Below are 224,006 nucleotides of genomic sequence, written 5' to 3'. Positions count from 1 at the left end.
AATGTTGCAACGCTATTCCCGCATTCCTCACCGATTAGGAAACCAGATCAAAGCCTTGCGGATAGTTCACCGGCGACTATTTGCGGTGCGTGAATCGCGGCGATGTTGCCACAGCTCCCTTCTCCCCGTTCTACGGGGAGAAGATGCCGGCAGGCAGATGAGGGGCGGCGCCGACATCGACCAGGTGGTGCGACTTCACGCCGCCAGCAATGCCTTCAGCTTGACTTCAGGCGATCCCAGCGCCTCCGGCGCCGGCTTGGCCCACTTGCCGATCAGCATCTCGGCCAGCCTTATGTCGCGCGCCACCGCATTGCCCGGGCCGATGCCGCTGGCCGCTACCAGCCTGCCGTCCTCGGCGAGATGGAAGAGGATGAAGGCGCCGGCGCCGAGATCGCGACGCACGGTGCTACGGCCTTCGTCGGAAAGGCCGGCGATCTGCAGGGACAGGCCGTATTGATCCGACCAGAACCACGGCACCGCGGCATGCGCCTCGCCGGCGCCAAGCATGTTCTTCGCCGCCAGTGCGCCCTGTTCCTGCGCATTGCGCCAGGCCTCCAGCCGCACGCGGCGGCCGCCATAGACGGCGAGCGGAAACGAGCAGCAATCGCCGGCGGCAAAGATGTCGGGATCGCCGCTGCGCAGCTCCGCGTCGACCGCGATGCCGTTTTCGATGGCCAGGCCAGCTTCAGCCGCGAGCCCGGTCACCGGCACGGCGCCGATGCCGATGACGGCGAGGTCGGCAATGATCTCGCGCCCGCCGGCAAGCGTCACCCGCACCTCCCTGCCGTCGTCGGCGATGGAGGCGATGCCTTGCCCGCAGACCACGTCGACACCCTCGGCGACGTGCGCTTCATGGATGATTTCGGCGATCTCGGCCGGAACGCCGCGCATCAGGATACGTGGCTGCGCCTCGATGACGGTGACATCTGCGCCGAGCTTGCGGGCGGCTGCGGCAAGTTCGAGGCCGATAAAGCCGCCGCCGATGACGGCGATGCGGTTGCCGGCGCTGAGATGGGCGCGGATGGCCAATGCATCGGCGAAGGTCCTGAGATACACGCAACGCCCGCCAAGGCCAAGCATCGGCAGCTTGCGCGGCGTCGAACCGGTGGCCAGCAGCAGCTTGTCGTAGGCCAACACCGAACCATCGGATAGGCGCACCATGTGCGCCGCGCGATCGATCGCCACGGCCTGGACGGAATGGATATGCCGGATCGATTTTTCGGCCAGGATCTCGTCGCTGGCGATCGCCTTTATCGCGGGCGCGTCGCTGGCCATCGCCTCCTTGGACAGAGGCGGTCGTTCATAGGGCAGATGCGGCTCGTCGCCGACCAGCGTCACCGGCCCGTCATAGCCGAGATCGCGCAGCGTGAGTGCTGCCCGTCCGCCGCATTCGCCGGCCCCGATGATCACCATTCCGCGTGCCATGCCGGTCATCCGATCTGAACGAGGACTTTGCCGGCGTCGACCTTGACCGGATAGGTCCTGAGGTTGACGCAGACCGGCGCGCCCCTGGCCGCGCCGGTTTTGTAGTTGAAGCGGCCATTGTGCTTGGGGCATTCGATGATGTCGTCCATCACCAGCCCGTCGGCGAGGTGCACTTTCTCATGTGTGCACAAGCCGTCGGTGGCGAAATAGTCGTCGTCCGGGCTGCGATAGATGGCGAAAGTGCGCCCGCCATGATCGAAGCGCATCACGTCCTCTTCATCGATGTCGCCGGCGGCGCAGGCCTCGACCCAATCGCTCATTCAGTCCTCCCCTGCAGTCTTTCGATGTCATTCCGCCGCCGCGGCGACGGCGTCGTTGTGGAATTCCTCGCGGTAAGGCCTGGCGGTCGGCGGCAGCTCGCGCTTGAGGAAATAGTCCTCGTTACGCAGCTGGCGGCGGAAGACCGGGATCATCTCGCGGTAACCGGCCAGGATCGACGGCGTCGGTGCCGGCAGATCGTGCTTGATCAGCGCATGCAACCTGGGCAGCGCGTGGTAGGGCACCATGGGGAACATGTGATGTTCGACGTGGTAATTCATGTTCCAGTAGATGAAGCGGCTGATCGGGTTCATGTAGACGGTGCGGCTGTTCAGCCGGTGGTCGGTGACGTTGTCGGCGAGACCGCCATGCTGCAGCAGGCCGACCATGACGTGATGCCAGGCGCCGTAAAGCCTGGGCAGGCCGACCAGCATCAAGGGCAGGAACGACCCGGTGTAGAGCGCCAGCGCGATGGTCGCGGCATAGATCGCGGTCCAGATGCGGGCAACACGGATCGCTTTGGGCTGCTCCTGTTCGGGAATGAAGGTTTTCTCCGCTGCGCTGATGTTGCCGGCGGCGTTGCGCAGCATGTCTGACATCGCATGCCAGGCGTCGAGCACGCCGACAAAACCGAGGACGAGGCGCACCAGGTCCGGCGGCCGCATGACCGAGATTTCAGGATCGCGGCCGACGATGATGGTGTCGGTGTGATGGCGCGTGTGGCTCCAGCGCCAGGTCACCGGATTGCGCATGATCATGAAACAGGCGATCTGATAGACCGCGTCATTCATCCATTGCGTGCGGAACGCCGTGCCGTGGCCGCATTCGTGCCAGCGCGAATCGGTGGATGAGCCGTAGAGCACCCCATAGGCGAAGAAGAACGGCACGCACCACGAGCTGCCCCAGAACCAGGCGCCGCCGGCGCCGCTGATGACGAGGGCGGCGAGCCAGATCGCGGTGTCGCGGATCGCCGGGCCATCGGAGCGCTGCATCAACTCCTTCATCTGCTTGCGGGGAATGTCGGTGTGATACCACTCGGCCGCCGACAGGCCGTTTTCGACGGCAAGCCGGGCGTCGCGGCCGATCAGGCTGTAGTCACGCCGGGACGGCGCTGCGGTCATGATTGCCTCCCAAGGCAGGGCATCCGCCATGCGAATGCCGATCACCAACTGGCTCCATGCTCAGAAATAACGCCGAGTCATGATAGACTCAACATCACAAAGATAGTTTCTATCATTTCCTATCAAGATGATGTATCGATATCAGGCAATCGAACGAGGGCGATCATGGCGAAACGGCCGACCATCACTGATCTGGCGCGCGTCTCCGGCGTCAGCGTCGCCACGGTGGACCGCGTGCTCAACAATCGCTTGCCGGTACGCGAGGAAACCGCGCGCCGTGTCTACGAGACCGCGACCGAGATCGGCTATCACGCGGCCGGCCTGATCAAGCAGCGCATGCGCCACGAGCTGCCGGAATACCGGCTCGGCTTCCTGCTTTTGAGAGGCAATGATGTCTTCTACACCGAGTTCGCGCGGCAGCTCGAGCTCGCTGTTTCGCAATCGCAGCGCTTCCGCGGTGTCGCGATCATCGACTTCGCCAGTTCGCTGACGCCGGACGAAATCGTCGAGCGCACGCGCAAGCTGGCGGCCAAATGCAGGGCTGTCGCCCTGGTCGGGCCGGATCACCCGGCGTTGACCGTCACCGTAGAGGAGATGAAGGCCAAGGGATTGCCTGTCTTTTCCCTGCTGTCCGACTTCGCCGCCGGCATTCGCGAGGGCTATGTCGGCCTCGACAACCGCAAGGTCGGCCGCACTGCGGCCTGGATGATCTCGAAAGCGGCGAAGCGGCCGGGCAAGGTCGCGCTCTTCGTCGGCAGCCACCGCTTCCATGGCCACGAACTGCGAGAGATCGGCTTTCGTTCCTTCTTCCGCGAACAGGCGCCGGATTTCACCATGCTGGAAACGCTGGTCAATCTCGAGGCCAACCAGATCACGCAGGACACGCTGGTCGATCTGCTCGGCCGCCACCCGGACCTCGTCGGTTGCTATGTCGCGGGCGGTGGCATGGAAGGCGCGGTCGCGGCGCTGAGGCAGGCCAAGCCGGCCGAGATGCCGGCGGTGGTCTGCAACGAGATATCGGCGGTCTCGCGGTCCGCCTTGGCGGACGGGGTGCTGACCATGGTGATCTCGACGCCGCTGCCGGCATTGTGTCGCGAACTGCTCGATCTCATGGCGCACGCCATCGAGACGGGCGCGGCGAACGCACCCGGCCAGACCTTCCTGCCATTCGACATCTACCTGCCCGAGAACATCTAGCGCTGGGCTTTCAGGCGCGCCGCGCCCGCGGGCGTATCCAAAATTGACGCATGAACGTCAGCTAATATATACATGGCTGATGGATGGGGATGGGTTTGGCTACATCGCTTTTGGGAGCGACGAGCTCTATGCGCGTGGCGCGCTCTTCAGCGCGCTTCGCCTGCTTCACTATTGTCCGGATGCCAGGGTTATGGTCCTGACCGACAGGCCCTCCATTTTCGACGGCTATCCCATCGAAACGATCGAGCTCACGGCCGAGAGACAGACCGAGATGTCCTTCGGCAATCGATACGGGTTTGGCATCAAGGCCGCCGGCATCGTCGATCTGCTGCGGCGTTGCGAGCGCCTGTTCTTCATGGATACGGATATGTATCCGACCGGCGACATATCGCGATGTTTCAATCGAATTTCAGCTTTGTCCTCCATAATGTGGCGGTGCGAAGGGCGCCCAAAGGCTCCTTATCGCGCGCTCGAAGGCAAGGGGCTCTCAATTGGAGGTCACATCCTGACCGGAGATGAAACCATGTGGGCGAGCGGCGTCCTTGGCGTTCATCATGACAACATCCCGGCGCTACAGCTAGCGTACGCGGCCAGCGAGAAAGTCAGTGAAATCGTGCGTTTGCACACCCCGGAACAATTCTGCATCGGCGTCGCGCTATCACAGGATGGACGGAAAATCCGCAGCCACCGGCTGCCGATCCGCAACTACAACACCAGGGGAAAGAAGCTTCACGCCCGAAAGCGAATTGGAGCTTTCTTCGATCTCAGCGGCAAGCTCAGTGTCGAACAGCAGGTGAGGCAGGCGGCGGGATACAGGGTCTGGAGAGCGCCGCTCGATCTCTTGCTGCAGAGAGACATCTGGCATCTCTGAACTGCCATCGCCTGTCGACGGCATCCAAGGAACGGACATGGCGCGCGGATGCCATCGGCATCGCCGCCGGCGGCAGGCGTGCGCCTGCCTGCCCCGCGCCGCCAAGGCAGCGGCATTCATCCGGCAGCATCCGCACAGTGTCGACGCGTCCGCCAAAATCGCACATCCGGTTTTGGAATCGCCCTTGACGCCTCCCGACGAAATGGAATAAATATTTCACCAGTCATGTATTTTGGTTCTTTCGTTCCGGAACATCTGTTTCAAACAGAAGCTTTGGCGTTCCAGCAAACGGCAGGCGCCATCCGGGGGAGAGAAGACAATCGGGAGAGATTCCCCGGGCAGATCGGGGATTCCGGAGACATCGGTGCAACCGGACACCAAAAGTGGAGGAGAGATTACAATGAAGAAACTGATTTTGGGCGTCGCCTTCGCGGCGCTGATGAGTTCATCGGCCATGGCCGCCAAGATCGGCGTCTCGATGGCCAAGTTCGACGACAACTTCCTCACCGTGCTGCGCAACGGCATGATCGAGCAGGCCAAGGGCATGAGCGGCGTCGAGCTGCAGGTCGAGGACGCACAGAACGACGTCGCCAAGCAGCTCGACCAGATCAAGAACTTCGCCGCTTCGGGCGTCGACGCCATCATCGTCAACCCAGTCGACACCTCGGCCACGCAGGCGATGTCGGATGCGGCCGCCGCGGCCAAGATCCCGCTGGTCTACGTCAATCGCGAGCCGGTCAATGTCGACAAGCTGCCTGACAACCAGGCCTTCGTCGCTTCCAACGAGGCCGATTCCGGCACGCTCGAGACCAAGGAAGTCTGCCGCCTGTTCAAGGAAGCCGGCAAGAAGGAAGCCAACGTCTACGTGATCATGGGCGAGCTTTCCAACCAGGCCGCCGTGCAGCGCACCAAGGACATCGACAATGTCATCGCCACGCCGGACTGCAGCTTCATCAAGATCATCGACAAGCAGACCTCGAACTGGGATCGCGACCAGGCCCAGAACCTGATGACCAACTGGCTGTCGACCGGCAAGAAGTTCGACGGCGTCATCGCCAACAATGACGAAAGCGCCATCGGCGCCATCCAGGCGATGAAGGCCGCCAACATCGACATGAAGTCGGTTGTCGTCGGCGGTGTCGACGCCACCCAGGACGCGCTTGCCGCCATGCAGGCGGGCGACCTTGACGTAACCGTGTTCCAGGACGCGGCCGGCCAGGGCGCCGGCGCGCTGGATGCGGCGCTGAAGCTGGCCAAGGGCGAGAAGGTCGAGCACAAGGTCTATGTGCCCTTCCAGCTCGTCACCCCGGCCAACATCGACAAGTTCTTGAAGAAGAACTGAGCGGCGGATAGCGGGAGCGGCGCTCTCAAAGCGTCGCTCCTCCTTCCCTCAGCGCCGGCAGGGCGCGAGGATCGACTGCGGCTGACGGAGGATAGAAAGACGTGGCACAGACATCTCATGGCGTCGGCGGTCTGACCTACGATGCGAAGAAGCGCGCATGGCCGGCCGAGTTCAATGTTTTCCTGGCGCTCGTCATCCTTGTCGTCGTCTTCGAGCTGATCGGCCGGATCTTTCTCGGCGACAGCTTCCTGTTCAACACCCGCAGCGATGTCAGCGGCATCTTCAACGAGGCGCGCCTGCAGATCATCATCCTGCAGGTGTCGATCGTCGGCATCATCGCCATCGGCGTTACGCAGGTGATCATCACGGGCGGCATCGATCTGTCCTCCGGCTCGATCGTCGGCGCGACGGCCATGATCGCCATGAGTTTCGCCCAGGTCGCGACCGTCAATGGCAATCCCAATCCCAAGGCGATGTTCCTGGCGCAGGGCTGGACCGACCTGCCGGTGATAGTCCCGGTGCTGGTGGCGGTCGGCTGCGGTCTGCTCGCCGGCATGGTCAACGGTGCGCTGATCGCCTACACGCGCATTCCGCCCTTCATCGCCACGCTCGGCATGATGGTGACCGCGCGCGGCATCGCCAAATGGTGGTCCAAGGGCCAGCCGATCTCGTTCCCGACAGACAGTTTCGCGGCAATAGGCAAGGGCCTGATGCCGGTCATCATCTTCCTGTCGCTGGCCGCGCTGTTCCAGCTGATCATGACCTACACCAGATACGGCAAGCACTGCTACGCCATCGGTTCCAACGAGGATGCCGCGCGCATGTCGGGCATCAAGATCGCCAACCACAAGATCCTCGTCTATGTCATCGCCGGCATTCTCGCGGCGCTCGCCGCCGTGGTGCTTTCCTCCAAGAACCTCACCGCCCAGGCCGGCATGGGCGTGATGTATGAGCTCGACGCCATCGCCATGGCGGTCATCGGCGGCGTCTCGCTGTCGGGCGGCCGCGGCTCGATCATCGGAACGGTGATCGGCGCGCTGATCTTCGGCGTCATCATCTCCGGTTTCACCTTCCTGCGCCTCGACGCCTACTATCAGGAGATGGTCAAGGGCGTGATCATCGTCGGCGCGGTCGTTCTCGACCAGTGGCGCCAGCGCATGCGGGCATTGAGGGCTTGACCATGTCAGACATCGTCCTGAAGACCGAAAACCTGACCAAGCGCTATGGCGGCGTGCACGCGCTGGATGGCGCGAACTTCGAGCTGCGCAAGGGCGAGCATGTCGCCATCATGGGTGACAACGGCGCCGGCAAGTCGACCTTCGTGCGCCAGATCACCGGTGTCGAGCAACGCACAAGCGGCCAGATCTGGTTCGACGGCAAGGAAGTGAATTTCGCCGGACCGATCGAGGCCCGCGAGGCAGGTATCGAGACGGTGTTCCAGAACCTGGCGCTGGCCGACGATCTCGACGTGCCCTCGAACCTGTTCCTGGGCCGTGAAAGGGTGCTGTTCAACCTCGGGCCGTTCTCGATCCTCGACCGCCGCTATATGCGCAAGGCAACCGAAGCGGCTCTGGTTCGCACCGCGGTGAAAATCCCCAATCTGTCCAACACGATCCGCCATATGTCAGGTGGCCAGCGGCAGTGCGTGGCGATCGCCAGGACGGCGACCTTCGCCTCCAAGCTGATCATCATGGACGAGCCGACGGCCGCCCTCGGCGTGCAGGAGACGGCTCAGGTCGAAAACATCATCCGTACGCTGAAGGACAATGGCGAGCCGCTGATCCTGATCAGCCACAACATGCGCCAAGTGTTCGATCTCTGCGACCGCATCGTGGTGTTCCGGCGCGGCCGCATCGTCGCCAACCTGCGCAAGGAGAATACCGACGGGCAGGACATCGTCTCGTACATCACCGGCGCCAAGACCGGCGAGGCGGAACTCGCGGCGTAGGCGGCGTGGCTACCCCGCTCCGGGACGATCCGCCACGCCGACAAAAATGAACTTGCCCCTTTCCTCGACAGGAAGGTGCGGACACAACTCTCTCGAACCCATCCCCTAGAGGAAAATTTCCATGACTGTTCGCTTCGCCCTCCTTGGTGCCGGCCGCATCGGCAAGGTCCACGCCCGCGCCGTGGGTTCCAACCCCCAGGCAAAACTGGTTGCCGTTGCCGACGCTTTCGAGAAGGCGGCGAGCGAATTGGCTGGTGCCTATGGCGCCGAGGTGCGCACCATCGACGAAATCGAGACCGACAGGGACATCGATGCCGTCGTCATCTGCACGCCGACCGACACGCATGCCGATCTGATCGAGCGTTTCGCCAAGGCCGGCAAGGCGATCTTCTGCGAGAAGCCGATCGACCTCGACGTCAAGCGGGTGGAGAAGTGCCTGGCCATCGTCGACAAGGCCAAGGCGACGCTGATGGTCGGCTTCAACAGGCGTTTCGACCCGCATTTCGCCGCCGTGCGCAAGGCGATCGACGACGGCGCCATCGGCACGGTCGAGATGGTCACCATCACCTCCCGCGATCCCGGCGCCCCGCCGCTCGACTATATCGCCCGCTCCGGGGGCATTTTCCGTGACATGACCATCCATGATTTCGACATGGCGCGCTTCCTGCTCGGCGAAGAGCCCGTCGCGGTCAGCGCACACGCTTCGGTGCTGGTGGACAAGAAAATCGGCGAAGCCGGCGACTATGACTCGGTCAGCGTCATCCTCGAAACCGCATCGGGCAAGCAGGCCGTCATCTCCAATTCCCGCCGCGCCACCTATGGCTACGACCAGCGCATCGAGGTGCATGGTTCGAAAGGCATGGTGGCTGCCGAGAACCAGCGGCCGGTGTCGATCGAACTCGCCAACGAGAAGGGCTATACGCGCCCGCCGCTGCACGACTTCTTCATGACCCGTTATCTCGACGCCTACGCCCTCGAGATCGCCGCCTTCATCACCGCGGCGACTTCAGGCAAGAAGGCGGCGCCGAGCGGCGCGGACGGCCTCGTGGCGCTCAAGCTCGCCGATGCGGCGCTGAAGTCGGCGACCACGGGCAAGACCGTCCGCTTGGACAAGTAAGAACGCATCCGGACCCAACGCACAGGAGCACAGCGATGAGCGCATCCGCCGGTCGCAATTCGAACACGCGCGCCATCGTCACCGGCGGCGCGCAAGGCATAGGCTTCGCGGTCGCCGAGGCCCTGGCCGACGAGGGCTGCCGGGCGCTGGCGGTCATCGGCCGCTCGCAGGAGAAGGGCGACAAGGCAGTCGCCCATTTCAAGAAATCAGGCGTCGACGCGATCTTCATCAGCGCCGATGTTTCGAAGGTTGCCGACTGCAAGCGCGCGGTCGCCACCGCGCTCTCGCATTTCGGTACGATCAACGCACTGGTCAATGCCGCCGCCACCTCGGCGCGCGGCTCTCTGGTCGAGACATCGGAAGAGCTCTTCGACCAGATCTTCGACACCAATGTGCGCGGCCCCTTCTTCCTGATGCAGGGCGTGGTGGCGCATCTGCTGGAGAAAAAGGCGCCAGGCTCGATCGTCAACGTGCTGTCGATGTCGGCGCATACCGGCCAGTCCTTCCTGACGCCCTATTCGACCAGCAAGGGCGCGCTGATGACACTGACCAAGAACGTCGCCAATGCCTATCGCTTCAACCGCATCCGCTGCAACGCCGTGCTGCCCGGCTGGATGGACACGGAGGGCGAGGACATCGTGCAGAAGAAATGGCACGATGCGCCCGACGACTGGCTGGCGAAGGCCGAGGCGGCGCAACCGATGGGCCAATTGGTCAAGCCGGACCAGCTCGCGCGGCTGATCAGTTACATGGTCAGCCCGCAATCGGGCGTCATGACCGGATCGCTGGTCGACTACGACCAGAGCGTTGCCGGGTCGTCGCCGGAATAGGTTCGTGCGGGCCAGTCGCGTGGCGCACCTTAAACCTATCGTATGTCTGTCTTTGTGAAATCCTGACCGGTGTAGAGCAAAGCCAAATCATATGCCTTGCAACAGGCATAGGAAAAGCAATCGCCCATGTTGAGCTGCGCCGGCGAATTGACACCCTTGCCGTAGCTGCGTGCCGCTTCGACAGCGAGCCGCCCGACTTCAGCCGAAATGAGGACCTCGCCGATCCCCAAATCCTGCACGAAACGGTCGACGGCGGCATTCGCCTTTGCGATTGCCGCCGGTTCCACGGGTGAAGGCAGGGGGGTCTTTGAACGCGCCAAGGCCATTGCGGTCTCGAAACGAACGACCGCCGAAATGAAGAAAGGCCCGCCGTGGGCATCCATCCGGGCGGCGAGTTCTCCTGCCGTGGGCTCCGGGCGCAACAGAGCAACGACCGCCGACGCGTCGATGAACAGGCTCATAGCCCGCCTGAAAGCTCGTCCGAATAGGCTTTCATATCGAAGTCAGGATTATCCTCTCCGATTTCGCCAGCCATTCTGACCGCCTCCGCCAAGCGTTCCGAGACGGATTGGACAGCGCGGGCGCGCTCGATTTCATGCGTCAGAGCGCGGCGAACCGCCTCGGCCTTACTCGGCGCCTTTGTGAGGCGCTGCACCTCGAGTACCAGCCGGTCGACTTCCCGGTCCTTCACGTAAAGCGGCATCGGAGCATATCCTTTTTGGCATATCCAACATATGCATTCTTACATATCCATGCAAGACTCCTATCAGACGCGTGACATCCAACGCGACTTCAGCTATACGCCCACTCATGATCAACCTGACCGCCACGTATTGGTACTTTAGGAGCTCGCTGGCGGCGGGAGGATTGCGCTCGATCTGAAGATTGCAGCACCAAGATCCGAACAGCCGCCAGACCTGGCGGCTTTTTTGTTTCAGCCGGCAGGTTCCCAAACATAGTTTTACGCAATTCCGGACGGAAAAACGCTACGCACTTTTCCTGGAATTGCTCTAACAGGAGCAGAAAGCCGTGTTGACCACCACAGACGACCTTCGGGTCAAGGAACTCAGACTGCTGAGCACGCCGGAAGAGGTGATGCGCGAGATACCGCGCTCGCTGACGGCGACCCGCACCGTTGCCGCCTCGCGCAACGCCATCCACTCCATCCTGACAGGGGCCGACGATCGACTTGTTGTCATCGTCGGCCCTTGTTCCATCCACGATCCGGTCGCGGCCGTCGACTACGCCAGCCGTCTGGCGGCACTGCGCGAGGCCTTGTCCGACCGGCTCGAGATCGTCATGCGGGTCTATTTCGAAAAGCCGCGCACGACCGTCGGCTGGAAAGGCCTGATCAACGATCCCGACCTCGATGGCAGCTTCAACATCGACAAGGGGCTGCGGATGGCGCGCAACGTGCTTTCCGCCGTCAACAATCTCGGCCTGCCGGCGGCGACCGAATTCCTCGACATGACGACGCCGCAATACATTGCCGACCTCGTCGCCTGGGGCGCCATCGGCGCGCGCACGACCGAGAGCCAGATCCATCGCGAGCTGGCCTCGGGCCTCTCCTGCCCCGTCGGCTTCAAGAACGGCACCGACGGCAATCTCAGGATCGCCGGCGAGGCGGTGAAGTCGGCCGCCCAGCCGCACCATTTCATGGCGGTGACCAAGGGCGGGCGCAGCGCCATCGCGGCGACGACCGGAAACGAGGATTGCCATGTCATCCTGCGCGGCGGCATCGCGCCGAACTATGACGCGGCAAGCGTCGAGGCCGCCTCCGTCGAACTCGCGCGCATCGGTATCGCGCCCCGTCTGATGATCGACGTCAGCCACGCCAATTCGAGCAAGAAGCCCGAGAACCAGCCCAAGGTGGCAGCTGACGTGGCGGGCCAGGTGGCGGCGGGCGACGAGCGCATCATCGGCGTCATGATCGAGAGCAATCTCGTCGCCGGACGGCAGGACGTCGTGCCTGGCAAGCCGCTGGTCTACGGCCAGAGCATCACCGATGGCTGCATCGACTGGGCGACCACCGAGACAGTGCTGCACGGCCTTGCCGGCGCTGTCGAATGGCGCCGCTCGGCGCGCCGCGCCATGCTGGACAGCCGGCAGGGCGCCGCCTGATACGACGGCAATGCGGGAAGGGCGGCGGCAACGGGAACTACGCCGCCCTCAACCCTTCCCACGCGGTGAAGATCGAGACCGCAAACAGCAGCAGTCCGGCCGCCCGGCCGGCGAGAACGGTCGCCCGTGGATTGGCGATCAAAAGGCTGCGGCTGCGGCCGGCTGATATGGCGAGCCCGCCATAAATCGCGGCCTGCGTCAGTACGGTGAGCAGGCCCATGATCGTCGCCTGCATCCAGATCGGGCCGTAGTGCGGTTTCAGGAACTGCGGGTAGACGGCCAGGACGAAGAGATAGGCCTTGGGATTGATCAGGCAGGTCACGAAACCCTGGTGAAACGCCTTCCATGCGGAACGGCTGCCGGCTGGCCCGTCATGCCCGACGGTGATCGAGCTGCGCATCAGCGCGATGCCGATATAGGCCATATAGGCGGCGCCGGCGATCAGCAGCGGTTTGAACAGGATCGGCACGAAATGCATCAGCAGGCCGACGCCGATGGCACCGTTAAGCGTATGCACCATGCCGCCGACCATGATGCCGCCGGTCGCCGCAAGCCCCCTGTCGCGCCCGCCGGTCAGCGCATTGGCAAGCACGAACAGCATGTCCATGCCTGGAACGGCGATGATGCCGAACAGGAGAAGAAAGAAAAGCCAGAGATTTTCCGCGTAGCTCATGTCAGTTGCCTGTCGCCTCCTGCCGGCGTGCCGCCAAGGAATTGTTGCTTTTCAACCCGATAGGCGATCCTATAGATCGAGCCAACTGACGATGATGTGTCAGTTGTGATCGCAGCCGGTGAGAAAAATGCGCAAGGCCTCGCGCCTGTTCGAGATCATCCAGATCCTGCGGCTGGCCAGGCAGCCGGTGACGGCGGCGATGATTGCCGCGCAGCTGGAAGTGACGATACGCTCGATCTACCGCGACATCGCGGCACTGCAGGCCATGCGTGTCCCGATCGAGGGCGGCCGTGGCATCGGCTACATCCTGCGTCCCGGCTTCGACCTGCCGCCGCTGATGTTCTCGATCGAGGAGATGGAGGCGATCGTGCTGTCGCTGGCGCTGCTGGAGCGCACCGGAGACGACGAACTCAAGCAGGCGGCCAAGCGCGTCAGCGCCAAGATCGCCGGCGCGGTGCCACCGCCCCTGCGCCAGACGCTCGACGCCAATGCGTTGCATGCCTGGGGCTTCGCCGCGCCCTCCGCCGGTACGATCGACCTGGCGCTGGTGCGCCGCGCCATCCGTGACGAGGAAAAGCTCGATCTTTCCTACCGCGACGAACTCGGCCGGGCCTCCGAGCGCCTCATCCGCCCGATCGCGCTGATCTACTACGCCGAGACGGCCAACATCGTCGCCTGGTGCGAACTGCGCCAGGCGATCCGCAACTTCCGCAGCGACCGTATCGAGGATTGCCAGCCGACCGGGCTACGTTTCAAGGGCGAAGGCGATAGGTTGCGGCAGGTGTGGGTGGACGGCTGGGAGACGAACACGGCTGTCGGTGGTTGAGATCGCGGATGGCTGCCGCAGCGCGATTGGTTTGATAGGCTGGCGCCGCCCCTCATTGCCCTGCCGGGCATTTCTCCCCGCATAGTGACGGGGAGAAAGGTCGCCTTCGCCGGATTTCGCCAATCGGCTGCGTTGCAGAACAGGCGCCAAGACCGACACCGCCCCTTCTCCCCGTCCCTATACGGGGAGAAGATGCCGGCAGGCAGATGAGGGGCAGCGCCGACGTTGAAACCTGCCCGCCGACATTTGGATCACGTGGAAGCCTGGACCGGCGCCAGCGCGATCGTTACCTAACATCCACCCAGCGCTTCTCCGCGAAGGAGCGCGCCATGGCGTGCACGGTGCGCTCTATCTCCAGTCCTTCGGCGAACTCGATGAGCCGGGCCGGCTTGCCGGCAAGCCGCGTCAGGAATTCATGGCATTCGATGATCTTGAGATCGTTGAAGCCGAGGCCGTGGCCGGGCGCCGGCACGAAAAGGTCGTAGGGCTTGTGCTGCGGCGCCACCAGGATGGTGCGATAGCCTTGTTCGGTCGGTCGGTCCGACGTCAGGTAGAGCTGGAATTCGTTCATCCGCTCCTGGTCGAACAGGATCGATCCCTTGGAACCGAAGATCTGGACCGCGATGCGGCCCTTGCGGCCCCAGGCCGAGCGGTTGACCTGCAGCGTTCCGGCAACGCCGTTTTCCAGATGCATCAGCACGCTGGCGATGTCGTAGGTCTCGACCGCGCGGCGCCCGCCTGATGCCAGCTCGCGGTCGGCATAGGGCTTGGCCATGTCGCAGATGACGCTGGCGACCCGGCCGAACAGCGCCGTGACCAGCGACAGTGGATGCACGGCGAAATCGTCGAGCGCGCCGTAGCCGGAAGCCGCCTCGTGCTTCCAGAAGAACAGTGCCTCGGGATCGGCCATGAAATCCTCATCCATCTCGATGCGCAGATGGTTGACCTCGCCGATGATCTTCTCGTCGAGCAACGCGCCGATGTGACGGATGGCCGGGCTCTGGATGTAGTTGTAGCCAAGCGCCGCGACCTTGCCCGATGTCTTCGCCGCAGCCGCCATCGCCTCGGCTTCGGCAAAGCTCGGCGCCATCGGCTTTTCGCACCACAGATGCTTGCCGGCTTCGAGCACGGCGATGGCCATTTCTGGATGAAACTGGTTGGGCGTCGTCAGCGAGACGACATCGACTTCGGGATCGTTGACCACGGCGCGCCAGTCGCCGGAGGCCTTGGCGAAGCCGAACTCGCCGGCCTTGCGCCTGGCGAGGTCCTCGTTGACCTCGCCGAGATGGACGAGCCGTGGCTTGGTCGCGTCGGGGAAGACCGCACCGACCGCGCTCCACGCGATGGCGTGGCATTTGCCCATGAAGCCCGTGCCGATAAGACCTACGCCGACCATTTTTCGTTCCTCCACGGCCATGAATGCTGCGTGGATGAATTAGTCCATTTTCTCTCGGAATGGAATGTCTGCCTCATTTTTTATGGCGTTCTTGCGCAGGCCCGCTATGATGGGGCAGAGAGAGCTTCCAGACAGCCTGAACAGAGCGACGATGGACGAACAGGTACCTCGCGACTTCGAGACGCTGCGCGCCACCATTCTGGATCGGCGCGAGAGCTTGCCCAAGCGCATCGCCCAGATCGCCGCCTACGCGCTCGACAATCCCGACGATATCGCCTTCGGCACCGCCGCCAGCATCGCCGCTTCGGCCGGCGTGCAGCCCTCGACCCTGATCCGCTTTGCCCAGCAGCTCGGTTTCGACGGCTTCACCAGCCTGCAGCAGGTGTTCCGCGAGCGGCTGCGCGAGCGCAACTCCTCCTATGACGAGCGGCTCCAGGCGCTGCGCGCCAAGGCCGAGGGCGCCGCCGGCCACCGGGCGATCTTCGACGGCTTCATCGCCGCCGCCAGCACCTCGCTCAACGACATTTCCCGCACGCTGGATGACGCGCATCTGGAAGACGCGATTTCGCTGCTGGCGAAGGCGCAGACCATCTATGTCTTGGCCAAGCGACGCTCCTATCCGGTGGCTTCCTACATCGCCTACGCGCTCGGCAAGCTGAAGATCCGCAACCAGCTGATCGAATCGGCTGCCGGGCTGAATGCCGAGATGGTCGGCTTCGCCACACCTGCGGACGCCGTCATCGCCATCAGCTTCTCGCCCTACGCCCCGGCCACGATCGAGGAGGCGCGCGTCATTGCCGAGCAAGGGGTGCCGATCGTTGCCATCACCGACAGCTCATTCTCGCCGCTCGCCCAGTTCGCCAGGGTCTGGTTCGAGGTTGCCGAAGCGGATTTCGCCGGCTTCCGCTCGCTGTCGGCGACAATGGCGCTGGCCATGGCGCTAACCGTCGGCGTCGGCGAGAAGCGGCGCGACGCGACGCGCAAGCGCAAGGCGTGATCGAGCATCCCACCAAGGCAATTTTAGCGCAGGGAATGCTCATTCCATATTGACTATGGATTGGAATTATTATTTCATATTGTCGGCGCCACGCTGCCGCTCGCGCGTGTTACCCAAACAATGTTGTCCATGACGACAAGACCGACGGGAGGTTCCAATGAGCGAAGCCGTGGACGCAAGACAGGCGCTGCTCGACGTCATCACCATCGGCCGCGCGTCCGTCGACCTCTACGGCCAGCAGATCGGCTCGCGGCTCGAGGACATCACCTCCTTCGCCAAGTCGGTCGGCGGCTGCCCGGCCAACATTTCCGTCGGCACGGCGCGGCTCGGCCTGCGCTCGGCGCTGCTGACGCGCGTCGGCGACGAGCAGATGGGCCGCTTCATCCGCGAGCAGCTGAAACGCGAGGGCGTCAATGTCGACGGGCTGAAGACCGACAAGGAGCGGCTGACCGCGCTGGTCCTGCTTTCGGTCGAGAGCGAAGGCGTCTCGCCGATGATCTTCTATCGCTCCGACTGTGCCGACATGGCGTTGGCCGAAGAGGATGTCGACGAGGCGTTCATTGCCTCGGCCCGCGCGATCGTCGTCACCGGCACGCATTTTTCCCGTCCCAACAGCGACGCCGCCCAGCGCAAGGCGATCCGCATCATGAAGGCCAGGGGCGGCAAGGTCGTCTTCGACATCGACTACCGGCCGAACCTGTGGGGTCTCGCTGGCCACGCCGAAGGGTTCGAGCGCTATGTCAAGTCCGACCGGGTCTCGGCCCAGTTGAAGACGGTGCTGCCCGATTGCGACCTCATCGTCGGCACCGAGGAAGAGATCATGATCGCGTCAGGCGCCGACGACTGCCTGAGCGCGCTGAAGACGATCCGCGCCCTGTCCTCGGCCACCATCGTCTTGAAGCGCGGCGCCATGGGCTGCATCGTCTATGACGGGCCGATCAGCGACGATCTCGAGGACGGTATCGTCGGGCAGGGCTTCCCGATCGAGATCTACAATGTACTGGGCGCCGGTGACGCCTTCATGTCCGGCTTGCTGCGCGGCTGGCTCGGCGGCGAAAGCCTTGCCACGGCGGCAACCTGGGCGAATGCCTGCGGCGCCTTCGCCGTGTCACGGCTGCTCTGCGCGCCGGAATATCCGACCTTCGAGGAGCTGCAGTTCTTCCTCAGGAACGGCAGCAAGCATCGGGCGCTACGCAAGGACGAGGCGATCAACCACATCCATTGGGCGACGACACGCCGGCGCGATATCCCTTCGCTGATGGCGCTTGCCTGCGACCACCGTGTGCAGCTCGAGGATGTCGCGACCAAGACAGGCGCCGATCCCGCACGCATCCGCGATTTCAAGGTGCTTGCGGTCAAGGCGGCGGCCAAGGTCGCCGCGGGCCGCGACGGCTACGGCATGCTGATCGACGAGAAACACGGCCGCGAGGCGATGTTCGAGTTCGCCCGCCATCCCTTCGCGTGGCTCGGCCGCCCGGTGGAACTGCCGGGCTCGCGGCCGCTGCGTTTCGAATTCTCGCAGGATATCGGCTCGCAGCTCACCGAATGGCCGGTCGATCACTGCATCAAATGCCTGTGCTTCTACCATCCCGACGATCCGGCGGCCCTGAAGGAAGAACAGCAGCAGAAGCTGCGCGCGCTGTTCGAGGCCGCGCGCAAAGTCGGCCGGGAACTTCTCATCGAGATCATAGCCGGCAAGCATGGCAGGCTCGACGACACGACGATCCCGCGCGCGCTGGAGGAACTCTATGCGCTCGGCATCAAGCCGGACTGGTGGAAGCTCGAGCCGCAGGCGTCGAGCGGCGCCTGGGCCAAAATCGAGGCGGTGATCCTGAAGCACGATCCCTGGTGCCGTGGCATCGTCCTGCTTGGCCTGGAAGCGCCGCAAGACGAGCTGGAAGCGGCGTTCGCCGCCACCGCCAAGGCGCCCATCGTAAAAGGCTTTGCCGTTGGCCGCACCATCTTCGTCCACGCCGCCGAGCAATGGCTGGCCGGCAAGATGTCGGATGACGAGGCTGTCGCCGACATGGCCTCGCGCTTCGAACAACTGACCGAAGCGTGGCTTGCCGCGCGCGGCCGCAAGGCGGCATAACAAGGCGCTGCATAAGGACTGCGGAGGAAAACACCATGAGCAAGACAATCCGCCTGACGATGGCGCAGGCGCTGACCCGCTTCCTGTCCCGGCAGATGACCGAGATCGACGGCAAGACGATGCCGATTTTCGGCGGTGTCTGGGCGATATTCGGCCATGGCAACGTCGCTGGCATCGGCGAGGCGCTCTACCAGGTGCGCGACGAGCTGCCGACCTTCCGCGCCCACAACGAGCAGGCGATGGCGCATGCGGCGATCGCCTATGGCAAGGCCAACTTCCGTCGCCGCTTCATGGCCGCGACCTCTTCGATCGGCCCCGGCGCGCTGAACATGGTGACGGCCGCAGCCCTTGCCCACGTAAACAGGTTGCCCGTCCTGTTTCTGCCGGGCGATGTCTTCGCCAACCGCATTCCCGATCCGGTGCTGCAGCAGGCCGAGGATTTTTCCGACGGAACGGCGACGGTAAACGACTGCTTCCGGCCGGTATCGCGCTATTTCGACCGCATCACGCGGCCGGAACAGATCATCCCGGCGCTCAATCGTGCCATGCAGGTGCTGACCGACCCGGCCGATTGCGGACCGGTGACGCTGTCGCTCTGCCAGGACGTACAGGCCGAGGCTTATGACTATCCCGAGAGCTTCTTTGCCGAGCGGGTCTGGCGCCAGCGGCGGCCGCGTCCGGACCGTGGCGAACTGGCGGTGGCCGTCGCCGCGCTCAAGGGCGCGAAGAAGCCGCTGATCATTGCCGGTGGCGGCGTTCTCTATTCGCAGGCTTCCGACGAACTGGCCAAATTCGCCGAAGGCGCCGGCATTCCGGTCTGCGAGACGCAAGGCGGCAAGTCCTCGCTGCCGGACGATCACAAGCTCAACATGGCGGCGGTCGGCGTCACCGGCACCTCGGCCGCCAACCGGCTGGCGGAAGAGGCCGATGTCGTGCTCGCCGTGGGCACCAGGCTGCAGGATTTCACCACCGGCTCGTGGGCGCTGTTCAAGAATTCCGGCAAGACCATCATCGGGCTCAACGTGCAGCCCTTGGATGCCGGCAAGCACCGGGCGCTGCCGCTGGTCGCCGACGCGGCCGAAGGCCTCGCGGAACTCGCCGCCGCGCTGCAAGGCTGGAAGGCGCCTGCCACCTGGACCGACAATGCGGCCACCGGCAAGAAGACTTGGCAGGCCGATGCGGCCAAGGTGACGGCCTCGACCAATGCCGCTTTCCCCTCCGACGCGCAGGTGATCGGCGCCGTGCAGCGCGCCATGGGCTCCGGCGTGACGCTGCTGCACGCGGCAGGCGGCCTTCCGGGCGAATTGCACAAGCTCTGGCAGGCCGGCGCGCCCGGCTCCTACCATGCCGAATACGGCTTCTCGACCATGGGCTACGAGATCGCCGGCGGGCTCGGCACCAAGATGGCCAAGCCCGACGAGGAGGTCGTCGTCATGATCGGCGATGGTTCCTATCTGATGCTGAACTCCGAGATCGCCACCTCGGTGATGCTCGGCCTGAAGCTGACCATCGTGCTGCTCGACAACAGGGGTTTTGGCTGCATCAACCGGCTGCAGATGGCGACCGGCGGCGCCAACTTCAACAATCTTCTGAAGGACTCGCGTCACGAGGTCCTGCCCGACGTAGACTTTGCCGCGCATGCGGCGAGCATGGGCGCGATCGCCGAGAAAGTGCCGTCGATCGCCGAGCTGGAGAACGGGTTGCAGAAGGCCAAGAAGAACGACCGCACCACCGTGCTGGTCATCGACACCGATCCGCTGGTTTCGACCGATGCCGGCGGCCACTGGTGGGACGTGGCGGTGCCGGAAGTGTCGGCACGCAGCCAGGTGAACGCGGCGCGCAAGGCCTATGACGAGAAGCGGCAGATGCAGACCATCGGCGATTGACGCCGGCGCTAAGGCCCCTCCTTCTCCCCGTTTACGGGGAGAAGGTGCCGGTCCACCCGCTGCAGCTGCAGCGCAGCTGCTGCGGAGGACGGGCAGGCGGATGAGGGGCGGCGCCAACGATCAAGAAATGAACTGTTTTTAGCACCGGAGTGACGACTTGAAAGCCAAACTGGGCATGTCCCCCATTGCATGGTGGAACGACGATCTTGCCGAACTCAGCGATGACGTGTCGCTGGAGGAATGTCTGCGCCAGTCGCGCTCGGCCGGTTTCACCGGCATGGAAATGGGCCGCCGCTTCCCCAACGACCCCAAGGTGATGCTGCCGATCCTGAAAGCCGCCGACGTGACGCTATGCGGCGGCTGGTTCTCGGGCACGCTGGTCGACGAGGAGATGGCTGCCAACAAGGACCGCATCCAGCCGATGATCGACCTGTTCAAGGCGGTCGATGCGCCCTGCATCGTCTATGGCGAGGTCGGCCGCTCGATCCAGGGAGACCGCTCCAAGCCGCTCGCGACCAAGCCGAAGCTCACCGGTGACGAGATGAAAGCCTATGGAAGGCGCCTGACCGAATTCGGCGAATGGTGTGCGGAACAAGGCATGCCGCTGTCCTATCACCATCATATGGCGGCCGTGGTCGAGACCGAGCCGGAGCTCGATGCCTTCATGCGCCATTCCGGCGAAGGCATCCCTCTGCTGCTCGATGCGGGCCATCTGGCGTTTGCCGGCGGCGATGTGCTGCGCGCCATCGACAACCATCACAAGCGCATCAGCCATGTCCATGTGAAGGACGTGCGCATGGAAGTGATCGACAAACTCGACCGTACGAAGCAGTCCTTCCTCGACGCGGTGGCCCTCGGCGCCTTCACCGTGCCGGGCGACGGTTCGCTCGACTTCGGCGCCATCGTGCAGCGCTTCGCCGATCACGGCTACGAGGGCTGGTTCGTGGTCGAGGCCGAGCAGGATCCCAGGAAGAACCCGCCGCTCAAGATGGCGCAGGTCGGCTACAAGGAGCTGATGCGGGTGATGACATCAGCCGGCTACACGGTCGAGACACAAGGTTTTCCGAATGCCTGAAGGCTGGATTCGCCGTGACGCCCGGTCTATCTGAGGACAGATTGCTGAATTTCGGATGGCGCGATGAAAGATTATGAACACCCGTTCTTCCGCCCGCTTTGGCGGCGCATCGCCGTCGTCGCGGTCTGCCTGATCTGGTCGGTGATCGAATTCGCCACCGGCACGCCGTTCTGGGGCGTCATTGCCCTCGGTTTCGCCGGCTACGGCGCCTGGCAGTTTTTCTATCTCTACAAGCCGGTGGAGGAGGCGAAGGCGACGCCTGAGGAACCCAAGGGCGCCGTCGAACCCAAGGAATGATGGAAGAAGTTCCAGTGGACTGGATACGTGCGTAACGGATCGCATACCTTGGTGACTGGCCGAAACGCTCCTTGCCTCGTCATCCTAGGGCGGAGCAAGGAGCGCAGCGACGCGGCGCAGACCTAGGATGACGAAGTTGGAAGGCGCCGGCCAATCCGAAGATTCGTGATGGCCCTTTCAAACGAGCGGCCTGGCTTCACGCCGGTAGCCGTCAAAAGCCACTGTAACAGGAGAGACAAAATGTCGAAACTGCTCGTCAAAGCCGACAAGCGCCATGGCCGCGTCGCCCATGTGACGCCGAAAAGCGCCGGCTGGACTTATGTCGGTTTCGACCTGCATAGGCTGAAGCCGGGCGAAAGCGCCTCTGGAAAGACGGACGACCGCGAGGTCTGCCTGGTGTTCGTGACTGGCAAGGGTACCGCCAAAGCCGGCGGCAAGGATCTCGGCCTGCTCGGCGAGCGCATGTCGCCCTTCGAGGGCAAGCCGTGGTCCGTCTACGTGCCGCAGGGATCGGACTGGTCGGTGACGGCCGATACCGAGCTGGAACTTGGCGTCTGCTCGGCACCCGGTCTTGGCGGCGGCCTGCCGGTCCGGGTGATCGGACCGGACGATCTCGGCCAGGAGGTGCGCGGCAAGGGCACCAACACACGCTACGTCACCAACATCCTGCCGGAGGGCCAGCCGGCCGACTCATTGCTGGTGGTCGAGGTCATCACGCCCGGTGGCCACACGTCGAGCTATCCGCCGCACAAGCACGACCAGGACAACCTGCCCGCCGAATCCTATCTCGAGGAAACCTACTACCACCGCCTCAACCCGCCGCAGGGCTTTGCCTTCCAGCGTGTCTATACCGATGCCGATCAGGATGGCCATCGCGCGCTCGACGAAGCCATGGCGATCGAGGACGGCGACGTGGTGCTGGTGCCCAGGGGATATCACCCCTGCGCCGCCTGCCATGGTTATGACCTCTATTATCTCAATGTGATGGCCGGGCCGAAGCGGACGTGGAAATTCCACAATGCGCCCGAGCACGAATGGTTGATGAAGGCCTGAGCGTTCTGCGTTTCCGGCTGAACTTGTTGGTCCAGCTCGGAAAAATCGTCGGCTAACGACCCTGAGGGTCGATTTGCCTTCGAAAACCCTTCAAAGCTTCGTCAATCCGTCATGGAAATCACCTATGGCAACCTTCTGACGAGGACTTCCGATGCGTTATGCCATCTATTTCACTCCCAGGCAGGACGAGCCGCTGGCGCGAATTGCCGCCAACTGGCTGGGCCGCGACCCGTTCGGTGCCGCGACCAGGCCGGTTGAGGCCGTTGCCGACCTGGCGGCGGCGGAAGTGGCCTTCCACACCGCTTCGGCACGCCGCTATGGCTTTCACGCCACGGTGAAAGCGCCTTTCCGCCTGGCTGCCGACGAGACCGAGGCTTCGCTGCGCGCGGCGCTCGATCATTTTGCCGAGGTGACGCCTGTCGTGACGATCCCGCGCCTGGTCGTCAGCCAGATCGACAGCTTCTTCGCGCTGGTGCCGGACGGTCCGCTGCCTCCGCTCAACCGCTTCGCCGACGACGTCGTGCGCGATTTCGACCGGTTTCGCGCGCCGTTGAGCGATGCCGAGATCGAGCGGCGCAGCCCGGATTCGCTGAAGCCGGCCGAGTTTCGCAATCTCTGCCAGTGGGGATATCCCTATGTCTTCGAGACCTTCCGCTTCCACATGACCCTGTCCGGCCGAGCCGGACCACAGGAAAGCCCTCGCCTGCGCGCCGCGATCGACAGCCTTTTCGCCGATGTGTTGCGCCAGCCCGTGCTGGTGGATGCGCTGACATTGTTTGTCGAACCCGAACCCGGTGCACCGTTCATGGTGCTTTCCCAGCACGCGCTCGGACGCCGCCCGGCCCGGAAGATCGCCTGAACCAACCCGACCGCAAGAACCAAGGACTAGCCTAGAATGACCGTCGAAACTGTTCTTTCCAACGCCCGCATCGTTCTTGCCGACGAGATCGTCGAAGGGTCGCTGGTGCTGCGCGACGGCTTTATCGCCGGCATCGATGCCGGTGCTGCCCGAACCGGCGAGGACATGGGCGGCGACTTCATCATTCCGGGGCTGGTCGAACTCCACACCGATCATCTCGAGGGCCACTATGCGCCGCGGCCGAAAGTGCGCTGGAACCCGATCGCCGCGGTGCTTGCGCATGACGCGCAGGTCGCGACCGCCGGCATCACCACCGTGCTCGATGCCTTGCGCGTCGGCATGGACGAGGACGCCGACCTGACATTGGACGATATCCGCAAGCTGGCCGACGCGATCGAGGACAGCGTCGCGCAGGATCGTCTGCGGGCCGATCACTTCCTGCATCTTCGCTGTGAGGTCTCGGCGCCTGACTGCCTCAAGGCATTCGCCAATTTCGACGGCGACGAGCGGGTCAGGCTGGCATCGCTGATGGACCATGCGCCGGGCCAGCGCCAGTTCGTCAACCTTGAAACCTATGCCTACTACTATCAGCGCAAGCTGAAACTCTCGGATCGCGACTTCCAGAAATTCTGCGAGAAGCGGATGACCGAATCGGCGCAGAATTCGGGGCCGAACCGCGTTTTCATCGCCGCCGCCTGCCAGGAGCGCGGCATCGTGCTCGCCAGCCACGACGACGCCACGTCGGCCCATGTCGACGAGGCCATCGAGCAGGGCGTGCGGGTTGCCGAGTTCCCGACCACCGAGGAAGCGGCACGGGCCTCGAAGGCCGCCGGGCTCGGGGTGCTGATGGGTGCGCCCAATGTCATGCGCGGCGCCTCGCATTCGGGCAATGTTTCGGCTCGCACCTTGGCCAGTGACGGCCTGCTCGACATCCTGTCGTCCGATTACATCCCCTTCAGCCTGATCCAGTCGGCCTTCTTCCTCGGCGACATGGTCGAAGGCATTTCGCTGCCGCAGGCCGTCGCCATGGTTTCGAAGAACCCGGCGCAAGCCGTCGGCCTTGACGACCGCGGCGTCATCGAGCAGGGACGCCGCGCCGATCTGGTGCGCGTGCGCGTCGACGATCATGTTCCGGTCGTGCGCACCGTCTGGCGGCAGGGACGCCGGGTGGCATGATGGTGTCGGCCTTGATCGAGCGCGAACTGTCCGCCGAAACCTTTCCGATCCGTCACGGCGTCTTTGTCGCTGTCGTGGGCCCGAGCGGTGCCGGCAAGGACACGGTGATCGGCTATGCCAAGGCGCTCTTCGCCGACGAGACGCAGCTGGAGTTCGTGCGCCGCGTCATCACCAGGCCGAGCGATGCGGCGAGCGAGGATCACGACACGCTGGCCGATGCCGCCTTCGCCGAGGCCGATGCCGACGGCGCCTTCGCCATCTCCTGGGAAGCGCATGGCCTGCGCTATGGCCTGCCTGCCGATGTCGACTGGTCCGTTTCCAACGGACACGTTGTCGTGGCCAACGTGTCGCGCGCGATCATCCCCACTCTGCGCGAACGCTATGCCAATCTGGCGATCGTGGAGATCACCGCTTCGCCCGAGGTGCTGGCCGAGCGGCTGGCGATGCGCGGCCGCGAGTCGCGCGGCGAAGTGCTGGCGCGGCTTGCGCGCAGCGCCAATGTGACCTTGTCCGGCCCCGGCGTCACCTCGATCGACAACAGCGGTCCGCGCGAGGTGGCCGGCGAGCGCTTCGCCGAGCTGCTGCGTAAGGCGATGGCCTTCTCCGACATGTCGGGTCTGATCTAAGCCAAGATCCTCCAGCTCCGATTTCGGCACATCACGATGCCGCGACCGCTGCTTGCAGCGGTCCGTGGCCGCTTATCTTCGAGCGGGCGACATGGTCGCGTGCGCCTGACGGGCGTCGTCACATCCCTGTAACAGACATTTCGGATTGTAGCTCTCGTTGTAATCACTACAGACGAGTGAGCGGGCCGGCCACCATGACCTATGATGCCTCGGAAGACCGAAGGATGACGGTCGATGCCCGTGTTCAGGCGGCACTCGAAAGCTTGCCGCCGGCCGAGCAGCGCATGGCGCGGTTCTTCGTCGACCAGAAGCAGTCGGTCCTGCTGGGGTCGGCGGCCGAGATCGCAGAACTCGCCGGCACCAGCGATGCGACCGTCGTGCGGACGGCACGCTCGCTTGGTTTCGACAGCCTCTCGGCGCTTCGCCAGATGCTGTTGTCTGACCTGACCGGCACGCCATCCCCAGGCAAGCGCCTGGCGCGCACCTTGCAGGAGACCGGCGACGACAGTGCCGGGGCACTGCGGCATGTGATCGACATCCATGACAGCGTGCTCGAAGTGCTCAAGCGTCCGGAGATGGCGGCGGCTTTCGAGCGCAGCGTCGACATCCTGGCGCGGGCGGGCCGCCGCCATGTCTTCGGCATAGGTCCATCGGGCGCCATGGCCGACTATGCCAGTTTGCAGTTCAACCGGATCGGCCTGCCGACCAGCGCGCTGTCGGTATCGGGAATTGCGCTCGCCGATCGCCTGCTGTGGCTCGGCAAGGGCGACGCCGTGCTGATGATGGCCTACGCGCCGCTCTATCGCGAGGTGGAAGTCGTGCTCGATCATGCCGAGCGTTTCGACATTCCGGTGGTGCTTATCAGTGACAATCTGGCTCCGCTGGTTCCCGGCAAGGTGGCGGAGAGCCTCCCGGTTCCGCGCGGCAAGGCCGATCACCTGGCCATGCATGGCGGCACGATCGTCCTCATCGAGGCGATGATCATCGGGTTGGCGAAACGAAACAGCGAAGCCGCCTTTGATGCCCTTGAACGGCTGAGCACGGTTCGGGGATCGATCGACAAGGCCTGGATAAAGCGGGGCATACGTAAGAATAAATATAATAAAAATTAAGAAACTCTGCAGACGACACAAAACATTCAATCTGTTCATACATGATACGACGGAACTTACTGTGCCCATGGAAAATCTACTGGAGAGCAAGATGAACGTACGTACAAGTTTCTATTTGGCGTTTGGCCTGAGTGCGCTTGCCGTGGCAGCACCTGCCTCGGCATCCGACCTGGTGCTTTATGACGCGCTCGACTTCGCCGGCCCGGTGGCCAAGGCCTTCCAGGCCAAGACCGGCCTCACCGTCGATGTCGTCGAACCCGGCAGCACAGGCGAGACGCTGGGCAAGATCGCCGCCGAAGGCAGCAATCCGCAATTCGACATCGTCTGGCTCGACGGCTCCGCCGTGATGGAGCGCATGGCGGCCGACCATGTGCTGCAGCCTGTTCCCGCGGCGGCTTACGACAAGGTGGCCTTCACCGATCTCGGCAAGTCGCTGATCCCGCAAAGCCACGCCTTCCTGCCGACCGGCACCAGCACCACGGCCATCGAGGTCAACACCAAGAAAGTGCCAGCCGGCAAGATGCCCAAATCCTGGGCCGATCTTCAGTCCTTCGCCGGCGGCGTCGCGGCCAAGGATCCCAACCTGTCGGGACCGGCCTATCAATGGCTGGCCGGCTTCTTCCAGACCAACGGCCTCGATGCCGGCAAGGCTCTCCTGGCCAAGACGCTGACCAACAAGTCCCTGTCCGGCCTGTCGAGCGGCGGCAAGGTGAACAAGGCCGTGCTGACCGGCGATGCCTCCGTCGGCATCAACCAGGACAGTGCCATCTTCTCGAAGATCGCCGCCGGCGAACCTGTCGTCGCGGTCTACCCCAGCGAGGGCTCGGTATCCCTGCCGCAAGGCCTCGGCATCAGCGCCAAGACCCAGCACATGGACGCGGCCCGGAAATTCATCGACTTCGTCACCAGTGCCGAAGGCCAGGCCGCCATGCAGAATGGCGACGACACCGACTTCTTCTACATCCCGATCATCAAGGGCATCAACGCCAAGCCAGGCCGCGAGACCAACATCACCTACACGCATCTCGACGATGCCGTGGCCTCGGCTCACGAGACCGAGTGGAAGCAGTGGTACAAGGCCAGTTTCGTCCAGTGATCCGGCTGTTTGGGAAATGACGATCCTCCAGCATTCCAACGCCGCGGCCTTTGCCCGCGGCGTTGGCGCCGGAAAGCCGCCGCTAGGCCGCCTGTCGGCGCTCGCTCGCCACGGCGGGCAATTTGCCGTCTACGCCGTGTTTGCCTTGCTGATCGGATTGCCGCTTGCCCTGGTGCTGGTCCAGGCGGTCGTGCCCGGCCTGTTTGCCGCGCAAGACGCCAGCAACAGTCTGAGCCTCGAGCCCTTGGCCCGTGTCTTCAATTCTCCCTATGTCGCGGGCTCGGTCCTGCATTCGCTTGAGCTCGGCATGCTCGTCGCCTGCACTACGACGGCGCTAGGCGGCGCTTTCGCGGTGCTCGTCCAGCGCTGCGACATTCCGGGCCGGACAGCAATTTCAATGGTGCCGTGGCTGGTTTTCCTGACACCGTCCTATCTGAAGGCGCTCGCCTGGGTGCTGCTGATGTCTTCCGGTGGTTACCTGGCTCAATTCGGGTTGCTGCCTGCTTCGCTGGGCTCCGCGTTTTTTGGCCTGACCGGCCTGGTGTTCGTCCACACGCTCAGCCTGTTTCCGCTGGCCGCCTTCATCATCGGCAGCGCGCTGGCCGGACTGGGCAGCGAACTGGAGGATGCCGCGCGGCTCTCCGGCGCCGCTCCGCTCAGGATCTGGCTGCGCATCAACGGCCCCTTGCTGGCGCCGGCCATCGCCTTGAGCTTCATCGCCACCTTCGCCGAGGTGCTGTCAGACTTCGGCTTGGCCTCGACCATCGCCAGAATGTCGAATTTTGGTGTCCTGACCTATGGCATCTACGCCGCCGCAAGTGATTATCCGGTCGATTTTCCCGCCGCCGGCGCCCAGGCGCTCGTCCTGCTCAGCCTCGTCCTGCTCGTCGTGGTGGCGGACCGGCTGTTGCGCCGCCGCGCCGACCCGCGCCTGATTTCGGGCCGCGCCAGGCCGGTCAGGCTGTACAATCTCGGCAGATGGCGCTGGCTCGCCACGGCAGCGGCCCTTGCCATTGCCTTCCTGGCGCTGGCATTGCCGCTGGCCGCGATCGCGGCGCGCGCCTTGACGCAGACGCTGGGCCACGGGCTCATCTGGAGCAATTTCACCGCGGCCAATGTGGTGGCGGCGCTCAGCCTGAACACCGCGGCCAATGACGGCTTGCTGCGCAGTCTCTTCTATGCCGGGTTGACGGCCGCTATCGCCAGTTCCCTCGCCTTGCTCCTGTCGGCGCAACTCGACCGCGCGGGCCCAGTTCTGGGCAGCGCCGTCGTCGGCCTGTCGCTGGGGTCGGTGGCGATACCGGGCATCGTGCTCGGCTTCGGCTATATCCTTGTCTGGAATCGCTTGCCGGGTTTTCGCGATTGGCCCTTTCCCCATTATGGCGATGGCTCGCTGCTGGTCATGGGCTATGTCGCGGCAGCGCTCCCCTACTGTCTGGTGGTGATCCTTTCGGCCATCGGCCAGCTGGCGCCGGGCCTGACGGATGCGGCGCGCCTGCATGGTGTCGGGGCGACCCGCCGGTTGCTGGCAATCACCTTGCCGCTGATCCTGCTGAGCGTGCTGACGGCCTTCCTGTTGACGTTCATCCGCACCGTGTTCGAACTGCCGATCTCGCAAATGCTTATTCCCCGGAGCGGCCCGCCGGCGCCGACGCTCATCCTGAAGCTGTTCAGCCACGATCGGGACGGATTGGCGTCGGCGATCGCGCTGGTCGCCATGGCGGCCGCGGGCATGGGTGCCGCGCTGGTCTGGTATCCGCTTCGGCGGTTCGTCAGACCGCGCCGGAGTGCGGCGCTTGTCGATGCGGGCCACCACCAGATCGTCGGAGCGGAACCCTTGTCATGACCGCATCCCTGCATTGTGCCGGCATTTGCAAGTCGCTCGGCGGGCGCCCCATCCTGACCGACCTGGACCTCAAGATCGATGCCGGCGAAGTGGTGTCGCTTCTCGGTGCCAGCGGCTCCGGCAAGACCACGCTTCTGCGCATCATCGCCGGGCTGGTCGCACCCGAAAAGGGATCGATCACGCTGGACGGACGGGTCGTATGGAGCGAGACGTCGGTCGTACCTCCTGAAAAGCGGCGGATCGGCATGGTCTTCCAGGACTATGCGCTGTGGCCGCATATGACGGTGGCCAACAATCTCGCCTTCGGCCTGCGCGCGCAGCGGCTTTCGGAGCAGGAAATCGCCCAGCGGGTGAACCATGCGTTCGACGTCACCCGCCTTGCTCCGTACAAGGATCGTTATCCCACGGAATTGTCCGGCGGCCAGCAGCAGCGCGTCGCCATCGCGCGCTGCCTCGCGGCGCGTCCGGCGCTGATGCTGTTCGACGAACCGCTGAGCAACCTCGATGCCGCGCTGCGCGAGGACATGCGCATCGAGATGATGGAGATGGTGCGCCGCGAAGCCATCACGGTTGTCTATGTGACGCATGACCAGGCGGAGGCCATGGCGGTCTCCGACCGGATCGCCATCATGCGGGCAGGCGAGATCGTCCAGTTCGACACGCCACGCGCCATCTATGAAGCGCCGGCCGATTCTTTCGTGGCGGGCTTCATCGGCGGCTTTTCGATCGTTCGCGGGCAGGTAAGGGACGAGCATTTCAGGATCGCCGACAGTGATGCCGAAACCGTGCGCACGCCGGGCGCCCGATCCGGCGCAGGCATGCTGGTCATCCGTCCCGAGGACGCCCGGCCGGCGGACGCCTATCCCGGCAATCGATTGCAGGGCAAGGTGCTGTCGAGCGCTTTCCAGGGCCGATGCTGGCGGCTGGCGGTCGATCTCGGACAACAACGCATACGGCTCGACTGGCCCGAAGCGCCGCCTATTGGCGCCGCGCTTGCCTTTTCGTTGCCACCGGAGCGCTGTGTGGTGCTGACCGCATAGTGATTCCGGATCGCACTCCCGAAGCTGGAAATGACCGGCCAAAAAGATCATGGTCGAACGAGACAAGACAGGAAGCCTTGATGCAGACACTGACACCCATTCTCTCGACAATCACGGCGGCATTTCTAGCCTCCCTGGTCGAGGTCGTCGAAGCCTTCACCATCGTGCTCGCGGTCGGGGTGACACGCAGCTGGCGTCCGGCGTTGACGGGTGCCGCGCTGGCGCTGGCGGTGCTGGCGGCCCTGGTGCTGGCGTTCGGGCCGCTGCTGGCGCTGGTGCCGATCACGACACTGCAGTTCGCCGTCGGGGTGTTGCTGATCCTGTTCGGCATGCGCTGGTTGCGAAAGGCCATCCTGCGCAGCGTCGGCGTCATCGCCCTGCATGACGAGGAGGCGGCTTTCGCCAAGGAAACCGCCGCGCTGCACCGGCAGGCCGGAGATCGGCGCGCCGACTACCTCGCCGGACTGGCGTCCTTCAAGGCGGTGCTGCTCGAGGGTGTCGAGGTGGTGTTCATCGTCATTGCCGTCGGCGCCGCGCACGGGCAGACGCTATACGCCAGCATGGGCGCGCTGGCGGCCTTCATTCTGGTGATGCTTGTCGGCCTGGCGGTTCACCGTCCGCTGGCGCGCGTGCCGGAAAATGCGCTTAAATTCGTGGTCGGGCTGATGCTGACCAGCTTCGGCATCTTCTGGACCGGCGAGGGGATCGGCGCCGACTGGCCGGGCGCTGATCTTGCTCTGCTCGCCATCTTCGCCATCGTCGCGCTGGCGTCCTTCGCCATGGTGCGCTGGCTGCGCGGCACCAATCCCACAGCCGCTGGAGGGCTCGCCCGATGAACGTCATTCGTCTCGTTGCCCGCGAATTCTTCGGCATGTTCGTCGATGACGGCAATCTGGCGCTGCTGGCACTGGTCCTGGTGGCCGCCGTCACCGCGGCGGTGAAGCTGCTGGCGCTGCCACCGCTGGTTGGCGGCGCGCTGCTGCTGGTCGGCTGCCTCGCCATCCTTTTGCAGAGCGTGCGCCGCGCGGCACGCGCGAGCAGCAGGTAGTTGAGGACTTATTCCGCGGCCGCGCCGACCGCGCCCTTGCGGGCGGCATCGACCATCCGCCGGCGCGCCCGGAACACGCCCCATTGCTGGTCGACCAGCACCCCGATGAGGATGACGCCACCCATCACCGCGAAGTTGAGCGAGGAGGGAATGCCGAGCAGGTTGACCAGGTTCTGCAATTCCTGCAGCAGCACCGTGCCGAGGATGACGCCGATCAGCGAACCTTCGCCGCCGCGCAGCGAGAAGCCGCCGAGCACGGCGGCGGCAATGGCGTAGAGCTCGTAGAACTGGCCATGGCTGGCCGGCGAGATCGAGCGCGTGTACATGGCGAAATAGATCGCCGACAGCGCCGTCAGCACGCCGCAGATGACGTAAGCCGCCATGACGACGCGGCCGGTGCGGATGCCCGAATATTTCGCCGCCTCCTCGTTCTTGCCGATGGCGTAGAGATAGCGCCCGAACACCGAGCGGTGCAGCACCACCCACATGACGATGGCGATGACGATCAGCGCGAAGAATGAGTTCGGCACGCCCCAGGAGCGGCCGGCGGTCAGGAATTCGAGATCAGGAAAATTCTGCCCGAAGGCGAAACCAGCGGTGCCGTCGGCGGTGTAGAAGCGCGCGACGCCGCGATAGATCAAAAGGCCGCACAAGGTGACGACGAAGGGCTGCAGCTTGAGCCGCGTGATCAGCCAGCCATGCGCCAGGCCGATGATGGCGCCGAGCACCAGGATCAGCACGAAGGCGATCGGCCATCCCATGCCGCGCACGGCGATGAAGTCGATGAACAATGTGCCGAGCAGCGCGACGACGGAGCCGACGGACAATTCGATGCCGCCGGTGATGATGACGAAGGCCTGGCCGATCGACAGGATGCCGAACAGACCGATGAGATTCGAGGTGTTGGCGAGATTGATCGGCAAGAGGAAGCGCGGATTGATGATGGCAACGACCGCTCCGACCACCAGGATCAGGATCAGCAGGCCGAGATCTTTCTTTGTCATCGTCGTCTCCGCTTAGCTAAAGCGCGTCGCGCGCTTCAGCTTTTGTTTATGCATGCCGTTGCCGCAAAACCGAGGGTCACTTTTGCGCGACATGCATTAGTTTGCCGGCTTGCCCACCGCGAGCAAAAGCACGTTTTCCTGGCTGAACTGATCCTTGTCGAGAATGCCCGAGATCTGGCCCTCATGCATGACGGCGATGCGGTCGGACACGCCGATCACTTCTTCCATGTCGCTGGAGATCATCAGCACGGCGACGCCGGCATCCGCCAGCGCCCGCATCAGCCCGTAAATCTCGGCCTTGGCGCCGATGTCGATGCCGCGCGTCGGCTCGTCGAGGATCATCACCTTCGGGTTCATGGCCAGCCATTTGCCGAGCACGACCTTCTGCTGGTTGCCGCCCGACAGCGTGCCGGTGCGCGTCTGCACCGAAGGCGCCTTGATGCCGAGATTCTTCTTCTGCTTCTCGGCGGTAGCGACTTCCGCGCTGTTGGAGACCAGCGTGCGCTTCGCATGCGCGGGCAAATTGGGCAGTGAAATATTCTGCGCGATCGACAGGTCGAGCAGGATGCCGGTCAGCTTGCGGTCTTCCGGCACGAGGAAAATGCCTTGCGCGACGGCGTCCGCCGCGCTGGCCAGCGCAAGTGGCTTGCCGTTGAGCTCCAGCGTGCCGCCAAGGCTGGCTTCGATGCCGAAGAACACCCGCGCCAGTTCGGTGCGGCCGGAGCCGACAAGGCCGGCAAGGCCAAGAATTTCGCCACGCCTGACGTCGAGATCGACCGGCCGGCTGGGGTAGGTGGGGGTGCGGACCGCCTTGGCCGACAGCGCGACGGCACCAGGGGCTCGCGCGGCCTCGGAGGCCTTCTCGCGTTCCTTCAGCATGCGGCCGATCATCAGCTTGACCATCTGGTCGTGGTTGATGTCGCGCTTGCCCAGCGTGCCGGCCAGCATGCCGTCGCGCAGCACGACGACCCGGTCGGCGACGCGCTCGATCTCGTGCAGGCGGTGCGAAATGAAGATGACGCTGATGCCGTCGGCCTTCAGCGCCTTGATGACGTCGAGCAGCTTGTCGGTTTCGGCGAGCGGCAGGCTCGATGTCGGCTCGTCGAGGATGACCAGCCGGGCCTTGATCGACAGCGCCTTGGCGATCTCGACCATCTGCTGCTGCGCCAGCGAGAGATCCGCGACCTGCGTGTCGGCGGAAAAATTGGCGCCCACGCGCTTCAGCAGCGGCGCCACCATTTCGCGCAATTTCGCGCGGTCGACCAGCCTCAGCGGCCCGGCGCGCAGCGGTTCGCGGCCGAAGAAGATGTTGGCGGCGACGTCGAGATTTTCGAACAGGTTGAGTTCCTGGTGGACGAAGGCGATGCCGGAACCCAGGCTGCCTTCGACCGTCAGGTCCTTGTGGGCGGTGCCGTCGACGGTGATGGTGCCGGTATCAGGCGTGGTGACGCCGCCGAGGATCTTCATCAGCGTCGACTTGCCCGCGCCATTCTCGCCGACAAGGCCGATGACCTCGCCCGGCCTGACCTCCATGGAAAACCCGTCGAGCGCCACGACGCCCGGATAGGTCTTGCGCACGTTCTCGAGGCTGAGGAACGGAGTGGTCGCCGCGATGGATGTGTCGGAATAATTCATCATGCCTGACAGCAGCCGGTGAGCCAAAGCGGCCCGTTCTGCAGACTGACGATCCCGGCAGGGTTCGTCAATGCGAACAGCCGGCTCAAGCGAGTTGAGCCGGCTGAACTGTCTGTGGTCTTAGTTTCCAGCCATCGCCTTCAGATTTTTGGCATAGGCGTCGACATCATCCTTGCCGATGATCTTGGTCGGGATGATGATCAGATTGCCGGCCGGGATGCCCGACTTGTCGCCCTTGAGATAGGCGGCCATCAGCTTCATGCCCTGATAGGCCCATTCGAAGGGCTGCTGCACGACGGTGGCGGCAATGGTGCCTTCCTTGACGCCGCCCAGCGTGATCGGATCGTCATCGAAGCCGACGACGGTGATCGAGCCGAGCTTGCCGGCATCGCGCAGCGCTTCATAGATGCGCGGCGTGTTGTAGGAGTAGAAGCCGACCATGCAGGTGACGTCGGGGCTGGCGACCAGCGCGTCCTCGACATTCTTCTTGGCGCGCGCCTGGTCGATGTCGTCGCCGCGCACGTCGACGAGCTCGATCTTGGTGCCGGCGAGGCCATCCTTCATGCCCTGGATGCGCTCCTTGGCATTGTCGGCGCCGAGCAGGCCGACGAAGCCCAGGCACTTGCCGCCGTTCGGCATCGCCTTCTTGGCGATTTCGGCCGCCTGCTTGCCCGCATCGACATTGGACGAGCCGATATAGGCGACGCGCTTGGTCTGGGGAGCGTCACTGTCGGTGGTGAACAATGCCGTTTGCGAGGCGATCTTGTTCAGACCATCGGTCGAGGTCTTGGGATCGACGGCCGAGACCATGATGCCCTTTACGCCGGCGGTCACCAGATCGTCCATCAGCCGCTGCTGGATGGCGACCGAGGATTGTTCGGGATATTTGAGTTCGAGCGTGTAGCCGGGCAGTTCGCCCTGCGCCTTCTTGACGCCGGCTTCGGCCGCTTTCCAGAAATCGGAAGCGCCGTTGACGACGAAGGCCAGCGTCGGCTTGTCGTCGGCGCGCGCGATGGCCGTCGCCGTAAGGCCGACAACCAGGGCCGCGGCGGCCACGGATGCATTGCGTATCAAGGATTTCATGTTCAACCTCCCGTTTTGGTCAGTCGGAGGACTGACCGGACTAGATCACTGGATTGTCTTGCACACTGGAATTGCCGTTTGCGGCTTGGACGCCCCTCCTCCTCAGGGGTTCCGGCACTGAAAGGACTGGCGTCGTTCCCAGCCACGGCCATGGACTTTAGACAACCATTCTTCATTCGTAAATAGTCCGATTTGTCTGACATATCACATGTACGAGACAGGGTTGGCGGAGGCAGATATCCGCTCGCCATCGGACCATTCATAGACACTCCCCACCGCAGCCGGACCCGACCGGGCCGGATGCGGTGGATTGACGGTACAGCGCATTTTTGTATTAGTAAACACTATTAGCACGGGATTGGCGTGGCAGTGCGAGGAGGCCATCTCCAGACAGATTTGCCGGATGCTGTGATCCCCGCACATCAAGCCGGAGCGCTACGATCTCGGTATTTTTCGAGGCCCCAGCCTGCACGAGCGATGGACCGCAAGTATGATAATAGTTATAAACGAAGTCGATGCGACCGTGAACCGGCGGCGTCATGCCATCTTGCCGGCCCGGCAGGCCGTCGCTAGACAGGCTGGGGATCGGGGGACATCTGCTGCATGAGCGAGACGACGGATCCGGCCACCGCAACCGCGAAGCGCCGCAAGGCGGCGGCAAAGCCCAAGGGCCGCGTCACCATGACCGACATTGCGCGTGCCGCCGGCTGCTCGCAGGCGACGGTTTCCTTCGTGCTCAACAATTCGCCGGGGATTCGCCTGTCGCAGCAGACCCGCGAGCGGGTGATCGAGGCGGCGCGGGCGCTCGGCTACAGCGCCCCTGCCTTCTCGGCGCTGAACAAGCCCGCTACCGCTTTCGAGGGGACCTTCGATGGACTCGACGGCGTGATCGGCTTCGCCGTCGACCAGCTGGGCACCAGCCCGGAAGCCGTCGTCGCCATCGAGGGCGCGCGCCAGGCCTCGTGGAATGCCGGCAACGTGCTTTTGGTGGCGCAGACCATGGGCGACGCCGTGATGGAGCCGCGGGCCATCGCAGCCCTCACCAAGCGCGGCATCTCGGCGCTGATCTACATGACCATCTTCACCCGCGAGATCACGGCGCCCGACTTCCTCTACGGCCTCGACATCCCCGTGATCCTGCTCAACTGCTACACATCGGATTACGCCTTCCCCGCCGTGGTGCCGTCCGAGATCGCCGGCGGCCAGAGCTCGACGCGCCACCTGATCAGCCACGGCCACCGCCGCATCGCCACCATCACGGGCGAACCCTGGATGCAGGCCGCGCAGGACCGCCTGAAAGGCTACCGCCGCGCGCTCGCCACCGCCGACATCCCGTTCGACCCCGAACTGGTGGTCGAGGGCGACTGGTCGGCCAGCGCCGGCTACGCCGCGACCGTCAAGCTGCTGGCCCTGAAGGATCGCCCCACCGCCATCTTCTGCCAGAACGACCGCACCGCGATCGGCTGCTACGAAGCGCTGAAGGAAGCCGGCCTGCACATTCCCGCCGACATTTCCGTCGTCGGCTACGACGACGAGGAAATCGCCAGGCATCTGTTCCCGCCGCTGACCACCTCGATCCTGCCGCATATGGCCATGGGCCAATGGGCGATCGAGCAGCTGGAAGCGCCCGCGGCGGCGGGACGGGGGCGCTATCCCATTACGAAGCTGGAATGCCCGCTGGTGGAGCGGGAGAGCGTGGGGCGGGTGGGGGGCTGAGGCAGCATCGTTGTTTCAGCCGGCCAATAGGCCGCCATCCCCTCACGCCATGTCATTCCAGTATGCGGCAGGGCAATTGTCGTTCATACTCGAACCATGACGGGTCCAGGCTTGCGCTGTGTGCAGGTGTGTGCGGCTTTGCTGGCCGCAAGCTGCCCTCGCGCCGAGGCGGACGGGACCAGGATGGTCCAAGCCGGCGCCTACTCGTTCTCCGACGAACTCGGCGGTTTCAGGATCCTCTCGGCCAGGGGCGCCGGAACGCGCGCTGATCCGATCGTGGTCACCGAGGAACTGGAGACGGCGGACCCGGTTACGCTGACCATACGGGCCGCCAGGCCGATCCAGCCGTTCGGAACCTCCGGCGACTACACGACCGGTTTCCTTCCGCTGAAGATCGTCGCCCTCAACAACAGCGGTGACGCCTGGATCGAATTCGAATTCGAGCTGCAGTCGATCATGAACAGGCCGAGCGATTATGGCGACGGGCTGTCATTCGACCAGGCTGAGCGCGAGCACGGCATGATCAAGTCCGACAGCTTCGCCGAATTCAAACGCGATTTCGAGCCCTATGACAGGCTGCTGTTCCGCAAAGGCAAGGTAGACCCGCTCGAAACCGCCTCATTTTCGTTCCTGGTGACGGATTTCTCACCGAAGGACCGGTTTTACCTCGTGGAGGAGCCACATATTCCTTCGTCTTGAGGGCGCTATCCGATCGCCAAGCTGGAATGGCGGCTGGTGGGAAGGAAAGCGTGGCGACGCTCAAAGGCGTCGCATAAAGACCGGCAAAACTGCCGGTCGGCCTTTTTGGCTCGCCCGGATGCTGGCACTCACCGTGCTCCCCGCGTCTTGGCTTCATCCTGATTGAGGTCTAGCCTGCGCCGCCAGCCAAGGGGAGGGGCATATGACATCGAGTTTCACCGTTCATGACGCGTCCGGCTATGAGCAACTCATGGGCCGCTGGAGTCGAAAGCTCGCGCCCAGCTTCATCGGCTTCGCCGGTCTTGCCCCTGGCGAAAAGATCCTCGACGTCGGCTGCGGTACCGGCAGCCTGACGTTCGAGCTGGCGAAATCCGCCGAACTCGCGGCGATCGCGGCAATCGACTTTTCACCTGTTTTCGTCGAGGCGGCAAGGCGGCGCAACACCGATCCGCGCATCGAAATCAAGCAGGCGGACGCCACCGCCTTGCCGTTCGCGGACAATGCGTTCGACCGCGCGCTGGCGCTGCTGGTGCTTCACTTCGTGCCGGAATCCGGCAAGGCGGTTGCCGAAATGCGTCGCGTTACGCGGGCGGGCGGCGTGGTCGCGGCCGTGGTGTGGGACCATCTCGGCGGCATGGCGGGCATGCGCATGATGATCGACACGGTTGCCGCGCTCGGCGAAGGCGGGCGCCAACTGCGCAGCCGCTATTGCTTCCAGCCGATGATGCAGCCCGGTGAAATGAAGCGGACCTTCATCGAGCAGGGGCTGGCCGACGTGACCGAGACCGAGCTGATGATCCGCATGGACTACCAGGACTTCGCCGACTATTGGGCGCCGATAGCAGCCGGCGAGGGTCCGCTCGGCAAATACATGATCACGCTGGAGGCAACCGAGCGCGAGCGCACCGAGGCTGCCGTCCGCGATGCCTATCAGGCCGGGCGACCGGACGGGCCGAGATCGTTCGCCAATGTCGCCTGGGCGTGCAGGGGCGTGGTGCCCTGACCGCCTATCCGGCGAAGCGCCTCTAAAAGTCGCGGTCAGGCCTGCCGTGCAACCAGCTCGACATAGCGCTGCAGGTAGAGCGGCCAGCCCTGATCGCCGGCGACGGCATCGCGGACGCCTTCCCAGCCCTGGCCATGGCGCTCCAGGTTCCGATGCTCGATCTCGACGCGGGTGCGCTCAGCCGTTTCGGCGGTGAACCGCACCTCCCACTCGCTGGTCCTGGCCAGGTCGGTCTCGATGCGCCATTGCGGGCTGATGTCCCAACTCAAGAGCACGCGGTTGGGCGGCTCGTAGGCCAGCACGCGCGCCCAGCGGCACTCGCTGCCGTCGACGCCGCGGTCATAGACGTGGCCGCCGACCCGAGGCTCGAACACCGTCTCGGCGATCTCGGCTACAAGCAAATTGTGCTCTGGCGGTTTGAAACTGCCGAAATCCTCGGTGAAAACCTTGAAGGCGCGCTCGATCGGCGCCTCGACCACGACGGATTGTCTTACCGACGCGATGGGGATCTGGGTGTTCATGGTCACTCCTCTGGTGGGGTTTCGACGGCCAGCTTGTAGGCCGCGAGCGTCTTGCTCCAGAACCGGTCGAGCCAGGCGCGCATCTGGCCAAGCCCGTGCGGATCGATGTGGTAGACGTTGCTGGCGCCCTTCGGCTCCGCGCGCACCAGCCGCGAATCCCGAAGCACCTTCAGATGCTGCGACACCGCGGACTGCGACACGCTGACCTGCCGCGTGACCTCCGCCACCGAGCGCGGCCGCTCCGCGATCAGCTCGAAAATCTGCCTTCGGGTCGGGTCGCCCAGGGCGGCAAGCTGTGCACTATCAACAGTCATGACTTATGATTAGTTCAGACTGATGATTGAGTCAAGCGGGCGAGTGGCAGACCTTTTTGGCAGCTCGGAAACGCTCCCGAGAGAGATCACGGTTCAGTCCGGGTGGAGGAATTACGTCAGAAGGTCGAACTCCACCTGGGCACAAGGCCGACCGCGAGGTCTATCCCTTGCGTTCCTCGAGGCTGTTGCCGCCGTCGACCACCAGCAAGGCGCCGTTGATGTAGCTGGCGCTCTCGGAGGCCAGGAACACGACCGCCGCCGCGACCTCATCCGGCCGGCCGGCGCGGCCCGGCGGCGCATGCCGGGCCGCTATCCGCTCCGCCTCGCTCGACGCGCCTGTCTCGATCCAGCCAGGCGCCACGGCATTGGCGGTGACGCCGTGCCGCGCCACTTCCAGCGCCAATGTCCTGGTCAGGCCGACCATCCCGGCCTTCGCCGCGGAATAGGCGGCGGTGCCCTGGTAGGAGACCAGCGGCCCGGTCACCGATGCGACATTGACGATGCGCCCATACCCCGTTTCGACCATCGCCGGCAGAAACGACCTGGTGACGAGAAACGCGGTCTTGAGGCTGGTCTCGATGCCCTGGTCCCACTCGGCCTCGCTCATCGCCAGGAACGTCTTGTCGACGGACGGCGAGGCCAGCGATCCCATGCCGGCATTGTTGACCAGGATATCGACAGCGCCGACCTCGGCCCGCAGCCGCTCCACCTCCGCGGCAATGGTGAGATCGGCGACCGCGGCCGTGGCATCGATGCCCTCGCCGCGAAGCTCGAGGGCGCGCTCCAGCACCCGCGCGCTGGCGCCGGTCAGGAAAACCGCATGCCCAGCCTGGCCAAACCGGCGCGCAATGGCAAAGCCGATGCCGTCGGCCGCGCCGGCGCCGGTGATCAGCGCGAGCCCGGTTTTGGGGGTGGTTGTGGTCAAGTCAGGCTCCAAAACAGTTAGGGTCAAAAGTGTTACCCGGTACAAACCGTAACCCATATGTCCGGAACGGACCTATGGAACTTGGCAATTGGTCAAACTCTACGATGAAACAAAAACATACATCGACGGAAAATGGCTGACGATTGCCATCTCGTCGGCAGATGATCTGCATGATGTGATGGAGCTTATGACTATGAGGCGCCCGCCAGATGTCGCGTCGGCATCAAATCAAGGTCGTCGCGGAAGGCGCCGAGCCTATCGCCAACCGCGTGAGAGATCGAAAAGACCTTGCACCCCTGCAATTTATCTCGAACCAACAAATCACTGAGGAGACAATTCCCATGAAAGCGATCGTCGTGACGGACCAGGCCGCGGGAACGGCCGGAATGAAGCTGGTGGAGCGGCCCAAGCCACAGGCAGCGATAAACGACGTCGTCGTACAGGTTCATGCGGCGGGCTTCGTCAACACCGAACTGGAGTGGCCTTCGACCTGGGCGGATCGGGCCTTCCGTGACCGGACGCCATCGATCCTCGGCCATGAATTGGCCGGTGTGGTCTCCGCGCTTGGCTACGGCACCACGGGGCTGTCGATCGGTCAACGGGTGTTCGGCCTGTCGGACTGGCATCGCGACGGTACACTTGCTGAGTACGTCGCCATGGAAGCACGCAATCTCGCGCCACTGCCCGGCGATGTCGACTTCGCGGTGGGCGCGAGTCTGCCGATCTCGGGCCTGACCGCATGGCAGGGTCTGTTTCAGCATGGCCGCCTTCGGGCAGGACAGAGCGTGCTTGCGCACGGCGCGGCCGGTGCCGTCGGTTCGGTCGTGACGCAGCTTGCGCGGGAAGCCGGCGCCTATGTCATCGGCACCGGCCGCGCCGCCGACCGTCAGAAGGCGCTCGACTTCGGTGCAAATGAATTCGTCGACCTCGGGAACGACTCCCTGGAGGACGTCGGCAGCATCGATCTGGTGTTCGATGTCATCGGCGGGGACATCCAGAAGCGGTCCGCAACTCTGATCCGGGCCGGAGGAACGCTCGTGACAGTCGTCGGACCAACGGATGTTCGACCCGCGGATGGCCTGGCGATCGACTTCGTCGTCGAGGCTGATCACGCGCAACTATCCGAGATAGTTCAGCGGGTCCGGGACGGAAGACTGCGGACGAACATCGGCAAGGTCTCGAGCCTCGATGATGCTGTCGCCACGTTCAATTCGACTGAGCGGCGCGCGGGGAAAACGATCATCCGCGTCCGCCCGTGAGGATTCGGCGAGAGAAGTCCCTCTCGCCTCGATTACCGTCTGCGGCGAGGGCGCGCGCTGCCCGCCAGCGCTGCGGGTCTGCCGACCTCATTCGCGTATGCCTCAATTGGATAAGGGCGGCCGATCAGGTAGCCTTGCAGAGCATTGCAGCCCTCTTCGCTAAGAAAGGTCAACTGCTCCAATGTCTCGACGCCCTCCGCGATGATATGCATCGACAGGCCTCGTCCCAGTCCCACGATCGCACGAATTATGGCGGCCGATTGCGGGTTCTTCTCGATCATCCAGACGAAGGACTTGTCGATCTTGATCTTGTCGAAGGGGAAAGACTGAAGATAGGAAAGCGACGAATAGCCGGTTCCGAAGTCGTCCAGGGCGATCTTCACGCCGAGCGATTTCAGGCGCCTGAGGATCGAACTTGCCCGCGAGAAGTCGTCGAACAGCACATTCTCGGTTATTTCCAGCTCCAGCCGCTTTGGATCGAGCCCCGTCTCCAGCAGGACCGAATGCACCAGGCCAGGCAGATCGCCCTGGCGAAACTGCACGGGAGACAAATTGACGCCAACCTGGACAGGCTTGGTCCACGCAGCCGCCTCTCGGCATGCCTCCCGCAGCACCCATTCTCCAATGGGAACGATCAGTCCACTCTCTTCGGCCACCGGAATGAATTCGGCGGGTGGGATCATCCCTCGGTCCTTGTGGGACCACCGGATCAAAGCTTCGAACCCGACGATTTCGCCGGCCAAGCCCGCCTGCGGCTGATAGTGCAGGAATAATTCGCCACCTGCCAGTGCGGATCGCAAGTCTTGTTCGAGAGCACGGCGTTCGCGCAGCTTGCGATCCATGTCGGCCTCGAATATCCGGAAGACACTACGGCCATCGGCTCTTGCGCGATCGAGCGCTGCCTGAGCATTGCTCAAAAGAGCTGTGACGTCGGTCGCATCGTCAGGAAAGAAGGCGATACCGATGCTGAGCCCAACCCGCAATGCGTGGCCTTCGACCTCGAAAACATCGGCGATCGTCGCCAGCAGGCGGTCGGCCAGCTCTACAGCGACCGCGGGATGCGGACCTTCGCTGACGATCACGGTGAACCCGTTGCCGCCTGTCCGCGCAGCGAAGTGCTTGCCCGCGGTTACGGCAAGGCGCTTCGCCACCTGGCCAAGCAGAGCGTCCGCCACCCCCGGTCCGTAGACGTCGTTGACTTCCTTGAAGCCGTCGAGGTCGAGACGCATGACGGCAAACGACTCGCGCCCGGAGCTCGCCCGTTCGAGCGTGAACTCGAGCTGCTCGACGAGTGCCGCTCGATTGGGAAGGTCGGTCAGCACGTCATGTGTGGCCATGTAGGCGATCCGCGCGGCATCTCGCCTGCGCTCGGTGATGTCTTCCGCGACCGTAAGCAGGTATTTCGACGTGCCATCCTGGCTCTCGACAGCCAGCCGTCGGGTTGCGAGGTCGCGCACGCCTTTGTGTCGCGTGGGGATCTTCTCTTCCGCGGCGATTTGCACGGAACCGGAGCGCAAAGCCTCCTGGTCGCGAATGAAGAAGGACTCGGCCTCCTCTGGCGAAAACAGCTCGGCGTCGGTCCTGCCGATCAGCTCCGCCCGAGGGATACCGAGCAGTTCCTCGCCCGCCCGGTTCATCAGGACGTAGCGGTGCTGTCCCGCCTCTTTGGCGAAGAGCATGACCGGAATGTTCTCGATGACTGTGTCCAGGAACTCCCTGGTGCGCCGAAGGTCGTCTTCCGCCCGCTTCCGCTCCGTCACGTCCATGACAGCGACCATGAAAGCCGCGCGGCCGTCATAGTCGATCGGCTTGGAATAGGCGAGGATGTCGATCAGGCTGCCGTCCGCCTTGATGTGACGCCAGCTGCGCCCGGTTTGGTAGGAGCCTTGGCCGGTGCCGACGATCCGATGGAACGCCTCGATATCTTCGCGAGGTCTGATGTCGAGGATCGACTTGGAGAGGAATTGCTCGCGTGTGTAGCCATAATGCTCGATGGCGGCCTGGTTGACGTCCAGAAAGCGCAGGCTTTCCAGGTCGAATACCCACATCGGCAGCGGATTCTCCTCGAACAGGAGCTGCAGCGAGGCTTGGTGCTGCTTCAGCTTGGTAATGTCCGTAATACTACCGACCACAAAACGGGCACCGGTCGGCAGCAACGCCCGCGCCTTGCGCGTCACAACTGTGCGGATCACACCTTGCGGCCCGCGGATGATCTCCTCGTTCTCGCTGATTTCGCCATTTTCCAGCACCAGTTGATCAATGCGCCGGAACACATCCGCATGTTCCTTCGGTACGAAGTCGTAATCCGTCTTGCCGATTAGCTCCTCGTGGGAACGCCCCATGAACTCGCACATGCCACGATTCAGAACAACGAAACGGGATTGGTGATCCTTGACGAATATCGGATGAGGGACCGCATCGAGCACCAGGCGCACGGCGTTGGCATCGTCCTTGGAAAATGACTGGGCCAGCTGGTCAACCGGGAATCTTGAACGCGACATTTCGTATCTCCGCGTTTTGCAAAGAATCCGGGTAAGAGTAATATCCTTATAATTCTTACCTATCTGTAACGATCCAAATGGCAACTTTGAACTAAAGCGAGAGTGCTGTCGGCCTCCGTGCCCGCACACTGCCATCGAATACAAGTCAAAGACGCCGAGCATGAAGCCGGTATGGTAAATACCAGGTCGCGAAAATCCCCCTGCGGATCCCTTGCGATGTCGGTGACGACGATAGGCTCGCGGGGTAGGCGGCAGTGCCGCAGGAGCCGACCTTGGGCATCGTGCAGCGGCCGCGAAAATCTTGGAACGGCCGAAGGGCCGCGCGGCCATGATCGTAATTGTCACGATCTGGTTGGCATTGGACTGGCGGGATTGATGCTGATTCTGACGTATTTCTGGTCACTTCCGGCTGATCTGGCTCTCGATGGCAGCTAGCGAAAGTAAAGGATCATGGCCACTTCGCACCGATCAGGCCGAAAATCTTCCCCTTTCTGCTCGATCGACCGATCGGCCATGCCGGCTCGGCCCTCCGCTTTATAGCGCTCGATCCAACGCGTCACGACCTTCACCGTCACCACATACTTCAACGCCGCTTGGGAATGGGGAGCGCCGCCTTCTATCACCGACAGCGCCATTTCCTCTCGACGCAGCGGCGTCAGGCGGGCATCCTTATGGATGTTCATTCGGACCCTCCGGCGAATCTGAAGCGTGGTAACTCCAGTCTCCTCGGTCGGCCCGAATGGACAACCTCCCGAAAGCTCACATCTAGGCGCCGCTTGATCCGTACTGCAACACCTGCACCTTTTCGAGCGTCACCAGTCCGCTCGACATGATGCCTTCGAGCACCGGCAGGAAAGCATTGATCTTCTCTTCGCTGTCCACGATCTCGACGACCAGGGGCAAGTCCTCCGACAACCTGAGGATTTTTGTAGTGTGTAGCCGGCTGGACTGACCGAAGCCCATTCCGCCGCGCAGCACGGTTGCGCCGGCAAGCTGCATCTCGCGAGCCTTCAGCACGATGGATTCGTAGAGCGGGTGGCCATCGTCACGATCATCCTCACCGATGAATATCCGCAGAAGCATGGCTTGGCGTGGTATCTGCATGATCATGTTCCTCCCAGGCGGTTGAGGCGTGAAGCAAGAGCGTGGCCGAGCCAGACGGATGCGAGCCAAGTGATGACGGAGATGCCGACATAAAGTCCTGCGAGCGTGAATCTACCGGCATGAAGCGACTGGAAGGCTTCCAGACTGAAGACCGAGAAGGTGGTGAAGCCGCCACAAATGCCGGTCATCACGAATTGACGCTGGTACATGCCCGCGAAGATTCGTCCGTCCGGCCCTGTGATCGCGGCGTAGAAGCCAATGACGAAGGAACCCACGATGTTGACGAACAGGGTACCCCATGGAAATCCCTGGCCGAACCAGCCGAGCGCGGCGAGCGAGGCAAGGGCGCGCAAGACGCTGCCGATGATCGAACCGAGCGAAACCACGGCATAAAGAAGCAGCCTTTCGCGCAATGAATTCCATCCGGCCCGCCCTCGTAGACCGGCCTTGGGCGTCGGCCGCGGTTCTTCTTCGTCGGAAAGCGCCTCCTTGAACTCGCTCATGCGGGGCCAATCCCAAGGCTGAAAGCGCCAACGCCATAGCCAAGCGCCACGGCTGACAGGCAGAGAGCGAGGGAAAGCGCCACATTGCTACCCGCCTTGCGAAACTGGCCGTCGCGGGCCAGCGCCATGGTCTGGAGACTGAAGGAGGACACGGTTGTGTAGGCGCCGAGGAAGCCGGTGACGGCAAGCTGCCAGGCGGACGGCATCGGTAGAAAACCCTCGATGGTCGCGGCGGCTGCAATCAGGCCGATCATGAAAGCGCCGCTGACGTTGACGACCATCGTGCCCCAGGGAAAAGTTTCGCCGACGTGCCGGCCGACCAGCCCCGACACGAAATAGCGCGCCGGGCCGCCAAAGGCACTGCCGAGCGCCACCCACATCACTGCATGAAGAACGTCCTGCATCTTCCTGTCGACCTATCCGCGAGTCCGCTCGTCGTGGGTGGACCCTCGCTCCAGATCGATGCCATTGATGATCATGTGGATGCGGGCAAGTCCGAAGCCGGCAGCTTGCCAAATGACCGTGCCGAGAATGATGGGGCCCAGCAACACGAAAGCACCACTGCGCTCCGCCGCATCGACACCCGTCTGTTCGGCCAAAAAGCAGACGCCTGCGAACAGCGAAAGGATCAGCACCTGAGCGACGATCGTATAAAAGTCGGCCCACTTCTCGTGCAGCCTGATAATGCCGATTTTCTCCGTGTCCCCGTTCATGCCGTCCTCGCTTCAGCTCCTGGATGTCGGTTAGCGCTGTTATATTCCGCTTCTTCGAATATTCTATGGTAGAGATCTTCGCCGAAGCTTGTTTGAAGCGGAACGCCTTCGTGTGGTTTGAAAGTCCGCGTTCCGTCTCCCTGCCTTTCGGCACGCAGGAACATTGCGTTCGGCAGGTTCCGTTCACGGAGGTTGTGGGCGAACTCGAAGAGATGCGTGACGAAGAATGCCTCGATCCCGCTCTCGGTCAGGGCCTCGACGATAACGAGCCGATTTGCGACGGTTCGCTCCGGAATGGTGGGCATACGTCAGCACCATGCCCAATAGCGCCCATACCGCCATCCGGTTGATCTTAAATCAGAATATAAGATATTTTGTGCGGCTGTCGGCGGAACGTGGCGCACCCGACAGGATTCGAACCTGTGACCTCTGCCTTCGGAGGGCAGCGCTCTATCCAGCTGAGCTACGGGTGCTTTCAGGACGAAGGGTCCGGAAAACGAACCAGCCGGTGAACCGGCAAGTCACGGCTTCTTAGCGGAAGCGGGGGCGGGCTTCAACGGGCAATTGAGGATTGGAGATTTCCCTTCGTGAGGCGAGGACTCTGTCGAGCATGACGCTCCCGTCTCCATGTCCGCTTCGCCGAGCCACCTGCCGGGGCGAGCCACGGGTCTCGCCCGTCCTTCGGACCCCACTCTGCGAGGCGAGGACCCGAGCCTTTCCGAGGGCGCCGGCAGCCCGCTTCTTCCGGTCAATCCGCGCTGTCCCTCACTGCCCCGCCTCGCTCTCCACCGTCCGTCGCGCGCGCGTCGCCCCTGCAAAGTATGACGTTCCCCCCGCCAGCCACGTGCCCTAGTATTTCCGAAGTAAGTCGCGCATAATGGGCGCGGCCTTCCTGCGGGACAGAGTCCCTCGGAACGCCGGGAGGAACCGAGGATGGCCGTTGTGCTCGTACTCGTTCTGATTGTCGTCGGCTCGGTGCTGTTCCATGTGCTGAGCCCTTGGTGGTGGACGCCGATAGCCTCCAACTGGGGCTATATCGACAGCACTCTCGTCATCACGTTCTGGATCACCGGGACGGTCTTCTCCGCTGTCGTGCTGTTCATGGCATATTGCGTGTACCGCTTCCGGCACAAGGAAGGGCAGAAGGCGCACTACGAGCCCGAAAGCAGGAAGCTCGAATCCTGGCTGACCGTGGTCACCGCTGTCGGCGTCGCGGCATTGCTGGCGCCCGGGCTGTTCGTGTGGAGCCAGTTCGTCACCGTTCCCAAGGACGCGACCGAGATCGAGGTCGTTGCGCAGCAATGGCAATGGAGCTTCCGCTTGCCTGGCGCGGACGGCAAGCTTGGCACCTCGAACGCCCGGCTCATCGGTTCCGAGAACCCGCTTGGCATCAACCCGCAGGACCCGAACGGTCAGGACGATGTCGTCGTCGTGGCGACCGATCTGCATCTGCCGATAGGCAAGCCGGTCAAGGTGTTGCTGCGCTCGATCGACGTGCTGCACGATTTTTACGTGCCGGAGTTCCGCGCCAAGATGGACATGGTTCCCGGTACGGTCACCTATTTCTGGTTCACCCCCACCAAGACAGGGAGTTTCGAAGTTCTTTGCGCCGAGCTTTGCGGCGTCGGTCACGCCTTCATGCGTGGCGTCGTGAAGGTCGACACCCAAGAGGATTATCTGGCCTGGCTGCAGCAGCAGTCGACCTTTGCCCAGATGTCGGCACCCGCCAAGGTGGGCGTGCTTGCTGCGCCAGCGACGGCACGGGCGAAGGCAGAGTAAGGCATCGATGAAACCGGCCCCGCGGAGGACCGGAAAGAGCGGAGAGGTTCAGGGATGGTCGACGTCACGCCTCATGGAGCAGATTTCATTCCGGCCGCGGAAGTGGCGGAGGTGGAACTCTATCACCCGCACAGCTGGTGGACGAGATACGTCTTTTCACAAGATGCCAAGGTCATCGCCATCCAATATGCCGGCACGGCGCTGTCCATCGGGCTCGTCGCGCTGGTGCTGTCCTGGCTGATGCGCCTGAAGCTTGGTTTTCCCGACACTTTCGCGTCCATCTCGCCGGACATGTATTATCAATTCATGACCATGCACGGCATGATCATGGTGATCTACCTCTTGACCGCGCTGTTCCTTGGCGGCTTCGGCAACTACCTCATTCCGTTGATGGTCGGCGCACGCGACATGGTGTTTCCCTATGTCAACATGCTGAGCTACTGGATCTATCTGCTTGCCGTTTTGGTGCTCGTCGGCAGCTTCTTTGCGCCGGGGGGACCGACAGGCGCCGGTTGGACGCTCTATCCGCCGCAGGCCATCACCTCGGGCACGCCCGGCGGACAGGATTGGGGCATCATCCTGATGCTCGTGTCGCTGATCCTGTTCATCATCGGGTTCACCATGGGCGGCCTCAACTATGTGGTGACCGTGCTCCAGGGTCGCACGCGCGGCATGACGCTGATGCGCCTGCCGTTGACCGTCTGGGGTATCTTCACCGCCACGGTCATGGCGCTGCTGGCCTTCCCGGCGCTCTTCGTCGCCTGTGTCATGATGCTGTTCGACCGCGCGATCGGCTCGAGTTTCTTCATGCCGGCGATCGTGGAAATGGGCACCACCCCACTACCGCACGATGGCGGCAGCCCGATCATGTTCCAGCACCTGTTCTGGTTCTTCGGCCATCCTGAAGTCTACATCGTGGCGTTGCCTGCCTTCGGCATCGTCTCCGACCTCATCAGCACGCATGCGCGCAAGAACATCTTCGGCTATCGCATGATGGTGTGGGCGATCGTCAGCATCGGCGCGCTCTCCTTCGTCGTCTGGGCACACCACATGTATGTCTCGGGCATGCATCCCTATTTCGGCTTCTTCTTCGCCACCACCACGCTGATCATCGCCATCCCCACCGCCATTAAGGTCTACAATTGGGTGCTGACATTGTGGCGCGGCGACATCCACCTGACCATCCCGATGCTGTTTGCGCTCTCTTTCATCGTCACCTTCGTCAATGGCGGGCTGACCGGGCTGTTCCTCGGCAATGTGGTGGTCGACGTGCCGCTGTCGGATACGATGTTCGTCGTCGCGCATTTTCATATGGTGATGGGCGTGGCGCCGATCATGGTGGTATTCGGTGCAATCTATCATTGGTACCCCAAGATCACCGGCCGGATGCTCAACGAGGCGATGGGCCGCTTCCACTTCTGGGTGACCTTCATCGGTACCTACATGATCTTCTTCCCGATGCACTATATCGGGCTGGTCGGCGTGCCGCGCCGCTATCCCGAGCTCGGCGATACGGCCTTCGTCCCGCCTTCGGTGCATACGCTGAACGAGTTCATCACCGTGGCCGCGCTGATCGTCGGCTTCGCCCAGATGGTGTTCCTGTTCAACCTGCTGTGGAGCATTCGCCATGGACGGCCAGCAGGCGACAATCCGTGGCGGGCGACGACGCTCGAGTGGCAGACGGCCGGCACGCCGCCGCCACACGGCAATTTCGGCAAGGAGCTGCCGGTGGTCTACCGCTGGGCCTATGACTACAGCGTGCCCGGCGCGCCGGAAGACTTCATTGCACAGAACGATCCGCGTCCATTGACGCAAGGCGGCCCCGCATGATCGCGATCCTGATCTTCCTGGCCGCCGTAACCGGCGTTGTCGGCTGGTGGCTGTCGCGCCAGCGGCTGATGTCCAAGCCGTGGCTCGAGGCCGGGCCGGTCACGGCGTTTCCGCAGACGGAAGCGTCGCTCATGCATCCGGCTAAGATCGGGCTCGGCGTGTTCCTTGGCGTGGTCGGCGCGCTGTTCGCGCTCATGATCAGCGCCTATGTCATGCGCATGGACTATGCCGACTGGCAGGCCGCTCCAGCCCCAAGGCTGCTGTGGCTCAACACCGCCATGCTGGTGCTGGCGAGCTTGGCGCTGCAAGGCGCGGTGTCTGCCGCGCACAAAGCCCAACTGGACAATCTCCGACTTGCCCTTCTCGCCGGCGCCCTGGCATCGTTGGCGTTCCTGGCTGGGCAATTGCTCGCCTGGCGCGATTTCGCCGCCGAAGGCTATTTCGCGACAGAGAACCCGGCTGCCAGCTTCTTCTATCTCCTGACCGCGATGCACGGCCTTCACATCATCGGCGGATTGGTGGCGCTCGGCCGGGTCAATGTGCGCGCATGGCGAGGCGTCCGATCCGGAAGCCTCGTTCTGTCGACCGAGCTCTGCGCGATATACTGGCACATCCTGCTTGCCGTCTGGCTGGTGCTTTTTTGCGTGGTCATGGGCTGGGCGGATAACGTGATCGACATATGCCGGGGGCTCTTGACCTAGACGGCCGCGCGCCGGGCCGTACCCAAGGAGGCCATACCCAAGGAGGAAATGCTCATGGCCGAAACCACGCTGCAACACGCCGCACCGGTCGCTCCGCGGCCGCCAGGCCTGCGCGGCATCGCGGCCGACTGGTCATCCGACCAGAGGGCGTTCAAGAACGTCTCCTGGGGCAAGGCCATGATGTGGATCTTCCTGCTCAGCGACACTTTCATCTTCGGCTGCTTCCTGTTGTCCTACATGACCGCGCGCATGTCGACGACGGTGCCCTGGCCCAACCCGAGCGAGGTTTTCGCGCTGCACATGTTCGGCCAGGACATTCCGCTGATCCTGATCGCGATCATGACCTTCGTGCTGATCTCGTCGAGCGGCACGATGGCCATGGCGGTCAATTTCGGCTACCGGCACGATCGCAGGAAGACCGCGGCGTTGATGCTGCTCACCGCCGCTCTGGGCGCGACCTTCGTCGGCATGCAGGCTTTCGAGTGGACGAAGCTCATCACCGAGGGCGTGCGGCCCTGGGGAAATCCCTGGGGCGCCGTGCAATTCGGTTCATCTTTCTTCATGATCACCGGGTTCCACGGCACCCATGTGACCATCGGTGTGATCTTCCTGTTGATCACCGCGCGCAAGGTGTGGCGCGGCGACTTCGAAGCCGGCGCGCGCGGGTTCTTCACCAGCCGGCGCGGCCGGTACGAGAGCGTCGAGATCATGGGGCTCTACTGGCACTTCGTCGATCTGGTGTGGGTATTCATCTTCGCATTCTTCTATCTTTGGTGAGGTGGAGCGATGGCACAGGCAGAAGCGCAGGAACGAGGGCTGCAAGGACACGCTCCCTCGCAGGCGGTGGGACACGCGGAAGGCCAGCAGCACCCGATCAGGCTCTATCTCGTCGTCTGGGGCTGGCTGTTCATCCTCAGCGCCGGCTCCTACAGCATCGACTATTTCGGCCTCCAGGGCCATCTCAGATGGGGCCTGATCATCACCTTCATGATGCTCAAGGCCGGGCTGATCGTCGCCGTGTTCATGCACATGGCCTGGGAGCGGCTGGCGCTTGCCTATGCGATCCTGGTGCCGCCGCTGCTGATCCTGGTGTTCGTGTGGATCATGGTTCTCGAGTCCGGTTACACCGAACTGACCCGTGTCCTGTCATTCGGCATGGGGCCATAGACGACTCGTCGGATCGCGTTTCTTCGTTGACAGGAAAAATGACGGGAGGACAATGGTTGCCACGTTCTCAGACGCGTCCCACCTCCAACAGAAAGGCGCCTACGATGACGATCGCAGGGAAACTCCAGGACTATATTGCCGGCAGGGGCATTGCCTACGATACCGTTGCCCACCACCGAACCGCGACCAGCAGCCAGACGGCGCAGGCAGCGCATGTTCCGGGCCGACGACTCGCCAAATCGGTGCTGGTCCATCACGAGATGGGTTATGCGCTGGCGGTGGTTCCGAGCAGCCACCGGGTCGAGTTCAATACGTTGCAGGACGTGGTCGACAGACGGCTTGGCCTCGCTTCCGAAGATGAAATCGGCGAGGTGTTCAGCGACTGCGACATTGGCGCCGTGCCGCCCCTGGGCGCCGCCTATGGCGTGCCGGTCATTCTCGACGAAAGCTTTGGCGCCGAAGACGATGTCTATTTCGAAGCCGGCGATCACAAGACGCTGGTGCATGTCACGGGCGGCGACTTCCGCAATCTGTTGAGGGATGCGCGGGTCGCTCGCTTCAGCCATCCGGCGTGAACCAGGAGCGCCCGTCTCTTTACGGGGTGGGCGCCTCTCCTTCGTCGGATCAGCTCCCTTTGCGTGTTTTTGCCTTGGCTGGGGCAGGGGCTGGCGCCGGTTCGATCAGCTTGCGGTAAAGGTGCCAGGTCGAATGGCCGAGCACGGGCAGCACCACGGCCAGGCCGACGAGCAGCGGCAGCGAGCCGAGACCCAGCGCAACGGCGACGATGAGACCCCACAGCAGCAGCGGCACCGGGTTCGTCATGACCGCTCGCGCCGAAGTCTCGACAGCCGCGTAGGCGCCGATGTCGCGGTCGAGCAGCAGCGGGAAGGCGACGACCGTGGTGCTGAGCACGACAAGGGCAAACAGAAAACCGATGAGGTTGCCCAGAATGATCAGCGTCCAGCCGCGCTGCGTGGTCAGCACATCCGCGATAAAGCTGAAGAACGATGCCGGCGCGGCATCGCCATAGAGGTAGGCATAGAGCGCGCGCGCGGTTACCAGCCAGGCGATGAACAGCACCCCCAGCATGATCCCGAGAGCGGCGATAGCCGGCATGGCGGGCGATTTTCGGACGTCGAAGGCATGTCGCCACGACGCGTCGAGTTGCTGTTCGCGCCGGCGGCTGATCTCGTAGAGGCCAAGCGCGGCGAAGGGGCCTAGAAGCGCGAAGCCGGTCATCAGTGGATAGACGAGCTGAAGCGCGTTGCCGCCGGAGCTCCAGGTGATCAGCACGATGCCGGCAACCGGATAGATCAGGCATAAAAAGACGTAGTGCGAAGGTTTTTCCCAAAAATCGTCAAATCCCCGGCGAAGCGCGTCAAAAACATCCGCAACCCCTATCCGGCGGATAGCGGGATGTTCGAGCTTGCTGCCGGTGCCTGCTGCGTAGACATGGAAATTTGCCATGACCATTCCCTCCAGGATCGGGCCCGGTTCGGTCGCGGTTTTCGGTGCTGCCGTCTGCGTGACTGGCCACGCGAAACCGCGACCTGCACCGCCGGTATCATAGCATTGTTCCCCGGCCTTGTCGCGTTCGGCCGCCCGGTCTGCAACCTAAATACCGTTTGATGCGTTACCGTGCGCGGCATTGAAGCGCGTGGCGTCGAAAAGGGGGCGTGCGACCCGCTAATTTTAGCCTTATGCATGTCGCTGTACCAAAATCGAGGTTACTTTCGGGCGACATGCGCTAGCATCCACGGCGCGGACGGCGCCGATTTGAGGGAGGAGAATGCCATGAGACTGAACGCGGCCCTTCTTGCGATTTCATTTATCGCGACCACCCCGGCCTTTGCAGCGGGCGATGCCGACGCCGGCAAGAAGATCTTCACCAAATGCATGGTCTGCCATGAAGCGACGACCGACAAGGACAAGATCGGTCCATCCTTGCATGGCGTCATCGGCCGAAAGGCAGGTTCTCTGCCGAGCTTCCAGGCAAAATATTCCGACGCGATGAAGAAGGCAGGTGCGGGCGGCCTGGTCTGGGACGAGGCCAATCTCGCTGAATACATCAAGTCGCCGAAGACAAAGGTGCCCGGCAACAAGATGCCCTTCGCCGGGCTCCCGAACGATGCCGACGTCGCCAATGTGATCGCCTACCTGGAAGCCGCCGCCAAGCAGTAGAGGCCGGCGGAACTGGGATGCCTGAGCCTTTGCTGGACTCGGAGGCGGGCGATGCTTGCCGAGGCCGTAGCGAATTCATGCCAGACTGATACGAAAGTTGCCGCACCCGAGGCGATCGGGGCGGACCTTTTCGAAGGGCTTCGCAACACTCCCCAATGCGCCCCGATGTTCCGTTTTTACGCGGGGCAAAGCGCGCGCGCGGCCTCAGACACAATTCAGAAATAAACCAGAAAAACTCCAGAAATCGTTCGGGCGTAGAATTGGCTGGAGAGGGTTTCATCGGCTGCCGCACTGCGGCACTTGTTCGGATTGGCGACAAGCGATGCAAAGGTTCTCGATCAGCTTGATGAGTGCGTTGCTCGGCATTTCGCTCGCTACCAGTCCGGTCGAAGCTGGCGAGGCAAAGGTTGCGGCGACCCGAACCGAGCGCTGCACCAATCTCAGCCGCCAAGTTGACGAAGCCCTCGAAACCCATGCCGCGTCAACGCAGGTCACCGCGGCGAAAGCGCTGCAAAGAAAGGGAAATCGGTTCTGCGCCAACAAGAAGCAGGCACAGGGAATCCGAATGCTCGCAAATGCTGTGAAGCTGCTTGGCGTGACGCCGATCGATCCGGATGCAGTGAAAACCGACCTGCATAGCAAGGAGAAAAAACCATGAACAAGTCCCTTCTCTCCGCCCTCGGTCTCGCCGTTGCGCTGGCTTTGTCGATGCCAGCTCCCGGTACCGCCGCCGCCACCAAGACGACCGCTCCAGCTGCGACCGCAACGACCACCATGACCAAGGCGGCAACGACTGCGAAGCCGCACGCGAAGAACGTTACGACCAAGAAGGCTTGCAAGCCGACGAAGAAGCACAAGTGCCCGGTTAAGCACAAGAGCCCGGTGAAGCACAAGAAGCACACCGCGAAGACCGCGGCATCCAAAAAAGCCTATTAACACCGCTATGCCATGAGAAGGCTGTTCCATCTGCATTCGGTTGGAGCGGCCTTTTCTATGGCGGCCGACGCGGAGCGGCCCATTGGCTCCCCGGCTGCTTCGGGGGACGCCCTTTGCGAGTTGCTCACGGCGCCTCCTGGGCCGATTTGACTGGCTCAGGGGCATTGGATCGTCAGACGCCAAGAAACATCCGGTTCCGTTGAACCTCCCGATTTTGCACTTAGACCGGGATCGTAGTGAACGGTCCGGCGTTGAGAAGCGCTGCCTAGCCTACGGAAAGTCCAATGACTCGCATCGCAACGTTCAACGTGAACGGCGTCAACGGCCGCCTGCCGGTGCTGCTCAAATGGCTGAGTGAAACCACGTACGACATTGTCTGCCTTCAAGAGCTAAAGACATCCGACGACAAGTTCCCTGCTGATGCGATCCTGGACGCGGGTTACGGCGCGATCTGGCACGGGCAGAAGTCTTACAACGGTGTAGCTATCCTAGCTCGAGGGACAAAACCACTAGAACGTCGGCGAGGTCTGCCCGGGGATCCAGACGACACTCACAGCCGCTACATCGAGGCCGAGGTGAATGGGCTTGTTGTGGGTTGTCTCTACCTGCCCAACGGCAACCCGGCGCCAGGTCCAAAATTCGACTACAAGCTCCGCTGGTTCGATCGCCTGATCAGCTACGGCCAGCTGCTAGTCACAGACGGCGCTAGCATTCTCTGCGGCGACTATAACGTCGTTCCAACCGCAATCGACGCCGTGGTGCCCGGACGATGGCTAGGGGACGCGGTGTACTTTCCGGAGAGCAGGCAAGCCTACGCCGAAATGCTGGGGAATGGTTGGATCGATGCCGTCCGGCGCATCCACCCCGAGAAGGGCATCTACACATACTGGAACTTCTCATACCGGGGCGGCTACGATCGAAGTTCCGGCCTCCGAATGGACCACCTGCTCGTGAGCCCTTCCCTTTCGGACAAACTGCGCAATGCCGGGGTGGACGTCGAATTGCGCGCCTGGGAGAAGCCAAGCGACCATGCGCCAGCTTGGATCGAGCTCGATTGAGTACTAAAGCAATTACAGGAATTATGCGTTTGCGTAACGCAAAGAGTTAGAGTGGTCGGGGCTTGGTGGCAGAGACCTCGTCCACTGCGGGGCACCGCCCCTTACTCCCCCGCCGGGCTCTTCACCGGCCGCCGCGCGCGCGTCGCCCGCTTCGCCTTCTTCGCACTCGCCAGTTCATGCATGGCATCGAGCTGCATCTGCTGCATCTCGGCCAGCCGCGTCCATTGGCGCGAGATCAGGTAGTCGAGTTTTTCGTGCAGATGGCGCACTTCGAGCTCGGCCTTGAGGTTGACGCGGTAGTCGTTGAAGGAGCGCAGGCGGTCTTTCACCTCCTGGCGCTTCTGGCTCATCATGATGATCGGCGCCTGGATGGCGGCGATGCAGGAGAGCAGCAGGTTGAGCAGGATGAAGGGGTAGGGATCGAAGGCGCCGGCCATGCCTTCGAACAGGTTGATGCCGATCCACACCAGAAGCACGCTGCCGAACGAGATCAGGAACCACCAGCTGCCGCCGAAGGCGGCCATGCCGTCGGAGACGCGGTCGGCGAACGTCCGGTGCTCCTCGAATTCTTCTTCGCTGTTTTCCGAAATCGTGTCCTGCCGGGCGATCGATTCCACCACCTGCCGGTCGAGCTCGGAGAATTCGCCGTGCTCCTGCTGCAGCAGCTCCTCCATGTAGCGCATGCGGTAGCGGCCGAGTTCCTCGCGGCTGATGCGGGCGCCTTTGGGCAGGTCGGGGTGGTCCGAGTGAATGCGGTCGGCGAGACTCGGGCGCAGCGTGTCGATGCGTACGAGGTCGCGCTTGCGGAATTTACGGCCCGAGATCGCCGACGGCTTTTTCTTCGGCTTCAGCCGCGATGTGCCAGGCCCTGACGGTTCGGAATCCGGCACTTCGGGCGTGTCGAAATGCTCGTCGGAAACGCCGTGCAGATCCGCTTCGGTGGTCGGCGCCTCGAAATATTCGCCACCGCTGTCGTTCTCATTGTCGGCCGACTTCTGCTCGGATGCCTTGGGAACGGTGCTCATGATGGGCTCCTGCTGTCGTGCTTAGTTTAGAATACGCCATCGCGGTGGGGCATATCCACCGTCGGATTCCGCAGCCTATGCCACGTCTTCCGCACGATTGCGTGACAGTCGCAAGACAATAGCCGGCTGCGGGTGCAGCGGAGCAGGATCCGCACCGTGGCGGCGCCCCGAGGTCGCGGCATGGATCCTCGGGTCTGCGCCACATCGCTTCGCTCCTTGCTCCGCCCGTGGATGACGAAGAGATGGGGAGGCTCCCCACCTCACTGCTGTTCGGCGAACATCAGCCTGGTTTTGGTGTCGGCCATGGTGGGCGACAGGCTGCGCTGGATCAGCGCTTCGACATGGTCGTTGCGCTGGCGGGCGCTGTCGGCGCCCATCACTACCACGATCAACTGGCGGCCGTCGGCGTCGTAGGAGGTGACGATGTTGAAGCCGGAGGCCCTGATATAGCCGGTCTTGATGCCGTTGACGCCGCGCACGCGACCGAGCATGTCGTTGTGGCCGCGTACCAGCCTGCCACGGAACATGAAGTCGCTTTCGGAGAAATAGTGGAAGTGCTGCGGGAAGCGTCGCTGCAACGACATGCCGAGCACCGCCATGTCGTGCGCGGTCGTCATCTGGCCGTCGTCGGGCAGGCCCGACGCGTTGCGGAAGGTAGTGCTGCTCATGCCGAGCTGGCGCGCCTTGGAGGTCATCATGGCGGCGAACTGGTCCTCCGAGCCGCCGAGATATTCGCCCACCGCCACCGCCACGTCATTGGCCGATTTGACGACGATGGCGCGGATGGCGGAATCGACGTCGATCGTCTCGCCACGCCGGAAGCGCATCTTGGTCGGCGGCTGCGAGGCGGCGTGGTCGGAAACCGGGATCTGCGTCTCCTTGGTGACGCGGCCGGTGTCCATCGCCTCGAACAGCAGGTAGAGCGTCATCATCTTGGTCAGCGACGCCGGATAGCGCGGCGCCGTCGAATTGACCTCGAACAGCTGCTTGCCGCTCCGTCCATCGACGACGATGGCCGCGTATTTCTGCGGCGGTGCCGGAACGGCCAGCACGCTGTCGGGCGGGGTTATGGTCGAGCAGCCGGCAACCATGGCCGCCAAGGTGAGGGCAGCCAGGATTTTCTGGAGGAGCGGAAAGAGACGCGAAAAGGACAAGGGCTGGACTGTTCTGGCAATGCTGTTGCTGAGATAAGGCGAAGCTAACGTAACGCGGCGGATGCGTCCATTTGGTTAATGCCGGTTAGCCCTGGGAATGTCGAGTGCAGCACGACCTGGTTTCCTCGCCCCTGCCGAAGGCGGGGGAGAGGTGGCCGCGTAGCGGCCGGAGAGGGGGCTTCGTAGGGCGCTAGCCTCGAAAGGAAATCCGCTTCACGTTCGACAATACATCCCTCCACCCTGATGCAAAATGCCTGACGCTGCGCTTGCGCAATCCACACGGAACGGGTTCTGTTCGCACCGTCAGATTCGGGTGAGAGCGCCATGGATACAGTCACGATCAACGCCAAGGGCATCTCGGTTTCGCTCGACCTCACGGTCGGCCACATCGCCGACATGGTCATTGAAAGTAACGGGCGCAAGCTCAGGCCACTGCACCGCGCACCTTGGGTCGACGCCGGCGAGACGCTGCCTCCTGACCTGCCGCAGGGCACCGTCCGGCTCTCCGGCGACTTTCTCTGCGCGCCGTTTTCGCGCAGCGATGTCGAGGAGGCACCGCTGCATGGCTGGCCGGCCAACAGTGCCTGGGATGTGGTCGACAGCGGCGCCACGGATGGCGGATGGCGCGCTGTCTTCCGGCTGCGCCACAAGGTGATGGGTGCCGGCGTCGACAAGATTTTCACGCTGCGCGACGACCATCCCTTCCTCTACCAGGAACATGTGTTTTCCGGTGGGTCCGGCGCGATCTCGGTCGCCCACCACCCGATGACGGCGATGGAAGGCGGCGGCAGGCTGGCGTTCTCGCCGAAGCGGTTTGCCGCCACCCCGGCCGATCCGCTGGAGCCGGACCCCGGGCGCGGCCGCTTCATGCTGGCGTATCCGGCGCGGTCGTCCGACCTCGCGCATTTTCCCGCTGCCGGCGGCGGCACGCTGGATCTCACGAACTACCGCATAGAGCACCGGCGCGAGGATTTCCTCACTCTGGTCGAGGCCGACCATGGCGGCCCGGGCTGGACCGCGCTTGCCCGCCACGCCGAGGACGATCTGGTGCTGGTGCTGAAGAACCCGGCCGAACTGCCGGTCACCATGCTGTGGTTCAGCAATGGCGGGCGCGACTACGCGCCGTGGAGCGGCCGCCATCTCGGTGTGCTCGGCATCGAGGATGGGCGCACGGCGATTGGCCACGCCGCCTCGCTCGGCGACAACTGGCTGAAGCGCGAAGGCGTGGCGACGGCATTCGCGCTTGGCGAGGACCGCGGCGTCTCGTTCCGCCATGTCATCGGCGCGTTACCGCTGTCGGGCGGCGAGCCACCACGGGAGATCACCACGGCGGATGGCCGTCTGCGGTTGGCTGGCGCGGCGGCATCGGAGGTCCCGTTCGACAGCGAATTCCTGCGCATCGGCCTGCCAGCGGCACGCTGAAGGGCAAAGCCGTAAGGATTAATCGCATTCGCCAGCGCTGACTTCCACGCCTGTTCGCTCTAAATCGTGCAAATCGCGGTTTGAAATTTCCAGCGACCGCCGACAAGATGCGTCTGAAATCGTGCGGAAGGAGCCAAAATGTCCGAAATCGCCCACCTCGCCGCCACCATCTTCAAGCGCGCCGGCAAGGCGAAGCGCTTCATCGTCGCCATTGCCGGGCCGCCGGGCGCCGGCAAGTCGGCATTATCGGCAAGTCTGCATGATCTTTTGCCGGAAGGCGCGGTGGAAGTCGTGCCCATGGATGGCTTCCACTATGACGACATCGTGCTCGAGCAGCGCGGCCTGCGCGCGCGGAAGGGCGCGCCCGACACGTTCGACTTCGGCGGCTTCGAGGCGCTTCTGAAGCGCATCCGCGCCGGCGAGCCCGAAATCGCCATACCGGTCTTCGACCGCGGTATGGAATTGTCGCGCGCCGCCGCGGCGATCGTCGGCGCCGAGACCAAGTTCATCCTGGTCGAAGGCAATTACCTGTTGCTCGACGAGGAGCCTTGGTCGCGGCTGGCGCCGCTGTTCGATTTCTCGATCTTCGTCGACGTGCCGCGCAACGAGCTCGAACGCCGCCTGATGGAACGCTGGCACGAGCATGGCCGTTCCGAGGCGGATGCGCGCGCCTGGATCGCCTCCAACGACATGCCCAACATCGAACGCGTGCTGGCACGGCGCCGGGCGGCCGACTTGGTCATTGGTTAACGCGGGTTAATCTCGATCAACCTGTTTAATTTTCGGTATTTTTCGACGGGAACCTTAAGACTTACAAGGCGTTATCCCGATCAGGCAATCATGCCAGAAGAGGGATTCCGTCCGATGGCAACCAAAGCAAAAAAGCCCGCCAGGGGCAAGTCAGCCCAACCGAAAGCGCCGCAATCGACGGCCGGGGCTGGCCCGGCGGTCGCCCAGCGCTCCAAGGATACAAAGGCCTTCGGCAAGGCGCCGCCGAAGAAGGTCGTACCAGGTGGCGCGCCGAAAGTGACCGCGCCAAAAGCGGCTGCCAAGACAGCCCAAGCGAGGAAGCCGGCCGCAGGCGGCTCGAAGGTTCGCACGGCGGCCAACATTGCCGCTGGAGCGGTCGTGGCCACGGCGCGAGGCGTGGCGTCCCTCGCCGCCTCCGTGGTCGGCAAGGGCGGATCCAAGGCGAAAGCAAAGTAGGGCCTTGTCCCCGTGGGGCCGGCGGGGTTCAGCTCCGCGCCGGAATGGTCAGGCCCTTCTGCACTGCCGGCCGCGCCAGACCGCGCTCCAGCCACGCTGCCAGATTGGTGAAATCATCGAAGCCAACCAGATCGCGCGCCTCGTAAAAGCCGATCAGGTTGCGCACCCAGCCGAGCAGCGAGATGTCGGCGATGGTGTAGTCATTGTCCATGATCCACTTGCGGCCCTTCAGCCTGACGTCGAGAACGCCGAGCAGGCGGCGCGATTCGTCGCGGTAACGCTCCAGCGGCCGCTTGTCGGCGATCTCGCGGCCGGCGAATTTGTGGAAGAAACCGACCTGGCCGAACATCGGCCCGACGGAGGCCATCTGGAAGAAGACCCACTGGATCGTTTCGTAGCGCCGTGCTGCATCCGCTGGGATGAGCAGGCCGGTCTTTTCAGCGAGGTAGAGCAGGATGGCGCCGGATTCGAACAGGCCGATCGGCGCGCCGTCAGGGCCGTTGGGATCGATGATCGCCGGAATCTTGCCGTTGGGATTGAGCGACAGGAATTCCGGGGTCCAGCTCTCGTTCTTGCCGATGTTGATCAGATGCGGCTCATAGGGCAGGCCGAGTTCCTCCAGCGCGATCGATATCTTCACTCCGTTCGGCGTCGTTGCCGAATAGAGCTGAATCTGGTCCGGATGCTTCGCTGGCCAACGGGTTGCGATCGGAAAGGCGGACAAGTCGGCCATCGAGAACTCCTGAGCGGGGGGATTTGCGCCAAGCGGCGCGGGGGCGGCGGGTCTGCCAAGAATTAGCTAGGGCTGCGGTCGGATGGGATCAATATGGCGGCGACGCTTTCACCATGCACGGATAGTCAACCGTTCCGGACCGCCTGGGGCAGGTGGTGACCGACCGGGACGGTGGTGACTGCCCGGGGAGGTAGTAACCGCCCGGGAGGTAGTAACCGCCCGGGGCAGGTAGTAACCGCCAGGATTAGATGGCCTTGAAGGCCAGCACCGCATTGGTGCCGCCAAAGGCAAAGCTATTGCTGATGGCGGCGCGCACCTTGCGCTCGCGCGCGACATTCGGCGTCACGTCAAGATCGCAGTCGGGATCGGCCTCGCGGTAATTTGCCGTCGGCGGCACAACGCCTTCGCGGATCGCCATGACGCAGGCGATCATCTCCAGCCCGCCCGAGGCGCCGAGGCAATGCGCATGCATCGACTTGGTCGAGGAGACGGAGAGCGCCCGCGCATGGTCGCCGAAGACGCGCTTGATCGCGGTGGTCTCGATCTGGTCGTTGGCCTTGGTGCCGGTGCCGTGCGCGTTGAGGTAGTCGACATCCTCGGGATTGAGCCCGGCATCGGCCAGGCAGAAGCGCATCGCCGCTTCCGGTCCCTCGACGGTAGGCGCGACTATGTCCGAGGCATCGGCCGAAAGGCCGGCGCCGGCGATCTCGGCCAAAATGGTGGCGCCGCGCGCCATCGCATGGTCGTAGCTTTCCAGAACCGCCATGCCGGCACCCTCGCCCAGCACCAGGCCCTGGCGGTCGGCAGAAAATGGCCTGCACGTGTCGGGCGACAACACACGCAGTGCCTCCCAGCCCTTCAGCACGCCCCACACCAGCGGCGCCTCGGTGCCGCCGGCCACCATGACGTCGGCGCGGCCGAGCCTGATCTGGTCGACCGCCGATGCGATGGCATGATTGGCCGACGAACAGGCCGACGTGACGCCGAACACCGGTCCGCGCAAACCCAGATGCATGCTGATCTGGCCGGAGGCGGCGCCCGGCATGACCCTGGGAACCGTGAAGATGCCGGCGCGATTCTTGCCCTCGATCAGGATGGCGCGATAGTTCTCCTCGACCGTCTCGAACCCGCAGACGCCAACACCGACAATGGTTCCCATCCGATAGGTATTGTCCGCATGCGGGACCAATCCGGACTGCCGCATGGCTTCTTTCGCCGCGATCACCGCCAGCAGGCTGAAGCGATCCATCGACACCAGTTGCTTGCGCTCGATGCCGTGATCCGGCAGCGCCTTGATCTCGCAGCCTGTCTTGACCTTCAGGTCGTGCAGGAAGGGATTGTCGATCGGGCCGATCGCCGACCGGCCGGCCCGCATCTCGGCCCAGATTGCCTGCGCATCGGTGCCCAATCCGCACAGCCCACCGATGCCGGTAATGACGACACGCTTCAGCATTCGGTCAGGCTTTTTTCGCGATCAGCGCGCGAACGGCCTCGACCATGTCGCCGACATTCTTCAGATTGCTCCAGGCATCGACCGTGTTCATCTCGATCTCGATGCCATATTGCTCCTCGAGGTCGAAGATGATCTCGGTCAGCTCCAGCGAATGAATGCCCAGCGCCGTCAATTCGGTCGTGGTGGTGATTTCCTCGCCGCCAGGCTCGGCATGGGCCTTGATCTTTTCGATGATGTCCGTTGCCAGCTGGTCAGCCATTCGGTTTCTTCCCCACTTGTCGTTTCCGACGCTGAACAGCGCCTTCTTGTCCTCGATATCAGGCCGCGATCTTCGCCTTCTACCCCCGCCAAGCGTCGCCTGACCGTACCAAGGTGGTTCCCTCTATAGAAACGGAAACGCCATCAAGCAACAAGCTATATGTCGACAAAAGCGCCACAGTGCTTAACCTGACGGCGTGGATACGATCGAAAATACGAAGTTCTCGGGCCAGCTGGCCCAGCGCGCGGCGGGCAAGGCGCAGCTTGGTTGCGCCTGCATCGACGGACGCACGCGGCTGCGGCGCCTCTATCAGGACGGCTCCGCCAAGATAAGGCTGCCGGCCGTTTCGGCCGGACCGCTGGAGGCCGTCCTGATCAATACCGCCGGCGGGCTGACCGGCGGCGACCGCCTCGGCTGGGATGTCGACGTCGGCGCGGATGCCAGCGCCACGATAACGACCCAGGCCTGCGAAAAGATCTATCGTGCCGCGTCGGACCATGCCGAAGTGCGGGTCAAGCTGACCGTCGGTCAGAACGGCAGCATCGCCTGGCTGCCGCAGGAAACCATTGTCTTCGACCGCGCCGCGTTTGTCCGTACGTTGGATGTCGAACTTGCCGTGGGGGCCGAGGCGCTGGTGCTGGAAGCGGCCGTCTTCGGCCGCCTGGCCATGGGCGAACGTGCCGCACAGGGCACTTTTCGCGACCGCTGGCGTATCCGCAGGGAAGGAATTCTCATTCATGCCGAGGATTTCCGCATCGGCCCCGATATCGCCGACACTCTGGCCCGTCCGGCGACATCAGGCGGCGCGATCGCCGTGGCTACGCTGCTGCTGGTGTCGCCGCGCGCGGAAGCCTTGCTCGACCCGGTTCGGGAGATCATTGGCGACGGGGGCGGCGCCAGCGTCTGGACAGTGAAGACATCTGGCAAGCTTCTTGCGAGGCTTTACGCCGGGGACGGCTACCACCTGCGCCAGCGGCTGGTCCCGCTCGTCGAATTGCTCAACGGAAGGGCGGGGTTGCCCAAATTATGGTCACTGTGACTGTGGCCGCATCATTTCAGGAAGACGCATGAACCTGACGCCAAGGGAAAAGGACAAGCTGCTGATCGCCATGGCGGCGATCGTGGCGCGCAAGCGGCTCGAGCGCGGCGTCAAGCTCAACCATCCAGAAGCCATCGCGCTGATCACCGATTTCGTTGTCGAGGGCGCCCGCGATGGCCGCCCGGTCGCCGAGCTGATGGAGGCCGGCGCCCATGTCGTCAGCCGCGCGCAGGTCATGGAAGGCATCGCCGAGATGATCCATGACGTGCAGGTGGAAGCGACATTCCCCGACGGCACCAAGCTGGTGACCGTGCACGAACCCATCCGGTGAGGAGAGAAAATGCTGGAGCTGCGCCCGAACTGCGAATGCTGCGACAAGGATCTGCCGCCGGAGGCGAAGGATGCGCTGGTCTGCACCTTCGAGTGCACCTTCTGCGCCGGCTGTGTCGAAAACGTGCTTGGCGGCGTCTGCCCAAACTGCGGTGGCAATTTTACAGCCCGGCCGATTCGCCCCGCCGCGATGCTGAAGAAATATCCGGCTTCGACCAAACGCGTGCTCAAGGCCGAGGGCTGCGGCCCCCGCAAGGCCGCCTGACACCGCAAAACGAAAGGCAAGTAAAATGATCCCTGTCAAACGCCTGTGCCTCTCGGCGATCCTGCTCGTGGCGGCCGCCATGCCTGCCTACGCCCATGTCGGCATTGGCACGACATCCTCCTTCATGGCCGGCTTCACGCATCCGCTGTCCGGCCTCGACCATATGACGGTGATGCTCGCTGTCGGTCTGTGGGCGGCCCTCAAGGGCGGCAAGGCGATCTGGGCCTGGCCTGCGGCGTTCGTCGCCGTCATGCTGGGTGGCGCGGCCCTTGGTATGGCTCATACGCCGTTGCCGTTCGTCGAGCCGGGCATACTGGCCTCCGTCGTGGCGGTTGGACTGCTGGTGGCGTTGGCGGTCGATCTGCCCGTTTCGGCCGGTGTCGCCATCATCGGTCTGTTCGCGCTGTTTCACGGCCACGCCCATGGCACGGAAGTGCCGGAAAATGCCGGCGGGCTCGAATATATGACCGGCTTTGCCATCGCCACCGTGCTGCTCCATGCCATCGGCATCGCCGCTGGTCTGAGCCTCGGCCTGAGGTTCCGTGGTGTGGCCCGTATCGCGGGTGCCGCCTGCGCGGCGATCGGCGTCGGCCTCGCCTTCGGCGTCGTGTGAGGTCCCATGATCCCCGGCGAAATCATCCCTGCTCGAGGCGACATCGAACTCAACAAGGGTCTGCCGACCGTCACCCTGAAAGTCGCCAACAGTGGCGACCGCCCGGTCCAGGTCGGCAGCCACTACCATTTCTTCGAAACCAACGAGGCGCTGAAGTTCGACCGCGAGCGCGCGCGCGGCATGCGCCTCGACATCGCCGCCGGCACCGCCACGCGCTTCGAACCGGGGCAGGAACGCGACGTCACGCTGGTGCCGCTCGGCGGCAAGCGCGAGGTCTATGGATTTCAGCAGAAGGTGATGGGCAAGCTGTGAGGGCGTCTCATGCCTGGTGCGCAAGGCCGGCCAACGGCTTCGGGGCAACCCTGAAAGCAAACGATGCCTTCGGCTCAGCCAGACGGTTTGGCGGCCGCATAGATGACGATCTTTCCGGGATCGTCGAACTCGACGGCGAGAACGTCCTCGGCAAGCACGCGCCGAGACTCGATGGCATTGTAGAGCAGGGCGTTGGCCTCGATCTCCTTGCGCAGTTCGGTAACATCGTCCTGATGCTGCCGGACCTTGTTCTCGATGGCCGGCGGCGGGCCGCCCTCGCTGCGCGCCGCGTCGGTCAGGAACACGATATCGACCTTGTCGAGCTTGGATGTCTTGCGCACCGTGCTGATATTTTCACGCGTGCGGTCGATCGCCGAATTGACCTTTCCGATCTCGGCGGTCGTCTTGGCCTCTTCCTGGTTGACTTGCGAGCCGACGATGCGGTCGACGGTCTCCGGACTTTGAAGGCCCTGCGCGTTCAGCGCCGCCGGGGGGAGACTCACCACCAGAAACGCAGCCCCGGCAACGGCGTGCAGCCAACGGACATCGGGCAAGTTGGTGTCGGTCATCGTCCACTTTCGCGGTTTGTTTCGACGCTCAGGAAACGAAACGACTCCGGCTCTGCCACGGTTCCTGTCACGATTCGGCGGGCGGACCGGATACCGGCCCGCCACGCCGGGTCTTTAACTCGCTTTCTTGGTGATCAGGGTCAGCGCGCCATTCGGCTCCATGCTGGCCGCGACCACTTGAGCCGAGGTCATTCCCTTGGCCTGGAGAGCGGATTTCACCTTGGGGGTGGCGTCGATCGAACTGCGCAGTTTCTGCAGGCCTGCGTCGCCACGCTGCGCGATCACCTGGTTGACCTGCGTCTGCGTGTCCTTCGGCAACTCGCTGATGTCGATGACGTTGACGCTCTGGATCGCCGGCGCGGCCTGCTGACCGCCAGGGGCGGCTGGAGCCGGCGCGGTTGGAGCGGGCTGTTGGGCGGGCTGCTGCTGGGCACTGGCGGCACCAACCAGCATCAGGGTGGCGGCAGCTGCAAGAACTATCGTTTTGCGCATGGATTTTCCTTCCATCGATTTGGCAAACGGTCGTTTTGGGGTGGCGCCCCAACCTCAACCGCCAAATGGGTTCAGAAGGTGTCGCCGAGCGGGTCATTGCGTGACTATTGGATGGCGACAATGTGCAGCTCGGCTTCGATCACACCGCATTTCGGGAGCAATCGCTGATGGCCAGACTAACCCGTGCCGCCTACGCCCAGATGTATGGCCCGACGGTCGGTGACAGAGTGCGGCTTGCCGACACCGAGCTGATCATCGAGGTCGAGAAGGATTTCACCATTCATGGCGAGGAGGTGAAATTCGGCGGCGGCAAGGTCATTCGCGACGGCATGGGCCAGAGCCAGGTTTCCCGTGCCCAAGGCGCGGTCGACACCGTCATCACCAACGCGCTGGTGATCGATGCCAGCGCCGGCATCTTCAAGGCCGATATCGGCCTCAGGGATGGCCGCATCGCGGCAATAGGCAAGGCCGGCAATCCCGATACGCAGGGTGGCGTCACCATCATCATCGGTCCCGGCACGGAAATCATCGCCGGCGAGGGCAAGATCCTCACCGCCGGTGGCTTCGACGCGCATATCCACTTCATCTGCCCGCAGCAGATCGAGGAGGCGCTGATGTCGGGCATCACCACCATGCTCGGCGGCGGCACCGGCCCGGCGCATGGCACGCTGGCCACCACCTGCACGCCGGGGCCATGGCACATGGCGCGCATGATCCAGTCCTTCGACGCCTTCCCGATGAATATCGGCCTGTCGGGCAAGGGCAACGCCTCTCTGCCTGCAGCACTCGAAGAGATGGTGCTGGGCGGCGCTTGCTCGCTCAAGCTCCACGAGGACTGGGGCACGACGCCGGCGGCGATCGACTGCTGCCTGTCGGTCGCCGACGACTACGACGTGCAGGTCATGATCCACACCGATACGCTGAACGAGAGCGGCTTTGTCGAGAATACGGTGGCGGCCATCAAGGGCCGTACCATCCACGCCTTCCACACCGAGGGCGCCGGCGGCGGTCATGCGCCAGATATCATCAAGGTCTGCGGCCTGCCCAACGTCATCCCGTCCTCGACCAACCCGACTCGGCCCTATACCGTCAACACGCTGGCCGAGCATCTCGACATGCTGATGGTCTGCCATCATCTGTCGCCGTCGATCCCCGAGGACATCGCCTTTGCCGAAAGCCGTATCCGCAAGGAAACCATCGCCGCCGAAGACATCCTGCACGACATCGGCGCTTTCTCGATCATCTCGTCCGACTCGCAGGCCATGGGTCGCGTCGGCGAGGTGGCGATCCGCACCTGGCAGACCGCCGACAAGATGAAGCGCCAGCGCGGGTCGTTGCCGCAGGAGACCGGCGACAACGACAATTTCCGCGTCCGCCGCTATATCGCCAAATACACCATCAATCCGGCCATCGCGCACGGGCTGTCGAAGGAGATCGGCTCGATCGCGGTCGGCAAACGCGCCGACCTGGTGCTGTGGAATCCGGCCTTCTTCGGCGTCAAGCCGGATATGGTGCTGATCGGCGGCATGATCGCCGCCGCCCCGATGGGCGATCCCAACGCCTCGATCCCGACGCCGCAGCCGATGCACTACCGGCCGATGTTCGGCGCCTATGGCAAAGCCCGGACCAACTCGTCCGTGACTTTCGTTTCGAAGGCCGCGCTCGAATCGGGTTTGCACGGCAGGCTCGGCGTCGACAAGCAATTCGTCGCCGTCGAAAACACGCGCGGCGGCATCGGCAAGCACTCGATGGTGCTCAACGACGCCACGCCGCATATCGAGGTCGATCCGGAAACCTACGAGGTACGCGCCGACGGCGAACTCTTGACCTGCGAGCCGGCGACCGTGCTGCCGATGGCGCAGCGGTATTTTCTGTTTTGATAGGATTGTCGCGAGCCATGGCCTTCGTTAAATGCGGCGGTGAGTAGGTTGTGCGGGGCTGTCCGAATAGGCCCACTCGTTCTTCGCGGACTTGGAAATCGTACACTTTGGGAGCAATATGTCCTCAATGAACAAGATATTCCGCAAACAGCAATTGACGCCCTACGAGGCCGACTATGCTCAGTGGTGCGCCGAGCAGGGCGCGCTGCTGCGCGAAGGTCGTCTTTCCGACATCGATCGTGAGAATGTTGCTGAGGAGATCGAGAGCTTGGGGCGGAGCGACAAAAGGGAAATTGCGAGCAGGCTCGGCACTTTGGTCCTTCACTTGCTGAAATGGGAGTTTCAGCCTGAGCAGCGCAAAACGGGCTGGTTGCTGACAATTCGGGAGCAACGGCTTCGGATTGCGGGACTGCTTGATGAGAGTCCGAGCCTCAGAACATATCCTGCGCAGGTGCTCGATCGAGAGTTCAAGATAGCAAGATTGAAGGCACAGGACGAAACAGGCCTGAGAGATCGGGATTTCCCTGTCGATTGCCCCTATGGGATCAAGGAAATTTTAGACGATGACTATTTCCCAGGATCACCGTGGTCTTCGGACAACCTTATGCGAGAATAGACAGATAGTGGTTCTGACGGACGTTCCATCCCCTGGCGAGCGGCCGTCATGGCCACCGAAATAGCCTCCGCCCACGATATCTTTCCGCATATCCGCATCGTCATGGGCATGGTGATCGGGCTTGGTGTCGCCCGCCTGCTGTCGGGGGTGGCGCGCATCGTCCAGCATCCTGGCCAGTACCGGCTCTATCCCGTGCATCTGGCCTGGGTCGCCTCGGTGCTGTTGATGCTGGTGCATTTCTGGTGGTGGGAGTTCGGCCTCTACGCCATCGAAACGTGGACCTTCGGCAAATATCTTTTCATCATTTTCTACGCCATCACGCTGTTCCTGCTCTGCGCGATGCTGTTTCCGGACTCGATGCTCGACTACACCAGCTACGAGGATTTCTTCTATTCGCGCCGCGCCTGGTTCTTCGGACTGCTGGCGGCGACCTATCTGCTCGATATCATCGACACGCTGTTGAAAGGTCCTGAGCATTTCGCCCGCTTCGGCAACGAATATCTGTTCCGCACGCCGGTCTTCGTTGCGTTTTGCATCGCCGCGATCGTGGTGCGCGACCGCCGCTTCCACATCGCCTTCGTCGCGGCCGCGCTGATCTACCAGATATCGTTCATCCTGCGGCTCTTCGACACGATCGTATGAGATCGGCCGATGATCTAGAGTTCCGGGGAAAGGCAGGTTCAATGATGTACAAGGCCGTCGGATCGCGCGGATCCCGGGTCAGTCGCGTCCTCTGGATGCTGGAGGAGCTCGGGCAGCCCTATGAATTCGTCGAGGTCAAGCTGCGCTCGCCGGAAGCCTATGCGCTCAATCCGTCGGGCAAGGTGCCGATCCTCATCGACGGCGAGCTGACGGTGACGGATTCGGCCGCGATCTGTGTCTATCTCGCCGACAAGCACCCCGACAAAGGCCTGGGCGCCAATCCTGGGATCGCCGGCCGTGCCGAGATGGATTCCTGGATGCACTTCGCACAGTCGGAGTTCGAGGCGCCGCTGTGGAACAAATTGCGCCACCGCTTCCTCTTGCCCAGGGAAGTGCGGGTCGATGTCGGCCCTGCCGCGGCCTTTGATTTTGCGTCGGAGGTCAAGGCGCTGGAGCGCAGGCTTGGCGACAAAACGTTTGCACTCGGCGACCGGTTCTCGGCCGTCGATGTGCTGCTTGGCGACATGGGCGGCTGGGCGCGTGCCGGCCGGTTCGCGATCGACTCCGACCGCGTCAACGCCTATTTCGACCGCGTGTTGTCGAGGCCTGCCCGTGCGCGGGCGCAAGCCAATGCATCGGCCCGAAAGTCGGAATCGATTTTTGGAAAGCACGATGCATAGATTCAAAGTATTAGAGCGTCCTTTGCGCGTCCAAGAGGACGCGCGGCGCTCTAAGGAGGCTCCATGAAATGAAGCTCAACATCAACACCGACTTCACCAAATTTCCACGCGCCGTCTCGGTGCTGCCCGCCGGCACGGCCGCGACCGTCGCGCCAACCAGTCGTGCGGTTCTTGCCCATGATGAGCGGCATCTGCGCCGCCGCGCCATCGAACTTGCCGACGGCAGCAAGGTGCTCGTCGACCTGCCCGAACCTGTCGCCCTCAACGACGGCGACCGGCTCGTGCTGGAGGATGGCGGCCATATCGAGATCATCGCTGCGCCCGAAGAGGTCTATGACATCCGCGCCCGCGACGCCGTACATCTGACCGAGCTCGCCTGGCATATCGGCAACCGCCATCTCGCCGCCGGCATCGAGGCGCACCGCATCCTCATCCTGCGCGACCACGTCATCAAGGCGATGCTGGAGGGGCTCGGAGCCACGGTGCGCGACGTCTCGGAACCGTTCAAACCGGTGCGCGGCGCCTATTCAGGAGGGCACGATCATGGCCGTGCGCACAGCCATGCCGAAGCGCACAGCCATGGCCACGGCGAATCCCATTCGCACAGCCACGCGCATTCGCATCACGATCATCATCATGACTGACCAGCCCTCCGGCATCGCCCTGCTGCGGCTGATGGCATGGCTGTCGCCGGCCTTCCCGGTCGGCGGCTTCGCCTATAGCCATGGCCTGGAGCGCGCGGTGCATGACGGACTGGTGAGCGACGGCGATAGCCTTGCTTCCTGGCTGGAGACGCTGGTCGAGATGGGTTCGGGCTGGAACGATGCCGTGCTGTTCGCAGAGGGCTGGCGCCGCGCCCGCGAAGGCGGCGATCTGACCGAAGTCGCAGCACTGGCTGAGGCTTTGGCCGGCTCGCGCGAACGCCACACCGAGACCATGCTGCAAGGTGCGGCCTTCCTCAAAGCGGCCGGCGCCTGGCCCAATGCCGCGCTGGAGCGCTTGCCGGCCGAATGCGCCTATTGCGTCGCTGTCGGCACTGTCGCCGGCGGCAATGGCATTGCGTTGCGGGACGCGCTGTCCGCCTTCCTGCAGGCCTTCTTCTCCAACCTCGTCCAGGCTGCGATCCGGCTCGGCGTGATCGGCCAGAACGAGGCCACGACGCTGCTGGCCGGCTTCGAGCCACTGGCGCTCTCGACCGCTGCCCGCGCATCCCGCTCGACACCGGACGATCTCGGCGGCTGCGCCTTCGTCTCCGACATCATGGCGATGAAGCACGAAACCCAGTATTCGCGATTGTTCCGTTCATGATCCTCCTCGCCTTCATCCTCTCATTCGTCCTGCTGCTGATCACGGCGCTGCATGTCTATTGGGGCATCGGCGGCATCTGGCCGGGCAGGGATGCCGCATCCTGCGCCCACGCCGTCGTCGGCTTTCGCGGCGTCGACGAAATGCCGACGCCGTTCGCCAGCTTCGCCGTTGCCGCTTGCCTTGGCCTGGCAACGCTCTGGCCGCTGGCGCTCATCGGTTTCTTTGCCTCGCCCTTTCCAAAGGAGGGGCTTGCCGCCACGTCGATGCTGATCGGTCTGGTGTTCCTGGGGCGCGGCATCGCCGGTTTCACGCCCCGGTGGCGGCGGCTGGCTCCGCAACAGCCTTTCGCGCGGCTCGATACCATTCTCTATTCGCCGCTGTGCCTGCTGATCGGGCTTAGTTTCGCGGTCCTCGCCATCACGGAGTTTCCGGCATGACACAAGCTAACGGTCCTCTTCGCATCGGCATTGGCGGCCCCGTGGGTTCCGGCAAGACGACGCTCACCGAAAAACTCTGCAAGGCGCTGCGCGACGAGTTCTCCATCGCCGTCGTCACCAACGACATCTACACCCGGGAAGACGCCATGATGCTGGCCCGGCTGCAGGCGCTGCCGGAGGACCGCATCGTCGGCGTCGAGACCGGCGGCTGCCCGCACACGGCCATCCGCGAGGACGCCTCGATCAATTTGCAGGCTATCGCGGAGCTGAACCGGAAGTTCCCCGATCTCGACATCATCTTCATCGAATCCGGCGGCGACAACCTGGCCGCCACCTTCTCGCCGGACCTTGCCGACCTGACGCTCTATGTCATCTCGGTCTGCCAGGGCGAAGAGATCCCGCGCAAAGGCGGCCCGGCGATCACGCGTTCCGATTTCCTCATCATCAACAAGAGCGACCTTGCGCCCTATGTGAACGTCAATCTCGACATCATGGAGAGCGATGCCGGCCGCATGCGCGGCAAACGGCCGTTCGGCTTCACTGATCTTTCGCGCGGCAAGGGCCTCCAGGAGGTCATCGATTTCATCGTCGAGCACGGCGGATTGCGGACCGTGGGCGCCGCAAGCACGGCGGCATAGCTGGCCTTCTGCACCAAGCGAAAGCGGTTGCGGGCACCAGCGGAGCGCGGCATTCTTGCCGAAACCGGAGGACTTTTAAGATGAGTATTGCCCGCCTGCAGAAGGAAACGCTGACCAACCTGCCCTTCTACGAAGAGCGCGTCGATCTCGCCTGCGCCTTCCGTTGGACGGCGCGGCTCAACATGCACGAGGCGGTGGCCAATCATTTTTCGCTGGCGGTCAATGATGACGGCACCAGGTTCCTGATGAACCCGAACCAGGTGCATTTCTCACGCATCAAGGCCAGCGACCTGATCGAAATCGACGCCAACGATCCCGACACGCTGTCAGGCCCCAATGCACCCGACCCGACGGCATGGGGCCTGCATGGCGCCGTCCATCGCAATGTGCCGCACGCGCGCTGCGTCATGCATGTCCATTCGATTCACGCCACCGTGCTGGCCTCGCTTGCCGACTCGACTCTGCCGCCGATCGACCAGAATTCGGCGATGTTCTTCAACCGTCACGTCGTCGACGCGCATTATGGCGGGCTGGCCTTCGAGGAAGAGGGCGAGCGCTGCTCGCAGCTTCTCGCCGACCCCAAGGTCAAGGTAATGGTCATGGGCAACCATGGCGTGCTGGTCGTCGGCGACACCGTCGCCGACGCCTTCAACCGCATGTTCTATTTCGAGCGCGCCGCCGAGACCTACATCAAGGCGCTGTGGACCGGCCGGCCGTTGCGCACGCTCTCCGACGCGATCGCCGAGAAGGCGGCGAGCGAGATGGACGATTATCCAGGCCAAGCCGAACGTCATCTCGCCGAGTTGAAGGCGATCCTCGACGAACAGGAGCCGGCGTACCGGAACTGAGGGCTACAGTCCGAGTTGAGCCCGCAATTCCGCGGCGCTGTTGATGACGATGGCGCCGGGCGGTCCTTCCATCGGCTTTTCAGGCCAGAAGATGGTCTTCATCCCCGCTGCCAGCCCCGCCATGGCGCCCGGCCAGCTGTCGTCGACCGCGACGGCGTGCGCGGGATCGACGTCGGCCAGATAGGCGGCGCGCAGGAAAGGCTCGGCGTGCGGCTTGCCTTCCCGCACGTCGTTGCGGCTGATCGTCTTCATGCCGGGATAGGTGAGGCCGACCATGCGCAGGTTGGCGTCGACGATCATCCGGTCCGAATTGGAGACCACCGCCTGCTGAATGCCGAGCGCGCGCAACTCATTGAAGACCTCGATCGCGCCCGGGCGCGGCTTCAATCCTTCGACCAACGGCAGGTAATGCTCATATTTGTGAACGATCCATTCGTCGAAGGGCAGTTGCAGCCCGAACTCGCCGCGCATCATTGCGTAGACCGGCCAGGCGGCGACGCCGAGCACACGCTCGTGCAGATCGTCAGGCGGCGTGAGGCCGGCATTGCGCATCGCTGCAATGAGGGCCGCCGCGTGCAGCGGTTCGCTGTCGACCAGCGTGCCGTCCATGTCCCAGAAAACCGCCTTCGGTGTCATGCAGCGCTCCTTTTTGCGATCCCTTAAAGGGTTTGCGGCGGGAGATAAACCTTTGGCGGGCATGGAACATGCTTTCTGGTGGAAACGGAACCGGCCGCGCCTGCTCCCGCCTGATGTTGCCGGAGAAAACCTCCGCTGTATCGGCGCAAGCATTTGCTCTCAAGATTGACAATTGCGCAGGCAGCCATTCCCTGCGAAAGTGATACGGACCGCCCGATGATCGGCGGGTTCGGGAGGCAGGACGTGAATACCCGGCAGGATGGCGGCAGCAATAGGCTGGACGACGCGGCGCGCGCCGGCTGGCTCTATTATGTTGCCGGCAACACACAGGACCAGATCGCCGCCACGCTCGGCATATCGAGGCAGACGGCGCAGCGGCTGGTGTCGCTGGCGGTGTCGGAAGGCTTGATCAAGGTCCGCGTCGATCATCCGATAGCCAACTGCCTCGACCTTGCCGCGCGGCTGAAATCGCGCTTTGCGCTCGATCTTGTCGAGGTGGTGCCGAGCGACCCCAATTCATCCTCCACCACCATCGGCATCGCCGAAGCGGCGGCCGCCGAGATCGAGCGGCGGCTGCGATCGCCGACGCCGATCGTCATGGGCATCGGCACCGGACGCACGCTGAAGGCGGCGATCGAACAATTGCCGCCGATGGAATGCCCGCAGCACAAGGTGGTGTCCTTGACCGGCAACATCTCGCCGGACGGTTCGGCCGCCTTCTACAACGTCATTTTCACCATGGCCGACAGGGTCAAGGCGCGATCCTTCCCGATGCCGCTGCCGGTCATCGCATCCTCGCCGCAGGAGCGCGAAATGCTGCTCAACCAGCCGATGATCCAGCCGACGCTGGCGCTTGCCGCCGAGGCCGATGTCACCTTCATCGGTATCGGCGACCTTGGCCCGAAGGCGCCGCTCTACGAGGATGGCTTCATTTCCGAAAGCGAGCTGAAAGCCTTGCAGAAAGCCGGCGGCGTCGCCGAAATCGTCGGCTGGGTGTTCGATCGCGAAGGCCGCATGATCGAAGGCATCACCAATGACCGGGTGTCGTCGGCGGCGCTGCCGTCGCGTGAGAAGTCGCTGGTCATCGCGCTTGCCATGGGCGAGCGCAAGCTGCCCGGCATCCTGGCGGCCGTCAACCGCCGGCTGGTCAACGGGCTCATCACCGACGAGCGCACCGCGGCCGCCCTGCTGGCCAGCATTTGACGGCTTGGCGATAAAGCCGGCAAGGCTATTGGTGCTGGCCGAAAGGGTCGTTGCCGTCGAGAAAACCGAGGTCGCGCTGCAGATGCGGCGACAGGTCCCTGATGTCGAGATGCGCCCTTTTTCTGGGCGCGAACCAGCTAAATCCGTCCGCGAGCCACGAAATCCAGCGATGATCGGGAGCGGGAGTGCATTTTTGCTGCGCCATGGTCATGATCGTCAACCTTCGTTATCCTGAACCCGAATGACGGGTTGAGCATCAATGTCGGCCTTGCCGGCCGCCTTTGCCAATCGAACGTCGATAACGACCCATAAGGAGGCTTTATGCCTGACCTCAGCGCGCCGCAGGTTTCGCAACTGCCTCCTTTGCAGGCGATCCGGGTGTTCGAGGCGGTGGCTCGGCATCTTTCCTTCACCAAGGCCGCCGGTGAACTCGCCATGACGCAAGCGGCGGTCAGCTATCAGATCAAGGTGCTGGAGGAGCGTGTCGGCGCACCGCTGTTCCTGCGCCGACCGCGACAGATCGAGTTGACCGAAGCCGGCCAACGCTTGGCGCCGGCTGTCAGCGAGGCCTTTGCCATTCTTAGCCAGGCCTATGCCGCCGCGCGCGGCGGCGCGGACGGGTTGTTGTGTATCACCACGGTGCTGACCTTTGCCTCCAACTGGCTGGCGCACCATCTCGGCGCGTTCCAGATCGCACATCCGTCGCTTGCCGTGCGGCTCGAGACGTCGAGCCGGCTAACGGATTTCGCCCGCGAGGATGTCGACCTCGCCATCCGCTCCGGCGGCGGCAAATGGCCGGGGCTGGAAGCCCACAAACTGCTCGATGCCGATTTCACGCCGATGCTGAGCCCGAAGCTCGCGGCGAGCATCGGCGGCATCAACGAACCGGCCGATCTGCTCAAGCTGCCGATCCTCGATCCCAGCGATATCTGGTGGACGCAATGGTTCGAGGCCGCCGGCGTGCACAGCCACGATCTTGCCAAGCGTCCCGGCAGCAGCATGGGCGCGCAGGCCTATGAAGCCAACGCGGCCATATCGGGCCATGGCGTGGCGATCCTGACCAGGGCGCTGTTCAAGGCCGAACTCGCCGACGGCCGGCTGATCCAGCCGTTCGATCTGGTCGGCGACGACGGGCACGCCTACTGGCTGGTCTACCCCGAGGCACGCCGCAACGTGCCCAAGATCCGCGCCTTCCGCGACTGGCTGCTGGCCGAGATCGCCTGCTGACCGGCAGACAATCAGACCAAGACCGGCCAAGAAAACCACATATCGTTTGAGAGGCTTTGGGCGCCGTCGCCTGGACTCCAGGTGGCGGCAATCCGAGCCCTGTCGCCAACCCTCATCGCCATTTTGCCGATCGCGTGCTGCGCTGCAGCAACGATTCCGGCTTGACATAATTAAGACTAAGTGAGTAATTGCTCACAGCCAAGGCAAATGCTCATCTTGGTTCATGGGAGGAATTTGATGAAACTTCGCACGCTCACCCTGGGCTTGTTGTCCGCCAGCGCGCTTGCGTTCGCCGCACACGCCGAATCCATCACCATCGCCACCGTCAACAATGGCGATATGGTCCGCATGCAGAAGCTGACCGACGACTTCACCAAGGCCAACCCCGACATCCAGCTCAACTGGGTCACGCTCGAAGAGAACGTGCTGCGCGAGCGCGTCACCACCGACATCGCCACCAAGGGCGGCCAGTATGACGTGATGACCATCGGCACCTACGAGGTTCCGATCTGGGCCAAGCAGAGCTGGCTCTTGCCGCTCGACAAGCTCGGCGCCGACTACGACGTCAAGGACATCATCCCGGCCATCGCCGGCGGCCTATCGGTCGACGGCAAGCTCTATGCCGCGCCCTTCTACGGCGAAAGCTCCTTCGTCATGTACCGCAAGGACCTGATGGAGAAGGCTGGGCTCAAGATGCCCGACGCGCCGACCTGGGACTTCATCAAGCAGGCCGCCGACAAGATGACCGACCGCGCCAATGGCGTGAACGGCGTCTGCTTGCGCGGCAAGGCCGGCTGGGGCGAGAACATGGCCTTCCTGACCGCCATGTCGAACTCGTTCGGCGCTCGCTGGTTCGACATGGACTGGAAGCCGCAGTTCGACCAGCCCGAGTGGAAGAACACCCTGCAATTCTATGTCGACCTGATGAAGGCCGATGGCCCCGAGGGTGCGTCCTCCAACGGCTTCAACGAAAACCTGGCGCTCTTCCAGCAGGGCAAGTGCGGCATGTGGATCGACGCCACCGTCGCGGCGTCCTTCGTCTCCGACCCGAAGAACTCCACCGTCGCCGACAAGGTCGGTTATGCCTTGGCTCCCGACAAGGGGCTCGGCAAGCGCGGCAACTGGCTGTGGGCCTGGTCGCTGGCCATCCCTGCCGGTACACAGAAGGCTGATGCGGCCGAGAAGTTCGTGTCGTGGGCGACCAGCAAGCACTATGAGGAGCTCGTTGCATCGAAGGAAGGCTGGGCCAACGTTCCTCCGGGCACGCGCTCCTCGCTCTACGCCAATCCCGAATATCAGAAGGCGGCTCCGTTCGCCAAGATGACGCTGGACTCCATCAACGCCGCCGACCCGACGCATCCGACCGTCAAGCCGGTGCCCTATGTCGGCGTGCAGTTCGTTGCCATCCCTGAGTTCCAGGGCCTTGGCACCACCGTCGGCCAGCTCTTCTCGGCCGCTCTCGCCGGTCAGTCGAGCGTCGACGATGCGCTGAAGCAGGCCCAGGACGCCGCGACCGCGACAATGACCGAGGGCGGTTATATCAAGTAAGGCTCCTCCCGGTGCCGAATGCCGGCCGACGACCATGACCGGCAACGGCCGCCCGAAACCCAGTTCGGGCGGCCGTCTTCAACGCCTCTGAAATTCTGTTCGATCCTTGAAGGGTGACCGTCATGGCTACTCAGCAGACCCGTTCGCTTGCCCGATTCATGATGGCGCCATCCGTGGTGCTGCTGCTGGTCTGGATGGTTGTTCCGCTCGCTCTCACGCTGTGGTTCTCCTTCCAGCAGTACAATCCGCTCAATCCGGTTCGCGATGGTTTCGTCGGCCTCTCGAACTACGCGCTGTTCTATTCCAACCCGGCTTTCCTGCAGTCGATCCTCAACACGCTTGTCCTGGTGGTCAGCGTGCTGCTGATCACGGTGATCGGCGGCATCCTGCTGGCGCTGCTCATCGATCAGCCGATGTGGGGCCAAGGGATCGTGCGCATTCTCGTCATTTCGCCGTTCTTCGTCATGCCGCCGGTGGCAGCACTGGTGTGGAAGAACATGATCATGCACCCGCAATATGGCGTGTTCGCCGACATAGCGCGCTTTTTCGGGGCGCAGCCGATCGACTGGTTCGGGCAGCATCCGATGACGGCGATCATCATCATCGTCGCCTGGCAGTGGCTGCCTTTCGCGACATTGATCCTGCTCACCGCGCTGCAGTCGCTCGACGCCGAGCAGAAGGAAGCCGCCGAGATGGACGGCGCCGGCTTCATCAGCCGCTTCATCTATCTGACGCTGCCGCACATGTCGCGGGCGATTACCGTGGTCATCCTGATCCAGACGATCTTCCTGCTCTCGATCTATGCCGAGATCCTGGTCACCACCAATGGCGGCCCCGGTTACGCCTCCACCAACCTGCCTTTCCTCGTCTACCAGAAGGCGCTGCTGGAGTTCAAAATCGGCCAGGCATCCGCGGGCGGTGTGATCGCCGTCATTCTCGCCAACATCGTCGCCTTCTTCGCCATGCGCGCCGTCGGCAAGAACCTGGACAAGTAAGGGAGGATAAGATGGCACGCGCAGTCACCACCCGGCACAAGACGATCGCGACCGTCGCCGCCTGGATCGTCGCCCTGCTGATCTTCTTCCCGATCCTCTATACGATCATCACCTCGTTCAAGTCGGAGCAGGAAGCGATCCAGGGCTTCAACCTGATACCGTCCGGAACCTTCGAGAGCTATGCCGAAGTCCAGGCGCAGAGCGGCTATTTCAAGTTCTTCCTGAACTCGGTGCTGCTCTCCGTCGGTTCGACCGTCCTGGCGCTCCTGGTCGCCATTCCGGCGGCATGGTCGATGGCGTTTTCGCCGACCAAGCGGACCAAGGACATCCTGATGTGGATGCTGTCCACCAAGATGATGCCGGCGGTCGCCGTGCTGTTCCCGATCTACCTGATTTTCCGCGATCTCGGCCTGCTGGACTCGCGCATCGGCCTGATGGTCATGCTGATGCTGATCAACCTGCCGATCGTGGTGTGGATGCTCTACACCTACTTCCGCGAGATCCCCGGCGAGATCCTGGAAGCGGCCCGCATGGACGGCGCGTCGCTGTGGAACGAGATCATCTACGTGCTGACGCCGATGGCGGTGCCGGGCATCGCCTCGACCATGCTGCTCAACATCATCCTGGCCTGGAACGAGGCGTTCTGGACCATCCGGCTGACGACCACGGACGCAGCTCCGCTCACCGCCTTCATCAGCTCCTTCTCCAGTCCGCAAGGCCTGTTCTGGGCCAAACTTTCGGCGGCCTCGACGCTGGCCATCGCGCCGATCCTGATCATGGGCTGGTTCAGCCAGAAGCAACTGGTGCGCGGCCTGACCTTTGGTGCGGTGAAGTAACGAAAATTGCCTGAAGCAATCGGCGAAAAATAGCTCTCCGGGAGGAAACCATGGGAAACATCACCCTCAAGAACGTCTCCAAATCCTTTGGATCGACGTCCATCATCCCCGGTCTCGACCTGGTGATCGAGAATGGCGAGTTCGTCGTCTTCGTCGGCCCGTCTGGCTGCGGCAAGTCGACATTGCTGCGGCTGATCGCCGGCCTCGAAGACACCAGCGGCGGCACCATCAACATCGACGGCCGTGACGTCACCGGCGAGGCGCCGGCCAAGCGCAAGCTCGCCATGGTGTTCCAGTCCTATGCGCTCTACCCGCATATGACGGTGGCCAAGAACATCGCCTTCCCGCTGAAGATGGCCGGCGAGGATCAGGCGACCATCGACAGGAAGGTGAAGGACGCGGCGCGCGTGCTCAACCTCACCAACTATCTCGAACGCCGTCCCGGCCAGCTCTCCGGCGGCCAGCGTCAGCGCGTCGCCATCGGCCGCGCCATCGTGCGCCAGCCCTCGGCCTTCCTGTTCGACGAACCGCTGTCCAACCTCGACGCCGCACTTCGCGGCACCATGCGGCTCGAAATCAGCGAACTGCACCATCAGCTCAAGACGACGATGATCTACGTCACCCACGACCAGGTCGAGGCCATGACCATGGCCGACAAGATCGTCGTGCTCAACGCCGGCAATATCGAGCAGGTCGGATCGCCGATGGAGCTCTACAAGACGCCGCGCAACCTGTTCGTCGCCGGCTTCATCGGCTCGCCGAAGATGAACCTGCTCGAGGGCGCGCCGGCTGACAAATACCGCGCCAAGACGATCGGCATCCGGCCCGAACATATGCAGATCTCGACGACGGCTGGCGACTGGAAGGCGACGGTCGGTGTTGCCGAGCATCTGGGCTCCGACACGTTCCTGCATGTCCAGGCCGATGGCGTCGGGCCGCTGACGGTGCGCGCCGACGGCGAACTGGCGGTCCGCCATGGCGACACCATCTATCTCACCCCCGACAAGGCCAAGCTGCATCGCTTCGGCGCTGACGGAAGAGCGATGGCCCAGTGAAGGATGGGACGGTGAGGCTGCAAGGCAAATCGGCGCTGATCACCGGATCGGCGCGTGGCATCGGGAGAGCCTTCGCCAAAGCCTATGTGCGCGAGGGCGCCACGGTGGCGATTGCCGATATCAATCTCGACGCAGCGCGCAAGACCGCGGCTGAAATCGGCGACCATGCCTATGCGCTAAAGCTTGACGTCACCGACCAGGCATCCATCGATGCCGCGGTCAAGGCGGTGGAGAGCAAGACCGGCGGTCTCGATATCCTGATCAACAACGCCGCTCTGTTCGACCTGGCGCCGATCGTGGAGATCTCTCGGGCAAGCTACGAAAAGCTTTTCTCCGTCAATGTCGCCGGCACGCTGTTCATGCTGCAGGCGGCAAGCCGCTCGATGATCGCGCGCGGCAAGGGCGGCAGGATCATCAACATGGCAAGCCAAGCCGGGCGTCGCGGCGAGCCGCTGGTCGCGGTCTACTGCGCCACCAAGGCCGCCGTCATCTCGCTGACCCAGTCGGCCGGGCTCGACCTGATCAAGCACCGCATCAACGTCAACGGCATCGCGCCCGGCGTCGTCGACAGCGACATGTGGGACGAGGTCGATGCCCTGTTCGCCAGATACGAGAACCGGCCGAAGGGCGAAAAGAAACGGCTGGTTGGTGAGGGCGTGCCGTATGGCCGCATGGGCAGGCCGGAAGACCTCGCCGGCATGGCCGTGTTCCTCGCCAGCGACGAGGCCGAATACATCGTCGCCCAGACCTACAATGTCGATGGCGGCCAATGGATGAGTTGAAAGGGACGAGTTGAGGGGGACGGCGCTTCTCTCTTTTCCTCCGGAGAAGGCGCCGCGGGGGCGGGTGAGGGGCAGCATACTGGAAAACCAGCTGCGGCCCCTCACCCTCGCCCTCCCGAAGGAGGCGAAACAGTCGGGCTGCAAATCGGCCAAAGGGTAAAGCAGATGACCGTGAAACTCTCTTCCTCCAGCCTCGCCAGCCTTCCGTCCAAGGTCCCAGGGCCGAACTATGACCGGTCGGCGCTGAAAGCCGGCATCGTGCATTTCGGCGTCGGCAATTTTCACCGCTCGCATCAGGCCGTCTATCTCGACGACCTGTTCGGTCAGGGCATCGGCCATGACTGGGCGCTGGTCGGCGCCGGCGTCTTCGACGGCGAGAAGATCGGCCGCGGCAAGCTAGAGGAGCAGGACTGGCTGACCACCGTGGTCGAGCAGGACGAAGGCCACATGAGTGCCCGCGTCACCGGCGCGATGATCGATTTCCTGATGCCGGGCGACGCAGCCGTCATCATCGACCGGCTTGCCGATCCGGCGATCAGGATCGTATCGCTGACCATCACCGAAGGCGGCTATTTCATCGACCCGGCCTCCGGCGTCTTCAATCCGACCCATCCCGACATCGTCGCCGACGCGCAGCCGGGCGCCACACCAAAGACCGTGTTCGGCATCATCCTGGCTGGACTGGTGCGCCGCCGCCAGGATGGCATCGTGCCGTTCACGGTCATGTCCTGCGACAACATTCCCCACAACGGCCATGTCACGTCGGATGGTGTGATCGGGCTCGCCCGCCTGATCGACGAGGACCTGGCGAGCTGGGTCGGCGACCACGTCGCCTTCCCGAACGCCATGGTCGACCGCATCACGCCGGCGACCAGCGACCGCGAGCGCAGGATCCTCGCCGACGATTTCGGCCTCGAGGACAATTGGCCGGTGTTTTGCGAGCCGTTCCGGCAATGGGTGCTGGAAGATCATTTCACCGATGGGCGCCCACCGCTGGAAAAGGTCGGCGTGCAGTTCGTCAGGGATGTCGCCCCTTACGAGCTGATGAAGATCCGCATCCTCAATGGCGGCCACGCCACCATCGCCTATCCGGCCGGGCTGATGGACATCCACTTCGTCCATGAGGCGATGCAGGAACCGCTGGTGCGCGGCTTCCTCGACAAGCTCGAACATGACGAGATCATCCCGACCGTGCCGCCGGTGCCGGACACGGTGCTGGAAGACTATTACCAGCTCATCGAGAAACGCTTCTCCAATCCCAAGATCGGCGACACGGTGCGCCGCCTCTGCCTCGACGGCTCCAACCGCCAGCCGAAATTTATCATCCCGACCATCGCCGATCGGCTGAAGGCGGGCAAAGGCGTTGCCGGTCTGGCGCTGGAATCGGCGCTGTGGTGTCGCTACTGCTTCGGCACGACGGACAGCGGAGCGGTCATCGAGCCCAACGACCCGAGCTGGGACCGGCTGCAGGCAACGGCAAAAGCGGCAAAGGACGCGCCCGCCGCCTGGCTTGCGATGGACGATATCTATGGCGATGTCGGCCGCGCCACCGCCTTCGTCGAGGCCTTTGCCCACGCGCTCAACGCACTCTGGGCCAATGGCGCGCGCGCCACGCTGACGCGCTACCTCGCCGGCAAGCTCTGAGAGCCAGCCGGCACCATGACGCCGGACCTGGTCATCTTCGACTGCGACGGCGTGCTGGTCGACAGCGAGGCGCTCTCCGTCTCGGCGCTGCTCGGCATGATCGAACTTGCCGGCGGCAGTCTCAGTGAAGACGCCGCCTACGAGCATTTCCTCGGCAGGAGCATGAAGAGCGTGCGCGAGATCCTTGGCCGCGACTTCGGCCTGGAGATCACCGATCAGCATCTCACCGCCATGCGCGTCGACCTCATGCGAAAGTTTCGCGAGGAGCTGAAGCCGATCCCTGGCGTCAAGGAGATGCTGCCGAAGCTCGGCCTGCCGTACTGCGTCGCCTCTTCCGGCACGCTGGAACGGATTCGTTACGCGCTCGACGTCACCGGCCTGCTCACGCTGATGGAGCCGCATCTGTTCAGCGCCGCCATGGTTGCCAGGGGCAAGCCGGCACCGGATCTTTTCCTCCACGCCGCTGTCGCCATGCGGGCGCAACCGCGAAACTGCCTCGTCATCGAGGACAGCCCGGCCGGTGTCGCTGCGGCGCGCGCGGCCGACATGCGCGTCTTCGCCTTCACTGGCGGCGCGCACGCCGGCAATCCGGGATTGAAAGCGCGGCTTGCGTCGACCGAACCGGACTCTATATTCGCTGACATGCTGCAATTGCCCGATCTGATTGCAGGCCTGGGAGCGAGAGTTAGAGCATCTTGACGAAACAGTTTGTCTGCGCGGTCGATGTCGGCACCGGGAGCGCTCGCGCGGGTATTCTCGACGCCAGTGGCGCCTTGCTCGGCCGTGCCGAGCGGCCGATCGCCATGAACCAGCCGAAGCCCGATCATGCCGAGCATGATTCACGCGATATCTGGTCCGCTGTCTGCGCCGCCGTGCGTGCCGCACGGGAAAAGGCCGGCGTCGCGGCCGAGGATGTCGCCGGCATCTCCTTCGATGCCACCTGTTCGCTGGTGGTGCGTGACAGGCAAGGCGGCCAGCTCAGTGTGTCGACCACCGGCGACAAGCGCTGGGACACCATTGTCTGGCTCGACCACCGCGCCATTGCCGAGGCCGACGAATGCACGGCGAGCGGCCACGAGGTGCTCAACTATATCGGCGGCGTCATGTCGCCCGAGATGGCGACGCCAAAGCTGATGTGGCTGAAGCGCAATCTGCCCGGCACCTGGAATGAAGCCGGCTATCTATTCGACTTGACTGATTACCTGGCCTGGCAGGCGACCGGCTCGCTGGCGCGCTCACAATGCACGCTGACGGCCAAATGGACTTATCTCGCGCACCAGGAAACCGCGTGGCAACGCGATTTCTTCGAACTCGTCGGCCTCGACGATCTTTTCGAGCACGGCAATCTGCCGGAGCGGGCCAGCGCGGTCGGCACCGATATCGGCCCATTGACGGCACAGGCAGCGGCGGACCTCGGCCTGACAGAAAACTGCCGCGTCGGTGCAGGCGTCATCGATGCCTATGCCGGCGCGCTTGGCGTGCTCGGCGGCTTTGCCGGCGACGACCGGAATATCGGTCGCCATCTGGCGCTGATCGCCGGCACCTCATCCTGCGTCATGGCGATGTCGCCCGACCCGCAGCCTTTCGCCGGCGTCTGGGGCCCCTACTATGGCGCCGCACTGCCGAAGCTGTGGCTGTCGGAGGGTGGCCAGTCGGCGACCGGGGCGCTGCTCGACCACATCATCCGCTGGCATGGCGCCGGCGGCGAGCCGAACGCCGCCATGCATGCCAGGATCGCCGCGCGCGTCGCCGAACTGCGCGCCGCCGAGGGCGATAACCTTGCCCCCCGGTTGCACGTGCTGCCGGATTTCCACGGCAATCGCTCGCCGCTAGCAGATCCGCACGCGGTCGGCGTCGTCAGCGGTCTAACGCTGGATTCCTCTTTCGACAGCCTGTGCAAACTCTATTGGCGCACCGCTGTCGGCATCGCGCTCGGTGTGCGCCATGTGCTGGAGGCGCTGAACGAGAACGGCTATCTGATCGACACGCTGCATGTCACCGGCGGCCATACCAAGAACCCGCTCTTGATGGAGCTCTATGCCGACGCCACCGGCTGCACGGTGGTCGAGCCGCTGGCCGACGAGGCGGTGCTGCTCGGTACCGGCATGGTGGCGGCGACCGCCGCAGGGCTGTTCCCCGATCTCAACGCCGCCTGCCTTGCCATGCAGCAGGGCGGCAGGACGCGCGCCGCCAACCCGGCCGCTAGCGGCCGCTTCGATCGCGACTACCGGATTTTCCTGGAAATGCATCGGCACCGGCAGGCGCTCGACGCGATTGGGTAAATCAAATCAGACAGCGTCCGGCCCTCAGCAGTGCATTCCATTCGCGAAAACGATGCACTGTTCTATCGCCGCCAACCTTCTACGTCTGAAATCCGAGATTCGCTCGGTTGAGCAACCGCTGCAGCAGATCGCTCGTAAGCGAATAGATTGATTGCTGCGGGTTCCGCTTAATCACCCCAATTGAGCGTAACTCGCGGACATCAATCGGCGGATCGATATACGCGACAAGCAAGTAATTGATCACCTTCACCGGGTCCTCTGGTGTTGCGTCCCAAGCGGCCAGTTCTTGTTCGCTGTAAACTGATCGACCGCCCGTTAGCTGCATCAGATCGCGTGTCGATTTAGCCGATTCTACGCTCTCCAAAACCCCGACGGCTGTCATGGCTTGGGATGGCGGTTCCTTTGACGCACTTTTGTAGAAAAATAGTACCGACCCGGCCTCACCGAGGTTTGAGGGGGCGCGGCACAAATAGACTTTTCGAATAGTATTTCCCGGCCTTGTTGGTCTCTCCGCGCGAGAAGCCCCCGAGAAGAGATCGGGTTGGCGGGGATTCCAAAGGTCTGGATACAGGATGTCGTGATAGCTTTCCTTGATAGGTATGCCGAACCCTTTGACTTGATCGGTTACGAGGAAGCGCGGATATGCCTTACGAGAAACGTCAAAGACGGAAGCAGTGCCATCAGGAAGCAGCTTGGCTGACGAAAAGCCACGCTCGTAGATCAATTCCCCGTTGCCTTTAGTGCCTGCGTTGCGAAAACCGTAAAACTCAAGCAAGCTTCTGAGCGCTGCCTGGTCTTCATAGGTTGTGAGATACGCAAGTTCATAGCTGTTGGTCTGGGCGTGCCAGAGAACCTGCTTAAGCAGGAGTTCTCCGAGTTTCACGCCTCGTTTTTCTGGCGACACCTTGAAGGTACAGATCTTAAGAATCTTTCCAGCTTTAGTAACTGCGTCGGTATCCAGTCCGTCCTCGTCCTTACGGACAATCAATCCGGCCAGATCATCGTCATCATAAACAACCCAGCAGCGGCGGCGCAGCCTGACACATTTATCCCGCCACCAATCATCAAACTCAGGATAACCATCGCGGAGGCTATCAAAGAACGCATCCTCGTGATCGATAGTATGAGCATCGACCTCTGCCACATGGCGAATTGGAACCTTCTTTGGCTCGTAGGTCTGGGTCAGAAGGTCTGCGGCGTCTCCGACAAACAGAACTCGTCGCGCTAGATCAGGGGAATGTCTTTGTGCCCTCTCGTGCAGCCCCCTGTCCTGAGAGACGAGAAAATCCACGACCCCGACCTGCAACGCGTGCAGCAAGGTTGCATCGACAACATCGTTTGGCTTTTTGAGTGGCCCAAACGCACCTTCAAGTTCCAGCTCGGTAAGTCCGCGCCTTTTATTTAAAACCCGGTACTTGTCGATCTTGCTAAGCGAGATTCTGCGCCGGTTGGCGTCTTTGTCCCTTGCGATGTCATCGCGAGCCGCCTCGTGAACATAGACATCGACCTTGTGGGCAGCAGCAAGACTGGAGAATTTGGCGTAGGCCGCTTCGACAGTGCGGTAGTCTTCAAGCCCTATCAGTATGTTCGTATCAATTAGATACGATTGCTGGCTCATGTTTCAGGGCCTTTCGCAAGTCGCGGCTTGCATACAAAAATGACTGCGGCGGCTCAAAACCAAATCTCTGACGAAGTTCGTCCAAAGGCACGGGGCGTGAGAATGCGCGTATGTCGTCAAAAAGAAGGACGCAACCGAAGTCAAGGCCTTCAAAATATTTGCGGAACTCTTCACGCCCAATCGAAGCAGCCTCCTCAAAATCAGTCCAAATTTGATCGACTGGCAGTTTCAGAACACTCTTGATTTCAGTCATGCCAACCATGGCGCGTATGGGGGAAGTTGCATAGATATAAGCTATCGTGCCTCCTGGAGCAGATAGGGGGAAACGGCGGCGCAATTCAACAGTTTTGCGGCCTTCTAGTATTTTCTCTGAATACTGCGGTCTAATCGACAAAACAACATCGCGCTGCGGCCGAAACGGTTCATCATCAAGAAGTGGAAAAACCAGTTGATCATCATGGCCGCATTCGGTGTCAAAAGCGTCCAGCAGGTGGAGTGCAACAGGCGTATCTGACGGAAAGACTGCATCTACACGGAGTGAGGCGCCTAGGGCCTCAACATACCGCTTAACTGTAGACAGATAGACCTCGCCACCCTTTTCCATTTTCGAGACGGCGGCTTGTTGAACATTCAGCCGGCCAGCCATCTCCTCCTGGGTTAGGCCGGAAAGAAGTCTAAGGCGGCGCAGATCGACGCTATCGCCGCGTGATTTGGCACCCGCTGACGCCTTGATAACTCTTCCCGCCAGTTTGCCCATTTTTCTACCTGTGATTCGTGGTGAAATCCGCCTAGTATTCCATACAAGGAATATCTGAGATTGCTATCGTGATTTCCTGGAACGCTTAGGTCTGCTGACAGAGGCGGCCGGTGAAATTTGGAGCAAAAACTTCGTCAGAGGCCCAGCGGCAAGCCTCTATCGTTTCAGTAACGATTTGCCGGTCTCTGCGTCGAACAGGTGGATCGCTTCCTCCTCGAACGTATAGCGGACGGGAGCATGCAGCACCGGGCAGTCGCGTGCGGGAACCAGTGCGCTGATCTCCTTGCCGCCGGAGCCGAATGTCACCAGCGCGTCATTGCCGTGGAATTCGATGAGATCGGCGGTGCCTTGCAATAGGCCGGCGGAGCCGGCACTGGCTGTCTTCAGGTCCGGGGGCCGGATGCCCAGCACGGCGCGATCGCCCGGCTGGAGATGAAAGCCCGCCCCGTCTATCGAAAGTACCGTTCCGGCGCCGGTTAGCGTCCAGCCGTTCCCGGCCCGGCCGACCGTCACTTCGACAAAATTCATGTTCGGCGTGCCGATGAAGCCGGCCACGAACATATTGCCCGGCCGCCCATAGATTTCCGCCGGCGAGCCGATTTGCTCGATGATGCCATCCTTGAGCAGCACGATACGGTCGGCGAGCGTCATCGCCTCCAGCTGGTCGTGGGTGACATAGACGGTGGTGGTCTTCAGCGACTGGTGCAGCCGCGCGATTTCGACGCGCATATGGTTGCGCAATTTGGCGTCGAGATTGGACAACGGCTCGTCGAACAGGAACACCTTGGGCGTCTTGATCATGGCCCGGGCGATCGCCACGCGCTGCTGCTGGCCGCCGGAGAGTTCGGCCGGCTTGCGGCCGAGATAGGGGTCGAGCCCCAGCGTGCGGGACACCGCTTCGACCCGCTTGCGGATTTCGGGCGCCGGCACCTTCTGGCGCCGCAGCCCGAAGGCAATGTTGTCGAAGATGCTCATATGCGGGTAGAGCGCGTAGTTCTGGAACACCATGGCGATGCCGCGATCGCCCGGATCGAGGTCGTTGACCACCTTGCCGCCGATCGAGACCTCGCCGCCACTGATGTCCTCCAGCCCCGCCATCATCCTGAGCAAGGTCGACTTGCCGCAGCCGGACGGGCCGAGGAACACGACGAATTCGTGCTCCTCGATCGAGAGATTGAGATCGCGGATCACCGTGGTGGCGCCATAGGCCTTGTCGACATGGGAGCAAACGATCGTGGACATGGTCAGCCCTTTTCGTCGGTAAGCAGGATCTGCAGCTTGACGTCCTGCGGGTTGCCTTCGGCCGCCCGTTCGAACGCCTTGATGCTGTCGTCGAAATCATAGGTTCCGGTGATCAGCGGCTTGAGGTCGACCTTGCCGGAGGCGATGAGCTGCAGGGCGCGGTCGAAGATGTTGGCATAGCGGAACACCGTCTCGATGCGGACTTCCTTCGAGATCGCCGCCGGCACGTTGAGGGCAACCGGCTCCACCGGCAGCCCGACCAGCACCACCGCGCCGCCCGGGCGCACGACGTCGAACAGATCGGCGAAAGCCTTGGGGCTGCCGCTCGCCTCGAAGACGATGTCGGCGCCCCAATTGTCGGTCGCGGCGGCGACCGCATCGACCAGCGACTGCTCGCCGATATTGACCGGCACGATGCCGGCATACTGCGCGGCGATCTTCAGCTTGGGCGCGGAAAAATCGGAGATCAGCACTTTCGAACAACCGCCGGCAAGGGCGGCAAGCGCGATCATGATGCCGATCGGCCCGCAGCCGACGACGACGGCGACATCGCCCGGAACGATGCGGGCACGGCTGGCCGCCTGCATGCCGATGGCGAAGGGTTCGACCATCGCGCCCTCGGCAAAGGAAACATTGTCCGGCAGCCTGTAGGTGAAAGCGGCCGGGTGCACGGCATAGGGAGCAAGGATGCCATGCACAGGCGGTGTCGCCCAGAAAGTGACGTCAGGGTCGACATTGTAGATGCCGAGCTTCGTCGCGCGCGACGACAGGTTCGGTACGCCTGGTTCCATGCAGACGCGGTCGCCGACCTTCAGGCTGGTGACATTGGCGCCGACCTCGACGATTGTGCCGGCGGCCTCGTGGCCGAGCACCATCGGCGAACGCACGACATAGCCGCCGATGGCGCCATGCGTGTAATAGTGCACGTCGCTGCCGCAGACGCCGACCGTGTGAATGGCGATCCTGACATCGTCGGGTCCGACATCGAGCGGCAACGCGATCTCGCGCAGCGAGAGTTCGCCTTTTTTCTCAAGCACCAGAGCCCGCATCGGGTAAGTCCTCACTTCAAGTCTTTTTTTGCCGGAAAATGGAATTCAGGAAGCCGCTGAGCACGCCGAGGAAAAGCAGCGGCGGCAACGACAGGAGCACGACCGAGGCGTTGAGAATGCCCCAAGGTACGTTCATGCCTTGCTGGGAGAGTTCGGAGGCAACGATCGGCAAGGTTTTGGCGTTGGAACTCGACAGCATCAGCGCGATCAGGAATTCGTTCCAGACCAGCACGAAACTGAAGGCGACCGCGCCGATCAGCGAGCGCGCAGCCACGGGCAGCGCGATCCGCCAGAACACCGAATAGGCGCCGTAGCCGTCGACGAAGGCGGCTTCCTCGATCTCCTTCGGCACCGCCTGGAAAGCGGGGATGGCGAGCCACATGATGACAGAGATGGTGAGCAGCGAATAGGTGACGATCAGCGCCGGCAAAGTGTCGTAGAGGCCGAGCTGCAGCCAGATCACCATCAGCGGGATCGCCACCGCCACCGGCGGCAGGAAACGCAGCGACAGCACGAAGAACTGGATGTCGCCGGCCCAGCGGTTGGGATAGCGCGCCACCGCATAGGCCGCGGGCAGGCCGAGCACGATGCCGATCAGAACGGCCGTGCCGCAGGCGACGACCGAATTGTAGAGCCCGGTGATGACGCTGTCGCGACCAAGTATGTAGCTGATATTGGCAAGCGTCGGCGTGAACACCAGGCGGGGAACGCGGGTGATGATGTCGACGCTGTTCTTCAGCGAGTTGAGCGCCGTCCACAGCAGCGGGAACACCGCGATGAAGCCGGCGAAGGCCAGGATGGCCTTGGCGATGATGCGGCCGGGTCTCATGCCTGCACCCGCTTCCACAGCATGGTGAAGGTGATGACGGTGGCGATCATCATCAGCACGGCCATGGCCGAGGCATAGGAGACCTTGCCGGATTCGATGAAGCCTTGCGAGAAGGCGTACATGTCGAGCGTTTCGGTCGCCACGCCCGGCCCGCCGCGGGTCATCACATAGATCAGGTCGAAGGAGCGCAGCGACTCGATCATCTTGACGAACATCAGGCTGATCAGCGGCGCCTTCAGCATCGGCAAGGTGACATAGGCGTGGATCTGCCAGCTCCGGGCATGGTCGAGCCGGGCGGCCTCGATCGGCTGCGGCGGCAAGGTCTCCAAGAGCTTCAGCACGATGACGGCGAAGAACAGGCCCCACTGCCAGACATCGACCGAAGCGACCGCGAACAAAGCCGTCGACGGCTTGGAAAGCGGGTCGAAGATCAGCCCGCCGGTGAGCAAACGATAGGGGTAGGTGGCGATGCCGTAGAGCGGGTGATAGGCGAACTTCCACACGAAGGCCGCCGAGACGCGCGGCAGCAGCACCGGAATGATGAACAGCAGGCAATAAAGGTTACGCAGACGCGGCGAGGCGACCTCGAACATCAGCACGCCGAGCCCGATCGCGACGACCATCGTGGCGACGACGGTGACGACCTCCCACTTCACCGATACCCAGACGGCGTTGAGGAAGCGGCGGTCGGAGAACAGGTCGACAAAGTTCGAGAACCAGACCCAGGAATAGGCCGTCGAGCTCAGCTCGCGGTTCTGCAGGGCGATGATGATCGCGTAGAGCGTCGGCACCATCGACAGGATCAGCAGAATGACCAGCGTCGGCACGACGAAGGTGACCGGCAGGGATGAACGTCGAGGCATTGGTCTCAGGCCTTGCTGTGTCTCTGATATCTGGACATCACGGAACCCTCGCGCGCAGGAAAGGGCGGGCCCTCCTGCGACGCACAGGTCCCCGCATTCCCAGGAATGCCGCGAACCGTGCGCCGCAAGAGGGAGGTGCCTATTTCTTCACCAGCCCGTTGGCATAGGCCTCGAGCTCGTTGAGGCTGCCCTTGACGTCGGTGCGTGTGCCGGCAATCAGTTCCTCGAGGATGATGCCCCAGCGGTCGCCGAGGTCCGGCCAGCGCGGATCCTGCCAGAAGTTCACCGCCGTGACCTTGCCGGTATCGGCAAGCGCCTGGCCGAGATCGGCGCCGTAGATGTCGGCGAATTCCTTGCTGGACAGGACGCTGGTGCGGTTCAGCTCGCCGAACTGGTGGGCGTCGAGCCGGCGCTTCTCGTTTTCCTTCGACGTTGCCCAGGCTATGAACAGGCCGGCGCATTTCTTCGAAGCGTCGTCGGCATTGGCTTTCGCCGCTATGGCGAGGCCATGGCCGTAACCGCCGCCGGTCAGCGGCGAGGGCGGCGGCAGGAAGCCGATCTTGCCGACCACCTGCGAGGTCTTCGGGTCGACCGCCATGCCCGAAAGCGGCGTCGATTCGACAAGGATCGCCACCTGGCCCGACAGGAAGGCGCCGGTCGACTCATCCCAGCTGCCGGTCTGCGTGCCGGGCGCCGAATCCTTGAACAGCCTCAGATAGGTTTCGGTCGCCTTGACGGCGGCGTCCGAGTTGAAGGCCGGCTTGTCGCCGTCGAACCACTTGCCGCCATAGGCCTTGAAGAACGGCATCCAGCGCCAGACATTGGCGCCCGAGCCGCGCGCGCCGCGCAGCGCGATGCCGTACATGCCCTTGTCGGCGTTGGTCAGCTTCGGCACGTCGGCGATCAGCTCGTCAAGCGTCTTGGGCGGCTGGATGCCGGCGGCCTCCAGCACGTCCTTGCGGTAGACCATCAGGTCGCCGCCGCCGGTCAGCGGCGCGAACCAGACCTTGCCGTCATAGGTGGCGACCTTCTGGCGGCCCGGATCGAAGTCGGCATAGTCATAGTCAGCCGGATAATAATCGGTCAGCGGCACGATCCACTTCGACGAGGCGAAAAGCGCCACATTCGCTTCATCGACATAGTAGACGTTGTAGTTGCCGACGGTGGACGCGTCGGCGCGCGACTTGGCGCGGCGGTCGTTCTCGTTCAGATAATCGATCTTGAAGCTCGCGCCGGAGAGCTTCTCGAACTCGGCCTTGGAGTCTTCCAGAAGCGTCAGGCCGTCGCGTGGCTGCGCCAGCACCTTGACCGGTGCCGAGCAGACCGGCGCCTGCGCCAGGGCTAGGGTTGAAACGGTAGCGGAAAGCACGAAAGCTGCGCCAAGGCTGGCAGCGAGCCGAACTGGTTTCATGATTTTTTCTCCTCCAGGAATACGTCGCAGGCAGCGCAGGTCCTCGGGTTGCGCGATCCTCACCATCGCCCGAACGACATGCCACCCATCGCCAAAATGCGCAGTTGCGATGGGCCAAGCTAGAAGCCCCGTTGCAGCAGACCTGTACTTTTATGCATTGTGCAGCGCAAAAACCGGCGTACCCGTACGGAGCACGTCACACGAGTATCGATCGGGTCCAAAACGGTGATTCAGGATGCGCTTATGCGCGCATCGCCAGACGCTGACGCGACAGCTTGCGATAGGATGACGGCGTCATCTTGTGCTTGCGCAGGAAGGCGCGGTTGAAGTTGGAGATGTTCATGTAGCCGACCTGAAAACAGATGTCGGTGATCGGGACATCGGTGTCTGCCAGGAGCTTGCACGCCTGCCACAGCCTGAGCTTGGCAAGATGGTCGCTGAAGGAATTGCCTGTGTTCTTCTGGAAGAAGCGCGAGAAGGTGCTTTCGCTCATGCCGGCCAGGTCGGCCACATCAGGCAGCTTCAGATCTTCGGCGAAATGCTGGAACAGATAGGTCAGCGTGCGCTGGATGATGTCGAGCGAGGCGGCGTCGAGAACCGGCTGGAAGTCCGGCGATGACAGAAGCTCATACTCGTCGGTCCGGGCCAGCAGATCCACCAGTTCGAGGAACAGGCAGAACCGGGCCAACCCTTGCACCGTGCCCATCTGCTCCATCAGTGCGGCACCGTCGAGAGCCGCTCGGCCATGGAAGACGATGCCGCGCAGCGACCGCTCCAGGAACGGCTCCAGTTCGCGCAGTTCGGGCAGCATGTCAGCTGATCCGCGCAGCCGGTCGGCATCGAATTGCAGCACGATGTCACGACCCTCGATCAACTCACCGGGCTGCACCGCGGTGACCCAGTCATGCGGCAGGCCGCCGCCGACGATGGTGAGGTAGCCCGGCCCGAACTCGCCGATATGGTCGCCGACCAGAACCACGCCGGAGGACTTCCGCAAGAGATGGATCTCGTATTCCGGGTGGAAGTTCCAGACGTTGCGCTCCCAGGGATAGTCGTCGAGGCGCCACAGGAAACTGTCGCTCGCCTCGGTTACGATATGCTCGAAGGAAGGCGCCGTGCGCGGGATCGCTGCCGTGTTCTTTCTGCGTCTGAACGCCATCCTGCCTCCCACATCTGCCGGTTGCCGATGTCTGATCCGTAGCAGTCCCTGGCCGGCAAGGGAACGAGGCGGAGATTCCCGGGGCAATGGCGCTGGCTCAATCTGTTCCGGCGCCTCCTCCCTTGCCTTCATGTCGCATTTCGTTCAATAGACGGCGCAAACGGCGCCATTTTGTGCCATTGCTGTGTGCGGCTTCCGGGTGTGGCCCGACGCGCCGTGTTCTGAAAGAGCAGGACAATGTCTGCGATCGAAGCCGGCGCTCGCGCGCCGGAAAATCTTTGGCGTCGGGAAATCAGGGCGACATTGGCGCTGGCCTGGCCGATGGTGCTGACCAATCTCGGCCAGACGGCGATGACCGCCACCGACGTCATGATGATGGGACGCCTCGGCGCGGACACGCTGGCCAGCGGCGCGCTTGGCGCCAACCTTTATTTCATGCCGCTGATCTTCGGCCTCGGCCTGATGCTGGCGACCTCGCCGATGATCGCCACCGAACTTGGCCGCCGCCGCCATTCCGTGCGCGATCTGCGCCGCACCGTGCGCCAGGGCCTGTGGCTGGCGATCCTGATCGCGATTCCGATCTGGCTCGTGCTTTGGCACGGCGAGGCCATTCTGCTGGCCATGGGCCAGGAGCCCGCGCTGGCGCGTCAGGCCGGCATCTACCTGCGCTGGCTGGAATGGGCGGTGCTGCCCTTCTACGGCTATATCGTGCTGCGTTCGTTCATCTCGGCGCTGGAGCGGCCGGGCTGGGCGCTGATCATCGTTTTCGTCGCCGTCGCCTGCAACGCCTTCTTCAACTGGCTGTTCATGTTCGGCAATCTCGGTGTTCCCGCCATGGGCATCGCAGGCTCCGGTCTTGCCACCACGCTGTCCAGCACACTGATGTTCGTCGGCATGGCCGTCGTGGTGATGCTGGAGAAGAAATTCCGGCGCTACCATCTGTTCGGCCGCTTCTGGCGTTCCGACTGGCCGCGCTTCAAGGGACTGCTGCGGCTCGGCCTGCCGATCGCCGGCATCCTTGCCTTCGAGGTGACGATCTTCAACGCCGCCGCCCTGCTGATGGGCCTGATCGACGCCGATTCGCTGGCCGCGCACGCCATCGCCATCCAGATCGCCTCGATCTCCTTCATGGTGCCGCTCGGCCTCAACCAGGCGGTGACGGTGCGCGTCGGGCTGGCGCATGGCGCCGGCAATCCCGAGGGCGTGTCGCGTGCCGGCTGGACGGCCTTCGTCATCGGCGTCTCGTTCATGGCGCTGATGGGCCTGGTGATGGTGCTTTGGCCCCATCTCCTGATCAGCGCCTTCATCGATCTGGGCAATCCCGCCAATGCCAGGGTGATCGCGCTTGCCGTGTCGTTCCTGGTGTTTGCCGCCCTGTTCCAGGTCTTCGACGGCGCGCAGGCGGTTGCCTCCGGCATGCTGCGCGGCCTGCACGACACCAAGGTGCCGATGATCTATGCCGCGATCGGCTACTGGGGCGTCGGCCTGCCGCTCGGCGTGCTGCTCGCCTTCCATTTCGGCTTCCATGGCGTCGGCATCTGGATCGGCCTGTCCAGCGGGCTGGCCGTGGTGGCGGCCCTGCTTCTGGCCCGCTGGCTACGCCGCGACCGCATCGCGCCGTCGCTGGCGTTCGGACACTGAAAAACACGGCGGCTGTTAGCCCGGTGGCCGTCCTTGTTGGCTGTCAGTGCCCCGCCGCCTGCTTCTCCAGCCGCCGCGCATATTGCGTCAGCGGAAAACACAGGACGAAGAAGATCAGCGCCACCAGCCCATAGACCTTGAACGGCTCGAAGGTCGCGTTGTTGATGGCGTTGGAGGTCCGCACCAATTCCTCGAAGCCGATGATCGAGGTCAGCGCCGTCGATTTGATCAGCTGCACCAGGAAGCCGACGGTCGGGGCGCGGGTGATCGCGAACGCCTGCGGCAGGATGATCAGCCGCAGCTCCTGCAGATAGTGCAGGCCGAGGCTGGCGCCGGCATCCCACTGGCCGAGCGGCAGCGCGTCAACCCCGCTGCGCCAGATCTCGGCGAGATAGGCGCTGGCGAAGAAGGTCAAGCCGAGCACCGCCGCCGTCCAGGGTTCGATGCGCAGGCCAAGCATCGGCAGGCCGAAGAACATCAGGAAGAGCTGCATCAGGAGCGGCGTCCCCTGGAACAGGGCGATGTAGCCGGAGGCAAGGCGCCGGCTCCATTTATTCTTGGCGATCCTGAAGAACAGCACCGCCATCCCGACCAGGGCGCCGCCGACGAAGGCAGCCAGCGACAAAAGCACCGTCCAGCGGGCGGCGAGCAGCAGGTTGCGCACGATGTCCCACAGCGTGAACTCGATCATGACACGCCAGCTCCGAGCGCGCGGCGCCCCCCTGTGACCAGAAGCCGCCGCAAGCCCATCGACATCAAGAGATAGACCAGCGTCACGACAAAATAGGTCTCGAACGAGCGAAAAGTGCGCGCCTGCAGCATGTCGGCCTCATAGGTCAGCTCGCGCACCGCGATCTGCGACACCACGGCGGATTCCAGCATCATGATGACGATCTGGCTGGTCAACGCGGGATAGATGATCTTGAGCGCCTGCGGCAGCACGATCTTGATGAACACCTGTCGCGACCGCAACCCGAGCGCCAGGGCCGCCTCCGTCTGCCCGTTCGGCACCGCGTCGAGCCCGGCGCCGACGATCTCGATGGTGTAGGCTGCCATGTTGAGCGTCATCGCCAGCATGGCGGCCAGGATCGGGTCGAGCCTGATGCCGAGGCTCGGCAGGCCGAAGAAGATGAAGAACAGCTGCACCAGGAACGGCGTGTTGCGCATCACCTCGACATACCAGGCGATGGCCCGGCGCAGCAGCGTGGGGCCGTTTCGCCGCCCAGCGGCGCCGAGGATGCTGAGCAGCGTTCCCGCCAGCGTGGTGACGGCGATCAAAAGGATCGTCGTCGCCGCGCCGTGCGCGATGTCGCCCACGGCACCTGGAAGCCAGCCGAAGGCCACGGCAACTCAATCCTTGAGGTTGTCGGGGTTGAGCGGCGTCTTCAGCCAGGCCTTCGAGCTTTCATCCAGCTTGCCGTCGGCCAGCATCTTGGCGACGGCATCGTTTACCGCCTTCTTGAGAGCATCCTCATTCTTGTTGAGGCCGATATGCGAGGGCGAGGTCAGAAGCTGGAACTTCTGCTCCGGCTTCAAAGCGTCCTGCTTGGCCAGCACCTGGGCGCCGACATCGTTGCCGACGACCATCAGCTGGGTCTGGCCGGAAATAAAGGCCTGGATCACCGAATTGTAGTTGTCGAAGCGCTTGATGTCGGCCGATGCGGGTGCTGCCTCGGTCAGCGAGGTGTCTTCCAGCGTGCCGCGATTGACGGCGATCGATTTGCCGGCAAGGTCTTCCTTGCCTTTGACCGACATCGCTGCCGGACCGATCACCGCGATGTAGTATGGCGCGTAGGCTGCGGCGAAGTCGATGACCTGCTCGCGCTCCTTGGAGTAACCGACGCTCATCAGGATGTCGACTCGGTGGTCGTTGAGGTAGGGGATGCGGTTCTGGCCGGTGACGGCGATCGGATTGAGCTTCACCTTGAGCGTGTCGGCGATGTACTGCGCGACGTCCATGTCATAGCCCTTGAGGCTCATGTCGGCGCTGGCCGAGGAGAAGGGCGGGAAATCGGCGAAGACGCCGACATTGATGGTGCCGGCCTTGGTGATATCGGCCAGTGCGTCGGCCTTGGAAGCCTGCGTGGCAAGGCCAAGACCTGCCGCGCCCAGGACCAGGACGGCGGCGATGGATGATTTGAATGTCGAGCGGATTGTCATTGTCATTCCCCTTCTGGAAGCTTTTTGATTGTTTGGGTCGGCCGCCGGCTCCAGCGCGGCGGCCGCCTTTGCTTTTCTGACCGTCAGGCTCCCTTGCCGGTGAGGGCCGGGCTGAACACCATCAGGCTCAGGATCTCGAACAGCACCTGGGCGCCGGCATGCGCGGTGTTGGTGGTCGCGTCATATTGCGGCGCCACCTCGACGACGTCGCCGCCGACAATGTTGAGGCCCTTGAGGCCGCGCAGCAATTCAAGCACCTCGCGCGTCGTCAGCCCGCCGACTTCCGGCGTGCCCGTGCCCGGCGCGAAGGCCGGGTCGACGCTGTCGATGTCGAAGGACACATAGGTCGGGCCATCGCCAACGATCTTGCGCGCCTTCTCGATGATGGCGGGGACGCCGAGCCCGGTCACCTCCTCGGCATGGACCACGGTCATCCCGGATTCGTAGGTGAACTCCCACAGATACTCGGCCGCGCCGCGAATGCCGATCTGGATGGTGCGTGTCGGATCGAGCACGCCATCGAGCACGGCGTTGCGGAACGGGCCACCGTGGTGGAATTTGGTCAGGTCGAACAGGCCGCTGGTGTCGCAATGGGCGTCGATGTGGATCAGCCCGACCGGCGTCTTCTTGCCGACCGCCTTCAGGATCGGGTGCGTGATCGAGTGGTCGCCGCCGACCGACAACGGGATGACGCCGGCGTCGACGATCTGGTTGATGCGGCGCTCGATGTCCTCATGGCTGGTCTCCAGCCTGTAGCGGCTCTGGAACGGAACGTCGCCGATGTCGGCCACCCTGAGCTCATGCGTCGGCGCGCATTCCAGCACATGGTTGTAGGGGCCGATGCGCTCGATGGCCCGCAATGCGCGCGGCCCGAAGCGCGAGCCCGGCCGGTTGGTGACGCCGAGATCCATCGGCACGCCAATGATCGCCACCTGCAGATCGCCGAAGTCCGGATTGTCCGCCGCGATTTCACGGTAGGGCGCGGTGAGGAAGGTCGGGATGCCGGAATAGGGCGCCAGCCGCGTGCCGCTCTTGGAGAAGATCTTGTCCGCGACCTTGCGGAATTTCGGGTCGAACATCTCGCCGCCATGGCTCTCGCCATATTTGCGACGCAACGCGTCGAGCTTGCCGCGATCGTATCCCATATCCGCTTCTCCTCAGCCGATGCAGCGTTGCAATTGGTGACCTCGGGCGAGCCGACCGTCATCCGGCCGGGCTGCTGTCCCGCTGGCTGTCTGCAAATTCAGGTCTTCATGTTGTCTTGGGGCAAAGTCTCCGGCAGCCGCTTTGAAAAAGCAATTGATATTGTTAGGGTGGTTTCTGTGAGAAAATCTCACAATGAAGCCGAGCATCCATGGCCAAGCGCTTGCCACCTCTCAACCCGCTGCGCGCCTTCGAGGCCACGGCGCGCCATGCCTCGCTGACCAAGGCGGCGAGTGAGCTGAATGTCACGCATGGCGCCGTCAGCCACCAGATCAAGGCGCTGGAACAATCGCTTGGCGTCAAGCTGTTCGAGCGGGTCGGCCAGCGGGTCAAGCTGACCCCACATGGCGCCGAACTTTTGCCGGCGGTATCAACGGCCTTCGACGGCATAGCCGCCGCCACGCAGCGGCTGACGCGGCCGGCAAGCAGCGGCGCGCTGTCGGTGTCCTGCGTGCCGGCGCTGCTGCTTTTGTGGATGACGCCGAGGCTCGGCAGCTTCACCGCGCAATATCCCGATATCCAGCTGACGCTCATTCCCTCCAACGACCCCAGGGATATCCGGGCGCCGCATATCGATGTCTGCGTGCACTATGGCGATGGCAGCTGGGCCGATTGCTGGATGCGCAAATGGTCGGGCCTGGAGCTGTTCCCGGTGGTCAGCCCGACGCTGATCAACAACCGGCCGATCCGCAACGTTCGCGACCTCGCCGACCATGTCCTGCTGCACGGTGACGATGGCCGCGAATGGCACACATGGCTGGCCGCCGCCGACGCGCTGGACCTGGAGCGCGGCCGTCGCCATCATCTCGGCGATGCGCGCATGACGGCGGAAGCCGCCGTCCATGGCCATGGCGTGGCGCTGGGCGATTCCGTCACGGCAAGCGCGCTGCTCGCCAGGGGCATGCTGGTCGCGCCGTTCAGCCTGTCGGTGCCGGCGGTCGATGATTTCTATGTCGTTTGCCGCAACGAAATGCGGGCGACGCCGATCGTGCAGGTGTTTATCGACTGGCTGTTCGCCGAGAAGGCCGGGGATGACAGCCGCGCCGACGCTCCGGTGGCGGGCCGCCTCGTCATCCGCCGCAAACGTCCCGCGCTCAAGGTGATGGGCGGCAAACCCTCGTAGCCGCACGCAGGACTTTCTTTTTGTCGGGCCAGCCTGAAAGCAAGCAGCGTTTTGGTCAATTCGATGCTATGAGGCCTGTCGCTATTGTGGTGGCAGGGCAGCGAAGGCGGTAACGAGACATGGCCAAGACCGATATTGCGCGGCGCGTCTATAACCACACCTGGAAGCTCGACCCGATCGTGCGCAGCCTGCTCGACACCGACTTCTACAAGCTTTTGATGCTGCAGATGATCTGGGGCATGTACCCCAAGGTCGATGCCACTTTCTCCTTGATCAACCGCACCATTCCGGTGCGGCTGGCCGACGAGATCGACGAAGGCGAGTTGCGCGAACAGCTCGACCATGCCCGCACGCTACGCTTCTCCAAGAAGGAGATGATCTGGCTGGGCGGCAACAATTTCTACGGCCGCAAGCAGATTTTCGAGCCGGAGTTCCTCGCCTGGCTGGAAGGTTTTCGGCTGCCGGAATACGAGCTGTCGAAGCGCGACGGCCAGTATGAGCTGACCTTCAGCGGCCCCTGGATGTACACGACGCTGTGGGAAATCCCGGCGCTTGCCATCATCAACGAATTGCGCTCGCGCGCCGCTTTGCGATCGTTCGGGCCCTTCGCACTCGATGTGCTCTATGCTCGCGCCAAGGCCAAGATGTGGGCTAAGACCGAACGGCTGAAGGCGCTGCCCGGCATCCGCATTTCCGATTTCGGCACTCGCCGGCGCCATTCCTTCCTGTGGCAGCGCTGGTGCGTGGAGGCACTCAAGGAAGGCGTAGGCGAGGCGTTCACCGGCACCTCCAATGTGCTGCTGGCCATGGACAATGACCTCGAAGCGCTCGGCACCAACGCGCATGAATTGCCGATGGTGTTCGCGGCACTGGCCAATTCGGAAAAAGAGCTGAAGCAGTCGCCCTACAAGGTGCTGCAGGACTGGCAGCGCTACTATGGCGGCAATCTGCTGATCGTGCTGCCCGACGCCTTCGGTACCGCTTCCTTCCTGCGTGACGCGCCGGACTGGGTCGCCGACTGGACCGGCTTCCGTCCCGACAGCGCGCCGCCCATCGAGGGCGGCGAAAAAATCCTGTCGTGGTGGCGCGAAAAGGGCAAGGACCCCAGGCAGAAGCTGCTGATCTTCTCCGACGGGCTCGAGGTCGAAACCATCGAGGAGACCTACCGCCACTTCAAGGGCAAGGTGCGCATGTCCTTCGGCTGGGGCACCAACCTGACCAATGATTTCGAAGGCTGCGCGCCGACCGAGACCAACAGCCTCGACGCCATATCGCTGGTCTGCAAGGTCACCGAGGCCAATGGAAGGCCGGCGGTCAAGCTTTCCGACAACCCGGCCAAGGCGACCGGCGATCTCAAGGAGATCGAGCGGTATTTGAGGATTTTCGGGCAGAAGGATCGCGTGGAGCAACTGGTCAAGGTTTGAGGGATGGGCGCGCGGGATGGAAAACCTGGATAGGTCGAGTTCCGTCGCGCCCCCCTCTGTCCTGCCGGACATCTCCCCCACGAGGGGGGAGATTGGACTTTGTCTCCGCCTTCGCCAATTGCCGACGTTGCAAGAAAAGCGTCGACGACACGGCCAGCCAATCTCCCCCCTCGTGGGGGAGATGTCCGGCAGGACAGAGGGGGGCGCCGTAGAACGCCACGGTCCGTCATTGGCCCTCTTGCTTGCCGCCGTATGGTTCGTCTCCCCCACGCCCGCCTTCGCGCACGCCTCCGACCGCGGCCACGTCCTCCTGCTCCCCACCGGCTACTATCTCATCGGCGGCGCCTTCGCCGTAGCCGCCAGTTTCCTCGTGCTGGCGCTGCTGCCGGCGGATTGGATTGACCGTTTCTGGCGCCGCCGCCTGCCGCTATTCGCCTTCCGCGACGCCACCCGAACCACCGTCAGCCTGATCTCCTTTGCCGGCTTTGCAATTCTCGTCGCCGCCGGCTTCCTCGGCAGCCGCGATCCCCTCTCCAACCCGCTGCCACTGGTGATCTGGACGCTGCTATGGGCCGGACTGACGCTGCTGCAAGGCGTATTCGGCGATCTCTGGGCGTGGCTCAACCCCTGGTACGGGCCATGGCGGCTGCTGTCACGGCTAAGCGGCAGAGGCGACGAGGCGGCCTGGCAACTTCCGCAGTCGCTTGGCCGCTGGCCGGCCGTCGTCATGTTCATCGCCTTTGCCTGGTTCGAACTCGTCTATCCAGCTCCTGACGATCCGGCACGGCTTGCATGGGTCGCCGGCCTCTATTGGCTGTTCACATTGATGGCCATGCTGGTGTTCGGCTACGACAAATGGGGCCGCAGCGGTGAATTCCTCGGCATCTTCTTTTCGATGGTGGCGCGCTTCGCGCCGGTCGAGCGCGGCGACAAAGGCCGTCTTGCGCTGTGCTGGCCGGGCGCCAAGCTGCTCACGGCCGAGCCTTTGCCGGCCAGCGGCATCGCCTTCCTGCTGCTCGCTCTGTCCTCGGTCTCCTTCGACGGCTTGTCGAAGACCTTCTTCTGGCTCGGCCTGTTCGGCATCAATCCACTGGAATTTCCCGGCCGTTCGGCGGTGATCGGCAGCGGCAGCCTTGGCCTTGTCCTGACATTCGTGCTGCTCGCGGCAGTGTTCCTGCTTGCCGTGGTCCTCGGCCAGCGCCTTGCCGGCAGCGACCAGCCGCTCGCCCAGGCGGCGGGTCTGCTGGTGTGGTCGATCGTGCCGATCGCGCTCGCCTATCATGTCGCGCACTATCTGACGGCGCTGCTGGTCGACGGCCAATATGCCTTGGCCGCCCTGTCCGACCCCTTCGCACTGGGCTGGAATCTGTTCGGCACCGCCGACATCCAGGTCGAAGCCGGCATCGTTGCCGGCGCGGCGTCGGCGTGGTGGCTGTGGAACATCCAGGCCGGCGCCATCATCCTTGGCCATGTCCTCGCGGTTCTCGTCGCCCACGGCTTTGCCTGGCGCCTGCACCCGCAGCCGGCCCGCGCCGCGCTCAGCCAGTTTCCGCTCACCGTCTTGATGATCGCCTACACCATTTTCGGCCTTTGGCTGCTTGCCACGCCGACAGTCGGATGAGACAAGCTGTCCGCGTGGGCCATCCGGGTGAGCCATGCCCCGGCGGAAAGCTCGCTTGCCAGGTCAGGCCTTTGGTGATTTAGTTTGTACACATGCAATTTTGCATCCTCTTGCCGAGGATGTTCGAGCCGCCTTATCGTTGGTCAAAACACAAAAACAGGGGAACGAACGTGACTGACAAGAACGGATTTTTCGACCTCTCCAAAACCACGCTTACCCGCCGCACGGCGCTAAAGGGTCTGGCCGCCGGCGCCGGCGTCGCCATGGCGCCCGGCTTCGTCCGCTATTCCCAGGCGCAAAGCTCCGCGCCGATCAAGATCGGTTTCCAGTCGCACCGCACCGGCATTGGTGCTGCCTATGGCCGCTGGTACGAGAAGACCACCGCCGCCGCGATCAAGGCGATCAACGCCGCCGGCGGCATCAATGGCCGTCAGGTCGAGGTTATCATCGAGGATGACGGCACCGATCCCGGCCGCGGCGCCGAAGTGGTCGGCAAGTTCGCCACCCAGCACAAGACCGACATCGTCTTCGGCACGCTGTTCTCGCATGTCGTCATCGGCTCGGCGCCTGCCGCCGGCGAAAACAAGATGCCCTACTTCGTCGTCAGCGAAGGTCACCACGTCGCCTCGACCAAGCTCAACCGCTACGTCTTCCAACCCGGCATCACCGACGTGAAGAGCCAGATCCAGTCGATGGCGCCGTGGATCGCGGCCAATGCCGGCAAGAAGGTGACGCAGATCTTCCCCGATTTCGCCTTCGGCTACGACCATCGCGACTACCTGCCCCCGGCGCTGAAGGCGCAAGGCGCCGAGGTGATCGCGCAGATCGCCATCCCGCCGACGGAGAGTTCCTTCACCAAATACTTCCCGCAGATCCCTGCCGAGACCGAGGTCATCTACCACGTCATGGTCGGCCCCGCGGTGCTCACCTTCGTCAAGGAACTCGGCGAGTTCTACGGCTCCAACCGGCCGCAGCTCTTCGGCTTCATCGATTCGCTCGAGGCCGTCGACATCAACAGCCCCGGCCTCGAATTCCTCGACGGAAGCCATTTCTGGGAAGGCTCGCCGCGCTACGCCCAGCCCGATGACACCGAAGCGCAGAAAGCCTATCGCGCCGCCGTCGGCATCGACGACAATGGCGCCGCCGTCGGCGACCCCAAGGACGTCTCCACCGCCGCGCACATGTTCGGCTGCTGGGAAACGCTCTACGTCGTCAAGAAGGCGATGGAGGACGCTGGCTACAAGGGGCCGGAAGATCGCGCCAAGCTGGTCGAGGCGACCGAGGCGCTGAAGGAATTCGCCGAAGGGCCGGAGCATCCGCAGGGGCCGAAAACCTTCAACGGCAAGATCCACCAGTGCTTTGGCATCCAGAACATCTCCAAGGTCGAAGGCGGCAAGCTCAAGGTCGTCCACAAGACCAAGATCGAGGACGGGCTTTACGAGGCCGAAGGGGATTACACGACGCAGGCGCTCTAGGCTCATTCCAGCAAGGGTGCCTCGCGCATCCGCTGGTGCATAGATGCACTTCGGCCCTCACCTCCTCCTCGCCGCCCTCGAAGGCCTCGTCACCTCGGCCGTGCTGGCGCTGACCGCGCTTGGCCTGTCGCTGGTGTTCGGCGTGATGCGTGTCGTCAACGTCGCGCATGGCGAGTTCTTCATGCTGGGCGCCGTACTTGCCTGGGCGATCACATCGGCAGTCGGCGGCCACCCGGCCCTGGGCTTCCTGGCGGCGCTGGTGATCGCGCCGCTGATCGTCGGCGCCATCGCGCTGGTCGCCGAACGGCTGGTGCTGCGCCGGCTCAACTACAATCCGGAAGCCACCATCGTCGCCACCATCGGCATGCTCTACATCATCCAGCAGCTGGCGCTGACTTTCTATGGTCCCGAAGCGCGGCCGGTCGAGCCGCCGTTCAGCTACCGCATCCTTTTGCCGTGGTTCGGCTATTCCGGCTACAAGCTGTCTGTTATCGCCGCCTCCGCTCTCCTGCTGATCGCGACATGGCTGGTGCTGACGCGCACGAAAATTGGTCTCATCATGCGCGCCACGCAGTATGACAGCGAGACGGCGCAAGCCTTCGGCATCCCGGTCGGCCGCGTCTATGGCGGCGTCTTCGCGCTCGGCGCCATGCTGGCGGCGATTGCCGCGGTGCTGATCGTGCCGATCAGCCAGGCGCATTACCTGATGGGGCAGGATCCGCTGCTCTTGTCCTTCATTGTCGTCATCATCGGCGGCCTCGGCTCGCTGCGCGGCACCGTCGTCGCCGCCGTGCTGATCGGCCTGTCCGACGGCATCATCTCGATGTTCTTCTCGCCGACGCTGGCCAAGATCATCGCCACCCTGCTGGTCGCCATGGTGCTGGTGTTCCGGCCGCAAGGCCTGTTCGGGACGGCGTCGCGATGAGCGAAGCTTCGCCGGCAAAGGCCTATGCACTGCATCTCGGCGTCATCGCCCTGCTCTTCGTGCTGAGCTTGCTGCTGCCGGACTATTATCACGGTCTGCTCGCCCGCATCATGGTGCTGGCGGTCTTCGCCATGGGCTACAACATGCTGTTCGGCTATGTCGGCCTGCTCAGCCTCGGCCATGCCATGTTCTTCGGCGCCGGGCTTTATGGCGCCGGGCTCGCCGTCATCCAGCTCGGCTGGAGCGTGCCGGCGGCGTTCGCCGCTGGTCTCGGCTGCGGAGTGGTTCTTTCGCTGATCATCGGCCTCCTGGCGCTGCGCACCACGGGTGTCGCCTTCATGATCGTCACTATGATGTTCGCCCAGGTGTTTTATCTCGCCATCCTCTATTTCGCGGCCTGGACCGGGGGTGATCAGGGCATGGTCGTGCCGCAGCCGGCGCGTGTCCTCACTTTCGGCGCGACCTCGCTCGACCTCACCAACCCGACCGTGCGCTACATGACGGCGCTCGGCTTGTTCTCTCTCGTGCTGCTGATCACGCTCGCCGTCGTCCGTTCCAGACATGGCCGCGTGCTGGTCGCAATCAGGGAGAACGAGGAACGGACGAAGATGCTGGGCTACGACACCTTCTCCAACAAGCTCGCCGCCGTCGTCGTCTCCGGCGCGATCTGTGCGGCGTCCGGCGCCGCCTACGCGCTGCTGTTCGGCTATGTCGGCTCGAGCTTCGCCTCGGTGCAGTATTCGATCCTGCCGCTGCTGTGGGTGCTGCTCGGGGGTGCGGCGACAACGCTCGGGCCGCTGATCGGCACGCTGTTCATGTACTATGTCATCGACGTCACCAGCGGCTACACATCGGCTTATCTGCTGATCGTCGGCATCGCACTGATCCTGCTGGTGCTGTTCTTCCCGAAGGGCATTCTCGGCAGCATCCGCCAACGCTGGCTCGGGTGGCTGCCATGACGCCGCTGCTGACCACCAAGGCCCTGTCGCGCAATTTCGGTGGCCTGCGCGCCGTCGACAATGTCGACTTCACCTTGATGCCCGGAGAAATCCGCGCCGTCATCGGCCCCAACGGCGCGGGCAAGACCACTTTCGTCAGCCTGGTCAGCGGCCGCATCCGGCCCTCTTCGGGAGCAATCCTCTTCGACGGCGCCGACATCACCGGCCTGCCGGCCTATGTCAGGGTTCGCCGGGGTATTGCCTACACCTTCCAGATCACCAGCGTCTTCGCCAACCTCAGCGCCTATGACAATGTCGCGCTGCCGGTGCAGCGCACGCTGGGCGACGGCCGCTCGAAGGGTGCTGTGCGTGCCGGCGTCATGTCGGCGCTTGAACGCACCGGGCTGGCTGATCGCGCCCACATGCCGGCCGGGCAATTGTCCTACGGCCATCAGCGATTGCTGGAAGTGGCGATGGGCCTGGCGCTGAAGCCGCGCCTGCTGATCCTCGACGAGCCGACGCAAGGCCTGGCCGATAGCGAGATCGACAATTTCATCGAGGTCGTGCGCGACATCGCAGGGAACGCCACCGTGCTGCTGATCGAGCACAACATGCCGGTCGTCATGCAGCTCGCGCACCGCATCACCGTCCTCAACGCCGGCAGGATCCTCGCCGAGGGTGCGCCCGAAGCCATCCGTGAGAACGCCGCGGTGCAGGAAGCCTATCTGGGGACCGCCCCATGACGGAGACGAGCAAGACCGATGCACTGGTGATCTCGGGGCTGGATTGCTTCCATGGCGAAGTCCAGGTGCTCTACGGCCTCGATCTCGTGCTGAACAAGGGCGAGGTGCTGTGCCTGTTCGGCCGCAACGGCGCCGGCAAGACGACGACGCTGAAAGCGATCATGGGCCTGGTTCCGGCCAGTGCCGGCTCGATCAGGCTCGCTGGCCGGGAATTGACCGGCCTGCCGGCGCATGAAGTGCCGAAAGCCGGCGTCGCCTATGTGCCGCAGGGAAGGCGATTGTTCGCCGAGATGACGGTGGCCGAAAATATCGAGATCGGGCTGATGGCGCGCGGCAAGGACAAGGCGACACGCGAGAACGTCCTCGATCTCTTCCCGCTGCTGCGCCAGCGGCTGAGGCAGCGCTCGGGCACCTTGTCCGGAGGCGAACAGCAGATGCTGGCGATGGCGCGGGCGCTCTGCCTCGAGCCGCAGGTGCTTTTGCTCGATGAGCCGACCGAAGGGCTGATGCCGTCGATGATCGCCAAGATCCGCGAGACGGTGTCGAAGCTGCGCGAGATGGGTGTCTCCACCATCCTGGTCGAGCAGCGGGTCGATGCCGTGCTGTCGGTTGCCGATCGTGTCTGCTTCATCGAAAACGGCCGCAACCGCGAGACGGTCGATGTCGAGGCCCTGCGCGCCGACCCGTCGGCGGTCCGGCGCTATGTCGGCGTCGGCTGACGAGAGCAATTCCAGGAAAAGGGTGTAGCGGTTTTCCCGGGAAAAGCGCGTAGCGCTTTCCCTTGGGAATTGCGTCGAATGAGCTTAGCGGAAAAACAGAAAACCCGCGATCAGGAAGGTCGGGATCAGCACCAGCCCGGACCACAGCATATAGCCGAAGAAGCCCGGCATCTTGACGCCGCGATGTCTGGCAATGGCATAGACCATGAAGTTGGGTGCGTTGCCGACATAGGTGTTGGCGCCCATGAACACGGCGCCCGCCGAGATCGCGGCGAGCGTCGAGGCGAACTCCGTCATCAGGTGCTGAGGATCGCCGCCCGCCAGCTCGAAAAACACCAGATAGGTCGGCGCATTGTCGAGGAAGGACGACAGCGCCCCGGTCAGCCAGAAATAGGCGAGGTCGTTGGGCGTGCCTTGTGCCGACGTGACGAGCGCGACCAGCGGCGCCAGCGCGCCGTCATGGCCGGCTCTCAAAATGGCGACCACCGGAACGATGCATATGAAGATGCCGGCGAACAATTTGGCCACTTCCGCGATCGGACCCCAATTGAAACCGTTCGCTTGGCGGTGGCTCTTGTACGAGAGGGGAAGCGATAGCAGGGCCAGCGCGAGAATGACCGCGTCGCGTACCAGGTTCTGCAGCTCGAGACCGACGCCGAACACGGAAAAGCTCACGCCCGGCTTCCAGGCCGCCGACAGCAGGATGGCGCCGATCACACCGACCAGCAGCGGAAGGTTGGCCAGGCCGCGCAGACGCACTTTCGTATCCGGTGTTGGATCCTTGATCTTCGGCGCGCCGGCCTCGCGCCGGTGCAGGATGAGGTCGATCGCCAGGAACACCGCCAGCACGACGACGCCGACGAACAGCGTCTCCCGGTAGAGGTTGGTGGTCGTCCAGAAGAAATCGACGCCGCGCAGGAAGCCGACGAACAGCGGCGGGTCGCCGAGCGGCGTCAGCGAGCCGCCAATGTTGGATACCAGGAAAATGAAGAAGATGACGACATGGCCATTGAAAGGCCTGTTGTCGTTGGCGCGCAGGATCGGCCGGATCAGGATCATCGAGGCGCCCGTCGTGCCGATCACCGAGGCAAGCAGCGCCCCGACCGCCAGCAGTCCGGCATTGACCAGCGGTGTGCCGTGGATGTTGCCGGCAAGCAGGATGCCGCCCGAAATCGTGTAGAGCGCAAACAGCAGGACAATGAACGACATGTATTCGGTGAGCAGCGCGTGCAGCACCGCCTCGGTTGCCGCCGGGGCGCCGAAGGCGACCGCGAGCGGCACGATCACCAGCGCCGCCCACAAGGCCGCGATCTTGCCGTAGTGATGTTCCCAGACATGGTGGAACAGCAGCGGACCGGTCGCGATCGACAGGAGCAGCCCGGCAAAAGGCAGCGCCCACCAGAGCGACATCGTGGCGCCAGGCAGGCCGTGTTCGTCGGCCGCGAAGGCCGACACCGGAAACAGCATCGCGACGACGATCGCACCGGCCGCCCCGATCGCCATCGGCATGGATCCCCTTCTGCCCCCCACGGTGCGGTCAGCCCGAAGTGTGATCTTCGAGCGTCACGCCGGCATCGCGCATTTTCGCCAGCATTGTCTCGAGCGATCCGTTGAGATCGATGCCACGGCAGGCATCGAGCCTGACCGTGGTGCTAAAACCCTGTTTGACCGCATCCAGCGCCGAGAAGGCGACACAGAAATCGGTCGCTAGGCCGACCAGGGTCAGCGTGTCGATGCCGCGCTCACGGAGATAGCCGGCGAGCCCGGTGGGCGTCGCGTGATCGTTCTCGAAGAAGGCGGAGTAGCTGTCGATGGCTGGACGAAATCCCTTGCGTATGACGAGTTCGGCCTTGGTCCAGGCAAGGCCGGAATGGAAATCCGAGCCGAGACTGCCCTGAATGCAATGATCCGGCCACAGCGTCTGCGGACCATAGAGCATCTCGATCGTCGAAAAAGGCTGCGCGCCGGGATGGCTGGAGGCAAAGCTGGAATGGCCGGCGGGGTGCCAGTCCTGCGTCAGCACGACATGGTCGGTTCGCCGGATCATGTCATTGACCAGCGGCACGATCTCGTCGCCGCCGGCAACGGCCAGCGCGCCGCCCGGGCAAAAATCGTTCTGCAGGTCGATGACAACGAGCGCTTCGTCGGCCATGGGGTTTCCTTCCTGTCAGGCTAGGGCTCGGGTTCCGAACGAGGGACCGGGCGAAAGAAAAAGCCGCTGGCGCGACCGGAGGGAGAAACTTGACCAGATGGCGGGCCGCGTCAACCTCCAGCGGCATAACAAATGCGTGGCGATGCCAGCCACACGGGCGCCGCCGCAAACTCTGGCTTTGACAATTTCCGCCGTCTTGATATCATTTGCATACGAATGAATTTGCCGGATTGAAACCGGCAAGATATCCCCGGGAGCAAGCGCCTTGGGAGGGCCGATTTCCGGGAAGGCCCATTTTGTTGGGAAGGCCCACCTTAATTGGGAAGGAAAGCGTGATCCGTTACGCGAAACCCACCACGGTCGACGAGGCGCTCGCGCTGCTTGGCGAGGGCGCCTGGCGTATTCTTGCGGGCGGCACGGATTTCTATCCGGCACAAGGCAGCAAGCCGTTTCGCGACAATGTCCTCGACATCAACGGCCTGACGGCGCTGCGCGGCATCGCCGAGACCGGCAGCCACTGGATCATCGGCGCGCGCACGACATGGACCGATGTCATCCGCCTGCCCCTGCCGCCAGCCTTTGACGCACTGAAACAGGCGGCGCGCGAGGTCGGCTCGGCGCAGATCCAGAACGTCGCCTCGGTCGCCGGCAATCTCTGCAACGCTTCGCCGGCCGCAGACGGCGTGCCGGGGCTGCTCGTGCTCGACGCCGAGGTCGAGCTGCGCTCGGCGGCGGCGACACGCCATCTGTCCTTGCCGGAGTTCATCCTGGGCAACCGCCGCACGGCCTTGCAGCCTGGCGAGATGGTGACGGCCATTCGCGTGCCGAAACCCACCGGCACATCGGCCTTCGTCAAGCTCGGCGCCCGGCGCTACCTCGTCATCTCCATCGCCATGGTGGCTGCGCGTCTGGTTGTCGAAAATGGCACTGTCGCGGATGCGGCCGTCGCCGTGGGCTCGTGTTCCGCCGTTGCCAAGCGGCTTGGCGGTGTCGAGGCGGCGTTGCGCGGGCTTCCCCTGGACGCCGGGCTTGTTGTCGCGGTCCGTTCGGCGCCGATGGCTGAGCTGTCGCCGATCGCCGACGTGCGCGGCAGCGCCGAATACAGGCTCGACGCGGTGCGCGAGATCGTTGCGCGCGCCGTGCTCGAGGCCGCGGGCAAGCCGACAGGCGACAAGGTGGCCGCATGAGCATGGATCACGCCGATATCGCCTTCGCGGTCAACGGCGCCGCCGTCTCGGTCAACGTGCCGCCGCTGCGTCGGCTGTCCTCTGTGCTGCGGGACGAATTGCGGCTCACCGGCACAAAGGTCGGTTGCGACGCCGGCGACTGCGGCGCCTGCACGGTGCTGGTCGACGGCGATCCCGTCTGCGCCTGCCTGATGCCGGCGGCTTCCGCTGCCGGCACCGCGGTGACGACGGTCGAGGGCCTCGCCAATGGCCGGCTGTCGGCGCTGCAAGCCTCGTTCCTGGCGCATGGCGCCGCGCAATGCGGTATCTGCACGCCGGCGCTGCTGGTCGCGGCAACCGCGCTGCTGGACACGAAACCCAGTCCGACCGAGACCGAGGTGCAGGATGCGCTGGGTGGGATACTCTGCCGCTGCACCGGCTATCGGAAGATCATCGCGGCGGTGATGAAGGCCGGACAATTTGCAATAAAGCCATCGACGGATAGCGCTGCCCCTCATCCGCCTGCCGGCACCTTCTCCCCCTATAGTGACGGAGAGAAGGGAAGCGCTCCAGCGTTGGCGCCCCCCTCTCCCCGCCCCTTACGGGGAGAGGGTAAGGGTGAGGGGCAGCGCCAACTTTATGAACTGGATCGCGATTTCGATCGGAGGATGCCGGCCTCGGGCCATGCCGTTGGGGCTTCGCCGGTCAGGCTCGATGGCGTGCCGAAGGTAACGGGCGATGAAAAATTCGGTGGCGATTCCTTCCCGGCCGATGCGCTGGCCGTGCTGGTGATCCGCTCGCCGCATTATCATGCCGGCTTCGCCTTCGGCGACATCGATGGCTGGGCGAGAAACCATCCCGGTATCGCGGGCGTTTTCACGGCCGACGATATCCCGGGGAAAAACTGTTTCGGCGTGATCGGCCCGTTCGCCGACCAGCCGGCGCTGGCCGAAGGCTTTGTCCGGCTTCGCGGCGAGGCGGTCGCCCTGGTAGCCGGTGAGCGCGAGGCGATCCTCGATCTCGATCTGTCGGATTTCCCTATCCGCTGGATCGAACTGCCGCATGTGCTCCAGCCCAGCGACGCGCAGGCCGAAGGTGCGGCGCTGATCCATGAGAGCCGCCCGGCCAATTTGTTGACCAAGGGCTTTGTCGAGCGCGGCGATCCCGAGTCGGCGCTTGCCGGTGCGGCCGTCACCGCCAGCGGCCGGATCGACACCTCCTATGTCGAGCACGCCTATATCGAACCGGAAGCCGGCTATGCATATCTCGACGGCGATACGCTTGTCGTCGTCGCCTGCACCCAGGCGCCCTACATGGACCGTGACGATACAGCTAAAGTGCTCGGCCTCGCCGTCGACAAGGTGCGCATCGTGCCGACCGCGACTGGCGGCGGCTTTGGCTCCAAGCTCGACGTTTCCCTGCAACCGCTCATCGGCCTCGTGGCGCTGAAGACGGGACGGCCCACGGCCCTTGCCTACACCCGCAGCGAATCCATGATTTCGACCACCAAGCGCCATCCGGCCCAGATGAAGGCCACCATCGGCGCCGATGCCGACGGCTACGTCACCGGCATGGTCTTCGAGGGCGATTTCAACACCGGCGCTTATGCCAGCTGGGGCCCGACGGTCGCCAACCGCGTGCCGGTGCACGCCTCCGGCCCCTATGCGACGCCCAACTATCGTGCAGAGGGCCGCGCCATCCACACCCATGGGCCGATCGCCGGTGCCTTCCGTGGCTTCGGCGTGCCGCAGGCGACGATCATGCAAGAGACGCTCTATGACGAGCTCGCCGGCAAGCTCGGCATGGATCGGCTTGAGTTTCGTCTGAAGAACTGCCTTCGGAACGGATCCGAAACGGTTACCGGGCAGCTTCTGGAGTCTGGCGTCGGCATCGCCGAGTGCCTCGAAGCCCTGCGGCCGCATTGGGTGCGGGCTATGGCCGATGCGGATGGTTTCAACCGTGCCAGTATCGACAGAAAACGCGGCATCGGCGTCGCTTCGTGCTGGTATGGTTGCGGCAACACCTCGCTGCCCAATCCCTCGACCATCCGGGTAGGCATCGCGGCTGACGGCATGGTCATCCTGCATCAGGGCGCCGTCGACATCGGCCAGGGCTCCAACACCGTCATCACGCAGATCTGCGCCGACGCGCTCGGGCTGCCGCTGGAAAAATTCCGGCTGAAGAGCGCCGATACGGCGATCAGCCCCGACGCCGGCAAGACTTCGGCCTCGCGACAGACTTTTGTGACCGGCAAGGCGGCCGAGAGGGCGGGCCGGGCCCTGCGCGAAAAGATCCTGCGCTTTGCCAATGTCTCGGACAAGGCTTCCCTTCAACTGGATGGCTCGGCGATTGTCATCCGCGAAGGCGAGGCGACGCGCCGTATCGATCTTGCCTCGCTCGATGCGGATGCCGAGGGCTTCGTCTTCCGCGCCGAGGAGACCTATGACCCGCCAACCCTGCCGCTCGATGCCAAGGGCCAGGGCAAGCCCTATGCGGTCTATGGCTACGGCGCGCAGATCGCCGAGCTCGAGGTCGATCTCAAGCTCGGCACGGTCAGGCTGATCAGGATCATCGCGGCGCATGACGTCGGCAAGGCGATCAATCCGCTGCTGGTCGAGGGCCAGATCGAAGGCGGCATCGCGCAAGGCATCGGCATGGCGTTGATGGAAGAATACATCCCCGGCCGCACCGAGAACCTGCACGATTATCTCATCCCGACCATTGGCGACGTGCCGCCGATCGAGACCATCCTCATCGAGGTGCCCGATCCGGAAGGACCGTTCGGCGCCAAGGGCCTTGGCGAGCACGTGCTGATCCCGACGGCGCCGGCGATCCTCAATGCCATCCGTCACGCCACCGGCGTGCTGGTCACAAAGGTGCCGGCAACGCCAAGCCGCATCCTGGCGGCCATCCGCGAGAAGGAGGCACGTGCATGAGCGAGCTTGCCGAACGCTTCGAAACCCATGAACCCGGCGAGAAGCTGGTGGCGGAAAAGATCCGCTGCGACGCCTGTCCCGTCATGTGCTACATCGCAGACGGGCGCACCGGCGCCTGCGACCGCTATGGCAATGTCGCGGGCCGGATCGTGCGCATGGACCCGCTGGCCATCCTCGACCACGCAGCCGAAACCGGCGCTACCATGGTGCCCTTTGTCGCCGAGGGCGAACAGTGGGACGGCGAACTGGTCAACACTGGCCGCCGTTTCGTCACGGCGATCGGCGCCGGCACGACCTATCCCGACTACAAGCCGGCGCCCTTCATCGTCAGCCAGGAGGTCGAAGGCGTCGATCTCGTCACCGTGGTGACCGAAGGCATCTTCTCCTATTGCGGCGTCAAGGTGAAGATCGACACCGACCGTCATATCGGACCCGAAACGGCTGTTGTGCGGGCAGAGGGCGAGGCCGTCGGCCACGTCACGACGGGCGAATACGGCTCGCAGATGCTGTCGCTGGGCGGCGTGCATCATCTGACCGGCGGCTCCAGGGCGGAGGGCCGCGCCACTTGCGACGCGCTGCTCAATTTGTGCAACCGCAAACCTGTGGAACTCAGCATAGACGGCGGCGCCACGGTCATTGTCGAAGCCGGCAAACCGCCAGTCATCGACGGCAAGCAGGAACACCGCATGCGCGTCGGCTGCGGCTCGGCCACCATCGGCATGTTCGCCACGCAGTGGCGCGGCCTGGTCGACGAGGTCGTGGTGGTCGACGACCACATCACCGGGGTCGTCTCCGAGCATCAAGCCGGCAAGGTGCTGGGCTGGCAGGATACCGGCATCAAGATCATCGGCCGCCGCTCCACACCGGGCCGCTATTTCAAGGTCTCCGAGCCCGGCCTCGGTTGGGGCGGCACCAGCATTTCCGATCCGCTGTCGATCCTCGGCGAGTGGAATGCCAAGAAGGGCGCGCGGCCGGGCCTGTCGCTGCTGATGGTTTCGACCACCGGCGAGCAGTTCGCCTATTACGAACTCGATGACGAGCTGAAGCCCGTCGAAAAGCCGTTTCCGGAACGGCTGCAGAAATCCGTCAACCTGATCGAGGACAATTGCGAGCCGGCTTTGTGCACCGTGCTATTCATCGGCGGCGCCGGCGGGTCGCTGCGTGCCGGCGTCACCGAAAACCCGGTCAATCTCACCCGTTCGGTGCAGGGCCTGAGAACCTACGTCACCGTGGGTGGCGCGCCGGTCTATGTCTGGCCGGGCGGCGGCATCACGCTGATGGTCGATGTCAGCAGGGTTCCGGAAGGCGCCTTCGGCTACGTGCCGACGCCGGCGCTGGTGGCGCCGATCGAATTCACCTTGCGCCGCGACGATTACATCAGGCTCGGTGGCTACGAGGCCGAAATTCGCAGCGTTGCGGACATCGTCGCCAAGGGCGGCGAGTATCTCAACCCCCGGCGCGGCACGGGTGCCCCGTCCAGCAATCCATGGCCGCCGCTGGCGCAGTTGCGCCGCGCGGGCTCCAACGGGGCTGGCTGATGGAAGGCCCGCAAGCGCATTGGCTTCAGGACGGCAAGCGGCTGCATCTCAACCACGGGCCGATCGACCTGATCGTCGAGGCCTTTGGCGAGGCCGATGAGTGTCGCGCCGCCTACGCCCAGGCCGTCGCGCGCTTCCAGACGATCCTGATCGAGTTGGTCGAGGAGCTTCCCGAACTGCGCCTTCAGGCATTTTTCCTGGCGCCGCGCGCCTTCGCCGGCCCGACGGCGCGCCGCATGGAAGCAGCCGTCATGCCGTTGGCGGAATGCTTTATCACGCCGATGGCCGCCGTTGCTGGATCGATAGCCGACGAAATGCTTGCCGCGCTGCTTGCGGGTCGCAAGCTCGATCGCGCCTATGTCAACAATGGCGGCGACAGTGCCCTCCACATCGGCGCGGGCCGATCCATGGGATTGGCGGTCGCCGGCACCGGCAACGGCATGGCCGACCGGATCACGATCCGCGCCGAGGATGGCGTGCGTGGCGTCGCAACCAGCGGCTGGCGTGGCCGCTCTTTCTCGCTTGGCATTGCCGATGCCGTCACCGTGCTCGCGCGGACCGGCGCCGAGGCCGATGCGGCGGCGACGCTCATCGCCAACGCGGTGGACCTGCCCGGCAATCCCGCCATCAGGCGCATTCCCGCACGCGACCTGTCGCCCGACAGCGATCTAGGCGCGCGGCTGGTGACACAAGGCGTCGGCACGCTTGTAGCTGATGAGGTGGCGCGGGCGCTGGACAATGGCCTTGCCGTCGCCGAAGATTTTCGCCGGCGCGGCCTGGTTGCCGCATCGGCGCTGTTTCTTGGCGGGGAGGCCCGCGTCAGTGGCTCCGTTGCACTCGGCGCGCCCAACAAGCATGAACCGGAGGAAGTTGCCCATGCCTGAGTTTCCGATCCGCAAGATCGCGGTGCTGAGCGAAGAGATCTTTCACGAAGGCGGGCCTGTCGCCGCGGTGCCGCGCCGGCGTGCTGCCGCCATGGCCGTGGTCAGGAACCCGTTCGCCGGACGCTATGTCGAGGATCTGCAGAGCGCCATGGACGATCTGAAGCCGCTCGGCCTGCTGCTCGCCGACCGGCTGATCGCCGCACTCGGCGGCGACGTGAAACAGATCGACGGCTACGGCAAGGGCGCCATCGTCGGCACCGCGGGCGAACTGGAGCACGGCGCGCTCTGGCATGTGCCGGGCGGCTACGCGATGCGGGAGCGGCTCGGCAATGCCAAGGCGATCGTGCCCTCGGCCAAGAAGGTCGGCGCCTTCGGCTCGAAGCTCGACGTGCCGCTCGGCCATATCAACGCCGCCTATGTGCGCAGCCATTTCGACGCCATGGAAGTCGGCGTCAGCGACGGCCCGCGTTCCGACGAGATCCTGTTCTGCCTGGCCATGACCTGCGGCCCGCGCATCCATAATCGCATGGGTGGCCTCGCGGCGGACGAGATAAAAGCCTGGGACGGGTTGCGGTGAGCGGCGAGGACAATCTGCTCAAGCTCGTCGAGGTCGAAGACGCCGACGATCACGATTACCTGCTGCAGGAACAGGTCGGCTTCATCCTGCGCAAGGCGCACCAGCGCCACGTCTCGATCTTCGCCGCCCGTATCGCCGACCTGACGCCGCCGCAATTCGCAGCACTGGCCAAGCTGCATGATGTCGGCGAGACTTCGCAGAACCAACTGGGCACGCTGATCGCCATGGACGCCGCAACGGTAAAGGGCGTCATCGACCGGCTGAAGGCGCGCGGCCTGGTCGAGCTTTCCAGGCATGAGGTCGACAAAAGGCGGCTGCTGGTCAACCTGACGGCCGAGGGCCGCGACGCGATCGAGCGCCTGATCCCGCTTGCAAGGGAGATCACGCAGGAAACGCTGGCGCCGCTCACGGCCAAGGAGGCCGCCACTTTCATGAAGCTGCTGGCCAAGCTGGCATAGGCGCCGCCCCGCCAACTGGGTCGCCGCCCCCTGAAAAGAGCGGCAATCGTGGCCCAATCCAAAACGCAAATGTGAAGCATCTCCAAGCCTTGACTTGGGTCCCTGCCGATCCAGATGGCTCTGGACGGGCCCAGAGTTCATGCATTCACGCACCGCTCCTCATCGTTGATTTGCTCGAAGCTGACGAATGCCCGCCGAAAGGAGACATCTGTGAAAAACAAGTCGCTCATCGTGCTGGTCACATCACTGGCTTCCGGCCTCATGCTTGCATACGGCGCGACGTCGGTGGCGCTCGCGCAAAGCGGGACCAACATCGTCGTCGGCGCGGATACCACCTTCCCGCCGTTCGAGACGGAGACGAACGGCGAGGTTACCGGCTTCGACATCGACATGATCAAGGCAATCGCCAAGGCGGAAGGTATGACGGTCAGCCTGAAGACACTGCCGTTCAACGGAATTATCCCGAGCCTGCAGGCGGGATCGATCGACGCGGCGGTCGCAGGGATCACGATCAAGACCAGCCGGATGCAGAACGTCGATTTCAGCGACGCCTATTACAAGTCCGGCCTTTCGGTGCTGGTCAAGAAAGACTCCGACATCAAGGGTTTCGACGACCTTAAGGGCCACGTGGTTGCCACCAAGAAAGCCACCTCGTCGGTGGACTATATGACGGGCAAGGGCTTCCAGTCCGACTACATCAAGCAATTCCAGAACATCGATGCCGCCTATCAGGCGCTTGAGACTGGTGGGGCCGACGCCGTCATCTTCGACAATCCGGTCAACGTCAATTTCAAAACCGCCCATGACGACGTCAAGATCGTCGGCCCACTGCTGACCGGCGAATATTACGGCATCGCAATCAGCAAACAAAAGCCCGAGCTGGCCGGGAAGATCAATGACGGCCTCTCCAAGATCAAGCAGAACGGCGAATATCAGAAGCTGTTCGAGAAATATTTCGGCGGCGATACCAGCGGCATGGTCAAGGAAGTGCAAAAGCCGGCGAGCGTTGCGATTTCGGGCTGAGTCTCGTTCTGATCGTCTGAACGGCAGATAGCTCAGCCTCCCGGCCGTCCAGCAGGTGACCGCAAAGCAAGTGGCGAGACCACTGCGATGCGTTCTTCTCGCCGGGACGGTCGGGGATATCCAAGGCACGGTTCATGGATCCCATCCGGCAAAACCTACCCGTTCTACTCGACGGTTTGCGGCTGACGATCCAGTATTCGATTGTCGCCATCATCCTGATGGTGGTCATCGGCCTGGTCGCGGCACTCATGCGCCTGTCGGCGGTCGCGCCGCTGCGGTGGATCGCCACCGCCTATGTCGAAATTTTCCGATCCACGCCGCTGTTGGTGCAACTCTTCTTCATCGTGCTTGGATTGCCTGCGATCCTGCCCGTCAACCACTGGTTCGGGCAATTGACTTATCCCATCCTCGCGGCCGCGTTCACGCTCAGCCTGAACGAAGGTGCCTACGTCACCGAAATCATCCGCGCGGGTATTCTCGGCGTCGACCGGGGCCAAAAGGAAGCCGCCCAAAGCATCGCGATGAACGGCTTTCAGACGATGCGCTACATCGTTCTGCCCCAGGCGTTCAAGCGCATGATACCGCCGCTGGTCAATCAGGCGGCCCAGACGATCAAGGATACCTCGCTGCTGGCTCCGGTCGGCATCGCCGAGCTGGTCTACAAGGGTGAGATCGTGATTGCCGAGACGTTCGCATCCTTCGCCATCTGGGGTCTCATCGCGGCCCTGTACTTCGTCCTCATCTTCTCCTTGTCGAAGTTCTCGTCTTACCTGGAGAGGAGGCTTCAAGTTGATAAACGTTAAAGACCTTCACAAGTCCTTCGGCCACAATGAGATCCTGAAGGGGATAAGCACGCATGTGGCGGAAAAAGAGGTGGTCGTCGTTATCGGCCCTTCGGGCAGCGGCAAAAGCACGTTTCTGCGCTGCCTGAACGGCTTGGAGACCGCAACCAGCGGCGAGATTGAAATCGCCGGCATGACGCTGACCGATCCGAAGACGAACATTCACCTGCTGCGCCAGCATGTCGGCATGGTGTTCCAGCAGTTCAATCTCTTCAGGCACCTGACCATTCTGGAGAACGTCACGATCGGCCCGCGCAAGGTCAAGAAGATCGCGTCGGCCGAAGCCAACCGGGTCGCGCGCGAGTTGCTGGCCAAGGTCGGCCTCGTGGGGAAGGAAGCGAGCTATCCGGACGAGCTTTCCGGCGGCCAGCAGCAACGGGTGGCGATCGCCCGCTCGCTGGCCATGGGACCGAATGTCATGCTTTTCGACGAGCCGACCTCGGCGCTCGACCCTGAAATGGTGGGTGAGGTGCTCCAGGTCATGAAGACGCTCGCGATCGAAGGCATGACGATGATGGTCGTCACCCACGAGATGGGCTTTGCCCGCGAGGTCGGGCACAGGGTGATTTTCATGGATGACGGACTGATCGTGGAAGAGGGAGCGCCCAAGGCGCTCTTCTCGGATCCGCAGAGGAACCGCACCAAGAGTTTCCTGGCGAAAATCCTGTAGGCGAAAAGCCCGCCTGCGGCAGACGAGGGGCAGCGCCATGCGATGCCCCTCTTTCCTGTTCTCGCAATTCCGACGGAAAACCCCGTTACGCACTTTTCCCGGAATTGCTCCGGCGAGCTTCTCAAGGGTCGATTGATGATCCCCAATTCATGCCGACCGTTCGCGGCGGTGGTACGCAGCGTGAGTGCCTAAAGCATGGTGCCGAAAAAGTGTGAAGCGGTTTCGAACAACATCATGCCTGCTGGGATTTGCTCCTGATCAGGGCGTGAAGACACCAGAACACAGCTCTTGCAGCTTCGAAAACACACCCTTGCCGCCTGTGATGACCTGTGTCCCGCTCTGCAACACTGTCTTCGGATTCGCCTTCAGGATCGTGCCGCCGGCTTCCTCGATCAGCAGCATGCCGGCCACGCAGTCCCAGGCGTTCATGTGTTCTTCCACATAGCCGAGCAGTCGGCCCGAGGCGACATAGGCGAGCATCAGCGCGCCAGACGCGTTGCGGAAGAAGACGCCGCCCTCGGCCAGGATCTTCTTGATCAGCACGGCGATGTTTTCGGCCTCGGCCCGGTTCGAGAAGCCTGTGCCCACCGAGCCCTCTTCCAGGCTGGTCGCCGCGCTCGTCCTGATCGGCCGGCCGTTGACGAAGGCGCCGCCGCCCAGCCTTCCGTGGAAGGTCTCACCGGTCGACGGCTCGTGAATGACGCCGACGATCGTCTCTCCATCCCTTGCGCAAGCGATCACCACGCACCAGGCCGGAATGCCGCGCACGAAATTGGCGGTGCCGTCGATGGGGTCGATGACCCAGGCATAGCCGGTCGAGCCGGCGACCGAGGCATGCTCCTCGCCGATGATGCCGTCCTGCGGATAGTCGTCGGCGATCGCCGCGCGGATGAACAGTTCGACTTCGCGGTCGGCTTGCGAGACCAGGTCCTGATGGCCCTTGCTCTCGATGGTCAGGCTGTCGAGATCGCGGAAATATTGCAGGCCGAGTTCGCCGGCGCGCCGCGCCAGATCAATCGCGAAGTGCATGCGTGCGTCGAGGTCATGTGTCACGGAAAAGCGCGCTCCTGCCTGAGGATGACCCGCACTTAGCAGAGCATCGCTACCGGCAAAAGCACCTTGCGGCCTATTAATTCAGGCTGCTTGCGAAAGCGATTTGTGAGCCTCGGCCAGAATCTCGAAGGAGCGCACGCGGGCGGCGTGATCGAAGATCTGCGCGGTGACCATCAACTCGTCGGCGCCGGTGCGGCGCACGAACGCATCGATGCCTTGCCGGACCGTTTCCGGCGAGCCGACGACGGCGCATGACAGCGCCTGGCCGAGCATGGTCTTGGCCATCGGGTCGAGATCCCGGTCATAATTCTCGACCGGCGGCGGCAATCTTCCGGGCCTGCCGGTGCGAAGATTGACGAAGGCCTGCTGCAGCGAGGTGAACAGCAGCCGCGCCTCGGCGTCGGTGGGTGCTGCGAAGACGTTGAGGCCGAGCATGACATGCGGCTTGTCTAGTTGCTCCGACGGCTGGAAGCGCGAGCGGTAGATGTCCAGCGCGTGATCGAGCTCCGCTGGCGCGAAATGCGAGGCGAAAGCGTAGGGCAGGCCGAGCATGGCGGCGAGTTGCGCGCCGTAGAGGCTCGACCCGAGAATCCAGATCGGCACCGTCTGGCCTTCGCCGGGCACGGCGCGCAGGCGCTGGCCTTCCTCGGCGGGCAGGAAATAGCCCATCAGTTCGACGACATCCTGCGGGAAATTGTCGACGCCGGCCTCGAGATTGCGGCGCAATGCGCGCGCCGTGTTCAGTGCCGGGCGCGCGGCCTAGCCCCAGGTCGATACGGCCGGGAAACAAGGCGGCCAGCGTGCCGAATTGCTCGGCGATCACCAGCGGCGCATGGTTGGGCAGCATGATGCCGCCGGCGCCGACACGAATAGTTTTCGTACCGCCGGCGACATGGGCGATGACGACCGATGTGGCCGCACTGGCGATGCCTGGCATGTTGTGGTGCTCGGCCAGCCAGTAGCGCTTGTAGCCGAGCCGCTCGGCGTGGCGCGCGAGGTCGAGCGAATTGGCGAGCGATTGCGAGGCATCGCTGCCTTCGACGATCGGCGACAGGTCGAGAACGGACAGTTCGGTCATATACGGGTCTCCACGATCTTCTTCTCGCGCACCCTGGCCTCGAAGGCGGCACGGTCGGGAATAGTGATGCCGAGCAGGCCTTCCAGCGTGTCGGCGAGTTCGGCGGCGGTGGTGATCTGCTTCTGCTCGGTTCGGCCATCGATGTGGTGGATCGACAGGCGATTGCCTCGCAAGGCGTAGCGCCGGTCCGGCGCGGCGCGCGCCGCCAAAACCGAGGTCAGGAAATGCGATGCCGGGTTGGTCGACAGGAAATAGTTGACGACGGAATAGTCGACCTCATATTGCGGCTGCAGGTCGAAGCGATACAGCGAGCGCCAGTCGCCGCCGACAGCGGCCTGCAGGCGGAAGTGGTCGCCGGTTTCGATGATGCGGAACGTTTCGTGCGGGGTCGTCTGTTCGAGGTCCGGCTCGAGCAGCAGCGGGGCCGTCAGGGTCAGGCCACCGAAGCCGACATCGGCTATATAGGTCCGGCCGTCGAACTCGACGCGCAAAAGCATGTGGCTGCGCGCCGTGATCGCGTCCTCGCTCTGACCCCAGAGCACACGCGCGGCGAGGCCGCCGACCTCGAAGCCAAGCGCCTTCAGCGCATGCATGAAAATGAGATTGTGCTCGAAGCAATAGCCGCCACGCCCGTCAAGGACGATCTTGTCCTGTAGCGATGCGGCGTCCAATCGGACCGGGCGCCCCAGAAACGGATCCATGTTCTCGAAAGGGATCGCCTGCGGATGCAGGAAATGAAGCGTCTTCAGCGTGTCGAGCGAAGCATCCCTGGAACCGGCATGGCCGATCCGGGCGAAATAGGTGTCAAGGTCGAAGGGAACGTCGTTCATCGGGAAGGGCACCGGGCACTGATCGGGCGGATATAGGCATTCGATCCCGCAGCCGCAAACCGTGCGCCGTTTATGCGGCGGCCGTGCCGTCCTGCTCGTCGGCTTCCTCCTCCATGACCGCTGTATGTTGCGCGGCGAGAAAATTGCCGACATGGCTAAGGCTCTCGAAATGGTCGCAGAACACCTTGACGACGACCAGCAGCGGCACCGCCATCAGCGCGCCGACGAAGCCCCACAGCCATGACCAGAATGCGATGGCGATGAAGATCGCCACGGCGTTGATCTCAAGCCGCCGCCCGACCACCATGGGCGTCACGAACTGGCCTTCGATGATGTCACACAACACCAGGAAGGCAGGAGCCAACAACGCGTAGGCGATCGTGTCGAAGCTGATCAGTGCGATGACCGTGACAAGGACAAACGTGATCATGGCTCCGACATAGGGCAGGAAATTGAGCAGAGCGGCCGCCGCGCCCCAGACCAGCGGATTGGGCATGCCAAGCGCCCACAGGCCGAGGCCGATGACCGTGCCGAGGCCGGTGTTGATGATGGTGACGGTGAGCAGATAGTGCGAGATTTCCCGCTCGACGTCGTAGACGATGCGCAGCGCCCGCTTCTTTTCGGTGAGGCTGGCGAAGGACTGGATGATCTTTTCGTAGAACATCGTGCCCGAGGCGAGCAGGAACAGCGACAACACGAAGATGATGGTCAGGCTTGTTCCGGCCGACAGGATGTTGCTCGCCGCCGCCGAGAGGAAGCCTGACTGCGCTACCGCGACTTTTTGCACGCCCGGTTCCTGCGAGGTCTCGGTCAGCCCTTCGATCTGGTGCGCAATCTCCATGATCCTCTCGACCGGCCGTCGCAACTGCGCCAATCGCTCGGTCAGTTGCTGGCCGATGGACGACGTGTTGTTGATGAGATCGATGACGGGGCCGCTGAGCACATAGCCGGCGCTCGCGAAGATGAAGACGGACACAAGCACCAGAAGCGTCGCCGAAACCACTTCGGGAATGCCGCGCTTGCGCAGCAGCCGCACGATCGGCGTCAGCGTCAGCGTCAGCAGGAAGGCCAGGATGACCGGCATGAAGAAGGCGCGCGCGAAATAGAGCGCATAGACGGTCATGAACAGGAAGATGCCGATGAGCAGCGAGCGCATCAGGCGCGTATCGGCGCGCGCCGCCACACGCGTCTCTTCAGCTTCGGCTGCGCCTGCGCCCAAAGCGGCAGGTTCGGCTTTCATCGTGATCCCCTCGGCGGCAACTGATGCGATCCGCTGACGAAAAACGCCGGCGCGGCTTCAAGGTTCCGTTAGCCGGCACTGACGGCGCGGGCCGCAGTTGAGGGGTACGAGTATCCCATATTACATACCGTGTCCGGGCACGTGGCGGGCCTAGTACGGGAGCGGCTGGAATTGCTTCCGGTTCACGCAACAGGCGCCGCCATGGCCGGCGCGGGTTTCGCCGTTTCCTTGCGCACGATCGGCGCCACCTTGGTGCCGTAAAGCTCGATCGCCTTCATGATCTTGGCGTGCGGCATGATGCCGATCGCCATTTGCAGCAGGAAGCGGTCGTTGCCGAAAATCCTGTGCTGGGCAACGATCTTTTCCGCCACCTGTTCCGGATTGCCGACGAACAGGGCGCCATTGGGACCGCGCGACTGGTCGAAATGCGCGCGCGATGTCGGGCCCCAGCCGCGCTCTCGGCCGATGCGGTTCATCACCTCGGCCTGCGGGCCATAGAAATCGTCCGCCGCCTGCTCGGTCGTCTCGGCGATGAAGCCATGCACGTTGATGCTGGTGGCCAACCCTGCCGGATCGCTGCCGGCGCGCTTGGCTGCCTCACGGTAGAGGTCGAACAGCGGCGCGAAGCGCGCCGGTTCGCCGCCGATGATGGCAAGCGCCAGCGGCAGGCCGAGCGCGCCGGCGCGGGCGGCCGATTGCGGCGTTCCACCAATGGCGATCCAGACCGGCAGCCTCTCCTGGAACGGCCTGGGATAGACGCCGCGATCGTTGATCGGCGCGCGCAGATTGCCTGACCAGGTAACCTTCACCTGATCGCGGATGGCAAGCAGCAAGTCGAGCTTTTCGGCGAACAGTTCGTCATAGTCTTCGAGGTTGTAGCCGAACAGCGGAAAGGATTCGATGAACGATCCGCGCCCGGCCATGATCTCGGCGCGGCCGCCCGACAGGAGGTCGAGTGTGGCGAATTGCTGAAAAACGCGCACCGGATCGTCGGAGGACAGCACGGTGACCGCACTGGTCAGCTTGATGCGCTTCGAACGCTCCGCAGCCGAGGCCAAAGCCACGACCGGCGCCGAAGCGGCATAGTCGGGCCGATGGTGTTCGCCGAGGCCAAAGACATCGAGGCCGACCTGGTCGGCCAGTTCGATCTCCTCGATCAGGTTGCGCAGCCGCTCGTGCGGGCCGATGGCGCCGGGACCCGGCACGGGGCTCACATCGGCAAAAGTGTAGAGGCCGAGTTCCATTTGGATGTCATCCCAGTGTGTTGATTGTCGCGCTAGAGTCGGATGATTTCAGGTCAATCGACCTGAAATCTGAATCCGACTCTAAATCAAAAAGAGATAGAGCATGATGTCGTCCGAAAACCGCTTCGCACTTTTCGACATCATGCTCTAGAGGTAGCGACGCGACCGCCACGCCGCCAGAGGGTGGTTGGTGAACAGTGCATGTCGATTTCGGCGGGAAATGCGTCTCCCCGGTGCAACATCCCGGAATTTCATGGCTGGCATGCCGTTTTGGCGCTTGAACTCCCGGTTTTCGCGCGTATGTAAGCGTCGCGAATAGACTTCAAGGAAGTGGACTTGGCTATCTACAGGGAAAAAGACATTTTCGAGCGGCGCAATGCCGCGACCGAGGCAAAGAAGGCGCTTCTGGAGCGCTTCAAGTCAAAGCCGGCAGCAGACGATCCCGCAGTGCTGGCACGACAGGCCGAACGCAAGGCGATCCTTGCGGCTCGCGAGATTCGCGAGGCCGAAAAGGCCAGGCTGAAGCAGGAAAAGCTGGCGCGCGAAGCGATCGAGAAGGCCGAGCGTGAGGCCGCAGCCGAAGCGGCGCGCATTGCCGCCGAAGAGGCAGCGCAAGCGGAAGCCAAGCTTCGGGAAGCTGAAGAGAACGAGCGTATTGCTCGTTTGCTTGCCGATGAAGCCGAGCGAAAGGCAAAGCGCGACGCGCGCTATGCGGCACGCAAGCAGCGCACCGGCAGGACACCTCCCGGCTTTACGGGTCGCTAAGAGCGCACTCGCCTCGACGGATGATGAAAAAGGGAAGCGCCAAGGCGCGGCCCTTTTCGCGTTTGTCCATGTCGCCTACCGGGGGCCGATATCGTCGGCCGGCGGCCAAGGCCGTTCAAGCCGCGAATTTCAGCCCCATGATACCGCAGACGATCAACGCGATGCAGCCGAGCCTGATCGCCGTGGCGGGCTCGCCCAGCAGGCAGATGCCGAGCAGCGCCGTGCCGACGGTGCCGATTCCGGTCCACACCGCATAGGCGGTGCCGACAGGCAGCGCCTTCAGCGCGAGGCCGAGCAAGGTGAGGCTGACGATCATCGACGCGACCGTGAGCAGGGTCGGGACAAGCCTGGTGAACCCGTCGGTGTATTTGAGACCGATCGCCCAGCCGATTTCGAACAGGCCGGCGAAAAACAGAAAAGTCCAGGACATCGCAACGCTCCATCGGAACATCCAGGCTTTCTGGCCTCGAATGCTCAGCGGCAATGGCGGGTCGTCCCGACCGAATTTTCGAAAAGCGCGAGGTCGTCCCCGCGCCGTCGATATAGGGCTGTCGAACGCCCGATCGACACATGCCGGCGGCAGTGTCGAATGCCGCCGGTGAAATCCCGCCCTGCCGGTTGCCGAGACCTACTTTTCCTTGAGCCTCATCGCCTTGACCGGCGCCGCCTTGAGGGTCGGAGCAGCGGCGGGCTTCTTGGCATCCTTCTTCGGCTTGCGGGCTTCCTTGCCTGCCTTCATCGCACCTTTGGCCATGATTCGTTCCTCCTGTTGCGGGAAACGGAGTGAAACAAGACAAACGCCAGACTGCAAGAGGCTAGTGCCGGCTGCCAACGCCGCCAGGACGCTTTCAACCGGTTTCTAATTTGCTCGTAAACCCCGGCGGTCCATGCCATGGTTGTCTTCGCACTGCAGCATCGACCCGTGCACCGCCGGGTGGTCGTCAGGCAGGCCGGTCAGGACGACAATGCGGATCCACATCGGCTGCGAGATGAGCTTCGATTTTCCGCAGGAGACGCCGCTCATCGCGATGCTCAATGTCCACTATTCCCGCGCCTCCGATCTTGAGCGCCCGGATTTCCTGACCTCCAACCCGCCGGTGCCGATTGAAAGTTATCGCGACAGTTTCGGAAACTGGTGCAACCGATTCGTCGCCCCACCCGGGCGTTTCACTTTCGGCACGGATGCGGTGATCCGCGACCCCGGCACATTCGAGATGGGCGAACTGATGGCGTGGCAGCACGAGGTTCGCGACCTGCCGGCGGAAACGCTGCTGTTCCTGCTGCCCAGCCGGTTTTGCAAGGGTGACCTCCTGGCAAGCGAGGCATGGCGGCTGTTCGGCCATACGCCGGCCGGCATCCCGCGCGTGCAGGCGGTGTGCGATTTCGTCCACAACCACATCGTCTTCGATTACGGCAACGCACGGGTGACGCGCACCGCCGCGGAAGCCTGGCGCGAACGGAGTGGCGTGTGCCGCGATTTCGCGCATCTCGCCGTCACATTCTGCCGGGCACTCAATATTCCGACGCGCTACTGCACCGGCTACATCAGCGATATCGGCATGCCGAAGCCCTGGGCGAGCATGGATTTCTGTGCCTGGATGGAGGTTTACCTCGGCGGCCGCTGGCACGCTTTCGATCCGCGCAACAACGCGCCACGCATCGGCCGCATCCTGATCGCCTCGGGCCGTGACGCGGCGGACGTGCCGCTGACCCATATTTTCGGACCAGGTACACTCGCTGGCTTCAAGGTATGGACCGACGAAATCCAGGAATAGCTGGCGTTGTTGCCAGCAGGTTTCGAAGACGTTGAACGACCCGACGATTGGCGCGTTGTGATGGCTGTGCAGCTCCGCGGCGGAGCCGTTGTATCGTACCTCAAAGAGGATAAACCTGCATGGCAGGGCATGGCGGCTCCAGAACGGTCATCTATGCGGCGCTCGCCGGCAATCTCGCCATAGCGCTGACCAAGTTCGCCGCCGCCTTTTTCACCGGCAGTTCGGCCATGCTGTCGGAAGGCGTGCACTCGCTGGTCGATACCGGCAATGGCGGCCTGCTGCTTTACGGCATGCACCGCGCCGCGCGTCCGGCAGACAGTACGCATCCGCTCGGCCACGGCCGTGAACTCTATTTCTGGAGCTTCATCGTCGCCCTTCTGGTCTTCGCGCTGGGCGCCGGCGTGTCGTTCTACGAGGGCATCGTCCACATCATGGCGCCGGAGCCGGTCGCCAACGTCAAGGTCAACTACATCGTTCTCGGCCTGTCCTTCCTGTTCGAAGGCAGCTCCTGGCTGGTGGCACTGAGGGTATTCCGCAAGCAGAAGGGCAAGCAAGGCTGGCTGGAAGCCGTGCAATCGAGCAAGGACCCGAGCGTCTATACGGTGCTGTTCGAAGACAGTGCGGCCCTTCTCGGTCTGACCGTCGCCTTTGCCGGCATCCTGGCGGCGGAGATTTTCGAGATGCCCGAACTCGACGGCGCCGCCTCGATCGGCATCGCGCTCATACTTGGTGCGACGGCAATCTTTCTGGCGCGTGAAAGCAAGGGCCTGCTCATCGGCGAGCCGGCCTCACCCGAGGTGCAGAGGAAGGTGCTGGCGATCGTCCAGCAGGATCCGGCGGTGCAGCGGGCGAACGGTGTGCTGACGGTGCATATGGGACCGGAAGAGATCGTTGCCGCCCTGAGCATCGAATTCGAGGACCATCTGTCGGCGCCTGAGATCGAGGCTTGTATCGAGCGTCTCGAGGCACGGCTGAGGAAGGAGATGCCCGAAATCACGCGGCTGTTCGTCAAGCCGCAGACGTCAGGCACCTGGGAAACGCGGCGCAAGCTGATCGAATCCGCGTCCGGATAGAGTTTGGCCATGATCCGAAAATCCTCGCTTCCTGATCATGCCTTGGCTCTGGACCAGCGCCGCGCCGTTGCCTCGCGTCCCGGCGCCGCTAAGATCACCTGATCAATGTTGGAGGAACGACGATGAAAATCGACGGCGGATGTCATTGTGGTGCCATCACCTATGAGGCGGAGGTCGACCCGGAGAAGACCTCGATCTGCCATTGTACCGATTGCCAACAGCTGACCGGTACGGCCTTTCGCGTCTCGGTGCGGGCGCCCGAAGAGGATTATCGGATCACCAAGGGCACACCGAAGGTCTACGTCAAGACCGGGTCCAGCGGCGCCAAGCGCGCCCAAGGTTTCTGCGGCGAGTGCGGCTCGCATCTCTATGCGACGTCGGTCGGCGACGGCCCGAAGGTCTACGGCATCCGCGTCGGCACGGCGCGGCAGCGCGAGGAACTCGTCCCGAGGCGGCAGTTCTGGCACCGTTCAGCGCTGCATTGGCTGCCGGAATTCGAAGGGATGACGATCGTCGAAGAGCAGTAGCGTTCAGTCGTCGCCTTCGACGACCCTCAACCTCAGCTGTCCCGTCTTGGAATCGGCCACGCGCGGTGCGGCCTCGACCTTGGCGGCGTCGCTGCGCGGGGCGTCGGGCTCGCCTTCCCCGAACTCCAGCGCCTCGATCTTCTGGCCGCGCTTGGTCACTTTCGAGGTCGAGACGAGGATGTCATCGATGTCCTTGGCCGACTGGCCGAAATGGCCCTGCAATTTGCGCACCCGCTCGTCGACACGCTGGACGTCTTCCATCAGCCTGATGACTTCGCCCTGGATCAGATGCGCCTGTTCGCGCATGCGGGCGTCCTTGAGGATCGCCTGGATGACCTGGATCGACAGCATCAGCAGCGAAGGCGAGACGATGATGACACGGGCGCGGTGCGCCTTCTGGACAACCGTCTCGAAATTCTCATGGATTTCGGCGAACACCGATTCCGACGGCACGAACATGAAGGCGGTATCCTGCGTCTCGCCCTGGAGCAGGTATTTCTCCGAAATGTCGCGGACATGGACCTCGATGTCGCGGCGAAAGGCCTGGGCCGCGACCTTCTGCAGGTCGGCCCCGTCGGCGGCGCGGATGGCATTCCACGCTTCCAGCGGAAATTTGGCATCGATGGCAAGCGACGGCGCGCCGTTCGGCATTTTCACCAGGCAGTCCGGCCGGCTGCCGTTCGACAGCGTCGCCTGGAATTCATAGGCGCCATGCGGCAGGCCGTCGGCGACGATCGCCTCCATGCGCGACTGGCCGAAGGCGCCGCGCGTCTGCTTGTTGGAGAGGATCGCCTGGAGTTGAACGACCTGGCCGGCCAGCGACTGGATGTTGCCTTGCGCGGTGTCGATGACCGCCAGCCGCTCCTGCAGTTTCGTCAGGCTCTCATGTGTGGATTTGGTCTGCTCGGTCATGGTCTGGCCGATGCGGCCGGTCATGGCGTCGAGCCGCTGGCCGATCGATTGCGTCAATTCGGCCTGCCGGGCGCCGAACACTTCGGCAATGGCCCCCATGCGGCCCTGCATTTCGGCCTGTGCCTGCAAAATACCAGCCATGCGCGCCTCCGCGTCGCGGGCATGGTCGGCGGCTTCCGCAGCGGCGACCGCGCGCGCCTTGGCCGACCGCCACAGCGCAGCGACGAGCGCCACGAACAAGCCGAGAAACAGCAATGCGCCGAAGGCCAGCGCGTGGCCGAGCGTGATTGTCGAGGCGCCGAGCCGTACGACAGGCTCCGAAAGGATGGTGCTCAGATCATTCATGTGGACAGCATAGCCGATTCGGCAGGCTGGCACAGATCAAAACGTGAACGAGGCTCAGGCGCACCGGTTGACGCCTTTCTTTTGAGGTCTTAGGTGAAACGCCATGCCGATCAAGCCGCTCATCATCCTTCCCGACCCCGTCCTGCGCCAGGTTTCCAAGCCGGTGGAGCGCGTCGACGCGCCCTTGCGCAAACTGGCCGACGACATGCTGGCGACCATGTATGACGCGCCCGGCATCGGGCTGGCGGCAATCCAGATCGGCGAACCGCTGCGCATGCTGGTGATCGACCTCGCCAAGGAAGACGAAACGCCGGCGCCGCACGTCTTCATCAACCCGGAGATTCTCGAAAGCGCCGACGCGCGGTCCGTCTACGAGGAAGGCTGCCTGTCGATCCCGGATTACTACGCCGAGGTCGAGCGCCCGGCCTCGGTGCGTGTCAGATATCTCGACCGAGACGGCAAGCTGCAGGAGATGGAGGCCGAAGGGCTGATGGCGACCTGCCTGCAGCACGAGATCGACCATCTCAACGGTGTGCTGTTCATCGACCACATCTCGAAGCTGAAGCGCGACATGGTGGTGAAGAAGTTCAAGAAGCTCGCCAGGGACAAGGCGCCAGGCAAGCTGGTGGGATAGGCGCAACGCGAGCGCAGAATCCATTGAGCAGCAGTCCTCGTCGTGATATCATTGATATCAACGCTGGAGAATTGCATGGGCGATATGCTGATCAGGGACATCCCCGAACCGTTGAAACGCGAAATCGAACAGGCTGCACGAAGCGGCGGCCAGAGCTTGTCCGGCAAAGCGATCGATCTTTTGCGTAAAGGCATGGTCGCCGAAAAGGAGGCCAAGCCAGAGCCCGGTCTGTCGGCATGGGACAACATTCGCTCCGCGTTCGCGACTGAAAACGCGATCGACGACGAGTTCGCCGAGATCATGGACGAGATCGAAGCGGACAGAAAACGCGACTTTGGGCGCCCGGTTGGGGACTTCGAGTGATCGTCCTCGATACCAACGTCATTTCCGAAACGAGTAGGACGGCACCCGACGCAAACGTGGTCGAATGGTTTCGCAAACAGGAGTTGCTTGACCTCTATCTGTGCGGCCCCGTCGTCATGGAGCAATCCTTCGGTGCCGAACGGTTCCTGAACAAGACCGGCTCCGATCGCCATGTCCGTGCTCTCGATCACCTGATCTCGAAACAGTTCTCCGGTCGTGTCGTCGAATTTGCCGGCTCTATCCCCCGCCTTGCCGGCAAGCTCCGGGCGACGCGGGAACGGCTCGGGCGCCCAATCAGCCTTGCTGATGCCATGATCGCCGCGATCTGTCTCGCGCATGACGCTACGCTGGCAACCCGCAATGTTCGCGACTTCGACGGGCTTGACCTTAAGCTCGTAAACCCGTTTGAAACGAGTGCCTGAGCCGGGTCACGGCAAGGCAGGAACAAGGCCGCAAAAAAGAAAATGCCTCTTCGCGTCATCTTCATGGGCACGCCGGAGTTTTCGGTGCCGACGCTGCGCGCGATCACTGAAGCCGGGCATGAGGTAGCAACTGTCTATACGCAGCCGCCGCGCGCCGCGGGCCGGCGCGGGCTGGAGCTGACGCCGTCGCCGGTGCAGCGCGAGGCAGAGCGGCTGGGCATCGAGGTGCATACGCCGACATCGTTGAAGGGCGAGGTCGAACAGGCCGCTTTGGCCGCCCTTGGCGCCGATATCGCCGTGGTCGTTGCCTATGGACTGCTGTTGCCCAAGGCGGTTCTGGAGGCGCCACGGCTTGGCTGCGTCAACGGCCATGCATCGCTTTTGCCACGCTGGCGCGGCGCCGCGCCCATCCAGCGCGCCATCATGGCCGGCGACACCGAGACCGGCATGATGGTGATGCGCATGGAGGAGGGCCTCGACACCGGTCCGGTGGGATTGGTTGAAAAATGCGCCATCGACCCCGATATGACAGCCGGCGATCTGCATGATCGGTTGATGAGCGTTGGCGCTGCCCTGATGGTGGAAGCACTGGCGCGGCTGGAACAGAACACCCTGACATTTGCCGCGCAAGCGGCCGAAGGGGTGACTTACGCCAGGAAAATCGATAAATCCGAGACGCGCGTGGAGTGGACACGGCCCGCGGCCGAGGTCCACAACCACATTCGTGGCCTATCGCCCTTTCCCGGCGCCTGGGCCGAGATTGACATTGGCGGCCGCTCGGAGCGGCTGAAACTGCTTCGCTCGACGCTGTCCGAAGGCCTGTCGCTTTCGGAAGATTTGGGCGAGTCGGGAGGAATTCTCGATGACCGGCTGACTGTCGCCTGCGGAAAAGGCGCGGTCAGGCTGGTCGAAGTTCAACGTGCGGGCGGAAGGCCCGCCGCCGCGTCGGAGTTCCTGCGCGGAGCCAAGATCGAAAAAGGACTGAAATTCTCATGAGCATGATGTCGATACGCGCGGCGACGCCGCGGGACCGCGAGGCCATTCGCCTCGTCGAGGAACACGCTTTCGGCCAGCAAACGGAGGCCGGGCTGGTCGACGCGTTGGTGACCGGCGGTGACGCCGTCGTCGAACTGGTGGCGGAAGAGGACGGCCAGGCCGTTGGCCACATCCTGTTTTCGCGGCTGTTCGTGCAGAACGGCGGCAAGAGTTTCGCCGCCGTGGCGCTTGCCCCGCTGGCGGTGGAGCCGTCTTTTCACGGCTCCGGCATCGGCGGCGCACTGATCCGCGAGGCTCACATCCGGCTCAAGGATGCCGGCGAGACGCTGGCCGTTGTGCTGGGCGATCCGGCCTATTACGGCCGTTTCGGCTATAGCCACGCCCGCGCTGAAAAGTTCGAAAGCGAATACCAAAGCGAAGCGCTGCAGGCGCTGGCCTGGGGCGACGCACCCGAAGCCGGCAGGCTGGTCTACGCCTCCGCCTTTACCGCTCTCGCCGCCTAGGCGAGAGCGTATTTCCGACCGGCATGCCGCGTTTTCGCCTCGATATCGAATATGACGGCAGCCTGTTTGCCGGCTGGCAGCATCAGGCCGACCAGCCTTCGGTGCAGCAGGCGATCGAACAGGCGATCGAGAAATTCTGCGGCGAAGAGGTCCGGCTGCGCGCCGCCGGCCGCACCGATGCCGGCGTGCACGCGACCGCGCAGGTGGCGCATGTCGACCTTGCCAAGGCGTGGCCTGACGACAAGGTGCGCGATGCCGTCAATGCACATCTGCAGGCGGCCGGCGCGCGCGTCGTCATCCTGAAGGCCACGATCGTCCCGGACGATTTCGATGCCCGTTTCTCGGCCACTGGCCGGCACTATCTCTACCGCATCCTCAACCGGCGGGCGCCCTCGGCGCTGGAGAAGGGTAAGGTATGGTGGGTGCCCAAGCGGCTCGATGCCGCCGCCATGCACGAGGCGGCGAAACTCCTGCTCGGCCGGCACGACTTCACCACCTTCCGCTCGACCCAGTGCCAGGCCAACAGCCCGGTCAGGACACTGGAGCGGCTCGATGTCAGCCGAACCGGCGATGTGATCGAGGTGAGAGCCTCGGCGCGGTCCTTCCTGCACAACCAGGTGCGCTCCATGGTCGGCTCGCTCAAGCGGGTCGGCGACGGTGGCTGGACATCAGGCGACCTCAAGGCGGCGCTCGAGGCGCGAGACCGCGCCGCCTGCGGCCAGGTGGCGCCGCCCGACGGCCTTTTCCTGATAGGCGTCGATTATCCCGAATAAAACCCCGGTTCTATCCCGGATAGAACGAGTTCTACCCGGGATAGACTCGCGAAAGGCTCTGAGCCCCGACATTGTCCGGCACGGTGATGCCGAGCAGCATCTGCAGCCCGAAAAGTACCAGCAGCGAAGCGATGAACATGCCGACGAAAACGGCGGTGCCGACCGCCGCGCCCCTGCCGATCGTGGCGTTGGTCATGCGCCAGGTCAGCACCATCGACAGGGAAAACAACAGCAGAGACACAAGGCTCGAGACCTGGCTTGTCGACGACAGGAAAAGCCTGATCAGCGCCGAGGGCAGCATCAGCCAGGCGGTGATCGCCGAGGCCCAGTTGCTGGCGACGACATAGTGGACGAAGCGCCCGCCGATGCCGGCGCGCGGCGCCACCAAGGCGAGCGCGACCAGCGGCAGCACCCAGGTGCCGATATCGACCGTCGCCAGCCGCACCAGCATGGAGAAGCGGCCGGCGAAGGCATCGGGATCGCCGATCTCGTTGGCGATGCCGACCCAGCCGACGATCAGCGCCGGCGCCGCGACGATGATGGCGAAGAACGAATTCCAGAAGCCGTCGGCCGACAGGTCGAGCAGGCGCAGCCCGTCGACCTTGCCGAGCATCAGCCGCCAGGCGCCGGTCAGCGAAGCTTGGGTTTCGTCCGCCGAAAGCATGCCGGTCAGCCCTGTCCGAACCAGTCGTCGATGAAGCGCTGGTAGATCCGCGTCAGCGTTTCGAGATCGGCGATGGCGACGCGCTCGTCGACCATGTGCATGGTCTTGCCGACAAGGCCGAATTCGACCACCGGACAATAATCCTTGATGAAGCGCGCATCCGACGTGCCGCCGGAGGTGGACAGCGCCGGCTTTTTGCCGACAACCGTCTTGACCGAGCCGCTCAGCGTCTCGACCAGCCTGTCGTCGCGGGTCAGGAAGACGTGGCTCGGCCGGTCGCGCCAGACGAGGTCATAGTCGACCGGCGACTTCTTGCCCGGCCGGTATTTCTTGCGCCCTGCCGCCTGATCGAGGCGGTTGTGGATTTCCGCCTGGACCGTTTCGGCCGTCCAGGTGTCGTTGAAGCGGATGTTGAAGGTGGCGGTCGCCTTGGCAGGAATGACATTGGTGGCTGGATTGCCGACGTCGATGGATGTCACCTCCAGATTGGTCGGCTGGAAATCCTTGGTGCCCTTGTCGAAGACCGGGTGCAGCAAGGCATCCACCAGGCTCATCAGGCCGCGCACCGGATTGTCGGCAAGCTGCGGATAGGCGGCATGGCCCTGGCGCCCATTGACCGTGATGCTGCCCGACATCGAGCCGCGCCGGCCGATCTTGATCATGTCGCCGAGCGTGTCCGGATTGGTCGGCTCGCCGACGATCGAGGCGTCCCATTTCTCGCCTTTGGACGCGGCCCATTCGAGTAGCTTGACCGTGCCGTTGATGGCAGGCCCTTCCTCGTCGCCGGTGATCAGCAGCGACACCGAGCCCTTCGGGCCGCCATTTGCCTCGATATGGCGCGCCACCGCCGCGATGAAGCAGGCAATGCCGCCCTTCATGTCGACGGCGCCGCGGCCATACATCTCGCCATTGGCGATCTCGGCGGCGAAAGGCGGATGTGTCCAGGCGGCTTCGTCGCCGACAGGCACCACGTCGGTATGGCCCGCGAACATCAGATGCGGGCCGTTGCCGGAGCGCCGTGCATAGAGGTTCTCGATATCCGGCGTGCCGTCCTCGGAGAACACCGGTCGATCGACCAGGAAGCCGAGCGGTTTCAGCATTGCCTCCAGCGCGCTCAGCGCGCCGCCTTCGGCTGGTGTCACCGAGGCACAGCGGATGAGAGAGACGAGGTTTGCGGCGGGATCAGTCGGGAGCGTCATGGCAAAAGCGATAGTCGAAAGCGAAAGGCCTGTCACGGCCAGACATAGGGTCAAGCCAATGGCCGGCGATACCGCCGACATTATGGTTTTCATGTCGTATAGTGGCCTTGTGCGGAGCAAGAGATGACGAACGGGGAAAAGAGGATCGTCATTGCCGGCGCCGGCAGCATTGGCTGTTATGCCGGCGGCTGCCTGGTGCTCGCCGGCCGGCAGGTTGTCCTGCTCGCCAGGCCGCGCATCGAGGCAGCGCTGCGGCAGGACGGATTGCGCGTCGGCGACCTCCAGGGCCGTGATCGCCTGATCAAGCCGGAAGCGCTTGCCGTCACCGCCGATCCTGCTGTCGCCTTGCCGGCGGCCGATGTGATCCTGGTCACCGTCAAGAGCGGCGCCACGCAGGATATGGCAGCCCTCATCAAGGCCTATGCCCGTCCCGACGCCGTGGTGGTGAGCCTGCAGAATGGCGTCGACAATGCCGACAGGCTGCGCGCGGCGCTTGGCCGGCAAACCGTTCTGGCCGGCATGGTGCCGTTCAATGTCGTGCAATCGGCCGATGGAGAGCTGCCGCTGCGCGTCCACCGCGCCAGCAACGGCAAGGTGATGGTCGAAGACGGTGCTGCCGGCCTTGCCGGCCTTCTCGACGTCGAAGGCCTCGCTGTCGAAACACATGGCGACATGAAGGCCGTGCTGTGGGGCAAGCTTCTGATGAACCTGAACAATGCGCTGGTGGCGCTGTCAGGCCTTCCGCTGGCAACCGAGCTTGCCGACAGGCGCTGGCGGTTGATCTTGGCCGCCCAGATCGACGAGGCGCTGCAAGCGATGAAGGCCTCCGGCATCGCGCCGGCGCGCATCGCCGGCCTGCGCCCTGCACTGCTGCCGAAGATGCTCAGGCTGCCCGACTGGCTGTTCAAGCTCCTGGCGCGGCGCATGCTCGCGATCGACCCCGAGGCGCGCTCGTCCATGTGGGACGATCTGCGGCGCGGCCGGCCGACCGAGATCGACGACCTGCAGGGTGCTGTTTTGCGGCTCGCTGAGAAAGCCGGCACGCCGGCGCCGACGCTCCAGCGGATCAGCGCCCTGGTGCGCGCGGCGGAGTCCGAGCGGCTCGGCTCGCCGGGCCTGGTGCCGGAGAAGGTTCTGGCGCCGCCGGCCGGCCGTCGATCAGCGTGATCTTCTGCCAGATTTTGCGCGACAGGTTGGACGCCAGGTTCTCGATGTCGTTGACGCCGTCGATGACGACGGCGTCATTGACGGACTGGGCGAACAGCGCCGCGATCTTGCCGGTGATCGACAGCATTTCGGAGCAATAGTCGAGATAGCGCGCGAGATCCGCGGCATTAGTGATGCGGGCGGGCGAATGCGAAGTCGGCTTGAAACTGGCCGACAGCGCCGCCGGATCCTTGGTCAACTGGTGCATGTCAATGACGTGGATCAGCGAGCGCAGGCCGTGCAACTGACGAAACACCTGCTTGCGCTTGATGCGCTCCTCGGTGCGGATCAGGGCGAGGAAGCCGAGCACGGCGAGGATGATCATGTTGATCGTGGCTTCGATGCCTTGCACCGACTGAACCGCGTCGTCGGACTGGGAGATGTGAATGAGCGGCAGGATGGTCCCGACGAACAGGAAGATCAGCGCGCCCGCGACGACGGCGGCGGCGATGATGCCACGCAGCCACCAGATAGGCGCTTCCAGCGCCTTGGCGGCCTTGGCCAGATCGCGCGACAGCGACACCAGTTCGGCGGCGACGCCGCGCAACCCGGCGTCCGGGAAACGGTCGGCGACGCGGCCGTCAAGCCGCTCGGCGGTTTCGATGATCAGTTTCGGATCAAGCGTGCGGTAGCGCATGGCGAGATATCCGACCGGCCGCCTGGAGCATGCCGAAAAGTGTGACGCGGTTTTCGGACGACATCATGCTCTATTTCTTCGGTTCAGCCGGCTCGTTGGTGCGCCGGCCGTAGCGGTTGGGCCCAGGCTGCCCAGGAAACAGGCACAACACAAGGAAGGCGACGATCGAGACGACCGGTACGAACAGGATCAGCGCGGCGATGCCCGGCTTGTCGAGGTCGTGCAGACGCTTCACCGCCAGCGCGATGTTCGACCACAGCGAGGCGATGAAGGCGACGAAGAAGATGAACGACCACATGTTGCTCTCGGCCGAGCCCTCCGGCACCAGCGTGAAGCGGTACAGCGGGAACGCCTGGATGATGGCGACGAGCAATCCGCCAAGAAAATAGGCCGCGCGGCTGACGCGGCCCGAGGTCTTGAAGAAAAGCCAGGTGAGATCCGATCTTTCAGGCAAGCGGGTCCGATCCATATTGATTGGCGCCCCTGGTGCCTTCGAGGATGCCGAGTTCGACCAGCAGCCAGATGCCGCCGATGACGGGTACGAGGCCGATCAGCGTCCACCAGCCCGACTTGTTGCGGTCGTGCCAGCGTTTGGCATAGAGGGCAATCGCAAAATAGATCGATGCCAGCGCGAAGAGGATGCCGATGATGCCGACCTGGGCACCGCTGGCCGTGGTGAAACGGGTGCCGAGGATCGCGTCGAGAATGAAAGCTATAACGCCGATAACGATGAATACCCCGATGCCAGCCCAGAACTTGCCCCGGTTGATGCGACCATCAAAGCTTGTGAGCAGATATTTCCAGTCCATGTCACCCCTCCATGTTGAACCAGCGCGACCGATCGTCGCGCCGGCGGAAGGTGCGCCTGCCCGGCGGAAAGATCAATCGCGCAGCAATTCGTTGATCGAGGTCTTGGACCGGGTCCTGGCGTCGACCCGCTTGACGATGACGGCGCAATAGAGACCTGGGCCCGGTTCGTTGTTTGGAAACGGCTTGCCCGGCAGCGATCCGGCGACGACGACCGAATTCGGCGGCACCTCGCCATAAAAGATCTCGCCGGTGGCGCGGTCGACGATCTTGGTCGACTGGCCGATGAAGACGCCCATGCCGAGCACCGAGCCTTCGCGCACGATGCAGCCCTCGACCACTTCGGAGCGCGCGCCGATGAAGCAATTGTCCTCGATGATGGTGGGGCCGGCCTGCATCGGCTCCAGCACGCCGCCGATGCCGACGCCGCCCGAAAGGTGGACATTCTTGCCGATCTGGGCGCAGGAGCCGACCGAAGCCCAGGTATCGACCATGGTGCCGCTATCGACATAGGCGCCGACATTGACGAAGGACGGCATCAAGACGGCGCCGGGCGCGACATAGGCCGAACGGCGCACGATCGACGACGGCACGGCACGAAAGCCCGCCTTCTCGAAATCGACGGCGCTCCAGCCGTCGAACTTGGACGCCACCTTGTCCCACCACACGGCCTCGCCGGGGCCGCCCTTGATGATTTCCATCGGATTGAGCCGGAAGGAGAGCAGCACGGCCTTCTTCAGCCACTGATTGACGTGCCATTTGCCGTCGGCCTGCCGCTCGGCGACGCGGGCGGTGCCGCGGTCGAGCAGGTCGAGTGCCGACTGGATGGCGTCGCGAACCTCGCCGCGGGTCGCGGTCGAAATGGCGTCGCGTTCCTCGAAGGCCTTGTCTATGGTCTTTTCGAGGCTCGCCAGATCGGGCTTCGACATGAATTCGCTCCATTACCAAGCTGTTAAGGGGCTGCGCCTTAACCTGTTTAAAAGTCGCGCGGACCCTATGTTAAGGCTCAATGGGGGTCAATCGCAGCTGCGTCACGGGACGACGCAAGTAAAGGAATGGACGGGTGGATTCGATGACTCCCATGGAAAAGGCGGGATGGACGCCGCTGCCGCATTCGGACGAGGATCTGGAGCGGTCGAAAAGCGTGCCGGACACGCCGCAGACGCGGGCCGAAACCTACCGCCTGGCCTGGAACGATCCCGACTTCATGACGCGGCGCGAACTGCGCGCGGTCAGGCTGCAACTGGAGCTGCTGAAGCCGGAAATGATCCTGGCCGAGCGCGGCATCCGTTCGACGGTGATCCTGTTCGGCGGCGCGCGCCTGCCCGAACCCGGCGGCGAGGCCTGGGCGGCCAAGAACGAGACGCAGAAGAAGAACCTCGAGGAAAACAGCAAATATTACGAGGAGGCGCGCAAATTCGCCCGCCTCTGCTCGCGGCAGTCGGCCACTTCATATTATCGCGAATATGTCGTGGTGACCGGTGGCGGGCCGGGCGTTATGGAAGCCGGAAACCGCGGCGCCGACGATGTCGGTGCGCCGTCGATCGGGCTCAACATCGTCTTGCCGCACGAGCAGGCGCCGAATCCCTATGTGACGCCGGAGCTCTGTTTCAACTTCCACTATTTCGCCATCCGCAAGATGCACTTCGTCATGCGCGCCAAGGCCGTGGCGGTGTTTCCCGGCGGGTTCGGCACGATGGACGAGTTCTTCGAGACGCTGACGCTGATCCAGACCGGACGCATGGAGCGTGTGCCGGTGATCCTGTTCGGCAAGTCCTTCTGGAAGCGGGCGATCGACCTCGACTTCCTCGCCGAGCAAGGCACCATCAGCCCGGGCGACCAGGACATCATCGATTTCGTCGACACCGCCGAGGAGGCCTGGAGCATCGTCAGCCGCTTCTACAAGCTAGGGGAATAGGAATTGGGGGAACAAGGGAAATGAGGGAACTGGGGAAATGAGGAATTGACGAAATAAGGGGCACAGTCTTGCGTCCCGACCAATTCCTCAATTCCTCAATTCCTCAATTCCTCAATTCCTCAATTCCTCAATTCCTTACGACTATGGTCGTGAGGAACGTGGCGAGATCGTCGGTGACGAAATCGACGTCATCCTCGTTGGCCGGGTCGCGTTCCCAGATTTCGGAAAAGGTCGGCTCGAAATTGCGCGGCACCACGAGAACCGTGGTCATGCCCAGCGACTTCGGCACGGAAAGGTTGCGGGCAAGATCCTCGAACATCACCGCATTGTGGCCGGTGACGGCGTGCAGTTCGGCGAACTTCTCGTAGGTCTGGCGCGCCGGCTTGGGGTTGAGGCCGGCGGCGACGATGTCGAAGATGTCGTCGAAATGCTCGAGGATGCCGAGCTGGCGCGCGGTGCGCTCGGCGTGCCTGCGGTCGCCATTGGTGAAGATGAACTTGCGGCCCGGAAGCTGGCGGATGGCGGTGCCGAGAACGGGATCGGGTACCAGCCACGAATAGTCGATGTCATGGACCTTCTCGAGGAAGTCGTCGGGATCGATGCCGTGGCGCGTCATCAGCCCGTTCAGTGTCGTACCGTATTCGAGATAGAGCTCCTTCTGCAGCTTGCGCGCCTCCTCGCGCGGCAGCGCCAGCAATTCCCCGACATAGGCGGTCATCTTGACGTCGATCTGCGAGAACAGATTCGAGTGGTGCGGATAGAGCGTGTTGTCGAGGTCGAACACCCAGTCGGTGACATGGGCGAAGCGGGCGGGATCGGGAAGCGTGGTCATGCGCTCCTTATGGCATGAAACAGGGATTCTGAAAGGGACTTTATCCACAACTTCTTCGCGTTGAAGTTGCAGAAATAACCCCACGATTCAAATTTTATGCATCCCGGAAAGGTAGCCTTCAGGGCTTGCTGGCACAGAGACAGTCCTGTGGGGAGCCTGCGATGAACAGCATCATTCTCAAATCCGCCGCCATCGCCTTCGCCTCCGTCGCTGCATCTCTTCTGCTGACGTTGATCATCGTCCCAGCCATGGGGTTCCCGCTCACGCGAACGATCTGGTTGACATTGACGCTCTGTCCGCTGGTCCTTGCCTGGACGGCGTGCGCCGGCACGTTCTGGCAGAGCGACAGGCTGAAGAACGCCCATCGCGAACTCGCACGTGCCCATGCCCAACTCGCCGCCGCGCACCGCCGCCTGGCGGAAAAGGCGAGCCGCGACGACATGACCGGCATGCTCAACCGGGAGAGCTTCTTCGCCGCGCTGGACGGCTCCCGGCGCAAGTCCGACCGTGGCGCGCTGCTGATCATCGACGCCGATCATTTCAAGACGATCAATGACAATTTCGGCCACCTGACAGGTGACGACGCGCTGCTGTTGATCGCCAGCGCCATCGAGCGCGGCGTGCGCAGCGGCGATGTGCTCGGCCGCATCGGCGGCGAGGAGTTCGGCGCGTTTCTGATCGGAGCCACGGAACAGGAAGCCAAGCGCGTTGCCGAACGGATCCGCCGCGAGGTCGAGCTGATCCGCTTCCGGCCCGTCGATGAACGGACCATTCCGCTGACCGTCAGCATCGGCGGCACCGTCTGCGGCGAGGACGTCAACGTATCGGAACTGATGCGCGCCGCCGACCGGCGCCTCTACCAGGCCAAGCATGCGGGCCGCAACCTGACGATCCTCGATACCGATATTTCCGAAGCCGCATGAGCAGGCCGGGCCGGCACACCTGGCCCGTTAAGAAATCTGTAACCTTGTTTGCATCCGTTTGTGCCGCTTGTCGGCACTTTCACCGCCTCGAGGCCATGCTTGGCACGATATTGGCTTGCCTGACGATGCGTGTGCCGTTCGGGAACGTCATGCGCGTATCGAAGCCCCTAGCAGAGAGACCTGTCATGAGTTTCTCCATCAAAAAAATCTCGCGCCGTACGCTCGTGCAGGCGCTGATCGCCCTGCCTGCCCTGTCCTTGTTCCGCGAGCTGCCTGACGCCGACGTCACCCATGCCGGTTCATCCCGGGTCGACCCTGACGAGATCGTCGAGGTCAATGGCTGGATCCTGAAGCAGAGCGACCTGGCATGATCTTCGACAGCTACGAGGCGTATCGCGCCGCCAACTTTGCGCCAAAGGTCTGCATCCTCGGTTCCGGTCCGGCCGGCACCACGATCGCCAGAAAACTTGGCGCGGCCGGCATCCCGGTAGTGGTGCTGGAAGCCGGTTCGCGGGAATTCAGCGACGGCTCGCAGGACTTTTACCGCGGCACCACCGTCGGTGACTTCTATTTCGATCTCGACATCACCCGGCTGCGGTTCATGGGCGGCAGCTCCAATCACTGGGCCGGTTGGTGCCGCGTGCTCGACAAACTGGATTTCGAGCCGAAGGCCTGGGCGCCCGATACCGGCTGGCCGATCCGTCGCGCCGACATCGAACCCTATCTTGCCGAAGTGCGCGACATCCTCGACCTTCCCGATTTTCGGCCTGATGTGCCGATCTCGGACGACATTCGCTGGGTGCAGCTGATCAAGAGCCCGGCGGTGCGGTTTGCGGAAAAATTTGCCGACGAACTCGACAAGAGCAAAAACATCGCCATCGTGCTCAACACCTACGCCACCGAGCTTGCCGGCGACGGCAAACGGGTGACCGGCGCCAAACTGTGGTCCAACGGCAGGGACGCCGGCTCGTTCAGCGCCGACGATTTCATCGTCTGCACCGGCGGGCTGGAGAATTCACGGCTGTTGCTGTGGTCGAACCAGCGCTCCAACGGCGGCGTCGTGCCGAACGCGACGGCGCTTGGCCGCTACTGGATGGAGCATCCGACCTTCGAGGGCGGCAATGCCATCCTGGCCGACTATGACGCGTTCGAGGTCGATGCCGTCAAGGAGGCCTTCTTCTCGCCGATGCCTGCCGCGATGGATCGGCTCAAGATCATGAATTTCGGCATCAGGCTGATCGAGGCTCCCTATCCGGGCGTCAAAAGCCTCATCGCCGACCTTGCCTGTACGGCGCCGCACATGGCGGAATGGGTATCGCGCAAACTCGACCAGAACCTGCGTTGCGCCGCTCAGCTTTATGTCGCCTGGGAACAGGCGCCGCTGGCTTCGAACCAGATCGAGCTGTCGAAGACCGAGGTCGACCATGCCGGCGTGCCGCGCATTGAGCTGCACTGGAAGAAATCGGAACTGGAACGTCGCACGCTTCTCGAAGGCCTGAAACTGTTCGGCACGACGTTGGCCCAGAAAAACCTGGGCCGGGTGCGCATTGCGGACTGGATCTCTAACGGCGAGGATTATCCGACCAACGAAGAGACGGCGGGCAATCATCACATGGGCGGCACGCGCATGGGCACGGACGTCACCAGGAGCGTGGTGGACGCCAATTGCAAGGTGCATGGCATGGACAATCTCTATGTCGGCGGCTCCTCCGTGTTCTGCACGTCGGGACAAGCCAACCCGACGACGACGATCACCGCGCTCGCCTGCCGGCTTGGCGACCATCTGAGCAAGGTGGTAACGGCCTGAGCGACCTCCATGAAGTCCCAGGGCCGGCGCCAAAAATGGCGCCGGCAGAAGCTCAAAGACCATAGACGGCGATGCGCACCAGCACGGCGGCGGCGGCCAGCGACACCAGCAGGATGCCGAGGCCAATCGGAGAGCCCCAGCCATGCCATTCCATGCTTGGAGGCGATGACCTACGCCTAGCGTTCCGACCGGCCGAAGCGCCGTTCGAGATAGGCCTGGCCAAATTCCAGCGCGATCGACAGGATCCAGTAGATCATCGAGGCGGTGATCAGCATCTCGATATGGCGGAACTCCGTCTGGCCCATCGTGCGGGCGAGATACATGATCTCCCAGACGCCGACGACCGATACCAGCGAGGAATCCTTCAGCATGGCGATGAACTGGTTGCCGGTCGGCGGGATGATGACGCGCATGGCCTGTGGCAGGATGACCAGCGCCATGGTCTGGCCGGGGCTCAGGCCGAGCGCCGTGGCGCCTTCGCTTTGACCACGCGGAATGCTTTCGATGCCGGCGCGGAAGATCTCGGTCATGTAGGCGCCGTAACACAGCGACAGCGCCACGATGCCCGCCGGCACCGCGCCGATCACGTAGCCGACCTGGGGCAGGCCGAGATAGATGATGTAGATCTGCATCAGCAACGGCAGGCCGCGAAACAGCGATGTGTAGAAGGTGGCGAGCCCGTAAACGACGCCGTTTCCGGTCAGTTTGGCGATGGCCCCGACCAGGGCGATCAAGGTCGCGATCAGGATCGAGATCGCCGAAATGTAGAGCGTCGTGGTGACGCCCTGGGTGATCAGGAACCCGACCTTCCTGGCGATGAAGGCAAGGGAGAGGTCGAAGGAATAGAAGAACAGCATCAGCAGCACGAACAGCTCGATCCAGACGCCGACGATCTGCTGCCGCCGGGGCAGGAGTAGCAGCAGTTTGCCATTCGTCAGCACCAGGAGCGCGATCAACACGGCGGAGAGGGCGCGCGACAGAGCGGGGTTGGCCTGCAACCAGTCGGATGCAAGCGGCATCAAAGAGCCGATCCAGCTCGACTTGATGCCCATGGCGTAGAGGGCCGCGGCCAGCAGTGCCGGAAAAAGCGCGCCCGCGGCGCGGCGGGTGAGCCCTGGATGGGAGAGCATCAGCCTGCCGATCATGCCGTCACCTTGTCCCTGGCGGTGGCGTTGCGTTCTCGCCACCAGTCCTGCGCCTGCAATTTCCAATAGGTAAGCTGCGCGGCGGCCAGGCCGGCGGTGCCGCCGGCCCAGCTCAGTCCGAAGGGCGCGAACTGCCGGTACCGGTCCGAGGCGCCCAGAATGCCCTCGGCGACAATTTTTCCGGCAATCGCCGTGGTGTTGAGCCCATGGCCGCCGAAAGCGGTGCAGTACCAGACGCCTGGCTGCAGCTCGCCGATCTGGGGCATCAGATGCCGGGCATAGGACATCAGCCCCGACCACGCCAGTTCGGTCTTGAGGCCGGCAAGCTGCGGGTAGGTGCCGACCATCTCGCGGCGCAATTCGCGCGCCAACGCGTCGGCGGAAGCGGCGCGCGTGGTGATGCGCCCGCCCCACAGGAGACGGTTGCCATTCTCGACCAGGCGATAATAGTCGCCGGCCCGCCTGTTGTCGCCGACGGCATCCGTCGTGGCCACCGCTTGCGCGATGAGGCGGGGAGCCGCCTCGGAAACCATGACATAGGTCGCGATGGGCAGGAAGGCGCGGTAGAGCTGGCCGAATACCGGCCCGGTGTAGCCGCCGGTGGCGAGCACGATCCGGGACGCCCGAAGCGTGCCCTGTCTGGTGCGAAGCATCTTTTGCGGCCCCGAGAGGTCGCATTCCACGACCTCGGAGCTTTCATGAATCTCGCCGCCAAGCCGCTCGATCTCGTCGGCCAGGCAACGCAGATAGTTGAGCGGATGGATGTGAAAGGCGTTCGGGTCGCGCAGGCCCTGGTGGTAGCGGACGGACTTCAGCACCGACCGGACGTCCTCCCTGTCGAGATACTGAAGTTCATAGCCATGGTCGCGGGCCATCTGTTCGGCATAGGCCTTCAGCGCGTCGCCGTCGTCGTAGCGCAAGACGCTGAGCAGGCCGGCACGCGGCATGGCGGCCGATATTCCGAGCGCCTCGATCGTGTCGCGCACGAATTCCACGCCTTCGATCGATAGCCGATGCAGGTCGCGCGCTGCCTTCCCGCCGACACGTGCGGCGATATTGTCGCCGGCGGTGGCGAAGCCGGGCGTGACGAAACCGCCATTGCGGCCCGAAGCGCCGAAACCGACGAGCTGGGCTTCCAGCACGGCGACATGCAGTCCGGCGCGCGCCAGCTGCAGCGCTGTCGTCAACCCGGCCAATCCGGCGCCAACGACGGCCACGTCACATTGCGCCTCGCCTTTGAGCGAAGGTCGCGTCTTCCGGTCGGTCAGGGTGCGGGCGTAATAGGTGTCCGGATAGGCCATCGATGACTTTGCGGTGAGGAGCATGCATTTGGTGGGGTGAAGTCCGCCGGCTGCCGAGGGACAGCCGGCGGAATGACTTTACTTGGCGCTGTAGTCCTTGCCGTACCACTTCGTGGTCAGCGCGGCGAGCGTGCCGTCCGTCTTCATCCCGGTGATGATGCCGGCGACCTTTGCGGTCCACTCGGGATCCTTCTTTTCGGCGATGACGACGAGCGGCTCGCGGAAGGCGTACTCGCCTTCCAGGATCTTCACGGGATAGCCGTTCTTGATGGCGTTCTGCGCCGTCTGCTCCGGCGCGATCACGGCATTGAGGCGCACGCCGTCGCCAAGCCGCAGGTCATCGAAGGGAAGCATGGAATCCGCGTAGGTGCGGATCTCGCCCGGCTCCAGCTTGTATTCGATGGGAGCCAGGCCGGGCGCGTCGATTTCGAGCTTGCGGCGGATGAAATCCTCCGAGGTGGTGGCCGTCTCGACGCCGATGATCTTGCCGTTGAGATCGGCGATCGACTTCGCGCCGCTGTCCTTGTGCAGGACGTAGACATAGGGGCTGTAATAATAGATGCCGACAAAGTCGATCACCTTGGAGCGGGCCTTGGTCGGCGTGACCGATCCGACGCCGAGATCGTAGCGCCCCTGCCAGCGTCCGCCGGTCAGCGTCGCCCAGTCGGGCGTTTCGAACGAGACATCGACACCAAGCCGCTTGCCGATCTCGCGCGAGACATCGATGTCGAACCCGGCGAGTTCATTGCTGTCGTCGAGAAAGCTCTGTGGCGGCCAGGCTGCGTTGGTGGCAATGACCATCGCCTTTTTCGACGTTACGCGGTCCAGGGTTTCCCCGGCCATGGCCGCCGTCGTGATCGCGAATGTCGCGGCGGCAAGAACGGCTAAATCGAGCAGCTTTTTCAAAGTTATCCTCCCTTGTGGTTGAAACTGATAGGATGCGTAACGTCGGACCTCAGCGCTTTCAGCCACAGCTTCAACGCGGATCGGTTTCGGTTTGTGCCCACCACAGCCGAAGCTCGTTCCCCCTGATGGACCGGCGTTTATTACCCCAGACAGTCAGGTCGCAAAAAGAAGGGTTCTACCCGGCGAAATGCGGGATAATGGCGATCACGCAGTCATTGCGTGCCTTGAGACGACAAAGTGCCGGATATGGTCGCCTTGTTCCGTTCGCGCCGGCCAGTCTTCTGGCAGTCTTCCGGATTGTCGCGGGGACGGTTCAGCCGATAGGATCGCGCGGCGGTTACTGCGCGGATCGAGCGAGAGGATTTGTTTGTGGAATTGACCGAGAAGGATCGTCAGCTGCTCGCGCTGATGCAGAAGAATGCGCGTGAGCCGGTCGCGTCACTGGCGCGTCAGCTCGGCGTATCGCGGACAGCGCTGCAGGAGCGGATCCAGAAGCTCGAGGCCGGCGGTATTATCGAAGGCTATACCGTGCGGCTGACCAAGGAGGTCGCCCAGAATGCCGTCCACTGTTTCACGCTCGCCGCCCTCAACAACAAGAGCTATCCGGACGTCTCCAGAAAGATCAAGGCGATGCCCTCGATCCAGGCGGTCTACGCCATTACCGGCGAGTGGGACCTGATCATCCACCTTGCCGCCGAGACGCTTGAGAAGCTGAACCGGGAGGTGAATGCGGTGAATGAAATCAACGGTGTCGTCAAAACCGCTTCCCATGTGGTGATGGAGACGAAGTTCAACCGGACCATCTACGCATTGTAGGAGGTGGCGGGATGTCCAGGCGGCGGAGAACGCCCCGCCGCCGGGGCCGCCATGTAGGCGAATTAGACCGTCGCCGGATCGAGCGCTGGCTCGCCCTTGCGGCGCGCGACAATCGCCTCGAAATCCGCGGTCTGGAAGGCATCGCGCAAGGCGTCGAAGGACGGCAGCACGAAATAGGCGCGCTGGAATTTGTCGATCTCGTAACCGGTACGCATCACCGTCTCAAGGTCGAAAGGCACATGGTGGGCGTCCTTGCTCTCGACCGCGAACTGCAATTCGGTAAAGGACGACATCAGGCCGGCGCCGAACGCCTTCAGCGGCTGGCCGGGCTCCTGCATCAGGCCGTATTCGGCCGTGTACCAATAGAGCCGCGTGATCATCTCGTCGCCGCCGAGTGCGATGATGTCGCCGGCCTTTTTGCCATACATCTGCATGAAGTCGGCGAACACCGGCTGCGACAGCACCGGCACATGGCCGAAGAAATCGTGGAACATGTCCGGCTCGACGATGTAGTCGAGTTCCTGCCTTGTCCGCAGCCAGTTGGTGACCGGGAAGTGGCGGTTGGCGAGGTGATCGAAGAAGGGGGCGGCCGGAATGAGGCCGGGCACGGCGACGATTTCCCAGCCGGTGAGCTTGCGCAGCTTGGCGCTGACGTCAGCAAAATCGGGGATGCGATCGAGAAGGCCGAGCTTCTCGACGCCGTCGAGATAGGAGTGGTGGGCGAGCTTGCGCGTCAGCTTGGTCTGGCGGTCGCACAGCGTGCGCCACACCGCCTGCTCCTCGGCGCTGTAATCATAGCCCTGTGCCACGGTGAAATCGGCGCGACACACCGAATAGTCGCCGCGCAACCCTTGCGCCGCGCAGTCGCGGGCATATTCGGCAACGCTCATCGTCGTCATGGTTTTTCTCCTCGCAAAGCATCAATGGTCGACGTGCCGCAAGGCTAGCCCGACCTGCGGAGGCAAATCGGTTTTGATGATGGCTCGGTCGCCACATTTGAGATAATATTCACTCACAATCTGCATAATGGGAGTGAAAATGGCTCAATTCGACGATTTCGAGATCAGGATGCTCGATGTCCTCCAACGCGACGGGCGCAAACCGGTCTCCGAACTGGCGCAGGAGATCGGCCTCTCCACCACGCCCTGCGCGCGGCGCTTCGAAGCGCTGCAGGAAGCCGGCATCATCAAGGGCTTTGCCGCCGTGATCAGTCGCCGCGCGGTCGGCCTGATGGTCGAGGTGTTCATCCAGGTGCGCCTCGTCAGCCACAGCGACGGCTCGCCCGAAAGCTTCATTGCCGCCGTTCAGCGCATGGACGAGGTGTCGTCGTGCTGGACGATGACCGGCGACCACGACTTTTTGCTGCATGTCATGGTGCCGTCGGTCGACGAGCTCAACGCCTTCGTCATGCATCGGCTGATGCGGCTCGACGGCGTGCGGGACGTCCACACGCAACTGGTGCTGCAAAACATCAAGGGCCCTGGCCACGTGCCGCTCGCGCATCTCAGGCGCTGATGCCCTCCTAGTTTCTGCGGAAAAGCTGCAAGCAAACTGCTGAAACGGGCCAATCGGGCGGCACTATCGCCGGCCAGCATGCGCGGACCAACTCCCTGGAGGTCCGCCATGAACATCGTCCTGATCAATCCGCCGCACACAGCCATCGGCAGCCGCGTGCCCGACGATCACTTGCCGCCGCTTGGTCTTCTGGCGATCGGGGGTCCGCTCACCGACGCCGGCCACGCGGTGCGGCTCGTCGATGCCGAGTTCGGGCCGATGCCGCTCGCCTCGGTCGTCGCGCAAGCCCTGAAGGACTGCCCCGACTTCGTCCTGATCGGCCATTCCGGATCGACCTCGGCGCATCCGACCGCCCTATTGATCGCCGCAATGATCAAGGCGCGCGAGCCGGCGACGATCATCCTCTATGGCGGCGTGTTCCCGACCTATCACTGGCATGACATCCTCACCGAAACCGACGTTTTCGACTTCATCGTGCGCGGCGAGGGCGAAGCGACCGTGGTGGCGCTGGTCGAGGCGGTGGAAATGCGCCAGCCGCCGGCAAGCGTTGCCGGCATCGCCTATCGCGATGACCTCGATCGTCCCTTCGCCACGCAAGCGGCGATGACCATCGCCGACCTCGACGCCTACCGCGTCGGCTGGGAGTTGATCGATCACCGCAGATACAGTTACTGGGGCGGCAAGCGCGCCGTGGTCATGCAGTTTTCGCGCGGCTGCCCGCATCTGTGCAATTATTGCGGTCAGCGCGGCTTCTGGACCCGCTGGCGGCATCGCGATCCCAAGAAATTCGCGCAGGAGATCGCCTGGCTGCACCGCGAGCACGGCGTCGAGCTGATCAACCTCGCCGACGAGAACCCGACCGTCTCGAAGAAGGCCTGGCGCGCTTTCCTGGATGCGATGATCGCCGAGGACGTGCCGGTGCTGATCGTCGGCTCGACACGCGCCGACGACATCGTGCGCGACGCCGACATGCTGCACCTCTACCGCAAGGCCGGCGTCATCCGCTGGCTGCTCGGCATGGAAAACACCGACGAGCAGACGCTCGCATTGATCCGCAAGGGCGGCAGCACCTCGTCTGACCGCGAGGCGATAAGGCTGCTGCGAAAGCACGGTATCTTGTCGATGGCGACCTGGGTGGTCGGTTTCGAGGACGAACGGTTTCGCGATCTGTGGCGCGGCTTCCGCCAGCTCCTCGCCTATGACCCCGACCAGATCCAGGCGCTCTATGTGACGCCGCATCGCTGGACGCCGTTCTTCCGCATCGCTCGCGACCGCAGGGTCATCCAAAGGGACGCCCGCCTGTGGGACTACAAGCATCAGGTGCTGCACATGACCCGGCTGAAGCCGTGGATGCTGTTCTTCTCGGTCAAGCTGATCGAACTGGCGGTGCAGTCGCGGCCGAAGGCGCTGGCGCGCATCCTGTTCCACCCCGACCCCGAGCAGCGGCATTCGATGCGCTGGTACACCAAAATGGGCCGCCGCGTCTGGTTCCGCGAGGTCTGGGGATTCCTGGTGACCGACCGCCGGATGACAGGCGGCCCGACGCTCGCCGAATTCTGGGGCGCACCGCAGGACGCCGAGGAGGAATCGATGGTCTTTCAGCGTCCGGCGAAGAGACCTGTAACGGTGCCTGCCGCCGCGCAACCTGCCGCGCTCGAACCGCACGCCTTTCGCGTCTCGCCACCGCACTGACCCGTCTCGCCCTCGCCGCCAGCGGTCAACGCGCTAATTTCCAGCGATCGGACGATGGTGATTGGCAGGAGGAAGCGATGCACCTTGTCACGCATAGGAAGATGAAGGGCGGCCGGCTCATGCCTTGGGGGAAAGGCACTGTCGTGACCGGCGCCAAGGGATATGTCTCTCTTGCCGGCAATACGGGCACGGCCGAGAATTATGACCCGTCGAGCGGCAAGGATGGCGCCGTCGGCGACGCGGCGACGCAATGGCGCTCCATATTGGCGAACATCAAATCGGATCTGGAAGAACTCGGCAGTTCGCTCGAATATCTCGTCAAGATAACCCAGTATGTCAAAGGGCCGTTTCCAGACGGCGGCGTGCTGAGCTCGCCCAACTTCCGGCTGGACGTCATGGACGAGTTCTTCGCCGAGCACTGCCCGAAGCACTGCAGCTACAACAATCCGCCGCCATCGGAAGTGATCGGGGTTGCCGCGCTTGCGCATCCCGATCTCGTCGTCGAGATCGGGGCCGTCGCCGCTCTGCCGGACTGAGGATGCCAGGCGCCGAAGCGCAAGATATCAGGGCACGATCAGTGTGCCGGCGCCGTGTTCGGTGAAAAGTTCGAGCAGCACTGAATGCGGCGTCTTGCCGTTGAGGATGACGACGCCTTCGACGCCGCGCTCGATCGCCTCGATGCAGGTCTCGACCTTGGGGATCATGCCGCCCGAGACCGTGCCGTCCTTGATCAGCGCCCTGGCCTCGGCGACCGTCAGTTCGTCGATCAGCTTCTTGTCCTTGTCGAGCACGCCCGGCACGTCGGTGAGGAACAGAAGGCGCGAGGCCTTGCAGGCGCCGGCGATGGCGCCGGCGAAAGTGTCGGCGTTGATGTTGTAGGTGTGACCGTCGCGGCCGGGCGCCACCGGCGCCAGCACCGGGATCATTTCGGAGCGCGCCAGGAGATCGAGCAGCGTGCGGTCGACCTCGACCGGCTCGCCGACGAAACCGAGATCGAGCACGCGCTCGATGTTGGAATCGGGGTCGATCATGGTCTTACGCGCCTTTTCGGCGAACACCATGTTGCCGTCTTTGCCGCAGAGGCCGATCGCCCATTCGCCCTCGGCATTGATCAGCGCGACGATCTCCTTGTTGATCGACCCGGCCAGCACCATCTCGACGATCTCGACGGTCTTCTGGTCGGTGACGCGCAGGCCGCCCTCGAACTTGGATTCGATGCCCATCTTGTTCAGCATGGCGCCGATCTGCGGGCCGCCGCCATGGACGACGATCGGGTTGACACCGGATTGCTTCAACAGTGCGATGTCGCGCGCGAAGGCCTTGCCGAGCTCGATATCGCCCATGGCGTGGCCGCCATATTTCACCACGACGGTTCTATTCTCGTAGCGCTGCATGTAGGGCAGCGCACGCGACAAGAGGGCAGCCTGCATTTCGGCGGTGGCGGTGATGTCCGTCATCGGGCGTTCCTGGATATCTATAGGGACGGCGGCGTCTTAGCGGGAATTGACGCGAGCCGCAAATGGCATTGCTGTCATATTCGAGCGGTTCACGGTGTCGTCATTGTGACGGCACCATCAGCGGCGCCCGCCGCGTCAGCCAGCCCGAGATTTTCTCCATCTGCGCGGCGAGCGACAGAAGCGTTTCCTCGTCGCCCGGGCGGCCGGCGGCCTGGATGCCGAGCGGCAGGCCGGCGTCCGTGACATGGACGGGGAGCGCAATCGACGGCTGTCCGCTGACATTCTGGATCGCGGGCCAATGCGTGAACCAAAGGCTCTTGTCCATCAACTGGCCGAACACTGGTTTGATCTTGAGCAAGGAGGTGAGGTGAAGCTTGTCGAGCAGGTTCTCGACGAGTTCATCGGCACCTTTGGGATCCATGGCGCCGCAGGCAAGCGGCGGGTGCGCGATGATGGGCATCAGCACCGCATCATAGCGCGCGGTCTCCGTGATCAGTTGCCGAGAGGCGGTGTGCAGGCGCTGCAGGCCGGCATAGGTCTCGCCGGCCGAGACCATTTCGCCCAACCGGCCGAGCACCCGCGTGGCGCGCTCGACGTCGCCCGTTACGGAACGGCCGACGCGCAGCGCTTCGGCCCGCAGCGAGCCGGCGACGGCGGAGGCGACCGTCGTGCAGAAATCGGCGAAGAAATCGCGGCCGATGAAGGGCAGTTCGATGTCCTCGACCGAATGGCCGCCTTCACGGGCGAGTGCCACGGCAATGTCGAGCGCCTTGAGCGTCTCGGCCGAAATCGGCAGGCCAAGCGGCGACTTGCGGTACACCGCCAGCCTGAGCTTGCCGGGCTCGCGTGCCGCAGCGGCGGCGAACGTGCCCTTCGGCGGCAGCGCGGCATAAGGCGCCAGTGTATCGGGACCATGGGTGAGGTCGAGCAGCAGCGCGCAGTCGCGCACCGAGCGGGTGACGGCGTGATCGACGACCATGCCGTACCAGCTTTCGCTCACCAGCGGCGACAGCGGGACGCGGCCGCGCGAAGTCTTGAGGCCGACAAGCCCGCTGCAGGCCGACGGCACGCGGATCGAGCCGCCGCCATCCGAGGCATGCGCCAGCGGCACGACGCCGGCGGCGACCAGCGCTGCCGAACCGCCCGACGAACCGCCGGTGGTGTGGCCGGTATTCCAGGGATTGCGGGTGATGCCGAAGGCTTTGGATTCGGTCATCAGCCGCAGCCCGTGCTCGGGCGAGGTCGAGGTGACGATCGGGATCAGCCCGGCGGCGAGATAGCGCTCGGTCATCACCGAATTGAAATCGGGCACCCAGGCCGGAATGCGGCTGCCGCCATGCGAGGGCACGCCCTTGACGGCGATGCCGAGATCCTTGATGGCAAAGGGCACGCCGGCCAGCGGCAACGAACGGTCGATGCCCTTTGCCCGGGTCCGTGCGGCCTCATAGAGCGGCTCTGCCGTGGCGTTGATTTCGGGGCGGGTGGCCTCGGCCCTGGCGATCGCCGCCTCGGTCAGTTCGATCGCCGACAGTTCACCCCTGCGCATCAGACCGGCTAGACCGGTTGCGTCTTCTTCCCACAGGATCCGTTCGACCGACATGCGCACTCCCCCCCGTTGCCGCCGCCAAGCTAGCCAGCGGCAATTCCCTTGGCAATCGAAGCCTGCGCCCGATGTCGAACAGTCCAACGGCGTCATCCACGTCATCGACAAGGTTCTGCTCCCGAAGATGTGATCGGGTGAACGATGTAACGAGGCGCTTGCCGCGGACGAACCCGTTGCAAGAGCCCTCCGTCATTGCGTCGTCTCGCTCCCGTGACCCGCAATCGACATGCGTGCTCCGCGCCGTCCACGATCAACCGTGGAACGGCGCGGAGTGTCGTTTGGGCAACCGTCACCGGCTTTTGACTTTCGGGCGGCGGCATAGTTTGGCAAAACAGACGACAGGAGGAACTGGTCATGAACCGTCGCGACTTTCTTTTGAGTGGTGCCGCCGCTATCGGCGTCGTCGGGGCCGCGGCAGCGATGCTGCGCATGGGCACCCCGCAGGCCGCGCAAGCCGCCGAGAAATTCGAGGTCACCAAGACAGACGACGAGTGGAAAGCCATCCTATCGCCGGCCGCCTTCGACGTGCTGCGCAAGGAGGGCACCGAGTATCCCGGCACCAGCCCGCTGCTCAACGAACACCGCAAGGGCATTTTCGCCTGCGCCGGCTGCGACCTGCCAGTCTATCCCTCTGAGACGAAATTCGATTCCGGCACCGGCTGGCCGAGCTTCTGGCAGGAGATCGCCAATGGCATCGGCAAGACCGAGGACCGCTCGCTGGGCATGACCCGCACCGAGGTGCATTGCCGCCGCTGCGGCGGCCATCTCGGCCATGTCTTCGACGACGGTCCGGCGCCGACCGGCCTGCGCCACTGCATCAACGGCGTGGCGCTGACCTTCAAGCCCACGACCGCCTGACAAGGTAGGTTCTACGCTTCAGGGAACGCAGAGCTGCCCTATTGCTGGCCTAGATGCTCGAGACGAGTTGAAAGGCCAGAGTGATCGTTACGACAATTGGTAAAACCGCGCCTAACACCATCATGGCAAGAATGCAGTGGAACCGGACAGGCTGGGTCTCTCGGGAAATGTTGCCGGTGCGTTGGCTGACAACACCGGCTGCAAACCATCCACGCAAGTTCGTCAAACAAACACGAACCCACAATGGACAGCCGATCACACACGCCACCAGCAAGATGGCAAGAACCCAAGTCTCCATTACGATCAGATATCCGGAGATGTTTTAATCATTCGTGCTGCCTGCATGCGGCTTCCGCTCGATTCGAGCTTAACGGCGAGCTGCTAAATATCTAGTTTGTCTTGGAATTACGCCAGGTCCAAGCGGATATAAAAAAGCTCCGGGCTTTGCGGCCCGGAGCTTTTTGCGTGGTCGGAGCTTTCGGGCGTGGACTGGAGGAGCTTCCCGAAACCGCTGCCACGGTTTTCATTTTTTGCCTTCACGCAATTCCAGACGGAAAACCGCTTCACACTTTCCTGGAATTGCTTCAGTGCCCGCCGCCTCCGCCACCACCGGGCGCGGCCGGCTTCTTGATCAGCATGGTGAAGAACCCCAGCGTCCCGAACAGGACGGTCAGCAGGTAGAACACATCCATGAACGACAGCAGCGCCGCCTGCTGGTGGACCATGCCCGACAGCTCGGAGATCGCCGCACTTGTGGCGTCCAGGCCGGTGGTTTGCTCGAAATTGAGCGTCATGTTCTGCAGCTTGGTCTGCGCGGCGGCACTGCCCCACTGCACATGCTCGGAGAGCCGGGCATAGTGGAAGGCATTGCGGTCGATCAGCACGGTGTTGATGAGGGCAAGGCCGACGGCGCCGCCAAGGTTGCGGGTGAGGTTGAACAGTCCGGACGCATTCTTCAACCGGTCCGGCGGCAAGGTGCCGAGCGCGATGTTGTTGATCGGCACCATGCACAGCATCATCGAACAGCCGCGCAGGATCTGCGGGATGAGCAGCTCGTAAAAGTCCCAGTCGGCGGTCAGATGCGTCATCCACCAGGTGCCGGTGGCGAAGCCGAACAGGCCGATCATCATCATCAGCCGCAAATCCATCTTGCTCGACAGGAAGCCGGAGATGGGCGCGGTGAAGAACATGGCCAGGCCGCTGACGAACAGCGCTTCGCCGATCATCATCGAATCGTAGCCGCGGATGCGTCCGAGGAAGACCGGATAGAGATAGGTCAGGCCATAGAGGCCGATGCCGATGACGAAGGAAAACAGCGAGCCGAAGGCGAAATTGATGTTGCTGAACGCCTTGAGGTCGACGATCGGTTCCTCGGCTGTGAAGACACGCCAGAAGAAGATCACCGCGCCGATGGTCATGATGATGGCGCAGATGAACACGGCCTGGTCCTGCAGCCAGTCATTGTTCGGACCTTCCTCGAGCACATATTCCATGCAGCCGAGGAAGGCGGCCATGCCGGCGAGGCCCCACCAGTCGAACTTCGAGAACAGCTTGAGATTGGGCTTGTCGAAATCGATCAGCGACCAGGCCGCGGTCGCCACCAGGATGCCCGGCACGACATTGACCAGGAACAGCCAGTGCCATGAAAAGGCGTGGCTGATATAGCCGCCGACGGTCGGGCCGATCGTTGGCGCCAGCGTCGCCACCAGGCCGATCATCGGCGAGACGATGGCGCGGCGCGACGGCGGGAAGATGGTGAAGGCCGCCGCGAAGACACTCGGGATCATGCCGCCGCCGATGAAACCCTGCACGGCGCGGTAGACGATCATCTGATCGATGTTGGTGGCGGTCGCGGCCAGCGCACTGGCCGCGGTGAAGCCAGCGGCCGCGACGGTGAACAGCACGCGCGTCGACAGCATCCGGCTGAGGAAGCCCGACAGCGGGATCATGACCACCTCGGCGATCAGATAGGCCGTCTGCACCCAGGGGATCTCGTCGGAGCTGGCGCTGAGGCCGGCCTGGATCTCGGACAGCGAGGCCGAGACGATCTGGATGTCCAGGATCGCCATGAACATGCCGAACACCATCGCCAGGAAGGCGATGATGCGTCGCGTCGAGATCGTGTCGGGCGCGGCCGGCATCGCCGGCGGCGCTCCTGCGGTGATGGTTGCGGTTGCCATGTCCTGAGCCTCCTTGAGGCAGGCCGGGCGGCTTGGCGCTTCAATCAGCCACCAAGCCGCCCTCCGAAAAGCGCTTAGTTACTGGTCGTGGCGGGCGCGGTGCGGCTGTCGACGGCGACGACGACGCTCAAGCCGGCGCGCAGCTTGCCGGTCTTCAGCGCATCGGCCGGCACGTCGATGCGGACCGGCACGCGCTGCACCACCTTGGTGAAGTTGCCGGTGGCGTTTTCCGGCGGCAGCAGCGAGAACACCGCGCCCGACGCCGGCGCCAGCGAGGAGACCGTCCCCTGGATGGGGTGGCCGTCGATGGCGTCGACCGAGATGTTGACCTTTTCGCCGGGCACGAGCCGCGCAAGCTGCGTCTCCTTGAAATTGGCGACGATGTAGAGCTTGTCCATCGGCACGACCACGGCGAGCTTCTGGCCGGGGCTGACCAGATCGCCCTGTTCGACGGAGCGGTTGCCGACGACGCCGTCATACGGCGCCTTGAGCACGGTGAAGGAGAGATCGCGCGCGGCCTTGTCGTGGCCGAGCTGCAGCGACGCCAGCGTGCTGGCGGATTCCGCGCGCTGCGCCTCGAGCACGCCGATATTGGCCTGCGCGGCGGCAATCTGCGCGTCGGCGCCGACGAGCGCGGCATTGGCCTGGTCGAGCGCGGTCTGGGCGTCGTCCAGCTGTGCCTGCGTGCCGACATGAGTCTTGACCAGTTGCGCGGCGCGCTGCTGGGCACGGCCGGCATTGGCGGCGGCGGCCTGGTCGGCGACCTTCTGCGCCTGTGCCTGCTGCAGCGAAGCCTGCGCGGCCTTGGTCTGCGCGTCGATGCGGTCGAGTGTCTTTGCCAGCGTGGCGATCTGCGCCTCGGCCTGGGCAACGGCGATCTTGTAGTCCCCGGCGTCGATCGTCAGCAGGGGATCGCCGGCCTTGACCTGCTGGTTCTCTCCGACCAGGACCTGATCGACATAGCCGGAAATTTTTGGCGAGACGAACGCCATATCGGCCTGGACATAGGCGTCATCAGTCGAGATCATGAAGCGGCCCGTGGTCCAGTAGTCATAGCCGTACCAGGCGCCGCCGCTCAAAAGGGCAAGGCCGATGATCGGCAGCAGGAAGGAGCGCGCCGAGCGCTTCTTCTTGGCCGGAGCTTCGGCCTCAGGTGGCGGCGCGACGGCCGGCTGGACATGCACATCGGGCGCTTCCGTCGCCGGGGCAACCTTGGCGTTGGGGAAAGGACGGACTTCGGCGGTGGCGGGCGTGTTCGAGGACATGACATCTCGCTAAAGTTATAATACTGAACCGTTCGGTTCGATCTGGGCGTTGACATAGCGTGAAAAGAGGACCATATCAAGGGGAAATCGAACCGGTTGGTTCGAATTATTTTCGAGGTGTGACTTTAATGGTTGAGCCTGTGAGCAACGCCGAAACCGACCCCTGCGAAGACCTGCTGGACGGTCTGCGCCGTGGGCGCCCGGCGGCCGGACAGGATCCGGTCAAGCGCAGCCAGATCATCGACGGCGCCCGCCGTGTCTTCATCGAAAAAGGCTTCGAGGCTGCCTCGATGAACGACATCACGCGCGAGGCCGGCGTGTCGAAAGGCACCATCTATGTCTACTTCGCCAACAAGGAAGAGCTGTTTGAGGCGCTGATCGAGGAAGAGCGCGGCACGATCTTCAAGAACATGTACGACATGCTCGACCGCGCCGACGACCTGCGCCAGACGCTGGTCAAGTTCGGCAAGGTGCTGTCCATGAAGATCACCTCGGCCAAGGTCATCCAGGCGCAGCGCACGGTTATCGGCGCCTCCGACAGGATACCGGACATGGGCGCGCGCTTTTACGAACGCGGTCCCAAGCGCGGCCATGACAAGGTCGCGACGTTCCTCAATGCCGCCATCGAGCGCGGCCTGCTCGAGATCGACGACGTCGACCTCGCCGCCTATCAGTTCACCGAACTGTGCCTGGCCGGCCTTTTCCGGCAGTGCATCTTCGCCTACCGCACCAAGGCCCCGACACAGGACGAGATCGACCACATCGTCAGGTCGGGCGTCGACATGTTCCTGAAAGCCTATGGCACCGAAAGGATGGCCGAGGAAGAAAGGGCCTCAAAGCTCACCCTGACATGACGCCCCTAAACGGCCTCCAGTGGCCGATTTTTGCGGGGACCGGCTTGACCTCCAGGCGCTGAGCGTCAAGGTCTGGATAACCGGGCCGAACGAAGCATTCCGCGGGAATGTTTCTCGTTCGCGAGCGTGAAGGCAGATCGGGATGGGCGATCCGAAGCTCCATAGTCAGATGCGACGCATCGTGGCGGACTTCAACGCCGGTCGCCACGAGCAGGCGCGGCTGCTTTGCGAGAAGGCTCTTCGCCAAGCGGCGGACGACCCTGCCCTCAACCACCTCATGGCCGCCGTTCTTTTCGCCAAGGGAGAGATATTGGGAGCCCGCACCCATATTCAGGCAAGTCTGGCGATCCGGGCTGACAACGCATCCGCTCAATTGCTCGCCGGCCGCCTGGCGCGGGCGGCACGGGATTTTGACCAAGCGCTGTTCCATCTCTCACGCGCGGCGGAATTGCCGCCTAGCGCCGCTGTGCTCATCGAGCAGGCGCGAACGCTCGACGAGGCAGGCGACCGGACCCAGGCGCTCGAGGCATGGCGACAGGTGACAATTGCCGATCCCCTGTCGGCGGAAGCGGCGGCGCGTCTCGGCCGCATGCTGTTCGAGGACGGGATGCCTGCCGATGCGGCACCTTTGCTGGAGCGGGCCGTAACGGGAAACGCGCCTGCATCGGCATGGTTTGACCTCGCCCTTGTCAGGCAGGATCTGCATGATCATGTGGGGGCGGCGGCCGCCTATCGCAAAGCGCTGGAGATACGTCCCGACGACGCCGAGGCGGCGGTCAATCTGGGGGTAACGCTTCAGGAAACGGGCGATATGGACGCCGCGATCGAGGCCTATCGAACGGCCTACGAGCAGCGCGCCACGACCTTCGGCATCATTGCGATGGCCCTGACGTCAGCGCCGCACGGCAAGCTTTGGATCGATCGCGACGCGTTGAAGGGCTTGCTTGGAGGCTAATGCATGTCGCCCGGAAGTGTCCTCGGTTCCGGGACTACGACATGCATAAAATCAGAAGCTTACAGCATGTCGCGGCCAATACTATTCGCCGCGACATGCTGTGAGAGCAATTCCAGGAAAAGTTCTAGCGGGCGCGTTTTACGCGAAACCGCTTCCGGTAGACGCCGGGTTCGGCAAGAACATCGGCGACGGTTTTTTCATAGGAGGCCTTGCGCACGGCATCGAAGCTCTCGAAGACGAGCTCGGGCGCGGCGCGCGGCACGGGAAAGCATTGCGCAACCGGTGTGCCCTTCGCCAGCACGCCGGAGAAACCCTGGTCGGTCCAAATCGCCGGGAAATTGATGCCGGCGTCCTGGAAGTGATCCGAATCGACGACACCGGTCACCAGGCGGAAGGGAAGATCATCGCGGTTGACCGGATGGGTGGCGAAGAGGGACCAGCCTTCCTCCAGCTCGATCGTCCAGAAACTGTTGAATTTTATGGCTGCCAGCCCGTTGGAGAACGGCGCGCCGGCGAGCTGTTCGGCGACATGGAAACTGAGCGGCGAACGCGGGTGGCCCTTCGTTGATGGCTCGGCGATGTCCCACCGCCATTCGAAGGCCCCGTTCTCGACGGTCACATCGCATGGCAGCAGGATCATGAAGCCATGTGTCATGGCGTCGACGAAGGGCGGACACTGTTTTACCGTCCTGATCTCTCGCCCATGGATTTCCGAATAGGCTTTCGGAGGCATCTTGCGGAGCCAGTCGGGCAGGACGCCCCGCGCCGGAACCGGCCGGGGCAGCGTTTCGGCAAGCACGGGATCACAACGAAAAACGATACGCATCCGGTTGCCCTCGAACGGCACTGCGATGTTGACGGATTGCCAGGGTGCGGTCAACGGATCGCGTCGGACGACTACGGCATGTCGCGGCGAATAGGATTCGCCCGACCTGCTGTAAGTTTCTGATTTTATGCATGTCGTCGTCCCGGAACCGAGGACACTTCCGGGCGACAAGCATTAGCCGCCATTGGCGGCAAGCACGATCGCGGCCTGCAATTCCTCGAGGCCTTCGCCCTTTTCCGATGACGTCGCCAGCACGAACGGAAAGGCAGCCGGCCGCTTCTTGATCTTGGCCAGCGTCTCCTCGATCAGCCGCGGCACGCCGGCGGCCTTGATCTTGTCGGTCTTGGTCAGCACGATCTGGTAGGACACCGCCGCCTTGTCGAGCAGCGACAGCACCTCGTCGTCCTTCGCCTTGATGCCGTGGCGGGCATCGATCAGCACATAGACCCGCTTCAGCGTGACGCGGCCCTTGAGATAATCGAAGACCAGCTTGGTCCACTCGTCGACCTTCTCCTTTGGGGCGGTGGCGTAGCCGTAGCCCGGCATGTCGACCAGCGCCATCGGCGGCAGGTCGGCGCCCTCGCCCGAAAACCCGTCCGGCACGAAATAATTGAGCTCCTGCGTGCGCCCCGGCGTGTTGGAGGTGCGCGCCAGCCCCTTCTGGTTGACCAGGGCATTGATCAGCGACGACTTGCCGACATTGGAGCGGCCCGCAAAGGCGATCTCCGGCGGCCCTTCCGGCGGCAGGAATTTCATGGCCGGTACGCCGCGGATGAAGATCCACCCGCGCGTGAAAAGGTCGGTGCCGATCGCGGTGCTGTTGGGAACGTTCAAGCTGCTGCCTCCAGAAGAGAGATATCGGCGCCCCTGATGGCATCGAGATTGCGGCCGATCTTGTCCACCGGCCAGTCCCACCACGCCACTGCCAGCAGCCGCCGGATCGTCCTGTCGTCGAAACGCATCTTGACCATCTTGGCCGCGTTGCCGGCAACGATCGCATAGGGCGGCACGTCGTGCGTCACAACCGATTTGGCGGCGACGATGGCGCCATGGCCGATTTCTACGCCGGGCAGGATCACCGCCTCCATGCCGATCCAGACATCGTTGCCGACCACGGTATCGCCGCGCACTTCCTTCGACCACGTCGCCGGGTCAAAACCGTTTTCCCAGCCATGACCGAAGATGTTGAACGGGTAGGTCGAGAAGCCGGACATGGCGTGATTGGCGCCGTTCATGATGAAGCGCGCGCCTTCGGCGATGGCGCAGAACTTGCCGATGATGAGCTTGTCGCCGATGAAGGAATAGTGATGCAGCACGCATTTTTCGGCGAATTTGTCCGGCCCGTCAGGGTCGTCATAATAGGTGAAGTCGCCGATCTCGATGTTCGGCGCCGTGACCAAAGGCTTCAGGAAGCCGACGCGGGTGTGCATCGGGATCGGGTGCTTGATGCCGGGGTTGGGTCCGTCCATGTCGAAGTCCGTCCAGGAAGTGATAGCCACGCGGATCCGGGATCCGCGTGCCTGGTCAAAATAACGTGATCCGCCCTATAGCACCAATCGGCTGACGAGCGAGCCTTCCGTGGCGGACAAGCTCATTTGTTGCCGCGGCAGATCACGATCGGGTTGGACAGCGCGCTGTCGAAACCACTGCCTTGATAGACCTGAACGTTCGACGCTCCGGGCGGCAGCATGAAGGTGCCTTCGACGACCTTCTGATCGCCCGCCATCGTGTGGAGATCCCAGCTGAACGTACAGAATTGCGGCGGTGCCTTGGGTTCGACATGGCTGCAGTTGAGCTGCGCGCCGCCCAGCATGGCGGCGCCGCCACAGCTGACCGCATCCTTCGCAGCCGCGGCGGCGGGCCACCCAATGAGAGCCGTGACGGCCGCGATCCTGATCCAATCCATCGCCAAAATCCTTGCCGCATAATCTCGGCGCCTGGCGCGTTTTTCGCGCCGTGGCCCATGCGTTTTTTCGTCCTCGGGGCTTAATCGGTCTTGCGCGGGGCGTCCAGCAGGATTATGTGCATGATGATAATAAGCATGCTCACGAAAAGTTGTCAGTCGACCCCCGATCTCCTCCCATGCCCTCTTCGCCCAATATCAGCTTCGTGCTGCACGACGTCGCGCGCCTGCTTCGCAAGCGGTTCGAGCAGCGGTCGCGCGCATCGGGGCTGACCCGCGCCCAGTGGCAGGTGCTGGCGTACCTTTCGCTGCATGAAGGCATCCACCAGAACAAGCTCGCCGACCTCATCGAGATCGTGCCGATCACGCTCGCCCGGCTGCTCGACAAGATGGAAGCTCGCGGCTTCATCGTGCGCCGGCCCGATCCCGCCGATCGCAGGGCCTGGCTGCTTTACCTGACACCGCAGGCCCATCCGCTGCTCGGGATCATGCGCGGCAACGGTCAGAAAACACGAGACGAGGCCTTCGCCGGCCTTTCGCCTGAGACACAGCAGCATCTGCTGCAAACCCTAAGCTTGATCAAATCCAATCTGCTCGCGGCTTGCACCCAGCCAGCCGTCGACCGGGAGAAAGTACATGGCTGAATCAACATCCCCCAAGAAGCCTGCCGGAGACGAGACACCGGCAGGTCGGACCGACCAGATTATCCAGCTCGACAACGAGCGGGAGCAGAGGCGGACCAACGTCGTCATCGACAATGGCGAGCTGGAAGCGCCGGTCGCCCTGGAGCCGGCGGCGCTCGAGGCTCCGGCCAAGGAGCCGCAGCCACGGCAGGCCGCCGCCGCCGTTGCCCCTCCTGTTCCGGCCAAACCGAAGCGCGGTCTGACACGGCCCGCCCTTTTTGCGCTGCTTCCCGTCGCGCTGGTCGTCGGCGGCTATTATTATGTCACCGGCGGCCAGCTGATGACGACCGACAATGCCTACATCCAGGCCCAGTCGCTTGGCGTCTCCACTGACGTCTCCGGCACGGTGCAGGAGATCGACGTGCATGAGAACCAGGCGGTGAAGAAGGGCGACGTGCTGTTTCGCCTGCGGCCGGCCTCTTTCGAGACCGCTCTCGCCGCCGCCAAGGCCCAGCTCGGCACGGTACGCAACCAGGTGCTGACCCTGGAAGCGAGCTACCAGCAGTCGCTGGTGCAGATCGAGCAGGCGCAGGCCGACATCCCTTATTACGAGGCCGCCTTCCAGCGGCAGCAGGATCTGCTCAAGACCTCCACCGCCTCGAAGGCGTCTTTCGACAGCGCCCAGCACGACCTCGTCGCCGCCCGCCAGAAAGTGTCCGTCGCCAAGTCGCAGGCGCAGGCCACGCTCGCCCAGCTCGGCGGCGACGCCAACCAGCCGGTGGAGAAGAACCCCTTCTATCTGCAGGCCCAGTCGGGCGTCGACGATGCACAGCGCAACCTCGCCGATTCCGTGGTTAAGGCGCCGTTCGACGGCATCGTGACCAATGTCGACGCGCTGCAGGTCGGCAAGTACCTGCCGGCTTCGCAGCCGGCGTTCAGCCTGGTCTCGTCGACCGATCTGTGGATCGCGGCGGAACCGAAGGAAACCGAGCTGACCTATGTGCGGCCGGGACAGACGGCGACGATCAGCGTCGACACCTATCCGGGCGCCGTCTGGCACGGCACTGTCGCCTCGATCAGCCCGGCCTCGTCGTCGAGCTTCTCGCTGCTGCCGGCGCAGAACACCACCGGCAACTGGGTCAAGGTCGTGCAGCGCATCCCGATGCGCGTGACGATCGATGATATGAAGGGCAAGCCTCCGCTGCGCGGCGGCATGAGCGCGGTGGTCGACGTCGACACGGGCCATGCACGCGGCCTGCCGGACTTCCTCACCAATCTCATCGGCCTGTTCGGACAAAAGTCATGACCAGCGCGTCCGCGACAGGTGCCACGCCGGTGGTCGCCAATCGCGGCGCCATCACCGCCTGCGTTATCCTGGCCGTCATCATGCAGGCGCTGGACACGACCATCGCCAATGTTGCTCTGCCCTACATCCAGGGCAGCGTCTCGGCCAGCGCCGACCAGATCAACTGGGTGCTGACCTCCTACATCGTGGCGGCGGCCGTCATGACGCCGCCTTCGGGTTACCTTGCCAACCGCTTCGGCCGCAAGCGCATCCTCCTGACCTCGATCACCGGCTTCGTCGTCGCCTCGGTGCTGTGCGGTTTCGCGCAGTCGCTGCCTCAGATCGTCGGCTTCCGCCTGCTGCAGGGCCTGTTCGGCGCGGCGCTGGTGCCACTGTCGCAGAGCATCCTGCTCGATATCTACAGTGTGGAAGAGCGCGGCTCCGCCATGGCGCTGTTCGGCATTTCGGTGATGGTCGGGCCGGTTCTGGGACCGGTCATCGGCGGCTGGCTGACCGAAAATGTCAGCTGGCGCTGGGTGTTCTACATCAACGTGCCGATCGGCGCGCTGGCCTTCGCCGGCGTGTCGCTGTACGTCCTGGAAACCAAGCTGGACTTCAAGGCAAGGCTGGATTGGCTGGGTTTCGGCATGCTCAGCATCACGATCGCGGCCCTGCAGATGTTTCTCGATCGCGGCGAGCAGCTCAACTGGTTCTCGTCATCCGAGATCATCATCGAGGCGGTCATCTGCGCATCGGCCTTCTACATCTTCCTTGTCCACACCTTCACCGCCCGCGACACCTTCGTCAATCCGAGGCTTTTCCTCGATCGGAATTTCGCCGTCGGCATGATCTTCATCTTCATTATCGGCATCACCTACTTGGCCTCGCTGGCGCTGATGACGCCCTATCTGCAGACGTTGATGGGCTACCCGGTGGTGACGGCCGGCATCGTCATGGGGCCGCGCGGGCTTGGCACGATGGCCTGCATGTTCCTGGTCGGCAGGCTGATCGGCAAGGTCGACACGCGCTGGCTGCTGCTCATCGGCCTGCTGATCACCGCCTGGGCGATGTACGACATGACCGGCTGGACGCCCGACGTTTCGCAATGGACCATCATCTGCACCGGCTTCATCCAGGGCGCGGGGCTCGGCTTCCTGTTCGTGCCGCTGACCACCATCACCTTCGCCACGCTGGCGCCGGAGCGGCGCGCGGAAGGCACCGGCCTCTACAATCTGTCGCGCAACATCGGCTCCAGCGTCGGCATATCGGTGGTCACCGCGCTTCTGACGCAGAATGTGCAGATCAACCACGCCAACATCGCCACCTATGTGACGCCCTTCAACCAGGCGTTCGGCGATCCGGCGATCTTCCAGGCGATGAACCCCTACACCGCCGCCGGCCGCGCCGCGCTCGACGGTGTGGTGACGCTGCAAGCGACTGTTATCAGCTACATGAACGACTTCAAGCTGATGATGATCCTGTCGCTGGCCGCGATCCCGCTGGTGCTCCTGCTGCGCAAGCCGGGAACGCCGGCAAAGATCGACCATAGCGCCGTCATGGAGTGACGTCTTGGCGGCATTCAGATGCCGAAGGGAAACGTATCCGGTACCTTGCCGGTGCTGTCGGCCGACTTGCCGAGCGGCGTGACCGCGGACGTTCGATCGAACCAGACGAAGGCGTCGAACTGGCGGGAGACGGACGAGTCCATGTAATGGCTGAGCCGTTCGGTCTCCGGCCGGTAGATGACGCCGATATAGCGTTCCGGCCTCGGCGCCGCCAGATCGTCGCCGAGCTGGCCATGGCGCCCAAAATCCAGCAGGAACGACGGTTTGCCGCTATCGTGACACAGCCGCTCGAAGCTGTGCGGCAGCGAAGGATTCACGTCCTTCACCTCCATCTCACCGTCCCAATCCGAGGCGCAGGCGACAGTACCGGTATCTGTTCCGAAGCCGATCAGCGCCGTCCGCGCACCGAAGCGTTCCCGGCAGAGCTGACCGATGTTCATCTCGTCGCGGACAGTACCCATGTCGGTATGCCGCGCGTCGCCGATATGTGAATTGTGCGCCCACACCACGGCCTTCGAATCCCGGCCATGCGTTTCGAGAAGCTGATCGAGCGTCTCGAACATGTGCCGATCGCGCAGATTCCAGGTCTCGGCGCCGCCATAATACATCACGCGATAGTACCGCTCGGCCGATGCGACCAGCCGTGCACTCTGTTTTGCGTCGAGGAGATCGCCGTTGCCCTCGGCCATGGATCGCCCGAACAGATCCATGCACTGTCGCACCACCGCCTCTTCGCAGGTTCTGTAGCCCGGCCGCAGCGCCGCGCGTCCATAGGTGGTGGGCTCGTTCTGCCAAGGCATCAGACAGCCATAGCGCTCGCGCGCGACGGCGGCCGCTTCGGGGTCTACCCTGTCCAGATAGGCAAGCACCGTGGCGATCGAGCCGCTCATATTGTAGAGATCGAGTCCGTAGAAGCCTGCTTTCCGCGCATGATCGGGCACGTCCCGGTTGTACTCTTGCAGCCAGCCGATGAATTCGGACACTTCGGTGTTGCGCCACATCCATGCCGGGAAGCGCTGGAAGAGCGGCGGCGCATCCGACCGCCGTTCCTCCGCGCGAACATACCGGTTGATCTGCGCGGCGTCCGGCCAGTCCGCCTCGACGGCCACGATGGTGAACCCGTGTCGCTGGAGGAGGCGTCGCGTGACAGCCGCGCGGGCACGATAGAACTCCGAAGTGCCATGGCTGGCCTCCCCGAGCAGGACGACACGCCGGTCGCCGAACCGGTCGAACATTGCGCCGAAGGCCGGATCGTCGATCGGCGGCAAATCTTCGGCCGCCCGCGCGATTTGCTGCGGCAATGAAGGAGGGGGTGCCTCGCGCGCCGGCGGCGCGTTTTCGTCGTGCCAGCCATGCTCGCCGATCAACGGCACGAACATGACACCGCCGAGATCCTCCTCCTCGAACTTGTTTGCCGCAATCCGCGTGAGGCGAACGAGCCGCTGCGAGTAAACGTCTTCACCGACCGGAATGATCAGCCTGCCGCCGATCTCCAACTGCTCCTGCAAGCCGAGGGGAATGGACGTGGCGGCGGCCGCGACGACGATAGCGTCGAAAGGTGCCTTTTCCTGCCAGCCTTTCGTGCCGTCGCCGACCCTGACCTCGATGTTTCGATAGCCGGCGGCATTGAGCCGCCGTTCCGCCTGTTGCGCGAGCGATCGATGCCGCTCGACGGTGAAGACGTGTTCGGCAAGTTCGGCCAGTACGGCTGCCGCGTAGCCCGAGCCGGTGCCGATTTCCAGCACGCGATCGGTCGCCTCGATCTCGGCCATCTCAGCCATTTTCGCCACGATGAAGGGTTGCGAGATCGTCTGTCCGCTGCCGATCGGCAGCGGACTGTCCTCATAGGCGAATTCCTCGAAACCCTCGTCGACGAATTGTTCCCGCGCGACCCGGCGCAGCGCATTCAGGACCCGCTTGTCATGCACACCGCGGCGCGCGATGTGCGCCTCCACCATCCGATGTCTGGCGTGCTCGAAATCCAGCATGACAGCCTCCAATCAGGCGTTTGATCGGGTCTACGTGACGTCGTGCCAGGCTCCTATTCGTTGGTGCGCCCGGTCTGCCGGGGATTGACGCCGCCTTGCGGCGTGGTGTCGTTATCGACATCTCCCTCAAAAGTGTTCTCGCCGTCCAGTTCCTCGTCCTCGTCGAGAAGATTGCCACCCTTGATCGTGCCCCTGGAGGCGCCAATTCCGGGATTCTGCTTCAAATCCTTGTCGGTGGGCTTGCGTGTCTTTGGATGAATGTTGCTGCTCATCGGAATGCCTCGCTGCAAGTAGCATGTGATGAGGTCGGTCCGCTGCACTGCCTTGAATTTGGATGGGCGGGTCGACCTGATCCTCCCACGCGGGAGCTTTTAGGAAGCCTCATGCGCGAACTCTTGAACGCGCAATAAGTTCCATGCGGGACAATCCGGCAGCAGCGAGGTTCGGCTGATTCGCCGGCAATAAGGGGAGGCCAGGAAAATGCCGGCGCGGTCCCTGGTCCCTATCGCGTGCCGGACCACGGCATCGCACGCTGCATCACTGAAACCAAAAGGCTGGGCCCTGTGGAACACAGGACCCAGCCGTCAAAATCCGCCCCTTGCCCAAACCGCCCAACTTCATGGTTCAGTCTACCGGGGCGGGCTCTTTTGCCAAAGAGGCGCCGGCTATTCCGCCGGCGAGGGTTTCTTGCGGAACAGTGCGACCAGATTGTCCCACAGCTCGATCTTGGCGCCCTGGCGCTTCATGATCACGCCCTGCTGCAGGATCGACAGCGTGTTGTTCCAGGCCCAGTAGATGACGAGACCCGCCGGGAACCCGGCCATCATGAAGGTGAAGATGACAGGCATCCAGGTGAAGATCGCGGCCTGCGTCGGATCCGGCGGCGTCGGGTTCATGCGCATCTGCAGGAACATGGTGACGCCCATGATCAGAGGCCACACACCGATCATCAGCATGTGCGGCAGCGTGATCGGAACCAGCCCGAACAGATTGAAGATCGATGTCGGATCGGGCGCGGCCAGATCCTGGATCCAGCCGAAGAACGGCGCGTGGCGCATCTCGATGGTGATGTAGAGCACCTTGTAGAGCGAGAAGAAGACCGGAATCTGCAGCGCCACCGGCCAGCAGCCGGCGAGCGGATTGATCTTCTCGGTCTTGTACAGCTCCATCATCGCCTGCTGCTGCTTCATCTTATCGTCCGCGTATTTCTCGCGGATCTCGAGCATCTTGGGCTGCACCTTCTTCATGTTCGCCATCGACGCGTAGGACTTGTTGGCGAGCGGGAAGAACAGCGCCTTGACGATGACGGTGGTGGCGAGGATCGCCAGGCCGAAATTGCCGAGGAATTTGTAGAGCGTGTCGATCAGCCAGAACATCGGCTTGGTGATGAAGTGGAACCAGCCCCAATCGATCAGCAGGTCGAACCGCTTGATGTGGCGGTCTTCGGCATAGGCGTTGATCTTGGCGACTTCCTTGGCACCGGCGAAGATTTCGGTCTCGACGGTCGCCGACTGGCCGGCCCCAACATTGATCGGATCGGTCAGGAAATCGGACTGGTACCGGTGGCGGCCATCCTCGAAATAGGCAAAGCGCGGCTGGAACGGCTGCTTCTCGGTCGGCACCAGCGTGACGGCCCAGTATTTATCGGTGATGCCGAGCCAGCCGTCGGTCGACTTGCCGGGCTGATACTGCTTGTCCTTCTCGACCGACGCGTATTTGTGCTCCTGCAGGCCTTCCGTGCCGGTGAAGCCGATCAGGCCTTCATGCAGCACATAGGTGCTGGCGACGGCCGGCTTGTCGTAGCGCGTGACGCGGCCATAGTTGAACAGCGAAACCGCGCTCGAGCCGGAATTCTGCACCGTGTCCGACACCGTGAACATGTAGTTGGCGTCGACGGAGAAGGTGCGCTTGAAGGTCAGGCCCTTGTCGTTGGTGTAGGTGAGCGTCACCGGCGTCGACGGGGTCAGCGTCGGATTGCCGTCCACGCTCCACACCGTTTCGGCACCCGGCACCGCGCCGGTCTTGTCGTTGCCGACAAAGCCGATCTCGGCGAAATAGCCGGTGGGCAGCGCCTGCGGGTTGAGCAGTTCGATCTCGGGCGAATTCTTGTCGACGGTCTCGGTGTAGTGCTTGAGCTTGAGGTCATCGAGCCGAGCGCCGGTCAAATTGATCGAGCCTTCGAGGCTCGGCGTGTCGATCTTGACGCGCTTGGATGCCGCCAGAGCCTGATCACGGCTGGCGGCGGTGACGACGTCACCGCCGGGGGCGTTGGGAATGGCGCCCGGGGCGGTTGTGCCTGGCGCCGGCGTCGATGCGCCTGGATTGGCCGCATCGGCCGCCTTCTTCTGTTCCTCGATGCGCTGCTGCTCGATCTTGGCGGCCTCGCGCTGTGCCTCGCTGTGCGGCAGCACGTAGAAGTACTGCCATACCGCCAGGATCAGCACCGACAGCGCGATGGTGATGAAGAAGTTCCGGTTGTTTTCCATCGAGAGCCCTTGGCCTATCGTGTTCCGCGAAGTCGGCGGGAGAGTTCGGCCTTCAACTGGCCGAAAGGCGCGCGCAGCGCATCATCGCGCCCGACGATGACATAATCATTGCCGGGCACCATGTCATCTGCCGCATGGACGCGGACGGCCTCTTTCAGTCGCCGCCTGACACGGTTGCGCACAACGGCGTTGCCGACCTTCTTGGTGACGGTGTAGCCGACGCGCGGCACCCCGCCGTCGCCGCGGTCGAGGACCTCGACGAGGAAAAACCGTCCGCGTCGCTTTTCACCACGACGGACGGCCAGGAATTCCGCGCGTTTCAGAAGCCGCTTGGGATTTTGGCCCACTGGCTTTCCGGTTGCGGGCAACGATCCCGTCTCGCTTAGGCGCTGAGCCGCTTGCGGCCGCGGTTGCGGCGAGCTGCGACGACGCCACGGCCACCCTTGGTGGCCATGCGGGCACGGAAGCCGTGCCGGCGTTTGCGGACGAGTTTGGACGGTTGGTAGGTACGCTTCATTTGTTTTAATACCGCGGGGTGCGGCCCTTCTTGATTCTGTCACTCTGTAACAGGAGCTTTGCCGGGCCGGTTTTGGCGCGATCGAAACCGCGCCGGGACGAATGGCCCGAGCGTGAGCGGGCTTATAGAAAGAAGGGTTTTGGAAGTCAATCCGGCGTCGGCGCGCCAAAGACGCACCTTTTTGGAGCATCTATTTTTCCGACCAAGGGAGAAATTGGCAAAAAAGCCGTAATCGCCTAATCTTGGCTGATCAAGTGATTGTGAAGATCGAGTCGCATGAGCGAAGCCAGCCAAGCAGGGGAAGGGACCGGAACGGCGTCAGCCGCTGTCCGCACTGTACCCCTGTCGCGCGGTTTGTCGACGAAGCTGCTGCTGCTCACCATCGTTTTCGTGCTGCTGGCCGAAGTGCTGATCTTCCTGCCCTGGATCGCCAGCTATAGGCTGAGCTGGCTCAAGGAGAGGCTGAGCACGGCCGCCGCCGTGTCGATCGTGCTGGTGCAGGGCGATTCGACCACGCTGTCGCGAACGGCCCAGAATGACGTGCTGATGGCCATCGGCGCCAAGGCGATCGCGGTGCGCGACGGCGGCGTCTCGCGGCTTCTGGTGGTGGCCGACATGCCGCCGCAGGTCGACGAACACATCGATCTCGCCAGCGTCGGCATGGTCAAGGGCATGACCGGCGCGCTGGATACGCTGTTTTTCGGCGGCGACAGGATGCTGCGCGTTTTCGGACCGGTCGGCGACAGCGACAAGGAGTTCGAGCTGATCATGCCGGACTACTCCCTGCGCAAGGCCATGCTCATCTATTCGCGCAACGTCGCCTTCGTCTCGCTCCTGATCTCGCTGTTCACGGCCATGCTGGTCTATGCCGCGATCGACCTGATCATGATCGGCCCGATCCGCACCATGACGCGCTCGATGCTGTCCTTCTCCGAGGCTCCCGACGACCCCGGGCGGATCATTCACCCCGCCGACCGCGCCGACGAGATCGGCGTGGCCGAGCGCGAACTGTCGCAGATGCAGGAGCGGCTGCAAAAGATGCTGGCCGAGCAGAAGCATCTTGCCGACCTCGGGCTCGCCGTGTCGAAGATCAACCACGACATGCGCAACATCCTGGCCTCGGCCCAGCTGATGTCGGATCGCCTGCGCCAGGTCAAGGATCCGACCGTGCAGGCCTTCGCGCCAAAACTGTTGCGCGCGCTCGACCGCGCCGTCTCTTATTCGGAGGGCGTGCTTCATTATGGCCGCACGCAGGAGCCACCGCCTTCGCGCCGCAGGGTGAGGCTGCGCCAACTGGTCGAGGACGTGCACGGCCTGCTCGACATCGAGCAGGACATCGAGTTCATAAACGCCGTCGATATGGCTTTCGAGGTGGACGCCGATTCCGACCAGCTCTTCCGCGTGCTCACCAATCTTTGCCGCAACTCGGTGCAGGCGATGGCGGCCGATACCGAAAGCGCCGTGGTGCGGCGGCTGGCGGTCTCGGCCGAGCGCATGGGCAGTGTCAGCCGCATCGCCGTCACCGACACCGGCCCCGGTCTGCCGCCGAAGGCGCGCGAAAACCTGTTCGCGGCCTTCCGCGGCTCTGCGCGCAGCGGCGGCACCGGCCTTGGCCTGGCCATCGCGCACGAACTGATCCGGGCGCATGGCGGCACGGTGGAATTGATCGAGTCGATTGGCGGGCGCACGACATTCGCCGTCATCATCCCCGACCAGCCGGTGCGGCTCGACCAGGCCCGTGGCAGCCTGCGCCGCCCGGCCTGACGGCTTCCGCGCCCGTTTCCAGAGGTTACTTGCCTTCCAGACACATCGCGCGTCGCTGGCCGTTCCCGATCATCCGCCGTCTGGATTTAGGCGGGCCTTACAGCGGCTCGAAGGACCTGGATCGACGCCGGCATCGCCGCATGACAGGCCTGCGACAAAACTTTTGCCGGATCGGCTTGCTTTTCGCAAATTCAGTCGTTAGGGAACTGCACACATTCGCGGCCGGTCTTTCGGATCGGATCGCGGGGCCGTCGAAAACATGGCCTGATGCGCGCCCGTAGCTCAGCTGGATAGAGCACCAGACTACGAATCTGGGGGTCAGGAGTTCGAATCTCTTCGGGCGCGCCATTTCAGTACAGAACTGTTGACACAAGGTTCTTGAATGGCCCGCGCGTTCGCAGCAGCGATTACCTGTTCCAGACTGGCTTTGTCATCGACGATGCGGACGGCTTCGGCGTCGCGTTGATCCAATCGACAATGCTCCGCAGCCGAGCCTTTCGGAATAGAATCGGACATTCGATGATGTCCTTCCACATCAGCGTCCTGAATCCCTCAATAAGCTCTATGCCGATCGCTGTGGGCGGGCGTTCCGCTGCATGGATGTCATTGGCGTAAAGATCACGAGCTTTTCTACCGGATTGGCATGCCAGCGCCTTGCTCCAGGAGCAAACAAATCCGCAGGAACGATGTTGCTTACTGCTCATGAGCGCTGCTTTCTTCGAATGCCTGCAAGCTGGATAGCCGATATGGGACATTCAGGCGAAGTCGCGCGTACGCTGAAGAGCGTATTCGCAAGCTCGGACTCGCTTACGTGATATATGATTGGACAATTGCTTCGCACGAGCTTGATCGAATTTCGAACGACTACTCGGGATAGGGAAGAAAAATGCGTTATATGCTTATGTTGCACGCGGACGAAACCGCCGGAAAAGCGGTGCCAGCGGAGGACATGTCCCGCTACATGGGGCAGATGTACGCCTACCAGCAGGCGCTTTTAAAAGCAGGCGTATTCATTTCGACTGACGCACTGGTCAGTTCTTCCGAGGCAAGTATCGTTCGGATTCAAGGAGACGACGTTAGTGTGGTGGACGGCCCTTATGCTGATGTTCGCGAGCAATTCGGCGGCTACTTCATTATCGATGTCATCGATCGAGACGAGGCCAACAAGTGGGCGGCGCGATGCCCTGCGGCGACATGGGGCGCGGTCGAGGTTCGTCGCATCAGGGAAGTATCGGAATACTTAAAATGACGGCTGCAAGCCCTTCTGACGCCCGAACAGTGGTAGAGGCCGTGGCGCGGGAGAGCTATGGTCGGCTGATCGCATATCTTGGAGGCCGCTCCGGGGATCTCGCGGCAGCCGAAGATGCGTTGGCTGTCGCCTTCCTGACCGCACTCGAAAAGTGGCCAAGCAGCGGTGTGCCCGACAACCCCGATGCCTGGCTTCTCACCATTGCGCGCAGACGCAAGCTCGATGAACGACGCAAAGAAGAGGTAAGAGCCAATAACGCCAGCCATCTGGATTTGATCGCCGCGGAAATTGTCGCGGCGTCAGAGCTTGAAGACGAAATCACAGACCGCAGACTTGCCTTGATGTTTGCATGCGCTAACCCCCGGATCGAACCCGCTGCACAAACGCCGCTAATCCTTCAGACAGTGCTCGGACTCACCGCGACCGACATCGCCGCGCGATTTCTCGTCTCGCCCAAAGCGATGGGCCAGCGACTGGTCCGAGCTAAGGCCAGGATCAAGAACGAGAAAATACCGTTCATTGTCCCAGAGAAGGAGGAACTGCAAACGCGCCTGCCGGCGGTACTCGCGGCCATTTATGCTGGCTATACGAACGGGTGGATGGACATCGACGGCGCCCAGACATTGGCACATGAGGCTATCTGGTTGGCACGGGTGGTCGTATCTTTACTACCGGAGGAACCGGAGCCGAAGGGGTTGCTTGCGCTCATGCTTTATTCGGAAGCCCGGCGTACCGCTCGCCAGGACGCCGATGGTGCATTCGTGCCCCTCGACAACCAGGACACCAAGCTCTGGGATCGCAAGCACTTGAATGCCGCTGAAGCGTTGCTGCACCAAGCTAACGCGATTGGACGAACGGGCCGCTATCAAATTGAGGCCGCCATTCAATCGGCCCACGTTGCACGACGACTGGATGGGGTTTCGAATTGGCAAGCGATCCTTTCTCTTTATGACGTTCTGAACAAGATCGCCCCCTCTCCAGTCGTGACGCTCAATCGCTCCGCCGCCCTTGCAAGGAATGGCCGGACACACGAAGCCCTACACGACATCTTCCGACTCGCTGAAAATCCGAAGATGGCAGGCTACCTGCCTTATTGGGCGGCGCGCGCTCGGATTTGCACCGATTTTGGAAGACGCGCTGATGCGATCGAGGCTTTCACCGTGGCGATCGGACTGTGCTGGGCCAAGGGTGAAAGGCGCCACCTTGAAGAGCAGCGTTTAAAGATTTTTTAGCTGAGCGCGGCTTTTCTCGCAGAGCCTGTCGAAATCGATGCCTCCGGGACGACATCCAGTTGTCAACCACGGAGAAAGGCCATGACAACCAACGGGATGCCCGTCATAGGCATTTATGCTTCCGCCACCGTTCTAGACTTCGACGCGGCGCTCGTCTGGTATGAGGCGCTTATGGGTCGCCCTGCTGATGATCAGCCCATTCCGGGTATGGCGCAATGGCGCAACATGGGTACGGCTGGCCTGCAGCTTTGGCTGGATGAGCCGCGCGCTGGGAAGGGGCTGATCACAATCGTTGTGCCCGACCTCGCCACTGAGAAGTCAAGACTTTCCGCCCTCGGTATGCAACTTATCAACGAGGCCAAAGGCCACTTCGGGACAGTCGGCCAGATATTCGACGCTGAGGGCAATCGCATTAACCTCTCTGAACCGCCGAAGCAGCCTAAGTGAAGGCAAGGGTGCGCGGATGTCGACCGCCGCTCAACCGCCCTTAGTCCTTGAACCGACGACCAACCTTCGGCGGTTCCGCCTGTGCGCATCGCAGCCGTTGCTGGATTGACGACGGTCGGCGACGATCGCGCTTTCCTTGATTGTGGCGATTGCCCTCGGACTCGAACGAAGACACCAGCGGCGTGGAGGTCTCCGACCTCCATGCTCCGAAGGCGAAGGCCACAGGTTCGAATCCTGTCGGTTGCGCCGTCGATAGCACCGGCTTTGCCATGCTCGGCCGGCCGTCGACTCACGCCGCTGCCGTCTCACCCCACCGACCGCGCAGCCGCCCGGCCGGCGCCGCGGCCCGAGAAAATGCAACCACCCAGGAACGTGCCTTCGAGCGCCGCGTAGCCATGCACGCCGCCGCCGCCGAAACCGGCGGCTTCGCCGACGGCATAGAGGCCCGGCACCGGCTGGCCGTCGGTATCAAGCACGCGGCCGTCGAGATCGGTCTGCAGGCCGCCCAGCGTCTTGCGGGTCAGGATGTTGAGGCGCACCGCGATCAGCGGTCCGTTCGCCGGGTCGAGCATCTTGTGCGGCTTTGCCGTGCGGATCAGCCGGTCGCCGAGATAGGCCCGCGCCCCGCGCAGCGCGGTGATCTGCATGTCCTTGGAGAACGGGTTGTCGAGTTGCATGTCACGGGCGCGGATCTCGCGCTCGACCCCTGCAACATCGAGCAGCGGTTCGCCGCCGGCCAGCGCGTTCATGCGGGCGACCAGCTTCGGCAATTCGGTCTCGACGATGAAATCCTCGCCCTTTTCCATGAACGCCTTGACCGGGCCGGGGATGCCCGACGTGGCGCGGCCGAGCACCTGGCGCCAGCTCTTTCCCGTCAGATCGGGGTTCTGCTCCGAGCCCGACAGCGCGAACTCCTTCTGGATGATCTTCTTCGTCAGGATGAACCAGGAATAGTCGAAGCCGGTGCTCATGATGTGGCTGAGTGTGCCCAGCGTGTCGAAGCCGGGATAGAGCGGCACCGGCAGGCGTTTTCCCCGGGCATCGAGCCACAGCGAGGACGGGCCGGGCAGGATGCGGATCGCGTGATCGGTCCAGATCGGCGCCCAGTTCTTGATGCCTTCGACATAGTGCCACATCCGGTCGCGGTTGATGATCGAGCCGCCGGCCTGTTCCGTGATCGCCAGCATGCGGCCGTCGACATGGTCCGGCACGCCGGTGATCATGCGCTTGGGTGCCGAGCCCAGCCGCCTGGGCCAGTTTTCCCGCACCAGCTGATGGTTGCCGCCAATGCCGCCGGAGGCGACGATCACCGCCTGCGCTTGCAATGCGAAATCGCCCGATATTTCGCGCGAGCTCTTGTGGCCACGCTTGACAGTGCTCGGCTGCAGGATATCGCCCTGTACGCCGGTCACGGCTGCACCCGTCCGCGTCAGCGCATTGACCCGGTGACGGAACCTGAAGTCGATCAATCCGCGCTTTTGCGCCTCCCGCACGCGCAGAACAAAAGGTTCGAGGACGCCCGGGCCAGTACCCCAGGTGATGTGGAAGCGCGGCACCGAATTGCCGTGGCCGATGGCATTGCCGCCGCCGCGTTCGGCCCAGCCGACGACAGGAAAGAATTTCAGGCCGCGCTCGATCAGCCAGGAGCGCTTCTCGCCGGCGGCGAAGCCGACATAGGCCTCCGCCCATTTGCGCGGCCAGTGGTCTTCCGGCCGGTCGAAGGCGGCGGTGCCCATCCAGTCCTCGAGCGCCAGATCATGGCAGTCGCGGATGCGCATGCGCCGCTGCTCCGGTGAATCGACGAGAAAAAGCCCGCCGAACGACCAGAATGCCTGGCCGCCCAGCGATTGCTCCGGCTCCTGGTCGACGATAATGATTTTCTTGCCGGCTTCGGCAAGCTCGGCGGCGGCAACCAGCCCGGCAAGGCCGGCGCCGACAATGATCACGTCCGCGTCGTCAGCCAATTTTTCCTCCCAGAATTAGCCGGCTATTTAATGCGGGGATCAGACGGTCTCCCAGCCGCCTGTGTCGCTGGCGCGGAAGATAGCGTCGATGACTTTCTGGTTGAGCACGGATTCTTCCAGCGTGAAGACCCGATCCTTGCCGCCAAGTGCCGCCCGCGCGAAGGTCTCGACCTCAAGCTTGTATTGCTGTGTGCCGGGGAAGCGGAACACCTGCGCCTCGGTGTGGTTCTGGTTGTGCAGTTCGACGCGGTGATGGTCATAGAGCCCCGCGTTGAAGGGCGAGAACACCTCGATGAAACCCTTCTCGCCGTGGAACACCATCACCTGGCGCGCCGCCATCTGCGTCGACAGATAGAAGGACAGTTCGAAATCGCCGAAATCGGCGCGAATCGAGGAATAGATGTCGGTGCCGAACGTCTTGTCGCGCTCGATCGTCGCCTGCACGCGCAGCGGCTCCTTGTCGGTCGAAAAGCGCGTCGACACGGTCGGGTAGACGCCGATATCGGGCAGCGCGCCGCCACCCAGGTCGAGCTTGTTGCGCATGTTGTTGGGGTCGACATTGTAGTAGGAGAAAGCGCCCTGCACATGGCGCAGCCGGCCGATGGCGCCGCTGGCGATGAGATCACGCACCTTGATCCATTGCGGATGGTAGATGACCATGAAAGCTTCGCAGACCAGCACCTTCTTCTGGTCGCGCAGCTTTATCAGCGGCGCGATGTCTCTGGCGTCGAGCGCCAGCGGCTTTTCGACCAGCACATGCTTGCCGGCTTCGATGGCCTTGGCCGTCCATTCGACATGCTGCGAGGTCGGCAGCGGGATGTAGACGCCGTCGACCTCGTCGGAAGCGAGCAGGTCCTCATAGGAGCCGAAGGCATGGCGCGCGCCGAAGCGGTCTCCCAATGCCTTGGCCTTCGACAGGTCGCGGCTGGCGATCGCCGACAGCACGCCGTTCTCCGCCTCGACGATCGCCGGCAACAACTGCTCGCGGCCGATCTTGGCCGTCGACAACACACCCCATCGGAACATCACGCTTCTCCATGTCGATTTCAGGCAAGGAGGTTTGCCTGAAATCGCCGGAAAAGCCAATGCGGGTGCTCGGTACCGCTGCCTCTCAGCCCCTTCTCCCTGTCAGCGTCATGTCGAAATCGACGACGTTGGAATAGAGGGGCGTGCCGACATCCATGCCGTAGCGGGAGCGCAGCACCTTGCCGGTGACATGAAATTTGATCGTGCCGCCCTTCAATCCATCGAGCTCGGCGCTGAATTTTTCCGGAAACGTCTTGCCGCGCGCCGTCAGCCGGCCGGCGACGAGCGCCGTCGTGTCGCCGGTGCGGGTCACGCTGGTCGAACGGAACTGGATTTCGGGACTGTTGGCCGCGTCGAACACCGCGTCGGAACGCAGGAAGGCATCGATGCGGCCCTGGCCGGTGCCGACGCTCTCGGGATAGATGGTGAGGTCGACCTTGGAGCGACCGATATCCTTGTTGTCGATACGGATCGTGCCCTTGAAGCGGGCGAAAGCGCCGTCGAAGCCGCCGCCGCCGGCCTTGCCGATGGTGAAGCGGATCGCCGAGCCGGCCTGGCTGATCGTGTAGCTGCCGGCAGCATCGCCGAGCACGACTGCCGCATGGGCAGGCATGGCAAAGAAGGCGGCGGCAGCCGCCAATCCGAGGATTCGCGCATGCATTGGATTATTCCTTGTTTAGAGCACGCTCTCTCGCGTCCTCACACCCCACAAACGGGACCAATGCCCGTTCTATTCCCCGGCTGACGAAGGCGTGATCATGCGCGTGAGCACGCGGTCGCGCAGCAGGAAATGGTGGCGCAGGGCCGCACAGACATGCAGCGCAACGAGCCCGATGCCGGCATAGGCGAGATACCAGTGTGCCGATGCCCAAAAACTTTCGGCGGCGTCGGATTCGGTGAGCGGCAGGTTGGGCATGACGAACAGGTTGAACGGCATGCTGGGGATTTCCAGCGTCGAAACCGACACCAGCGCCCAGCCGGACAGAGGCAGGGCGAGCTGGAATAGATAGAGCGCCAGATGTGCCAGTGGCGCCGTACGCCTTTCCAGGATGCCGACTGAAGGCGGCAAGGGCGGTGTCGCATTGCCGAGCCGCCAGGCGACACGCAAGATGATGAGGCCAAGCAGCAGAAAGCCCAGGGATTTGTGCAACTGGATCAGCTCGAAGGCCGTGCGCTGGCTCTGGGTCCTGACCATGACGAAGCCGAGCATGAACTGGCCGATGAAGATAAGCCCGACCAGCCAGTGGAGAACGATGGTTGCCCAGCCATAGCGGGTCGCAGTGTTGGTGATGGTCTGCATGCGAGGCGAACGACTGCCGGGCTGGGTTTCTTCCGCCTTTGGGGAGGGTGGCCTACCCGCTCACCTTGAAGAAATCGACGAAAGCCCTCAGCGCCGGCCGCATTTGCCTGCGGCTCGGATAGTAGACGAAGAAACCGTCGAACGATGGGCACCAGTCCTTCAGAACGCGGATCAGCCGGCCGTCGGCAAGCGGCGTGCGGACATAATCCTCGAAGACGAAGGCAAGTCCCGCGCCGTCGATCGCGGCCTGCGCTATCAGATGGTCCTCGTCGAGGATCAGCGGTCCCTGCACTGCCAGCTCGATCGCCTCGCCGTCCTTCTCGAACTCCCAGCGGTAGAGGATTCCGCTGGAGAAGCGGAAGCGGATGCAGCGATGATCGGCAAGTTCGCGCGGGTGGCGCGGCCGGGGCATGGTCTCGAAATAGGATGGCGCGCCGACCACGGCGCCACGAATGTCCGGCCCGATGCGCACCGCGATCATGTCGCGCTGCAGGCTCTCGCCGAGCCTGACACCGGCATCGAAGCCGCCTTCGACGACATCGGTGAAGCGATCCTCGATGACGATCTCCAGCACGATGTCGGGATAGGCTGACGCAAAGGCGCTGAGCCGTGGCGTCAGCACCAGATGCGCTGAGGTGCGTGGTACGCTGAGCCGCAGGTTCCCGGCAGGCCGGTCGCGCGCCTCGACGGCCGTCTCCAGCGCCAGGTCGATCTCGGAGAGTGCCGGGCGCAGTCGCTCCAGCAGCTGCGCGCCCTCCTCGGTCGGAGCGACACTGCGCGTGCTGCGCGCCAGAAGGCGCACGCCAAGCCGTGCTTCCAGGCTGGAGACCGCGTGGCTGACCGCCGAGGGCGCGATCGCCAGTTCCCTGGCCGCACCGCGAAAACTGCCGCATTGGGCAACGCTTGCCAGCACAGCAAGCTGTGAGAGATGTGCTCGGTTCATTGATCTATTTCTTGGAACAGCCCGTACGAAGAGGAGCCGATTATCGAACGAGCCGCAAGGGCCTATTTCAATCTCATCACAACAGGAGATGCGTGATGAAAACCCGCAAGCTAGGAACTGAACTCGAAGTCTTCTCGGTCGGCCTTGGTTGCATGGGCATGAGCTTTGCCTATGGCGGCCAGCCGGAGGCCGAGGCGATCGCCACCCTGCACCGCGCCGTCGAGATCGGTGTCACCTTCTTCGACACGGCGGAGGTCTACGGGCCCTATGAAAACGAGATCCTGCTGGGCAAGGCGCTGAAATCCGTTCGCGACAAGGTGACCATCGCGACCAAGTTCGGCTTCAAGATCCTGGAAGAAGGCACGGGCACCAACCGTATGGCCGGTGTCGACAGCCGCCCCGAGCACGTCAAGGCTGTCGCCGAGGCCTCGCTGAAGCGGCTCGGCACCGATGTCATCGACCTCTACTACCAGCACCGGGTCGACCCGAACGTGCCGATCGAGGATACGGTCGGTGCCATGGCCGAGCTGGTGCGTGAGGGCAAGGTGCGGGCGCTTGGCCTGTCGGAAGCAAGTGCGGCCACCATCCGACGGGCACACGCCGTGCACCCGATCGCGGCGGTGCAGAGCGAGTATTCGCTGTGGAGCCGCGATCCGGAAGACGAGGTCTTCGCCGTCTGCCGCGAACTCGGCATCGGCTTCGTGCCCTACAGCCCGCTCGGCCGCGGCCTGCTCACCGGCACGATCGCCAAGCCGGAGACCCTGAGCGGCGACGACTGGCGCCGTGGCCTGCCGCGCTTCCAGGCCGATGCCATGGCCGCCAATGCCAAGGTGATCGCCACGCTGGAAAATATGGCGGCCGAGAAGGGCGTGACCTCGGCGCAGCTGGCGCTGGCCTGGGTGCTGCACCAGGGCGACTTCATCGTGCCGATCCCGGGTGCCCGAAAAATCCGCCACCTGGAGCAGAACACGGCGGCGGCCGGGATTGAGCTGAGCGCGGCCGAGGTGGCATCGATCGGCGATGCGCTGTCGCCCGACAAGGTGATGGGCAAGCGCTACACCGAGGAACTGCTGGCACTGGTGAATGGGTAGATAGATGGGCGCGAGGCGCCCCCTTTGCTGACGTAGGCGCGAGGCGCCCCCCTCTGGCCTGCCGGCCATCTCCCCCTCAAGGGGGGAGATCAGCGATTTCATCGTTCCGCCCATCTTCCACCGATGAAGATTGGCGAAAGCCGAAATGGCCTCCAATCTCCCCCCTTGAGGGGGAGATGGCCGGCAGGCCAGAGGGGGGCGCCTCGCGTCAACATCTCCTATTTCGGTCGGCTCACCACGGCACAACCGTAATCTCCGGCCAATACTCCTGCGCCCGCTTGCCCTTCGCCTCATGCGTTCGCTGATTGTCCATCACCCGGCTGGGCGTGATGCGAAACGAAAAAAGATCATCCAGCCCAAACGGCGCCACCAGCTCCAGCTGCCCATCGGCATCGAACCGCACCCCGACCGCATGCGTCTTGGAGGCGAAATAGCTGACGGACTCACTGGCACTCGTATAGCGCGGACAGGGCTGGCCGAACTTCTGCGGATACCACAGATGCACCCGGGCCTGATTGCGTACCTCGACCGGCAGCGGCAGTCCCTCGAAATGGGCCGCCGCCCTGCGGATCACGGTGTCCTCCGCCTCATAGGACAGGTCGGACTCATCGAAATAGAAAAGGTCGACATCCCTGATGCCGTAACCAGACGGCTTGCCGGTCAGATGGTTCCAGACGCTGTTGTAGAGCGCGCCGGAAACCACCAGCCAGTCTGGCAGCACAAGCATGCGCACCCGCGCCAGCGTTTCGGCCAGCAGCGGATCGGCCGCGACGATGTCTAGAAACGCCTGGCGTTGTTTCTCGAATGGGAGTCCGGAATAGCGCAGATGGTCCATCGCCCTTTGGACGGCGATTCGCCATTGCTGCGCAATCCACCAAAGCAATTCCAGGAAAAGTGTCGAGCGGTTTTCCGTCCGGAATTGCGTAAGAACAAATGCTTGGAGCGGCGTTGAGCCGCTCTAAGCGCGCAGCACGCCGCCCGTCTGCTTGCCGACATTGTCGACGATGCGCTTGGCCAGCGCCTCGAAATCCTCGTCGGTCAGCGTCTTCTCGATCGGCTGGATCGACACTTCGACGGCGATCGACTTCTTGCCTTCGCCCAGCGACACGCCTTCGAACACGTCGAAGACCGAGACCGCCGTGATCAGCTTCTTGTCGGCGGCAAGTGCGGCGCGAACCAGCGTGCCGGCCTCCACCGTTTTGTCGACGACGAAGGCGAAGTCGCGCTTCACCGCCTGGAAGGCGGAGAGCTCCAGCCTGGGCTTGGTTTTCGTCGGCTTGGCCTTCGGCTCGGGCACGGCGTCGACGAACACCTCGAAACCGCACAACGGGCCGGAGACATCGAGCCCTTCCAGCGTCTTCGGATGGAACTCGCCGAACGTGCCGAGCACGGTTTTTGGACCGAGCTTGATCGTGCCGGAACGACCGGGGTGATACCAGGCCGGTCCGCCGGCCTCGATCTGCAGCCGGTCGACCGGCGCGCCGCAGGCTTCGAGGGCGGCGATGGCGTCGGCCTTGGCGTCGAACACGCCGACCGGACCGGAATTGCCGGCCCAGTTGCGGCCGGAGCCGTCGAGCTTGGCCGTGCCGCGGCGCACGCCGGCGGCGACGCGCCGCTGCTGGTCGGCGCCATCGCCCTCATAAGTGCCCGACACCTCGAACAAGGCAACGTCGCCAATGCCTTTGTCGGCATTGCGCTGCGCGGCCGAAATCAGTCCCGGCAGCAGCGAGGACCGCATGTCGGACATGTCGGCGGCGATCGGGTTGGCGAGTTTCAGCGCCGTCTGGCCGCCGCCGAACAGTTCGGCGTGTTTGGCTGGAATGAACGACCAGGTGACAGCCTCCATCATGCCGCGCACGGCAAGCGAACGCTTGGCGGCACGGGTGCGGATCTGCAGCGTCGTCAGGATCTTGCCGTTGACCACGTCATGCGCGCCGAGCGGCTGCGGGGCGATGTTGTCGACGCCATGGATGCGCATGACCTCCTCGACAAGATCGGCCTTGCCGTCGACGTCGGGGCGCCAGGAGGGCACGGTCACGTCGACGACGTAGCCCGATCCCTGCGCGTGGAAGCCGAGACGCGACAGGATGTCGAGGCTCTCCGCCTTTGGCACCTCGATGCCGGTCAGCCGCTTCACTTCCGACAATGGGAGGGAAACGATCTTCGGCTGATGTCCGGCATAGCCGGCCACCTCGGTCTCGGTCGGGTTGCCACCGCAGAAGTCGATCACCAGCTTGGTCGCCAGCTCGATACCCGGCACCATGAATTCGGGATCGACACCGCGCTCGAAGCGGTAGCGCGCATCGGTGATGATGCCGAGCGTGCGGCCGGTGCGGGCCGTGGTGATCGGGTCCCAAAGAGCGGATTCGATCAGCACGTCCGTCGTGTTCTCGTCGCAGCCGGAATGCTCGCCGCCCATGATGCCGGCAATGGATTCGACGCCATCGTCGTCGGCAATGACACACATCTCCGGCGTCAGCGTGTATTCGCGCCCGTCGAGCGCCTGCACCTTTTCGCCGTCCTTGGCGCGGCGCACCACGAGGTTGCCGGTGACCTTGGCGGCATCGAAGACATGCAATGGCCGCCCGCGATCGAAGGTGACGTAATTGGTGATGTCGACCAGCGCGCTGATCGGCCTGAGCCCAATGGCGATCAGCCGCTGCTGCAGCCATTTCGGCGAGGGGCCGTTCCTGACGCCCTTGATCAGCCTGAGTGCGAAGCCGGGGCAAAGTTCCGGTGCCACTATCGTCACCTTGACCGGACACATGCCGCTGCCGACATGCGGCATGATCGCGCCGCCGACGAGGCGGCCGAGGCCGCTCGCCGCCAAATCCCGGGCGATGCCATGGATGCTGGTGGCATCGGGCCGGTTCGGCGTCAAATTGATCTCGATGACCGGATCGTCGAGATGCGCATAGGACGCAAAGCTGGTGCCGACCGGCGCATCCTCGGGCAGGTCGATGATGCCGTTATGCTCATCGGACAGTTCCAGCTCGCGCTCGGAACACATCATGCCATGGCTTTCGACGCCACGGATCTTGCCGACCGTCAGTGTCACGTCGATGCCGGGCACATAGGTGCCGGGCGCGGCGAAGGCGCCGATCAGGCCCGCGCGCGCGTTGGGGGCGCCACAGACGACCTGCACTGGTGGCTTGCCGTCACCGGTATCGACGGTCAGCACCCGCAGCCGGTCGGCATCGGGATGCTGCACCGCCGTCAACACCCTGGCGATGACGAAGGGTTTCAGGCCCGCCTTGTCGTCGACATGCTCGACCTCGAGCCCGATCGAGGTCAGCCGCTCGACGATCTCGGCCAGCGTGGCGTCGGTCTCGAGGTGGTCCTTGAGCCAGGAGAGGGTGAATTTCATTGGACTGTTCCGTAATAGCTGGCAGCAGGAGTCATCAGGACCATCACGCGCTCAGTCCCCCGAACAGCGTCGGCATGTCGAGCGGCCTGAAGCCGTAATGCGACAGCCAGCGCACATCCGCGTCGAAGAAGGCGCGCAGGTCCGGCATGCCGTATTTCAGCATGGCGATGCGGTCGATGCCCATGCCCCAGGCAAAGCCCTGATATTCGTCGGGGTCGAGCCCGCCAGCGCGCAGCACATTGGGGTGCACCATGCCGCAGCCGAGGATCTCCATCCAGTCGGCGCCTTCGCCGAAGCGCACTTCGCCCGGCCGCGAGCGGTCGCACTGGATGTCGACCTCGAGGCTCGGCTCGGTGAACGGGAAGAAGGACGGCCGGAAGCGCATCTTGACCTGCGGGACCTCGAAGAAGGCCTTGCAGAATTCTTCCAGCACCCATTTCATGTTGGCGACGTTGGCCGACTTGTCGATCACCAGACCCTCGACCTGATGGAACATGGGCGAGTGGGTGGCGTCGGAATCCTGGCGGTAGGTCTTGCCCGGGATGACGATGCGGATCGGCGGCTTCTGCTTCTCCATGGTGCGGATCTGCACCGGCGAAGTGTGCGTGCGCAACAGCTTGCGCTCACCCTTCTCATCCGGCTGGAAGAAGAAGGTGTCGTGCATCTCGCGCGCCGGGTGGCCGTCGGGAAAATTCAGCGCCGTGAAATTGTAATAGTCGGTCTCGATGTCAGGACCTTCGGCAATGGCGAAACCGAGATCGCCGAAGATCGCGGCGATCTCGTCGATGACCTGGCTGATCGGATGGATGCGGCCGCGCTCGGCCGGCGACTGCCGCACCGGCAGCGTCACGTCGACCTTCTCGGCGGCAAGCCGTGCGGCGATCGCCACGTCCTTCAGTTCCGCCTTGCGCGCGGTCAGCGCATCGGTGACGCGGTTCTTGAGGCCGTTGATGGCAGGGCCCTTCACCTGCCGTTCCTCGGCGCTCATCGCGCCAAGCGTCTTCAGCATTTCGGAGACCGAGCCCTTCTTGCCAAGCGCGGAGACGCGCACGGCCTCGATCGACGCCTCGTCGGCGGCCGAGGCGATGTCGGCAAGCAGAGAGGCTTCCAGGGCTTCAAGATTTCCAGCAGTGGCGTTCACGGGGGAAGCTTTCTTGATCGGGCGACCGACACCATTTCGGTTCGTTCGTCACCATTTTGGTTACATCAGGGTCAAAAAAGAACCCGCGCCAGCCGTGCCAGCGCGGGTTCCCCAAATCAAGTGTCGAAAGTGCTTGGGAAGCGCTGGGCTCGGAGCCCGATCCCGAAAAGTTGCAGACTTTTCGGAAAAGATCGCGCTCCTCGCTAATTTCCCTGGAGCATGATGTTGTCCAAAAAGTCAGAAACTTTTTGGCATCATGCTCTAGGCGACAGCGCTCTCAAAAGCATTCGGCGTGGTGTTCTTCAGATATTCGAGCGCGACCTTGGCCTTGGCGACCAGGGCGGCGAAAGCCTGCGGCTCGTGGATGGCCATGTCGGACAGGATCTTGCGATCGATCTCGATGCCGGCCTTGTTCAAACCGTCGATGAAGCGGCCATAGGTCAGGCCGTGCTCGTGGGTCGCGGCGTTGATGCGCTGGATCCACAGCGCGCGGAACGAGCGCTTGCGGTTCTTGCGGTCGCGGTAGGCGTACTGCAGCGACTTTTCCACCGCCTGCTTGGCGATGCGGATGGTGTTCTTGCGGCGGCCGTAGAAGCCTTTGGCGGCTTTCAGGACCTTCTTGTGCTTGGCGTGCGAGGTGACGCCTCTTTTTACGCGTGCCATGTCATGATCTCCTTAAAACTTAAAGGCCGTTCGGAAGAAAATTCTTGATGACCTTCTTGCCATCCGGTTCAGCCAGAACCATCGTGCCGCGGGCATTTCGAATGAACTTGTTGGAACGCTTGATCATGCCGTGACGCTTGCCGGCCGCAGCCGACAGGACTTTACCCGTACCTGTGATCTTGAACCGCTTCTTGGCGGCCGATTTGGTCTTCATCTTGGGCATTTTGCTACTCCGTATTGTTGGCGCACGATCGCGCTTCTTGTTCGCTCCGGGCCGACCAAAGCCCGAAAAGCAAATGAAACCGCCACGGCATGCCCTGCCGGGCGGTTTTCTTGGAACGGCGGTGCTATAGATCAAAGATGGCGCGGGCGCAACACCCGAAGCCGTGCGACGCACCGTCCCCGGTCAGGGCAGCCTGAACCACACCGGCAGTATACCCGATAGCTGAGCGCCGTCGATCAGCTCGAAAGCCGGCAGAGCGATCAGGAACACCAGCCCGTCGAGCAGCGTGGTCAAAAGCAGGCGCGGCTTGAAGCTGCCGGTGTCGCCTTCCTGGTAGAGCGAAAGCTTGGGGAAGAAGCGCGGCACGCGCGCCAGATAGTCGGCATACGGCGCGCCGAGCGCTTCCTTGAGGAATTTCTCCTCGCGCAGGATGACGATGTGGAAGGCGCCCGCGCACAGGACCGCGAAAAGGACGATGCCCGAGAACGAGCCGATCTGCGCGCCGACACCGGCGGCGGCCACGGTAGAGAACACATAGAGCGGGTTGCGGGTGATCGAATAGGGCCCGCCGGTCACCACCTCGGAGGATTTGCGTCCGCCTATGTAGAGCGTCGCCCAGAGGCGCCCGACGATGCCGAGGAAAATCAACAGCACGCCGAACATCTCGATCGATTCATGCACCGGCGTGTCCGGTGGGAAGGTCGACTGGCCGAACAGCAGCGCCAGAAACAGCACCACCACGAGCACGGCAAGCACCAGCCGGCGCATCTGCTGGTAGTTGCCCAGCCCGTGTTTGTATTCTGTGTCCAAGTTGGGATCCGATCGTCGAGGAGCTTAGCCGGCGATCGCAGCTTTAGCCAGGAATAGGCGTCCCGCCGGTCGTCGGGACGCCCTGTATCACAATTCAGGCGGATTTAGAGTGCGGCTGCCCGCCTAACCTTTTCGTGACCGTGCCGTCATCTCAGGCACTTCAGGCCAACGCAGGCTTAGCGCGGTGCCAGCACCATCATCATCTGGCGGCCTTCGAGCTTCGGCTCGGCCTCCACCTTTGCGATGGTCGCCACCTCCTCGCGCACCTTGTTCAGAAGCTGCATGCCGAGTTCCATATGCGCCATCTCGCGGCCGCGGAAACGCAGCGTCAGCTTGACCTTGTCGCCTTCCTCGAAGAAGCGGCGGACCGCCTTCATCTTGGTCTCATAGTCATGGCTGTCGATGTTCGGGCGCATCTTGATCTCCTTGATCTCGATGACCTTCTGGTTCTTGCGCGCCTCGGCCGCCTTCTTCTGGTTGGCGTATTTCAATTTGCCGAGATCGAGGATTTTTACGACGGGCGGCACCGCGTTGGGCGATATTTCGACCAGATCGAGCCCGGCCTCTTCGGCGAGCAGCAATGCGTCGTTGATGGAAACATCGCCACGGTTCTGGCCTTCGGCGTCGATAAGCTGGACCCGGGGAACCCGGATATCACGGTTGGAGCGCGGCCCATCCTTGGTCGGCGCCGCTGCTTTGAAAGGTCTGCGAATGGTCGTGGTCTCCTTGGCCGTTTCGTTCGGGGTTCGTACAAATCTGTGTGTGGACGCGCCAATGTGGGAAGCGCGCGGCGCAAGTCAATAGCACAGCGTTCTCAAGAAATCACCTGATCACGAGCCTGTGCCAAGCAAAGAAACATCGCGAGCACTTTCCGCCTTGCCTTTGGCCGTGCCAAAAGCGAGGCGTGAAAAAAATCAGGACCACCTCACAGCCATGACCGCCGCTCCGACCTTTCTCGATGTTGATGGATCCGATATCGCCGTGCGCCATGCGGGCGGCTCGACGCCCGGCGTCGTCTGGCTCGGCGGCTACAAGTCGGACATGCTGGGCACGAAGGCCGAGACGCTGTCGGACTGGGCGGCACGGGAAGGCCGTGCCTTCCTGCGGCACGACTACTCTGGCCATGGCGAATCCGGCGGCGCCTTCGCCGAAGGTACGATTTCGACCTGGCTCGCGCAAAGCCTTGCGGTTTTCCAGCGATTCGCCAAGGGCGATCAGGTTCTGGTGGGCTCGTCGATGGGTGCCTGGATCGCGCTGCGCATGGTGCAGGAATTGCGCAAGGCGGGCGACGCAAGCGTCGTCGGCATGGTGCTGCTGGCGCCGGCGCCCGATTTCACCAGTGAATTGGTCGAGCCGGCGCTGACCAAGGCGCAGAAGCGCGAGCTCGCCAAAAAGGGCTACTTCGCGGAGCCGTCGGACTATTCCGCGGAGCCTTACATTTATACCCGCGCCCTGATCGAGGATGGGCGGGAAAACCGGGTGATGACCGGGCCGATCGACACGCATTGCCCGGTTCACATCTTGCAGGGGCTGGCCGATGCGGACGTGCCGTCGAGCCACGCCTTGAGGCTGGTCAGCCTGCTGCCGGCCGACGATGTCACGCTGTCGCTGATTCCTGACGGCGACCATCGCCTGTCGCGGCCGCAAGACCTCGACATGCTGGTGCGGGCCGTCGGCGACATGGCCGGACGGGGCAAATGACGGTGCGTCTTTCCATCCCGGTCTCCGCCTTCGTCGCGGCCATCGTCGGCTTTGGCGGCACGCTGGCCATCGTCATCGCCGCCGCCAAGGCGGTCGGCGCGACGCAGGTCGAGACGGCGAGCGGTGTGACGGCGATCTGTCTGGCTATGACGGCCGAGTGCCTGTGGCTGTCATGGCGCACGAAAATGCCTGTCATCACCGCTTGGTCGACGCCCGGCCTGGCGCTGGTCGCCGCCTCGAGCGGCTTTTCGATGGGCGAGGCCGTCGGCGCCTATATCGTCACCGGTATCCTGCTGGTCGCGACCGGCCTGTTCGGGCCGCTGACCCGGTTGATATCGAGAATACCGGCTTCGGTCGCTTCCGGCATGCTGGCCGGCATCGTCGTCACCTTCGCCATCAACGCCATGAAGGCCATCCCGGCGGACCCTTGGCTCATCCTGCCGCTGATCGCGGCATTCTTTGTCATCCGGCTGTTCAATCCGGCGCTGTCGGTACTGGCGGTGCTGGTCGGCGGCGGCCTTGCCGCCTTCCTGACCGGCCGTGTCGGCGGCTTGCCCGCGCCCGAACTGTCGACACTGACGTTTATTGCTCCGCATTTCACAGCCAAGGCGATCATCGGTCTCGCACTGCCGCTCTATCTCGTCACCATGGCCTCGCAGAACCTTTCCGGCCTCGCCGTGCTGCGCGCCGCGGGGTACCACCCGGAGCCCGGCCCGCCGATCGGCGTCACCGGCCTGTTTTCGCTCTTGTCGGCGCCGTTTGGGGCCGGAACCACCAATCTGGCGGCGATCTCGGCGGCCATCTGCACCGGGCCTGACGTCCATCCCGATCCGGCCGAACGCTGGAAGACCGGCCCGTTCTATGCGCTTGCCTATCTGATCTTCGCGATTTTCGGCGCTTCGCTGGTGGCGATCTTCGCCGTCCTGCCGCAGAGCCTGATCGTGCTGGTAGCGGGTCTCGCACTGATGGCCTCGCTTGCCAACGCGCTGGCGATCGCGCTCAAGGATGAGGGCGACCGCATGGCCGCCACCGTCACCTTCGTCGTCACCGCCTCCGGGCTGACGCTGTTCGGCGTCGGTGCGGCTTTTTGGGGCCTGATCGCCGGCTTGGCCGTTCTTTCCCTTGATATGCTCAAAAAGCGACAATCATTTCAGAAGCTTGTCCGGTTTTGGCCGACATTGTCTTGAATCGCCGTTTTCGCCTTCCCATTTCGATTCCACGCAGCCGGTTCTGGCTGTCTCCAACCGAAGGAATGGGAGAAAATGAACACATCTGCATTGATCCGCCCGGCTTGGACGCCGGCGACCATCGCGTTGATGGTGATCGGCTTCATGGTGTTCTGGCCGCTCGGCTTCGCCATGCTCGCCTACATCATATGGGGCGACCGGCTCGAGGGCTTCAAGCGTGACGTCAACCGCGCGACCGACGGCATCTTCGCCGGCTGCCGCCGTGGTTCCGACAAGGCCGCGCGCTGGGGCCACGGCTCGGCCCGCACCGGCAACGTCGCTTTCGACGACTGGCGCGAAAAGGAGCTTGAACGCCTGAACGAAGAGCGCCGCAAGCTCGACGAGATGCTGACCCAGTTCGACGAGTATGCTCGCGAATTGCGCCGCGCCAAGGACCAGGACGAATTCGACCGGTTCATGGCCAACCGCAACAAGTCGACCGCTCCGACCAAGACCGATCCGAGCACCGGAACGACCCCCACCAAGCGTGGCAAAGGCTCGAACCTGCTCGACGACTGAGGCCTAGCGACAAGCCAAGGTAGGATGACGGCGTCGCGTGAGCGGCGCCGTTTCTTTTTTGTTCTATTCGTTTTCCTCGAATCGCGTATCGTCCTGCCATGACCATCGGGTTCTTCCGCAATCTGACGAAGCCCAAACCCACGCCTGCCGTGGAGCGGGAATACTGTGTCGCCGGCCGCACCCTGCCGCTCAAGATCGTCGAGAGCGCCAGGGCAAAGCGCCTGACGCTGCGCATCGATTCCGGCGGTCAAGGCCTGCGCATCACCGTGCCGCCGGGCCTGCGCCGCGGCGAGGTGGACAGGTTCCTCGACCGCCACCAAGACTGGCTGGAGCAGCGGCTGGCCAAGGTGCCGACACGGCCGCAGGTCCGACCCGGCATCAAGATTCCGGTACGCGGCGTGGCCCACCGCATCGTGCACGAACCGTCAAAGCGCGGCACCGTCACCATATCGCGCGACGAGCGCGGCCCGCTGCTGATCGTGCATGGCGAGCGCATCCATCTGCCGCGCCGCATCGCCGATTTCTTGAAGCGCGAGGCCAAGAAGGAGATCGAGAAGCTGGTCGTCAGACACACGGAGGCGCTCGGCAAGCGCGCCAAGGCGATCCGCTACAAGGACACCTCCAGCCGCTGGGGCTCCTGCACCTCCGAAGGCAATCTCTCCTTTTCCTGGCGCATCATGATGGCGCCGCAGCCGGTCATCAACTACCTCGTCGCGCACGAAGTGGCGCATCTCAAGGAGATGAACCACGGTCCGAAATTCTGGAAATTGTGCGAAAAACTCTGCCCCGACACCGACCGCTGCAAGGACTGGCTGAAGCGCAACGGCGGCGCGCTGCAGGCTATCGTGTTCGAGTAGGCCGCTAGTCGTCATTCGCCGCGTTGAGCTCCTCTGGCCGCAATCCCTCTTCGCCATGATGAGGCCAGGGCAGAAAGTTCCGGTCGAAGGCGTCGCCGCCGAAATAATCCAGCGCCCGATGCGCTTCGGCGCCGTTGAAGGCGGCCTTGTCCATCAGATGCGCGATGACCTCGCGCGCTTGCGCGATCTTCTGCTTCAGTTCGGCAACGGTCTGGTCGGCCATGATCTTTCTCCCGCCTGGCATGCTATCCCTCAATAGGTAGCGTCTTTCGCCTTGCCGGCAAACAGCATGCTTTTTCTCGACTCTTGGCGCTTTTCGTGCCAATTCCCGCGCCATGGCGCTCGACATCAAGATCTGCGGCTTGAAGACCGATCCGGCAATGGCGGCGGCCCTTGCCGGCGGCGCCAGCCATGTCGGTTTCATTTTCTTTCCGAAAAGCCCGCGCTATGTCGAGCCCGTCGAAGCCGGCCGCCTGCGCGAAGCGGCGCGTGGCAAGGCCCTGGCGGTTGCCGTCACCGTGGATGCGAAGGACGCCTTCCTCGATGAAATCGTGGAAAAGATGCAGCCCGACATGCTGCAACTGCACGGCTCCGAAACCCCCGAGCGAGTGGCCGAACTGAAAGCCCGCCATGGGCTGCCGGTGATGAAGGCGTTGCCGCTCAGCGAGGCCGCCGATCTCGACCGGATCAGGCCATTCGTCGGCGTTGCCGATCGCTTCCTGTTCGACGCCAAGCCGCCGAGGGGCTCCGAGCTGCCGGGCGGCAATGGCGTCACCTTCGACTGGCGCATTCTCGCCGGCCTTGACGCCGGGATCGATTACATGCTTTCCGGTGGGCTCAACGCCGCCAACATCGGCGATGCCCTTCGGCTTGCCAATCCGCCCGCAATAGACATTTCGTCGGGCGTGGAAAGCGCGCCGGGCGTCAAGGATCCGGCGCTGATCGAACAGTTTTTCCGGGCCGTCAGGGCCGCGCGGGACGACCGCGCCGCCTGAACAAAATTTCGAACCCTGAGCATGTCCCGGAAAAGTGGGAACCGGTTTTCCGACAGGGACATGCTCAAAGTACAGATCTAGGAGATCGGCGATGAACAAGCCGGCGACACCCAATTCCTTCCGCACCGGGCCTGACGAACAGGGCATGTTCGGCATTTTCGGTGGTCGTTTCGTTGCCGAAACGTTGATGCCGCTGATCCTCGACCTGGAGAAAAACTGGAACGAGGTCAAGAACGATCCGGATTTCAGGGCTGAGCTGACCGATCTGTCGACCCACTATGCCGGCCGGCCCTCGAAGCTCTATTTCGCCGAAGGCCTGACCAGACATCTTCGTGACGTTTCCTCGGCGAAAGGCCTCGGGGGCGGCGCGAAAGTCTATTTCAAGCGCGAGGATTTGAATCACACCGGCTCGCACAAGATCAACAATTGCCTCGGCCAGATCCTGCTGGCCAAGCGCATGGGCAAGAAGCGCATCATCGCCGAGACCGGCGCCGGCCAGCATGGCGTGGCGTCGGCGACCGTCGCCGCCCGCTTCGGCTTTCCCTGCGTCGTCTATATGGGCGCGACCGACGTTGCCCGGCAAAGCCCCAACGTCTTCCGCATGAAGCTGCTGGGCGCCGAAGTGCGGCCGGTCACCGCTGGCCACGGTACGTTGAAGGACGCCATGAACGAAGCCCTTCGTGACTGGGTGACCAATGTCGAGGACACCTATTACCTGATCGGCACCGCCGCCGGCCCGCACCCCTATCCGGAACTGGTGCGCGACTTCCAGTCGGTGATCGGTACCGAGGCCCGCGCGCAGATCCTCGAACAGGAGGGACGGCTGCCCGACACCATCATCGCCGCCGTCGGCGGCGGTTCCAATGCCATCGGCATGTTTCACCCCTTCCTCGATGACAAAGAGGTTCGCATCATCGGCATCGAAGCGGGCGGACGCGGCCTCGACGGCATCGAGCATTGCGCCTCGATGAACGCCGGTTCCCCCGGCGTGCTGCACGGCAACCGCACCTATCTCCTGCAGAACGCTGACGGCCAGATCATGGACGGCCATTCGATTTCGGCCGGCCTCGATTATCCCGGCGTCGGCCCGGAGCATTCCTGGCTGCGCGATTCGGGCCGTGTCGAATATGTGCCTATCCTCGATGACGAGGCGCTCGAAGCCTTCAAACTGACGACGCGCGTCGAAGGCATCATCCCGGCGCTGGAATCGGCGCACGCCATCGCTCATGCGGTCAAGATCGTGCCCGCCATGGACAAGGACCAGATCGTCATCGTCAACCTGTCCGGCCGTGGCGACAAGGATGTGCACACGGTGGCCTCGATGCTGGGTATGGGGATCTGATCATGACAACCCGCATCGACCGCCGCATGGCGAAGCTGAAGAACGAAGGCCGCCCGGCGCTCGTCACCTATTTCATGGGTGGCGACCCCGACTATGAAACCTCGCTGTCGATCATGAAGGCACTGCCAAGGGCCGGCTCAGACATCATCGAGCTCGGCATGCCGTTTTCCGACCCGATGGCCGATGGTCCGGCGATTCAGGCCGCCGGCCTCAGGGCGCTGAAAGGCGGGCAGACGCTGGTCAAGACGCTGAAGATGGCCTCGGACTTCCGCGCCGGCGACGATGAAACGCCGATCGTGCTGATGGGCTACTACAATCCGATCTACATCTACGGCGTCGACCGTTTCCTGAAGGACGCGATCGCCAGCGGCATTGATGGGCTGATCGTCGTCGACCTGCCGCCGGAGATGGACGAGGAACTCTGCATCCCGGCTCTCAAGGCCGGCATCAACTTCATCCGCCTGGCGACACCGACCACCGACGACAAGCGCCTGCCCAAGGTGCTGCAGAACACGTCCGGCTTCGTCTACTACGTGTCGATGACCGGCATCACCGGCTCGGCGCTTGCCGACACCGGCAAGATCGCCACGGCGGTCCAGCGCATCAAGGGTCACACCAATCTGCCGGTCTGCGTCGGCTTCGGTGTCAAGACCGCCGAACAGGCGCGCGTCATCGGCGCCAACGCCGACGGCGTGGTCGTCGGCACGGCGATCGTCAATGCGGTCGCCAATGTGCTGGGGCCGAAGGGCGAAAAGACCGCCGATCCGGCCGAGGCCGTCGCCACGCTGGTCAGCGGCCTTGCGCAAGGCGTGCGCTCGGCCCGCCTTGCTGCCGCCGAATAGTTTTCTTATCTCTCCCACTCTTCGTCAGGACAGGAGCCGAAGCGATGAACTGGATCACCAACTACGTTCGCCCGAAGATCAACTCGATGCTCGGCCGGCGCACCGACATGCCCGAGAATCTCTGGATCAAGGATCCCGAGACCGGCGAGATGGTGTTCCACAAGGACCTGGAATCCAACCAGTTCGTCATTCCGTCCTCCGGTCACCACATGAAGATCTCAGCCAAGGAGCGGCTGAAATTCTTCTTCGACGATGGCAAGTACGAGACCCTGGACAATCCCAAAGTCATGCAGGATCCGCTGAAGTTCCGCGACGAGAAACGCTATGTCGACCGGCTGAAGGACGCCAAGGCCAAGACCGGCCTGGAAGACGCCATCATCAATGCACTGGGGACCGTCGAGGGCCTGCCGGTGGTGGCGACGGTGCAGGATTTCGCTTTCATGGGCGGCTCGCTCGGCATGGCGGCGGGTGATGCGATCGTGCATGGCTTCGAGGTCGCCTTGCAGCGCAAGCGGCCGCTGATCCTGTTCGCCGCTTCCGGCGGCGCCCGCATGCAGGAAGGTATTTTGTCGCTCATGCAATTGCCGCGCACCACGGTCGGTGTCGACCGGCTGAAGGAAGCCGGCCTCCCCTACATTGTCGTTCTGACCAACCCGACCACCGGCGGCGTCACCGCCTCCTACGCCATGCTGGGCGACGTGCACATCGCCGAGCCCGGCGCGCTGATCGGTTTTGCCGGACCGCGCGTCATCGAGCAGACCATCCGCGAGAAACTGCCCGACGGCTTCCAGCGCTCCGAATATCTGATGGAGCACGGCATGGTCGATATGGTGGTGTCCAGGCTGGAAATGCGCCAGACGATCGCGCGGCTCCTGAAAATGCTGCTCAAGATGCCGGAGGAGCAAAAGCCGCTGGAACCGGAAATCCTGCCGCCGGCCGTGGTTGCTGCCGAAGCCCGGCCCCAGGCTTGACGCTGCAACGGCCCGACGCGAGACTGGCCTGACGCGACATTGGCCGCCGCGAACAGCGATTGCGCAGCATCCGTGGCGCGCTGTAGCCTTTTTGATAGCCGTGGTCATTGCGGGAGCGATTCTGGCTCTCGGGCCATGCGCCGGGATTGTGCCATGACGACGCTTGCCGCCGACCGCGAAATCGAAGCCCTGATGGCGCTTCACCCGAAAGGCTTCGACCTTTCGCTCGACCGCATCACGCGGCTGTTGGAGCGGCTCGGCAATCCGCAGGACCTGCTGCCGCCGGTCATCCACATCGCCGGCACCAACGGCAAGGGTTCCTGCGCCGCCTTCTCGCGGGCGCTGCTGGAAGCTTCCGGCCGGCTCGTCCATGTCCACACCTCGCCGCATCTGGTCAGCTGGCACGAGCGCTACAGGCTGGCCGCCGAGGGCGGCGGCAGGCTGGTCGACGACGACATTTTCGCCGAGGCCATCACCCGCGTCGCCAAGGCCAATGCAGGCCAGAAGATCACCGTCTTCGAGATACTCACCGCCGTCACCTTCATCCTGTTTTCGGAACATCCGGCCGATGCCGCCATCATCGAGGTCGGTCTTGGCGGCCGCTTCGACGCCACCAATGTCATCGCGCGGCCGGCCGTGTCGGTGATCATGCCGGTGTCGATGGACCACGAGGCCTATCTCGGCGACCGTGTCGAGCTGATCGCCGCCGAAAAGGCCGGCATCATGAAACGCGGCTGCCCGGTGGTGATCGGCGCGCAGGAAAGCGAGACGGCGCTGCAGGCGCTGATCGACACCGCCGAGCGGCTGGAATGCCCGACCCTCGTCTATGGCCAGGATTTTCTCGCTTTCGAGGAAAACGGACGCATGGTCTACCAGGACGATGATGGTCTGATGGACCTGCCGTCGCCGCGCCTGCCCGGTCGCCACCAGTTCGCCAATGCGGCCGCCGCGATCGCCGCGGTCAAGGCCGCCGGCTTCGAGATCAGCCACCGCGCCGCCGAGAAGGCGATGACCAACGTCGCCTGGCCCGGCCGCATGCAGAAGCTGGCGCAGGGCCGGTTGGCGGAACTGGGGCCGAAGGGCGCCGACATCTGGCTCGACGGCGGCCACAATCCAGGCGCCGGCGTGGTCGTCGCCGAAGCGCTGGCCGAGCAGGAAGAAAAGAACCCGCGCCCGCTCTTCCTCATCTCGGGCATGATCAACACCAAGGACCAGAGTGGCTATTTCCGCGCCTTCAAGGGCTTGGTCAAGCATGTCTACACGGTGCCAGTGAGCCAGAGCGACGCTGGCGTGCCGAGCGACGAACTGGCCATCCGCGCCACGGAAGCCGGGCTGACGGCCGAGCCGGTCAGCTCCGTCGCCAGCGCCCTGATGCTGCTGCGCGACACCTGGGACGGCCCGACGCCGCGCATCCTGATCGGCGGGTCGCTTTATCTCGCAGGCGCGGTCCTGGCGGAGAACGGCACGCCGCCGACCTGAGAGGGCTACGGTTTCGACGCCGTGGTCGTCGATCCGCTTCAGGTATCGACGAAAATCAAAGCTCAACTCCTGGATGAGCCTCGCGACCTTCGCGAATAACTTTCCCCAGATCGATGCCGACGCCACTGCTTGCGGTCAGGCTGGCATAGAAGGTGGAGGCAGGTTCGCGGACAGCTTCCCGAATCTCGTAGAATTCAAGCGCGCGTTCGACCACGTCGGCTATCGAACGATTTTCGCGACGAGCTAGCCTATGAGCCAGGTCGCGTGCTTTTGCACTGCGGACTGAGGCCATTTTAACTTCCTTTTGGAAGAAACATACGCCGACAGTCTCTGCCATCAAGATGGAACTGATGGGGTCGTCACACGCTCGACCGGGTCAATGGACTTCCAGCGCGGCAATCAGTGGCCAACGGCCTTTACTTCAGCTCGATCTCGATAAAAGCGTACTCACCCTCATTGGCGCTGATGACGTCGTGTTCGACGCCCTCCTTGCGGAAATAAGGGGAACCTTTCTTCATCTCGGCGAAGGTTTCGCCGTCCTTGGTCACCAGCTTCAGCTTGCCGTCCATCAGCGGCACGACGACATAGTCGTGGCCGTGGCGATGCCAGCCGGTATTGTCGCCCGGCTGGAAGCGGTATTCGGTGACGATGACGCGCTCATTGTCGATGAAGACTGTGGCCTTGGCGGATCCGGTCATTTCTCTCTCCTGCTTCTGCTGCCAAGAGAAGACATGGAGTGCCCCGATGTGAGGGCCAGAGCGGCGCACCGATGACGCCAACAAAAAGCCCGGCGCGATTGGCCGGGCTCAAAGGCTTCGAATTCAGATGGGATCAGGCGAGATTGCCATTGACCCAGTGCGACAGCGCGGTCTTGGGCGCGGCGCCAACCTTGATGTCGGCCACTTCGCCGCCCTTGAAGATCATCAGCGTCGGGATCGAGCGAACGCCAAACTGGGCGGCAAGCTCGGGATTCTCGTCGATGTTCAGCTTGGCGATCTTGACCTTGGCGCCGAGTTCGGTGGCGATGTCCTCAAGCGCCGGTGCGATCATCTTGCAGGGGCCGCACCACTCCGCCCAGAAATCAACCACGACCGGTACCTGGGCATTGAGCACATCGGCCTGGAAATTGTTCTTGTCGACCTTGACGGTGGTCATGCGGAAATCCTTTCGAAATTTTTCGTCGCACCAAATGTGGTGGTTGTCGCGCCCTTCTTCAAGCAGTTCTTGTGTCACGCTCCCGTGAGTCGGGCAAGGGCGTCGTCCATGGCCCGGGCCGGCAGTTCGATCAGCCTTGGCGCTTCGGTGAACAGCAGGGCCGCCTTGACCTCCCGCCCGGGATAGAGCGGCTGCAGCAGGGCGCGATAGAGCGCGAGCTGAAGCAGGTAGGCGGCGGGGACCTCGGCCAGGGAGGCGGGAGCTGGCCGGTTGGTCTTGTAGTCGACGATCGAAACCCTATCCGCTGTCACCGCCAGTCGGTCGATCTTGCCGGAGATGGAGCGGATTTTGCCCTTGACCTCGAGGCTGCCCATGATCGCGACCTCGGCACGTGACGATGGCCCGAACAGTTGACCGAGGCTAGGGTCGGCAAGGATGGCCATGACCGATGCCAGGGCCTTTTCGCGCTCGACTGGCGGCCACGCCGCGCCCGTTCGCGATAGATAACGCCCTGCCGCACTTTGGCGGTCGCTCTCGGCAATGCCGGGTAACATCTGCAGCAGCTTGTGCAAGGCGAGCCCGCGCAGGACGGCAAAACCCGGCTCGGCATCGGCGTCCAGCACCGGCGACGCCTTGTCGACAACCGCTTCCTTGCCTTCCTCGATCAGCGCCGAGGCGCCCGACGGCGACAATGGGCGCGGCAGGTCTTCGAAAGGCGGCAAGGGCCGGAACAGGGTTGCCGGCAACGGCCCGAACGCATCGGCCTGCCGCGCCTGCTCGCCCGGGCCAGGCGCAACCGGCGGCAGTTTGGTGACGTGAAAACGGTAGACAGGCTCGCCGCCGGCTGGATGCGGACGCTGTTCGCTTTGGGGCGCGCCGCTCAGCGCGCGGCTGACGATCGAATGCCAGGTGCCGGTGCTCGGCGCTCGCTTGCCATGATAGCCGCAGACGATAAGCCGGTCCTCGGCGCGCGTCATGCCGACATAGAGCAGCCGGCGGTATTCGTCGTCGGCGAGTTCGCGGGCGCGAGCGGCCGCCGTTTTCGAGAAGCCGTTGGCGACGTCGCTGGCCGAACGCCAGAGATAGCCCTTGCCGTCCCAATGCCGGCCCGAACCGTCGAAAGGCATCAGGCGCGGCAAATGCTGGTCGCTGAACGGAGCGGAACCGCCGTCGACCAGAAAGACCACCGGCGCCTCCAGGCCCTTGGCTGCGTGCACGGTCATGACCCGGACCTCGTCGCGGGTCTGGTCCATCTCGCGCTTGATCTCGGGGCCGGCGTTTTCCAGCGTCGACAGGAAGGCTTCCAGCCCGGGCAGGCCGGTCCGCTCCTCGGCAAGGCAGAAGCTCAGGAACTCGTCGAGAATATCGCCGGCTTCCGGCCCGAGCCGCGCGATCATCTTGCGGCGCACGCCATCGCGCGCCAGCAGGGCGGCATAGAATTCGAACACCGGCTTGAAGGCGGCCTCGTCAGCCCAGGCGTCGAGTTGCGCGACGATCGCCGCTAGCGCTTCGCTTTCGCCGGCATGCTGGCGCAGCGACGCCGCCAGCGACAGGCCTGGCGGCCTTTGCGCGGCAAGCGTGAACAGCCTCTCCTCCGGCAGGTCGAAGATCGGGCTGCGCAGCAGGGCGGCGAGCGACAAGTCGTCCTGCGGCTGGATCAGCAGATGGCCGAGCGCGATCAGGTCCTTGACCGCGATGTGTCCCGGCAGGCTCAGCCGGTCGGCGCCGGCAACCGGAATGTCGCGGCGCTTGAGCGCGCGGGTCAACGCGTGGACGAAGCTGTCGCGCTTGCGCACCAGCACCAGCACGTCTCCCGGCCGCAGCCGCTTGCCACGGCCCTCGATGATTTCGCCCTTGCCGATCCAGCCGGCAATGGTGGCCGCGACATTCTCGGCGACACGCACCGCCGGCGCATGGGCATGGTCGATGGCTTGCGCCCAGTCGTCGGGCTCGTCGACGGCGTCGGCGCCGATCGATGGCCAGACCTCGACATAGCCCGGAGCATCGCTGCGGATCGCCTTGTGGTTCAGCGGATCGGGGTCGTGGCTGATGCCGCGCCGCACGATGGGATCGGCAAAGACAAGGTCGACCGCGGCCAGCACATCGTCCGTGGAGCGGAACGACCAGGTCAGCTTGAGGTCGGCGAAGGACGCCTCGGCGTCGCGCACCCGCCCGGCGAACAACAACCGGCTGTCGGCGAAGGAGTCGGGTGCCGCGCCCTGGAAGGAATAGATCGACTGCTTCTCGTCACCGACGGCAAAGACCGTTCGGTGGACCCGGTCGCGAGCGCCAAAGCCGGCAAAGAATTCTTCCGCCAGCCGCTTCACCACCTCCCATTGATCCGGGCTGGTGTCCTGCGCCTCGTCGAGCAGGATGTGGTCGATGCCCTGGTCGAGCTTGTACTGTACCCAAGGGCCGGCATCGGGCCGCGCCAAAAGGTTCACGGTGCGGGTGATCAGGTCGTTGAAGTCGAGAAAGCCGCGGCTGCGCTTCAGCACCTCGTAGCGGGCGATCAGCCAGTCGGCGATGGTGAGCGCCGCGCGTGTGCCCTCCAGCATCCGGAACAGCGCCACCCGGTCGACGGTTTCCATGATGGCGCTGGCCGCCGACAGATAGCGCTCGGCCAAGTCCGGCAGCCGGTCGATCAGCGCCTTCTTGAAGGCCTTTGCCGGATCGTAGGGATCGCCGTTGGTCTTGAGGAAGGCTCTTGCCAGCAATTGAAGCCGTCGAACGGGATCGCTCTCGGCGAAAGCCTGACGCGCATAGGGCAGGATGTTGTTCAACACCGATCTGGCGTCGGTGGCTTCGGCTGCCTGGGCAAAGCCGGCAAAATAGTCCGGCAGGAAGCCGGGCAGCGGCCATGCAGATGCCGCTATGTCTTCGGCGGTCTGGCCGGGGCGGAAATGGAATTCATCGAACAGGGGCTGGAAGCCGTCACGCCCGACGGCATCGAGGAAGTAGCGCAACCCGTCGCGCTTGCGTACGATCTCGCCAAGCAAGGCGTCGAGCCCGGCCTCGCCGCCGCGTTCCAGCACAGTGGCGAAGGCCTCGGCCAAATTCCTGTCGCCGGCGGCAGAAATCATCTCGCGGCGCGCGGCGGCAAAAAGCGAGGCTTCCATCTGGCTGTCGAGCATTTCGAAATGGGCGGGGATGTTGGCTTCCAGCGGGAACTGATGCAGCACGGATTCGCAGAAGGCGTGGATGGTCTGGATCTTCAGCCCGCCAGGCGTCTCCAGTGCCTCGGCGAAAAGGCGGCGGGCTCGGCGCATGGTCTCGCGATCGGGCCGGCGGCCCTCCAACGCCTCGACTTTGGACGCCAGGTCGGCGTCGCTGAGCGTCGTCCATTCCGACAGCGTCGAAAAAACCCGGTTCGACATGTTGGCGGCCGCGGCGCGCGTATAGGTCAGGCACAATATCTTTGATGGATCGGTGCCATTGAGCAGTAGCCGGATGACACGCTGGGCAAGAACATGGGTCTTGCCCGATCCCGCATTGGCCGACACCCAGGCGGAATTGCCGGGATCGGCGGCGCTGGCCTGGCTCGAAGCCGTGTCGGTCGGGATCGGATAGGCTTTCTTCATGCCTCTCCTCCCTCATCCCCGGCGTCTCCGCCGGCGGACCATTCGAGCACGCGGGCGAGATGGTCGTAGTCGCCATCGGTTTCGCCTTCGCGAAACGGCAGCGCGCGCGACAGATAGCGGGTCGCCGGATCGGTATAATGGATCAGCAGTTTTTCCAGCCGCGCCCAGGCCTCTTCGGCGAGATCGGCCGCGGTGCGTGGCTGGCGATTGTGTTCGAGTATGGACTCCTCGAACACCTCGCCATTCGGCTTCAGCCGCACGAACGCCAGTTGCGACGGCTCGCGCGCACCCAGATCCTTGAACGCGCCGCGCCTCAGCAGCGCGCCTTCCAGCGCCAGCTGCGGCGCCAGCAGCGTATGCGCCTGCGCCTTGGAAGGCGAGGAACCGGTCTTGTAGTCCAGAATGTCGGCCATGCCGCCGGCCAGCAGATCGACACGGTCGGCATAGCCGGACAGCGTCACGCCGGACTGGCCGACGACGGTCTTGCCCGCCCGTTCCTCGGCGTGGCGCCGCATCACCGCGTCGGCGCGCGTGCGCTCCCATTCGATGATGTTGGCGGCGAGCTTTTCGAAACGCGGCCACCACACCGCCTCGACATCGGCCGGAAGCGCCGCCTCGGCAAAACAGGCGCGGCCGGCGGCGATGAGCCCGGCCAGCGCATCCGGCGCGCGCGGGTCGGCCACCTCGGACGAGAAGAGATGCAGGATGGCATGAAACAGCGTGCCGCGCTCGGCGGCACCGGGATCGCGGATGAGCGGATCGAGCGGCATCAGCCCGAGGACCCTTCGGACATAGATGGCGTAGGGATCGCGGCGCAGCGTCTCGATCTCGGTGACCGAGAAATGGCCCGGGCGCACCGGCAATGGCGGCTTCGGCTGCGGCCGTGGCGCGAAATCCCGCTTCGGCCCGGTATCGAGCGCGCGCGCCCAGGCAAGCAATTCATCGCCGCGCCGGCGCAGCGCTGCCGCATGGTCGTTGCCGATGAAGGTGAGCAGCCGCTGCAGCCATCGCGAAGGCACGGCGGGTGCGTCGCCGGCACGTGCCGAGCGCGCCAGCACCACGTGTCTCGCGCCCATGGCCATCTGGAAATCATGCGCTGCTAGACCGATGCGCCGCTCCGGCGGTTCGAGATCGATACCGGTCTTCATCAGCCGCGACATGAAGCGGTCGCTCTCCGGCTTGCGCGGCCAGACCCCTTCGTTGAGCCCGCCTATGACCAGCGTGTCGACATCCTGAAGTCGCGCTTCCAGCGCGCCCCAGATGGCGATGTTTCTGTCGGTGCCTTGCACCGGCTTGACGGTCTCGGGCGCGATCAGCGCCTCCATCACATCGGGCCATTCGATTGCCGCGAACGACAGCGGCGCCGAAGCCGCGACCAGCCCGCGCAGCAGTCCGGCGAGCTTTTCGCCGGCATCGCCGGCGTAGAGTTCGCCAAGACCGCCATCGACGGACCGGCCGAGATTCTCAAGGGCAACGACACTGGCTTCGACCAGCGCGGCAAGGCCGGCTTCCGCCTGGCCGCGAAAGGCCGAAAGCGGCGCCAGCGCTTGCTTGAGACGTTCAAGCAAATTCCGCGCGCTTTCGATGGAGCGCACGGTCAGCCGGGCAAGCCAGAAGGGCGGCCGGCTGTCATTGCCGAAGCCGGTGAGGCGAGCCTCGAAAAGATCCGGCAGCGAAGTGATATCGGGGCGGCCGGTGCCGCCGCGCAGCGCCACCAGCTCGACCAGTTCCGCCGCGTGGCGCACATCGGCGCGTTCCAGGCCAAGGCCAAGCAGGGGATGCTTGAGCAGCGACAACAGGCCGACCGGATCGCCCGGCCGGAACACCGCTTCAAGCGCCAGCCTGAACAGGCTGGCGGCCGGGGTGTTGGAAAGCGGCGTGCCGCCGGAATCGTCTGCAACGACGCCGAAGCGCTTGAGTTCGACGCTGACGCGGCGTGCCAGCGCGCGGTCGCCGGTGACGAGAGCCGCTCTCTGGCCTGGTTCTTCCACTGCCTGCTTGAGCGCGACGGCGATCGCGACGGCCTCGTCGCGCTCGCTTGCCGCTTCGAGCAGCGTCACGTCGGCGAAGGCGCCGGCAATATCGGACGCCGAAAACCCGTTTCGCGTCTCGGCCCACAATTCGGTGGTCTCGGCCGGCCGCAGCGCCTCGCCGACAAGGGCGGCGCGGAGCGCAAGCTTCGGCTCGGCCGCGCCGATCTCCTCGACATCGCCGCGCAGCACGCCGATCTTGCCGATCAGCTTCGCGAGGCCGTATTGCGGATGGCCAAGCACGGCTGGACGCGCGCCGGGTGCGACGAGCGCCTGGAAGGAGGCTTCGTCCAGCATCTGGTCGAGCCCGGGCAGCACGATGGCGCCGCCGGAGAGGCCGGCAATGGTCGCAAGCAGCTCCGCCGTGGCGGGGATGGAGCCGGTGGACCCCGCCGCTATGACCGGCCCGGCAGGCGGATTGCGCCGCAGCCGCGCCGCTTCGGCGCGGATCAGGGCGCTGCGATGCGCGGCCGGGTTGGAGCGGTCGCTCTCTTCTAGGAATTTCGGCCAGGCATCGGTGACGATGCCGAGGAATTCGAGCGTCACTTGCCACCATCCGGCAAGGTTCCCGCTCACCAGGCCGGCGAGTTTGGCCCAATCGGTGCCTTCCGTCTCGATCTCGTCCATCAGCCCGGCCAGATCGCGCGCCAGCCAGATCGCGTCGGCGGTGGAGGCCGGGACGACGATCTCCTCGGCGAAGAGGGCCGCGACATGGGCGGGCAACCGGCGTTTCCACGCTCGCACCAGCGGCGTCAGCAGCAACAGCCGTTCGGTGGCGGCGATCGGTGGCGCCAGATCGATTGCCGCGGTTGGCTCGGCATCGAATGCGGCCTCGTCCTCGTCGAATTCGCCGAGCGGGCGGATCACCGGCAGGATCGCCGAACCGCCGCCGCCACGCGCCTTCAGGCTGTCGACGAAGACGCCGCGCAAGGCCCGTGCGGCGCGGCGCGTCGGCACATAGATGGTGACATCGGCCAGCGCGAGCGGGTCGCCATCGAAACGAAACCCGGGGACAAGGCGGCCGTCAAGCAGCGCCTCGGCCAGCGTCGGCAGAAACGGCGCTCCGGAGGGGATGGAGAAAACGCGGCTCGAGCCGCTCATTGCAATCCGATGAGTGCGCCGGCCACCGCGTCTTCGGCGAGCGGAATGGCCTCGGGCGTGCCGACGGTGATCCAGTGGCCATGCATCTGCATGCCGAACAGGCGGCCGGCGGCAATCGCCTTGTCGAAATAGGCGTTGAGCGAATGCGGTTCGGCGGATGCATCCTTGAACAGGCGCGGATGGATGATCGCGGCGCCGGCATAGATCAGGCCCGCGGGATCACCCTTCGAACGCCGCAGGGCGCCATCCGGCGCCACCAGGAAATCGGTGCTGCCACAGTGTCCCGTCGCCTGATGGAGATCCGCCAGCATCAGCAGAATATCCATTTTCACGGCGTCCCATGCAAGGGCGAGCCGCCCGAGATTGAGCGGGCCGTGGTCGATCCAGAATGTATCGGCGTTGAGGACGTAGAACGGCTCCGGGCCGAGCTCCGGCAGCGCCTTGACGATGCCGCCGGCCGAATCGAGCAGCCGTTCGCTCTCATCGGAAATGACGATGCGCGGCGCGCGGCGCGCGGCGACATGGGCGACGATCTGTTCGGGAAGGTAATGGACATTGACCACCGCCTTGTCGACGCCGGCCGCGGCCAGGCTGTCGAGGCCCCAGTCGAGCAGCGTCTTGCCGGCGATGCGGACCAGCGGCTTGGGGATGGTGTCGGTGATCGGCCGCATGCGCTTGCCGAGGCCGGCGGCAAGAACGATGGCGGTGTCCGGTCTCGTCGTCACAGCGCTCGTTCCTCCAGCAGCCCGTGCGCGCTGTAGAAGTCCCGCAGGTCGGCGAGCGCAGGGTGCGACAGCGCCCGCCTGAGATAGTCGCGGATGCGCGGCAGGTGCCTGAGATAATAGGGCTTGCCGTCACGTTTTTCGAGGCGCACGAAAATGCCCAGAATCTTGGAATTGCGTTGTGCGGCCATGATTGCATAGGCTTCGAGGAAGCCTGCTTCATCGAAGTCGCCCGCTGCATGACGCGCGGCGACATAGGCATCGAGCGTCCGCTTCTCGATCTCGGGTACCATGGTGACGCGCGCGTCCATGGCCAGCGAGGCGACGTCATAGGCGGCGGGCCCGATCAGCGCGTCCTGGACGTCGACGATGCCGAGCCGGCCGAGGCCGGACCGCTCGCCACGCCAGATGATGTTGGGCGAGTGGAAGTCGCGCAGCATCAGCGTGTATTCGCTGCCCTTGAGCCGGTCGAGAAGCGCGTTCCATGTCCTGTGGTAGCCGGACCGCAGCACGTCGGTCGCCGGGCCGCCCGATATCGCCGGAACGTACCAGTCGATCAGCAGGTCCGCCTCGATCAGCATGGCGTCACGGTCGAAGGGCGGCACCTCATGGACGACGCCTTGAGCCGCTTCCATCCGGTGCGGCCAGGTCTTGCCGTGCATCATGGCAAGCAGTTCGGCTGCCGCCTCGTAACGTTCGGCAACCGGCTCACCATTGCCGTCGAGGAAGCCTTCCGAGCCCAGGTGCTCGAGCAGCAGGAAACCCCGGTCGAGATCCTGTGCGTCGATCCTGGGCACCGCGACCCCGGCGGCCAGCAGCGCACGGTCGATGGCGACGAAGGCGGACACCGACTGCGCGGTGTGGGCGATCACGGCATAGGGTTTGCCGTTGCGCACGGGAGGGCCGAGCACGAGCCGCGGCGAGTTCATCAGCACGCGGGGCGCCTCGCCGGCAAGCGAGACGATCTCGTACGAACGGGCCGAGGCGTCACCGATGAAATGCCGGCGCTGCGCTTGCCCCCATCCGGCGCTCTCGAGGAAGTCGCGCATGGCCAGCGAGCGCGCGACACGGTCGAAGGTCGCGCCATGCCCCGACAGTCGGGCCAGCCTGCCCTCGCCATGCTGGACGAGTTCGATCAGCACCGTCGTCTTGGGCAGATAGCCGTCAGCCCGTTCCGGCCATTCGACCAGGGCGGCACCTTGCGCCAGCGCCTCCTCGAAGCCGAGTTCGTCCAGTTCGGCCGCCGAGGACAAGCGGTAGAGATCGAAATGATGGACCGGGATGCGCGTGTCGTAGCTCTGCACCAGCGTGAAGGTCGGGCTCGGCACTTCGAGATCGGCATCGTCGGCCAGCGTCCGGAGGAGTGCTCTTGCCAGCGTCGACTTGCCTGCGCCGAGATCGCCCTCGAGCGCCAGCACGTCGCCCACGCGCAGCGCCAGCGCCAGGTCCTCGCCCAGCCGCGCTGTCTGGGTCTCGTCGGCGAGCAAACGCTCCAGCACCGGTTCCGTCATCGAACGCGCTACTCGGCCGCTGCGCGGATACCCGGCATGTCGGGAAAGGTGCAGATGACGGTCGTGCCCTTGTCCCTGCCGGTTTCGATGCGAACGGCGCCGCCATGCAGTTCGACAAAGCTCTTGACGATCGAGAGGCCGAGGCCAGCGCCGCGCCGGCGGCCGCCATTGGCGCGCGGCTCGAAGCGGCGGAACACCGAATCGAGCACGTCGGGCGGCATGCCAGGGCCATCGTCATGAACCGAGAACTCGACCCCGTCCGCCAGCTGGCGGCAGGCCAGCCGGATGGTGCTGGCCTCCGGCGCGTAATTGGCGGCGTTGCTCAGCAGATTGTAGAGGATCTGGCGGATGCGGGTTTCATCGCCATGGAACGTCTTCGGCGCGGCGGCGGCGTCGACGGCAAGCCGGATCGAATGCTCTTCCAGCCGGTCGGCGACAAGCTCGGCGGCGGCTGCGATGGTGCGGTCGACATGCACTTCGGAAATGTCGAGCTGCATGATGCCGGCATCGACCGTCGCTAGGTCGAGTATGTCGTTGACGATGGTCAGCAGCACCGATGAGGACGAACCGACATGCTCGACATATTCGCGCTGCTTCTGCGTCAACGGTCCGGTCGCGGGCAGCGACAGCAGCTCGGTGAAGCCGATGATGTTGGTCAGCGGCGAACGCAGTTCATAGGACACATGCTGGACGAATTCGTTCTTGAGCTGATCTGATTTTTCGAGCGCCTCGTTCCTGTCCTTGAGCGCGCGCTCGACGTGGACGCTGTCGGTGACATCGACGAAGGTCATCATCACTTGCCCGTTGGGCAGTGGAATCACGGCGTAACGCAGCACGGTGCCGTTGTTGAGCTCGGTCTGGCCGTGGCGGTCGCGGCGCTCGTCGTCGAAGCCGGTGATGGCGGCGACGAAGCCGGGCCAGGGGCTCTCGACCGCTTGTCGATCGGAGAGCTCGCGTATGGCCGATACGTGCACGTTGGGCTTGGCGGCTTCCCTGTCCAGTCCCCACAGCGTGGCAAAGGCCGGGTTCGACAGCCGCAGCCGGCCGTCGGGGCCGAACACCGCGACGCCTTCGGCGAGATTGTCGAGCGTTTCGCCCTGGACCCGGACCGCGGTGCGGTAGCGGCTTTCGAGATCCATCTTCTCGGTCAGGTTCTCGAACACCCAGGTGACGCCGCCCTTGGGTTGCGGATTGGCGACGACACGGATCGTCTTGCCGTCGGGCAGGTGCCACCAGTGTTCCTGAGATTCGACCGCACGGTAGGCGCCGAGCAGGCCTTCCTTCCAGCGGCGCCATTCCGGCTGTTCGGCGATCTTGCCCTCGCTGCGCAGCCGGTCGAGCAAAAGAGCATTGTCGGGCGCGCTGTGCAGGAAGCCCGGGTCGAGGCCCCAGAGTTTCTGGAAGGCCTGGTTGAAGAAGCGCAGTTTCTCGTCGGTGTCGAAGATGGCGACCGCGGTGTTGAGCTGGTCGAGCGTATCGGCGTGGCTGCGCACGGTCCGCTCATATTCGCCACGGATGGCCTCGATGGCGCTGGTGTCGCAGGCAAGGCCGGCCGAACCGTCGGCGCCGGCAAAGTCGGTCACCGCGAACACGCGGCGGTCGCCTTCGATTACCGTCGAAAGCGATTGCTCGAACACCGGATGCGTTTTGTGTTGCGTGGCGATGGCGTCGCGCGCCTGGCCGCCGAGGAACTCCTTGGCGTCCCGCACGGCAGCTTCCGCGCTCTCGGCTTCGACCGCATCGGCATAGGCCCGGTTGACCCATTTGAGGCGGCCATGCTCGTCACGCAGCCACGCCGGCATCTTCAGCGCCTCGATCAGGCCGATCATCGTCTCATGGTCGGCGGCCAGCCGCTGGTTGTCGATTTTCAGTCGCGCCTGGCTGCGCTGCGTTTCGGAAAGCGAAACAAACCGCACCAGGATATGCGCGGCACTCTTGCGGCCATGCACTTCGAGCGGGGCACCAGCCTGGGATTCGATGACGAGGTCGAAGGGCTTGGCCTTTTCGCGCAACCCGGCGACGGCATGTTCGAGTGCTGCCGCCGAACGCGGCATCAGCCAGCGGCCGAAGGCCAGGAATGCCGCCCGCTCCTCGGGTGCGCCGCTTTCGACCGGCAATGTGCCGATCAGTTCGGGCTTCTTGTTTTCCGAGGCCCAGATGACCACACGCTGGTCGCGCAGATTGAGCAGCGCCTCCGAGCGGCGCAGCGCCGCGTTGACGTCGGCAATACGGCTTCTCAGGTCGACATTCTCCGCCGACGTGCGTGCCCGTTCGCGAATGAGAAAGATGGCCGACAGGAATGCCGCTCCCATCACCCCGGCAAAGACGGCAAGCTGCATGACCTCGATCGTGCTGACCGAAAGGCTAGCTGCGGCCGCATCGGCGCCTTGGGCGCGTGCGGCGCCGCCAAGCAACGGACCGGCAAGCGTGGAGCCGGCAAGCAGCAGTCCCGCGCGGCCACGCCACGAACAGCGCCCGCGCCATGCCGCGGAGCCTCTGGTCACCGAATCGTCGTGGCCGCCGGAAACGGCCTGTCCCGCGTGAAGCGGGTTTTCCCCCGGCATGTCTTGGTCCTCTTCGCCGCCTGAATGCAAGACCGCCCTGATGCGTGCGCCGGTCCTCGCCCCTGGACCCGCGAATCACAACAATAGCGCCTGCTGGAATCGGCGTGAAGAATCATTCGACGCAAAAATAATGCCGGGCGAAAAGTCAATCGCCCGGCATCAATATCTTGTAGCAAAGTCGGCCTTGGTTAATAGCGGTAGTGTTCCGGCTTGAACGGGCCCTGCGGCGTGACGCCGATATAGGCTGCCTGCTCGCCCGACAGCTCGGTCAGGCGGGCGCCGAGCTTGTCGAGATGCAGGCGCGCCACCTTCTCGTCGAGATGCTTGGGCAGCACATAGACCTGGTTCTGGTACTGCTCGCCCTTGGTGAACAGCTCGATCTGCGCCAGCACCTGGTTGGTGAAGGACGCCGACATGACGAAGCTCGGATGGCCGGTGGCGTTGCCGAGATTGAGCAGGCGGCCCTCCGACAGGAGGATCATCCGCTTGCCGTCGGGGAAGGTGATCATATCGACCTGCGGCTTGACATTGGTCCACTTCAGATTGCGCAGCGATGCGACCTGGATCTCGTTGTCGAAATGGCCGATGTTGCCGACGATCACCATGTCCTTCATCGAGCGCATATGGTCGAGGGTGACGACATCCTTGTTGCCGGTGGTGGTGATGACGATGTCGGCGGTCGGTGCCGCATCTTCCAGCGTGACCACTTCAAAGCCGTCCATCGCCGCCTGCAGCGCGCAGATCGGATCGACCTCGGTGACCTTGACGCGGGCGCCCGCGCCCTTGAGCGAGGCCGACGAGCCCTTGCCGACGTCGCCATAGCCGCAGACGACCGCGACCTTGCCGGCCATCATCGTGTCGGTGCCGCGGCGGATGCCGTCGACCAGCGATTCCTTGCAGCCATATTTGTTGTCGAACTTCGACTTGGTGACCGAGTCGTTGACGTTGATGGCCGGGAAGGGCAGCAGGCCCTTCTTCTGCAACTGGTACAGCCGGTTGACGCCGGTCGTCGTCTCTTCGGTGACGCCGCGGATCGCCGCCTTCTGCTTGGTGAAGAAGCCCGGCGAAGCCTTCAGGCGCTTTTTCACCTGGGCGTAGAAGTATTCCTCTTCCTCGCTCTGCGGATTGGACAGCACGTCCTCGCCGGCCTCGGCGCGGGCGCCGATCAGGATGTACATGGTGGCGTCGCCGCCATCATCGAGGATCATATTGGAGAGGCCGCCATCGGCCCACTGGAAGATCCTGTCGGTGTAGTCCCAGTACTGCTCGAGGCTCTCGCCCTTAACGGCGAAGACCGGAATGCCGGCCTCGGCGATGGCCGCGGCGGCGTGGTCCTGGGTCGAGAAGATGTTGCAGGATGCCCAGCGTATGTCGGCGCCGAGCACCTTCAGCGTCTCGATCAGCACCGCTGTCTGGATGGTCATGTGCAGTGAACCGGTGATGCGCGCGCCCTTGAGCGGCTGCTTGGCGCCGAATTCCTCGCGGCAGGCCATCAGGCCCGGCATTTCGGTTTCGGCGATATCGAGTTCCTTGCGGCCCCAGCCGGCAAGCGAGATGTCGGCGACCACATAGTCTTTGCTACCCGTCATGGCAGTGCTCCGATACGAATTGTTATGCGAATTTTTAGCGGATGCGCCCGTGCCGGAAGACATTTCCAAGGCGCGAATTGCCGGCCTGCCTAGCAGATCAGGCTTCACACGACAATGGGATATAAAGAAATCTTTATTCGTGCATGTCTCGGAGGACTGACTCGGGGTCAGCACTCTTCGCCGAAACGGGAGGCGACAAGCTGCTCCAGCGCATCCATGACCTCGAGCGCCTCCGGGCCGCTGGCAGTGACGCGGATCGAGTATCCCGGGCTGGCGGCCAGCATCATCAGGCCCATGATCGAGGTGCCGCCGACCCTGACGCCGTCCTTCTCGACATGGACCGAAGCGTTGAAGCCACTGGCAAGCTGGACGAACTTCGCCGAAGCGCGCGCATGCAGCCCGCGCTGGTTGACGATCGGAAACTCCCGGACGATCTGGTCTTTTTCCGGGGATATCGCGTTCATTTACTGCTCAAAAGCTGGCTGGCGACGTTAATGTATTTGCGGCCCGCGGCCTGCGCTTCATCGAGCGCCGCCGCCATGTTGTCGCCCTTGCGGATCGACGACAGCTTGATCAGCATCGGCAGGTTCATGCCGGCGATCACTTCGGTTCGGCCGGACTCCATCACCGAGATTGCAAGGTTGGATGGCGTGCCGCCGAACATGTCGGTCAACACGATCACACCTGCTCCCGTATCGACACGGGCGACCGCGTCGACGATGTCGCGGCGACGCTGCTCCATATCGTCGTCGGCACCGATCGCCACGGTTTCGAAATTGTCTTGTGGCCCGACGACATGTTCGACGGCATGTCTGAACTCGGTGGCCAGTTGACCGTGCGTTACAAGCACGAGTCCGATCATTCTTTGGTGGCTCCCGTCATCGCCGCTTCACAGGCGCATTTTATGTTCGCCAGCCATTCCAGGCGGCGGGAGCGCTATCTTGTCGACGCGCGGCCCGTTGACAAGCCCAAAATTGCGCCGGCCCATACCATTTTGACGCATTGCAGCAAAAAACCCAGGGCGGATCATAGAAAAGGCGCGATCGATAGCCGTGCCATGATGGCCGGCAAGGCCGTGGCGGCGTTGCGCTCGGCAAGGTCGATACGCGGCACCAGGCAGCCTGCGACCGGCTCACTGAGTTCCTCCTGGAAACGGGCCATTTCCGCCTTCGGCACTAGCCGCACATGCAGGTCGATCACGCCGCCCGGCTCGAATGGCAACGGGCGCGGCATGAACCCAGGCACCTCGGCGAGACCAGCGATGGTCGGCGGCACGCGGCAGACCAGCCGCCCGGCGTGGCCAGAGGCAAGCAGCCTGTCGTCTCCGATCAGCCGCGAGAACAGCGCGCGCGCCCGGCAGTGGTCCAGGAGTGTCAGCGCCAGCGTCGTCTTGCCGGCGCCGGACGGCCCGGTGATGAGGACGCCGCGATCGCCGATCAGGATCGCGGTTCCGTGGATGTTTTCAGGCTGCGCGGCGGCTTCGGGCATGGTTATGTTCGAGCCAAGGTCATCCCTCGGCCGGCAGCGTCACGACGAAGCGCGCACCCTTGATCTCGCCGGGCTTGGTGCCGGGGATGTTTTCGGCGGTCAGCGTGCCGCCATGGGCCTCGACGATCTGCCTGGAGATCGACAGGCCAAGCCCCGAATTCTGGCCGAACGCCTCGCCAGCGGGCCGGTCGGTATAGAAGCGTTCGAAGATGCGGTCGATGTTGTCGGCGCGGATGCCGGGGCCATTGTCGTCGATGGTCAGGATGTTGAACTTGCCGGCGCGCGCCAGCGACAGGCTGATGTGGCCATGGTCCTCGGGCACGAACGAGCGGGCGTTCTCGATCAGGTTGGTGATGACCTGGCCGATGCGCAGATCATGGCCGACGACGACATAGCCCTTGGCGCCCTGCGGCAGCTTGGCAACCTTGAGCTCGATCTCGACCGCCTTCTTGTTGCGCGTCGTTTCACGCGAAACAGCGACGAGGTCAGTGACGAATTTCTTCAGGTCGACGGTGCCGGCATCTTCGCGCGCCAATTCCGCGTCGAGGCGGGAGGCGTCGGAAATGTCGGTGATGAGACGGTCCAGCCGTTTGACGTCATGCTGGATGATCTCCATCAGGCGTGCGCGTGAGGTGTCGTTCTTCGCGAGCGGCAATGTTTCGACGGCACTGCGCAGCGACGTCAGCGGGTTCTTCAGCTCATGCGAAACATCGGCGGCGAAACTCTCGATCGCCTCGATGCGCGCATAGAGCGCGTTGGTCATGTCGCGCACGGCGACCGACAGATTGCCGATCTCGTCCTGGCGGTCGGAAAAGTCGGGGATTTCCTCGCGGCTCTTGACGCCGCGCCTGACCCGTACGGCAGCGGCGGACAGCCGGCGCAGCGGGTTGGCGATGGTGGAGGCCAGGAGCATGGACAGGATGGCGGTGACGAGCGCCGCGATGCCGAAGACGCGCAGGATCGCCTTGCGTTCGGCGGCGACGATCTTGTCGATGTCGCCGCCTTCGGTCGACAGCATCAGCACACCGAGAACGGCGCGAAAACGCTGGATCGGCACCGCCACCGAGACGATCTGCTCGCCCTGCTCGGAGACGCGCACGATGGTCGACGGGCTGCCGGTAAGCGCCTTGACCACTTCGGGGAAGGCGGCGCCGTTGCCGCCAGGCTGCTCATGATAGACCGGCAGGTCAGTGTTGCGGAAGAAGTCGAAGATGAACTTCTGGATGCGCTCGACGAGGTCGGGCTCTTCCTCTTCCACCGGCGGCAGGTCGTAGCGCAGGATCTGACCGCGCGAATAGAGATGGCGCGAATCCAATAGCAGGTTGGCATCGCGGTCGTAGATGCGGGCACGGGTGCGGGTCGGTGAGATCAGCCGCCGCAACACCGGCGCCACGCGCTCTGGGTTGATCGGAAAATCCAGATTGTCGAGCTGGTCAGAGCCAGGTCCCAGGCTTTCGCCGGCCTGCAGCTCGAGCAGCTTTTCCGGGTCGATGCTGATCGAATCCGTCTCGACCGTCGCCGACGCCGCGATGGCGCCGGCGATGATCTCGCCTTGCGTCATCAGGCTTTCCACGCGCGCGTCGATCAGCCCGTCGCGGAAGGTGTTGAGGTAGAGGATGCCGGTGACCAGGACAGCCAGGCCGGCAAGGTTGAGGAAGAGGATACGCCGCGTCAGGCTGGAAAAGATGTGGTGGCCGAGGAACCGGCGCATCGGCACCGTGATTTTCGACACGAAGGAAGGCATGATGCGCGACGGCCGCCTGGCGGCGCCCGTCGACCTGCTTCGCTGTGCTTCCACTGCCATCGAATAGCAGCTCCCGCTAGTCCTTGGTTTGATGCATGTCGCAGTCCCGAGCCCGGGACCGCTTTTGGTCGACATACATCAAATTATGCTTCGCGGAACCGGTATCCGACTCCGTAAAGGGTTTCGATCATCTCGAAGTCGTCGTCGACGGCCTTGAACTTCTTGCGCAGCCGCTTGATGTGGCTGTCGATCGTGCGGTCATCGACATAGACCTGCTCATCATAAGCCGAATCCATCAGCGCATCACGGCTTTTTACCACACCGGGGCGTTGCGCCAGCGAATGCAGGATCAGGAACTCGGTGACGGTGAGCGTCACCGGCTCGCCTTTCCAAGTGCAGGTATGGCGTTCCTGGTCCATCACGAGCTGGCCGCGCTCGAGCGAGCGGGCCTGCTGGCTGGGCGCTTTTGCCGCGGCCTCGCGGGCGCTGGCCCGGCGCAATACCGCGCGCACCCGCTCGACCAGCAGGCGCTGCGAGAACGGCTTGCGGATGAAGTCGTCGGCGCCCATCTTGAGGCCGAACAATTCATCGATCTCGTCGTCCTTGGAGGTCAGGAAGATCACCGGCAGGTCGGATTTCTGGCGCATCCGGCGCAGAAGTTCCATGCCGTCCATGCGCGGCATCTTGATGTCGAGGATGGCGAGGTTCGGCGGCCGGGCCGCCAGGCCTTCCAGCGCGGACGCACCATCCGTATAGGTCTCGACACGATACCCCTCGGATTCGAGGGCGATCGACACCGATGTCAGAATGTTGCGGTCGTCATCGACAAGCGCGATTGTTGCCATTTCAAGCGGCTCCCTCATGAGCTGTCCCTTCTGTCGTAAGAGAAGGGGCTTTTGCAGGACAAATTAGGTACAAAATGTGGCATAGGCCTTGTCCGCTGTCACGAGCGGCGTGCCGGCGGCCACAATCCTACCTCGACACGGATTGGACGAACGATAACCGCCAATCCTTTGGGCAACCACGAAACTTTTTGCATATATAAACGATTTAAACAACTTTCAAATTTTTTAAATCGATTAAAGATTTGATATCATTTGGCTTTTCTGGTTCTGACCATCTTGGCCTGCTTGGCAGGTGTGCCGGAAATATGCCGGCGAAGATGCGGCAAGCTTGAGAAGGGCCACAAATGTCGGAAGTCGGCAAACGCAATCCTGCCTGCGCGATCGATCGTGTCGGTCTGAAAACCTCCGGCGTGGTGCGCTATAATTTCGGTGCGGCTGCCCTCTACGAGGAAGCGATCCGGCGCGGTGAAGCCCGGCTGACCGCGCATGGCGCGCTTGTCGCCGAGACCGGACAGCACACCGGTCGCTCGCCCAAGGACAAGTTCGTCGTTCGCGACGGTGCCACCGAACCGCAAGTCTGGTGGGACAACAACAAGGCGATCTCGCCGACCCAATTCGACACTCTGCTCGCCGATTTCCAGGCCCACGCCGCGGACAGGGATCTCTATGTGCAAGATCTGGTCGGCGGCGCCGACGCGGAGCTCAAGCTGCCCACCAGGGTGATCACCGAATTTGCCTGGCACTCGCTGTTCATCCGCAACCTGCTCATCCGTCCCGACGCGGCCGAACTCGAACAGTTCGTGCCCGGGATGACCATCATCGACCTGCCGTCCTTCCGTGCCGATCCCGCCCGCCATGGCAGCCGCACCGAGACGGTGATCGCCGTCGACCTGACGCGCAAGATCGTGCTGATCGGCGGCACCTCCTATGCCGGCGAGATGAAGAAGTCGGTGTTCACCATGCTCAACTACCTCCTGCCGGAGAAGGGCGTGATGCCGATGCACTGCTCGGCCAATGAGGGACCGGCCGGCGATGCCGCCATCTTCTTCGGCCTCTCGGGCACCGGCAAGACCACGCTGTCGGCCGATCCGTCGCGCACATTGATCGGCGACGACGAGCACGGCTGGGGTCCGCACGGCATCTTCAATTTCGAAGGCGGCTGCTACGCCAAGACCATCAAGCTGTCGGCGGAAGCCGAGCCGGAGATCTTCGCCACCACGCAGCGCTTCGGCACCGTGTTGGAAAACGTCGTGCTCGACGCCTATGCCGTGCCGGATTTCAATGACGGCCGGCTCACCGAAAACACACGCTGCGCCTATCCGCTCGACTTCATCCCCAATGCCTCGAAGACCGGGCGCGCCAATCACCCGAAAAACATCATCATGCTGACCGCCGACGCTTTCGGCGTGATGCCACCGATCGCCAGGCTGACGCCGGCGCAGGCGATGTATCATTTCCTCTCCGGCTATACGGCCAAGGTGGCCGGAACGGAAAAGGGCGTGACCGAGCCCGAGGCGACCTTCTCGACCTGCTTCGGCGCGCCGTTCATGCCGCGCCATCCCTCGGAATACGGCAATCTTCTGCGCGAGCTGATCGCCCGCCACGGCGCCGATTGCTGGCTGGTCAACACCGGCTGGACCGGCGGCGCCCATGGCACCGGCAGGCGCATGCCGATCAAGGCGACGCGCGCCTTGCTCGCCGCCGCCCTCGACGGTTCGCTGAAGACGGCCAGGTTCCGCACCGACGCCAATTTCGGCTTCGAGGTGCCGGAGGCCGTGCCTGGCGTCGACAGCGCCATTCTCGACCCGCGCTCGACCTGGACCGACAAGGCTGCCTACGACCTGCAGGCGGCAAGGCTGGTCGGCATGTTCGCCGTCAATTTCGAGAAATTCGAACCGCATGTCGATGCAACCGTCATGGGCGCGGCGCCCCACATGCAGGTAGCGGCGGAGTAATCGCCAGGGCATCGTTGTCACTCTGCACCATTGAAGGCCCGGTTTCGATCGGGCCTTTTCTTTTTCGGTCCGCCGCGCCATGACTGCGGCATGCCGATCGACGACGACATCATCATATCGGGCGAAGCCGTGATCCGCCCGGGCGACCTGCACGAGGATTTCATCCGCTCGTCCGGTCCCGGCGGCCAGAATGTCAACAAGGTGGCGACGGCGGTGCAGCTTCGCTTCGACGCGCAGAACGCGGAGGGCCTGTCGGAGCGCGTGCGCGAGCGGACCATAAAACTTGCCGGCCAGCGCGCCACCAAGGACGGTGTCATCGTCATCGAGGCCGGGCGCTTCCGAACCCAGGAACAGAACCGCGCCGATGCGCGGGCGAGGCTCGCGGCACTGGTGGCCAAGGCCGCCGAACCACCGCCGCCGCCGCGCAAGAAGACACGGCCGTCGAAAGGCGCGGTCGAGCGACGGCTGAAGAGCAAGGCGGGACGCGGCACGATCAAGAAGCTGCGCGGCCGGGTGGAAAACGATTAAGCACCACTATCATGTGTACAATCGGTCTCCCATTCTTTGTCCGTCAACCGCCTTTGGCCAATTGGGAAACGCGAATTCACCGCCCATTCCCGCTTCCGTAATTTTCAGGGAGATCGACGACGGATTTCGGGTCGCCCCATGCCTGTGATGGTGGCATCCTGCGGCTCCGAACATCCGCGAGGTGAGCCAATTCCATGCTCGTTCTGCCCAAGGGCGTCCGCCACATGCCGGGCCATCTGTCCCGCGCCGTCCAGGAGACGCTGGTCGAGGAGGTGAGGAGCATCGTCCAGCAAGCGCCGCTGTTCGTGCCGGCCATGCCGCGGACCGGCAAGGAGATGAGCGTGCGCATGACCAATTGCGGTCCGCTCGGCTGGGTCACCGACAAGGACCGCGGCTATCGCTACCAGCCGACGCATCCGCTGACCGGAGAGCCGTGGCCGCCCATCCCCGACAGCCTGCTCGACCTGTGGCGGCAGGTGTCGGGCTATCCGAATCCACCGCAGGCCTGCCTGATCAATTTCTACACGGCCGACGCGAAAATGGGCCTGCATCAGGATCGTGACGAGGCCGATTTCTCGGCACCCGTCGTCTCGGTCTCGCTGGGTGACGATTGCCTGTTCAGGGTCGGCCAGACAACGCGCGATGGCGCCACCAAATCGTTCAGGCTGAAAAGCGGCGATGTCGTCGTGCTTGGCGGCGAGGGCCGTCTTGCCTTCCATGGCGTCGACCGCATCTACCCTTCGACCTCGGCGCTGCTCAAGAACGGCGGCAGGATCAATCTGACGCTGCGGCGGGTGACGAAGCCTGAGTGAGCGAGCTATGGGCATCCGAGCGCCGCGCATAGACTTCAATATAGTCCCCACTCGCGATTTCCTCATAATCCTCCATCAAGATTTGGAAATCCGCATTCTGGCGCATCCACACGATCCAAATTGGCGGAAAGTTCGCCGTGAGCGGCCACGCTGATTTTTTCTTGTCTAGCCGATCCATCAGGATGATATCGGGCCTGTTGTCCCGGATCAGGGAATTGACGTAGCGAGTATAACTATCAAGGTCCTGCCGCGCGATGCGCTCGTCCTCGCCTTGATACTCACCCCGCATCAGTCCCCAAAGCGCATAGGTGCCAACCCAATCATGAGCATAGGCCGACAGCCAGCGACCGTTGGTCATCCTTGTCAGCGGATTGCCGACTGACAGGTCGGAACTGACCTGGACGACCGAAGGCGAGGCATAACGGCTCTTGATGGCATCGACCAGGCTTTTCTCAGGCAACTGGTAAGACTGGTGGTGCATCACCGAAAGTGCAACGATCACAGCCAGCGCGGCTGCGGCGTGGAGCCTGACGCTGGCTACCTCGGAAGCAGCCTCTGTATTTGTAAGACCAAGCGCCATTCTCCATCGCGATGCCACTGCCAGTAGCATCGCGACCAGCAACGTAGCCTGATAAGGATACTGGTGATTGGGCCAGTATTTTCCCAGGTAAAGCATGGAGACGAAGAAGCCAGCGGCACTCGCCACCGCCAGCGCAACGTCGTCTCGCCAGACTGATCTACGCATCTGGAAGACCGCGAAAACGACAAAGACCGTAAAAGTCGGCAATGCGGCGAAAATGTTTACGTTGGCTCGCAGGCTGACATAGTAGCGTAGCAGCAATTGTAGGAAGGCGCCAAGAAATTCGGGAAACCATATATACACGCTGACGAGATAGGCAGCGCAAACTGTGAAGATGACGACGTTTTCGGCAGTCAAGCACGCCATTGCCGAGCGTTTGCGCCAAGCGATAAAGAGATAGGGCAGTACGATGCCAGCTGCCCAATGTGGTTTGACCAGAACCAGCACACTTCCCGCTAGGCCGACCGCCACGGCAAGGCTAAGTGGAACCGATGCAGCCGCACGGGGTTCAATCCGCCACATCATCAGGAACAGCATCGGCATGAACAACATCGTGCCAATGTGCTCGCGCTGGCCGAAAACATTACCGGGCATGATGAGAAGCAAAACCGCTAGCGCGGGATATATCCATTGCGTCTTCACATCGACGAAAATTCGGCTTCGCTCGATGACGACCGCCGACAGCGCAATTGAAACGAAAAAAACCATATAAATAAAGAATTCAATCGCCGATTCCGGCGAAATGCCGAACCTTTGAGACAGCCATACCGGCCCAATATAGAGGGCGACGGAAAAAGGTGGATTGGTTTCTAGAATATCGACATAGAGCTTCTGGCCATCAAGAACCTTTTCGCAGATAAGAATGAGCCAGCTAACATCGGTATTGTCGCCGGCTGCCCATGGCATAAAAAGCGAGAACACCACCACGGTCGCAACAAGCCAGACCGCTGACAAGCTTCCGATCGAAGACGCAAAGCCAGTCGCGGTATTGATGTTTCTTACATTTGCCACGCTCGGGACCGCTCCAACAAACATCACTTTTACGCAGAACGACGAAATCCTGGGAGCACAGCTACGCCTGCCTCTGT

The 224,006-nt window shown here is 63.5% G+C and carries 229 protein-coding genes, 2 tRNA genes and 3 pseudogenes; 128 read left to right on the top strand and 106 right to left on the bottom strand.

What is annotated here, in order from left to right:
- Positions 1–195: 195 nt before the first annotated feature.
- From LB536_RS09225 to LB536_RS09215, 3 genes are read right to left on the bottom strand one after another with little or no spacing between them, the layout of a single operon-like run.
- Positions 196–1,434: an NAD(P)/FAD-dependent oxidoreductase gene (locus tag LB536_RS09225; RefSeq protein WP_224591248.1), complete on the bottom strand. Its 1,239-nt coding sequence runs from the start codon at positions 1,432–1,434 to the stop codon at positions 196–198.
- Positions 1,431–1,745, bottom strand: coding sequence for a MocE family 2Fe-2S type ferredoxin (locus LB536_RS09220; protein WP_015314574.1), 315 nt, complete (start codon positions 1,743–1,745; stop codon positions 1,431–1,433). Before LB536_RS09220 ends, LB536_RS09225 begins: the two co-directional genes overlap by 4 nt.
- A gap of 27 nt (positions 1,746–1,772) precedes the next feature.
- Positions 1,773–2,864 (bottom strand): fatty acid desaturase family protein, encoded by a 1,092-nt coding sequence (locus LB536_RS09215; protein ID WP_224591246.1) that lies wholly within the window; start codon positions 2,862–2,864, stop codon positions 1,773–1,775.
- 165 nt (positions 2,865–3,029) lie between these two features.
- Here LB536_RS09215 and LB536_RS09210 point away from each other — a divergent pair, with 165 nt between their 5' ends.
- From LB536_RS09210 to LB536_RS09180, 7 genes are all read left to right on the top strand, one after another.
- On the top strand, positions 3,030–4,061 hold the full coding sequence (locus tag LB536_RS09210) for a LacI family DNA-binding transcriptional regulator (protein ID WP_224591244.1): 1,032 nt from the start codon (positions 3,030–3,032) through the stop codon (positions 4,059–4,061).
- Between the two features lie 43 nt (positions 4,062–4,104).
- A complete protein-coding gene (locus LB536_RS09205) occupies positions 4,105–4,932 on the top strand; it encodes a hypothetical protein (RefSeq protein WP_224591242.1) in 828 nt (275 codons plus the stop codon).
- 400 nt (positions 4,933–5,332) lie between these two features.
- Complete coding sequence (locus tag LB536_RS09200; RefSeq protein WP_224591240.1) at positions 5,333–6,274, top strand: sugar ABC transporter substrate-binding protein; 942 nt, start codon at positions 5,333–5,335, stop codon at positions 6,272–6,274.
- A gap of 101 nt (positions 6,275–6,375) precedes the next feature.
- Positions 6,376–7,452, top strand: a complete 1,077-nt coding sequence (locus LB536_RS09195; RefSeq protein WP_140758802.1) for an ABC transporter permease — start codon at positions 6,376–6,378, stop codon at positions 7,450–7,452.
- A 2-nt stretch (positions 7,453–7,454) separates the two neighbouring features.
- Positions 7,455–8,222, top strand: a complete 768-nt coding sequence (locus tag LB536_RS09190; protein WP_224591238.1) for an ATP-binding cassette domain-containing protein — start codon at positions 7,455–7,457, stop codon at positions 8,220–8,222.
- Between the two features lie 121 nt (positions 8,223–8,343).
- Entirely contained in the window at positions 8,344–9,339 is a 996-nt protein-coding gene (gene iolG, locus LB536_RS09185) for an inositol 2-dehydrogenase (RefSeq protein ID WP_224591236.1), read from the top strand.
- Positions 9,340–9,374: 35 nt separating this feature from the next.
- Positions 9,375–10,169, top strand: a complete 795-nt coding sequence (locus LB536_RS09180; protein WP_224591234.1) for an SDR family oxidoreductase — start codon at positions 9,375–9,377, stop codon at positions 10,167–10,169.
- Positions 10,170–10,204: 35 nt separating this feature from the next.
- Here the strand turns inward: LB536_RS09180 and LB536_RS09175 are convergent, their stop codons facing one another.
- The gene (locus tag LB536_RS09175) at positions 10,205–10,630 is read right to left on the bottom strand and encodes a type II toxin-antitoxin system VapC family toxin (RefSeq protein WP_032935032.1); all 426 of its coding nucleotides are present in this window, start codon (positions 10,628–10,630) and stop codon (positions 10,205–10,207) included.
- Positions 10,627–10,872, bottom strand: coding sequence for a type II toxin-antitoxin system VapB family antitoxin (locus LB536_RS09170; RefSeq protein WP_140758798.1), 246 nt, complete (start codon positions 10,870–10,872; stop codon positions 10,627–10,629). The genes LB536_RS09175 and LB536_RS09170 overlap by 4 nt, the downstream gene beginning before the upstream one ends.
- A 326-nt stretch (positions 10,873–11,198) precedes the next feature.
- On the opposite strand from LB536_RS09170, the gene LB536_RS09165 reads away from it, so the two are divergent.
- Entirely contained in the window at positions 11,199–12,290 is a 1,092-nt protein-coding gene (locus LB536_RS09165; protein WP_224591232.1) for a 3-deoxy-7-phosphoheptulonate synthase, read from the top strand.
- Positions 12,291–12,327: 37 nt separating this feature from the next.
- On the opposite strand, the gene LB536_RS09160 is transcribed toward LB536_RS09165, so the two are convergent.
- Positions 12,328–12,963 (bottom strand): LysE family translocator, encoded by a 636-nt coding sequence (locus LB536_RS09160; protein WP_224591229.1) that lies wholly within the window; start codon positions 12,961–12,963, stop codon positions 12,328–12,330.
- Between the two features lie 127 nt (positions 12,964–13,090).
- Between LB536_RS09160 and LB536_RS09155 the strand changes: the two genes are divergently transcribed.
- Positions 13,091–13,789, top strand: a complete 699-nt coding sequence (locus tag LB536_RS09155) for a helix-turn-helix transcriptional regulator (RefSeq protein WP_224591227.1) — start codon at positions 13,091–13,093, stop codon at positions 13,787–13,789.
- A gap of 286 nt (positions 13,790–14,075) precedes the next feature.
- On the opposite strand, the gene LB536_RS09150 is transcribed toward LB536_RS09155, so the two are convergent.
- Complete coding sequence (locus LB536_RS09150; protein WP_224591217.1) at positions 14,076–15,185, bottom strand: Gfo/Idh/MocA family protein; 1,110 nt, start codon at positions 15,183–15,185, stop codon at positions 14,076–14,078.
- 151 nt (positions 15,186–15,336) lie between these two features.
- Here LB536_RS09150 and LB536_RS09145 point away from each other — a divergent pair, with 151 nt between their 5' ends.
- The 15 genes from LB536_RS09145 (at position 15,337) to LB536_RS09075 (ending at position 31,388) form a co-directional block, all read left to right on the top strand.
- A complete protein-coding gene (locus LB536_RS09145) occupies positions 15,337–16,182 on the top strand; it encodes a MurR/RpiR family transcriptional regulator (protein ID WP_224591206.1) in 846 nt (281 codons plus the stop codon).
- A gap of 157 nt (positions 16,183–16,339) precedes the next feature.
- Positions 16,340–18,274 carry a bifunctional 5-dehydro-2-deoxygluconokinase/5-dehydro-2-deoxyphosphogluconate aldolase gene (locus LB536_RS09140; RefSeq protein WP_224591204.1) on the top strand — a complete coding sequence of 645 codons (1,935 nt, stop codon included), beginning with the start codon at positions 16,340–16,342 and terminating at the stop codon, positions 18,272–18,274.
- Positions 18,275–18,309: 35 nt separating this feature from the next.
- Positions 18,310–20,160: a 3D-(3,5/4)-trihydroxycyclohexane-1,2-dione acylhydrolase (decyclizing) gene (gene iolD / locus LB536_RS09135; RefSeq protein ID WP_224591202.1), complete on the top strand. Its 1,851-nt coding sequence runs from the start codon at positions 18,310–18,312 to the stop codon at positions 20,158–20,160.
- Between the two features lie 157 nt (positions 20,161–20,317).
- Positions 20,318–21,235 (top strand): myo-inosose-2 dehydratase, encoded by a 918-nt coding sequence (gene iolE, locus LB536_RS09130; protein WP_224591191.1) that lies wholly within the window; start codon positions 20,318–20,320, stop codon positions 21,233–21,235.
- Positions 21,236–21,298: 63 nt separating this feature from the next.
- Entirely contained in the window at positions 21,299–21,532 is a 234-nt protein-coding gene (locus LB536_RS09125) for a DUF3329 domain-containing protein (RefSeq protein WP_140758789.1), read from the top strand.
- A 240-nt stretch (positions 21,533–21,772) separates the two neighbouring features.
- The gene (gene iolB / locus LB536_RS09120) at positions 21,773–22,585 is read left to right on the top strand and encodes a 5-deoxy-glucuronate isomerase (protein WP_224591189.1); all 813 of its coding nucleotides are present in this window, start codon (positions 21,773–21,775) and stop codon (positions 22,583–22,585) included.
- A gap of 151 nt (positions 22,586–22,736) precedes the next feature.
- Positions 22,737–23,444, top strand: coding sequence for a DUF1045 domain-containing protein (locus LB536_RS09115; RefSeq protein WP_224591187.1), 708 nt, complete (start codon positions 22,737–22,739; stop codon positions 23,442–23,444).
- 36 nt (positions 23,445–23,480) lie between these two features.
- Positions 23,481–24,620, top strand: a complete 1,140-nt coding sequence (locus LB536_RS09110) for an alpha-D-ribose 1-methylphosphonate 5-triphosphate diphosphatase (protein WP_224591185.1) — start codon at positions 23,481–23,483, stop codon at positions 24,618–24,620.
- Positions 24,617–25,246, top strand: coding sequence for a phosphonate metabolism protein/1,5-bisphosphokinase (PRPP-forming) PhnN (phnN, locus tag LB536_RS09105; RefSeq protein WP_181178592.1), 630 nt, complete (start codon positions 24,617–24,619; stop codon positions 25,244–25,246). Before LB536_RS09110 ends, phnN begins: the two co-directional genes overlap by 4 nt.
- A gap of 194 nt (positions 25,247–25,440) precedes the next feature.
- Positions 25,441–26,358 carry a MurR/RpiR family transcriptional regulator gene (locus LB536_RS09100; RefSeq protein ID WP_224591183.1) on the top strand — a complete coding sequence of 306 codons (918 nt, stop codon included), beginning with the start codon at positions 25,441–25,443 and terminating at the stop codon, positions 26,356–26,358.
- Positions 26,359–26,449: 91 nt separating this feature from the next.
- Positions 26,450–27,454 carry an ABC transporter substrate-binding protein gene (locus LB536_RS09095; RefSeq protein ID WP_224591181.1) on the top strand — a complete coding sequence of 335 codons (1,005 nt, stop codon included), beginning with the start codon at positions 26,450–26,452 and terminating at the stop codon, positions 27,452–27,454.
- Positions 27,455–27,470: 16 nt separating this feature from the next.
- Positions 27,471–29,300 (top strand): ABC transporter permease, encoded by a 1,830-nt coding sequence (locus tag LB536_RS09090; protein WP_224591179.1) that lies wholly within the window; start codon positions 27,471–27,473, stop codon positions 29,298–29,300.
- Complete coding sequence (locus LB536_RS09085; RefSeq protein ID WP_224591177.1) at positions 29,297–30,340, top strand: ABC transporter ATP-binding protein; 1,044 nt, start codon at positions 29,297–29,299, stop codon at positions 30,338–30,340. The genes LB536_RS09090 and LB536_RS09085 overlap by 4 nt, the downstream gene beginning before the upstream one ends.
- An 80-nt stretch (positions 30,341–30,420) precedes the next feature.
- Positions 30,421–31,176, top strand: coding sequence for a COG4280 domain-containing protein (locus LB536_RS09080; RefSeq protein ID WP_224591175.1), 756 nt, complete (start codon positions 30,421–30,423; stop codon positions 31,174–31,176).
- Complete coding sequence (locus LB536_RS09075) at positions 31,173–31,388, top strand: hypothetical protein (RefSeq protein WP_140758780.1); 216 nt, start codon at positions 31,173–31,175, stop codon at positions 31,386–31,388. The genes LB536_RS09080 and LB536_RS09075 overlap by 4 nt, the downstream gene beginning before the upstream one ends.
- Positions 31,389–31,396: 8 nt before the next feature.
- Here LB536_RS09075 and LB536_RS09070 read toward each other — a convergent pair whose 3' ends face one another.
- The 3 genes from LB536_RS09070 to LB536_RS09060 form a co-directional block, all read right to left on the bottom strand.
- Positions 31,397–32,392, bottom strand: a complete 996-nt coding sequence (locus LB536_RS09070; protein WP_224591173.1) for an ABC transporter permease — start codon at positions 32,390–32,392, stop codon at positions 31,397–31,399.
- 96 nt (positions 32,393–32,488) lie between these two features.
- The gene (locus LB536_RS09065) at positions 32,489–34,027 is read right to left on the bottom strand and encodes a sugar ABC transporter ATP-binding protein (RefSeq protein ID WP_224591275.1); all 1,539 of its coding nucleotides are present in this window, start codon (positions 34,025–34,027) and stop codon (positions 32,489–32,491) included.
- A gap of 120 nt (positions 34,028–34,147) precedes the next feature.
- Positions 34,148–35,110: a sugar-binding protein gene (locus LB536_RS09060; protein ID WP_140758778.1), complete on the bottom strand. Its 963-nt coding sequence runs from the start codon at positions 35,108–35,110 to the stop codon at positions 34,148–34,150.
- Positions 35,111–35,713: 603 nt separating this feature from the next.
- Between LB536_RS09060 and LB536_RS09055 the strand changes: the two genes are divergently transcribed.
- The 3 genes from LB536_RS09055 (at position 35,714) to LB536_RS09045 (ending at position 38,528) form a co-directional block, all read left to right on the top strand.
- The gene (locus tag LB536_RS09055; protein ID WP_224591170.1) at positions 35,714–36,826 is read left to right on the top strand and encodes a LacI family DNA-binding transcriptional regulator; all 1,113 of its coding nucleotides are present in this window, start codon (positions 35,714–35,716) and stop codon (positions 36,824–36,826) included.
- A 96-nt stretch (positions 36,827–36,922) separates the two neighbouring features.
- The gene (locus LB536_RS09050; RefSeq protein ID WP_411966539.1) at positions 36,923–37,525 is read left to right on the top strand and encodes a hypothetical protein; all 603 of its coding nucleotides are present in this window, start codon (positions 36,923–36,925) and stop codon (positions 37,523–37,525) included.
- A gap of 202 nt (positions 37,526–37,727) precedes the next feature.
- Positions 37,728–38,528 carry a class I SAM-dependent methyltransferase gene (locus LB536_RS09045; RefSeq protein ID WP_140812285.1) on the top strand — a complete coding sequence of 267 codons (801 nt, stop codon included), beginning with the start codon at positions 37,728–37,730 and terminating at the stop codon, positions 38,526–38,528.
- 35 nt (positions 38,529–38,563) lie between these two features.
- Here LB536_RS09045 and LB536_RS09040 read toward each other — a convergent pair whose 3' ends face one another.
- The 3 genes from LB536_RS09040 to LB536_RS09030 form a co-directional block, all read right to left on the bottom strand.
- Positions 38,564–39,049 (bottom strand): SRPBCC family protein, encoded by a 486-nt coding sequence (locus LB536_RS09040; RefSeq protein WP_224591165.1) that lies wholly within the window; start codon positions 39,047–39,049, stop codon positions 38,564–38,566.
- A gap of 2 nt (positions 39,050–39,051) precedes the next feature.
- The gene (locus LB536_RS09035; RefSeq protein ID WP_015314540.1) at positions 39,052–39,363 is read right to left on the bottom strand and encodes an ArsR/SmtB family transcription factor; all 312 of its coding nucleotides are present in this window, start codon (positions 39,361–39,363) and stop codon (positions 39,052–39,054) included.
- A 160-nt stretch (positions 39,364–39,523) separates the two neighbouring features.
- A complete protein-coding gene (locus tag LB536_RS09030) occupies positions 39,524–40,288 on the bottom strand; it encodes an SDR family NAD(P)-dependent oxidoreductase (protein ID WP_224591163.1) in 765 nt (254 codons plus the stop codon).
- Between the two features lie 85 nt (positions 40,289–40,373).
- Between LB536_RS09030 and LB536_RS09025 the strand changes: the two are divergent.
- Both LB536_RS09025 and LB536_RS09020 read left to right on the top strand, forming a co-directional pair.
- Positions 40,374–40,496 (top strand): annotated as a pseudogene (locus tag LB536_RS09025) (DUF3788 family protein); the annotation flags it as partial.
- Between the two features lie 133 nt (positions 40,497–40,629).
- Complete coding sequence (locus tag LB536_RS09020; protein WP_224591162.1) at positions 40,630–41,547, top strand: NADP-dependent oxidoreductase; 918 nt, start codon at positions 40,630–40,632, stop codon at positions 41,545–41,547.
- Between the two features lie 32 nt (positions 41,548–41,579).
- Here the strand turns inward: LB536_RS09020 and LB536_RS09015 are convergent, their stop codons facing one another.
- The 8 genes and pseudogenes from LB536_RS09015 to LB536_RS08980 all read right to left on the bottom strand — a co-directional run bounded on the left by LB536_RS09015 (position 41,580) and on the right by LB536_RS08980 (position 46,841).
- On the bottom strand, positions 41,580–44,048 hold the full coding sequence (locus tag LB536_RS09015; protein ID WP_224591160.1) for an EAL domain-containing protein: 2,469 nt from the start codon (positions 44,046–44,048) through the stop codon (positions 41,580–41,582).
- A gap of 500 nt (positions 44,049–44,548) precedes the next feature.
- Positions 44,549–44,731: pseudogene (locus LB536_RS09010) on the bottom strand (leucine zipper domain-containing protein); the annotation flags it as partial.
- An 82-nt stretch (positions 44,732–44,813) separates the two neighbouring features.
- Positions 44,814–45,152, bottom strand: a complete 339-nt coding sequence (locus tag LB536_RS09005; protein WP_140758771.1) for a DUF190 domain-containing protein — start codon at positions 45,150–45,152, stop codon at positions 44,814–44,816.
- Positions 45,153–45,154: 2 nt separating this feature from the next.
- Complete coding sequence (locus LB536_RS09000; RefSeq protein WP_224591158.1) at positions 45,155–45,655, bottom strand: CrcB family protein; 501 nt, start codon at positions 45,653–45,655, stop codon at positions 45,155–45,157.
- The gene (gene crcB, locus LB536_RS08995; RefSeq protein ID WP_224591156.1) at positions 45,652–46,059 is read right to left on the bottom strand and encodes a fluoride efflux transporter CrcB; all 408 of its coding nucleotides are present in this window, start codon (positions 46,057–46,059) and stop codon (positions 45,652–45,654) included. The genes LB536_RS09000 and crcB overlap by 4 nt, the downstream gene beginning before the upstream one ends.
- Before the next feature lie 12 nt (positions 46,060–46,071).
- Positions 46,072–46,368: a hypothetical protein gene (locus tag LB536_RS08990; RefSeq protein ID WP_224591154.1), complete on the bottom strand. Its 297-nt coding sequence runs from the start codon at positions 46,366–46,368 to the stop codon at positions 46,072–46,074.
- Positions 46,365–46,673, bottom strand: coding sequence for a hypothetical protein (locus tag LB536_RS08985; RefSeq protein WP_140812297.1), 309 nt, complete (start codon positions 46,671–46,673; stop codon positions 46,365–46,367). The genes LB536_RS08990 and LB536_RS08985 overlap by 4 nt, the downstream gene beginning before the upstream one ends.
- 91 nt (positions 46,674–46,764) lie before the next feature.
- Positions 46,765–46,841: transfer RNA gene (locus tag LB536_RS08980), tRNA-Arg, on the bottom strand.
- 460 nt (positions 46,842–47,301) lie between these two features.
- Between LB536_RS08980 and coxB the strand changes: the two genes are divergently transcribed.
- From coxB to LB536_RS08950, 6 genes are all read left to right on the top strand, one after another.
- Positions 47,302–48,147, top strand: coding sequence for a cytochrome c oxidase subunit II (gene coxB, locus LB536_RS08975; protein ID WP_224591152.1), 846 nt, complete (start codon positions 47,302–47,304; stop codon positions 48,145–48,147).
- A 54-nt stretch (positions 48,148–48,201) separates the two neighbouring features.
- Entirely contained in the window at positions 48,202–49,977 is a 1,776-nt protein-coding gene (locus LB536_RS08970; RefSeq protein WP_140757280.1) for a cbb3-type cytochrome c oxidase subunit I, read from the top strand.
- A complete protein-coding gene (locus LB536_RS08965) occupies positions 49,974–50,678 on the top strand; it encodes a cytochrome c oxidase subunit 3 (RefSeq protein ID WP_224591150.1) in 705 nt (234 codons plus the stop codon). Before LB536_RS08970 ends, LB536_RS08965 begins: the two co-directional genes overlap by 4 nt.
- A 54-nt stretch (positions 50,679–50,732) precedes the next feature.
- Positions 50,733–51,455, top strand: coding sequence for a heme-copper oxidase subunit III family protein (locus LB536_RS08960; RefSeq protein WP_140757284.1), 723 nt, complete (start codon positions 50,733–50,735; stop codon positions 51,453–51,455).
- A 9-nt stretch (positions 51,456–51,464) separates the two neighbouring features.
- On the top strand, positions 51,465–51,845 hold the full coding sequence (locus LB536_RS08955; RefSeq protein WP_224591148.1) for a cytochrome C oxidase subunit IV family protein: 381 nt from the start codon (positions 51,465–51,467) through the stop codon (positions 51,843–51,845).
- A 104-nt stretch (positions 51,846–51,949) separates the two neighbouring features.
- Entirely contained in the window at positions 51,950–52,420 is a 471-nt protein-coding gene (locus LB536_RS08950) for an aminoacyl-tRNA deacylase (protein ID WP_224591146.1), read from the top strand.
- Between the two features lie 49 nt (positions 52,421–52,469).
- Here LB536_RS08950 and LB536_RS08945 read toward each other — a convergent pair whose 3' ends face one another.
- Positions 52,470–53,312: a DUF2189 domain-containing protein gene (locus LB536_RS08945; RefSeq protein WP_140757290.1), complete on the bottom strand. Its 843-nt coding sequence runs from the start codon at positions 53,310–53,312 to the stop codon at positions 52,470–52,472.
- A 327-nt stretch (positions 53,313–53,639) separates the two neighbouring features.
- Here LB536_RS08945 and LB536_RS08940 point away from each other — a divergent pair, with 327 nt between their 5' ends.
- The 4 genes from LB536_RS08940 (at position 53,640) to xth (ending at position 56,020) form a co-directional block, all read left to right on the top strand.
- On the top strand, positions 53,640–54,026 hold the full coding sequence (locus tag LB536_RS08940) for a c-type cytochrome (RefSeq protein WP_140812301.1): 387 nt from the start codon (positions 53,640–53,642) through the stop codon (positions 54,024–54,026).
- Between the two features lie 322 nt (positions 54,027–54,348).
- Positions 54,349–54,684 (top strand): hypothetical protein, encoded by a 336-nt coding sequence (locus tag LB536_RS08935; RefSeq protein WP_140757294.1) that lies wholly within the window; start codon positions 54,349–54,351, stop codon positions 54,682–54,684.
- A complete protein-coding gene (locus tag LB536_RS08930) occupies positions 54,681–54,962 on the top strand; it encodes a hypothetical protein (RefSeq protein ID WP_140757296.1) in 282 nt (93 codons plus the stop codon). The genes LB536_RS08935 and LB536_RS08930 overlap by 4 nt, the downstream gene beginning before the upstream one ends.
- Positions 54,963–55,246: 284 nt before the next feature.
- On the top strand, positions 55,247–56,020 hold the full coding sequence (xth, locus tag LB536_RS08925; RefSeq protein ID WP_224591144.1) for an exodeoxyribonuclease III: 774 nt from the start codon (positions 55,247–55,249) through the stop codon (positions 56,018–56,020).
- Between the two features lie 101 nt (positions 56,021–56,121).
- Here xth and LB536_RS08920 read toward each other — a convergent pair whose 3' ends face one another.
- The gene (locus LB536_RS08920) at positions 56,122–57,045 is read right to left on the bottom strand and encodes a DUF1003 domain-containing protein (protein ID WP_224591142.1); all 924 of its coding nucleotides are present in this window, start codon (positions 57,043–57,045) and stop codon (positions 56,122–56,124) included.
- Between the two features lie 260 nt (positions 57,046–57,305).
- On the bottom strand, positions 57,306–58,199 hold the full coding sequence (locus tag LB536_RS08915) for a D-alanyl-D-alanine carboxypeptidase family protein (protein WP_224591140.1): 894 nt from the start codon (positions 58,197–58,199) through the stop codon (positions 57,306–57,308).
- Between the two features lie 324 nt (positions 58,200–58,523).
- Between LB536_RS08915 and LB536_RS08910 the strand changes: the two genes are divergently transcribed.
- The 3 genes from LB536_RS08910 to LB536_RS08900 all read left to right on the top strand — a co-directional run bounded on the left by LB536_RS08910 (position 58,524) and on the right by LB536_RS08900 (position 60,827).
- On the top strand, positions 58,524–59,621 hold the full coding sequence (locus tag LB536_RS08910) for a hypothetical protein (protein WP_140812303.1): 1,098 nt from the start codon (positions 58,524–58,526) through the stop codon (positions 59,619–59,621).
- A 138-nt stretch (positions 59,622–59,759) separates the two neighbouring features.
- A complete protein-coding gene (locus tag LB536_RS08905) occupies positions 59,760–60,371 on the top strand; it encodes a nucleoside triphosphate hydrolase (RefSeq protein WP_224591139.1) in 612 nt (203 codons plus the stop codon).
- Between the two features lie 114 nt (positions 60,372–60,485).
- The gene (locus tag LB536_RS08900) at positions 60,486–60,827 is read left to right on the top strand and encodes a hypothetical protein (protein ID WP_224591137.1); all 342 of its coding nucleotides are present in this window, start codon (positions 60,486–60,488) and stop codon (positions 60,825–60,827) included.
- Positions 60,828–60,855: 28 nt separating this feature from the next.
- Here the strand turns inward: LB536_RS08900 and LB536_RS08895 are convergent, their stop codons facing one another.
- The 3 genes from LB536_RS08895 to LB536_RS08885 all read right to left on the bottom strand — a co-directional run bounded on the left by LB536_RS08895 (position 60,856) and on the right by LB536_RS08885 (position 63,272).
- Positions 60,856–61,560 carry a glutathione S-transferase family protein gene (locus LB536_RS08895; RefSeq protein ID WP_224591135.1) on the bottom strand — a complete coding sequence of 235 codons (705 nt, stop codon included), beginning with the start codon at positions 61,558–61,560 and terminating at the stop codon, positions 60,856–60,858.
- Positions 61,561–61,804: 244 nt separating this feature from the next.
- Positions 61,805–63,013, bottom strand: a complete 1,209-nt coding sequence (locus LB536_RS08890) for a beta-ketoacyl-[acyl-carrier-protein] synthase family protein (protein WP_140757305.1) — start codon at positions 63,011–63,013, stop codon at positions 61,805–61,807.
- 4 nt (positions 63,014–63,017) lie between these two features.
- A complete protein-coding gene (locus LB536_RS08885; protein ID WP_027145432.1) occupies positions 63,018–63,272 on the bottom strand; it encodes an acyl carrier protein in 255 nt (84 codons plus the stop codon).
- Positions 63,273–63,468: 196 nt separating this feature from the next.
- On the opposite strand from LB536_RS08885, the gene LB536_RS08880 reads away from it, so the two are divergent.
- From LB536_RS08880 to LB536_RS08860, 5 genes are read left to right on the top strand one after another with little or no spacing between them, the layout of a single operon-like run.
- Entirely contained in the window at positions 63,469–64,311 is an 843-nt protein-coding gene (locus LB536_RS08880; RefSeq protein ID WP_224591133.1) for an urease accessory protein UreD, read from the top strand.
- A gap of 28 nt (positions 64,312–64,339) precedes the next feature.
- The gene (locus tag LB536_RS08875; RefSeq protein WP_015314510.1) at positions 64,340–64,642 is read left to right on the top strand and encodes an urease subunit gamma; all 303 of its coding nucleotides are present in this window, start codon (positions 64,340–64,342) and stop codon (positions 64,640–64,642) included.
- A 9-nt stretch (positions 64,643–64,651) separates the two neighbouring features.
- Positions 64,652–64,906: a DUF1272 domain-containing protein gene (locus LB536_RS08870; RefSeq protein WP_224591131.1), complete on the top strand. Its 255-nt coding sequence runs from the start codon at positions 64,652–64,654 to the stop codon at positions 64,904–64,906.
- Between the two features lie 25 nt (positions 64,907–64,931).
- Positions 64,932–65,519, top strand: a complete 588-nt coding sequence (locus tag LB536_RS08865) for a HupE/UreJ family protein (protein ID WP_224591128.1) — start codon at positions 64,932–64,934, stop codon at positions 65,517–65,519.
- A 6-nt stretch (positions 65,520–65,525) separates the two neighbouring features.
- Entirely contained in the window at positions 65,526–65,831 is a 306-nt protein-coding gene (locus tag LB536_RS08860; RefSeq protein ID WP_224591126.1) for an urease subunit beta, read from the top strand.
- A 74-nt stretch (positions 65,832–65,905) separates the two neighbouring features.
- Here LB536_RS08860 and LB536_RS08855 read toward each other — a convergent pair whose 3' ends face one another.
- Together LB536_RS08855 and LB536_RS08850 are read right to left on the bottom strand one after the other, a co-directional pair.
- On the bottom strand, positions 65,906–66,400 hold the full coding sequence (locus LB536_RS08855) for a hypothetical protein (RefSeq protein ID WP_224591117.1): 495 nt from the start codon (positions 66,398–66,400) through the stop codon (positions 65,906–65,908).
- A gap of 114 nt (positions 66,401–66,514) precedes the next feature.
- Positions 66,515–66,892: a hypothetical protein gene (locus LB536_RS08850; protein WP_224591115.1), complete on the bottom strand. Its 378-nt coding sequence runs from the start codon at positions 66,890–66,892 to the stop codon at positions 66,515–66,517.
- A 167-nt stretch (positions 66,893–67,059) separates the two neighbouring features.
- On the opposite strand from LB536_RS08850, the gene ureC reads away from it, so the two are divergent.
- The 9 genes from ureC to LB536_RS08805 all read left to right on the top strand — a co-directional run bounded on the left by ureC (position 67,060) and on the right by LB536_RS08805 (position 73,941).
- Positions 67,060–68,772, top strand: coding sequence for an urease subunit alpha (gene ureC / locus LB536_RS08845; RefSeq protein ID WP_411966538.1), 1,713 nt, complete (start codon positions 67,060–67,062; stop codon positions 68,770–68,772).
- Between the two features lie 127 nt (positions 68,773–68,899).
- Positions 68,900–69,388, top strand: coding sequence for a DUF29 domain-containing protein (locus tag LB536_RS08840; RefSeq protein WP_140757313.1), 489 nt, complete (start codon positions 68,900–68,902; stop codon positions 69,386–69,388).
- A 48-nt stretch (positions 69,389–69,436) separates the two neighbouring features.
- Positions 69,437–70,030, top strand: a complete 594-nt coding sequence (locus LB536_RS08835) for a hypothetical protein (RefSeq protein ID WP_224591113.1) — start codon at positions 69,437–69,439, stop codon at positions 70,028–70,030.
- A 44-nt stretch (positions 70,031–70,074) separates the two neighbouring features.
- The gene (locus tag LB536_RS08830; RefSeq protein ID WP_318013425.1) at positions 70,075–70,710 is read left to right on the top strand and encodes a glutathione S-transferase family protein; all 636 of its coding nucleotides are present in this window, start codon (positions 70,075–70,077) and stop codon (positions 70,708–70,710) included.
- Positions 70,711–70,778: 68 nt separating this feature from the next.
- The gene (locus LB536_RS08825) at positions 70,779–71,354 is read left to right on the top strand and encodes an urease accessory protein UreE (RefSeq protein ID WP_224591109.1); all 576 of its coding nucleotides are present in this window, start codon (positions 70,779–70,781) and stop codon (positions 71,352–71,354) included.
- Entirely contained in the window at positions 71,347–72,018 is a 672-nt protein-coding gene (locus LB536_RS08820) for an urease accessory protein UreF (protein WP_224591107.1), read from the top strand. Before LB536_RS08825 ends, LB536_RS08820 begins: the two co-directional genes overlap by 8 nt.
- The gene (locus tag LB536_RS08815) at positions 72,015–72,455 is read left to right on the top strand and encodes a DUF3995 domain-containing protein (RefSeq protein ID WP_224591105.1); all 441 of its coding nucleotides are present in this window, start codon (positions 72,015–72,017) and stop codon (positions 72,453–72,455) included. The genes LB536_RS08820 and LB536_RS08815 overlap by 4 nt, the downstream gene beginning before the upstream one ends.
- Positions 72,452–73,093, top strand: coding sequence for an urease accessory protein UreG (gene ureG, locus LB536_RS08810; protein ID WP_140812319.1), 642 nt, complete (start codon positions 72,452–72,454; stop codon positions 73,091–73,093). The genes LB536_RS08815 and ureG overlap by 4 nt, the downstream gene beginning before the upstream one ends.
- 80 nt (positions 73,094–73,173) lie before the next feature.
- Positions 73,174–73,941, top strand: coding sequence for a class II aldolase and adducin N-terminal domain-containing protein (locus tag LB536_RS08805; protein ID WP_224591103.1), 768 nt, complete (start codon positions 73,174–73,176; stop codon positions 73,939–73,941).
- Between the two features lie 3 nt (positions 73,942–73,944).
- Here LB536_RS08805 and LB536_RS08800 read toward each other — a convergent pair whose 3' ends face one another.
- A complete protein-coding gene (locus LB536_RS08800) occupies positions 73,945–74,577 on the bottom strand; it encodes an HAD family hydrolase (RefSeq protein WP_224591102.1) in 633 nt (210 codons plus the stop codon).
- Between the two features lie 243 nt (positions 74,578–74,820).
- On the opposite strand from LB536_RS08800, the gene LB536_RS08795 reads away from it, so the two are divergent.
- Entirely contained in the window at positions 74,821–75,780 is a 960-nt protein-coding gene (locus tag LB536_RS08795; protein WP_140757321.1) for a sugar-binding transcriptional regulator, read from the top strand.
- A 25-nt stretch (positions 75,781–75,805) separates the two neighbouring features.
- On the opposite strand, the gene LB536_RS08790 is transcribed toward LB536_RS08795, so the two are convergent.
- Positions 75,806–75,991, bottom strand: a complete 186-nt coding sequence (locus LB536_RS08790; protein WP_224591100.1) for a hypothetical protein — start codon at positions 75,989–75,991, stop codon at positions 75,806–75,808.
- 110 nt (positions 75,992–76,101) lie between these two features.
- On the opposite strand from LB536_RS08790, the gene gcvA (LB536_RS08785) reads away from it, so the two are divergent.
- From gcvA (LB536_RS08785) to LB536_RS08745, 9 genes are all read left to right on the top strand, one after another.
- Complete coding sequence (gene gcvA / locus LB536_RS08785; protein WP_224591098.1) at positions 76,102–77,007, top strand: transcriptional regulator GcvA; 906 nt, start codon at positions 76,102–76,104, stop codon at positions 77,005–77,007.
- A 237-nt stretch (positions 77,008–77,244) separates the two neighbouring features.
- On the top strand, positions 77,245–78,555 hold the full coding sequence (locus LB536_RS08780; RefSeq protein WP_140757324.1) for an ABC transporter substrate-binding protein: 1,311 nt from the start codon (positions 77,245–77,247) through the stop codon (positions 78,553–78,555).
- A 122-nt stretch (positions 78,556–78,677) separates the two neighbouring features.
- A complete protein-coding gene (locus LB536_RS08775; RefSeq protein ID WP_140757325.1) occupies positions 78,678–79,550 on the top strand; it encodes a carbohydrate ABC transporter permease in 873 nt (290 codons plus the stop codon).
- Between the two features lie 11 nt (positions 79,551–79,561).
- Complete coding sequence (locus tag LB536_RS08770; RefSeq protein ID WP_140812324.1) at positions 79,562–80,386, top strand: carbohydrate ABC transporter permease; 825 nt, start codon at positions 79,562–79,564, stop codon at positions 80,384–80,386.
- Between the two features lie 50 nt (positions 80,387–80,436).
- Positions 80,437–81,441, top strand: coding sequence for an ABC transporter ATP-binding protein (locus LB536_RS08765; protein ID WP_224591096.1), 1,005 nt, complete (start codon positions 80,437–80,439; stop codon positions 81,439–81,441).
- An 11-nt stretch (positions 81,442–81,452) separates the two neighbouring features.
- Complete coding sequence (locus tag LB536_RS08760) at positions 81,453–82,223, top strand: L-iditol 2-dehydrogenase (protein WP_224591094.1); 771 nt, start codon at positions 81,453–81,455, stop codon at positions 82,221–82,223.
- A gap of 165 nt (positions 82,224–82,388) precedes the next feature.
- Entirely contained in the window at positions 82,389–83,867 is a 1,479-nt protein-coding gene (locus LB536_RS08755) for a mannitol dehydrogenase family protein (protein WP_224591092.1), read from the top strand.
- A 15-nt stretch (positions 83,868–83,882) separates the two neighbouring features.
- On the top strand, positions 83,883–84,566 hold the full coding sequence (locus tag LB536_RS08750; RefSeq protein WP_140812328.1) for an HAD family hydrolase: 684 nt from the start codon (positions 83,883–83,885) through the stop codon (positions 84,564–84,566).
- Positions 84,563–86,149 carry an FGGY-family carbohydrate kinase gene (locus LB536_RS08745; protein WP_224591090.1) on the top strand — a complete coding sequence of 529 codons (1,587 nt, stop codon included), beginning with the start codon at positions 84,563–84,565 and terminating at the stop codon, positions 86,147–86,149. The genes LB536_RS08750 and LB536_RS08745 overlap by 4 nt, the downstream gene beginning before the upstream one ends.
- Before the next feature lie 79 nt (positions 86,150–86,228).
- Here the strand turns inward: LB536_RS08745 and LB536_RS08740 are convergent, their stop codons facing one another.
- The 8 genes from LB536_RS08740 to LB536_RS08705 all read right to left on the bottom strand — a co-directional run bounded on the left by LB536_RS08740 (position 86,229) and on the right by LB536_RS08705 (position 95,077).
- Entirely contained in the window at positions 86,229–87,767 is a 1,539-nt protein-coding gene (locus tag LB536_RS08740) for a GNAT family N-acetyltransferase (RefSeq protein ID WP_224591089.1), read from the bottom strand.
- Positions 87,742–88,524: a helix-turn-helix domain-containing protein gene (locus tag LB536_RS08735; protein WP_224591087.1), complete on the bottom strand. Its 783-nt coding sequence runs from the start codon at positions 88,522–88,524 to the stop codon at positions 87,742–87,744. The genes LB536_RS08740 and LB536_RS08735 overlap by 26 nt, the downstream gene beginning before the upstream one ends.
- 156 nt (positions 88,525–88,680) lie before the next feature.
- On the bottom strand, positions 88,681–89,766 hold the full coding sequence (locus tag LB536_RS08730; protein ID WP_224591084.1) for an ABC transporter ATP-binding protein: 1,086 nt from the start codon (positions 89,764–89,766) through the stop codon (positions 88,681–88,683).
- 2 nt (positions 89,767–89,768) lie between these two features.
- On the bottom strand, positions 89,769–90,815 hold the full coding sequence (locus LB536_RS08725) for an NAD(P)-dependent alcohol dehydrogenase (RefSeq protein WP_224591082.1): 1,047 nt from the start codon (positions 90,813–90,815) through the stop codon (positions 89,769–89,771).
- Positions 90,816–90,831: 16 nt separating this feature from the next.
- Complete coding sequence (locus LB536_RS08720; protein ID WP_224591080.1) at positions 90,832–91,644, bottom strand: carbohydrate ABC transporter permease; 813 nt, start codon at positions 91,642–91,644, stop codon at positions 90,832–90,834.
- Positions 91,641–92,507 (bottom strand): carbohydrate ABC transporter permease, encoded by an 867-nt coding sequence (locus LB536_RS08715; RefSeq protein WP_224591078.1) that lies wholly within the window; start codon positions 92,505–92,507, stop codon positions 91,641–91,643. The genes LB536_RS08720 and LB536_RS08715 overlap by 4 nt, the downstream gene beginning before the upstream one ends.
- A gap of 139 nt (positions 92,508–92,646) precedes the next feature.
- Positions 92,647–93,918, bottom strand: a complete 1,272-nt coding sequence (locus tag LB536_RS08710) for an ABC transporter substrate-binding protein (protein ID WP_224591076.1) — start codon at positions 93,916–93,918, stop codon at positions 92,647–92,649.
- A gap of 241 nt (positions 93,919–94,159) precedes the next feature.
- The gene (locus LB536_RS08705; protein WP_224591073.1) at positions 94,160–95,077 is read right to left on the bottom strand and encodes an AraC family transcriptional regulator; all 918 of its coding nucleotides are present in this window, start codon (positions 95,075–95,077) and stop codon (positions 94,160–94,162) included.
- A 237-nt stretch (positions 95,078–95,314) separates the two neighbouring features.
- On the opposite strand from LB536_RS08705, the gene LB536_RS08700 reads away from it, so the two are divergent.
- Entirely contained in the window at positions 95,315–96,718 is a 1,404-nt protein-coding gene (locus LB536_RS08700) for an MATE family efflux transporter (RefSeq protein WP_224591063.1), read from the top strand.
- A 43-nt stretch (positions 96,719–96,761) separates the two neighbouring features.
- On the opposite strand, the gene LB536_RS08695 is transcribed toward LB536_RS08700, so the two are convergent.
- From LB536_RS08695 to speB, 4 genes are all read right to left on the bottom strand, one after another.
- Complete coding sequence (locus tag LB536_RS08695; RefSeq protein WP_224591061.1) at positions 96,762–97,409, bottom strand: amino acid ABC transporter permease; 648 nt, start codon at positions 97,407–97,409, stop codon at positions 96,762–96,764.
- The gene (locus tag LB536_RS08690; protein ID WP_224591059.1) at positions 97,406–98,062 is read right to left on the bottom strand and encodes an amino acid ABC transporter permease; all 657 of its coding nucleotides are present in this window, start codon (positions 98,060–98,062) and stop codon (positions 97,406–97,408) included. The genes LB536_RS08695 and LB536_RS08690 overlap by 4 nt, the downstream gene beginning before the upstream one ends.
- Positions 98,063–98,068: 6 nt before the next feature.
- Positions 98,069–98,878 carry a transporter substrate-binding domain-containing protein gene (locus tag LB536_RS08685; RefSeq protein WP_224591057.1) on the bottom strand — a complete coding sequence of 270 codons (810 nt, stop codon included), beginning with the start codon at positions 98,876–98,878 and terminating at the stop codon, positions 98,069–98,071.
- Between the two features lie 83 nt (positions 98,879–98,961).
- Complete coding sequence (gene speB / locus LB536_RS08680) at positions 98,962–100,023, bottom strand: agmatinase (protein WP_224591055.1); 1,062 nt, start codon at positions 100,021–100,023, stop codon at positions 98,962–98,964.
- Positions 100,024–100,232: 209 nt separating this feature from the next.
- Between speB and gcvA (LB536_RS08675) the strand changes: the two genes are divergently transcribed.
- The 8 genes from gcvA (LB536_RS08675) (at position 100,233) to LB536_RS08640 (ending at position 109,049) form a co-directional block, all read left to right on the top strand.
- Complete coding sequence (gene gcvA / locus LB536_RS08675) at positions 100,233–101,204, top strand: transcriptional regulator GcvA (RefSeq protein WP_140812340.1); 972 nt, start codon at positions 100,233–100,235, stop codon at positions 101,202–101,204.
- 119 nt (positions 101,205–101,323) lie between these two features.
- Complete coding sequence (pncB, locus tag LB536_RS08670; RefSeq protein ID WP_140812341.1) at positions 101,324–102,628, top strand: nicotinate phosphoribosyltransferase; 1,305 nt, start codon at positions 101,324–101,326, stop codon at positions 102,626–102,628.
- 181 nt (positions 102,629–102,809) lie between these two features.
- Positions 102,810–104,249, top strand: a complete 1,440-nt coding sequence (locus LB536_RS08665) for a hypothetical protein (protein ID WP_224591053.1) — start codon at positions 102,810–102,812, stop codon at positions 104,247–104,249.
- 170 nt (positions 104,250–104,419) lie between these two features.
- Complete coding sequence (locus tag LB536_RS08660) at positions 104,420–105,724, top strand: ABC transporter substrate-binding protein (protein ID WP_224591051.1); 1,305 nt, start codon at positions 104,420–104,422, stop codon at positions 105,722–105,724.
- Between the two features lie 43 nt (positions 105,725–105,767).
- Positions 105,768–106,649 (top strand): branched-chain amino acid ABC transporter permease, encoded by an 882-nt coding sequence (locus LB536_RS08655; RefSeq protein WP_224591041.1) that lies wholly within the window; start codon positions 105,768–105,770, stop codon positions 106,647–106,649.
- The gene (locus tag LB536_RS08650; RefSeq protein ID WP_224591039.1) at positions 106,646–107,608 is read left to right on the top strand and encodes a branched-chain amino acid ABC transporter permease; all 963 of its coding nucleotides are present in this window, start codon (positions 106,646–106,648) and stop codon (positions 107,606–107,608) included. The genes LB536_RS08655 and LB536_RS08650 overlap by 4 nt, the downstream gene beginning before the upstream one ends.
- A complete protein-coding gene (locus LB536_RS08645) occupies positions 107,605–108,330 on the top strand; it encodes an ABC transporter ATP-binding protein (RefSeq protein ID WP_224591037.1) in 726 nt (241 codons plus the stop codon). Before LB536_RS08650 ends, LB536_RS08645 begins: the two co-directional genes overlap by 4 nt.
- The gene (locus LB536_RS08640; protein ID WP_224591035.1) at positions 108,327–109,049 is read left to right on the top strand and encodes an ABC transporter ATP-binding protein; all 723 of its coding nucleotides are present in this window, start codon (positions 108,327–108,329) and stop codon (positions 109,047–109,049) included. Before LB536_RS08645 ends, LB536_RS08640 begins: the two co-directional genes overlap by 4 nt.
- Positions 109,050–109,133: 84 nt before the next feature.
- Here LB536_RS08640 and LB536_RS08635 read toward each other — a convergent pair whose 3' ends face one another.
- Together LB536_RS08635 and pncA are read right to left on the bottom strand one after the other, a co-directional pair.
- The gene (locus LB536_RS08635; protein ID WP_224591033.1) at positions 109,134–110,558 is read right to left on the bottom strand and encodes a sodium:proton antiporter; all 1,425 of its coding nucleotides are present in this window, start codon (positions 110,556–110,558) and stop codon (positions 109,134–109,136) included.
- 28 nt (positions 110,559–110,586) lie between these two features.
- Positions 110,587–111,201: a bifunctional nicotinamidase/pyrazinamidase gene (gene pncA / locus LB536_RS08630; protein ID WP_140812350.1), complete on the bottom strand. Its 615-nt coding sequence runs from the start codon at positions 111,199–111,201 to the stop codon at positions 110,587–110,589.
- 332 nt (positions 111,202–111,533) lie between these two features.
- Between pncA and LB536_RS08625 the strand changes: the two genes are divergently transcribed.
- From LB536_RS08625 to LB536_RS08585, 9 genes are all read left to right on the top strand, one after another.
- Positions 111,534–112,388, top strand: coding sequence for an FAD binding domain-containing protein (locus tag LB536_RS08625; RefSeq protein ID WP_224591031.1), 855 nt, complete (start codon positions 111,534–111,536; stop codon positions 112,386–112,388).
- Positions 112,385–115,303 (top strand): molybdopterin-dependent oxidoreductase, encoded by a 2,919-nt coding sequence (locus LB536_RS08620; RefSeq protein ID WP_411966537.1) that lies wholly within the window; start codon positions 112,385–112,387, stop codon positions 115,301–115,303. The genes LB536_RS08625 and LB536_RS08620 overlap by 4 nt, the downstream gene beginning before the upstream one ends.
- Positions 115,300–116,841: a 6-hydroxynicotinate reductase gene (locus LB536_RS08615; RefSeq protein ID WP_224591029.1), complete on the top strand. Its 1,542-nt coding sequence runs from the start codon at positions 115,300–115,302 to the stop codon at positions 116,839–116,841. Before LB536_RS08620 ends, LB536_RS08615 begins: the two co-directional genes overlap by 4 nt.
- Positions 116,841–117,725 (top strand): UPF0280 family protein, encoded by an 885-nt coding sequence (locus LB536_RS08610; RefSeq protein WP_140757357.1) that lies wholly within the window; start codon positions 116,841–116,843, stop codon positions 117,723–117,725. The genes LB536_RS08615 and LB536_RS08610 overlap by 1 nt, the downstream gene beginning before the upstream one ends.
- Complete coding sequence (locus LB536_RS08605; protein ID WP_140757358.1) at positions 117,718–118,302, top strand: amino acid synthesis family protein; 585 nt, start codon at positions 117,718–117,720, stop codon at positions 118,300–118,302. The genes LB536_RS08610 and LB536_RS08605 overlap by 8 nt, the downstream gene beginning before the upstream one ends.
- On the top strand, positions 118,299–118,760 hold the full coding sequence (locus LB536_RS08600) for a MarR family winged helix-turn-helix transcriptional regulator (protein WP_224591027.1): 462 nt from the start codon (positions 118,299–118,301) through the stop codon (positions 118,758–118,760). The genes LB536_RS08605 and LB536_RS08600 overlap by 4 nt, the downstream gene beginning before the upstream one ends.
- Positions 118,761–118,970: 210 nt before the next feature.
- Entirely contained in the window at positions 118,971–119,783 is an 813-nt protein-coding gene (locus tag LB536_RS08595) for a basic amino acid ABC transporter substrate-binding protein (protein ID WP_181182918.1), read from the top strand.
- Between the two features lie 134 nt (positions 119,784–119,917).
- Entirely contained in the window at positions 119,918–120,586 is a 669-nt protein-coding gene (locus LB536_RS08590; protein WP_140811078.1) for an amino acid ABC transporter permease, read from the top strand.
- On the top strand, positions 120,573–121,295 hold the full coding sequence (locus LB536_RS08585) for an amino acid ABC transporter ATP-binding protein (RefSeq protein ID WP_224591026.1): 723 nt from the start codon (positions 120,573–120,575) through the stop codon (positions 121,293–121,295). The genes LB536_RS08590 and LB536_RS08585 overlap by 14 nt, the downstream gene beginning before the upstream one ends.
- Before the next feature lie 258 nt (positions 121,296–121,553).
- Here the strand turns inward: LB536_RS08585 and LB536_RS08580 are convergent, their stop codons facing one another.
- From LB536_RS08580 to LB536_RS08560, 5 genes and pseudogenes are all read right to left on the bottom strand, one after another.
- Entirely contained in the window at positions 121,554–122,348 is a 795-nt protein-coding gene (locus LB536_RS08580) for an inositol monophosphatase family protein (RefSeq protein WP_224591023.1), read from the bottom strand.
- 81 nt (positions 122,349–122,429) lie between these two features.
- A pseudogene (locus tag LB536_RS08575) lies at positions 122,430–123,426 on the bottom strand (LLM class flavin-dependent oxidoreductase).
- Positions 123,423–124,256: an arylamine N-acetyltransferase family protein gene (locus LB536_RS08570; RefSeq protein WP_224591022.1), complete on the bottom strand. Its 834-nt coding sequence runs from the start codon at positions 124,254–124,256 to the stop codon at positions 123,423–123,425. Before LB536_RS08570 ends, LB536_RS08575 begins: the two are co-directional and overlap by 4 nt.
- Positions 124,257–124,326: 70 nt before the next feature.
- Positions 124,327–125,496 (bottom strand): AI-2E family transporter, encoded by a 1,170-nt coding sequence (locus tag LB536_RS08565; protein WP_140757367.1) that lies wholly within the window; start codon positions 125,494–125,496, stop codon positions 124,327–124,329.
- Between the two features lie 182 nt (positions 125,497–125,678).
- Complete coding sequence (locus LB536_RS08560; RefSeq protein ID WP_140757368.1) at positions 125,679–126,740, bottom strand: LLM class flavin-dependent oxidoreductase; 1,062 nt, start codon at positions 126,738–126,740, stop codon at positions 125,679–125,681.
- A 336-nt stretch (positions 126,741–127,076) separates the two neighbouring features.
- Here LB536_RS08560 and LB536_RS08555 point away from each other — a divergent pair, with 336 nt between their 5' ends.
- Positions 127,077–127,505, top strand: coding sequence for a DUF6481 family protein (locus tag LB536_RS08555; RefSeq protein WP_140757369.1), 429 nt, complete (start codon positions 127,077–127,079; stop codon positions 127,503–127,505).
- A gap of 115 nt (positions 127,506–127,620) precedes the next feature.
- Here the strand turns inward: LB536_RS08555 and sugE are convergent, their stop codons facing one another.
- Together sugE and LB536_RS31060 are read right to left on the bottom strand one after the other, a co-directional pair.
- Positions 127,621–127,935 (bottom strand): quaternary ammonium compound efflux SMR transporter SugE, encoded by a 315-nt coding sequence (sugE, locus tag LB536_RS08550; RefSeq protein WP_224591011.1) that lies wholly within the window; start codon positions 127,933–127,935, stop codon positions 127,621–127,623.
- 198 nt (positions 127,936–128,133) lie between these two features.
- Positions 128,134–128,259, bottom strand: a complete 126-nt coding sequence (locus tag LB536_RS31060) for a hypothetical protein (protein ID WP_263488943.1) — start codon at positions 128,257–128,259, stop codon at positions 128,134–128,136.
- Positions 128,260–128,470: 211 nt separating this feature from the next.
- Here LB536_RS31060 and LB536_RS08545 point away from each other — a divergent pair, with 211 nt between their 5' ends.
- The 3 genes from LB536_RS08545 to LB536_RS08535 all read left to right on the top strand — a co-directional run bounded on the left by LB536_RS08545 (position 128,471) and on the right by LB536_RS08535 (position 130,880).
- The gene (locus LB536_RS08545; protein WP_224591009.1) at positions 128,471–129,280 is read left to right on the top strand and encodes a transglutaminase-like domain-containing protein; all 810 of its coding nucleotides are present in this window, start codon (positions 128,471–128,473) and stop codon (positions 129,278–129,280) included.
- 119 nt (positions 129,281–129,399) lie between these two features.
- Positions 129,400–130,353 carry a cation diffusion facilitator family transporter gene (locus LB536_RS08540; RefSeq protein WP_224591007.1) on the top strand — a complete coding sequence of 318 codons (954 nt, stop codon included), beginning with the start codon at positions 129,400–129,402 and terminating at the stop codon, positions 130,351–130,353.
- 122 nt (positions 130,354–130,475) lie between these two features.
- A complete protein-coding gene (locus tag LB536_RS08535; protein WP_140757374.1) occupies positions 130,476–130,880 on the top strand; it encodes a GFA family protein in 405 nt (134 codons plus the stop codon).
- Positions 130,881–130,883: 3 nt separating this feature from the next.
- Here the strand turns inward: LB536_RS08535 and LB536_RS08530 are convergent, their stop codons facing one another.
- Positions 130,884–132,137 (bottom strand): DNA recombination protein RmuC, encoded by a 1,254-nt coding sequence (locus LB536_RS08530; RefSeq protein ID WP_140757375.1) that lies wholly within the window; start codon positions 132,135–132,137, stop codon positions 130,884–130,886.
- Positions 132,138–132,240: 103 nt separating this feature from the next.
- Between LB536_RS08530 and def the strand changes: the two genes are divergently transcribed.
- From def to truA, 6 genes are all read left to right on the top strand, one after another.
- Positions 132,241–132,771, top strand: coding sequence for a peptide deformylase (def, locus tag LB536_RS08525; protein WP_140811070.1), 531 nt, complete (start codon positions 132,241–132,243; stop codon positions 132,769–132,771).
- Between the two features lie 75 nt (positions 132,772–132,846).
- Positions 132,847–133,134: a plasmid stabilization protein gene (locus LB536_RS08520; RefSeq protein WP_140757377.1), complete on the top strand. Its 288-nt coding sequence runs from the start codon at positions 132,847–132,849 to the stop codon at positions 133,132–133,134.
- Positions 133,131–133,556, top strand: a complete 426-nt coding sequence (locus LB536_RS08515) for a type II toxin-antitoxin system VapC family toxin (protein ID WP_224591005.1) — start codon at positions 133,131–133,133, stop codon at positions 133,554–133,556. The genes LB536_RS08520 and LB536_RS08515 overlap by 4 nt, the downstream gene beginning before the upstream one ends.
- Positions 133,557–133,598: 42 nt before the next feature.
- Positions 133,599–134,552 (top strand): methionyl-tRNA formyltransferase, encoded by a 954-nt coding sequence (gene fmt / locus LB536_RS08510; RefSeq protein WP_224591003.1) that lies wholly within the window; start codon positions 133,599–133,601, stop codon positions 134,550–134,552.
- A complete protein-coding gene (locus LB536_RS08505) occupies positions 134,549–135,055 on the top strand; it encodes a GNAT family N-acetyltransferase (RefSeq protein WP_140757380.1) in 507 nt (168 codons plus the stop codon). The genes fmt and LB536_RS08505 overlap by 4 nt, the downstream gene beginning before the upstream one ends.
- Before the next feature lie 23 nt (positions 135,056–135,078).
- Positions 135,079–135,828: a tRNA pseudouridine(38-40) synthase TruA gene (gene truA, locus LB536_RS08500; protein WP_224591001.1), complete on the top strand. Its 750-nt coding sequence runs from the start codon at positions 135,079–135,081 to the stop codon at positions 135,826–135,828.
- A gap of 31 nt (positions 135,829–135,859) precedes the next feature.
- Here the strand turns inward: truA and LB536_RS08495 are convergent, their stop codons facing one another.
- Together LB536_RS08495 and dapE are read right to left on the bottom strand one after the other, a co-directional pair.
- On the bottom strand, positions 135,860–136,492 hold the full coding sequence (locus LB536_RS08495) for a transporter (RefSeq protein ID WP_224590999.1): 633 nt from the start codon (positions 136,490–136,492) through the stop codon (positions 135,860–135,862).
- Positions 136,493–136,497: 5 nt separating this feature from the next.
- Positions 136,498–137,691: a succinyl-diaminopimelate desuccinylase gene (dapE, locus tag LB536_RS08490; RefSeq protein WP_224590997.1), complete on the bottom strand. Its 1,194-nt coding sequence runs from the start codon at positions 137,689–137,691 to the stop codon at positions 136,498–136,500.
- A gap of 123 nt (positions 137,692–137,814) precedes the next feature.
- Here dapE and LB536_RS08485 point away from each other — a divergent pair, with 123 nt between their 5' ends.
- A complete protein-coding gene (locus LB536_RS08485) occupies positions 137,815–138,858 on the top strand; it encodes a 2-dehydropantoate 2-reductase (protein ID WP_224590994.1) in 1,044 nt (347 codons plus the stop codon).
- On the opposite strand, the gene LB536_RS08480 is transcribed toward LB536_RS08485, so the two are convergent.
- The 4 genes from LB536_RS08480 to dapD form a co-directional block, all read right to left on the bottom strand.
- The gene (locus tag LB536_RS08480) at positions 138,758–139,534 is read right to left on the bottom strand and encodes a hypothetical protein (RefSeq protein WP_140757385.1); all 777 of its coding nucleotides are present in this window, start codon (positions 139,532–139,534) and stop codon (positions 138,758–138,760) included. The two genes, LB536_RS08485 and LB536_RS08480, sit on opposite strands and share 101 nt — an antisense overlap.
- A 70-nt stretch (positions 139,535–139,604) precedes the next feature.
- Positions 139,605–139,988: a DUF805 domain-containing protein gene (locus LB536_RS08475; RefSeq protein WP_224590992.1), complete on the bottom strand. Its 384-nt coding sequence runs from the start codon at positions 139,986–139,988 to the stop codon at positions 139,605–139,607.
- The gene (locus LB536_RS08470) at positions 139,981–140,343 is read right to left on the bottom strand and encodes a DUF805 domain-containing protein (RefSeq protein ID WP_140757387.1); all 363 of its coding nucleotides are present in this window, start codon (positions 140,341–140,343) and stop codon (positions 139,981–139,983) included. Before LB536_RS08470 ends, LB536_RS08475 begins: the two co-directional genes overlap by 8 nt.
- A 72-nt stretch (positions 140,344–140,415) precedes the next feature.
- Positions 140,416–141,270 (bottom strand): 2,3,4,5-tetrahydropyridine-2,6-dicarboxylate N-succinyltransferase, encoded by an 855-nt coding sequence (gene dapD, locus LB536_RS08465; protein ID WP_140757388.1) that lies wholly within the window; start codon positions 141,268–141,270, stop codon positions 140,416–140,418.
- A 143-nt stretch (positions 141,271–141,413) separates the two neighbouring features.
- Here dapD and LB536_RS08460 point away from each other — a divergent pair, with 143 nt between their 5' ends.
- Entirely contained in the window at positions 141,414–142,259 is an 846-nt protein-coding gene (locus LB536_RS08460; RefSeq protein WP_140757389.1) for an LOG family protein, read from the top strand.
- A gap of 127 nt (positions 142,260–142,386) precedes the next feature.
- On the opposite strand, the gene LB536_RS08455 is transcribed toward LB536_RS08460, so the two are convergent.
- Entirely contained in the window at positions 142,387–143,091 is a 705-nt protein-coding gene (locus tag LB536_RS08455; RefSeq protein WP_224590982.1) for a pyrimidine 5'-nucleotidase, read from the bottom strand.
- Between the two features lie 161 nt (positions 143,092–143,252).
- Between LB536_RS08455 and LB536_RS08450 the strand changes: the two genes are divergently transcribed.
- The 3 genes from LB536_RS08450 (at position 143,253) to LB536_RS08440 (ending at position 145,821) form a co-directional block, all read left to right on the top strand.
- A complete protein-coding gene (locus tag LB536_RS08450) occupies positions 143,253–144,014 on the top strand; it encodes a GGDEF domain-containing protein (protein ID WP_140757391.1) in 762 nt (253 codons plus the stop codon).
- Between the two features lie 185 nt (positions 144,015–144,199).
- A complete protein-coding gene (locus LB536_RS08445) occupies positions 144,200–144,385 on the top strand; it encodes a hypothetical protein (RefSeq protein WP_224590980.1) in 186 nt (61 codons plus the stop codon).
- The gene (locus tag LB536_RS08440; protein WP_140811061.1) at positions 144,382–145,821 is read left to right on the top strand and encodes a GMC oxidoreductase; all 1,440 of its coding nucleotides are present in this window, start codon (positions 144,382–144,384) and stop codon (positions 145,819–145,821) included. The genes LB536_RS08445 and LB536_RS08440 overlap by 4 nt, the downstream gene beginning before the upstream one ends.
- A 176-nt stretch (positions 145,822–145,997) precedes the next feature.
- Here the strand turns inward: LB536_RS08440 and LB536_RS08435 are convergent, their stop codons facing one another.
- The 3 genes from LB536_RS08435 to LB536_RS08425 all read right to left on the bottom strand — a co-directional run bounded on the left by LB536_RS08435 (position 145,998) and on the right by LB536_RS08425 (position 149,110).
- Positions 145,998–146,966 (bottom strand): amino acid ABC transporter permease, encoded by a 969-nt coding sequence (locus LB536_RS08435; RefSeq protein ID WP_224591270.1) that lies wholly within the window; start codon positions 146,964–146,966, stop codon positions 145,998–146,000.
- On the bottom strand, positions 146,963–148,267 hold the full coding sequence (locus LB536_RS08430) for an NAD(P)/FAD-dependent oxidoreductase (protein ID WP_224590978.1): 1,305 nt from the start codon (positions 148,265–148,267) through the stop codon (positions 146,963–146,965). Before LB536_RS08430 ends, LB536_RS08435 begins: the two co-directional genes overlap by 4 nt.
- A 78-nt stretch (positions 148,268–148,345) precedes the next feature.
- Positions 148,346–149,110, bottom strand: coding sequence for a transporter substrate-binding domain-containing protein (locus tag LB536_RS08425; protein ID WP_224591268.1), 765 nt, complete (start codon positions 149,108–149,110; stop codon positions 148,346–148,348).
- 432 nt (positions 149,111–149,542) lie between these two features.
- Between LB536_RS08425 and LB536_RS08420 the strand changes: the two genes are divergently transcribed.
- Entirely contained in the window at positions 149,543–149,989 is a 447-nt protein-coding gene (locus LB536_RS08420; protein WP_224590976.1) for an Lrp/AsnC family transcriptional regulator, read from the top strand.
- Positions 149,990–150,051: 62 nt separating this feature from the next.
- Here the strand turns inward: LB536_RS08420 and phhA are convergent, their stop codons facing one another.
- The gene (gene phhA / locus LB536_RS08415; protein ID WP_224590975.1) at positions 150,052–150,888 is read right to left on the bottom strand and encodes a phenylalanine 4-monooxygenase; all 837 of its coding nucleotides are present in this window, start codon (positions 150,886–150,888) and stop codon (positions 150,052–150,054) included.
- 139 nt (positions 150,889–151,027) lie between these two features.
- Here phhA and LB536_RS08410 point away from each other — a divergent pair, with 139 nt between their 5' ends.
- The 3 genes from LB536_RS08410 (at position 151,028) to LB536_RS08400 (ending at position 153,732) form a co-directional block, all read left to right on the top strand.
- Positions 151,028–151,504 (top strand): Lrp/AsnC family transcriptional regulator, encoded by a 477-nt coding sequence (locus LB536_RS08410; protein WP_224590972.1) that lies wholly within the window; start codon positions 151,028–151,030, stop codon positions 151,502–151,504.
- Positions 151,505–151,612: 108 nt separating this feature from the next.
- Positions 151,613–153,196 carry a magnesium-protoporphyrin IX monomethyl ester anaerobic oxidative cyclase gene (gene bchE / locus LB536_RS08405; protein ID WP_224590970.1) on the top strand — a complete coding sequence of 528 codons (1,584 nt, stop codon included), beginning with the start codon at positions 151,613–151,615 and terminating at the stop codon, positions 153,194–153,196.
- Positions 153,197–153,273: 77 nt separating this feature from the next.
- Positions 153,274–153,732, top strand: coding sequence for a RidA family protein (locus LB536_RS08400; RefSeq protein WP_224590969.1), 459 nt, complete (start codon positions 153,274–153,276; stop codon positions 153,730–153,732).
- Between the two features lie 27 nt (positions 153,733–153,759).
- Here the strand turns inward: LB536_RS08400 and argB are convergent, their stop codons facing one another.
- Together argB and LB536_RS08390 are read right to left on the bottom strand one after the other, a co-directional pair.
- Entirely contained in the window at positions 153,760–154,653 is an 894-nt protein-coding gene (gene argB / locus LB536_RS08395) for an acetylglutamate kinase (RefSeq protein WP_140757402.1), read from the bottom strand.
- A gap of 100 nt (positions 154,654–154,753) precedes the next feature.
- A complete protein-coding gene (locus LB536_RS08390) occupies positions 154,754–156,253 on the bottom strand; it encodes an amidase (protein ID WP_224590967.1) in 1,500 nt (499 codons plus the stop codon).
- Here LB536_RS08390 and LB536_RS08385 point away from each other — a divergent pair.
- Together LB536_RS08385 and msrB are read left to right on the top strand one after the other, a co-directional pair.
- Positions 156,252–156,386: a fasciclin domain-containing protein gene (locus LB536_RS08385; protein WP_224590964.1), complete on the top strand. Its 135-nt coding sequence runs from the start codon at positions 156,252–156,254 to the stop codon at positions 156,384–156,386. The two genes, LB536_RS08390 and LB536_RS08385, sit on opposite strands and share 2 nt — an antisense overlap.
- Positions 156,387–156,610: 224 nt before the next feature.
- A complete protein-coding gene (gene msrB, locus LB536_RS08380) occupies positions 156,611–157,114 on the top strand; it encodes a peptide-methionine (R)-S-oxide reductase MsrB (RefSeq protein WP_224590963.1) in 504 nt (167 codons plus the stop codon).
- A gap of 584 nt (positions 157,115–157,698) precedes the next feature.
- Here msrB and LB536_RS08375 read toward each other — a convergent pair.
- A complete protein-coding gene (locus LB536_RS08375) occupies positions 157,699–159,294 on the bottom strand; it encodes a DHA2 family efflux MFS transporter permease subunit (RefSeq protein ID WP_411966536.1) in 1,596 nt (531 codons plus the stop codon).
- A gap of 74 nt (positions 159,295–159,368) precedes the next feature.
- Positions 159,369–160,559: an HlyD family secretion protein gene (locus LB536_RS08370; RefSeq protein WP_224590961.1), complete on the bottom strand. Its 1,191-nt coding sequence runs from the start codon at positions 160,557–160,559 to the stop codon at positions 159,369–159,371.
- 128 nt (positions 160,560–160,687) lie between these two features.
- Between LB536_RS08370 and LB536_RS08365 the strand changes: the two genes are divergently transcribed.
- Positions 160,688–161,413: a TetR/AcrR family transcriptional regulator gene (locus tag LB536_RS08365; protein WP_140811048.1), complete on the top strand. Its 726-nt coding sequence runs from the start codon at positions 160,688–160,690 to the stop codon at positions 161,411–161,413.
- Positions 161,414–161,555: 142 nt separating this feature from the next.
- Positions 161,556–162,368 carry a tetratricopeptide repeat protein gene (locus LB536_RS08360; protein ID WP_224590959.1) on the top strand — a complete coding sequence of 271 codons (813 nt, stop codon included), beginning with the start codon at positions 161,556–161,558 and terminating at the stop codon, positions 162,366–162,368.
- A 124-nt stretch (positions 162,369–162,492) separates the two neighbouring features.
- Here LB536_RS08360 and LB536_RS08355 read toward each other — a convergent pair whose 3' ends face one another.
- The 4 genes from LB536_RS08355 to LB536_RS08340 form a co-directional block, all read right to left on the bottom strand.
- A complete protein-coding gene (locus LB536_RS08355; RefSeq protein WP_224590957.1) occupies positions 162,493–163,194 on the bottom strand; it encodes a hypothetical protein in 702 nt (233 codons plus the stop codon).
- A gap of 174 nt (positions 163,195–163,368) precedes the next feature.
- Positions 163,369–164,028 (bottom strand): ribosome biogenesis GTP-binding protein YihA/YsxC, encoded by a 660-nt coding sequence (gene yihA / locus LB536_RS08350; RefSeq protein ID WP_027143852.1) that lies wholly within the window; start codon positions 164,026–164,028, stop codon positions 163,369–163,371.
- Positions 164,025–164,663, bottom strand: coding sequence for a CatB-related O-acetyltransferase (locus LB536_RS08345; protein WP_224591264.1), 639 nt, complete (start codon positions 164,661–164,663; stop codon positions 164,025–164,027). Before LB536_RS08345 ends, yihA begins: the two co-directional genes overlap by 4 nt.
- Positions 164,664–164,785: 122 nt before the next feature.
- On the bottom strand, positions 164,786–165,100 hold the full coding sequence (locus LB536_RS08340; RefSeq protein ID WP_140757426.1) for a hypothetical protein: 315 nt from the start codon (positions 165,098–165,100) through the stop codon (positions 164,786–164,788).
- Between the two features lie 176 nt (positions 165,101–165,276).
- Between LB536_RS08340 and LB536_RS08335 the strand changes: the two genes are divergently transcribed.
- From LB536_RS08335 to LB536_RS08325, 3 genes are read left to right on the top strand one after another with little or no spacing between them, the layout of a single operon-like run.
- The gene (locus tag LB536_RS08335) at positions 165,277–165,741 is read left to right on the top strand and encodes a MarR family winged helix-turn-helix transcriptional regulator (protein ID WP_140757411.1); all 465 of its coding nucleotides are present in this window, start codon (positions 165,277–165,279) and stop codon (positions 165,739–165,741) included.
- A complete protein-coding gene (locus LB536_RS08330; protein ID WP_224590955.1) occupies positions 165,734–167,026 on the top strand; it encodes an HlyD family secretion protein in 1,293 nt (430 codons plus the stop codon). Before LB536_RS08335 ends, LB536_RS08330 begins: the two co-directional genes overlap by 8 nt.
- Positions 167,023–168,570 (top strand): DHA2 family efflux MFS transporter permease subunit, encoded by a 1,548-nt coding sequence (locus LB536_RS08325; protein WP_224590953.1) that lies wholly within the window; start codon positions 167,023–167,025, stop codon positions 168,568–168,570. Before LB536_RS08330 ends, LB536_RS08325 begins: the two co-directional genes overlap by 4 nt.
- Positions 168,571–168,584: 14 nt before the next feature.
- On the opposite strand, the gene LB536_RS08320 is transcribed toward LB536_RS08325, so the two are convergent.
- From LB536_RS08320 to rpmH, 5 genes are all read right to left on the bottom strand, one after another.
- Entirely contained in the window at positions 168,585–170,558 is a 1,974-nt protein-coding gene (locus tag LB536_RS08320; RefSeq protein WP_224590951.1) for a protein-L-isoaspartate(D-aspartate) O-methyltransferase, read from the bottom strand.
- A gap of 53 nt (positions 170,559–170,611) precedes the next feature.
- Positions 170,612–170,830 (bottom strand): hypothetical protein, encoded by a 219-nt coding sequence (locus LB536_RS08315; protein ID WP_140811039.1) that lies wholly within the window; start codon positions 170,828–170,830, stop codon positions 170,612–170,614.
- Between the two features lie 393 nt (positions 170,831–171,223).
- A complete protein-coding gene (gene yidC, locus LB536_RS08310) occupies positions 171,224–173,044 on the bottom strand; it encodes a membrane protein insertase YidC (RefSeq protein ID WP_224590949.1) in 1,821 nt (606 codons plus the stop codon).
- Positions 173,045–173,058: 14 nt separating this feature from the next.
- Positions 173,059–173,412 carry a ribonuclease P protein component gene (gene rnpA, locus LB536_RS08305; RefSeq protein WP_027040889.1) on the bottom strand — a complete coding sequence of 118 codons (354 nt, stop codon included), beginning with the start codon at positions 173,410–173,412 and terminating at the stop codon, positions 173,059–173,061.
- 14 nt (positions 173,413–173,426) lie between these two features.
- Entirely contained in the window at positions 173,427–173,561 is a 135-nt protein-coding gene (gene rpmH, locus LB536_RS08300; RefSeq protein WP_008833937.1) for a 50S ribosomal protein L34, read from the bottom strand.
- Between the two features lie 276 nt (positions 173,562–173,837).
- Here rpmH and LB536_RS08295 point away from each other — a divergent pair, with 276 nt between their 5' ends.
- Positions 173,838–175,325, top strand: coding sequence for a sensor histidine kinase (locus LB536_RS08295; RefSeq protein ID WP_224590947.1), 1,488 nt, complete (start codon positions 173,838–173,840; stop codon positions 175,323–175,325).
- A gap of 271 nt (positions 175,326–175,596) precedes the next feature.
- Positions 175,597–175,673, top strand: a tRNA-Arg gene (locus LB536_RS08290).
- On the opposite strand, the gene LB536_RS08285 is transcribed toward LB536_RS08290, so the two are convergent.
- Complete coding sequence (locus LB536_RS08285; RefSeq protein WP_224590945.1) at positions 175,644–175,841, bottom strand: hypothetical protein; 198 nt, start codon at positions 175,839–175,841, stop codon at positions 175,644–175,646. The two genes, LB536_RS08290 and LB536_RS08285, sit on opposite strands and share 30 nt — an antisense overlap.
- Before the next feature lie 370 nt (positions 175,842–176,211).
- Here LB536_RS08285 and LB536_RS08280 point away from each other — a divergent pair, with 370 nt between their 5' ends.
- From LB536_RS08280 to LB536_RS08270, 3 genes are all read left to right on the top strand, one after another.
- Positions 176,212–176,574, top strand: coding sequence for a YciI family protein (locus tag LB536_RS08280; protein WP_224590942.1), 363 nt, complete (start codon positions 176,212–176,214; stop codon positions 176,572–176,574).
- Complete coding sequence (locus tag LB536_RS08275) at positions 176,571–177,806, top strand: RNA polymerase sigma factor (protein WP_224590941.1); 1,236 nt, start codon at positions 176,571–176,573, stop codon at positions 177,804–177,806. The genes LB536_RS08280 and LB536_RS08275 overlap by 4 nt, the downstream gene beginning before the upstream one ends.
- An 81-nt stretch (positions 177,807–177,887) precedes the next feature.
- Positions 177,888–178,253 (top strand): VOC family protein, encoded by a 366-nt coding sequence (locus tag LB536_RS08270; RefSeq protein WP_224590939.1) that lies wholly within the window; start codon positions 177,888–177,890, stop codon positions 178,251–178,253.
- A gap of 305 nt (positions 178,254–178,558) precedes the next feature.
- Here LB536_RS08270 and LB536_RS08265 read toward each other — a convergent pair whose 3' ends face one another.
- The 5 genes from LB536_RS08265 to LB536_RS08245 form a co-directional block, all read right to left on the bottom strand.
- The gene (locus tag LB536_RS08265; RefSeq protein ID WP_224590937.1) at positions 178,559–180,217 is read right to left on the bottom strand and encodes an FAD-binding dehydrogenase; all 1,659 of its coding nucleotides are present in this window, start codon (positions 180,215–180,217) and stop codon (positions 178,559–178,561) included.
- Positions 180,218–180,256: 39 nt separating this feature from the next.
- Positions 180,257–181,243, bottom strand: a complete 987-nt coding sequence (locus LB536_RS08260) for a Gfo/Idh/MocA family protein (RefSeq protein WP_224590934.1) — start codon at positions 181,241–181,243, stop codon at positions 180,257–180,259.
- An 85-nt stretch (positions 181,244–181,328) separates the two neighbouring features.
- The gene (locus LB536_RS08255; RefSeq protein ID WP_224590933.1) at positions 181,329–181,904 is read right to left on the bottom strand and encodes a YceI family protein; all 576 of its coding nucleotides are present in this window, start codon (positions 181,902–181,904) and stop codon (positions 181,329–181,331) included.
- A 69-nt stretch (positions 181,905–181,973) separates the two neighbouring features.
- Entirely contained in the window at positions 181,974–182,543 is a 570-nt protein-coding gene (locus LB536_RS08250; RefSeq protein ID WP_224590931.1) for a cytochrome b, read from the bottom strand.
- Between the two features lie 52 nt (positions 182,544–182,595).
- A complete protein-coding gene (locus tag LB536_RS08245; RefSeq protein WP_224590930.1) occupies positions 182,596–183,486 on the bottom strand; it encodes a LysR family transcriptional regulator in 891 nt (296 codons plus the stop codon).
- 95 nt (positions 183,487–183,581) lie between these two features.
- On the opposite strand from LB536_RS08245, the gene LB536_RS08240 reads away from it, so the two are divergent.
- Positions 183,582–184,577, top strand: coding sequence for an aldo/keto reductase (locus tag LB536_RS08240; RefSeq protein ID WP_224590928.1), 996 nt, complete (start codon positions 183,582–183,584; stop codon positions 184,575–184,577).
- 232 nt (positions 184,578–184,809) lie between these two features.
- Here LB536_RS08240 and LB536_RS08235 read toward each other — a convergent pair whose 3' ends face one another.
- The 7 genes from LB536_RS08235 to infC form a co-directional block, all read right to left on the bottom strand.
- Positions 184,810–185,412 carry a nucleotidyltransferase family protein gene (locus LB536_RS08235; RefSeq protein WP_224590926.1) on the bottom strand — a complete coding sequence of 201 codons (603 nt, stop codon included), beginning with the start codon at positions 185,410–185,412 and terminating at the stop codon, positions 184,810–184,812.
- Between the two features lie 123 nt (positions 185,413–185,535).
- Positions 185,536–187,944, bottom strand: a complete 2,409-nt coding sequence (gene pheT, locus LB536_RS08230) for a phenylalanine--tRNA ligase subunit beta (protein WP_224590925.1) — start codon at positions 187,942–187,944, stop codon at positions 185,536–185,538.
- Positions 187,945–187,987: 43 nt separating this feature from the next.
- Positions 187,988–189,085 (bottom strand): phenylalanine--tRNA ligase subunit alpha, encoded by a 1,098-nt coding sequence (gene pheS / locus LB536_RS08225; RefSeq protein ID WP_224590923.1) that lies wholly within the window; start codon positions 189,083–189,085, stop codon positions 187,988–187,990.
- A gap of 261 nt (positions 189,086–189,346) precedes the next feature.
- On the bottom strand, positions 189,347–189,748 hold the full coding sequence (gene rplT / locus LB536_RS08220; RefSeq protein ID WP_006201247.1) for a 50S ribosomal protein L20: 402 nt from the start codon (positions 189,746–189,748) through the stop codon (positions 189,347–189,349).
- A 19-nt stretch (positions 189,749–189,767) separates the two neighbouring features.
- Entirely contained in the window at positions 189,768–189,971 is a 204-nt protein-coding gene (gene rpmI / locus LB536_RS08215; RefSeq protein WP_006201248.1) for a 50S ribosomal protein L35, read from the bottom strand.
- Between the two features lie 183 nt (positions 189,972–190,154).
- Entirely contained in the window at positions 190,155–190,781 is a 627-nt protein-coding gene (locus LB536_RS08210) for a methyltransferase family protein (RefSeq protein ID WP_224590921.1), read from the bottom strand.
- Positions 190,782–190,957: 176 nt separating this feature from the next.
- On the bottom strand, positions 190,958–191,494 hold the full coding sequence (gene infC, locus LB536_RS08205; RefSeq protein ID WP_010912915.1) for a translation initiation factor IF-3: 537 nt from the start codon (positions 191,492–191,494) through the stop codon (positions 190,958–190,960).
- 220 nt (positions 191,495–191,714) lie between these two features.
- On the opposite strand from infC, the gene LB536_RS08200 reads away from it, so the two are divergent.
- The 4 genes from LB536_RS08200 to LB536_RS08185 all read left to right on the top strand — a co-directional run bounded on the left by LB536_RS08200 (position 191,715) and on the right by LB536_RS08185 (position 195,084).
- Complete coding sequence (locus LB536_RS08200) at positions 191,715–192,482, top strand: alpha/beta hydrolase (protein WP_224590919.1); 768 nt, start codon at positions 191,715–191,717, stop codon at positions 192,480–192,482.
- Positions 192,479–193,669, top strand: a complete 1,191-nt coding sequence (locus tag LB536_RS08195; RefSeq protein ID WP_224590917.1) for a benzoate/H(+) symporter BenE family transporter — start codon at positions 192,479–192,481, stop codon at positions 193,667–193,669. Before LB536_RS08200 ends, LB536_RS08195 begins: the two co-directional genes overlap by 4 nt.
- 75 nt (positions 193,670–193,744) lie before the next feature.
- Positions 193,745–194,227 carry a DUF2852 domain-containing protein gene (locus tag LB536_RS08190; protein ID WP_140757254.1) on the top strand — a complete coding sequence of 161 codons (483 nt, stop codon included), beginning with the start codon at positions 193,745–193,747 and terminating at the stop codon, positions 194,225–194,227.
- Positions 194,228–194,325: 98 nt separating this feature from the next.
- Positions 194,326–195,084 carry a M48 family metallopeptidase gene (locus LB536_RS08185; protein WP_140811019.1) on the top strand — a complete coding sequence of 253 codons (759 nt, stop codon included), beginning with the start codon at positions 194,326–194,328 and terminating at the stop codon, positions 195,082–195,084.
- Between the two features lie 4 nt (positions 195,085–195,088).
- Here the strand turns inward: LB536_RS08185 and LB536_RS08180 are convergent, their stop codons facing one another.
- Positions 195,089–195,307 (bottom strand): hypothetical protein, encoded by a 219-nt coding sequence (locus LB536_RS08180; RefSeq protein WP_140506871.1) that lies wholly within the window; start codon positions 195,305–195,307, stop codon positions 195,089–195,091.
- Between the two features lie 112 nt (positions 195,308–195,419).
- Here LB536_RS08180 and LB536_RS08175 point away from each other — a divergent pair, with 112 nt between their 5' ends.
- From LB536_RS08175 to LB536_RS08155, 5 genes are all read left to right on the top strand, one after another.
- Positions 195,420–196,079 (top strand): phosphoribosylanthranilate isomerase, encoded by a 660-nt coding sequence (locus LB536_RS08175; RefSeq protein ID WP_224590894.1) that lies wholly within the window; start codon positions 195,420–195,422, stop codon positions 196,077–196,079.
- 91 nt (positions 196,080–196,170) lie between these two features.
- Entirely contained in the window at positions 196,171–197,421 is a 1,251-nt protein-coding gene (gene trpB / locus LB536_RS08170) for a tryptophan synthase subunit beta (protein WP_224590892.1), read from the top strand.
- Between the two features lie 2 nt (positions 197,422–197,423).
- Positions 197,424–198,263 (top strand): tryptophan synthase subunit alpha, encoded by an 840-nt coding sequence (gene trpA / locus LB536_RS08165; RefSeq protein ID WP_224590889.1) that lies wholly within the window; start codon positions 197,424–197,426, stop codon positions 198,261–198,263.
- A gap of 44 nt (positions 198,264–198,307) precedes the next feature.
- Positions 198,308–199,234, top strand: a complete 927-nt coding sequence (accD, locus tag LB536_RS08160; RefSeq protein ID WP_224590887.1) for an acetyl-CoA carboxylase, carboxyltransferase subunit beta — start codon at positions 198,308–198,310, stop codon at positions 199,232–199,234.
- A gap of 153 nt (positions 199,235–199,387) precedes the next feature.
- Entirely contained in the window at positions 199,388–200,713 is a 1,326-nt protein-coding gene (locus LB536_RS08155) for a bifunctional folylpolyglutamate synthase/dihydrofolate synthase (RefSeq protein ID WP_224590885.1), read from the top strand.
- A 55-nt stretch (positions 200,714–200,768) separates the two neighbouring features.
- Here the strand turns inward: LB536_RS08155 and LB536_RS08150 are convergent, their stop codons facing one another.
- The 14 genes from LB536_RS08150 to LB536_RS08085 all read right to left on the bottom strand — a co-directional run bounded on the left by LB536_RS08150 (position 200,769) and on the right by LB536_RS08085 (position 219,043).
- Complete coding sequence (locus tag LB536_RS08150) at positions 200,769–201,005, bottom strand: plasmid stabilization protein (RefSeq protein ID WP_224590883.1); 237 nt, start codon at positions 201,003–201,005, stop codon at positions 200,769–200,771.
- Between the two features lie 124 nt (positions 201,006–201,129).
- Positions 201,130–201,411, bottom strand: coding sequence for a cupin domain-containing protein (locus LB536_RS08145; RefSeq protein ID WP_140506860.1), 282 nt, complete (start codon positions 201,409–201,411; stop codon positions 201,130–201,132).
- A gap of 133 nt (positions 201,412–201,544) precedes the next feature.
- Positions 201,545–201,868, bottom strand: coding sequence for a thioredoxin (gene trxA / locus LB536_RS08140; RefSeq protein ID WP_015314366.1), 324 nt, complete (start codon positions 201,866–201,868; stop codon positions 201,545–201,547).
- A gap of 74 nt (positions 201,869–201,942) precedes the next feature.
- Positions 201,943–205,449, bottom strand: a complete 3,507-nt coding sequence (gene addA, locus LB536_RS08135) for a double-strand break repair helicase AddA (RefSeq protein ID WP_224590881.1) — start codon at positions 205,447–205,449, stop codon at positions 201,943–201,945.
- Positions 205,446–208,580 carry a double-strand break repair protein AddB gene (addB, locus tag LB536_RS08130; RefSeq protein ID WP_224590879.1) on the bottom strand — a complete coding sequence of 1,045 codons (3,135 nt, stop codon included), beginning with the start codon at positions 208,578–208,580 and terminating at the stop codon, positions 205,446–205,448. The genes addA and addB overlap by 4 nt, the downstream gene beginning before the upstream one ends.
- Positions 208,577–209,305, bottom strand: a complete 729-nt coding sequence (locus LB536_RS08125) for a nucleotidyltransferase family protein (protein WP_224590877.1) — start codon at positions 209,303–209,305, stop codon at positions 208,577–208,579. Before LB536_RS08125 ends, addB begins: the two co-directional genes overlap by 4 nt.
- Entirely contained in the window at positions 209,302–210,813 is a 1,512-nt protein-coding gene (gene tsaE, locus LB536_RS08120) for a tRNA (adenosine(37)-N6)-threonylcarbamoyltransferase complex ATPase subunit type 1 TsaE (protein WP_224590875.1), read from the bottom strand. The genes LB536_RS08125 and tsaE overlap by 4 nt, the downstream gene beginning before the upstream one ends.
- Positions 210,814–210,821: 8 nt before the next feature.
- A complete protein-coding gene (locus LB536_RS08115; protein WP_224590873.1) occupies positions 210,822–213,377 on the bottom strand; it encodes a sensor histidine kinase in 2,556 nt (851 codons plus the stop codon).
- Between the two features lie 188 nt (positions 213,378–213,565).
- Positions 213,566–214,966: an adenosylhomocysteinase gene (ahcY, locus tag LB536_RS08110; RefSeq protein WP_140757227.1), complete on the bottom strand. Its 1,401-nt coding sequence runs from the start codon at positions 214,964–214,966 to the stop codon at positions 213,566–213,568.
- 167 nt (positions 214,967–215,133) lie between these two features.
- Complete coding sequence (locus LB536_RS08105) at positions 215,134–215,430, bottom strand: HPr family phosphocarrier protein (RefSeq protein WP_140757225.1); 297 nt, start codon at positions 215,428–215,430, stop codon at positions 215,134–215,136.
- On the bottom strand, positions 215,427–215,828 hold the full coding sequence (locus tag LB536_RS08100; protein ID WP_010912939.1) for a PTS sugar transporter subunit IIA: 402 nt from the start codon (positions 215,826–215,828) through the stop codon (positions 215,427–215,429). The genes LB536_RS08105 and LB536_RS08100 overlap by 4 nt, the downstream gene beginning before the upstream one ends.
- A gap of 164 nt (positions 215,829–215,992) precedes the next feature.
- On the bottom strand, positions 215,993–216,454 hold the full coding sequence (locus LB536_RS08095; RefSeq protein WP_224590871.1) for an HPr kinase/phosphorylase: 462 nt from the start codon (positions 216,452–216,454) through the stop codon (positions 215,993–215,995).
- 19 nt (positions 216,455–216,473) lie between these two features.
- On the bottom strand, positions 216,474–218,258 hold the full coding sequence (locus tag LB536_RS08090) for a sensor histidine kinase (protein WP_318013419.1): 1,785 nt from the start codon (positions 218,256–218,258) through the stop codon (positions 216,474–216,476).
- Positions 218,259–218,341: 83 nt separating this feature from the next.
- Positions 218,342–219,043, bottom strand: a complete 702-nt coding sequence (locus tag LB536_RS08085; RefSeq protein ID WP_010912942.1) for a response regulator transcription factor — start codon at positions 219,041–219,043, stop codon at positions 218,342–218,344.
- A gap of 344 nt (positions 219,044–219,387) precedes the next feature.
- Between LB536_RS08085 and LB536_RS08080 the strand changes: the two genes are divergently transcribed.
- From LB536_RS08080 to LB536_RS08070, 3 genes are all read left to right on the top strand, one after another.
- A complete protein-coding gene (locus tag LB536_RS08080; RefSeq protein ID WP_224590869.1) occupies positions 219,388–220,998 on the top strand; it encodes a phosphoenolpyruvate carboxykinase in 1,611 nt (536 codons plus the stop codon).
- 90 nt (positions 220,999–221,088) lie between these two features.
- Positions 221,089–221,526 (top strand): alternative ribosome rescue aminoacyl-tRNA hydrolase ArfB, encoded by a 438-nt coding sequence (gene arfB / locus LB536_RS08075; RefSeq protein ID WP_140757215.1) that lies wholly within the window; start codon positions 221,089–221,091, stop codon positions 221,524–221,526.
- A 194-nt stretch (positions 221,527–221,720) separates the two neighbouring features.
- The gene (locus tag LB536_RS08070; protein WP_224590867.1) at positions 221,721–222,338 is read left to right on the top strand and encodes an alpha-ketoglutarate-dependent dioxygenase AlkB family protein; all 618 of its coding nucleotides are present in this window, start codon (positions 221,721–221,723) and stop codon (positions 222,336–222,338) included.
- Here LB536_RS08070 and LB536_RS08065 read toward each other — a convergent pair.
- Positions 222,301–223,929: a hypothetical protein gene (locus LB536_RS08065; protein WP_224590866.1), complete on the bottom strand. Its 1,629-nt coding sequence runs from the start codon at positions 223,927–223,929 to the stop codon at positions 222,301–222,303. The two genes, LB536_RS08070 and LB536_RS08065, sit on opposite strands and share 38 nt — an antisense overlap.
- Positions 223,930–224,006 lie beyond the last annotated feature (77 nt).

Origin of the sequence: Mesorhizobium sp. ES1-3 (genome assembly GCF_020164795.1) — a bacterium.
Classification (GTDB): domain Bacteria; phylum Pseudomonadota; class Alphaproteobacteria; order Rhizobiales; family Rhizobiaceae; genus Mesorhizobium.
The sequence above is the reverse complement of the archived record's forward strand: the minus strand, read 5'-3'. Positions and strand labels throughout refer to the sequence as shown.

Bases quoted from the DNA above. Each gene is read 5' to 3' on its own strand.
- LB536_RS08560 (WP_140757368.1), bottom strand. From the start codon at position 126,740: ATGGAACTCGGCCTCTACACTTTTGCCGATGTGAGCCCCGTGCCGGGT.
- LB536_RS09210 (WP_224591244.1), top strand. From the start codon at position 3,030: ATGGCGAAACGGCCGACCATCACTGATCTGGCGCGCGTCTCCGGCGTC.
- LB536_RS08990 (WP_224591154.1), bottom strand. From the start codon at position 46,368: ATGAACGGGGACACGGAGAAAATCGGCATTATCAGGCTGCACGAGAAG.
- LB536_RS09070 (WP_224591173.1), bottom strand. From the start codon at position 32,392: ATGACAAAGAAAGATCTCGGCCTGCTGATCCTGATCCTGGTGGTCGGA.
- LB536_RS08255 (WP_224590933.1), bottom strand. From the start codon at position 181,904: ATGCATGCGCGAATCCTCGGATTGGCGGCTGCCGCCGCCTTCTTTGCC.
- LB536_RS08195 (WP_224590917.1), top strand. From the start codon at position 192,479: ATGACGGTGCGTCTTTCCATCCCGGTCTCCGCCTTCGTCGCGGCCATC.
- LB536_RS09180 (WP_224591234.1), top strand. From the start codon at position 9,375: ATGAGCGCATCCGCCGGTCGCAATTCGAACACGCGCGCCATCGTCACC.
- LB536_RS08470 (WP_140757387.1), bottom strand. From the start codon at position 140,343: ATGGACTGGAAATATCTGCTCACAAGCTTTGATGGTCGCATCAACCGG.
- LB536_RS08360 (WP_224590959.1), top strand. From the start codon at position 161,556: ATGGGCGATCCGAAGCTCCATAGTCAGATGCGACGCATCGTGGCGGAC.
- LB536_RS08430 (WP_224590978.1), bottom strand. From the start codon at position 148,267: ATGGCCTATCCGGACACCTATTACGCCCGCACCCTGACCGACCGGAAG.
- LB536_RS08920 (WP_224591142.1), bottom strand. From the start codon at position 57,045: ATGAGCACCGTTCCCAAGGCATCCGAGCAGAAGTCGGCCGACAATGAG.
- LB536_RS08235 (WP_224590926.1), bottom strand. From the start codon at position 185,412: ATGGACCATCTGCGCTATTCCGGACTCCCATTCGAGAAACAACGCCAG.
- LB536_RS08450 (WP_140757391.1), top strand. From the start codon at position 143,253: ATGAACAGCATCATTCTCAAATCCGCCGCCATCGCCTTCGCCTCCGTC.
- trpA (WP_224590889.1), top strand. From the start codon at position 197,424: ATGACAACCCGCATCGACCGCCGCATGGCGAAGCTGAAGAACGAAGGC.
- LB536_RS08895 (WP_224591135.1), bottom strand. From the start codon at position 61,560: ATGGCCGACTTGTCCGCCTTTCCGATCGCAACCCGTTGGCCAGCGAAG.
- arfB (WP_140757215.1), top strand. From the start codon at position 221,089: ATGCCGATCGACGACGACATCATCATATCGGGCGAAGCCGTGATCCGC.
- LB536_RS09160 (WP_224591229.1), bottom strand. From the start codon at position 12,963: ATGAGCTACGCGGAAAATCTCTGGCTTTTCTTTCTTCTCCTGTTCGGC.
- gcvA (WP_140812340.1), top strand. From the start codon at position 100,233: ATGGCCAAGCGCTTGCCACCTCTCAACCCGCTGCGCGCCTTCGAGGCC.
- LB536_RS09090 (WP_224591179.1), top strand. From the start codon at position 27,471: ATGACGATCCTCCAGCATTCCAACGCCGCGGCCTTTGCCCGCGGCGTT.
- LB536_RS09215 (WP_224591246.1), bottom strand. From the start codon at position 2,864: ATGACCGCAGCGCCGTCCCGGCGTGACTACAGCCTGATCGGCCGCGAC.
- LB536_RS09085 (WP_224591177.1), top strand. From the start codon at position 29,297: ATGACCGCATCCCTGCATTGTGCCGGCATTTGCAAGTCGCTCGGCGGG.
- speB (WP_224591055.1), bottom strand. From the start codon at position 100,023: ATGGGATACGATCGCGGCAAGCTCGACGCGTTGCGTCGCAAATATGGC.
- LB536_RS08505 (WP_140757380.1), top strand. From the start codon at position 134,549: ATGAGCATGATGTCGATACGCGCGGCGACGCCGCGGGACCGCGAGGCC.
- LB536_RS08840 (WP_140757313.1), top strand. From the start codon at position 68,900: ATGAACAAGATATTCCGCAAACAGCAATTGACGCCCTACGAGGCCGAC.
- LB536_RS08260 (WP_224590934.1), bottom strand. From the start codon at position 181,243: ATGTTCCGATGGGGTGTGTTGTCGACGGCCAAGATCGGCCGCGAGCAG.
- LB536_RS08685 (WP_224591057.1), bottom strand. From the start codon at position 98,878: ATGACAATCCGCTCGACATTCAAATCATCCATCGCCGCCGTCCTGGTC.
- LB536_RS08775 (WP_140757325.1), top strand. From the start codon at position 78,678: ATGGCTACTCAGCAGACCCGTTCGCTTGCCCGATTCATGATGGCGCCA.
- LB536_RS08735 (WP_224591087.1), bottom strand. From the start codon at position 88,524: ATGGGCAAACTGGCGGGAAGAGTTATCAAGGCGTCAGCGGGTGCCAAA.
- LB536_RS08620 (WP_411966537.1), top strand. From the start codon at position 112,385: ATGAGCATGGATCACGCCGATATCGCCTTCGCGGTCAACGGCGCCGCC.
- LB536_RS08720 (WP_224591080.1), bottom strand. From the start codon at position 91,644: ATGAGACCCGGCCGCATCATCGCCAAGGCCATCCTGGCCTTCGCCGGC.
- LB536_RS08145 (WP_140506860.1), bottom strand. From the start codon at position 201,411: ATGACCGGATCCGCCAAGGCCACAGTCTTCATCGACAATGAGCGCGTC.
- LB536_RS08860 (WP_224591126.1), top strand. From the start codon at position 65,526: ATGATCCCCGGCGAAATCATCCCTGCTCGAGGCGACATCGAACTCAAC.
- LB536_RS09170 (WP_140758798.1), bottom strand. From the start codon at position 10,872: ATGCCGCTTTACGTGAAGGACCGGGAAGTCGACCGGCTGGTACTCGAG.
- LB536_RS08330 (WP_224590955.1), top strand. From the start codon at position 165,734: ATGGCTGAATCAACATCCCCCAAGAAGCCTGCCGGAGACGAGACACCG.
- LB536_RS09100 (WP_224591183.1), top strand. From the start codon at position 25,441: ATGACCTATGATGCCTCGGAAGACCGAAGGATGACGGTCGATGCCCGT.
- LB536_RS08460 (WP_140757389.1), top strand. From the start codon at position 141,414: ATGACTCCCATGGAAAAGGCGGGATGGACGCCGCTGCCGCATTCGGAC.
- bchE (WP_224590970.1), top strand. From the start codon at position 151,613: ATGAACATCGTCCTGATCAATCCGCCGCACACAGCCATCGGCAGCCGC.
- LB536_RS09115 (WP_224591187.1), top strand. From the start codon at position 22,737: ATGCGTTATGCCATCTATTTCACTCCCAGGCAGGACGAGCCGCTGGCG.
- LB536_RS09065 (WP_224591275.1), bottom strand. From the start codon at position 34,027: ATGAATTATTCCGACACATCCATCGCGGCGACCACTCCGTTCCTCAGC.
- LB536_RS08320 (WP_224590951.1), bottom strand. From the start codon at position 170,558: ATGCTGGATTTCGAGCACGCCAGACATCGGATGGTGGAGGCGCACATC.
- addB (WP_224590879.1), bottom strand. From the start codon at position 208,580: ATGAGCGGCTCGAGCCGCGTTTTCTCCATCCCCTCCGGAGCGCCGTTT.
- LB536_RS08900 (WP_224591137.1), top strand. From the start codon at position 60,486: ATGGCAACCAAAGCAAAAAAGCCCGCCAGGGGCAAGTCAGCCCAACCG.
- LB536_RS31060 (WP_263488943.1), bottom strand. From the start codon at position 128,259: ATGGCCAAAGGTGCGATGAAGGCAGGCAAGGAAGCCCGCAAGCCGAAG.
- pncB (WP_140812341.1), top strand. From the start codon at position 101,324: ATGGCCAAGACCGATATTGCGCGGCGCGTCTATAACCACACCTGGAAG.
- LB536_RS09075 (WP_140758780.1), top strand. From the start codon at position 31,173: ATGAACGTCATTCGTCTCGTTGCCCGCGAATTCTTCGGCATGTTCGTC.
- LB536_RS08495 (WP_224590999.1), bottom strand. From the start codon at position 136,492: ATGCTTTCGGCGGACGAAACCCAAGCTTCGCTGACCGGCGCCTGGCGG.
- LB536_RS08930 (WP_140757296.1), top strand. From the start codon at position 54,681: ATGAACAAGTCCCTTCTCTCCGCCCTCGGTCTCGCCGTTGCGCTGGCT.
- LB536_RS08435 (WP_224591270.1), bottom strand. From the start codon at position 146,966: ATGATCGGCAGGCTGATGCTCTCCCATCCAGGGCTCACCCGCCGCGCC.
- LB536_RS08850 (WP_224591115.1), bottom strand. From the start codon at position 66,892: ATGCGCAAAACGATAGTTCTTGCAGCTGCCGCCACCCTGATGCTGGTT.
- LB536_RS08085 (WP_010912942.1), bottom strand. From the start codon at position 219,043: ATGGCAACAATCGCGCTTGTCGATGACGACCGCAACATTCTGACATCG.
- LB536_RS08315 (WP_140811039.1), bottom strand. From the start codon at position 170,830: ATGAGCAGCAACATTCATCCAAAGACACGCAAGCCCACCGACAAGGAT.
- LB536_RS08385 (WP_224590964.1), top strand. From the start codon at position 156,252: ATGCGCACTCCCCCCCGTTGCCGCCGCCAAGCTAGCCAGCGGCAATTC.
- LB536_RS09200 (WP_224591240.1), top strand. From the start codon at position 5,333: ATGAAGAAACTGATTTTGGGCGTCGCCTTCGCGGCGCTGATGAGTTCA.
- LB536_RS08655 (WP_224591041.1), top strand. From the start codon at position 105,768: ATGCACTTCGGCCCTCACCTCCTCCTCGCCGCCCTCGAAGGCCTCGTC.
- LB536_RS08335 (WP_140757411.1), top strand. From the start codon at position 165,277: ATGCCCTCTTCGCCCAATATCAGCTTCGTGCTGCACGACGTCGCGCGC.
- dapD (WP_140757388.1), bottom strand. From the start codon at position 141,270: ATGTCGAAGCCCGATCTGGCGAGCCTCGAAAAGACCATAGACAAGGCC.
- def (WP_140811070.1), top strand. From the start codon at position 132,241: ATGCCGATCAAGCCGCTCATCATCCTTCCCGACCCCGTCCTGCGCCAG.
- LB536_RS08615 (WP_224591029.1), top strand. From the start codon at position 115,300: ATGAGCGAGCTTGCCGAACGCTTCGAAACCCATGAACCCGGCGAGAAG.
- LB536_RS08275 (WP_224590941.1), top strand. From the start codon at position 176,571: ATGACGGCTGCAAGCCCTTCTGACGCCCGAACAGTGGTAGAGGCCGTG.
- LB536_RS08520 (WP_140757377.1), top strand. From the start codon at position 132,847: ATGGGCGATATGCTGATCAGGGACATCCCCGAACCGTTGAAACGCGAA.
- LB536_RS08175 (WP_224590894.1), top strand. From the start codon at position 195,420: ATGGCGCTCGACATCAAGATCTGCGGCTTGAAGACCGATCCGGCAATG.
- LB536_RS08200 (WP_224590919.1), top strand. From the start codon at position 191,715: ATGACCGCCGCTCCGACCTTTCTCGATGTTGATGGATCCGATATCGCC.
- LB536_RS08150 (WP_224590883.1), bottom strand. From the start codon at position 201,005: ATGGCCTCAGTCCGCAGTGCAAAAGCACGCGACCTGGCTCATAGGCTA.
- LB536_RS08940 (WP_140812301.1), top strand. From the start codon at position 53,640: ATGAGACTGAACGCGGCCCTTCTTGCGATTTCATTTATCGCGACCACC.
- yidC (WP_224590949.1), bottom strand. From the start codon at position 173,044: ATGGAAAACAACCGGAACTTCTTCATCACCATCGCGCTGTCGGTGCTG.
- LB536_RS08890 (WP_140757305.1), bottom strand. From the start codon at position 63,013: ATGCTGAAGCGTGTCGTCATTACCGGCATCGGTGGGCTGTGCGGATTG.
- LB536_RS08080 (WP_224590869.1), top strand. From the start codon at position 219,388: ATGTCGGAAGTCGGCAAACGCAATCCTGCCTGCGCGATCGATCGTGTC.
- LB536_RS08250 (WP_224590931.1), bottom strand. From the start codon at position 182,543: ATGCAGACCATCACCAACACTGCGACCCGCTATGGCTGGGCAACCATC.
- LB536_RS08635 (WP_224591033.1), bottom strand. From the start codon at position 110,558: ATGCCGATGGCGATCGGGGCGGCCGGTGCGATCGTCGTCGCGATGCTG.
- LB536_RS08700 (WP_224591063.1), top strand. From the start codon at position 95,315: ATGTCTGCGATCGAAGCCGGCGCTCGCGCGCCGGAAAATCTTTGGCGT.
- LB536_RS08835 (WP_224591113.1), top strand. From the start codon at position 69,437: ATGGCCACCGAAATAGCCTCCGCCCACGATATCTTTCCGCATATCCGC.
- msrB (WP_224590963.1), top strand. From the start codon at position 156,611: ATGAACCGTCGCGACTTTCTTTTGAGTGGTGCCGCCGCTATCGGCGTC.
- rpmI (WP_006201248.1), bottom strand. From the start codon at position 189,971: ATGCCCAAGATGAAGACCAAATCGGCCGCCAAGAAGCGGTTCAAGATC.
- LB536_RS08295 (WP_224590947.1), top strand. From the start codon at position 173,838: ATGAGCGAAGCCAGCCAAGCAGGGGAAGGGACCGGAACGGCGTCAGCC.
- LB536_RS09140 (WP_224591204.1), top strand. From the start codon at position 16,340: ATGAGCGAAGCCGTGGACGCAAGACAGGCGCTGCTCGACGTCATCACC.
- LB536_RS08730 (WP_224591084.1), bottom strand. From the start codon at position 89,766: ATGTCCACGATCGTTTGCTCCCATGTCGACAAGGCCTATGGCGCCACC.
- LB536_RS08955 (WP_224591148.1), top strand. From the start codon at position 51,465: ATGGCACAGGCAGAAGCGCAGGAACGAGGGCTGCAAGGACACGCTCCC.
- LB536_RS08070 (WP_224590867.1), top strand. From the start codon at position 221,721: ATGCTCGTTCTGCCCAAGGGCGTCCGCCACATGCCGGGCCATCTGTCC.
- LB536_RS09220 (WP_015314574.1), bottom strand. From the start codon at position 1,745: ATGAGCGATTGGGTCGAGGCCTGCGCCGCCGGCGACATCGATGAAGAG.
- LB536_RS09155 (WP_224591227.1), top strand. From the start codon at position 13,091: ATGCGCAAGGCCTCGCGCCTGTTCGAGATCATCCAGATCCTGCGGCTG.
- iolD (WP_224591202.1), top strand. From the start codon at position 18,310: ATGAGCAAGACAATCCGCCTGACGATGGCGCAGGCGCTGACCCGCTTC.
- LB536_RS08770 (WP_140812324.1), top strand. From the start codon at position 79,562: ATGGCACGCGCAGTCACCACCCGGCACAAGACGATCGCGACCGTCGCC.
- LB536_RS08960 (WP_140757284.1), top strand. From the start codon at position 50,733: ATGGCCGAAACCACGCTGCAACACGCCGCACCGGTCGCTCCGCGGCCG.
- LB536_RS08455 (WP_224590982.1), bottom strand. From the start codon at position 143,091: ATGACCACGCTTCCCGATCCCGCCCGCTTCGCCCATGTCACCGACTGG.
- LB536_RS08100 (WP_010912939.1), bottom strand. From the start codon at position 215,828: ATGATCGGACTCGTGCTTGTAACGCACGGTCAACTGGCCACCGAGTTC.
- LB536_RS08950 (WP_224591146.1), top strand. From the start codon at position 51,950: ATGACGATCGCAGGGAAACTCCAGGACTATATTGCCGGCAGGGGCATT.
- LB536_RS09060 (WP_140758778.1), bottom strand. From the start codon at position 35,110: ATGAAATCCTTGATACGCAATGCATCCGTGGCCGCCGCGGCCCTGGTT.
- LB536_RS08570 (WP_224591022.1), bottom strand. From the start codon at position 124,256: ATGAACGACGTTCCCTTCGACCTTGACACCTATTTCGCCCGGATCGGC.
- LB536_RS08805 (WP_224591103.1), top strand. From the start codon at position 73,174: ATGAGTATTGCCCGCCTGCAGAAGGAAACGCTGACCAACCTGCCCTTC.
- phnN (WP_181178592.1), top strand. From the start codon at position 24,617: ATGATGGTGTCGGCCTTGATCGAGCGCGAACTGTCCGCCGAAACCTTT.
- LB536_RS08370 (WP_224590961.1), bottom strand. From the start codon at position 160,559: ATGTCCTCGAACACGCCCGCCACCGCCGAAGTCCGTCCTTTCCCCAAC.
- LB536_RS08645 (WP_224591037.1), top strand. From the start codon at position 107,605: ATGACGCCGCTGCTGACCACCAAGGCCCTGTCGCGCAATTTCGGTGGC.
- LB536_RS08765 (WP_224591096.1), top strand. From the start codon at position 80,437: ATGGGAAACATCACCCTCAAGAACGTCTCCAAATCCTTTGGATCGACG.
- accD (WP_224590887.1), top strand. From the start codon at position 198,308: ATGAACTGGATCACCAACTACGTTCGCCCGAAGATCAACTCGATGCTC.
- LB536_RS08640 (WP_224591035.1), top strand. From the start codon at position 108,327: ATGACGGAGACGAGCAAGACCGATGCACTGGTGATCTCGGGGCTGGAT.
- LB536_RS09045 (WP_140812285.1), top strand. From the start codon at position 37,728: ATGACATCGAGTTTCACCGTTCATGACGCGTCCGGCTATGAGCAACTC.
- LB536_RS08800 (WP_224591102.1), bottom strand. From the start codon at position 74,577: ATGACACCGAAGGCGGTTTTCTGGGACATGGACGGCACGCTGGTCGAC.
- LB536_RS08280 (WP_224590942.1), top strand. From the start codon at position 176,212: ATGCGTTATATGCTTATGTTGCACGCGGACGAAACCGCCGGAAAAGCG.
- LB536_RS08155 (WP_224590885.1), top strand. From the start codon at position 199,388: ATGACGACGCTTGCCGCCGACCGCGAAATCGAAGCCCTGATGGCGCTT.
- LB536_RS08530 (WP_140757375.1), bottom strand. From the start codon at position 132,137: ATGAATGATCTGAGCACCATCCTTTCGGAGCCTGTCGTACGGCTCGGC.
- LB536_RS08115 (WP_224590873.1), bottom strand. From the start codon at position 213,377: ATGCCGGGGGAAAACCCGCTTCACGCGGGACAGGCCGTTTCCGGCGGC.
- LB536_RS08905 (WP_224591139.1), top strand. From the start codon at position 59,760: ATGTCCGAAATCGCCCACCTCGCCGCCACCATCTTCAAGCGCGCCGGC.
- LB536_RS09145 (WP_224591206.1), top strand. From the start codon at position 15,337: ATGGACGAACAGGTACCTCGCGACTTCGAGACGCTGCGCGCCACCATT.
- argB (WP_140757402.1), bottom strand. From the start codon at position 154,653: ATGACGGACATCACCGCCACCGCCGAAATGCAGGCTGCCCTCTTGTCG.
- addA (WP_224590881.1), bottom strand. From the start codon at position 205,449: ATGAAGAAAGCCTATCCGATCCCGACCGACACGGCTTCGAGCCAGGCC.
- tsaE (WP_224590875.1), bottom strand. From the start codon at position 210,813: ATGACGGAACCGGTGCTGGAGCGTTTGCTCGCCGACGAGACCCAGACA.
- LB536_RS08540 (WP_224591007.1), top strand. From the start codon at position 129,400: ATGGCAGGGCATGGCGGCTCCAGAACGGTCATCTATGCGGCGCTCGCC.
- LB536_RS08910 (WP_140812303.1), top strand. From the start codon at position 58,524: ATGGATACAGTCACGATCAACGCCAAGGGCATCTCGGTTTCGCTCGAC.
- pheT (WP_224590925.1), bottom strand. From the start codon at position 187,944: ATGAAATTCACCCTCTCCTGGCTCAAGGACCACCTCGAGACCGACGCC.
- LB536_RS08855 (WP_224591117.1), bottom strand. From the start codon at position 66,400: ATGACCGACACCAACTTGCCCGATGTCCGTTGGCTGCACGCCGTTGCC.
- LB536_RS08875 (WP_015314510.1), top strand. From the start codon at position 64,340: ATGAACCTGACGCCAAGGGAAAAGGACAAGCTGCTGATCGCCATGGCG.
- LB536_RS08750 (WP_140812328.1), top strand. From the start codon at position 83,883: ATGACGCCGGACCTGGTCATCTTCGACTGCGACGGCGTGCTGGTCGAC.
- LB536_RS08965 (WP_224591150.1), top strand. From the start codon at position 49,974: ATGATCGCGATCCTGATCTTCCTGGCCGCCGTAACCGGCGTTGTCGGC.
- LB536_RS09040 (WP_224591165.1), bottom strand. From the start codon at position 39,049: ATGAACACCCAGATCCCCATCGCGTCGGTAAGACAATCCGTCGTGGTC.
- LB536_RS08815 (WP_224591105.1), top strand. From the start codon at position 72,015: ATGATCCTCCTCGCCTTCATCCTCTCATTCGTCCTGCTGCTGATCACG.
- LB536_RS09020 (WP_224591162.1), top strand. From the start codon at position 40,630: ATGAAAGCGATCGTCGTGACGGACCAGGCCGCGGGAACGGCCGGAATG.
- ureC (WP_411966538.1), top strand. From the start codon at position 67,060: ATGGCCAGACTAACCCGTGCCGCCTACGCCCAGATGTATGGCCCGACG.
- LB536_RS08755 (WP_224591092.1), top strand. From the start codon at position 82,389: ATGACCGTGAAACTCTCTTCCTCCAGCCTCGCCAGCCTTCCGTCCAAG.
- iolB (WP_224591189.1), top strand. From the start codon at position 21,773: ATGTCGAAACTGCTCGTCAAAGCCGACAAGCGCCATGGCCGCGTCGCC.
- LB536_RS08865 (WP_224591128.1), top strand. From the start codon at position 64,932: ATGATCCCTGTCAAACGCCTGTGCCTCTCGGCGATCCTGCTCGTGGCG.
- fmt (WP_224591003.1), top strand. From the start codon at position 133,599: ATGCCTCTTCGCGTCATCTTCATGGGCACGCCGGAGTTTTCGGTGCCG.
- LB536_RS08180 (WP_140506871.1), bottom strand. From the start codon at position 195,307: ATGGCCGACCAGACCGTTGCCGAACTGAAGCAGAAGATCGCGCAAGCG.
- LB536_RS08725 (WP_224591082.1), bottom strand. From the start codon at position 90,815: ATGCGGGCTCTGGTGCTTGAGAAAAAAGGCGAACTCTCGCTGCGCGAG.
- LB536_RS08935 (WP_140757294.1), top strand. From the start codon at position 54,349: ATGCAAAGGTTCTCGATCAGCTTGATGAGTGCGTTGCTCGGCATTTCG.
- LB536_RS08885 (WP_027145432.1), bottom strand. From the start codon at position 63,272: ATGGCTGACCAGCTGGCAACGGACATCATCGAAAAGATCAAGGCCCAT.
- LB536_RS08095 (WP_224590871.1), bottom strand. From the start codon at position 216,454: ATGCCCGAAGCCGCCGCGCAGCCTGAAAACATCCACGGAACCGCGATC.
- ureG (WP_140812319.1), top strand. From the start codon at position 72,452: ATGACACAAGCTAACGGTCCTCTTCGCATCGGCATTGGCGGCCCCGTG.
- LB536_RS08400 (WP_224590969.1), top strand. From the start codon at position 153,274: ATGCACCTTGTCACGCATAGGAAGATGAAGGGCGGCCGGCTCATGCCT.
- iolG (WP_224591236.1), top strand. From the start codon at position 8,344: ATGACTGTTCGCTTCGCCCTCCTTGGTGCCGGCCGCATCGGCAAGGTC.
- LB536_RS09125 (WP_140758789.1), top strand. From the start codon at position 21,299: ATGAAAGATTATGAACACCCGTTCTTCCGCCCGCTTTGGCGGCGCATC.
- LB536_RS09000 (WP_224591158.1), bottom strand. From the start codon at position 45,655: ATGAGCGAGTTCAAGGAGGCGCTTTCCGACGAAGAAGAACCGCGGCCG.
- LB536_RS08710 (WP_224591076.1), bottom strand. From the start codon at position 93,918: ATGAAACCAGTTCGGCTCGCTGCCAGCCTTGGCGCAGCTTTCGTGCTT.
- LB536_RS08105 (WP_140757225.1), bottom strand. From the start codon at position 215,430: ATGAACGCGATATCCCCGGAAAAAGACCAGATCGTCCGGGAGTTTCCG.
- sugE (WP_224591011.1), bottom strand. From the start codon at position 127,935: ATGTCCTGGACTTTTCTGTTTTTCGCCGGCCTGTTCGAAATCGGCTGG.
- LB536_RS08270 (WP_224590939.1), top strand. From the start codon at position 177,888: ATGACAACCAACGGGATGCCCGTCATAGGCATTTATGCTTCCGCCACC.
- LB536_RS08985 (WP_140812297.1), bottom strand. From the start codon at position 46,673: ATGCCCACCATTCCGGAGCGAACCGTCGCAAATCGGCTCGTTATCGTC.
- LB536_RS09175 (WP_032935032.1), bottom strand. From the start codon at position 10,630: ATGAGCCTGTTCATCGACGCGTCGGCGGTCGTTGCTCTGTTGCGCCCG.
- LB536_RS08090 (WP_318013419.1), bottom strand. From the start codon at position 218,258: ATGGCAGTGGAAGCACAGCGAAGCAGGTCGACGGGCGCCGCCAGGCGG.
- LB536_RS08740 (WP_224591089.1), bottom strand. From the start codon at position 87,767: ATGAGCCAGCAATCGTATCTAATTGATACGAACATACTGATAGGGCTT.
- LB536_RS09225 (WP_224591248.1), bottom strand. From the start codon at position 1,434: ATGACCGGCATGGCACGCGGAATGGTGATCATCGGGGCCGGCGAATGC.
- LB536_RS09150 (WP_224591217.1), bottom strand. From the start codon at position 15,185: ATGGTCGGCGTAGGTCTTATCGGCACGGGCTTCATGGGCAAATGCCAC.
- LB536_RS08325 (WP_224590953.1), top strand. From the start codon at position 167,023: ATGACCAGCGCGTCCGCGACAGGTGCCACGCCGGTGGTCGCCAATCGC.
- LB536_RS08610 (WP_140757357.1), top strand. From the start codon at position 116,841: ATGGAAGGCCCGCAAGCGCATTGGCTTCAGGACGGCAAGCGGCTGCAT.
- LB536_RS08485 (WP_224590994.1), top strand. From the start codon at position 137,815: ATGACGAACGGGGAAAAGAGGATCGTCATTGCCGGCGCCGGCAGCATT.
- ahcY (WP_140757227.1), bottom strand. From the start codon at position 214,966: ATGACGGGTAGCAAAGACTATGTGGTCGCCGACATCTCGCTTGCCGGC.
- LB536_RS08285 (WP_224590945.1), bottom strand. From the start codon at position 175,841: ATGTCCGATTCTATTCCGAAAGGCTCGGCTGCGGAGCATTGTCGATTG.
- LB536_RS08705 (WP_224591073.1), bottom strand. From the start codon at position 95,077: ATGGCGTTCAGACGCAGAAAGAACACGGCAGCGATCCCGCGCACGGCG.
- trpB (WP_224590892.1), top strand. From the start codon at position 196,171: ATGAACAAGCCGGCGACACCCAATTCCTTCCGCACCGGGCCTGACGAA.
- LB536_RS09050 (WP_411966539.1), top strand. From the start codon at position 36,923: ATGACGGGTCCAGGCTTGCGCTGTGTGCAGGTGTGTGCGGCTTTGCTG.
- LB536_RS08715 (WP_224591078.1), bottom strand. From the start codon at position 92,507: ATGCCTCGACGTTCATCCCTGCCGGTCACCTTCGTCGTGCCGACGCTG.
- rplT (WP_006201247.1), bottom strand. From the start codon at position 189,748: ATGGCACGCGTAAAAAGAGGCGTCACCTCGCACGCCAAGCACAAGAAG.
- LB536_RS09015 (WP_224591160.1), bottom strand. From the start codon at position 44,048: ATGTCGCGTTCAAGATTCCCGGTTGACCAGCTGGCCCAGTCATTTTCC.
- LB536_RS08240 (WP_224590928.1), top strand. From the start codon at position 183,582: ATGAAAACCCGCAAGCTAGGAACTGAACTCGAAGTCTTCTCGGTCGGC.
- LB536_RS08425 (WP_224591268.1), bottom strand. From the start codon at position 149,110: ATGGCCGGGGAAACCCTGGACCGCGTAACGTCGAAAAAGGCGATGGTC.
- xth (WP_224591144.1), top strand. From the start codon at position 55,247: ATGACTCGCATCGCAACGTTCAACGTGAACGGCGTCAACGGCCGCCTG.
- trxA (WP_015314366.1), bottom strand. From the start codon at position 201,868: ATGACCACCGTCAAGGTCGACAAGAACAATTTCCAGGCCGATGTGCTC.
- LB536_RS08245 (WP_224590930.1), bottom strand. From the start codon at position 183,486: ATGAACCGAGCACATCTCTCACAGCTTGCTGTGCTGGCAAGCGTTGCC.
- LB536_RS08440 (WP_140811061.1), top strand. From the start codon at position 144,382: ATGATCTTCGACAGCTACGAGGCGTATCGCGCCGCCAACTTTGCGCCA.
- LB536_RS08535 (WP_140757374.1), top strand. From the start codon at position 130,476: ATGAAAATCGACGGCGGATGTCATTGTGGTGCCATCACCTATGAGGCG.
- LB536_RS08365 (WP_140811048.1), top strand. From the start codon at position 160,688: ATGGTTGAGCCTGTGAGCAACGCCGAAACCGACCCCTGCGAAGACCTG.
- rpmH (WP_008833937.1), bottom strand. From the start codon at position 173,561: ATGAAGCGTACCTACCAACCGTCCAAACTCGTCCGCAAACGCCGGCAC.
- LB536_RS08565 (WP_140757367.1), bottom strand. From the start codon at position 125,496: ATGAAAGCCGAACCTGCCGCTTTGGGCGCAGGCGCAGCCGAAGCTGAA.
- dapE (WP_224590997.1), bottom strand. From the start codon at position 137,691: ATGACGCTCCCGACTGATCCCGCCGCAAACCTCGTCTCTCTCATCCGC.
- truA (WP_224591001.1), top strand. From the start codon at position 135,079: ATGCCGCGTTTTCGCCTCGATATCGAATATGACGGCAGCCTGTTTGCC.
- LB536_RS08825 (WP_224591109.1), top strand. From the start codon at position 70,779: ATGAAGCTCAACATCAACACCGACTTCACCAAATTTCCACGCGCCGTC.
- LB536_RS08355 (WP_224590957.1), bottom strand. From the start codon at position 163,194: ATGCGTATCGTTTTTCGTTGTGATCCCGTGCTTGCCGAAACGCTGCCC.
- coxB (WP_224591152.1), top strand. From the start codon at position 47,302: ATGGCCGTTGTGCTCGTACTCGTTCTGATTGTCGTCGGCTCGGTGCTG.
- LB536_RS09005 (WP_140758771.1), bottom strand. From the start codon at position 45,152: ATGCAGATACCACGCCAAGCCATGCTTCTGCGGATATTCATCGGTGAG.
- LB536_RS08190 (WP_140757254.1), top strand. From the start codon at position 193,745: ATGAACACATCTGCATTGATCCGCCCGGCTTGGACGCCGGCGACCATC.
- LB536_RS08695 (WP_224591061.1), bottom strand. From the start codon at position 97,409: ATGATCGAGTTCACGCTGTGGGACATCGTGCGCAACCTGCTGCTCGCC.
- LB536_RS08410 (WP_224590972.1), top strand. From the start codon at position 151,028: ATGGCTCAATTCGACGATTTCGAGATCAGGATGCTCGATGTCCTCCAA.
- LB536_RS08870 (WP_224591131.1), top strand. From the start codon at position 64,652: ATGCTGGAGCTGCGCCCGAACTGCGAATGCTGCGACAAGGATCTGCCG.
- LB536_RS08480 (WP_140757385.1), bottom strand. From the start codon at position 139,534: ATGCGCTACCGCACGCTTGATCCGAAACTGATCATCGAAACCGCCGAG.
- LB536_RS08590 (WP_140811078.1), top strand. From the start codon at position 119,918: ATGGATCCCATCCGGCAAAACCTACCCGTTCTACTCGACGGTTTGCGG.
- LB536_RS09035 (WP_015314540.1), bottom strand. From the start codon at position 39,363: ATGACTGTTGATAGTGCACAGCTTGCCGCCCTGGGCGACCCGACCCGA.
- LB536_RS08650 (WP_224591039.1), top strand. From the start codon at position 106,646: ATGAGCGAAGCTTCGCCGGCAAAGGCCTATGCACTGCATCTCGGCGTC.
- LB536_RS08390 (WP_224590967.1), bottom strand. From the start codon at position 156,253: ATGTCGGTCGAACGGATCCTGTGGGAAGAAGACGCAACCGGTCTAGCC.
- LB536_RS08970 (WP_140757280.1), top strand. From the start codon at position 48,202: ATGGTCGACGTCACGCCTCATGGAGCAGATTTCATTCCGGCCGCGGAA.
- pncA (WP_140812350.1), bottom strand. From the start codon at position 111,201: ATGGCCGACGAAGCGCTCGTTGTCATCGACCTGCAGAACGATTTTTGC.
- phhA (WP_224590975.1), bottom strand. From the start codon at position 150,888: ATGACGACGATGAGCGTTGCCGAATATGCCCGCGACTGCGCGGCGCAA.
- LB536_RS08545 (WP_224591009.1), top strand. From the start codon at position 128,471: ATGCGGATCCACATCGGCTGCGAGATGAGCTTCGATTTTCCGCAGGAG.
- LB536_RS08445 (WP_224590980.1), top strand. From the start codon at position 144,200: ATGAGTTTCTCCATCAAAAAAATCTCGCGCCGTACGCTCGTGCAGGCG.
- LB536_RS09095 (WP_224591181.1), top strand. From the start codon at position 26,450: ATGAACGTACGTACAAGTTTCTATTTGGCGTTTGGCCTGAGTGCGCTT.
- LB536_RS08375 (WP_411966536.1), bottom strand. From the start codon at position 159,294: ATGGCAACCGCAACCATCACCGCAGGAGCGCCGCCGGCGATGCCGGCC.
- LB536_RS08820 (WP_224591107.1), top strand. From the start codon at position 71,347: ATGACTGACCAGCCCTCCGGCATCGCCCTGCTGCGGCTGATGGCATGG.
- crcB (WP_224591156.1), bottom strand. From the start codon at position 46,059: ATGCAGGACGTTCTTCATGCAGTGATGTGGGTGGCGCTCGGCAGTGCC.
- LB536_RS08830 (WP_318013425.1), top strand. From the start codon at position 70,075: ATGTACAAGGCCGTCGGATCGCGCGGATCCCGGGTCAGTCGCGTCCTC.
- LB536_RS08945 (WP_140757290.1), bottom strand. From the start codon at position 53,312: ATGGCAAATTTCCATGTCTACGCAGCAGGCACCGGCAGCAAGCTCGAA.
- LB536_RS08790 (WP_224591100.1), bottom strand. From the start codon at position 75,991: ATGACCATGGCGCAGCAAAAATGCACTCCCGCTCCCGATCATCGCTGG.
- LB536_RS09055 (WP_224591170.1), top strand. From the start codon at position 35,714: ATGAGCGAGACGACGGATCCGGCCACCGCAACCGCGAAGCGCCGCAAG.
- LB536_RS09110 (WP_224591185.1), top strand. From the start codon at position 23,481: ATGACCGTCGAAACTGTTCTTTCCAACGCCCGCATCGTTCTTGCCGAC.
- LB536_RS08780 (WP_140757324.1), top strand. From the start codon at position 77,245: ATGAAACTTCGCACGCTCACCCTGGGCTTGTTGTCCGCCAGCGCGCTT.
- LB536_RS08665 (WP_224591053.1), top strand. From the start codon at position 102,810: ATGTCCGGCAGGACAGAGGGGGGCGCCGTAGAACGCCACGGTCCGTCA.
- LB536_RS09190 (WP_224591238.1), top strand. From the start codon at position 7,455: ATGTCAGACATCGTCCTGAAGACCGAAAACCTGACCAAGCGCTATGGC.
- LB536_RS08605 (WP_140757358.1), top strand. From the start codon at position 117,718: ATGCCTGAGTTTCCGATCCGCAAGATCGCGGTGCTGAGCGAAGAGATC.
- LB536_RS08340 (WP_140757426.1), bottom strand. From the start codon at position 165,100: ATGGATTGGATCAGGATCGCGGCCGTCACGGCTCTCATTGGGTGGCCC.
- LB536_RS08345 (WP_224591264.1), bottom strand. From the start codon at position 164,663: ATGGACGGACCCAACCCCGGCATCAAGCACCCGATCCCGATGCACACC.
- gcvA (WP_224591098.1), top strand. From the start codon at position 76,102: ATGCCTGACCTCAGCGCGCCGCAGGTTTCGCAACTGCCTCCTTTGCAG.
- LB536_RS09080 (WP_224591175.1), top strand. From the start codon at position 30,421: ATGCAGACACTGACACCCATTCTCTCGACAATCACGGCGGCATTTCTA.
- LB536_RS08185 (WP_140811019.1), top strand. From the start codon at position 194,326: ATGACCATCGGGTTCTTCCGCAATCTGACGAAGCCCAAACCCACGCCT.